The sequence below is a fragment of the Candidatus Enterococcus moelleringii genome (assembly GCF_017377575.1).
Lineage (GTDB): Bacteria > Bacillota > Bacilli > Lactobacillales > Enterococcaceae > Enterococcus_A > Enterococcus_A moelleringii.
Genome location: NZ_JAFREM010000018.1, coordinates 115,343 through 346,028 on the forward strand (window position 1 = coordinate 115,343; position 230,686 = coordinate 346,028).

The 230,686-nt window shown below is 42.5% G+C and carries 212 protein-coding genes, 1 tRNA gene, 1 other RNA gene, 1 pseudogene and 1 other annotated feature (2 of these 216 cut by a window edge); of the genes and pseudogenes, 151 read left to right on the forward strand and 64 right to left on the reverse strand.

Annotated elements, in window-relative coordinates; all coding sequences use genetic code 11:
* The 3 genes from JZO70_RS11695 to JZO70_RS11705 all read right to left on the reverse strand — a co-directional run.
* Nucleotides 1-364, reverse strand: partial view of a DUF5067 domain-containing protein gene (locus JZO70_RS11695; protein WP_207673752.1) — the 5' portion only. Its footprint begins 233 nt before the window's first position; 364 of the gene's 597 nt are visible here — the first part of the coding sequence; the start codon lies at nucleotides 362-364; the stop codon falls past the left edge of the window.
* A gap of 80 nt (nucleotides 365-444) precedes the next feature.
* Nucleotides 445-1,575 carry a DNA/RNA non-specific endonuclease gene (locus JZO70_RS11700; RefSeq protein WP_207673753.1) on the reverse strand — a complete coding sequence of 377 codons (1,131 nt, stop codon included), beginning with the start codon at nucleotides 1,573-1,575 and terminating at the stop codon, nucleotides 445-447.
* 147 nt (nucleotides 1,576-1,722) lie between these two features.
* Complete coding sequence (locus tag JZO70_RS11705; RefSeq protein ID WP_207673754.1) at nucleotides 1,723-2,361, reverse strand: pentapeptide repeat-containing protein; 639 nt, start codon at nucleotides 2,359-2,361, stop codon at nucleotides 1,723-1,725.
* A gap of 353 nt (nucleotides 2,362-2,714) precedes the next feature.
* Between JZO70_RS11705 and JZO70_RS11710 the strand changes: the two genes are divergently transcribed.
* The 9 genes from JZO70_RS11710 (at nucleotide 2,715) to JZO70_RS11750 (ending at nucleotide 11,066) form a co-directional block, all read left to right on the forward strand.
* Nucleotides 2,715-3,050 (forward strand): hypothetical protein, encoded by a 336-nt coding sequence (locus tag JZO70_RS11710; RefSeq protein WP_207673755.1) that lies wholly within the window; start codon nucleotides 2,715-2,717, stop codon nucleotides 3,048-3,050.
* A gap of 146 nt (nucleotides 3,051-3,196) precedes the next feature.
* Nucleotides 3,197-4,804, forward strand: a complete 1,608-nt coding sequence (locus JZO70_RS11715; RefSeq protein ID WP_207673756.1) for a hypothetical protein — start codon at nucleotides 3,197-3,199, stop codon at nucleotides 4,802-4,804.
* A gap of 22 nt (nucleotides 4,805-4,826) precedes the next feature.
* Nucleotides 4,827-6,017, forward strand: coding sequence for a spr1629 family repressor/antitoxin (locus JZO70_RS11720; protein WP_207673757.1), 1,191 nt, complete (start codon nucleotides 4,827-4,829; stop codon nucleotides 6,015-6,017).
* Nucleotides 6,018-6,468: 451 nt separating this feature from the next.
* Nucleotides 6,469-7,350: a 2-hydroxy-3-oxopropionate reductase gene (gene garR, locus JZO70_RS11725; protein WP_207673758.1), complete on the forward strand. Its 882-nt coding sequence runs from the start codon at nucleotides 6,469-6,471 to the stop codon at nucleotides 7,348-7,350.
* A 5-nt stretch (nucleotides 7,351-7,355) separates the two neighbouring features.
* A complete protein-coding gene (locus JZO70_RS11730) occupies nucleotides 7,356-8,774 on the forward strand; it encodes a four-carbon acid sugar kinase family protein (protein ID WP_207673759.1) in 1,419 nt (472 codons plus the stop codon).
* Nucleotides 8,775-8,796: 22 nt separating this feature from the next.
* The gene (locus JZO70_RS11735) at nucleotides 8,797-9,231 is read left to right on the forward strand and encodes a Lin0368 family putative glycerol transporter subunit (protein ID WP_207673760.1); all 435 of its coding nucleotides are present in this window, start codon (nucleotides 8,797-8,799) and stop codon (nucleotides 9,229-9,231) included.
* 2 nt (nucleotides 9,232-9,233) lie between these two features.
* Complete coding sequence (locus tag JZO70_RS11740) at nucleotides 9,234-9,572, forward strand: Lin0368 family putative glycerol transporter subunit (RefSeq protein WP_207673761.1); 339 nt, start codon at nucleotides 9,234-9,236, stop codon at nucleotides 9,570-9,572.
* Between the two features lie 23 nt (nucleotides 9,573-9,595).
* A complete protein-coding gene (locus tag JZO70_RS11745) occupies nucleotides 9,596-10,267 on the forward strand; it encodes a cyclase family protein (RefSeq protein WP_207673762.1) in 672 nt (223 codons plus the stop codon).
* 136 nt (nucleotides 10,268-10,403) lie between these two features.
* The gene (locus JZO70_RS11750; protein ID WP_242703907.1) at nucleotides 10,404-11,066 is read left to right on the forward strand and encodes a GntR family transcriptional regulator; all 663 of its coding nucleotides are present in this window, start codon (nucleotides 10,404-10,406) and stop codon (nucleotides 11,064-11,066) included.
* Between the two features lie 235 nt (nucleotides 11,067-11,301).
* Here the strand turns inward: JZO70_RS11750 and JZO70_RS11755 are convergent, their stop codons facing one another.
* Both JZO70_RS11755 and JZO70_RS11760 read right to left on the reverse strand, forming a co-directional pair.
* Nucleotides 11,302-11,475 (reverse strand): hypothetical protein, encoded by a 174-nt coding sequence (locus JZO70_RS11755; protein ID WP_207673763.1) that lies wholly within the window; start codon nucleotides 11,473-11,475, stop codon nucleotides 11,302-11,304.
* 231 nt (nucleotides 11,476-11,706) lie between these two features.
* A complete protein-coding gene (locus JZO70_RS11760; protein ID WP_207673764.1) occupies nucleotides 11,707-12,621 on the reverse strand; it encodes a DMT family transporter in 915 nt (304 codons plus the stop codon).
* Nucleotides 12,622-12,737: 116 nt separating this feature from the next.
* On the opposite strand from JZO70_RS11760, the gene pdxR reads away from it, so the two are divergent.
* The 7 genes and pseudogenes from pdxR to JZO70_RS11795 all read left to right on the forward strand — a co-directional run bounded on the left by pdxR (nucleotide 12,738) and on the right by JZO70_RS11795 (nucleotide 19,921).
* Nucleotides 12,738-14,150, forward strand: coding sequence for a MocR-like pyridoxine biosynthesis transcription factor PdxR (gene pdxR, locus JZO70_RS11765; protein WP_207673765.1), 1,413 nt, complete (start codon nucleotides 12,738-12,740; stop codon nucleotides 14,148-14,150).
* 125 nt (nucleotides 14,151-14,275) lie between these two features.
* The gene (locus tag JZO70_RS11770; RefSeq protein WP_207673766.1) at nucleotides 14,276-14,704 is read left to right on the forward strand and encodes a GFA family protein; all 429 of its coding nucleotides are present in this window, start codon (nucleotides 14,276-14,278) and stop codon (nucleotides 14,702-14,704) included.
* 138 nt (nucleotides 14,705-14,842) lie between these two features.
* Entirely contained in the window at nucleotides 14,843-16,111 is a 1,269-nt protein-coding gene (locus tag JZO70_RS11775; RefSeq protein WP_207673767.1) for an AAA family ATPase, read from the forward strand.
* 34 nt (nucleotides 16,112-16,145) lie between these two features.
* Nucleotides 16,146-16,793: pseudogene (locus tag JZO70_RS11780) on the forward strand (RloB family protein).
* A 392-nt stretch (nucleotides 16,794-17,185) separates the two neighbouring features.
* On the forward strand, nucleotides 17,186-17,959 hold the full coding sequence (locus JZO70_RS11785; RefSeq protein WP_207673768.1) for a helix-turn-helix domain-containing protein: 774 nt from the start codon (nucleotides 17,186-17,188) through the stop codon (nucleotides 17,957-17,959).
* Nucleotide 17,960: 1 nt separating this feature from the next.
* Entirely contained in the window at nucleotides 17,961-19,079 is a 1,119-nt protein-coding gene (locus tag JZO70_RS11790; protein WP_207673769.1) for an alpha/beta fold hydrolase, read from the forward strand.
* A gap of 29 nt (nucleotides 19,080-19,108) precedes the next feature.
* Nucleotides 19,109-19,921, forward strand: coding sequence for a DNA alkylation repair protein (locus tag JZO70_RS11795; RefSeq protein ID WP_207673770.1), 813 nt, complete (start codon nucleotides 19,109-19,111; stop codon nucleotides 19,919-19,921).
* A gap of 69 nt (nucleotides 19,922-19,990) precedes the next feature.
* Here the strand turns inward: JZO70_RS11795 and JZO70_RS11800 are convergent, their stop codons facing one another.
* Both JZO70_RS11800 and JZO70_RS11805 read right to left on the reverse strand, forming a co-directional pair.
* Nucleotides 19,991-20,764: a CPBP family intramembrane glutamic endopeptidase gene (locus JZO70_RS11800; protein WP_207673771.1), complete on the reverse strand. Its 774-nt coding sequence runs from the start codon at nucleotides 20,762-20,764 to the stop codon at nucleotides 19,991-19,993.
* Between the two features lie 227 nt (nucleotides 20,765-20,991).
* A complete protein-coding gene (locus JZO70_RS11805) occupies nucleotides 20,992-21,615 on the reverse strand; it encodes a TetR/AcrR family transcriptional regulator (protein WP_207673772.1) in 624 nt (207 codons plus the stop codon).
* A gap of 122 nt (nucleotides 21,616-21,737) precedes the next feature.
* Between JZO70_RS11805 and JZO70_RS11810 the strand changes: the two genes are divergently transcribed.
* From JZO70_RS11810 to JZO70_RS11850, 9 genes are all read left to right on the forward strand, one after another.
* A complete protein-coding gene (locus tag JZO70_RS11810) occupies nucleotides 21,738-22,232 on the forward strand; it encodes a hypothetical protein (protein WP_207673773.1) in 495 nt (164 codons plus the stop codon).
* A 24-nt stretch (nucleotides 22,233-22,256) separates the two neighbouring features.
* On the forward strand, nucleotides 22,257-22,529 hold the full coding sequence (locus JZO70_RS11815; protein WP_207673774.1) for a hypothetical protein: 273 nt from the start codon (nucleotides 22,257-22,259) through the stop codon (nucleotides 22,527-22,529).
* A 586-nt stretch (nucleotides 22,530-23,115) separates the two neighbouring features.
* Nucleotides 23,116-23,790 (forward strand): TetR/AcrR family transcriptional regulator, encoded by a 675-nt coding sequence (locus tag JZO70_RS11820; RefSeq protein ID WP_207673775.1) that lies wholly within the window; start codon nucleotides 23,116-23,118, stop codon nucleotides 23,788-23,790.
* An 84-nt stretch (nucleotides 23,791-23,874) separates the two neighbouring features.
* Complete coding sequence (locus tag JZO70_RS11825) at nucleotides 23,875-24,816, forward strand: ATP-binding cassette domain-containing protein (protein WP_207673776.1); 942 nt, start codon at nucleotides 23,875-23,877, stop codon at nucleotides 24,814-24,816.
* A gap of 4 nt (nucleotides 24,817-24,820) precedes the next feature.
* Nucleotides 24,821-25,594: an ABC transporter permease gene (locus JZO70_RS11830; protein ID WP_207673777.1), complete on the forward strand. Its 774-nt coding sequence runs from the start codon at nucleotides 24,821-24,823 to the stop codon at nucleotides 25,592-25,594.
* Between the two features lie 153 nt (nucleotides 25,595-25,747).
* Nucleotides 25,748-26,431, forward strand: a complete 684-nt coding sequence (locus JZO70_RS11835) for an ABC transporter ATP-binding protein (protein WP_207673778.1) — start codon at nucleotides 25,748-25,750, stop codon at nucleotides 26,429-26,431.
* The gene (locus JZO70_RS11840) at nucleotides 26,428-27,708 is read left to right on the forward strand and encodes an ABC transporter permease (RefSeq protein WP_207673779.1); all 1,281 of its coding nucleotides are present in this window, start codon (nucleotides 26,428-26,430) and stop codon (nucleotides 27,706-27,708) included. The genes JZO70_RS11835 and JZO70_RS11840 overlap by 4 nt, the downstream gene beginning before the upstream one ends.
* A 282-nt stretch (nucleotides 27,709-27,990) precedes the next feature.
* Nucleotides 27,991-28,599, forward strand: coding sequence for a DUF6088 family protein (locus tag JZO70_RS11845; protein WP_207673780.1), 609 nt, complete (start codon nucleotides 27,991-27,993; stop codon nucleotides 28,597-28,599).
* Nucleotides 28,596-29,594 carry a nucleotidyl transferase AbiEii/AbiGii toxin family protein gene (locus tag JZO70_RS11850; RefSeq protein ID WP_207673781.1) on the forward strand — a complete coding sequence of 333 codons (999 nt, stop codon included), beginning with the start codon at nucleotides 28,596-28,598 and terminating at the stop codon, nucleotides 29,592-29,594. The genes JZO70_RS11845 and JZO70_RS11850 overlap by 4 nt, the downstream gene beginning before the upstream one ends.
* A 293-nt stretch (nucleotides 29,595-29,887) precedes the next feature.
* Here the strand turns inward: JZO70_RS11850 and JZO70_RS11855 are convergent, their stop codons facing one another.
* The 4 genes from JZO70_RS11855 to JZO70_RS11870 form a co-directional block, all read right to left on the reverse strand.
* Nucleotides 29,888-30,085, reverse strand: a complete 198-nt coding sequence (locus tag JZO70_RS11855; RefSeq protein WP_430748897.1) for a cysteine-rich KTR domain-containing protein — start codon at nucleotides 30,083-30,085, stop codon at nucleotides 29,888-29,890.
* 40 nt (nucleotides 30,086-30,125) lie between these two features.
* Nucleotides 30,126-30,896, reverse strand: coding sequence for an ABC transporter permease (locus tag JZO70_RS11860; RefSeq protein ID WP_207673783.1), 771 nt, complete (start codon nucleotides 30,894-30,896; stop codon nucleotides 30,126-30,128).
* The gene (locus JZO70_RS11865; RefSeq protein WP_207673784.1) at nucleotides 30,889-31,743 is read right to left on the reverse strand and encodes an ATP-binding cassette domain-containing protein; all 855 of its coding nucleotides are present in this window, start codon (nucleotides 31,741-31,743) and stop codon (nucleotides 30,889-30,891) included. Before JZO70_RS11865 ends, JZO70_RS11860 begins: the two co-directional genes overlap by 8 nt.
* A 143-nt stretch (nucleotides 31,744-31,886) precedes the next feature.
* Nucleotides 31,887-32,522: a TetR/AcrR family transcriptional regulator gene (locus tag JZO70_RS11870; RefSeq protein WP_207673785.1), complete on the reverse strand. Its 636-nt coding sequence runs from the start codon at nucleotides 32,520-32,522 to the stop codon at nucleotides 31,887-31,889.
* Between the two features lie 163 nt (nucleotides 32,523-32,685).
* Here JZO70_RS11870 and JZO70_RS11875 point away from each other — a divergent pair, with 163 nt between their 5' ends.
* Genes JZO70_RS11875 through JZO70_RS11885 form a run of 3 tightly spaced genes read left to right on the forward strand, consistent with a single transcriptional unit; the run spans nucleotide 32,686 to nucleotide 34,030 of the window.
* Complete coding sequence (locus tag JZO70_RS11875; protein WP_207673786.1) at nucleotides 32,686-33,276, forward strand: TetR/AcrR family transcriptional regulator; 591 nt, start codon at nucleotides 32,686-32,688, stop codon at nucleotides 33,274-33,276.
* Between the two features lie 30 nt (nucleotides 33,277-33,306).
* The gene (locus JZO70_RS11880) at nucleotides 33,307-33,693 is read left to right on the forward strand and encodes an FMN-binding protein (RefSeq protein WP_207673787.1); all 387 of its coding nucleotides are present in this window, start codon (nucleotides 33,307-33,309) and stop codon (nucleotides 33,691-33,693) included.
* Between the two features lies 1 nt (nucleotide 33,694).
* On the forward strand, nucleotides 33,695-34,030 hold the full coding sequence (locus tag JZO70_RS11885; protein ID WP_207673788.1) for a hypothetical protein: 336 nt from the start codon (nucleotides 33,695-33,697) through the stop codon (nucleotides 34,028-34,030).
* Between the two features lie 112 nt (nucleotides 34,031-34,142).
* Here the strand turns inward: JZO70_RS11885 and JZO70_RS11890 are convergent, their stop codons facing one another.
* Entirely contained in the window at nucleotides 34,143-34,934 is a 792-nt protein-coding gene (locus JZO70_RS11890) for a CPBP family intramembrane glutamic endopeptidase (protein WP_207673789.1), read from the reverse strand.
* Nucleotides 34,935-35,134: 200 nt separating this feature from the next.
* On the opposite strand from JZO70_RS11890, the gene JZO70_RS11895 reads away from it, so the two are divergent.
* The gene (locus JZO70_RS11895; RefSeq protein WP_207673790.1) at nucleotides 35,135-35,890 is read left to right on the forward strand and encodes a CPBP family intramembrane glutamic endopeptidase; all 756 of its coding nucleotides are present in this window, start codon (nucleotides 35,135-35,137) and stop codon (nucleotides 35,888-35,890) included.
* A 35-nt stretch (nucleotides 35,891-35,925) separates the two neighbouring features.
* On the opposite strand, the gene JZO70_RS11900 is transcribed toward JZO70_RS11895, so the two are convergent.
* Nucleotides 35,926-36,816 (reverse strand): hypothetical protein, encoded by an 891-nt coding sequence (locus tag JZO70_RS11900; RefSeq protein WP_207673791.1) that lies wholly within the window; start codon nucleotides 36,814-36,816, stop codon nucleotides 35,926-35,928.
* A gap of 443 nt (nucleotides 36,817-37,259) precedes the next feature.
* On the opposite strand from JZO70_RS11900, the gene JZO70_RS11905 reads away from it, so the two are divergent.
* Nucleotides 37,260-39,578, forward strand: a complete 2,319-nt coding sequence (locus tag JZO70_RS11905; protein ID WP_207673792.1) for an ABC transporter permease — start codon at nucleotides 37,260-37,262, stop codon at nucleotides 39,576-39,578.
* Between the two features lie 12 nt (nucleotides 39,579-39,590).
* Nucleotides 39,591-40,349, forward strand: a complete 759-nt coding sequence (locus JZO70_RS11910; protein ID WP_207673793.1) for an ABC transporter ATP-binding protein — start codon at nucleotides 39,591-39,593, stop codon at nucleotides 40,347-40,349.
* 218 nt (nucleotides 40,350-40,567) lie between these two features.
* Here JZO70_RS11910 and JZO70_RS11915 read toward each other — a convergent pair whose 3' ends face one another.
* Both JZO70_RS11915 and JZO70_RS11920 read right to left on the reverse strand, forming a co-directional pair.
* A complete protein-coding gene (locus tag JZO70_RS11915; RefSeq protein ID WP_207673794.1) occupies nucleotides 40,568-41,134 on the reverse strand; it encodes a PadR family transcriptional regulator in 567 nt (188 codons plus the stop codon).
* Nucleotides 41,134-41,973 (reverse strand): CPBP family intramembrane glutamic endopeptidase, encoded by an 840-nt coding sequence (locus JZO70_RS11920; protein ID WP_207673795.1) that lies wholly within the window; start codon nucleotides 41,971-41,973, stop codon nucleotides 41,134-41,136. The genes JZO70_RS11915 and JZO70_RS11920 overlap by 1 nt, the downstream gene beginning before the upstream one ends.
* A 255-nt stretch (nucleotides 41,974-42,228) precedes the next feature.
* On the opposite strand from JZO70_RS11920, the gene JZO70_RS11925 reads away from it, so the two are divergent.
* The 4 genes from JZO70_RS11925 to JZO70_RS11940 all read left to right on the forward strand — a co-directional run bounded on the left by JZO70_RS11925 (nucleotide 42,229) and on the right by JZO70_RS11940 (nucleotide 46,645).
* Nucleotides 42,229-43,122: a hypothetical protein gene (locus tag JZO70_RS11925; RefSeq protein WP_207673796.1), complete on the forward strand. Its 894-nt coding sequence runs from the start codon at nucleotides 42,229-42,231 to the stop codon at nucleotides 43,120-43,122.
* A 268-nt stretch (nucleotides 43,123-43,390) separates the two neighbouring features.
* Nucleotides 43,391-44,320: an ABC transporter ATP-binding protein gene (locus tag JZO70_RS11930; RefSeq protein ID WP_207673797.1), complete on the forward strand. Its 930-nt coding sequence runs from the start codon at nucleotides 43,391-43,393 to the stop codon at nucleotides 44,318-44,320.
* A gap of 11 nt (nucleotides 44,321-44,331) precedes the next feature.
* The gene (locus tag JZO70_RS11935) at nucleotides 44,332-45,471 is read left to right on the forward strand and encodes an ABC transporter permease (RefSeq protein ID WP_207673798.1); all 1,140 of its coding nucleotides are present in this window, start codon (nucleotides 44,332-44,334) and stop codon (nucleotides 45,469-45,471) included.
* Nucleotides 45,458-46,645 carry an ABC transporter permease gene (locus JZO70_RS11940; RefSeq protein WP_207673799.1) on the forward strand — a complete coding sequence of 396 codons (1,188 nt, stop codon included), beginning with the start codon at nucleotides 45,458-45,460 and terminating at the stop codon, nucleotides 46,643-46,645. Before JZO70_RS11935 ends, JZO70_RS11940 begins: the two co-directional genes overlap by 14 nt.
* Before the next feature lie 81 nt (nucleotides 46,646-46,726).
* Here the strand turns inward: JZO70_RS11940 and JZO70_RS11945 are convergent, their stop codons facing one another.
* Nucleotides 46,727-47,110: an FMN-binding protein gene (locus JZO70_RS11945; protein ID WP_207673800.1), complete on the reverse strand. Its 384-nt coding sequence runs from the start codon at nucleotides 47,108-47,110 to the stop codon at nucleotides 46,727-46,729.
* A 38-nt stretch (nucleotides 47,111-47,148) separates the two neighbouring features.
* Entirely contained in the window at nucleotides 47,149-47,733 is a 585-nt protein-coding gene (locus JZO70_RS11950; RefSeq protein ID WP_207673801.1) for a TetR/AcrR family transcriptional regulator, read from the reverse strand.
* Between the two features lie 180 nt (nucleotides 47,734-47,913).
* Between JZO70_RS11950 and JZO70_RS11955 the strand changes: the two genes are divergently transcribed.
* Nucleotides 47,914-48,846 (forward strand): helix-turn-helix transcriptional regulator, encoded by a 933-nt coding sequence (locus JZO70_RS11955; RefSeq protein WP_207673802.1) that lies wholly within the window; start codon nucleotides 47,914-47,916, stop codon nucleotides 48,844-48,846.
* A gap of 145 nt (nucleotides 48,847-48,991) precedes the next feature.
* Here the strand turns inward: JZO70_RS11955 and JZO70_RS11960 are convergent, their stop codons facing one another.
* Nucleotides 48,992-49,762, reverse strand: a complete 771-nt coding sequence (locus JZO70_RS11960) for an EFR1 family ferrodoxin (RefSeq protein ID WP_207673803.1) — start codon at nucleotides 49,760-49,762, stop codon at nucleotides 48,992-48,994.
* Between the two features lie 149 nt (nucleotides 49,763-49,911).
* Between JZO70_RS11960 and JZO70_RS11965 the strand changes: the two genes are divergently transcribed.
* Complete coding sequence (locus tag JZO70_RS11965) at nucleotides 49,912-50,457, forward strand: TetR/AcrR family transcriptional regulator (RefSeq protein WP_207673804.1); 546 nt, start codon at nucleotides 49,912-49,914, stop codon at nucleotides 50,455-50,457.
* Nucleotides 50,458-50,462: 5 nt separating this feature from the next.
* Here JZO70_RS11965 and JZO70_RS11970 read toward each other — a convergent pair whose 3' ends face one another.
* Nucleotides 50,463-51,236, reverse strand: coding sequence for an SDR family NAD(P)-dependent oxidoreductase (locus JZO70_RS11970; RefSeq protein ID WP_207673805.1), 774 nt, complete (start codon nucleotides 51,234-51,236; stop codon nucleotides 50,463-50,465).
* Between the two features lie 368 nt (nucleotides 51,237-51,604).
* Here JZO70_RS11970 and JZO70_RS11975 point away from each other — a divergent pair, with 368 nt between their 5' ends.
* Nucleotides 51,605-52,051, forward strand: a complete 447-nt coding sequence (locus JZO70_RS11975; protein ID WP_207673806.1) for a hypothetical protein — start codon at nucleotides 51,605-51,607, stop codon at nucleotides 52,049-52,051.
* A gap of 120 nt (nucleotides 52,052-52,171) precedes the next feature.
* Here the strand turns inward: JZO70_RS11975 and JZO70_RS11980 are convergent, their stop codons facing one another.
* From JZO70_RS11980 to JZO70_RS12000, 5 genes are all read right to left on the reverse strand, one after another.
* On the reverse strand, nucleotides 52,172-52,480 hold the full coding sequence (locus tag JZO70_RS11980) for a hypothetical protein (protein ID WP_207673807.1): 309 nt from the start codon (nucleotides 52,478-52,480) through the stop codon (nucleotides 52,172-52,174).
* A 115-nt stretch (nucleotides 52,481-52,595) separates the two neighbouring features.
* Nucleotides 52,596-53,369: an alpha/beta hydrolase gene (locus JZO70_RS11985; RefSeq protein WP_207673808.1), complete on the reverse strand. Its 774-nt coding sequence runs from the start codon at nucleotides 53,367-53,369 to the stop codon at nucleotides 52,596-52,598.
* A 225-nt stretch (nucleotides 53,370-53,594) separates the two neighbouring features.
* On the reverse strand, nucleotides 53,595-54,200 hold the full coding sequence (locus JZO70_RS11990; protein ID WP_207673809.1) for a DUF2922 domain-containing protein: 606 nt from the start codon (nucleotides 54,198-54,200) through the stop codon (nucleotides 53,595-53,597).
* A 57-nt stretch (nucleotides 54,201-54,257) separates the two neighbouring features.
* Entirely contained in the window at nucleotides 54,258-54,641 is a 384-nt protein-coding gene (locus JZO70_RS11995; RefSeq protein WP_207673810.1) for a hypothetical protein, read from the reverse strand.
* Nucleotides 54,642-54,724: 83 nt separating this feature from the next.
* Nucleotides 54,725-54,982, reverse strand: coding sequence for a hypothetical protein (locus JZO70_RS12000; RefSeq protein ID WP_207673811.1), 258 nt, complete (start codon nucleotides 54,980-54,982; stop codon nucleotides 54,725-54,727).
* 2,967 nt (nucleotides 54,983-57,949) lie between these two features.
* On the opposite strand from JZO70_RS12000, the gene JZO70_RS12005 reads away from it, so the two are divergent.
* The 20 genes from JZO70_RS12005 to JZO70_RS12100 all read left to right on the forward strand — a co-directional run bounded on the left by JZO70_RS12005 (nucleotide 57,950) and on the right by JZO70_RS12100 (nucleotide 82,313).
* Entirely contained in the window at nucleotides 57,950-58,663 is a 714-nt protein-coding gene (locus JZO70_RS12005; RefSeq protein ID WP_207673812.1) for a LytR/AlgR family response regulator transcription factor, read from the forward strand.
* Between the two features lie 10 nt (nucleotides 58,664-58,673).
* Entirely contained in the window at nucleotides 58,674-59,945 is a 1,272-nt protein-coding gene (locus tag JZO70_RS12010) for a GHKL domain-containing protein (RefSeq protein WP_207673813.1), read from the forward strand.
* Between the two features lie 430 nt (nucleotides 59,946-60,375).
* Nucleotides 60,376-61,524, forward strand: coding sequence for a tyrosine-type recombinase/integrase (locus JZO70_RS12015; protein WP_207673814.1), 1,149 nt, complete (start codon nucleotides 60,376-60,378; stop codon nucleotides 61,522-61,524).
* Nucleotides 61,525-61,725: 201 nt separating this feature from the next.
* On the forward strand, nucleotides 61,726-62,355 hold the full coding sequence (locus JZO70_RS12020; RefSeq protein ID WP_207673815.1) for a WxL domain-containing protein: 630 nt from the start codon (nucleotides 61,726-61,728) through the stop codon (nucleotides 62,353-62,355).
* Between the two features lie 67 nt (nucleotides 62,356-62,422).
* A complete protein-coding gene (locus tag JZO70_RS12025) occupies nucleotides 62,423-63,526 on the forward strand; it encodes a WxLIP family cell surface protein (RefSeq protein ID WP_207673816.1) in 1,104 nt (367 codons plus the stop codon).
* 24 nt (nucleotides 63,527-63,550) lie between these two features.
* Entirely contained in the window at nucleotides 63,551-63,934 is a 384-nt protein-coding gene (locus JZO70_RS12030) for an EF2685/EF0750 family sortase-dependent surface protein (protein ID WP_207673817.1), read from the forward strand.
* Nucleotides 63,927-68,513: a hypothetical protein gene (locus JZO70_RS12035; RefSeq protein WP_207673818.1), complete on the forward strand. Its 4,587-nt coding sequence runs from the start codon at nucleotides 63,927-63,929 to the stop codon at nucleotides 68,511-68,513. The genes JZO70_RS12030 and JZO70_RS12035 overlap by 8 nt, the downstream gene beginning before the upstream one ends.
* 61 nt (nucleotides 68,514-68,574) lie before the next feature.
* Nucleotides 68,575-68,808, forward strand: coding sequence for a hypothetical protein (locus JZO70_RS12040; RefSeq protein ID WP_207673819.1), 234 nt, complete (start codon nucleotides 68,575-68,577; stop codon nucleotides 68,806-68,808).
* A gap of 19 nt (nucleotides 68,809-68,827) precedes the next feature.
* Nucleotides 68,828-69,550: a winged helix-turn-helix domain-containing protein gene (locus JZO70_RS12045; protein WP_207673820.1), complete on the forward strand. Its 723-nt coding sequence runs from the start codon at nucleotides 68,828-68,830 to the stop codon at nucleotides 69,548-69,550.
* Between the two features lie 297 nt (nucleotides 69,551-69,847).
* The gene (locus JZO70_RS12050) at nucleotides 69,848-70,765 is read left to right on the forward strand and encodes an ATP-binding cassette domain-containing protein (RefSeq protein ID WP_207673821.1); all 918 of its coding nucleotides are present in this window, start codon (nucleotides 69,848-69,850) and stop codon (nucleotides 70,763-70,765) included.
* Complete coding sequence (locus JZO70_RS12055; protein ID WP_207673822.1) at nucleotides 70,758-71,498, forward strand: hypothetical protein; 741 nt, start codon at nucleotides 70,758-70,760, stop codon at nucleotides 71,496-71,498. Before JZO70_RS12050 ends, JZO70_RS12055 begins: the two co-directional genes overlap by 8 nt.
* Nucleotides 71,499-71,528: 30 nt before the next feature.
* The gene (locus tag JZO70_RS12060) at nucleotides 71,529-73,859 is read left to right on the forward strand and encodes an FtsX-like permease family protein (RefSeq protein ID WP_207673823.1); all 2,331 of its coding nucleotides are present in this window, start codon (nucleotides 71,529-71,531) and stop codon (nucleotides 73,857-73,859) included.
* 3 nt (nucleotides 73,860-73,862) lie between these two features.
* The gene (locus JZO70_RS12065; protein ID WP_207673824.1) at nucleotides 73,863-74,621 is read left to right on the forward strand and encodes an ABC transporter ATP-binding protein; all 759 of its coding nucleotides are present in this window, start codon (nucleotides 73,863-73,865) and stop codon (nucleotides 74,619-74,621) included.
* Between the two features lie 169 nt (nucleotides 74,622-74,790).
* Nucleotides 74,791-75,471: a response regulator transcription factor gene (locus tag JZO70_RS12070; RefSeq protein WP_207673825.1), complete on the forward strand. Its 681-nt coding sequence runs from the start codon at nucleotides 74,791-74,793 to the stop codon at nucleotides 75,469-75,471.
* A 24-nt stretch (nucleotides 75,472-75,495) separates the two neighbouring features.
* Nucleotides 75,496-76,422: an ATP-binding protein gene (locus JZO70_RS12075; protein ID WP_207673826.1), complete on the forward strand. Its 927-nt coding sequence runs from the start codon at nucleotides 75,496-75,498 to the stop codon at nucleotides 76,420-76,422.
* Between the two features lie 572 nt (nucleotides 76,423-76,994).
* Complete coding sequence (locus tag JZO70_RS12080) at nucleotides 76,995-77,816, forward strand: efflux RND transporter periplasmic adaptor subunit (RefSeq protein ID WP_207673827.1); 822 nt, start codon at nucleotides 76,995-76,997, stop codon at nucleotides 77,814-77,816.
* Entirely contained in the window at nucleotides 77,813-78,499 is a 687-nt protein-coding gene (locus JZO70_RS12085; protein WP_207673828.1) for an ABC transporter ATP-binding protein, read from the forward strand. Before JZO70_RS12080 ends, JZO70_RS12085 begins: the two co-directional genes overlap by 4 nt.
* Nucleotides 78,489-79,709 (forward strand): ABC transporter permease, encoded by a 1,221-nt coding sequence (locus JZO70_RS12090; RefSeq protein ID WP_207673829.1) that lies wholly within the window; start codon nucleotides 78,489-78,491, stop codon nucleotides 79,707-79,709. Before JZO70_RS12085 ends, JZO70_RS12090 begins: the two co-directional genes overlap by 11 nt.
* A gap of 643 nt (nucleotides 79,710-80,352) precedes the next feature.
* Nucleotides 80,353-81,036, forward strand: coding sequence for an ABC transporter ATP-binding protein (locus JZO70_RS12095; RefSeq protein ID WP_207673830.1), 684 nt, complete (start codon nucleotides 80,353-80,355; stop codon nucleotides 81,034-81,036).
* Entirely contained in the window at nucleotides 81,033-82,313 is a 1,281-nt protein-coding gene (locus tag JZO70_RS12100; RefSeq protein ID WP_207673831.1) for an ABC transporter permease, read from the forward strand. Before JZO70_RS12095 ends, JZO70_RS12100 begins: the two co-directional genes overlap by 4 nt.
* A 196-nt stretch (nucleotides 82,314-82,509) precedes the next feature.
* Here the strand turns inward: JZO70_RS12100 and JZO70_RS12105 are convergent, their stop codons facing one another.
* A complete protein-coding gene (locus JZO70_RS12105) occupies nucleotides 82,510-82,959 on the reverse strand; it encodes a MarR family winged helix-turn-helix transcriptional regulator (protein WP_207673832.1) in 450 nt (149 codons plus the stop codon).
* The gene (locus JZO70_RS12110) at nucleotides 82,956-83,372 is read right to left on the reverse strand and encodes an SRPBCC family protein (protein ID WP_207673833.1); all 417 of its coding nucleotides are present in this window, start codon (nucleotides 83,370-83,372) and stop codon (nucleotides 82,956-82,958) included. Before JZO70_RS12110 ends, JZO70_RS12105 begins: the two co-directional genes overlap by 4 nt.
* Nucleotides 83,373-83,546: 174 nt before the next feature.
* Here JZO70_RS12110 and JZO70_RS12115 point away from each other — a divergent pair, with 174 nt between their 5' ends.
* The gene (locus tag JZO70_RS12115) at nucleotides 83,547-84,023 is read left to right on the forward strand and encodes a MarR family winged helix-turn-helix transcriptional regulator (protein WP_207673834.1); all 477 of its coding nucleotides are present in this window, start codon (nucleotides 83,547-83,549) and stop codon (nucleotides 84,021-84,023) included.
* Between the two features lie 215 nt (nucleotides 84,024-84,238).
* Here JZO70_RS12115 and JZO70_RS12120 read toward each other — a convergent pair whose 3' ends face one another.
* Nucleotides 84,239-84,694, reverse strand: a complete 456-nt coding sequence (locus tag JZO70_RS12120) for a type II toxin-antitoxin system HicB family antitoxin (RefSeq protein WP_207673997.1) — start codon at nucleotides 84,692-84,694, stop codon at nucleotides 84,239-84,241.
* Between the two features lie 346 nt (nucleotides 84,695-85,040).
* On the opposite strand from JZO70_RS12120, the gene JZO70_RS12125 reads away from it, so the two are divergent.
* The 7 genes from JZO70_RS12125 (at nucleotide 85,041) to JZO70_RS12155 (ending at nucleotide 88,594) form a co-directional block, all read left to right on the forward strand.
* Entirely contained in the window at nucleotides 85,041-86,012 is a 972-nt protein-coding gene (locus JZO70_RS12125; protein WP_207673835.1) for a tRNA dihydrouridine synthase, read from the forward strand.
* 103 nt (nucleotides 86,013-86,115) lie between these two features.
* Nucleotides 86,116-86,847, forward strand: a complete 732-nt coding sequence (locus JZO70_RS12130; RefSeq protein ID WP_207673836.1) for a dihydrofolate reductase family protein — start codon at nucleotides 86,116-86,118, stop codon at nucleotides 86,845-86,847.
* A gap of 199 nt (nucleotides 86,848-87,046) precedes the next feature.
* Complete coding sequence (locus tag JZO70_RS12135) at nucleotides 87,047-87,343, forward strand: type II toxin-antitoxin system RelB/DinJ family antitoxin (protein WP_207673837.1); 297 nt, start codon at nucleotides 87,047-87,049, stop codon at nucleotides 87,341-87,343.
* Nucleotides 87,330-87,620 carry a type II toxin-antitoxin system RelE/ParE family toxin gene (locus JZO70_RS12140; protein WP_207673838.1) on the forward strand — a complete coding sequence of 97 codons (291 nt, stop codon included), beginning with the start codon at nucleotides 87,330-87,332 and terminating at the stop codon, nucleotides 87,618-87,620. The genes JZO70_RS12135 and JZO70_RS12140 overlap by 14 nt, the downstream gene beginning before the upstream one ends.
* A gap of 182 nt (nucleotides 87,621-87,802) precedes the next feature.
* Nucleotides 87,803-88,069: a type II toxin-antitoxin system RelB/DinJ family antitoxin gene (locus JZO70_RS12145; RefSeq protein WP_207673839.1), complete on the forward strand. Its 267-nt coding sequence runs from the start codon at nucleotides 87,803-87,805 to the stop codon at nucleotides 88,067-88,069.
* Entirely contained in the window at nucleotides 88,059-88,346 is a 288-nt protein-coding gene (locus JZO70_RS12150) for a type II toxin-antitoxin system YafQ family toxin (protein WP_207673840.1), read from the forward strand. The genes JZO70_RS12145 and JZO70_RS12150 overlap by 11 nt, the downstream gene beginning before the upstream one ends.
* A gap of 23 nt (nucleotides 88,347-88,369) precedes the next feature.
* Complete coding sequence (locus JZO70_RS12155; protein ID WP_207673998.1) at nucleotides 88,370-88,594, forward strand: type II toxin-antitoxin system RelB/DinJ family antitoxin; 225 nt, start codon at nucleotides 88,370-88,372, stop codon at nucleotides 88,592-88,594.
* 112 nt (nucleotides 88,595-88,706) lie between these two features.
* On the opposite strand, the gene JZO70_RS12160 is transcribed toward JZO70_RS12155, so the two are convergent.
* The 6 genes from JZO70_RS12160 to JZO70_RS12185 form a co-directional block, all read right to left on the reverse strand.
* Nucleotides 88,707-89,351: a PepSY domain-containing protein gene (locus JZO70_RS12160; protein ID WP_207673841.1), complete on the reverse strand. Its 645-nt coding sequence runs from the start codon at nucleotides 89,349-89,351 to the stop codon at nucleotides 88,707-88,709.
* Nucleotides 89,352-89,480: 129 nt separating this feature from the next.
* The gene (locus tag JZO70_RS12165) at nucleotides 89,481-90,839 is read right to left on the reverse strand and encodes a sensor histidine kinase (RefSeq protein WP_242703909.1); all 1,359 of its coding nucleotides are present in this window, start codon (nucleotides 90,837-90,839) and stop codon (nucleotides 89,481-89,483) included.
* A complete protein-coding gene (locus JZO70_RS12170) occupies nucleotides 90,832-91,536 on the reverse strand; it encodes a response regulator transcription factor (protein WP_207673842.1) in 705 nt (234 codons plus the stop codon). Before JZO70_RS12170 ends, JZO70_RS12165 begins: the two co-directional genes overlap by 8 nt.
* 235 nt (nucleotides 91,537-91,771) lie before the next feature.
* Nucleotides 91,772-92,119 (reverse strand): ribonuclease G, encoded by a 348-nt coding sequence (locus tag JZO70_RS12175; RefSeq protein WP_207674000.1) that lies wholly within the window; start codon nucleotides 92,117-92,119, stop codon nucleotides 91,772-91,774.
* Between the two features lie 107 nt (nucleotides 92,120-92,226).
* Nucleotides 92,227-92,544 (reverse strand): hypothetical protein, encoded by a 318-nt coding sequence (locus tag JZO70_RS12180; protein ID WP_207673843.1) that lies wholly within the window; start codon nucleotides 92,542-92,544, stop codon nucleotides 92,227-92,229.
* 98 nt (nucleotides 92,545-92,642) lie between these two features.
* Nucleotides 92,643-92,912, reverse strand: a complete 270-nt coding sequence (locus tag JZO70_RS12185) for a hypothetical protein (RefSeq protein ID WP_207673844.1) — start codon at nucleotides 92,910-92,912, stop codon at nucleotides 92,643-92,645.
* A gap of 206 nt (nucleotides 92,913-93,118) precedes the next feature.
* On the opposite strand from JZO70_RS12185, the gene JZO70_RS12190 reads away from it, so the two are divergent.
* On the forward strand, nucleotides 93,119-94,390 hold the full coding sequence (locus tag JZO70_RS12190) for a glycoside hydrolase family 73 protein (RefSeq protein WP_207673845.1): 1,272 nt from the start codon (nucleotides 93,119-93,121) through the stop codon (nucleotides 94,388-94,390).
* A 191-nt stretch (nucleotides 94,391-94,581) separates the two neighbouring features.
* Here the strand turns inward: JZO70_RS12190 and mazE are convergent, their stop codons facing one another.
* From mazE to JZO70_RS12210, 4 genes are all read right to left on the reverse strand, one after another.
* Nucleotides 94,582-94,791, reverse strand: coding sequence for a type II toxin-antitoxin system PemI/MazE family antitoxin (gene mazE, locus JZO70_RS12195; RefSeq protein WP_207673846.1), 210 nt, complete (start codon nucleotides 94,789-94,791; stop codon nucleotides 94,582-94,584).
* Nucleotides 94,792-94,959: 168 nt separating this feature from the next.
* The gene (locus JZO70_RS12200; RefSeq protein WP_207673847.1) at nucleotides 94,960-95,175 is read right to left on the reverse strand and encodes a hypothetical protein; all 216 of its coding nucleotides are present in this window, start codon (nucleotides 95,173-95,175) and stop codon (nucleotides 94,960-94,962) included.
* Nucleotides 95,176-95,351: 176 nt separating this feature from the next.
* Nucleotides 95,352-95,675, reverse strand: a complete 324-nt coding sequence (locus JZO70_RS12205) for an AzlD domain-containing protein (protein ID WP_207673848.1) — start codon at nucleotides 95,673-95,675, stop codon at nucleotides 95,352-95,354.
* Entirely contained in the window at nucleotides 95,668-96,378 is a 711-nt protein-coding gene (locus JZO70_RS12210) for an AzlC family ABC transporter permease (RefSeq protein WP_207673849.1), read from the reverse strand. The genes JZO70_RS12205 and JZO70_RS12210 overlap by 8 nt, the downstream gene beginning before the upstream one ends.
* Before the next feature lie 148 nt (nucleotides 96,379-96,526).
* On the opposite strand from JZO70_RS12210, the gene JZO70_RS12215 reads away from it, so the two are divergent.
* Nucleotides 96,527-96,955 carry a universal stress protein gene (locus JZO70_RS12215; RefSeq protein WP_207673850.1) on the forward strand — a complete coding sequence of 143 codons (429 nt, stop codon included), beginning with the start codon at nucleotides 96,527-96,529 and terminating at the stop codon, nucleotides 96,953-96,955.
* Between the two features lie 30 nt (nucleotides 96,956-96,985).
* Here the strand turns inward: JZO70_RS12215 and JZO70_RS12220 are convergent, their stop codons facing one another.
* Together JZO70_RS12220 and JZO70_RS12225 are read right to left on the reverse strand one after the other, a co-directional pair.
* Nucleotides 96,986-97,456, reverse strand: coding sequence for a hypothetical protein (locus JZO70_RS12220; RefSeq protein ID WP_347565142.1), 471 nt, complete (start codon nucleotides 97,454-97,456; stop codon nucleotides 96,986-96,988).
* A 19-nt stretch (nucleotides 97,457-97,475) separates the two neighbouring features.
* Entirely contained in the window at nucleotides 97,476-97,679 is a 204-nt protein-coding gene (locus JZO70_RS12225; RefSeq protein WP_207673852.1) for a hypothetical protein, read from the reverse strand.
* A 162-nt stretch (nucleotides 97,680-97,841) separates the two neighbouring features.
* Between JZO70_RS12225 and JZO70_RS12230 the strand changes: the two genes are divergently transcribed.
* From JZO70_RS12230 to JZO70_RS12240, 3 genes are all read left to right on the forward strand, one after another.
* Nucleotides 97,842-98,372 (forward strand): HdeD family acid-resistance protein, encoded by a 531-nt coding sequence (locus JZO70_RS12230; protein WP_207673853.1) that lies wholly within the window; start codon nucleotides 97,842-97,844, stop codon nucleotides 98,370-98,372.
* A gap of 25 nt (nucleotides 98,373-98,397) precedes the next feature.
* On the forward strand, nucleotides 98,398-98,796 hold the full coding sequence (locus JZO70_RS12235; RefSeq protein WP_207673854.1) for a hypothetical protein: 399 nt from the start codon (nucleotides 98,398-98,400) through the stop codon (nucleotides 98,794-98,796).
* A gap of 48 nt (nucleotides 98,797-98,844) precedes the next feature.
* Nucleotides 98,845-98,917 (forward strand) — tRNA-Gln (locus tag JZO70_RS12240).
* A 159-nt stretch (nucleotides 98,918-99,076) separates the two neighbouring features.
* Here JZO70_RS12240 and JZO70_RS12245 read toward each other — a convergent pair.
* Nucleotides 99,077-99,673 (reverse strand): nitroreductase family protein, encoded by a 597-nt coding sequence (locus JZO70_RS12245; RefSeq protein ID WP_207673855.1) that lies wholly within the window; start codon nucleotides 99,671-99,673, stop codon nucleotides 99,077-99,079.
* Between the two features lie 174 nt (nucleotides 99,674-99,847).
* On the opposite strand from JZO70_RS12245, the gene lepB reads away from it, so the two are divergent.
* From lepB to pheT, 6 genes are all read left to right on the forward strand, one after another.
* Nucleotides 99,848-100,390 (forward strand): signal peptidase I, encoded by a 543-nt coding sequence (gene lepB / locus JZO70_RS12250; RefSeq protein ID WP_207673856.1) that lies wholly within the window; start codon nucleotides 99,848-99,850, stop codon nucleotides 100,388-100,390.
* A 165-nt stretch (nucleotides 100,391-100,555) separates the two neighbouring features.
* On the forward strand, nucleotides 100,556-104,029 hold the full coding sequence (locus JZO70_RS12255; protein ID WP_207673857.1) for a PD-(D/E)XK nuclease family protein: 3,474 nt from the start codon (nucleotides 100,556-100,558) through the stop codon (nucleotides 104,027-104,029).
* On the forward strand, nucleotides 104,016-107,711 hold the full coding sequence (gene addA, locus JZO70_RS12260) for a helicase-exonuclease AddAB subunit AddA (protein WP_207673858.1): 3,696 nt from the start codon (nucleotides 104,016-104,018) through the stop codon (nucleotides 107,709-107,711). Before JZO70_RS12255 ends, addA begins: the two co-directional genes overlap by 14 nt.
* A 69-nt stretch (nucleotides 107,712-107,780) precedes the next feature.
* Nucleotides 107,781-108,125 carry a winged helix-turn-helix transcriptional regulator gene (locus tag JZO70_RS12265; protein WP_207673859.1) on the forward strand — a complete coding sequence of 115 codons (345 nt, stop codon included), beginning with the start codon at nucleotides 107,781-107,783 and terminating at the stop codon, nucleotides 108,123-108,125.
* A 45-nt stretch (nucleotides 108,126-108,170) separates the two neighbouring features.
* Nucleotides 108,171-108,368 (forward strand) — a binding site (T-box leader).
* Between the two features lie 227 nt (nucleotides 108,369-108,595).
* Nucleotides 108,596-109,639, forward strand: a complete 1,044-nt coding sequence (pheS, locus tag JZO70_RS12270) for a phenylalanine--tRNA ligase subunit alpha (protein WP_207673860.1) — start codon at nucleotides 108,596-108,598, stop codon at nucleotides 109,637-109,639.
* A 6-nt stretch (nucleotides 109,640-109,645) separates the two neighbouring features.
* Nucleotides 109,646-112,066, forward strand: coding sequence for a phenylalanine--tRNA ligase subunit beta (gene pheT / locus JZO70_RS12275; RefSeq protein ID WP_207673861.1), 2,421 nt, complete (start codon nucleotides 109,646-109,648; stop codon nucleotides 112,064-112,066).
* A 149-nt stretch (nucleotides 112,067-112,215) separates the two neighbouring features.
* On the opposite strand, the gene trpS is transcribed toward pheT, so the two are convergent.
* Nucleotides 112,216-113,226: a tryptophan--tRNA ligase gene (trpS, locus tag JZO70_RS12280; RefSeq protein ID WP_207673862.1), complete on the reverse strand. Its 1,011-nt coding sequence runs from the start codon at nucleotides 113,224-113,226 to the stop codon at nucleotides 112,216-112,218.
* Nucleotides 113,227-113,493: 267 nt separating this feature from the next.
* Between trpS and JZO70_RS12285 the strand changes: the two genes are divergently transcribed.
* From JZO70_RS12285 to rpsN, 9 genes are all read left to right on the forward strand, one after another.
* Complete coding sequence (locus tag JZO70_RS12285) at nucleotides 113,494-114,231, forward strand: amino acid ABC transporter ATP-binding protein (RefSeq protein WP_207673863.1); 738 nt, start codon at nucleotides 113,494-113,496, stop codon at nucleotides 114,229-114,231.
* A 10-nt stretch (nucleotides 114,232-114,241) separates the two neighbouring features.
* Nucleotides 114,242-115,078: a transporter substrate-binding domain-containing protein gene (locus tag JZO70_RS12290; protein WP_207673864.1), complete on the forward strand. Its 837-nt coding sequence runs from the start codon at nucleotides 114,242-114,244 to the stop codon at nucleotides 115,076-115,078.
* Entirely contained in the window at nucleotides 115,071-115,715 is a 645-nt protein-coding gene (locus JZO70_RS12295) for an amino acid ABC transporter permease (RefSeq protein WP_207673865.1), read from the forward strand. The genes JZO70_RS12290 and JZO70_RS12295 overlap by 8 nt, the downstream gene beginning before the upstream one ends.
* Before the next feature lie 15 nt (nucleotides 115,716-115,730).
* Nucleotides 115,731-116,387, forward strand: coding sequence for an amino acid ABC transporter permease (locus JZO70_RS12300; RefSeq protein ID WP_207673866.1), 657 nt, complete (start codon nucleotides 115,731-115,733; stop codon nucleotides 116,385-116,387).
* 282 nt (nucleotides 116,388-116,669) lie between these two features.
* Nucleotides 116,670-117,485, forward strand: a complete 816-nt coding sequence (gene racE / locus JZO70_RS12305; protein WP_207673867.1) for a glutamate racemase — start codon at nucleotides 116,670-116,672, stop codon at nucleotides 117,483-117,485.
* Nucleotides 117,486-118,823, forward strand: coding sequence for a ribonuclease PH (gene rph / locus JZO70_RS12310; RefSeq protein WP_207673868.1), 1,338 nt, complete (start codon nucleotides 117,486-117,488; stop codon nucleotides 118,821-118,823).
* Between the two features lie 4 nt (nucleotides 118,824-118,827).
* Nucleotides 118,828-119,340, forward strand: coding sequence for a metallophosphoesterase (locus JZO70_RS12315; RefSeq protein WP_207673869.1), 513 nt, complete (start codon nucleotides 118,828-118,830; stop codon nucleotides 119,338-119,340).
* 93 nt (nucleotides 119,341-119,433) lie between these two features.
* The gene (gene cbpB / locus JZO70_RS12320) at nucleotides 119,434-119,925 is read left to right on the forward strand and encodes a cyclic-di-AMP-binding protein CbpB (protein ID WP_207673870.1); all 492 of its coding nucleotides are present in this window, start codon (nucleotides 119,434-119,436) and stop codon (nucleotides 119,923-119,925) included.
* Between the two features lie 218 nt (nucleotides 119,926-120,143).
* Entirely contained in the window at nucleotides 120,144-120,413 is a 270-nt protein-coding gene (gene rpsN, locus JZO70_RS12325; protein WP_207673871.1) for a 30S ribosomal protein S14, read from the forward strand.
* Between the two features lie 76 nt (nucleotides 120,414-120,489).
* Here rpsN and JZO70_RS12330 read toward each other — a convergent pair whose 3' ends face one another.
* Nucleotides 120,490-121,401 (reverse strand): mechanosensitive ion channel family protein, encoded by a 912-nt coding sequence (locus JZO70_RS12330; RefSeq protein WP_207673872.1) that lies wholly within the window; start codon nucleotides 121,399-121,401, stop codon nucleotides 120,490-120,492.
* A 168-nt stretch (nucleotides 121,402-121,569) separates the two neighbouring features.
* On the opposite strand from JZO70_RS12330, the gene JZO70_RS12335 reads away from it, so the two are divergent.
* The gene (locus JZO70_RS12335; protein WP_207673873.1) at nucleotides 121,570-122,586 is read left to right on the forward strand and encodes a branched-chain amino acid aminotransferase; all 1,017 of its coding nucleotides are present in this window, start codon (nucleotides 121,570-121,572) and stop codon (nucleotides 122,584-122,586) included.
* 117 nt (nucleotides 122,587-122,703) lie between these two features.
* Here the strand turns inward: JZO70_RS12335 and fabI are convergent, their stop codons facing one another.
* Nucleotides 122,704-123,459 (reverse strand): enoyl-ACP reductase FabI, encoded by a 756-nt coding sequence (gene fabI, locus JZO70_RS12340; RefSeq protein WP_207673874.1) that lies wholly within the window; start codon nucleotides 123,457-123,459, stop codon nucleotides 122,704-122,706.
* A gap of 158 nt (nucleotides 123,460-123,617) precedes the next feature.
* Between fabI and fabZ the strand changes: the two genes are divergently transcribed.
* On the forward strand, nucleotides 123,618-124,064 hold the full coding sequence (gene fabZ, locus JZO70_RS12345) for a 3-hydroxyacyl-ACP dehydratase FabZ (RefSeq protein WP_207673875.1): 447 nt from the start codon (nucleotides 123,618-123,620) through the stop codon (nucleotides 124,062-124,064).
* A 60-nt stretch (nucleotides 124,065-124,124) separates the two neighbouring features.
* Here the strand turns inward: fabZ and JZO70_RS12350 are convergent, their stop codons facing one another.
* Both JZO70_RS12350 and gap read right to left on the reverse strand, forming a co-directional pair.
* Nucleotides 124,125-124,874, reverse strand: coding sequence for a peptidylprolyl isomerase (locus tag JZO70_RS12350; RefSeq protein WP_207673876.1), 750 nt, complete (start codon nucleotides 124,872-124,874; stop codon nucleotides 124,125-124,127).
* Between the two features lie 139 nt (nucleotides 124,875-125,013).
* Nucleotides 125,014-126,024 carry a type I glyceraldehyde-3-phosphate dehydrogenase gene (gene gap / locus JZO70_RS12355; protein ID WP_207673877.1) on the reverse strand — a complete coding sequence of 337 codons (1,011 nt, stop codon included), beginning with the start codon at nucleotides 126,022-126,024 and terminating at the stop codon, nucleotides 125,014-125,016.
* A gap of 277 nt (nucleotides 126,025-126,301) precedes the next feature.
* Here gap and obgE point away from each other — a divergent pair, with 277 nt between their 5' ends.
* The 7 genes from obgE (at nucleotide 126,302) to JZO70_RS12390 (ending at nucleotide 133,720) form a co-directional block, all read left to right on the forward strand.
* A complete protein-coding gene (gene obgE / locus JZO70_RS12360) occupies nucleotides 126,302-127,615 on the forward strand; it encodes a GTPase ObgE (RefSeq protein ID WP_242703910.1) in 1,314 nt (437 codons plus the stop codon).
* A 405-nt stretch (nucleotides 127,616-128,020) separates the two neighbouring features.
* Entirely contained in the window at nucleotides 128,021-128,566 is a 546-nt protein-coding gene (locus JZO70_RS12365) for a DUF1269 domain-containing protein (protein ID WP_207673878.1), read from the forward strand.
* A gap of 72 nt (nucleotides 128,567-128,638) precedes the next feature.
* Complete coding sequence (rnz, locus tag JZO70_RS12370; protein ID WP_207673879.1) at nucleotides 128,639-129,565, forward strand: ribonuclease Z; 927 nt, start codon at nucleotides 128,639-128,641, stop codon at nucleotides 129,563-129,565.
* Between the two features lie 5 nt (nucleotides 129,566-129,570).
* A complete protein-coding gene (locus tag JZO70_RS12375; RefSeq protein WP_207673880.1) occupies nucleotides 129,571-130,359 on the forward strand; it encodes an SDR family NAD(P)-dependent oxidoreductase in 789 nt (262 codons plus the stop codon).
* Nucleotides 130,360-130,371: 12 nt separating this feature from the next.
* Nucleotides 130,372-130,806, forward strand: coding sequence for a LapA family protein (locus tag JZO70_RS12380; RefSeq protein ID WP_207673881.1), 435 nt, complete (start codon nucleotides 130,372-130,374; stop codon nucleotides 130,804-130,806).
* A 99-nt stretch (nucleotides 130,807-130,905) separates the two neighbouring features.
* Nucleotides 130,906-133,194: a single-stranded-DNA-specific exonuclease RecJ gene (gene recJ, locus JZO70_RS12385; protein WP_207673882.1), complete on the forward strand. Its 2,289-nt coding sequence runs from the start codon at nucleotides 130,906-130,908 to the stop codon at nucleotides 133,192-133,194.
* Nucleotides 133,195-133,207: 13 nt separating this feature from the next.
* A complete protein-coding gene (locus JZO70_RS12390) occupies nucleotides 133,208-133,720 on the forward strand; it encodes an adenine phosphoribosyltransferase (RefSeq protein WP_207673883.1) in 513 nt (170 codons plus the stop codon).
* Nucleotides 133,721-133,778: 58 nt separating this feature from the next.
* Here the strand turns inward: JZO70_RS12390 and JZO70_RS12395 are convergent, their stop codons facing one another.
* Complete coding sequence (locus JZO70_RS12395; RefSeq protein ID WP_207673884.1) at nucleotides 133,779-134,060, reverse strand: hypothetical protein; 282 nt, start codon at nucleotides 134,058-134,060, stop codon at nucleotides 133,779-133,781.
* A gap of 103 nt (nucleotides 134,061-134,163) precedes the next feature.
* Nucleotides 134,164-134,787: a transcriptional repressor LexA gene (gene lexA / locus JZO70_RS12400; RefSeq protein WP_207673885.1), complete on the reverse strand. Its 624-nt coding sequence runs from the start codon at nucleotides 134,785-134,787 to the stop codon at nucleotides 134,164-134,166.
* Nucleotides 134,788-134,920: 133 nt separating this feature from the next.
* On the opposite strand from lexA, the gene JZO70_RS12405 reads away from it, so the two are divergent.
* From JZO70_RS12405 to nth, 8 genes are all read left to right on the forward strand, one after another.
* Nucleotides 134,921-135,163, forward strand: coding sequence for a DUF896 family protein (locus JZO70_RS12405; RefSeq protein ID WP_207673886.1), 243 nt, complete (start codon nucleotides 134,921-134,923; stop codon nucleotides 135,161-135,163).
* A 98-nt stretch (nucleotides 135,164-135,261) separates the two neighbouring features.
* Nucleotides 135,262-137,256 (forward strand): transketolase, encoded by a 1,995-nt coding sequence (tkt, locus tag JZO70_RS12410; RefSeq protein ID WP_207673887.1) that lies wholly within the window; start codon nucleotides 135,262-135,264, stop codon nucleotides 137,254-137,256.
* 183 nt (nucleotides 137,257-137,439) lie between these two features.
* On the forward strand, nucleotides 137,440-138,303 hold the full coding sequence (locus JZO70_RS12415; protein ID WP_207673888.1) for a glucosaminidase domain-containing protein: 864 nt from the start codon (nucleotides 137,440-137,442) through the stop codon (nucleotides 138,301-138,303).
* Nucleotides 138,304-138,473: 170 nt separating this feature from the next.
* On the forward strand, nucleotides 138,474-139,403 hold the full coding sequence (cysK, locus tag JZO70_RS12420) for a cysteine synthase A (RefSeq protein WP_207674002.1): 930 nt from the start codon (nucleotides 138,474-138,476) through the stop codon (nucleotides 139,401-139,403).
* A 94-nt stretch (nucleotides 139,404-139,497) separates the two neighbouring features.
* Nucleotides 139,498-139,929 carry a Fur family transcriptional regulator gene (locus JZO70_RS12425; protein WP_207673889.1) on the forward strand — a complete coding sequence of 144 codons (432 nt, stop codon included), beginning with the start codon at nucleotides 139,498-139,500 and terminating at the stop codon, nucleotides 139,927-139,929.
* Nucleotides 139,930-140,353: 424 nt separating this feature from the next.
* Entirely contained in the window at nucleotides 140,354-141,700 is a 1,347-nt protein-coding gene (locus JZO70_RS12430) for an FAD-dependent oxidoreductase (protein WP_207673890.1), read from the forward strand.
* Nucleotides 141,701-141,910: 210 nt separating this feature from the next.
* Complete coding sequence (locus tag JZO70_RS12435; RefSeq protein ID WP_207673891.1) at nucleotides 141,911-142,624, forward strand: DnaD domain-containing protein; 714 nt, start codon at nucleotides 141,911-141,913, stop codon at nucleotides 142,622-142,624.
* Nucleotides 142,614-143,264 (forward strand): endonuclease III, encoded by a 651-nt coding sequence (gene nth, locus JZO70_RS12440; RefSeq protein WP_207673892.1) that lies wholly within the window; start codon nucleotides 142,614-142,616, stop codon nucleotides 143,262-143,264. The genes JZO70_RS12435 and nth overlap by 11 nt, the downstream gene beginning before the upstream one ends.
* A 63-nt stretch (nucleotides 143,265-143,327) precedes the next feature.
* Here the strand turns inward: nth and JZO70_RS12445 are convergent, their stop codons facing one another.
* Together JZO70_RS12445 and recU are read right to left on the reverse strand one after the other, a co-directional pair.
* Nucleotides 143,328-145,658, reverse strand: coding sequence for a PBP1A family penicillin-binding protein (locus JZO70_RS12445; RefSeq protein ID WP_207673893.1), 2,331 nt, complete (start codon nucleotides 145,656-145,658; stop codon nucleotides 143,328-143,330).
* Between the two features lie 8 nt (nucleotides 145,659-145,666).
* Nucleotides 145,667-146,278 carry a Holliday junction resolvase RecU gene (recU, locus tag JZO70_RS12450; RefSeq protein ID WP_207673894.1) on the reverse strand — a complete coding sequence of 204 codons (612 nt, stop codon included), beginning with the start codon at nucleotides 146,276-146,278 and terminating at the stop codon, nucleotides 145,667-145,669.
* A gap of 67 nt (nucleotides 146,279-146,345) precedes the next feature.
* On the opposite strand from recU, the gene JZO70_RS12455 reads away from it, so the two are divergent.
* From JZO70_RS12455 to JZO70_RS12480, 6 genes are all read left to right on the forward strand, one after another.
* Nucleotides 146,346-146,903, forward strand: a complete 558-nt coding sequence (locus JZO70_RS12455; RefSeq protein WP_207673895.1) for an SLOG family protein — start codon at nucleotides 146,346-146,348, stop codon at nucleotides 146,901-146,903.
* Between the two features lie 72 nt (nucleotides 146,904-146,975).
* The gene (gpsB, locus tag JZO70_RS12460; protein WP_207673896.1) at nucleotides 146,976-147,386 is read left to right on the forward strand and encodes a cell division regulator GpsB; all 411 of its coding nucleotides are present in this window, start codon (nucleotides 146,976-146,978) and stop codon (nucleotides 147,384-147,386) included.
* 17 nt (nucleotides 147,387-147,403) lie between these two features.
* Nucleotides 147,404-147,772, forward strand: an RNA gene (gene rnpB, locus JZO70_RS12465) — RNase P RNA component class B.
* 100 nt (nucleotides 147,773-147,872) lie between these two features.
* Entirely contained in the window at nucleotides 147,873-149,030 is a 1,158-nt protein-coding gene (locus JZO70_RS12470) for a THUMP domain-containing class I SAM-dependent RNA methyltransferase (protein WP_207673897.1), read from the forward strand.
* Nucleotides 149,023-149,706, forward strand: coding sequence for an HD domain-containing protein (locus JZO70_RS12475; protein WP_207673898.1), 684 nt, complete (start codon nucleotides 149,023-149,025; stop codon nucleotides 149,704-149,706). Before JZO70_RS12470 ends, JZO70_RS12475 begins: the two co-directional genes overlap by 8 nt.
* Nucleotides 149,707-149,783: 77 nt before the next feature.
* The gene (locus JZO70_RS12480) at nucleotides 149,784-150,131 is read left to right on the forward strand and encodes a hypothetical protein (protein WP_207673899.1); all 348 of its coding nucleotides are present in this window, start codon (nucleotides 149,784-149,786) and stop codon (nucleotides 150,129-150,131) included.
* Nucleotides 150,132-150,143: 12 nt separating this feature from the next.
* Here the strand turns inward: JZO70_RS12480 and JZO70_RS12485 are convergent, their stop codons facing one another.
* Nucleotides 150,144-150,458 carry a hypothetical protein gene (locus JZO70_RS12485; protein WP_207673900.1) on the reverse strand — a complete coding sequence of 105 codons (315 nt, stop codon included), beginning with the start codon at nucleotides 150,456-150,458 and terminating at the stop codon, nucleotides 150,144-150,146.
* 179 nt (nucleotides 150,459-150,637) lie between these two features.
* Here JZO70_RS12485 and JZO70_RS12490 point away from each other — a divergent pair, with 179 nt between their 5' ends.
* The 6 genes from JZO70_RS12490 (at nucleotide 150,638) to cls (ending at nucleotide 159,363) form a co-directional block, all read left to right on the forward strand.
* Nucleotides 150,638-151,816 carry a VanZ family protein gene (locus JZO70_RS12490; protein ID WP_207673901.1) on the forward strand — a complete coding sequence of 393 codons (1,179 nt, stop codon included), beginning with the start codon at nucleotides 150,638-150,640 and terminating at the stop codon, nucleotides 151,814-151,816.
* Nucleotides 151,803-153,155: a DEAD/DEAH box helicase gene (locus JZO70_RS12495; protein ID WP_207673902.1), complete on the forward strand. Its 1,353-nt coding sequence runs from the start codon at nucleotides 151,803-151,805 to the stop codon at nucleotides 153,153-153,155. The genes JZO70_RS12490 and JZO70_RS12495 overlap by 14 nt, the downstream gene beginning before the upstream one ends.
* 200 nt (nucleotides 153,156-153,355) lie before the next feature.
* Nucleotides 153,356-154,408, forward strand: coding sequence for a DUF7278 family profilin-like fold-containing protein (locus JZO70_RS12500; protein WP_207673903.1), 1,053 nt, complete (start codon nucleotides 153,356-153,358; stop codon nucleotides 154,406-154,408).
* Nucleotides 154,409-154,678: 270 nt separating this feature from the next.
* Nucleotides 154,679-157,312, forward strand: a complete 2,634-nt coding sequence (alaS, locus tag JZO70_RS12505; protein WP_207673904.1) for an alanine--tRNA ligase — start codon at nucleotides 154,679-154,681, stop codon at nucleotides 157,310-157,312.
* Between the two features lie 162 nt (nucleotides 157,313-157,474).
* Nucleotides 157,475-157,729: a type II toxin-antitoxin system RelB/DinJ family antitoxin gene (locus JZO70_RS12510; protein ID WP_207673905.1), complete on the forward strand. Its 255-nt coding sequence runs from the start codon at nucleotides 157,475-157,477 to the stop codon at nucleotides 157,727-157,729.
* Nucleotides 157,730-157,902: 173 nt separating this feature from the next.
* Nucleotides 157,903-159,363: a cardiolipin synthase gene (gene cls, locus JZO70_RS12515; protein ID WP_207673906.1), complete on the forward strand. Its 1,461-nt coding sequence runs from the start codon at nucleotides 157,903-157,905 to the stop codon at nucleotides 159,361-159,363.
* Here cls and JZO70_RS12520 read toward each other — a convergent pair.
* Complete coding sequence (locus JZO70_RS12520; protein WP_207673907.1) at nucleotides 159,358-159,759, reverse strand: ribonuclease HI family protein; 402 nt, start codon at nucleotides 159,757-159,759, stop codon at nucleotides 159,358-159,360. The two genes, cls and JZO70_RS12520, sit on opposite strands and share 6 nt — an antisense overlap.
* Nucleotides 159,760-159,793: 34 nt before the next feature.
* On the opposite strand from JZO70_RS12520, the gene JZO70_RS12525 reads away from it, so the two are divergent.
* Nucleotides 159,794-160,222, forward strand: coding sequence for an EbsA family protein (locus JZO70_RS12525; RefSeq protein ID WP_207673908.1), 429 nt, complete (start codon nucleotides 159,794-159,796; stop codon nucleotides 160,220-160,222).
* A gap of 23 nt (nucleotides 160,223-160,245) precedes the next feature.
* Here the strand turns inward: JZO70_RS12525 and JZO70_RS12530 are convergent, their stop codons facing one another.
* Nucleotides 160,246-160,452, reverse strand: coding sequence for a cold-shock protein (locus JZO70_RS12530; RefSeq protein ID WP_207673909.1), 207 nt, complete (start codon nucleotides 160,450-160,452; stop codon nucleotides 160,246-160,248).
* A gap of 226 nt (nucleotides 160,453-160,678) precedes the next feature.
* Here JZO70_RS12530 and JZO70_RS12535 point away from each other — a divergent pair, with 226 nt between their 5' ends.
* The 14 genes from JZO70_RS12535 (at nucleotide 160,679) to JZO70_RS12600 (ending at nucleotide 187,419) form a co-directional block, all read left to right on the forward strand.
* Nucleotides 160,679-162,352, forward strand: a complete 1,674-nt coding sequence (locus JZO70_RS12535; RefSeq protein WP_207673910.1) for a formate--tetrahydrofolate ligase — start codon at nucleotides 160,679-160,681, stop codon at nucleotides 162,350-162,352.
* Nucleotides 162,353-162,426: 74 nt separating this feature from the next.
* On the forward strand, nucleotides 162,427-162,666 hold the full coding sequence (locus JZO70_RS12540; protein ID WP_207673911.1) for a type II toxin-antitoxin system RelB/DinJ family antitoxin: 240 nt from the start codon (nucleotides 162,427-162,429) through the stop codon (nucleotides 162,664-162,666).
* Between the two features lie 131 nt (nucleotides 162,667-162,797).
* Complete coding sequence (locus JZO70_RS12545; RefSeq protein ID WP_207673912.1) at nucleotides 162,798-163,103, forward strand: hypothetical protein; 306 nt, start codon at nucleotides 162,798-162,800, stop codon at nucleotides 163,101-163,103.
* A 245-nt stretch (nucleotides 163,104-163,348) separates the two neighbouring features.
* Nucleotides 163,349-163,810, forward strand: a complete 462-nt coding sequence (locus JZO70_RS12550; protein WP_207673913.1) for a hypothetical protein — start codon at nucleotides 163,349-163,351, stop codon at nucleotides 163,808-163,810.
* 329 nt (nucleotides 163,811-164,139) lie between these two features.
* A complete protein-coding gene (locus tag JZO70_RS12555; protein WP_207673914.1) occupies nucleotides 164,140-164,862 on the forward strand; it encodes a LytR/AlgR family response regulator transcription factor in 723 nt (240 codons plus the stop codon).
* 2 nt (nucleotides 164,863-164,864) lie between these two features.
* Nucleotides 164,865-166,181, forward strand: a complete 1,317-nt coding sequence (locus tag JZO70_RS12560; protein ID WP_207673915.1) for a GHKL domain-containing protein — start codon at nucleotides 164,865-164,867, stop codon at nucleotides 166,179-166,181.
* A gap of 51 nt (nucleotides 166,182-166,232) precedes the next feature.
* A complete protein-coding gene (locus tag JZO70_RS12565; RefSeq protein WP_207673916.1) occupies nucleotides 166,233-167,543 on the forward strand; it encodes a GHKL domain-containing protein in 1,311 nt (436 codons plus the stop codon).
* A gap of 918 nt (nucleotides 167,544-168,461) precedes the next feature.
* Nucleotides 168,462-172,298: a beta strand repeat-containing protein gene (locus JZO70_RS12570; RefSeq protein WP_207673917.1), complete on the forward strand. Its 3,837-nt coding sequence runs from the start codon at nucleotides 168,462-168,464 to the stop codon at nucleotides 172,296-172,298.
* A gap of 13 nt (nucleotides 172,299-172,311) precedes the next feature.
* Nucleotides 172,312-172,797 (forward strand): tRNA (uracil-5-)-methyltransferase, encoded by a 486-nt coding sequence (locus JZO70_RS12575; protein ID WP_207673918.1) that lies wholly within the window; start codon nucleotides 172,312-172,314, stop codon nucleotides 172,795-172,797.
* Nucleotides 172,798-172,814: 17 nt separating this feature from the next.
* Nucleotides 172,815-173,330, forward strand: a complete 516-nt coding sequence (locus JZO70_RS12580) for a hypothetical protein (RefSeq protein ID WP_207673919.1) — start codon at nucleotides 172,815-172,817, stop codon at nucleotides 173,328-173,330.
* Between the two features lie 13 nt (nucleotides 173,331-173,343).
* Nucleotides 173,344-173,817, forward strand: a complete 474-nt coding sequence (locus tag JZO70_RS12585) for a hypothetical protein (RefSeq protein WP_207673920.1) — start codon at nucleotides 173,344-173,346, stop codon at nucleotides 173,815-173,817.
* 11 nt (nucleotides 173,818-173,828) lie between these two features.
* Nucleotides 173,829-174,374, forward strand: coding sequence for an LPXTG cell wall anchor domain-containing protein (locus JZO70_RS12590; RefSeq protein ID WP_207673921.1), 546 nt, complete (start codon nucleotides 173,829-173,831; stop codon nucleotides 174,372-174,374).
* A gap of 1,019 nt (nucleotides 174,375-175,393) precedes the next feature.
* Nucleotides 175,394-176,341, forward strand: a complete 948-nt coding sequence (locus tag JZO70_RS12595; protein ID WP_207673922.1) for a reverse transcriptase domain-containing protein — start codon at nucleotides 175,394-175,396, stop codon at nucleotides 176,339-176,341.
* 5 nt (nucleotides 176,342-176,346) lie between these two features.
* A complete protein-coding gene (locus tag JZO70_RS12600) occupies nucleotides 176,347-187,419 on the forward strand; it encodes an InlB B-repeat-containing protein (RefSeq protein ID WP_207673923.1) in 11,073 nt (3,690 codons plus the stop codon).
* Between the two features lie 249 nt (nucleotides 187,420-187,668).
* On the opposite strand, the gene JZO70_RS12605 is transcribed toward JZO70_RS12600, so the two are convergent.
* The 8 genes from JZO70_RS12605 to JZO70_RS12640 all read right to left on the reverse strand — a co-directional run bounded on the left by JZO70_RS12605 (nucleotide 187,669) and on the right by JZO70_RS12640 (nucleotide 192,910).
* On the reverse strand, nucleotides 187,669-187,878 hold the full coding sequence (locus JZO70_RS12605) for a hypothetical protein (RefSeq protein ID WP_242703911.1): 210 nt from the start codon (nucleotides 187,876-187,878) through the stop codon (nucleotides 187,669-187,671).
* 140 nt (nucleotides 187,879-188,018) lie between these two features.
* Nucleotides 188,019-188,711 (reverse strand): Rpn family recombination-promoting nuclease/putative transposase, encoded by a 693-nt coding sequence (locus JZO70_RS12610; RefSeq protein WP_207673924.1) that lies wholly within the window; start codon nucleotides 188,709-188,711, stop codon nucleotides 188,019-188,021.
* A gap of 737 nt (nucleotides 188,712-189,448) precedes the next feature.
* Nucleotides 189,449-190,210, reverse strand: coding sequence for a DUF2922 domain-containing protein (locus JZO70_RS12615; protein ID WP_207673925.1), 762 nt, complete (start codon nucleotides 190,208-190,210; stop codon nucleotides 189,449-189,451).
* A gap of 35 nt (nucleotides 190,211-190,245) precedes the next feature.
* Nucleotides 190,246-190,635: a hypothetical protein gene (locus tag JZO70_RS12620; protein ID WP_207673926.1), complete on the reverse strand. Its 390-nt coding sequence runs from the start codon at nucleotides 190,633-190,635 to the stop codon at nucleotides 190,246-190,248.
* A gap of 51 nt (nucleotides 190,636-190,686) precedes the next feature.
* The gene (locus JZO70_RS12625) at nucleotides 190,687-190,905 is read right to left on the reverse strand and encodes a DUF2922 domain-containing protein (protein WP_207673927.1); all 219 of its coding nucleotides are present in this window, start codon (nucleotides 190,903-190,905) and stop codon (nucleotides 190,687-190,689) included.
* Between the two features lie 11 nt (nucleotides 190,906-190,916).
* Nucleotides 190,917-191,132, reverse strand: coding sequence for a DUF1659 domain-containing protein (locus JZO70_RS12630; protein WP_207673928.1), 216 nt, complete (start codon nucleotides 191,130-191,132; stop codon nucleotides 190,917-190,919).
* 351 nt (nucleotides 191,133-191,483) lie between these two features.
* Nucleotides 191,484-192,203, reverse strand: a complete 720-nt coding sequence (locus JZO70_RS12635) for a hypothetical protein (protein ID WP_242703912.1) — start codon at nucleotides 192,201-192,203, stop codon at nucleotides 191,484-191,486.
* Nucleotides 192,204-192,226: 23 nt separating this feature from the next.
* Nucleotides 192,227-192,910, reverse strand: coding sequence for a hypothetical protein (locus JZO70_RS12640; protein WP_207673930.1), 684 nt, complete (start codon nucleotides 192,908-192,910; stop codon nucleotides 192,227-192,229).
* Nucleotides 192,911-195,162: 2,252 nt separating this feature from the next.
* Here JZO70_RS12640 and JZO70_RS12645 point away from each other — a divergent pair.
* Nucleotides 195,163-205,791, forward strand: coding sequence for a YDG domain-containing protein (locus JZO70_RS12645; protein WP_207673931.1), 10,629 nt, complete (start codon nucleotides 195,163-195,165; stop codon nucleotides 205,789-205,791).
* A 212-nt stretch (nucleotides 205,792-206,003) separates the two neighbouring features.
* On the opposite strand, the gene JZO70_RS12650 is transcribed toward JZO70_RS12645, so the two are convergent.
* A complete protein-coding gene (locus JZO70_RS12650; protein ID WP_207673932.1) occupies nucleotides 206,004-206,141 on the reverse strand; it encodes a type I toxin-antitoxin system Fst family toxin in 138 nt (45 codons plus the stop codon).
* Nucleotides 206,142-207,140: 999 nt separating this feature from the next.
* On the opposite strand from JZO70_RS12650, the gene JZO70_RS22695 reads away from it, so the two are divergent.
* The 16 genes from JZO70_RS22695 (at nucleotide 207,141) to JZO70_RS12730 (ending at nucleotide 223,231) form a co-directional block, all read left to right on the forward strand.
* Nucleotides 207,141-207,905 (forward strand): winged helix-turn-helix domain-containing protein, encoded by a 765-nt coding sequence (locus JZO70_RS22695; RefSeq protein WP_207673933.1) that lies wholly within the window; start codon nucleotides 207,141-207,143, stop codon nucleotides 207,903-207,905.
* Nucleotides 207,906-208,068: 163 nt separating this feature from the next.
* Nucleotides 208,069-208,341 carry a UPF0223 family protein gene (locus JZO70_RS12660; RefSeq protein WP_207673934.1) on the forward strand — a complete coding sequence of 91 codons (273 nt, stop codon included), beginning with the start codon at nucleotides 208,069-208,071 and terminating at the stop codon, nucleotides 208,339-208,341.
* Nucleotides 208,342-208,533: 192 nt separating this feature from the next.
* The gene (locus JZO70_RS12665) at nucleotides 208,534-209,292 is read left to right on the forward strand and encodes an inositol monophosphatase family protein (protein ID WP_207673935.1); all 759 of its coding nucleotides are present in this window, start codon (nucleotides 208,534-208,536) and stop codon (nucleotides 209,290-209,292) included.
* A gap of 108 nt (nucleotides 209,293-209,400) precedes the next feature.
* The gene (gene typA, locus JZO70_RS12670) at nucleotides 209,401-211,242 is read left to right on the forward strand and encodes a translational GTPase TypA (protein ID WP_207673936.1); all 1,842 of its coding nucleotides are present in this window, start codon (nucleotides 209,401-209,403) and stop codon (nucleotides 211,240-211,242) included.
* Between the two features lie 139 nt (nucleotides 211,243-211,381).
* Nucleotides 211,382-212,191: a DUF3800 domain-containing protein gene (locus JZO70_RS12675; protein ID WP_207673937.1), complete on the forward strand. Its 810-nt coding sequence runs from the start codon at nucleotides 211,382-211,384 to the stop codon at nucleotides 212,189-212,191.
* A 405-nt stretch (nucleotides 212,192-212,596) separates the two neighbouring features.
* Nucleotides 212,597-212,800, forward strand: coding sequence for a hypothetical protein (locus JZO70_RS12680; RefSeq protein ID WP_207673938.1), 204 nt, complete (start codon nucleotides 212,597-212,599; stop codon nucleotides 212,798-212,800).
* Between the two features lie 589 nt (nucleotides 212,801-213,389).
* Complete coding sequence (locus JZO70_RS12685) at nucleotides 213,390-213,692, forward strand: Fpa/YlaN family protein (RefSeq protein ID WP_207673939.1); 303 nt, start codon at nucleotides 213,390-213,392, stop codon at nucleotides 213,690-213,692.
* Nucleotides 213,693-213,695: 3 nt separating this feature from the next.
* Nucleotides 213,696-214,889 (forward strand): FtsW/RodA/SpoVE family cell cycle protein, encoded by a 1,194-nt coding sequence (locus JZO70_RS12690; RefSeq protein ID WP_207673940.1) that lies wholly within the window; start codon nucleotides 213,696-213,698, stop codon nucleotides 214,887-214,889.
* 5 nt (nucleotides 214,890-214,894) lie between these two features.
* A complete protein-coding gene (locus JZO70_RS12695; protein WP_207673941.1) occupies nucleotides 214,895-218,320 on the forward strand; it encodes a pyruvate carboxylase in 3,426 nt (1,141 codons plus the stop codon).
* Nucleotides 218,321-218,332: 12 nt separating this feature from the next.
* Complete coding sequence (locus tag JZO70_RS12700) at nucleotides 218,333-219,448, forward strand: CAP-associated domain-containing protein (RefSeq protein WP_207673942.1); 1,116 nt, start codon at nucleotides 218,333-218,335, stop codon at nucleotides 219,446-219,448.
* Entirely contained in the window at nucleotides 219,445-219,870 is a 426-nt protein-coding gene (locus JZO70_RS12705) for a YlbF/YmcA family competence regulator (protein WP_207673943.1), read from the forward strand. Before JZO70_RS12700 ends, JZO70_RS12705 begins: the two co-directional genes overlap by 4 nt.
* Entirely contained in the window at nucleotides 219,857-220,204 is a 348-nt protein-coding gene (locus JZO70_RS12710; protein ID WP_207674004.1) for a DUF2129 domain-containing protein, read from the forward strand. Before JZO70_RS12705 ends, JZO70_RS12710 begins: the two co-directional genes overlap by 14 nt.
* A gap of 220 nt (nucleotides 220,205-220,424) precedes the next feature.
* On the forward strand, nucleotides 220,425-221,003 hold the full coding sequence (rsmD, locus tag JZO70_RS12715) for a 16S rRNA (guanine(966)-N(2))-methyltransferase RsmD (protein ID WP_430748898.1): 579 nt from the start codon (nucleotides 220,425-220,427) through the stop codon (nucleotides 221,001-221,003).
* Nucleotides 221,004-221,498, forward strand: coding sequence for a pantetheine-phosphate adenylyltransferase (gene coaD, locus JZO70_RS12720; protein WP_207673945.1), 495 nt, complete (start codon nucleotides 221,004-221,006; stop codon nucleotides 221,496-221,498).
* Entirely contained in the window at nucleotides 221,488-222,534 is a 1,047-nt protein-coding gene (locus JZO70_RS12725; RefSeq protein ID WP_242703915.1) for a SepM family pheromone-processing serine protease, read from the forward strand. The genes coaD and JZO70_RS12725 overlap by 11 nt, the downstream gene beginning before the upstream one ends.
* Nucleotides 222,535-222,616: 82 nt before the next feature.
* On the forward strand, nucleotides 222,617-223,231 hold the full coding sequence (locus JZO70_RS12730; RefSeq protein WP_207673946.1) for a Type 1 glutamine amidotransferase-like domain-containing protein: 615 nt from the start codon (nucleotides 222,617-222,619) through the stop codon (nucleotides 223,229-223,231).
* A 55-nt stretch (nucleotides 223,232-223,286) separates the two neighbouring features.
* Here the strand turns inward: JZO70_RS12730 and JZO70_RS12735 are convergent, their stop codons facing one another.
* On the reverse strand, nucleotides 223,287-224,231 hold the full coding sequence (locus JZO70_RS12735; protein ID WP_207673947.1) for a magnesium transporter CorA family protein: 945 nt from the start codon (nucleotides 224,229-224,231) through the stop codon (nucleotides 223,287-223,289).
* A gap of 192 nt (nucleotides 224,232-224,423) precedes the next feature.
* Here JZO70_RS12735 and JZO70_RS12740 point away from each other — a divergent pair, with 192 nt between their 5' ends.
* The 4 genes from JZO70_RS12740 to holA are packed head-to-tail and all read left to right on the forward strand — an operon-like array spanning nucleotide 224,424 to nucleotide 228,871.
* Nucleotides 224,424-225,059: a helix-hairpin-helix domain-containing protein gene (locus JZO70_RS12740; protein WP_207673948.1), complete on the forward strand. Its 636-nt coding sequence runs from the start codon at nucleotides 224,424-224,426 to the stop codon at nucleotides 225,057-225,059.
* 26 nt (nucleotides 225,060-225,085) lie between these two features.
* Nucleotides 225,086-225,577: a ComE operon protein 2 gene (locus JZO70_RS12745; RefSeq protein ID WP_207673949.1), complete on the forward strand. Its 492-nt coding sequence runs from the start codon at nucleotides 225,086-225,088 to the stop codon at nucleotides 225,575-225,577.
* 7 nt (nucleotides 225,578-225,584) lie between these two features.
* The gene (locus tag JZO70_RS12750) at nucleotides 225,585-227,810 is read left to right on the forward strand and encodes a DNA internalization-related competence protein ComEC/Rec2 (RefSeq protein WP_242703916.1); all 2,226 of its coding nucleotides are present in this window, start codon (nucleotides 225,585-225,587) and stop codon (nucleotides 227,808-227,810) included.
* A 32-nt stretch (nucleotides 227,811-227,842) separates the two neighbouring features.
* Nucleotides 227,843-228,871: a DNA polymerase III subunit delta gene (holA, locus tag JZO70_RS12755; protein WP_207673950.1), complete on the forward strand. Its 1,029-nt coding sequence runs from the start codon at nucleotides 227,843-227,845 to the stop codon at nucleotides 228,869-228,871.
* An 87-nt stretch (nucleotides 228,872-228,958) separates the two neighbouring features.
* Here the strand turns inward: holA and rpsT are convergent, their stop codons facing one another.
* Nucleotides 228,959-229,213, reverse strand: a complete 255-nt coding sequence (gene rpsT, locus JZO70_RS12760; protein WP_207673951.1) for a 30S ribosomal protein S20 — start codon at nucleotides 229,211-229,213, stop codon at nucleotides 228,959-228,961.
* A gap of 121 nt (nucleotides 229,214-229,334) precedes the next feature.
* Nucleotides 229,335-230,686, reverse strand: partial view of a heavy metal translocating P-type ATPase gene (locus tag JZO70_RS12765; RefSeq protein WP_207673952.1) — the 3' portion only. The gene runs 559 nt beyond the window's last position; the window shows 1,352 of its 1,911 coding nt (coding positions 560-1,911); the start codon falls outside the window, past its right edge; the stop codon is at nucleotides 229,335-229,337.

Here is a 230,686-nt window from a genome sequence, read left to right on the forward strand (position 1 = left end):
AACTGCGATAGCCGGAGGTCATTTCCATTGATGAAGCTGCAGTCTGCTGCTTGAAACCAATATCGTATAAAACGTCAAAGGGTCGCAGCGTTTCCTCGGATTTATTGGTAAGCTCGAAGGACACGTACAAGCCTGGCTTTTCAGCCGAGGCGCTTTGAATGATTTCGGTATTGATGATTTTCAATTTGTAGGTCTGTGTTTCCAGTACGCCCGCTTTGAAAGATAGATCGTCCTTCTCCGCTTTTTCCTTGGCCGTTACTGTTTCTAGTTTCTCAGCTGGTGTACCTGTAGTGTCATTATAATTGCCGCATGCGGAGAGGAGCAGGGTAGAAGAGAGCAAAAGTATTATGGTTAATTTTCTCATGTATCTTACTCCCTTCATTTTAATCGTCAGCGCAAGAGGTTTGGCAGTTTTCAGTACACCGATTCAAATTATTATACCATTTATCTAGGTGCGCGATAACCTGCTTGTTCCGCTTCTTCGACGGTTTTGAACCAGGCAGCTGGGTTGGTGGTTCGGTCATAATATTGGCTGCCGGGAATATGATAAATTCCGTTTTTTGATCCTTTGATTAGGCCATTTCCGTTGGCATCGACGTATTCTTGACCGCCGCCAGTGGAAGCAGCGGCTTGTTGCTTGGCGTCTTCTTTTTGCTGAGCGGCGGCGATTTCTTTATCAGTTTTACTGGTTCCGTCGGCATAGTTGATAGTGACACCATCTTGGACGTTGAAAATGTAGACGTTAAAGCTAATGGCGTCACTGCCAATCGACTTGGCCATCATGTGAACGCCGCGAGCCAGCAGTTCGTCACCTCTGAAGACAGGAGTCACTGAGTAGCGCACATAATTTTTTTTGCTTTTTTCAAGATAAGTTTTGATGTCCATTTCGTGCCGCAGCATCTCAGGATTATTCAGCTGGGTAGTTCCGGTAATTAGGTTTTTCCAGTTGTCATTTTCGCCGGAAAGGGTGTAGCCGATTAAGTGAGATCGATTATAGAGATAGCTTTTGCCAAGTTTTTTGCTGTGCCAGCCAGTTGGCTTGACTTTAGAAATGTCGCCGCGTTTTTTTGTGGGCATCAGGCTTTTATTCAGCATGGCCTCAGCGTAGGTGGCGCGGTTCAGATTATCCAAATCCCCGTAATTTTCCCAGGATTTATTGGCTAAGGATAAATCAGCTTTGGTAAAAGTTGGTTTGTTGTTGTTTACCTCGATGGTTTGGGTGCCGCTGTAGTCAAGAGCTGCGAGTTCGGCGTTCTCTTGTTGGACTCGTTCGTTATTGGCAGCTAAGGTTTTTTTCTGAGCCGCCTTGTCAGCCTTGCTTGGTGCCTTGTTCTGTTTGTCCTTTTCAGAAGCTTTCTTTTTGGCAGCAGTGTCTTTTGCGACGTTTTCGGATTTTGTGACGCTTGCTGCATGTACGGGTTCAACAGGCGGTGCCAGTGCGACCCCCGCAAAAATCATAGCGACAGCTATAGAAGTTATAGCAAGTGAATTTTTCTTAGGTGTTTTCGTGGAATATGATCGGATCACACCCACCAGAAAACCAAGAAAACCCACTAAAATCATGATAGTGCTCATTGTGGTAGCTCCCTTAATATAAATTTGGGATGATAATAAATAAAAATCAACCTCCACAAATTATAACTTTAAGAGATGTGGGATTCAAATATTTCGTGATCTAGAAAAATTTTATGAAGACTACCAGTTTCGTGTAAAATATTATCCCTACTCCAGTTTCAGCCTCAAAAACACTTGAGCAAAATATCTTATTTGACGTTCATTGACTGTCAGGCCTCGGATATTTTCCGGTTGAACATCAATAGAGTTGAAGTAACAGGTACTAATGTCGATATTTTTCAGATTGGTGTCCATGAAATTAATGTTGTCGATATCATTTTCAAGGAATTTCGTCTGCTTAAATTGGCATTCCACGAAATCATTGTAGGTCAGCTTGCAATTGCTGAACTCCACCGATTTATGGTTCGTATAGTTAAAGTTCGCCAGGTTCATCATGCAGCCGTTGAAGGAAGTATTGGCCAAGTAGCCATCCTTGAATTTTGTCCCCACAAGCTTGCAGTCGATAAATTGTGTCCGATGGATAATCGCGTGCTGAAAGTCGCAATTGGAAAGGTCACAATTTTTGAAAATCGTGTCGGTAATTTCGATTTTTGGAAAAACGTTTGAGTTTAGTGTCACATTTTCAAAGCTGCAGCCTTCAATCATGGGATGCTCAATTTGCTGATCCTCAATGATTTCTCCTTTAATGAGTTTTGCTTCCAGTAAGAAAAATTCGGAATCATAAATTTCGAAAAAGTTGGCGGCTGTCAGTTGTTCTTGGTTTATTTTTGGCAATAAAATAATCATCACGTCCCTTCTTTTCAAGTATCTTACTCAAAAAGTGAGGAGTGTTCATGAGTGAAAAATGAGAACCAAACAGGTGCTTTTCGACAAGGATAGTTCAGCGTCCTGTCGAAAAGTTCCCAGAATCCTCGAGAGAGACACGAAATGTTGCGTTTTATCATTGAAATCTTATTTTTAGCAAAGAGGGGTATGATGAATATGCTGCTAGAACCTAAGTACTTAAGAGAGTTGAAGTAGCAGATATATCATGCTTGTCTGAATGCTAGGTATAAGAAATTCATTTATCCTTACAATAACTGATTATTATGTAATATAATAAAAATGATAACGCTGTCAAAAAGCGGGAGGTGAGGTAGATGGGAAAATACACTGATGAAGAGATTCGATCAATGCCAAAAGTTACTATTAAGATTGCGGCCGATTATTTAGGTATATCATCAAACATGTTGACGCTAGGGATGAGAAACAATCTTCTACCAATAGGATTTGCATTAAAATCGGAAGAGGGATATCGAGCTAGCTGGACATATACCATAGTGCCAGAAAGACTAATAGCTTATAATCGCGGGAAAATAAACAATGTTCAAGTGGAGAATATTGAGAATGGACTAAACAAAATCATTGAACAGTTTGAAAGTATAAAAAATGATTTGGTTTTTCTATTAAGCGAAAACGAAGACTTGGAGGAATAGACAATTTTTGGTCTCTAATTGAAGAGATGAATCCTGATTTAGCTGAGATTATTATGCCAAAAACTAGCAAGAATAACAGCCCACCAGACGTTTTCGCAGATACAGAATATAATAGTAAAGTTAGCAGAAATGTGGTGAAAAATTCTATGAAGAAAGTGACGAAGCTGGAAACTATTGTCAAGCATACGACAACGAAAAAGGAGCTGTACGATGAGATATGGGATATATCTGCTGCTGGCGTTGCTAGAAAATACGGTATTCCCTATACACAGTTTTTGGCACAAATAAAAGAGGCGTCAATTCCTATCCCGCCCTCAGGTTATTGGGCTAAGTTGAGCAGCGGGAAATCGGTGAATGTAATAGCATTTACTGGGAATCCCGAAGAGACAATTCAATTGGCAGAAAAAATAAAACAAATTTCTTACGAAGAGCAAGCAGAAATACAAGTTGAACCAGAGAGCAGGATAATAGAAGAACAAGTTGAAATAGAGTCTGAGCTCAATCCTGAAATCATTGACACTATTACTCTTGGAAATCAGACTTACAACTATTACGATCGTTCCCAACTATATGAAGAAGTCTGGGATAAGCCAGTCACTGAGGTAGCAAAGAAGTATCATGTATCCGATAACGTTATTCGCAAAGTGTGCAAATCATTGGGCATTCCTACACCTCCTGCCGGCTATTGGACGAAGGTCCGCTCGGGAACAAAAATGAAAAAAACACCATTACCAAAAGGAAACTATTTACCTAGCAAGCATGGGCTTCGCAATAGTCAGTGGATTGAACTAGAAAAAGGCCAAACGATAGAGGAGAAGCTGAACTTTTTAGAAAAGGAAAACTTAATCGCGGTACTTTCTGTTGCTGATCAAATTTTGTTGCCGGATGAAACTGAGAAATTCCATTCCTCAGTTACTAAGCAACGGAAGAGTATAGTCGCTTGGCAAAAGGCTTACGCCAAGAACCTTAAAAAAGGGCGAGGTAAATACAATTTGGATCGTCCACCGATGAATGCAGACAATTTATCCGAAGAAGGAGTACAACGGATGTGTCGCATTCTTGATGCCTTAATAAAAGCACTGGAACCATTTGATTGCCAGCTATTACCGGACCGAGCTTGTTTCCTGATTGATGGTGAACAAGTAGGCTACTCTTTTTCGGAGGCGCAGGATAAAGTTCCTCACGTTCTTACAAAAGAAGAGAATATGGAAATGCTGAGATATGAAGAAGAAAAAAGACTAAGTAGTTATGCTTACAAACCAAGAATTAGGAAGTATGATTATCACTTTAATGGCAAACTTAGTTTTAAATTGTGCAATGAAAGAAGATTTAGAGATTGCAAAGCCTATCAATTAGAAGATAGATTAGGTGAAATGATTATTGCTCTGTACGAAGCTTCTGAATATGTTCGGCAGAGACGGCTGGAGTATGAAGAGGCTCAAAGAAAGAGAGAAGAAGAAGGCCGGCTGCGTGAAGAACGAAAAGACAGATACAATAAGGAAGTTGAACTAACGATTGCTTTGTTAAATGAAGCTGAAGATTTTGAAAAAGCTACCCGTCTTAGAAATTATATTTGTGCGGCTGAACACTCGATGGATAAAGATAAATTTTCCGATGAATGGCTTGCTTGGGCTAAAGGAAAGGCAGATTGGTTGGACCCTACAGTTGCACTAGAGGATGATTGTTTTGGTCGAAGGAATCACCAAAAAGATGAACGTGGGAAACAACTTGAGGAAAAACGGTATTGGTATTGAATAACCAGAAAGATGTGATGATATGTTTTATGGAGAGAAACTAACTAGTTTAAGAGAATTGAACGGGCTCTCCAGGAAAGACTTAGCGGATCAACTGAAAATAACTGAGCAGGCGGTCTGGCAATATGAAACAGATTCCATACTGCCCCGTATAGAAATACTCAATCAATTGCGCAGTTTATTTAATGTTGAAACAAAATATTTCTTTTCGCCAGTTTATCTTTCTGACAAATTTAGTGAAGAAAAGGTAGCTTATCGAGCGGAGGATAGAGAGTCTCGCAAGAAAACAAAGCTTGAACTTACTTTTCTAAATTATGTTTACTATTATATTAACTACTTTGAGCGAAACCTGGTAATTCCTGATGCTAAAATAAAAAGTATTAGACAGAAATGTATCGAAATTGTTCGAGAAAACAAACTAGAGAAAAAAGAGCTGATAAAGACAATCGCAGAATTATCGCGAGCAGAATTAGCTTTGGACAATAACAAAGATTTAATGTATGTGTTAGAAAACAGCGGCATCTATATTGTTGAAAAAAATCTAGGTTCACAAATAGATGCCTACAGCACGGTTACTTCAGACGGCCGCCTATTTATTATTCTAGGAACGTTGAAAAAATCTGCTGTCAGACGTAATTTTGATTTAGCCCATGAATTAGGCCATCTACTCCTTCATTCTGAGGTGGATATGGGTATCTTAACTACAGCTGAGTTAAAAGTGATAGAAAAGGAAGCCCACTTATTCGCCTCGATCTTTTTATTGCCAAAGGAAGAATTTACTAGAGACTTCTTGGAATTAAAAAGGAAATCGAATCCCGATTATTATATTGATCTGAAGAAAAAATACTTGGTTTCGATCTCAGCTTTAGAGATGCGGGCTTATGGACTCGAATTAATGAGCTATCAAGAAAATCGCTATTTTTGGGGGCAGTTAACTAAAAAGGAATACAAATCATTCGAACCTTTGGATGATGAAATTTCACCAGTGAAACCTGGAAAAATCCGTTCGCTTTTTAAGTTTGTACTAGATAAACAGGTGATAGACTTGCCCGTGTTGTTGGATCATTTCAATATACTGCCAGAATTTCTGATCGAGCTCTTTAGTTTAGACAAACACTTTTTTGAGGAGTATTTAGAAACTAAAAAGGACTTTTTCAGCGATACGACGATCATTGATTTAGCGAATCATCGTAAGAAGGCGGAGTTGAGCTAATAGTAAATCGTTCGTCTTATTTGCTGATATTACTTAAAATCAATAACTGCGTAAGAGTACCCTAAGGATTATCAGATCCTTTAGGTACTCTTTTTAGTTGAAGAAACTAGAGAAGCTGTTTATTCAAATTTTTAGACTTACTACTCTAAAGTGGAAACCATACTTCTCTTTGTTCACCCCTGTAGTGAGATAAGACTAGAAAGTAAAAAATCAGGTGAAATTGTAGTTTTGATCACTTCTATCGATATATTCAGATAAAAGTACGGATAAATAAAATTAATCTCTAAATACCTATCCAGGCAACTATTTCGCGTATGGAGGTGCAAGATAACGGCTGTTTAATTAGTCCATCAAAAATAATGTATACTTTATTTAAAAAAATGTATACAATCCGGATGATTTGTAGTATTATAATGAAAACGCTATCTAAACTATAGAGAGGTTGATCGATATGACGCAAAAAATAGGTTTTGTTGGATTGGGCATCATGGGTAAACCCATGGCAAAAAATTTAATTCAAGCAGATTTTGAAGTATCTGTTTTTGATTTAAATGAAATAGCTGTTAACGACTTAGTTGCACAGGGTGCTAAAAAAAATACAGTAGGAGCAATGGCACAGACAGTCGATTTTATTATTACGATGCTGCCGACTATGGCAAGTATTAAGGAAACATTTGAGCAACACATATTTAAGAACGCTTCCAACGGATTAGTGGTGATTAATATGAGTTCAATTGGTCCAAGCGACGCAATTGCTTTAGCTGAAAAAGGTAAAAAAATGGGTGTGAAAGTTTTAGATGCACCAGTTAGTGGTGGTGAGCCAAAAGCCATCGATGGGACTTTGTCAATCATGGTTGGCGGGGAGGAGAATGCCTTTAATAAATCATTATCAGTTTTTCAAGCAATTGGACAAGATATCGTATTGCTAGGAAGCGCTGGCAGTGGTTCTGTAGTTAAGCTAGCCAATCAAATTATTGTTAATTTGAATATTGCGGCTGTTTCAGAAGCCTTGGTATTAGCAGCCAAAGCTAATATCGATTTGGACAAAATGTATCATGCTATTCGTGGAGGATTGGCAGGTAGTGTCGTTTTAGATGCAAAAGTTCCTTTAATATTGGATCGGAATTTCAAACCAGGTGGAGCAATCTCAATTAATTTAAAAGACTTAACGAACGTAATGGAAACGGCCCATGATTTAGATGTGCCACTACCAATGTCTAGCCAATTATTAGAAATTTTCCATGCTTTAAAAGCAGATGGTAAAGCAACTGATGACCATTGTGGAATTGTTCAATATTATGAAAAGCTAGCCAATATAACAGTGAGTAGGTGAATAGTATGGAGCAAACAGAATTTAAAACAATGTGCGATGAATTACCAAAATTAGATGAGAAAACAATTGATCAAGAATTAAGGACAGCTTTAGAAACACTGAATAAAAAAATTGTTGTCTTAGATGATGATCCAACAGGTACTCAGACAGTTCATGATGTGTCCATTTATACCGATTGGACAATTGAAAGTTTGCGAAAAGGATTTTTAGAAAAGAATAAATTGTTTTTTGTCTTGACCAATTCCAGAGGTTTTACAAAAGAAAAAACACTACAAGTACATCAAACGATCGCGGAAAGAATTGCTATAGTTGCAAAAGAAACAGATCAAGATTTCCTCGTTATCAATCGAGGAGATTCTACTTTAAGAGGCCACTATCCTCTAGAAACAGAAATGTTGAAAGCTACTTTAGAACAGGAAAGCATGACATTTGATGGTGAAATAATCATTCCTTTCTTCAAAGAAGGCGGACGTCTAACGATAGAAAATGTTCACTATGTCAATGACGGTAAGAGATTGGTTCCTGCTGGGGAAACTGAATTTGCCAAGGATCGAACGTTTGGCTACCAATCATCAGATTTACGTAAATGGGTTGAAGAAAAAACTGCTGGTAATTTTGACGCAGACACTGTAATAACAATCAGTCTATTAGAACTAAGAAATAAACAGGTTAATGAAATAGCTGAAAAATTAATTAAGGTAACTGATTTTAATAAAGTCATTGTTAACGCTGTTGATTACCTAGACGTAAAAGTATTTGTCATTTCTTTAATCAAAGCTTTAAATCAAGGGAAACGCTTTTTGTATAGTAGTGCTGCGGCTTTTGTTAAGGTTTTAGGAGGGATTCCGGATCAGCCTCTGCTTACAAGAAAAGATATTGTAAATGAATCTAATCAAAATGGCGGCTTGATCATGGTAGGATCTCACGTCAAGAAAACAACAGATCAGTTGAATAGCTTGTTGAAAGTTGATGGGATTGTTCCTTTGGAATTTCAAGTTAGTAAAGTAGTCGATTCGCAAGAATTTGTCGCTGAACAGTTAAGAATTCGACAGTTGGTAAACGGATATCTGCAAGAAGGGCGAACAGTGGTAGTGTACACTGAACGCAAACGATTGGATATTGGGAAAGATCCTGAAGCGGAGTTAAATTTATCAGTAAAAATAGCAAGTGCTGTATCACGGATCGTTCATGATTTGACTTGCCGTCCCAAATTTTTGATAGCCAAAGGAGGGATTACTTCCAGTGATATTGCTACAGCTGGTTTAGGAATCAAACAAGCACAAGTGGCTGGACAAATTGCACCAGGAATCCCAGTATGGCTGGCAGGAGAAGAGTCTAAATTTCCTAAGTTGCCTTATATTATTTTTCCAGGAAATGTCGGTGAAGTCGATACATTAAGTCGCGTAGTCAAGCAATTAAAATAAATAATCAGCTAGGAGAGATTATATGCTTAAATTTTGCAGAGCTGTAATTGGTTATGGAATTGTCGGGATTTTAACGATGGGCGTCTGGGGAAGTCTGGTGGCAGCATATGGTTTGGCGGGAGGATTTTTTGCAGCAGTTATTTTTATTGGTCCTTGTTGGTTTCTGTTACACTTTTTAGGATTGGTTCATAGTGATACTAAGTCGATGTTTGTTGATTTAGGTTTTGGTGTCGGCTTTGCAGGATTGTTCAGAGACTTTTTCATGGTAGGCAGTGATGCTGCAATTGCCAGTCTTCCCACTTTAGCAGTGGTCTTGGTTGGCGGCATTATCGGTGGGGCGGTAGCCGTATTAATAGAGCGAGATATGGCGAAAGATGCTTCTTCATTAATAGAAGAAGCGGATGAGATTAGAATCGAACCGACGATTGCAGAAACCTTAAATCAAGGGGAGGAATAATTATGTCTAGTATGTTCGTTATTGCAACTTTAGTGGGAGCTTTTATCTTTCCTTTTATTTTACGTTTGTCATGGGATCGTCTAATTGAACACTTTGGACCTTTTGGTGGTTGGATGGCTGCAGCTTTTCTAGTCGGAACGATGTGGACACTGAATCACGGAGTTGGTCTAATTCATCAAAGTGGTGGTGCTTGGATTGATCAGGGATTCGCCGCAGGAATTGGACTTTTAGTAGCAACTAAAATGGCTGGTGGCAGTTTTAATGGAAACGTGGCGAAGAATATTCTAGGATCGGCTGTCGGTGGATTGATTGCAGGCTTTGTTTTGTCATTAATTTTATAAAAAATAGGAAGGAAGTTTTGTTTATGAAAAGAATTTACTTATCGTATCCTTTAGGAGTAGAAACACCAAGATTTGCTGAGAACCCGCCAGTTAGTATGTGGCCCCAATTTTCAACTGATCGTGGCGATGTCTTTAATCAGTCTTTTTACATGGCAATCAATCATAGTGGCACGCATATGGATGGAGCTAATCATTTTAATCCTGCTGGCAAACAGTTGTGGGAAAACGAAGTAGACACTTTTGTCTATGAAAAAGTGGTTGTTTTAGATATTGAAAAGGGTGATGATGAATTAATATCCAAAAATGACTTACAGCCCTACGAAAAAGAATTAAGTAGCTGTGATTTAGTTATCGTGCGAACAGGATTTTATAAAGTCAGAGACGACGCCTATCGTTATGGCCAGCACAATCCTGGATTTACAAAAGATGCCGGTGATTATTTAATGACTTTCCCTAATATTAAGGCTATCGGTATGGATATTCCATCCGCTGCTAGTGCTCAGAATGTTCACCCTCATGGTGTTGAGTTCCATCAGGCTGTTTTAGGGTTAGGCCGTTCAGATGATCGCGCTATTTTAATCATTGAAGATATGAAACTTGATGGAGACTTGTCAGGAATTTCTAAAGTTTATGCTTTGCCGTTACTAATACAAGGATTAGATAGTGGACCATGTACAATTTTAGCTGAATTTTAACAAAGGGGTGTTGATGACTTTAATCGGTCATCAACATTTTTTATTCAAATCAGGGATTTATGGTCGAAACTTTAATGTTCAGCTAAAGTCTGTTAAAATGAATAGTTGTAAAGCAAGATAATTAAAGTGCATGACAATGACATTTTTGATTGGTGTGGAAATGATGAAGAAAAAAGAAAATTATTTTTATGACGATGCCTATAAACAAATCCGTGACAAAATTTTAAATGGTGAGATTGATCCCAGTACAAAATTGACTGAAACAAAATTGGCTGAATCTTTAAATATTAGTCGAACGCCGATTCGCTACGCAATTTCAAAGCTTGAACAAGAAGGTCTGATTAAGAACAAGAAAGTTTATATCCCTACTGAGAAAGATATTCGTAATATTTTTCAAGTACGAACATTATTAGAAGGCTATGCCGCCAAGTTTTGTGCTTCATATATTTCAGTTGAATCTTTAGAAAAGTTGGAAGAATCTATCGAAATCGGAAACACCGGCACTCCGTCTGAACAATTGGAAGCAAATTTTCTATTTCATCATATTCTTGTGTCTGAAACCAACAATACTGAAATAATCAATATTATTGATCGTATGCAATCGATTATTTATATGTTTAGAAGAATCGTTACATTACAAAAACGCCCCCGTTTAGTAGAAGAACATCAAGAAATATTTGAAGCGATTAAAGCTGGAGATGGAGATTTGGCTGAAGAACTAATCGTTCAACATTTACAAAAAGACTTAGAGTTTAGTATTAATCGGATTGATAGGTTTGAACAAAACAATAGATTGTAAGTTATCCTGCAAACAGCTGGTTCTGTTTGCATTTTTTGTCTCTTGAATTTGTAATTTAAGATAATAACTTTTGAATAGGATTTAAGGAGATGTACATATATTTTTAGCGCAAATTGGCTTCTGCTTATAGTTCAAAAAAAAGGATGTGACTTCTCTCGTTCGAGAAAAGCTCACATGCTTTTATGTGATTCCAGAAGAACTAATCAAATCATCTTTATCGTAAAAATCAATAACATTATAACATCAATGAATGGTCGCGTAATCCATCTAACAGTTCTTGATTAGCTGGATTATTCTTACCGTTGAAAATGATGTTAAAGGTTTCGCCAGCTGAATCACGAAAGTCTTTCGTATCAGTAAAAATTCCTAGAATAATTTTGTAGGTGTTTCGATTAATTGAATTGTACATTTTGGTGTATTTTGTTTAATCACGGTTTGCTCTGAGTAGGGCATACTTTTTTAAAATGTTCATAAAACTGAGTTGTACCTTAATTAATAGAAAAGGGTGAATTCTCTACTATTCGAAAAAGCTTTAATATTTATACTACCTTAAGTAGGCGGAACCTTGGTTAATAAGTATTAATGAGGAATACAATGATATAAGTAGCAAGGAAATAAATGAAGCAGTAAAATTACATTACTATATAAACTCCTCATCAACCTCGTCTTCCAAACAACCACTCTTTTTCGTATATTGAGCCTTCACCAAAAAGATCCCGCCGATCACAATGGCAATTCCTAACATCTCCATCACTGATATCTTTTCCGAGAAAAGTACAAACGAATAAACGGAAGCAATCACCGGCTGAGACAGGCAAATAATCGAAGAGAGATTGACATTTATTTTGCCTTGGCAGTGAGCCAACAGGTTATGACCGATCAGCTGCAGACAGATGGTTAAGCCTAGCAGCGGGTACAGTTCGGTGACTCTATGTGGCACCTGAACTCCTTCTGCCAGTCCCGCCATGACAAAAAGAGCCGCGGCACTGCCAAAAGCTGAGACGAACATGATCATGCTGCTGGAGATGCGATCTCTTAAATGATAGGAAATAATCAAAAAGCAGCCGTAAAAGAAGGAAGCGCAAAAGGCCAGTAAATCGCCAAGGTAGTTTCCAGCGGTGGGCGTCACTTTTCCGCAAATCAAAATGAACACGCCAAGTATGGTAATCCCGGCTCCTAACAAGAACAACTTCGGCACTTTTTCTTTAAACAAGAAATACGAAAGCGGCACGACAGTAAAGGGTGTTAGGTTGGTGAGTAGATTGGCATTGGCGACCGAAGTGTAGCTAAAGGAAAGGTTCCAAAGAGCGATATCTCCCGCCAGAAACACACCCGCTGCTAAAATAATCAAGATATCTCTTCTGCTAATGGTCTTTAGCTGCGTTCTTACCAAGGGATAAAGCAAGGGAATTGAGAATAGCACCCGGTAAAATCCCGTGTTGATAGGGCCAAGATTGCTGAGTTTGACAAAAATTCCGCCAGTGGCCAAAAAAGCGATGGCGATTAATTCTAGTAAGATATCCTTTGACTCATTGTTTCGTATTTTTTGCTTCATTTGCTTTCCTCCTGTGAAAATTATTCTGATAATTCTGTAAATTATGATACGATGGGATTGGCACTAGAAAAAGGCCCACTAACCAACTATTTTATGGGGCCACTAGGAGGAACAGGATGATTTATATTGATAAAGCAACCAATCAGCCGTTATATGAACAAATATATTCAACGATCAAACAGGATATTTTGAGTGGCACCATGCCTAAAGATCAAGTTCTAATGGGGTCGAGAAAGTTAGCACAAATGCTGGAGGTCAGCCGCAACACTGTCGACAATGCCTACGGACAACTGGCAGCAGAAGGCTATATTCAGGCGGTTAAGGGCGTGGGCTTTGTTGTTTTGGAGTTGCCAAAGCTGGAACTTAGCGAACCTGTGACAGCTGATGCCGAAATCGGCCATGCACAAGTTGAGGACGAAGCGATCCCGCCATTGTACGATTTAACCAATCAGAGCACCACTAATGATTTATTCCCGAAAAACCTTTGGAAGAAATACACCTTAGAATGTCTGGAGCTGTTGGATCGTGAGGAGAAATTGACCTCTTTTCAAGACAAGCAAGGGGAGATGGTCCTGCGCCAACAATTAAAAACCTATTTAAAACAAATTCGAGGTGTGAATTGTGAGGAGGATCAAATTATTATTACTTGCGGCATCCAGCAGTCGCTAGAATATCTGTGTAAAGTACTGCCGTCGGAAAAAAATACCGTCTTAGTGGAAGAGCCGGGGTATAGCAAAGCCGTCCAAGTCTTTCGCCACAACGGTTATTCTGTTGCCACTTCGCCGGTGGATGAGCAGGGACTGAATAGCTCGAAGCTGCCAAAGGACTCAAAGATAAGTGGGGTGTATACGACACCTTCCCATCAGTTTCCCACTGGCGTCACCATGCCGATTGGCCGCCGCTATGAGTTGCTGGATTGGGCGCGGAAAAATGACAGCTATATTATTGAGGACGATTTTGACAGCGAGCAACGCTATTTTTCCAAACCGATCCCTTCACTGCAATCGATTGATCGGGAAGAACGGGTGATTTACCTTGGTACCTTTTCCAAATCGCTTTCGCCATCACTGCGAATGGGCTACATGGTGTTGCCGCGGAAATTGTTAAACACCTATTTAGAAAAATTCCAGCAATACAACAGTACGGTTCCTTTATTGAATCAATACGTGGTGGCGAAGCTGATCGAAACAGGAAACTATGAACGGCACATTCGCCGATTGAATAACACATTCCGCAAAAGGTTAGAGCTCTTTTTAAAAGAATTTTCAGTGTTCGATGGCAAAATCCGCATCTCCAGCAACGGAACCGGGCAGTACTTTTTAGTAGAATTTCCGGAACATATTGATCAGGCGGATCTAATCGAAAGAGCGTTGAAAGAAGGCGTCAGAGTCTACTCAACCATGCAATTTTGGCAGGACAAAGCGGAGTGTCCACCGAATAAATTATTTCTCGGATTCAGTAAAATTGCGCTGGCAGACATTCCAGATTGCGTAGACCGACTTCACCGTGCTTGGAAGAAGTTCTTGTAAAGTTCGGGGGAATTGCCGGTTGGATCAAATATGAGACAGTTATTTCAGGTACAATGATTAAGTAATGGAAAAGTCAAAACGATAGGCGGCTCGTGATTTCAAAGGATAAAAGGAGGATTCATCAAATGAAAACAGCAAAATGTTTATGTGGCAAGGTTTCGATTGAGATTCAGGATTTTCACACGAAAGTGGGGGCCTGCCATTGTTCCATGTGCCGAAAATGGGGGTCGGGGCCCTTGCTGACGGTGAATGGCGGTACGGGTGACCAAATCAAAATTACGCCTGAAAACTTAGTCACTCGCTACAAATCGTCTGAATGGGCGGAAAGAGGTTTTTGTTCAAATTGCGGCTCAAATCTTTTTTACCGCCTGCTGCCAACGGATTTCTACAGTATTCCCATCGATTTATTTGATGAGCAAGAGGATGCCAACTTAACGGTGGAAGTCTACTATGATCAAAAGCCGAAGTATTATGACTTTGCCAATGAGACGCAGAAATTAACTGAAGCGGAAATTATGGAAATGGTTCAAGCAGAGTATTTTGATGAGAAATAATTAGATGGGGAACCTAGAAAAGTGGATCAAGCGCTTTTTTAGGTTTTTTGCAGCTAGAAAAAGATAATTTGAGAAAAATTCTCAAATTGTTGATATCATACTATTGTATGAGTTATTCTGTAGGTAGAGGTGATGACGATGCTGCATCAATTTACATTCAAAAATTTTAAGTCTTTCAAAGATGAGACAACCTTAGATTTAACAGCGAGCGCGATAAAAGAACACCCGAATGATGTAGTTAACGATGTTCATGACGAGAAGGTCCTGAAGGTAGCAGCTATTTACGGAGCAAATGCATCAGGAAAAAGCAATGTCATAAAAGCTTTTCAAAGTATGAGGCTTCGAGTGTTGACGTCATTTAAAGCAAACGACTTTTTACTCGGCATGGAAAATACTCCACATTGGTTTGAAGAGGAAACTGTTCCTTCCGAATTTTCCGTACTTTTCTCAACAGCTGGAAAAAACTATCAATACTCTTTTTCAGTTTTAAAGGAAAAGATCGTAGAAGAAAGTTTGTATATGAGAGATCCTAAGCTCAAGAAAGAAGCCTATATAACATTGCTGGAAAGAGAAGGGAATCAGTTCAGTGGGGAGCTGTTGAACTTAACAGAATCAGCTGTGATTTCAGAGCTGGTTGAAGATGATATTTTGCTGGTCTCTGTGTTAGCCAAATTCAAAATTGATTTTATTCAAGATGTTTATAATTGGTTCGAAAGTGTCCGAGTCGTTGATTACGGAAATCCTTATTTGGAAAGGGTCGCCCACTATTCAACGACGAAGGGAAAAATGCAGCCGTTGAAAACACTCATCGAAGATCCCAAAGAAAATGAACAACTGACCGATTTTATCCGAGCAATTGATGTGGGAATCGACCATTTGGGAGTCATCGGCAACGAAGTCCAACATTTAGTTTCCGAAAATGAATTCATGGAAACCAAACGGATCGTCAGCTATCACAAAAATCCTAGAACCGGTAAGACCATTACGACACCAATCGAAGATGAATCCAGTGGAACATTAAAAATGCTGAATCTTTATGTAGACATGAAAAAAACCTTAGACATTGGCGGGACGATCTTCATTGACGAAATGGACGCGAAACTTCATCCATTACTAATTCGCTATATCATCATTCTGTTCCATAATCCAAAAACGAACCCTAAGCATGCACAGCTGATTTTTTCGACACAAGAAGTCTTTACGTTAGACAAAGATAACCTAAGAAGAGATGAAATTTGGTTTACTGACAAAGATGAATTTGGCTGTTCTGAACTTTATTCGTTAGTTGATTATGTGGATGATGAACAGCGAAAGGTTAGAAATGATGCCAGCTATGGCAAGGATTATATTTTAGGAAGATATAAATCAGTTCCCTCATTGAAACGGTGGGAGGGATTGGATGGCTAAAGCTCCCGGGAAAAAACAAAGGAAAAAGAAAAGAATGGTCGAACCTGCCAGTTACTTTATCGGCACTGAAGGAACGAAAACAGAAGTTCTCTATTTTCAAGAGATTGCGAAGCACTTAATCCAAGAGTATGGCGATTATGCTGGAAGAATTGAAGTGCCAAATATGACTGTTGAAGGAATAGGAACCAGTAATTTCAGATTGATTCAGGATGTAGAAGAATATATCCGAACTAATCCTAGACTTTTTGAAAATGTTTGGATCGTTTTTGACAAAGATGATATTCCTTTAGATTATTTTGACAATTCGATCCAGCAAGCAGAAGCCAAAGGATACAAAGCTGCTTGATCCAATGATTTTTTTGAATTGTGGTACTTGCTGCATTTTGAACTGCTTCAATCGGGGATTACTAGAGAGCAGTATAAGGAAAAACTGACAGTTCACTTAGAAAAAAATGGGTTAGAAAAGTACGATAAAAACAATTTATCTATGTTTGATATTCTTCTTGCAAGAAAAGAAACTGCAATCCGAAATGGATGTAGATTAGAAGAAAACTTTGAAAATGAACCTCCTTCAAAAAGAAATCCTTGTACAACTGTCCATCATCTAGTAAAAGAACTTTTTGCTATTGAAAAAGAAGTCCAGAAGATTAAGGCTATTGAAAAATATTCTTCATCTGATTAGCCCAAACAACTTTTGACAACAATCAAATCCTACACAATCATAAACAAAAAAATCGGCATTTATGACTTTCATTAAGAAGGAAAAAATGCTGATTTTTTTTAATTTCGAAGGATCACGATTCTTCATTAATTAACCACGTCAGGAAGTATCTCCTTCATTTAAATCACCTAGCACTCTCCAGACAGATTCCACATCAGACTTGCGGCGGATTTCCTTTCAACCGCTCTCTTTTCCAAAGTGAATGGAGAGCAAAAAAGTATCCGCAGGCAAGGCAGTTTTTTGGTATCATTAGAATAAGAAAATGACAAACCCTGTCATATCAAGGATGCAAGAGATACTTGATAGGCTTTTTGACGACATTTTGCTAGGGTGGAGACAAGGAGGAATGGGAGATGACGATTGGGAAAAAACTTCAGGAGCGGCGCAAGGAACTGAACCTGACACAAGGCGAGGTCGCAGAGCAGCTGTTTGTTTCCCGGCAAGCGATATCCAATTGGGAGCGGGATAAAAATTATCCGGACTTAGAAACAGTGATTGCTTTAAGTGATCTGTATCAAATCTCGCTGGATATCTTATTAAAGGAAGATCAAAATGTTGTGAAGGGAATTCAAAAAACAATGAACCGAAAATTATGGGGACCGCTTTTTTATAGTGTTACGGGAGTAAGTATTTTAATTTGCTTGCTGGTAGATTTTATTTTGAGTCACAGGCTGACGTGGTCAGTGATTGTCCTGCTTTCGTTGGTGAGCCTGGATGTGTTGGCGTTCCTTTTTGGAAAAAGAAATAACTGGTCACCGGTAGTTTTAGTTGGTGGCAGCAGTATTTTGCTGATAGGCTTTTTAAGCTTATTGGATCGTGTGCTGCTTTGGTCAAATTACATCCGAGTATCATTCTTCCTGCCAGTCGCTTTGCCGGTAAGTTTGGTTTGGCTGGCGCTGATTTGGTTGGTGATGATCGTGCATTTGCGCATGAAATGGAGCGTGTACTATTCCTTGTCGATCCTCTTTTTATTAGGGATCGTTGGCGGCTTTTTGACCAATATTATCGTGGAAAGTGAACCGCTGTGGTTTAGTGTGGTCACCAGCGCGTTTCCTTGTCTGTTCTTAGGCATCCTGTTTTCCTTTTTGGGGAATTATTTTACGCTGCCAAATGAGGAAGGAAGATAATTTGTTCCATCAAAGAAAAACCAGCGAATTGAAGAAAAGGAAAATATTGCGGCGCGTGCTGCAAGTTATTGTCGGATTAATTTTACTCCTGCTGCTTGCTCTATTTATAATGAGCCCTGGGAAAATCGATCCTTTTGAAACAGAAGATGGTCAAGCGTTACCAAATAGTGTTTCCGAAATCAGCTATCAGATGATTGGCGGAATGGAGCAGGGGATGATTATTCGTGGGGAAAGCGACCAGAATCCGGTGCTGCTGTTTTTGCATGGCGGGCCAGGTACGACTGAATATGTTCCATCCAAGAATAGTACCTTGAACCTTGAAAAGAATTTTACTGTTTGCTACTGGGAACAGCGTGGGGCCGGGAAGTCGTATGCTAAGGCTGATCCGGAAGATATAACGGTGGATCAACTGATTGCTGATACCATCGAGGTGACCAATTATTTAAGGGAACGCTTCGGACAAGAGAAAATCTACCTAATGGGCCATTCGTGGGGAACTTTTTTAGGTATGCAAGCTGCGGCTCAGCAGCCAGATCTGTACCAAGCTTATATCGGCACCGGTCAGATGAAACATGCGATCGAAGGGGAAAGGCTGATGATCGATTCCATGATCGAGGCGGCCGATGAAGCCAGACGGAATGATCTTATCGAGGACCTGAAACGTTCTTCTGTATACACAGACAATCAGGTAAGCGATTCATACTTTATCACCAAAGAAAAAGTACGTACAGAGCTGGCGCTCATTCCTGAGGTGGTGGAAACTACGACGCTTAAAGAGGATTTTTTGCAGCTCCTCACCTGCAAAGAATACACCCTTCCGGAAAAGTTTTATTACATCCGTGGCAGTATGATTAGCGGGAAATCGCAAGGCTTGTTTATGGAGTTCACCCAACGGGATTTGGCTGAAGAGGTTCCTAAACTGGCGATTCCCGTCTATTTTCTGCAAGGAATTTATGATGATCAAACACCCTATGCGTTAGCAAAGGACTATTTCGACGAGCTTGAGACGCCTCTGAAAAACTTCTATACCTTTGAAAAATCAGGACACAATCCATTGTTTGAAGAATCAGGAAAATTTTCAGCGATAGTAGATGATATAATCAACGAGACGCAGGAATAAAATAGGTAAGTAAAAAATGGAGGACAGCTATGAGTGGAGCTAAACGCAAGGGTGCACGTACTACCAAGGAAATCCCTGAAGAGATCTTGCAGCAACTGAACAAGGGGGAACTAGAAACGGCTAACGTAGTGGAATGGTTTGCGATTGATCGCAGAGGATTGCTGAGACATTTGCTAGTACAGCAGAATCGCGAAAATTATTACGCACCAGTAATCGCAGTCATTGAACAGCTGGAAAAACAAACCTCTAACAAGGTGAGTGAGGCGATTGGAGAAGGGCTTCTACAGCAAATCACTCAATGCGAGGATCGCGAACTTTTGCCAATTATTGCACAGCAGCCATCTGACCTTGTTCGTAGCTGGGGAACCTTCATTATTGGGGGAAATCGCCAGCTGAGTCTTGCAAAAATGCTGGAAGAAATCAAGCCCTTTGCTCAGGATCATCATTTCAATGTCCGGGAAGAGGCTTGGACTGCTGTCAGACCGAAAGTGATTGAAAACCTGGAGGAAGCGTTGGTATTATTGGCCGAGTGGTCGCGATCGGATGACGAGAATATCCGGCGTTTTGCTAGTGAAGTGACCCGTCCCAGAGGTGTTTGGTGCAAGCAGATCGAACCTTTGAAGGAAAATCCGGCCTTAGCTCTTTCAATCATTGAACCGCTAAAGTCCGATGCCAGCAAGTATGTCAGAGACAGTGTGGGCAACTGGTTAAATGACGCCAGCAAAACGCAACCGGAATGGGTAATGCAGCTTTGTGATCGCTGGGATGCAGAAAGTGATACGAAGGAAACGAAGTATATTATCAAAAAAGCCTTGCGGACGATTAATAAAACTAAGAAGTAGGCAGGGCATGGAAATCCCAAAACTCCGATGAATTCGTTAGTTCATCGGAGTTTTTGCTGACTACTTTTTTTAAGATTCAATCCGCTTTTTCATCGCATCTTTCTTAGAAAAGTATTCCGTTAACACAAAGAAAGCAAAACAGAGGATAAACAACAAAATTAAAAGCCCAAAGCTGTCATATCTAGGCGGATAAACATCGGTGAAGGAATTAAATCCAGCATGGAGAAGAATACACAACGCAATGCTCTCGTATCTATTCCAAAGAAAGGTTAATAGAAAAGCAAAACTGAACACTAATAGTACATATCCCATGAAGGACGACGTGTCTTGGCCCGAACCTTTCACTAACCACAAAGGCAAGTGCCAAATCGACCAGATCATCGCCAAAATACAAGTTGAAACAAAACTAGAATATCTGTTCTGCAATTGCGGCAGCAAATACCCCCGCCAGCCAACTTCTTCCAACCCGCCGCCAAAGAAAATCATGATCGGCAGCTGGAACAGGGCAGTATAAAGCGGAGCTTGTTGCTGTGTCATTCCTAGTAAAACCGGAATAAAACAAAAGCTCCAGGCTAAAATAGCGACAACCACATACCCTTGGATCGGCTGCTTCAAATTAAAAATGTTCTTGATGAATTCACTAAAGCTACGCTTACTTACTGTTCTTTTTTTGACGATGCAGGCGCCAATCATGGGGCCGGCTGCTCCGAGACTGTAAAGGGGCAGGGCGATTGGCGAAAATAAAGCTACGCCAGTAAAATGAGTCAAATAAGCCACAATCAACCAACAAACCCACGACACTAAAAAGGTAATTCCTAAATAACTTCCAATGTTCTTTTTCATTTTTTCTCTCCTAAAAGGTATTTTATCGCTTTTAAACAAGTACTAGGAATTCGCTAAGTAATTAGAAATATAGTACTTATAATTACTAGTATAGTTTATCATGGTTTTTATATAGAAGGAATCAGACTTAAGTTGGATTATTTCGGAAAATTCAACCCATAATGAAAATAAGCCGCCAAAGCTTTTTACCAGCTTTAGCGGCTTATTTGTAGGAAGTGGCGGTGTCTTTAGGCTTTCACCATTGCTAGAAATTGCTGCAGATTATAAGAAATAAATTCATCTTCGTCTATCTCCATATATGAGAGAAAAGAGTTACCAGACAAGGACAGCATGTTGAAGAACGAAGTGATCGTAAATACGAAAGAACTCATCGTGTATTTAAGATCGATATCTTCGCGAATCGTTTTGTCTACTAAGCCCAGTGAAAAAATCTTTCCCAGTGCCTCAAACATTTCGTTGTTGAATTCATAGAACTTTTTTTTATAAGGCGTTTCGGTTTCTGAATTCACTTGATTGGTTAAGCTCATTAACTTCAGCAGGGTGGGTTCCTTTTTGTAAAATTCTTGAAAGGAAACTACTGCCAGTTCTAGTTTTTCAATTGCCGTGTTTCCTTGATCAATTTTTGAGACAATCTTTTCCCACAAATTTCGATAGGAATCTAAGATCACGCCGAAGTATAAATCTTCTTTATTGGTAAAATATTTGTAAAGGGTTCGCTTAGTGAAGCTAGTACGGGTGACAATCTCGTTCATTGAGGTCTGCTCAAATCCCTGAGTGGTGAACAACTCGCGACTCTTCTCAATAATAAACCGTTCCTTCCGCTTCTTTTCCTGTTCACGTTTCGTTTCCATCGTAACCTCCATTGACGAAATTAGTATACTAGTGGTATACTTTCTGAAAAAAGTAGAACGACAGTATACATTTATTGTAAAGCAACACCGCAGCAAACGTCAATAAAAATCAGGAGGAAAACATGTTAACATTTATCACTATTCTAGCCGGTGCACTTTTTTTAGGTATTTTAGGGCTTACCCACTTTACACCAATCGGGGTGAAGGGGATTAAAGCCTATTGGCCGGATTTTCAGTTGTTTGATATGCAATTTTCCTATCAGCCAACAGAAATTCACCACGCCCTCACTAACCTCAATAGTTTAGGCCGAGAAGCTTATAAACGCTATCTGCTGATTGATTACATCTTTATCCTGTGCTTTTTGTTTTTGATGCTGCGTGGGGTGGAGAGGCTGGTTAAGGAAAACACCGCTTTATATGGTGTACTGTTTATCTTAGCGATCCTAAGAGCCTTTTTCGATATCGTGGAAAACACCGGCATCCTCCGTTTGATCCGTACTTACCCAAAGGAAAATCAACTGTTATCCGTCATTTGTTCTTATTCAACAACACTAAAGTTTATTTGCTTGTTCAGCTGGCTGCTGGTTATGCTGGTAGCTATTTTATATAAAAAATAGATCATCGCGAAAGGGGAAGATCGGATGGAGACAACTGCGCTAATCAATAAAAAAATTGTGAAAAGCAATTGGTGTCTAAAGCAAGCACAAAAAACGGAGAAAAAGCTAAACAAAAAAGGCAGCCGCAAGAACTTGAAAAACTATTTAGGGAAGGTCCTGCTGCCTGCGGATCAAGTAGTCGGCGATGAGGAGAGGATGACTGGCTTCGAGGCAACCATCTCCCAAACGAAACTGTTGACCAAGTTGCAAAAGGCAAACCTTACCGGTATGAGCGTCAATCAGTTTCCAGTTCATTAAAAGATACGGAATTTTCTAAATGCCAGTACTGACAACCGCACATTGTTGATTAATGCCGTGGAGTGTGATCCCGGTTTGGTTCATGATCGCTGGTTAGTTGAAAATTGATCGTTAGAAATCAATCAGACTGCTGCTTGCTTATCGAGGATTGTTTTACGTTTTTGAATGAAAGATAGGCGAGTTTCAATCCGGCCAATCAGCTTCTCAATATACTCGGCACTTTTTTGCCACCAAAGAAAACTTAGTGGCCTATTCGCCAGCACCGCCGATTACTGATGAAAATAAGTGCTTGAAGTGCAGACGCTGCACCTACTATTGTCCAGCTTCAAAAAATATTGCGAATGGGTTTTAACCAGCTGCACAACAGCAGATAAGTCTGCCTATTCAGGTCTTTTTCTAAAAAGGAAAAAAACAGTGTAAATCCAGCAGAAGCTTGGTTAATAAACATTCCACTCCCTTTAAATAGCAATAAAAGCGAAAGCTAATGCCGTAAGAGCAATTAATTCTAAAATAAGTCATTGACAGGAGCAAAACAACCAGCCATAATAAAAATACCGCGGTCGGTATATTAAACAGGAGGTGTCTTATGGCACGTACACAAAAGAACTTCGCTCCAAGAAAAGACGAGCTCGTCCAAATTGCCTTGGATATTTTTCTTGAAAAGGGCTATGAACGGACAAAAATCAGTGATTTGCAGAAGGCATTCGGTCTTACCAAGGGTGGGATGTATCATTACTTTTCTTCTAAAGAAGAGATTTTGGATGAGGTGATTGATAAAGGGATTAGTGAAATTATCGATTCATTTCGTAGAGAGCTGCCGAACGTCCCTGAAGAAGATCGATTGCTTTACTTATTGTTCAGTGAATCAACCAATGATTTTACCAATCGGTTATTTCAGTATGCCAGTTCAGATACCGGCTCCATTGTCAGCTACAAGATGAGGGATCAGCGGATCAAGGCGCCGCTGCCTTTGATGACAGAGATTATCAAACAGTATGTGGAAACAGGATTTTATACCTGTGATTATCCAGAGGAAGCTGCAGAAATTATTCTTTTAGTCGCAGTGAACATTAGCGATCATACCGTTTGGCCTATTGGAGATGAAAAGAAACAGAAAAATCGTATCGATAACATGCTTTTAATCTGGGAAAATTGTGTCCATCCGCCGCAAAGCCATTTGGATCGCTTAAGAGAGATAATTACTAACTATTATGCACAAATGACTTTGCAGAAGGATGCTAGAACTGAAACTGAGGAATAATGTTTTATAAAAAATGGAGGAACAGAGGGAGTCTGTTTTTAGTTCAAGCAGACGCCCTCTTTTTATTTTACAAAAGGGAAAGAGATGATAGAAATTAGTACAAGTTACGCGATTTATGCCAAGGGAATCGAGAAGTCCTTCAAAGGCAAAGCTGTCTTAAAGGGTGTGGATCTTGCGGTGGAAAAGGGAAGTATTTTTGCATTGTTAGGCTCAAATGGTGCCGGGAAAACCACCTTGATTCGGATACTGACAACGTTGATGAAAGCCGATAATGGAGAAGCAAGAATCTGCAACTACGATATTCAAAGAGAAGCTGGGGAAGCGAGAAAACACTTTTCTTTAACCGGTCAATTTGCGGCGACAGATGAGCAGTTAACCGGTCGCAGCAATCTGCAAATCATTGGGGAGCTGAATCATCTTCCGAATATTGGTCAAAGATCGGAGGAATTGTTAACCCTCTTTCGTTTGACTGAGGCAGCCGACAAACCGGTAGCATCCTATTCAGGTGGGATGCGGCGGCGTTTGGATATTGCCATGAGTATGATGAGTCAGCCGGAAATTATTTTTTTGGATGAGCCGACCACCGGACTTGATCCGCAAAATCGGGCGGCAATGTGGCAGCTGGTTCAATCACTTTCTGATGCTGGAACGACGATTTTCTTAACCACCCAATATTTGGAGGAAGCCGAAGCGTTGGCTGACCGAGTGGCCATTTTAAACGAAGGTGTGATTGTGAGTGAAGGAACGGTTGAGGAGTTAAAAGAGGTACTGCCACAGGGAGTGATCGAATTTTCCTTCCAGAGCAACCAAGATTTGTTGGCCACTAAGAAATTGTTCGCTAGCCTCCAACCTTCTGAAGATTTAGAAAAACTTTCGCTGACAGTGATCACGGATGGAACAATTGATCAGCTTACTCAATTATTTAAGCAGCTGGACCAAACAAACATCCAAGTTTCAAGCTTTACGCAAAAGCAGCCGACATTGGAAGAGGTATTCTACAAATTAATTGGCGAGAAAGGGGCCTAGTACAATGACAACTATTACCAAATCGTTCTTGGAAACCAAGACTATGACCAAAAGGAATTTGTTAAAATCACTGAATAATCGGGATCGACTAATCGATAATCTAGTCACGCCGATTTTGGACCTGCTGCTGTTTGTTTTTGTTTTAGGCGGTGCGATGGGCCAAGTGGTTGAAGTCCGCTATGTGGATTATATCGTTCCGGGAACCTTCCTGATGTGTGCCGCTCAGTGCAGTACAGCCGTGGCAGCCAGTATCAGCTCCGATTTGCAAAAAGGAATAGTCGATCGGTATCGTTCCATGCCCATCTCCATTTCCTCGTTTCTGAACGGTCACGTGATTGAATCGGTGATTCGGACGATCGTTTCCTTGATTTTAATGCTGGTAGTTGCCTTGGTCATCGGCTTCCGGCCGCAAACAACGTTGGTAAACGGCCTGTTGGTGATCGCTTTACTGCTGTTGTTCAGCTTTACCATAACGTGGGTTTCGGCAGTCTATGGGCTGTTAATTAAAGGTCCAGAAGGTGTAGGTTCCTTAACCATCTTTGTGTTGGGATTCAGTTATTTAAGCTCAGCCCTTTTGCCTACCAATACTTTCCCGAAGATAATCAAGCTATTTGCAGAAAATCAACCGGTAACGCCGGTGGTGGAAGCTGTTCGCCGCTTACTTTTGTCGCAGCCGGTGGAAGGCAATTATCTAAAGGCAGTCTATTGGTGCCTAGGGTTGTCGGCCGTGTTCATCATTCTGGCCAACAGATTGTTCAACAAAAAAGTTTATCAATGATAAAAAGTTTAGATCGTACGACTTAGCTTTCTCTCAATAGAGAAGCATATTTTTTGTTTAATAAAAATACCGCGGTCGGTATATTTATTGACAAGAAGCATTTGAACTAAAAACAACCGCTGTTAACGATAGTGGAAATGAAGGAGAAACGAAATGAAAGCAATTGAAGTTGCCAATATCAAAAAAACATATGGCACGGGAGAATCGGCATTTGAAGCACTAAAGGGAGTCAGCTTCAGCATTAAAAAAGGGGAGTCGGTGGCCATCATCGGCAAAAGCGGCTCAGGAAAGTCGACCTTGATGCACATTTTAGCACTGCTGGATCAGCCAACTTCGGGAGATATTTTTGTTGGAGGAAAAGATCCTAACCAAATGAACAGTAAAGAGCTTAACACGACGCGGAATCAAACCTATGGCTTCGTCTTCCAGCAATTTTTCATGAACGCCAAAGATACTGTTTTAGAAAATGTCATTCTGCCATTGAAAATAGCTGGGGTAGGCAAACAGGAACGCAAGCAGGCGGCAATCGAGGCCCTAACATCGGTTGGCTTAGCGGAAAAAATCAACAACAAAGCCAATGATTTATCCGGGGGACAAAAGCAGCGGGTATGTATTGCACGGGCTTTAGTCAATCAGCCGGAGATTATTTTTGCCGATGAGCCCACCGGGAATTTGGACACAGCTACCGGCGAACGAATTGAAAACCTGCTGTTCAATTTGAATAAAGAAAAAAATATTACGCTGATTGTCGTGACTCACGATGAAGAGCTGGCGGCAAGATGTGACCGCCAAATTCACATCAAGGACGGATTAATTATGAAGGAGGCACTAGCATGAAATTTTTAGATGTGATTCAATCAGCAAGCTCCAACCTATGGCGCAATAAAGGTCGAACGATTTTGACCATTATTGCCATCTTTATTGGCGCCTTCACGATTTCTTTGACCAGTGGTGTGAATAGTGGGGTCAATAGTTACATTGACCAGCAGCTTAGGGAAGCGGGAAGTAAGGAACTGCTGGCAATCAAGTCGGAAAGCCTGTCAAATGGCATGACTATTTCTCAGTCGAAACCTAAAGAATACTCTTCAGAGGATGGGGCAGATGGTACCGAAAGCTATTTGACCGACGAGGATATCCAGGACATTAAGCAGTTAGCCAATATCGAAAAAGTTGAGCCTTTTCAACAGAGCTCGCCGGATTACATTCAAGGGGATACGGATAAGAAATACCTAGTTTCTACCGTCAGTAAATCCGACGTAACAATCGATCTGGAAGCTGGCCGCGAAGTAACCGGGAACAGCACCGATTACGAAATTGCCCTGGCACCGGAATATGTGAAAAGTCTAGGTTATTCTTCACCTAAGGATGCTTTAGGCAAAATCGTTACGCTGGCCGTTACGATCCAAGCAACCGGGGAGCAAGAGCTGATCAAAGCAAAAGTTGTCGGGGTTCGCAATGTCAGCCTGACCCAACAAGGAAAGTCAATCATCAGCACGGCGCTGTCGAATCGCATGGTGGAAATCAGCGAATCAGGGATGCCGGAATCCATGAAGCATCATTATGCCATCCTTACCGCCAGAATGAAAAAAGACTTGTCGACCAAACAAGTCACTGCCATCAAATCACAGCTAAGCGACATGGGCTATGCCGCCCAAACCGTGGAGGATGAAATGGGCATGATCCGGCAAATCGTCAATGCGATTACCGGCGTGCTAACCTTGTTCGCGGCAATTGCGCTGCTGGCAGCCAGCTTTGGTATTGTCAATACCCTATACATGTCGGTTCAAGATCGCACCCGAGAAATCGGCTTGATGAAGGCGATGGGGATGAGTGGCGGAAAAGTGTTCCTAACCTTTAGTGTCGAAGCGTTGCTGATTGGCTTTTGGGGAGGATTACTGGGAATAGGCGGTGCAGCAGCTGCTGGTCACTTCATCAATCAAGTGGCAGTTGATACATTTTTGAACGGTCTGACCGGATTTGAGCTGATTCAATTCTCGCTGCCAAGTATGGCTGCAGTTATTCTGATTATTATGCTGATTGCCTTTTTGGCGGGGACACTGCCGGCGAATCGCGCGGCGCGGTTGGACCCGATTACGGCGTTAAGGTATGAATAAGTGAGAAGTTAGCTGAAAGTAAAAGCAAAAAAATATCAAAGGAACGGTGGCAGGTCGTGGTCACCGTTTTTTATGATACAACGAGATTTTTTCGTCTTTTTGCGTAACTTATAGTAAGACCACTTTTACTCGATTTGATTGATGAGCAATTACTGCAAACAACGTCCTCAGGTATCCTACATGACAGTAACGAAAAATAGATATAAAATGTTACTATGATTATCGATTTAAAGCTGATATTATAGGGATAATAGGATATTCATTTATAAAGAGGTGGTAATTATGTCTAGAACGACGAAAGAACAAATTCTAGCAAAAATCAAACGAGCGCCAAAAGGAAAACTGTTTATCATTAACGACTTTACTAGTACCGGTAGCGATGAGGCGATTCGTAAGACGCTGCACGAGCTGGCAAAAGAAGGAACAATTACACGAGTGTATCATGGAATCTACCAAAAAATTAATCATAATGAATTTTTGGATTTGGAAATTCCAGCAACACCATTGGAAATAGCTGAAGCAATTGCTCGGAAGAATCGGTGGACAATTGCTCCAGCAAAAGATTTGGCTTTGAATCAACTGGGATTAGATACCCAAGTTCCTAACAGCTATGACTTTATTTCAGACGGACCTAGTAAAACCGTTGATTTAGCAGATGGAAGACAAATTACTTTTAGGCACGTAACGCAAAGAGAGAGCTTGTTGAATCCCAACTCTTCCTTAGTGGTCGAAGCGTTTAAAGCTTTAGGAAAGGAGCGTGTGACAGATCAAGTTTTACAGCAGGTGAGATATAAACTAAGTGATGCGCAGTTTAAACAACTCCAAAAAGACGTCGTTTATTCTCGCGCGTGGATCAGGGAAAAAATAAGAAAGATGGAGGAAACTATATGATCGAGTTTTCTAAACAATCTGAAAGGACAAGGAGAGATGCGTTTGTCGCAGTAGGTCAGAAGCTAGGGTTAAGCGAAGCAATAGTAGAAAAAGATTTTTATGTTGTTTTGATGTTGGACCTTCTTTTTCACCACAGCAGTTTTCACGATCATTTTGCTTTTAAGGGTGGGACTAGTTTGTCCAAGTCTTATGGTATTATCGAACGCTTTTCGGAAGATATTGATGTAGTGATGGATTGGCGGTTATTGGGGTTAACAGACGATGAAGTGTGGCAAGAACGATCCAATACTCAACAAGATAAATTCAACCGTAAGATCAATGTACAAGCGGGTGTTTGGATTGAAGAATTTTTGTTGCCGGATTTTATTGAAACCTTGGAACGGCTTGGCTTGGATAAATTTCGAGTTTATTTAAGACAAGAAGACAGAGAAACAATAATTATCGAGTATCCTCGTAGCTTTGAACTCGCTACTATTTTACCGGAAATTCGTTTGGAGATAGGACCCTTAGCTGCGTGGACACCAAGTGAAATAAAACCAATCCAAAGCTATGTTGCTGAAGCTATACCTCATGTTTTTCAAGAAAGTATGACAAATATTCCTACCGTTGAAGCAAAACGAACTTTTTGGGAGAAGTTGACTATTTTGCATAAGGAAGCGAATCGACGCAATAATCATTCAGCACGGCGTATTTCCCGACATTATTACGATGTTTATATGTTAGGGCATAGTTCAGTCAAAGAAGAGGCCTTTGAAGATTTGTCACTATTAGACCGTGTTGTAGAGTTTAAAAGGAAATTTTATCTGGATAATTCTGCTAAATACGAAGATGCAACAACTAAAAAAATAAAACTTATCCCCAAAGAATCGCTAGTGGGACAATTGCAGCAAGATTATCAAGATATGTTTCCGATGTTTTTTGAGACACCTCCTGAATTCACCCAAGTCATGAGGTATTTAGAAGAATTAGAACAGGAAATTCATGGTTTGAACTAAGTAAAAACTAAGCGGGTTTAGATTTTTGAACTAGGCTGTCTAAGTTGAATTCCTCCATTGAATAGTATCGACTCGGTGAAGTACTTGCTAAAACAAGACGCCAAAATCTCGAAATCAAAAACTCGCAGGTCTGTTGGCAGCTGGAGTATTCCAACAAATCTACGAGTTAATATGACTACTTCAGGTAGGAACAGATGAGTTCCGATCAATGTAAAATCTCCACAGTTCCACCAACTAAACACCCAACTATCCACAAAAAGAGCCGATAACGTCAAAGGATTCACTCCTCATCGTTATCGGCTCTGCGTCTTAGCGTCGGGCTCTTCTATGATTGTTAGTTTTGCATTCGTGATATTTACCAAGGTTTCCTGTTTGCATTTGGGGCAGTATAACGGGAGCTTGCTGATGATGGTATCTCGGCGAACTTTGATCCGGGTCTTTCCGTGGCACACTGGACAACTTATCCATGAAGCTTCTTTCAAGTGGAACAACCTCTTTTCATCGTTTTATTTGCGGATGGCTGAATAATTCCTAAGATGTTTTCCTTTTGTAGACCTGCAATGAGCAGAAATAGGCGACAATAATGATCCCGATACACCAAGTCAAGGCGAGCAACAGGTCATTGTTCAAAGGTAAATCCAACGTCAATGATCGGATACTATTAATAATCGGCGTCATGGGCTGCGCTTTAGCAAACCAGCGAATACTGCTGCTCAGGGATTCCACCGGCGCAAAGCCAGAACTGACAAAGGGTAAAATAAATAGCGGAAGCATCAAACTGCTGGCACCGTCAACTGTTCTAGAGAGCAGGCCGCACAGCACGCCAAGTAAGGAAACAGTGAAGTTTACGACAATCAACAGGCCAGCAACGATACACCAATCGACAAAGCTGCCTTGGGGTCTAAATCCTAGTAATAAAGCAGTAAGAAAGATGATAACCGTCGAAATCGTATTTCTAACAACACCTGCGAGGGTATGCCCCATCAGGACGGCTGATTTTGAAATTGACATGGTACGGAAGCGATCGATGATCCCGGTTTTCATATCGCTAGCGACATTCATGGCGGAATATTGCGACGCTTGACCAATGCTTTGCAGGATAATGCCGGGGACAATGAAATCGATGTAGTTAAAATTCTCAATATCCGAAATGCTTCCAAAGATGGTCCCAAACAGCAGCATCAGGACAAATGGTACGATCGTTGCTACCAAGATGGCTTCAGGATTTCTTAGGGAGATGCACAAACAACGGGTAAACATCGTCCATGAATCAGAAATGAGGCTTCTTTTTGGCTTAGACATAGGTGTTTTCCTCCTTTTTTTCATCAATTAATGTTAAGAATACATCCTCCAACGAAGGCAGATTTTGCTCAATCTCGTTCACTGCAACCTGGTTCTCACGCAACACTGCCATCGCTTTTTCCCCATGTTCTTCGCTATCAAAATTTAGTTTGACTCCGCGATTGGGCAGGATGTTTTTTAGCGATTCGGGGGTACCTTCTACCAGAATCCGTCCTTTATGAAGAATGCCAACATTGTCAGCCAGATATTCTGCTTCCTCTAGATATTGCGTTGTCAGAAATACCGTGGTTCCGTTTTCCGAAAGTCCTTTGACTAAATCCCACATGGCGTTGCGAGTCTGAGGGTCCAGTCCGGTGGTGGGCTCATCCAGGAAGATGATTTCCGGATTCCCCATTAGGCTCATGGCAATATCCAATCGTCGTCGCATTCCCCCTGAATAGGCGGCAACGTTGCGATCAGCGGCATCGGTTAAGTCAAATAGCGTTAGCCATTCTTCCGTTTTGGCCTTCACATCAGGCAGGCCTTTTAGCCGTCCAATCAGCTTCAAATTTTCTCTGCCGGTTAAAATCTCATCCACAGCCACAAATTGACCGGTCAAACTGATCCGCTCCCGGACTTCATCCCCTTGGGTGACGACATCAAAGCCGTTGATGGAAGCCTTCCCGCCATCTGGCTTCAGCAAAGTCGACAGAATTTTAACGACGGTGGTTTTTCCGGCACCGTTAGAACCTAGTAGGGCATAGATGGTTCCTTTTGGGACCGAGAAATTGACTTCCTTTAGAACTTCCTTGTCTTGAAAACTTTTCTTTAGTGCGGTTACGGTAATCGAAGTGTTTGATTTCGACACGCTAGCTCCTCCTTTTTTCTCAATACGCTTGAATCATAGCAACAAAACTTACATACCTACCGAATGAATGTATAAAGCTAAAATAAAAATTGTCCGGTAAAAGACAATTTTATTCTTCAAGCCAAGAGCGGCTGATCTCTTTATTATTCAGAAAAATACTCCGAGGTGGAGATGATGTTTTCCATTTCTTGGTCAAATATCGGTGCGCCCATTTTTTCAAATACGCTGGCGATAAATAGATATCTTTGGCGAACTTCTTCGTTTCCGCCTGGAAATAGGGAAGGCAAGAACCACAAATTGCTCAAAACGAAGAACTCAGCAATAACTTGCGCATTTTCTACCGGAATCGAGCCATCTCTTTGTCCTTCTTCAATTAATTCGAGACAGTTAGGGTAGAGGATCCGATAATTTGATTCCAGCGTCCGGGATAAAACATGGGGATTGTCCATCAGTGGAATCGACTGCTTCATTAAATCGATTTGCTCTTCATCGGTTTTGTTTAACTTAACCAACATTCTCATTTTTTCCAGCGCATTTAACTCTGGATGTTTTTTCACCATCTCAAAGGGGTTATTTTCGAAGAACATTTTGTCTTCCAGCGCATTCATTATTTCTTCCTTGGATTTAAAATGATAGTACACTGCGCCTTTGGTCAGACCGTCTAATTCATTAACAATGTCTTGAATGGTGGTATGATCGTAGCCTTTTTCAAGAAATAGCCGTTTAGAGGCCTCTAAAATTTTATCTACAGTTACTTCAGGGTATTTATTTCTGGCCATGTTGGTCTCCTTTTAACATTCGTTCGGTATGAATGTATTGTATAATGCCTACAGCTATTTGTCAAAGGCAGATCTTCCTGAACAACCGCAAGAATTTTAAGGAAAAAACGTCTTGCACATTTAGGTTAACGGTGTTAACCTAATAACATCGGAGGTGCAGCAAATGACGGATTCAAGAAGAACAGATACGAAAATGAAGCTGATCGAAACAGCGCTAGAAGAGATCCAGCAAAAGGGCTATCAAAATGTGTCTATCAGAGAAATCGCCAAAAAGAATCAACTAACGGCGGCAGCGGTGTACAAACACTTTGGTGGTAAGGATGATTTGTTTTTAGAAGTATTGAAGCAGGCTTCGCAAAAATTCGAGGAGTTTATCACTGAATATCTGGCTGAACATCAAACAGAGGATAGCTATCAGAAGGTGATACTGTTGGGTGAAGCCAACATCCGTTGGAACGAAGACGAAGCGATGCTGGCGGACTTTCTATTTTTCAGCCCGGTGGCAACTAGTGCGCTGCAGGAACATATCGATGATCCAAGCAACCCATTCCTCGGCTTGAGCAAGAACTACGAGATTATCGCCAGCTTTGCGGAGGATAATCGGATGGACATTGATGCCAAAACGATGTTCATTCAGATGTGGTCATTTATTCAAGGCTATGCCACGTTGGTGAAAAATCATATTTGCGTCTATGACCGCGCATTTATCGAAGAAACGTTGGACGCCTTGATTCGGGGATTGACCAGTAAATAAAAAAGGGAGAGTATTTAGGTGAACAAAAAAATGAAGATTGTTTTAGCATTAGTAGCAGTAGCTATTGTTGTCGGAGGCGGGTATGGCATTTATTCCATGCAGCGCACCAAAAAATACCGTCAAGCAGTCAAAGATACGGTGATCAATGAAGTGGATCTGTCGCAGGTAGCCGATGGCAGCTACACCGGTTCCCACGATGTTGATATGATCAATGCGACCGTGCAGGTGGATGTGAAAGACCACAAAATCACCAACATCGAACTAGTGGAGCATATGAATGACCAAGGGGAAGCCGCGGAAAAGATCGTACCTGAGATGGTTAGCCAACAAAAGATCAAAGTCGATGCGGTTTCAGGTGCCACTAACTCCAGCAAGGTGATTCAAAAAGCCGTGCAAAATGCCTTAGAGGAAAACTAGTATGCCGCTTTCAAGTATCCTAGGCTGGATCGGGGCAGCCTGCATGATTCCCTTGATGCTCAACGGCGTCCGCTCCAAGCACAAGATAATGCGCTTTTTTCACAAAAATCATTACCTGTTTGGCTGGATGATGCTGATCGTGATTACTTTCCATGTCTTGATGATGTTCGGGATCATCCTAAAGCATCCCATCGGAATCGCGGCGTATATTTTGCTGGTGATCTTAAACAGTTTGCTTTTTGTTAAAAAGAAAAGTAAACGATTGATCAGTAGTCATAAGATTCTGGCGATAGTGCTAGTGGTGTTGGTTGTGCTGCATGTTTTTTTGAAGGTGTAGCCGGTAAGCTGAACTCGTGAGAAGTCATGCTTGGCAAGTACGATTACAGCCTCGCTAAACAAAAAAGTCAAATTGCTTCTGAATGGATTACTCAGAACAATTTGACTTTTTTTCAATCGATTAGGTCTAGGCGGAAGACTTTTGAATTTACGACTAAAGCAATAGCTATTACGCCAAAAACAGCACAGCTAATCAAGCGATACGTCAGAGTAAATGGACTGCTAAACAACAAACCTATCGTATTGAACGCCGTATGGAGGACCACCACATTTAACAAATTTCGATTCGTATTTTCGAAAACCCATGTAAAGATGATGGACAGTTCAATCGTTGTGAGAACATAAAACACAAATCCAAGACCTTCTCCGTAAAAATTACCATGCCATAATCCCCAAAGTATCCCAACGACGACGCTCCCGCAGATACGCCCATATCTTGCCGAAAGCTTTGGCAAAAGATAAGAACGCCAGCCAATCTCTTCACCAACACTCCCCAAAATAATCATTAGAAAAATAATCGGACTAAAATTCCCAAGATTCATTCCCAAAGATACATGCTGCCCACCAGTGAGCGATACGAGAAATTCTGTCAGCAAAAAAGCGCAATAGATCAACACAATACTAATAATACTCATTTTGATACTAACTTTAGGCAAGTGGAAATCTTTGATAAAATTTCGAATGCCAAGCTTTCCGCTACTGCTCCCGATCATAATGAAGGCCCCAATTGCTGGCATGCATTGATGCAGAGGAATCTCAAATTTTACTATTTGCATAAGTAGCACAGCTAGTAAAAATAAAACGAAGGTTCCAAAATAGGTGAGAAGGTAAAATCTTACTTCCTCTTGAGAAAAAAATCCCTTCTGCCAAAAGTGTTTTTGCTTGTCTAGTTTATTATCCATCATAAAAATCCTCTCCATTGGTTAGTACAGAAAAAAAGTTCTGTCAGTATAATGACTAAATAATCATAGCATACTCATTCATTAGACGAATCAGGCTTAAGTAGGAGAGTTTTTACAAGTGCCCTCAAAAAAATTTCCCCGCCAATAATCATCAGAACCTTTTTATGGCATAATAGAATTATTAATGTAAAAAGGGGCGACCCATGACCAGTAAACAAACAATTCAACTCTATCTAAAAATTTCCTTCGGTCTAATGATTCCGACAGCAATTATCTTCATCTTACTCAACAGCATCGGCATCGCAACCAGTGGGAACTTTTTAGGCATCCTAGGCTTAGTTATCGGAGGAGGTTCGACAGCAATCGCTGGAATCATCACGGCGAAAAGGTCCGGCAGGGTGACGAGCTACGCGACGATTCTAAAAGAATTCTTCCGGCTGAAGCAGCCAATTTTGGCTTATTTATTGGTGCTTCTTTTCCTGTTACTTAACTTCGGTTTAAAGCTGCAGCCATTTTCGCCTGGAAATTTCGTTTCCTTGTTTTTAGTTTCCATCCTGTTTGGGGGAATTGAGGAGATTGGCTGGCGGTATATGTTTCAGCCGACTTTGGAAAAAGACCGATCATTTTTCGTTGCGACTATCGTTACTTTTTTGGCATGGGGAGGTTGGCATCTGCTTTATTTTGTAGTGGACGGCTCATTATTCAGCATGACACCACTCAGTCTGTTGAGCTTCCTCATCGGTTTATTGGGAAATTCCTTCATCTTAGGAAGTTTGTTTTCCATCACCAAAAGCTTGTGGCTGTGCGTATTTTATCATGCTTGCCTGAATGCCTTCACGCAAGTGCTGGGGGCCAACAGCTTAGTGTATTCAATTCTTGCTGCTAGCATCAGCGTGGTTTTTGCCTGTGGGCTAGTCTATTACTCTGAAATGAAAGTCAACAAGAGCCTACCTGAATAATCGGATAGGCTCTTATTACGCATTTGAAAACGATCTTAATCAAGTAAAGTTCCCTCATTAAAGCCTCGGAAATAAGAACGACTCAATTTGAAAGAAACACCTGAAAGCAGGACAAAAATAAGAACCTTCGTCAGCAAAGCAGGGATAGGAACACTAATGCCTGCTGACACTTGAAAAATTGACTGGAAAATGACCATTATTCCTACAATTGAGCATAGCACCAATAGGACGGGCAACAATACATATCCCCAGCTGTTTGAACGAACCAACAAGAACAAGGTAATAAAAATAAACGGACTTACAATCCCCATGTCTAATACGTACGTCAGCTCAGTAGTATAAACCTGCAGCATGGACAAAGGTTTCCCAGAAACCAACGATGCCACTATATCAGGCAGCCAAGCAATAAACAAAGACAAGCCGGCGATCACTAAAAAGCATTTCAGTGTTTTTGTTAGTGGAAATTCGCTCAAGGAAGGGGCCACCTTTTCCGGTTCAATCAGTGTAAAGCAAAGAATCAAGCTGTAAAAGGTTAAGGAAAGCGTCGCAATATAAAACAGATGCAGCTGGTTATATGTAACGCCAAAGGCTTGAGAAAAATTATAGTACAGCAAAGTCGCCGTAGCAGCCATCAGCAGTACTAGATTTTTTTGACTCCCTTGCCTTCTAAAGCGATAAATTGAAAGCAGCAGCAAGGGAATGGCCACAATCAGCATCGTAAAATCACTTCCAATAAAGATAGGAGCCTTAAAGTAGGAATCACTTTTGTAAAGTCCATACCCCCACATTTTGATGGTCTCCCCATATTGATTCACAAAATCAAAGGAGTGATTCAGATTGAAGCTAGCCAACCCAGCAACAATACCAACCAGATTCAACACGATGGCTGCAATCAACAAATGCACCAAAATTTTTTTACTTTTCATACCAACAACAATCCCTTCGTTTTATACAACTCACTAACACCGAATTATAGGTAACTAGTTACTTACATAATAGCAGAGAGAATGCTTTTTTCTATCCGTCTGAAGTCTTATCTTTGGAGATTCGCAGTATCGAAGTAGTATCAGATTTCTCTTAGTAAAAATTCTCCTCGTCCAACCTCGCCACAAACTCCTGAAACCAATCAATCTCAAACTTCAATTTAGCCATATCCAAAGCAGCATATTGAAATTGGGCGATTGCTTGTATGTTCTCTTAACCCAGTTTTCCGCGTGCTTGATAACACGATGGAAGTGAAAAAGTAGTGCAGATTCATTCTTCAGGCGCAATTTTACTACTTTTAATATTCAGTTAATAGTTCTTGAACATTCAGGAAATCCTTCCTCTGTATAGTGAAACTATAAACGAAAGGAATGGGGAAAGAGTTATGTATTGGAGAATTGTAAAAAATGATGTAGTCCAGAGCAAGTTGATCACTGTAACAACCACGCTGTTTGTGATTGTTGCATCCGTTTTGGTTGCTCTTGCAACAATTATGAGTGTGAATTTGACCAGCTCGATTGATACGTTGATGGAGAAAACGGAGGCGCCCCACTACATGCAAATGCATGCGGGAGAACTTGATCGGGAACGCTTAGCCCGCTTTGCGGAAGGAAACGACAATGTCGCAGCCTATGAAGTAACCAATTTTTTGAATATCGACGGCTCAAAAATGCAAATCGGAGAGCACAATTTCGTCAACAGCGTCGAGGACAATGGGGTGGTTACCCAGAACCAAAAGCTGGATTATTTGTTGGATATGGACAACAAAATTATTCAGCCTAAGCCGGGAGAATTTTATGCGCCGGTGGATTATCAAAAGCAGGGCTTTGCCAAGCTGGGAGATAAAGTGACGATTGCCGGAAAAGAATTTAAGGTGACTGGTTTCCTGCGGGACGGCACCATGAATTCGCAAATGGCGGGCTCCAAGCGTATTCTGATTCATCAAGAGGATTATGACCAGCTGTTTGTCGACGGCTCGCTGGAATACATCATCCAGTTTCGCTTAAAGGATCCCTCAAAATTAAATGAATTTGAAGCAGCTTACAAAACAGCCGGCTTGGAGATGAACGGTCCTTCTGGCACGGAGCGCTTATTCCGATTAGGCAATGCTATGTCCGACGGCATGATGATTGCGGTGCTTTTAGTCATCAGCTTATTGGTTGTTTTGATGGCCTTCATGTGTATTCGCTTTACCCTGCTGGCTAAAATTGAAGAGGATTACAAAGAAATCGGCGTAATGAAGGCAATCGGACTGCAGGTGACGGATATCAAGAAAATTTATCTGGCCAAGTACGCAGCGCTCTCCGTGATCGGCGGCTTAATCGGCTATCTAGTATCGGTGCCCCTGAGCGCCATGCTGCTGAGAAATATTAAGCTTTACATGGGGGAAAGCAAGAATGAACAGCTGAGCTGGCTGCTGGCAGTGGCAGGCGTGATCTTAGTTGTGATCTTAATGATTGTTTATGTGTATTGCTTGCTGAATCGCTTTCGAAAAATTTCAGCAGTAGAAGCAATTCGCTTTAGTGGTTCAAATGACAAAGTATCTGGCAAATCCCGCTGGAACCTGCGGAAGCTGACAGCTTTGTCGGCCAATGTACGTTTAGGCATGATTGACATCCTTCGCCGGAAAAAGATTTATGCCACCATGTTGCTAGTGTTCATTTTATCCTCATTCATTATGATCGTCCCGGCAATTATCTACAACACGGTTTCTGACGTATCCTTCGTGGAAAACTTAGGCTTCAGCAAAGAAATGGATATGATGGTCAGCCTGTATGAATCAGAAGACAACGAAAAAGACGAACAAACCATCGAAGAATACTTGGAAAAAGACCCAGATGTGGTGGATTACAGCAAAATTATTACCAAGAATTTCTTTGTAAAGGAAAAAGGGTCCAGCAACAATGTATTAGCGGTTGAATTAGGCAATCACCAAAAATTCCCTGTTGCCTATACCAATGGCCAGGCACCGAAAAAAAGCGACGAAATTGCCCTGTCCACCGTTAATGCTGAAACCTACAAAAAACAGGTGGGGGATCAGCTAGTCCTGATTCAAGAGGATCAAGAAATCACCTTTACCGTTAGCGGCATTTACGCCAACCTATTTAACGGCGGCAAGACCGCCAAAGCCACCTTTGAGGATCAACACTCGGAGCGCATGTGGACAAATATTTATGTGAAGCTGAAGGATTCGGAACAATTAAGTCAAAAAATGAAGCAATATCAAAAGGCCTTGCCTTTTGCCAAATTGGATAATGCCCGGATGCATCGGGATCAAACCTATGGCGCAACCATCAAATCTCTGTCATTTGTGGCCATCGGTTCCATCGTCGTGGCTTTGGCGATTACTGCGCTGATTACTGCGCTATTTATGAAGCTGCTGCTGGCAAAGGATAAGAAAGAAATTGCTACCATCAAGGCCCTGGGCTTCACCAACAAGGATTTAGGCAAACAATACTTGGCTCGCAGTGTCGCAATGCTGCTGGTTGGATTAAGCTTCGGGACGGTTCTTTCCATGACTTTAGGTAAAACCTTAGCGGCGGCAATGGCTGCGATGGTTGGCATGGTCAATGTTCAAATGAGCGGCACTCCGTTGATTTATATCGGTTGCCCCATCCTGATGCTGGTGGTCACGATTCTAGCAACGAAAGCCGTAACCAGTCAGGCTGGACAAGTCAATATAGCAGAAAATTTGAAAGAATGAGAGGAGAAGAGGATGAAAACAATGATTGAAGGGAAAAATATTTATAAAAGCTTTGGTATAGGTCAGGAAAAAGTAAGCGTATTGCAGGATGTAAGTCTGCAAATTGAACAAGGAGAATTTGTCACGATCATGGGGGCTTCCGGCTCAGGGAAATCGACGCTGCTATACTCCATCAGCGGTATGGATACCGTGGATGAAGGCGAGATTATGTTTAAAGATCAGCAGCTGCAGCAAATGAATGAGCAAGAACTGGCAGATCTGCGGAGGAAAAATATGGGTTTTATTTTTCAGCAGCCGACCCTTTTGAAAAACTTATCGTTGCTGGACAACATTGTGCTCCCTAGCTTGAAAGACAGCAAACAAGGAATTGCAGAATTAGAAAAGCAGGCTGAGACTTTAATGGGAAAAGTTGATATTGCTGAGTTGAAGGATCGAAAAATAAATCAAGTTTCAGGTGGACAGCTGCAAAGAGCCGGCATCTGTCGGGCATTAATGAGCCATCCCGATGTTTTGTTTGGCGATGAACCTACGGGGGCACTGAATTCGAAAGCTGCTCAGGAAATTATGGACATTCTGTCAATGATTAATGAAGAAGGAACAACGATCGTAGTAGTCACTCACGATGCCAAGATCGCTGCTCAAAGCGAACGCATTCTTATGATGGAGAATGGACAAATCATTGAGGAGCTGTTTCTCGGAACCTATACCGGCAGTCATCTTGAAAAAAGGATAGAAGCGATCAATCAACGGATGCTGGCAATCGAAATCTGATTGCCTTCAGGAAATTCCAAAGATGACTCTGGTTTACTAAAGAACAAATGCAGACACCTATTTTTAGTCTTTCAATTACCGTTTCTCTGATTGAAGAAATCGTTGGAAAAGTATTGATACAGACATGAAGTGAAATAGATTGCTTACGCATTAGAAAGCATGAATAATTTAGGATCAAGAAGGCAGTAATACCAGTCTTCCTGATCCTTTTCATTCACTTAAGAATTCTTCTCTTCCAACCCTGCCACAAACTCCTGAAACCACTGAATCTCAAACTTCAATTTAGCCATATCCAAATCCAAAGTAGCATATTGGAACTGGGCGATGCCATTTAGTTCGTCTTCACTGAAGCGTTCATCGGTCATGGGGGAGAGGGGGTACCTCGGCTCCAAGTTGGCGTTCATTTGTTCCAAAACAGCAAGTTCATTTTTCAGTTCATCAATGTAACCGCGGATCAGCTGAACTCTTTTCCCGGGATCAACAAAGCCCATGAAGAAAAACTTGCTGAGCTCCATGTTTTTTTCCTTGTGCAGCATCGGGGCGGCGATTTTTTCTTCAAAATATTCTTTGCCAGAATCCGTAATAGAGTAGATCTTTTTGTTAACCCCGCCCTCTACTTGTTCGACAAAGGTAATCATGCCTGCCTTCAGCAGCTTCTTGAGGGCCGCTTGAATACTACCAGTACTGGAGCTGCTAATCTTTGATAGTGTGCTGTTAATTTGTTGGCGCAACTCGTAAAGGGTCGAGCTTTTAATCATCAGAAATCCTAAAATAATAATGTCCATCATATCTTCTCCTTTTTTTGCTGTAAAATCAGGTAGGTGAAAGCCAGGTTGAAAAGAATCGATAAAATTCCAACTGTTGGGGCAATGATAAATTCTTTCCCTGGTATCATTCTAGCATGACCCTCTAGCAGGATCGTATTAAGCAGCGTATTCTGCACCGAATGGGAAATAATACAGGGCCAAATCGATTGCGTAATCCGGCGCAATTCAATCAATTGAATCGACCAGAAGATCATTGCTACGACCGACAGCAAACACAAAGTCCATCGGCTGCCTGACCAGATCATAGAAAAACCATCACCCGGCAGCATAAATAGATAGTACGGAATGTGCCAAGATCCCCAAACAAAGCCAACCACTAAATAGATAATCCAATTGTTACTTGTCACCTTCGAAATAGCGCTGGTCAAATAGCCCCGCCAGCAAACTTCCTCAAAAAAATTCTTAATCACACTCGGAATAATTCCCACTATAAAGGCTAACGCGATTTTCGACAAAACAAAATCTTGAAAATCAATCCAGCCAGTCAAATAGCCAACCAGAAAAACTAAAACCGCAACTAGCGGATAGGAGACTAAGGCAAACAAATACCAGCGACTATTTCCTCTAAAGTGGGGCAACAGCTTTAAGTCAGCGAGCGATGCTCGCCGCAGCAACAAAAAGACTGCTATCGTGAGAAATGGTGCAACCAACCAGACTAACATCGCCAAAGATTCTTCGTCAGGAGATGCAAGGAACTGGTCTATTCCCAAACCAATCCAGCCGCTGAGGAGGACGATGGCGATAAATACGGCTAAATTGACGGTTAATTTCTTACGGCTTGTTTTTACGGGTGTCATTAAGGAACACCTCTTTCTTATTAGTAGCAATTCATGGTTAGCGTAGTCAACGCATATGATTAATCATTCTGCTAATTTACATTACTAATAGTAACATTACTATTAGTAATAATCAATCGGTATTTTTTAAATTCATTCGTTCGTCTATTTTAATACTGCCAGCATTCAACCCTAAATATTCCTATTTACAGTCTATCTTCCACTTGCTACACTAAAAGGTAACTAGTTACTAATATTTGTAGAGAGGATTTTGACATGACCATGAAGAAAAAGAACACAATACTTATTTGGATAATTGCATTATTAGCAGCAGGGGTTTCTATATATGGAATTTTTTCCAACCAGCCAATTAATGTTGGGCAAAGCGTTCCTACGATTCACGGAGATTTAGTGACACTTTATGGGAAGGGACTTTATCATAATGAGTCGCTTTCAATGGCTGCGCAAGTAAGGGCACAAGATATGGTTACTCTTTTTCTAGGGGTTCCTTTTCTTTTGAGCTCTTTGTATCTGAGCAATAAAGATTCCATCAAAGGAAAGTTTTTGCTAACAGGGGTGTTGGGCTATTTCCTGTATACCTATGCTACTTACTGCTTTGTGGCGATGTACAATAATTTCTTTCTGCTTTTCACACTCTTAATGGGCTTATCCTTTTTTGCGTTTGTTATCAATTTGAGTTCCCTTAACGCGATTCAATTAAACCAATATTTTTCTAAAATGACCGCCAGAAAGTATGTCAGCTGTTCAATTATTTTATTTGGCTTTGCGATAGGTTTGATGTGGTTGGGGAGACTTTTCCCGGCTCTTTCCGGCGGTGTTCCTGAAGGTCTAGAACACTATACGACACTCCCGATCCAAGCACTGGACCTGGGGATCGTTGTCCCGGCGATGATTATAAGCGGCTTTTCTCTTTTGAAGGAAAAGAAGCTGGGGTATTTGCTGGCACCAGTAATGATTATCAAGGGGATCACTTTGTTGTTAGCCGTGGATGCCATGGCAATTTCCATGCTGATCTCGGGAGCGGAGGTTTCGCCGGCTGAATTAATTGTCTTTCCCTTATTCACTGGTGTTTTTTGTTTTAATTTGTATCTGATGATGAAGGGGGTAAACACAGGTAAGCAGAGCGAAGCCAAACAATTGTCACAGTAATAAAAAATCAATCATTAAAGAGTCCAAAAAGGAAACCACGATCCTTTTTGGACTCTTTTTGCACAGTGCATTAGAAAGCCAAACAGATCCTCTAAAACACCCAAACCATGATTTTTATCACCTTAAATCCATCCCAACAAATGACATTTGTCATGCCAATCCTGCAAAACCTGACTTTTATCACCTGCAGTTTGGCGGAACCTCACTTCTTGAGGCCCTTAATTTTGGTTATAGTAATACCAAGAAGAAAAGAAACGGGGTATTGGGAATGATCAAAATCAATAATTTAGTTAAACGTTACGGTGAATTCACTGCATTGAATCATTTGAATCTAGAGGTAAAGCAAGGCGAAATCTTAGGACTGTTGGGACCTAACGGAAGCGGGAAATCGACTACCATGAATTGCATGCTATCGCTGCTTTCCTATGATCGCGGAAGTGTGAAATTATTTGGTGAAGAAATGAGCCCGGAAAAATATAGTATTAAGCAAAAGATCGGCGTCGTTCCTCAGGACATTGCAGTGTTTGAAGAAATGAACGTGAAGGACAACATCTACTATTATTGCGGCATGTATGTCAAAGACAAGCAAACAAGACACGACTATGTGGAAGATGTGATTAAGCTGGTGGGGTTGGAAGATTTCCTCACTTTTTACCCGAAACAGCTGAGCGGCGGATTAAAGCGTCGTTTGAACATTGCCTGTGGGATTGTCCACAAGCCAGAATTGATTTTTCTGGATGAACCAACGGTAGCAGTTGACCCTCAGAGTCGAAATAAAATTTTGGAAAGTATCAAAGAACTGAATCGTCGAGGGGCTACGATTGTTTACACCACCCATTACATGGAAGAAGTCGAAATTCTTTGCAACCACATTGTGATTATTGATCACGGGCAGGTGATTGCGGAAGGCACCAAGGAACAGTTGAAGAACATGGTTCGGACGACTGGGAAGATTGCTTTGGAGGTTCCTGATATTAGCCAGCGGCAGTTACAAGCGATCCGTCAGCTTCCTGGCGTGACCGAAATTAGTTATGACGAGCTGTATTTAACTGTAAACACGGTAGAGCTGAAGCAAAGCATGCTGCCGATACTAAACTATTTTGAAAAGGAAGATATTCTTTTTTCTAATTTACAAACCGATGAAGCGACACTAAATGATGTCTTCTTGGAAATTACTGGAAAAGAATTGAGAGACTAGGGGGAAGAAAGATGTTTTTACGAATGATAGCCTACCGACTAAAGGTATTGCTGAAAAATAGAACCTTGCTGTTTTGGACGTTGGCTTTTCCGATTGCTTTAGGCTTGCTATTTAATTTTGCCTTTGGCGGCTTTGACGAAGTGGGTAAACTAGAAACAACCAAGGTAGGAATTGTTTCGACTGATGAAGAGAAAACAGCAGACTTTGAGGAAGTGCTGTTTTCGATAAAAAATGATGGTACTTCGATTTATAAAGGACAGCGATTGAGTGAGGAAAAAGCCGTGAAGCAATTGGCTGCCGACAATATTTCCGGGTATTACACAATCACGCCAGACGATATCACCTTATCGGTTAGTCAAACAGGCGTTGCCCAGACGATTTTAAAAGAATTTTTGAATCAATACGTGCAAAAGACAGCAGAAGTTGAATCCTTGTTGGCATCTGGAAGTATCCAGCCGCAAGAGCTATCGCAGGATTTGTTTATTGAAGGAAGTCATGTGGAGGATATCCAGGAGGCAGACAGCTATAGCGTCAAGTCCTTCTACTTCTTTACCTTAGTAGCTGTGTCCATCATGTACGGCTTCATGTGGGGACTGAAAAATTCTAACGATCAGCAGGCCAATCAATCAGCCAATGGCATTCGTTTGTGCTTAATTCCTAAAAACAAGCTGATCGTTGCAGTGACCAATTTAATCGCCAGCTATATTTTGTTCTACATTCAAAGCCTAATCATCCTGGCGGTCTTTCGTTTTGTTTACCAAGTAGACTTTGGGGATCGGTGGCTCTATATCTTATTAATTTACGCGATTGCTTCTTTGACCTCTATTTCCTTTGGAACCTTGATCGGCAATCTATTCACCAAGTGGACCTATCAGCAGAAGAATTCTTTTGGCATCGCGATTTCCATGGCGATGAGTTTCTTTGCCGGTATGATGGGATCACAATCGATTAAATACTGGATTGATGCCAATCTTCCGCTTTTAGGCCGACTGAATATTGTCAATCTAATCAGCGACAGCATGTATCAGCTGTTTTATTACGACTCGTTGCAACCATTTTATCTGAATTTACTCTGGTTAAGCGGATTTGCGGTTGTGTTTGTATTTCTAAATTACTTCTTCGAAAGGAAGGCACAATATGAACATCTTTAAAGCGATACTTCAAATTTTGAAACAAAACAAAGGCTCTCTGTTAATTGGCGTGATTGTTATGGGAATCATCACCATTTTCTATTCAAGCCAAATGATCAATACCCCCAATGAACTAGACGGCGTAAAAATAGCCGTGTTTGATAATGACAAATCTGAGACCAGTCGTGCTTTAGTCGATCAATTGACGAAGCAGCATGAGCTGGTAACCTTAAAAGATACCAGTCAAAAAGGCATTGATGACGCGGTCTATTTCGATGAAGCGGAATACGTTTTGACCATTCCGGTAAATTTAGAAGCCGATATGGCTGCTGGAAAAGCAGTAAAAGTCCAAAGCCAGACGAAGCCTAGTACGTTTTCTAAAACCTTAGTCAATACCACCATTGATCATTTCATAAATACCTATGCGACGTTCCAAAGTAAAATGCCAAACGCCAGCAAAGCTGACCTGGTCACATTAACAAAGGATACCTTGGATGAAGAGGGAACGGTTCATTTTGATCAGACCTATCATCAGAAGAAGAGTCAAAAAACCAAGGGGACGGTGTATAATCTCCTAGCCTACGGACTGTTTGTCACCATTTTTTCCGGCTACGCAGCCATCAACTTAGTGTTCAATCGCAAATCCATTCGTGATCGCAATCGCTGTGCACCGATTTCTCGCCGGAAGCTGTCGCGAGCAATTTCCCTAGGCAGCTTTGGTTATGCAGCCGTTTGTTTGATACTTTTTCTAGCTTTCGTTGTCTTCGCTACGAAGGGTGGATTCAATGAGGTAACCGGCTACTTTATCGTCAACAGTCTGCTCTTCTTTTCGGTCATGGTCAGCTTTTCGATCCTGTTTTCCAGCTTGCTTACCAATAGCGAAAGCGTCGGCGGGATCAACAATGTGCTGATCATGGGTACCTGCTTTGTCACCGGTGTCTTTGTCCCTTCAGAGGTGTTGCCGGATGTTGTTCATAAAATAGCAGCCTTCACGCCAACGTATTGGTTTGTACAAAACAATGAATTGATTGGCAGCACAGTTAATTTCAATCAAGCATTTAAAGAGGAGTTCTTGCACCAGTCCTTAATCTTACTAGCCTTTACGCTAGTATTCGTGGTGATTCACCTGATTACTATGAAGGAAAAAGGCGGGTTGAAGAGCTTCAGTAAAAAAGAAGCGGCTGTTCTAGAATAAAGATAGCGAAACACAAAGAAGCTGGCATCAAAATCGTCTCTGATTTTGATGCCAGTTTCTTTTGTATGAAAAATATTCACACTAACCTCTCAAAGATTCCTCAATCGCTTTTTGAATCACCTTGCTGGAGTTGGTTGCGCCGGAAATGGCATCAACTGTTAGTTTTTGCTGCTGAAGGATGCGGTCAATAATTTTTTCAGCGTCTTTTCCCCGGTCATTTTTGTGTTCCAACAGCTTGATTTTAGTGATGCGATGTTCCTTGATCTCAACTCGAACGGTGGCTTTGATGACATCCACATCACAGGTTCCTAGATAAGTGCCGTCTTTTACAGCGGACAGATCCGCTTCGTTGATGATCAGATTGGCGACTTGGTTTTTGTAATTTCTAATTTTGACTAAATAGCGAATACCAAAAAATCCAGCGATTCCCGCAATCAGCACGATTGCCCCATAAACAATTTTCATTATTTCCTCCTAGTAAATTCCCTTCCAAAAGCGGCTGTCTAATTAATGGACAAAGCGGCGATGCAAGAACTGATTTTCGTTTCCCAATAGCTTCGATCGATAGGGTCAGTCATGATTGCAATGCCGGCTAGACCTTGAACGAGGGCCCACATCGCCAATACCTTATCTTGAATGTCAGCTGACGAAAAATGTGGAGACAAAAGTTCAGCTGCAGTTTCCTTCAAAATTTCAAAGGGCTCTACCGCGGTTTTGGTTTCAGTATTCAAAGAAAAATTCAAGACTAAACTTCCCCGTGTAAACAAAAGAGTATAATACAACGGATTGTCCAGGAAGAAGAAGACGTAATCTTCTCCCAGCTTGGCTAAAATTGTGGGGTCCCCTTGATTTTCTGCCAATGTTTTTTTCAAAATCGTCGCCAAAGTGTCCATAACATGATCTTGCATCGCCGCTACGAATTCTTCTTTATTTTTAAAATGAGCATAGGGCGCAGCATTGCTGACGCCGCATTTCACGGCAACTTTTCTTAAGGACAGCTGATCCAGACTGCAGGTGTCCAACAGCTTAAGCCCTTCTTCAATCAACTTTTCCTTTAAGTCCCCATGATGATAAGTTGTTTTACCCATTTAGACCTCCTTGCAATTCCTTTTTTTTCAGTATACAATTTAATCTAAGCAGTGTAAAGATTAAAATAAGATTAAATGATGTGGGCTGCAATAGTTTTAGCCTTTGCAGCTCCACAACAACCAACAAAGCTTAAAGACCTAGCGAAGCAACCGGCAGAAATGTGAAAGGAATTGGGCGAAATGAAGATTGAACGATTATTAGGAATCACGCTTTACATTTTAAATAAGGGGAGTGTAAACGGCTCAGAATTAGCAGAGCATTTTCACGTAACTCGGAGGACAATTATCAGAGACATCGACAGTTTACTATCGATAGGCATACCGATTCGTTCGGAAGCTGGCTATAAGGGCGGCTACTCCCTTAAGCAGGAAGCTACTTCAATGCCTTTAAGTAATGCTGAGTATGGACTCTTCACCTTAGAAAGACTGAAGGCAGTCTATGGTGAAGAGGAAGTTAATAAAACCTACGAGAAGCTAAAACCGCTATTTTTAAGCAACGGTGGTGACCCGATGATCGATATCAATTTTTCCGGCATCAAAACTAAAGATCAATTGACTCAGTTGATTGCTGAGTTAAATGGAGCCGTCAATAACAAACGAATAATTGAGTTTGATTATACTGAGAGTCAAAACGAGTCAAGAAAAGTCAACCTGCATCCTATCAAGCTGCTTTATAAGTGGTATGACTGGTATCTTTTTGGCTTTGACACAGCACAAGAAGAGTACACATTAGTTAAGTTGACTAAAATAGAAAACGTAGTCATTAGCGAACAAGTCTTCACCATGGAGTATGAGGCCGAAAGGTTGCTGGAAGACTACCAGCAGAAATGTGAGCGTGCTAGACAAACGATTGTCATCAAATATCCCAGTCGGATCGCCCCAACAGTCGAAGAGTATTTTAGTGGATCAGTAGTAGAAGAGACACAAGAATTTATTGTCAAAAAGGTGACGATTCAAGAAAGCAGCTTAGTAACCTTCTCGCTTATTTTAGGACTAGGGAAAGACCTTGAAGTCATTTCACCACCCTCCTATAGGGACAAAATTAGAAGACACGCAAACTATATCGTAAACAAGCTCGAGAACGGTGAAAGTCAGTCACATTCACTTGATTAAGAACCTCACTGTGAAAATAAAGGCTGCACAGCGATCAGGAACCTAGAGCACAACTATTAGCAGCATTAGCATTAACTTAAAAAAAAGACAATAGACACGGACACGCGGAGCATCGCAGGTCCGTGCCTTATTTGTCGTGGACATATCAGAGCTTGCTTGCTCTTTTCTTCAAGTAATACCTTTTCTTGCCCTTTGTTTTGTTCTTGTACTCCACCGCTTGAACCGGACAAATTCCGATGCAGGCCATGCAGTGGGTACAGTTACCACCCCATGTGGGCCTGCCGGCTTCAGCCTTGATATTGTTCAAAGGGCAGATAGCCGTACATTTCCCACAGTTGATACAGTCCTCCGTGGCATAGAACCCTTTTCCGTCAATGAGAACCCGATAAAAGAAGTCATTCACCAGGCTGCCACTGATTTTCCCAACGATTCCACCGGATTTACAGAAGGGAGGCAGACGCTCGCTGTTTGCCATCAAGGTTGCCAGCGTCCGGACTTCTCTTTCGGCATGGGCTAAGCGCTTTTGGATTTCAGCTTCTGGCCGGAGATTTTTGGTCATGATGATATAATTATCCGTCATTATGATCTCCGCAAAGCCCATAAGCTCCCAGCCTTTTTTCTGACAAGTTTCCCGGACATAATGGATGGAATTAAGAGTATTGGTATCGCAGGTCAGCAAAAAATAAACCTTCCGATTGCCGACAAAGCGGTTTTTCTCAATGAATTCCGTCACGATCCTTGGTGGCCGCCAAGCATAAGTTGGGCAAACAATCACCCAAGGACGATCAGAAGAAAGCTTAACAGGTTCTCCTTTTTTGATTAATTGATTCATGGACTGCAGCTCATCGTCCAGTTCTCTAGCCAGCAGCTCCGCAATATAACGGCTATTTCCTGTACCTGAAAAATATAAAATCATACACTCACCTCGAATATTTTAATGAACAGCTGTTGATTAATGCTCTTGTGTACATTATACTGAAGGCGAAAAAAAGAGCTATCGTCAATCAGGGAGAAACTGTTAGTTAATAGACACTCTTTGACGAACTGTTCAGAAAAGAGCGAACTATGGCGGACCGACGAACGATAAAAACAAAAAAAGCGATTCACCAAGCATTTATTGAATTGTTAAATGAAAAATCCTTGAACAAAATAACCATCTCAGAATTGTCAGAACGAGCGGATCTGGGACGAGGGACATTTTACCTGCACTACAAAGACATCTATGATCTGTATGAGCAGCTGGAGAAAGAGCTTTACGACGAGCTGGTGGAGCTGTTCGATCAGCACGCTCCTTATAGGACTTCTTCAAGCATGCAATCAGTAACTGAGGCGATTGCTGAATATATTGAAGGGAAAAAAGAACTCTTCCTTCTGCTCATCCAATCCAACGCTAACGGCAATGTCTTATACAAGATTAAAGAGATTTTCAAAGAAAAGGTGTTGCAGGATGATTGTTACCAGCAGATTTCTCCATACGAACAGATCGAAGCCTTATTTATTGTCTCGGGCATGATCGGCGTATTGGAAGAATGGCTGACTTCTGACTTGGAGCTATCGATGGAACAAGTATCTGAGATGCTTCATCAGCTGTTAGTAAAGTTTGAGTGCTGAAAATATTAACCATCAGCCCAAGCTTTTTTACCCGAATCGCCGGTAAGCTTTAACATGAGTTTGCGCGGCAACAATCGTGAAAGCAAAAATTGCAGCTGATTTCCAAAGCCGTCAATGACAGAGATCTTTTTGGTTTTCAAAGATTTTAAGGTGGTAGCTACTACCATTTCTGGGTTTCTAGCGCGCGTATAAGGCAACTTTCTGCCGTCAAAAAATGAGGTTTTTGTATATCCCGGACAAACTGCTAAAACGCGAATCCCGAATTCTTGGTACTCATACTGCAGTGCTTCGCTGAAAGAAAGTACGTAGGCCTTAGTTGCAGCATAAACACTTTCATAAGGAGCAGGGTAAAAAGATGCAATGGAAGCAAGATTGATAATAGTACCTGAGTGTTGCTGCTTCATTTCGTCTAAAAATAGATGAGTCAACTTTGTCAGACTAACAATATTTAGGGTCATTTCCTGCTGGATTTTTTCTAAAGGAAGAGAAGTAAAGAGACCGGTATTGCTAAATCCGGCATTATTAATCAGAATATCCACCTTGAGCTTTGCAGCTTTTATCTCTTGGAATAATTCAAAAGCAGCACCTTCTTTCGACAAATCCTTTGCAAAGAAGAAAGTTTGAACACCATAGTTTTTAGTTAACTGTTTTGAGAGTGACTGCAGCCTTTCTTGCGAGCGAGCAACTAAGATAATCTGATAGTTCTTCTTGCTATATGCTTCGCAAAAAGCGAATCCAATACCTGAAGTCGCACCTGTTACCAATACCGTTCTTGTCATTTCCAACCATCCTAACATTATTTACTATAATCAGTTTAAGGCTAAAAGGAAGAAGAACAATCGGGAATTTCTGTCTAGCTGTTCATTTATGGACAGAGGAGGTACAATTGTCTATTTTTTAGAGTCTCTGGCATTCTAAGTCAATCGACGAAAAAAGCAGAGGATGGTCACAATCAGTATAGTAAAATCACTTCCAACAAAGATTGAAGCCTTAACAAAGAAAAGACCATACAACCAAATTATAAAAATAGTTCTGATAGTTCAAAAAAATTAAACGTATTGTAAACCCGGGTTAACAATGCTAACATGACAATGCGGAATTAACGTCTCAAGAATTTATCATTTGATTTATAAATAAAGGAGAACGAATGAAAAAGAAATATGCGATAGGAATAAATGGGTTGTTATTGATCTGGTTTATGCTTGATATGACTGGACTTGAACTAGCAGGAAAGACACTAGTCAGCCAAGCCTGGCGAGAAGATGGCATTTTTATGCTGATTTTTATCGGATTATTCTTGCTGTTTATTTTCAAAGAATCCATCGGAAAGTATCTGCTTACCATATGGCTTTTGATGTGGTTTGTTATGCAATTCTTTAGTCACTGGTCGTTTACAATCGCGGGTGTAGGAATTGGGACTGATAAAATCGAATATTACAAAGGAACAATTAAAATAATCGAATCTTACAGCAGATATATCCCCGATTTGTACCACGTAATTGAACACATACTCATACTTTCTGCGTTGATTGTTATGATAATCTTCTGTATTCGGCATAGCAAAAGAATGAACGCTTTATCTACATCTCAATAATAGCTACGGCAAGCAGCCTGTCGGATCAGGCTAGTGAGCGCATAAAAGCAAGGTATGCAAGGGAAGCTTCAGGTTCACCGACGCGAAACTTCTCTTGTTAGTCAAAAACTATTCACCACACTATGCCAAAAACTCTCCGATAGAACCATTTTCAAGATACCCGCTGTAATCCTTGCCGGTTAAAAGTTTTTTATATAATAAACCATAGCTTTCCACTTCCAAAAAAGCCGCAAAAGAATCAGCCATTACACCGTCAGAAGAATTGCTGTCTTGGGATAAATGGAATAAGGTTCTTAGAATTTCAATAGGATCAGCGGCTTCGGAAATTCCAAAAGCACCACTCCAAATACGATCAATTTTATCAATCATCTGAGCGCTCAACACAGCACCGACGCTCCTAATATCATCCTCGGTAATTTCGACAATCATCTCAGTCACTCCCTTTTTCTTTATAGTATAATACAATTGGAACGAAAAGGGAACAGGCGTTCTGTTTTTTGTTTAATATACATTATCGAAACTCCAACCCGTAGAAACGTACCTGCTAGATCACCGCACCCTGAAAATACGCCACCACTTCCTCAGTAAAGAAATCCTCATGCTTTACACCTTCAAAAATTTTCAGCTGGGCATTCTCAAAGCAGGCAGCCACCTTGGCTTGCAACGCTGCATCAAGTGTTTTATCTGCAGTCGAGCCAAGGACATAGGTCGGGCAAGTCACGTTCTTCGCATATTGATCCACCCGCATGTTGTTGGAAATAAATACCTTAGCCGGTCCCCAGAAAATAGGTAGAATTTTGTTGTACAGATCCGAGACATCGCGGTAGCCGGCCATTAAGACGAGACTAGCACATTGCTTTTGGCTTGCAACATATGCAGCCATTCCCGAGCCATAGCTGTGTCCGATAACGATGATTTCCTTACCTGGATAATTTTCAGCAATCCAATCATAGGCATCGGTGGTAGATTTTTGCATGGTGGACAGATTCATTTTGCCCTCGCTGTCTTGCGTTCCGTAATAATCGACGGAAATCATGGGGCAGTCGAAGTGCTGTCCATATTTTGCAATGGAGTTATAGGCGATGTCATTGGAACCGCCAAAATAGAAGATCAGCTGGCCAGAATCAGCCTCAAGGTTGCAGCCGTAGCCAGTTAACGGTTGATTGAAATCCAGCTTGACCGGGGAGAGCGCCACTTCCTCTACCTTGTCAGCTTTTTTGTAAAAGGAATAGCTGATTTTCTCCATAATAAAATTGCAAACGAAATAAATGATAAGCACCCACATAATTACTTTTAGACCAACTCGCCAAACTTCCATTCTACCTAATCCTCTCTTGAACACTTTATTGTCTCTAAAAAGTATACCAAAGTTCCTCAGTCCACCATTCAGGCGTAAGTCCGATTTTTTAACCATTTGGCTAAAAGAAAAGCACTGAACCAGAATTTGTATGTAATTGTCAAAGAACGATTTTCCACCTTCAGCAGAGAACATTCTTGCATAACCAGATCAATCTCCTAGGCAATTGATCGATCTTACAAGGGGTTAGACAGCCGGTGGGTTAGGTGGATTTTCCCGCTGTCGTCGTTTCTCTTTGCGGCGATTCCTGCGCCGGAATAGTTCCTTCAGCGGATGAGGGGAACTCGTCTGCGGCTCATCAAGCTGGTCTAACGGCGGCTCGTCCAACGGATCATCTGGTACCGCCTCGATTGTTTCTTTTTCAGGGATAGAAAGGGATACTTCCGGTACACTTGGCATTTCTTGATAAGTCGTGCTGCGGGCTAATAATTCTGCCAGCTGCTGGTTTTCTTTTTCCTCCAATTCTTCGGTGTTTAGTTCGACAACAGGTACGTCTAATTCAGGAACCGTTGAATAATAGCTCAATTGCGGCTGGTTCAACACAATCGGTTGATCGGCATCGCCGAAAAATTCTCCTAGTTTGAAAATCGGTGTTTCAACAGTTTCGACAAACTTGGCACTGACAACTTCTTCAAACAAGCCCACGCCGTCTTTTTCAAAAATATCTAATTCTGTTAACAAAGTTAAGGCTTCACGGATTTCTTCCGGGCTTTTCTCAACGTCGGGATTTTTGATGTTCAGGGTATGCTTTTTCCCTTCGCTGTTTAGGAAGGTACTAGCTAGTTTAATCATTACGATAAGCTCCTTTCGAATTTTTTTGCAGGGGTGACGGACAATAATTTATCTTTCTCAAGGTACAGCAGTTTCAGTTGGCAAGAATTTAGCAATTTGCGACTTCACGGCAGACTTAGCTTTTTCGATAAAATTTCTAACAGGGAAGAGCTTCAAGCGCAGCATTTTCCATTCTTTGGCATCAAAATAATCGACGAAATAATAAAAGAAACGCTTCATAGTGCGGCTGGCCTTGGTGCGTTTGAACAAGTATCTAACTAAGTCTTTTAAGGCCAAAGCAAATTCCTCCGCCCCTAGTTGGTAGCGGACCCGTAAAGCCAGCACCAGCTGAATTGTGGTGGAGCTGTTTTGCGTTTCCTCGTAAAAGTTCATTAGGCGATTCTCGACGGTCTCTAATTTCAAGTTGAAAATTTCTTGTGGTGTGAAAGGTTGTTTTTCCATAATGTTTTTCTCCTTTTTTATAGTGTTTTCTGGAAGCTCAGCTTTACAGAAGCGCGCGATTCTGCTAAAGCTGGCGAGCGGGATTAATTTGTTTCTGGTTTTTGGTATTCGTCAAAAATAGATCTTCTAGGGACGACAAACAAAGCGGTTTCTATCTCCATTCGATACAATTGAAAGTCGAACTTCAGAGCGCGACCTAATTCTTCAAGAATCTGAAATTGTTCCCGACACGGAAACTGAGCCAACTCAGGATGACGCTGGACCATACGTTTAGTTTCTCCTTCTGAGTTTTTGTACAGTAAGGAGATTTTTGTTACATCGTGTTTATTTCCATAGACCATTGTTTTTCTCCTTTTCTTTTCCTTATCGATCGATACTTGAAAGATAAACGATTTTCCAATATTCAGCAAATCCGCTAATTTTCAAAAAACCGCTTTAATTTTCGGGATAAAAAAACCAAAATGTTGATTTAACAGCATTTCCTAAAATTAGGACTACCTAAATCTATAAAATTAGAGGCGTTTAAAAAAGTTAGCGAAATCGTTGGGAAGGGTTCTAGTAAACCGCCACATTTTCCACGCCTTTGTTTTTTTTACTTGTCCGTTACTTTCGTGTTATTACCCAGCTGGTGCCTAAAAGATACATAATCTTGAGAAAAAATTCTATAGGAGTTATACCCCCAAAAAGTGAGTTATACGCCTCTTTTTTCAAACATAAAAATGAGAAATCCTATTAAATCAGCTCTTTTCAGAAAACACTTCCAGGTATAACTCCCAAAAAACGTATAACTCACTTTTTCGTGAAAACGTCATGAAATAAGCGATGAAAACCCCGTAATACCAACGTTAATCCCGGAAATGACATTTTCAAAGAAGGGATAAAAAAAGTTCAAATTTTTCAGAATAGGGACCCTATATCAGCGAGTAGACTTGGAAATTCGTCATAATTCTATCGCATCTGACTGACCAGCCATTAAGCCGATCCACCTTAAAAGTGTTATTCAATCCATCCAATAGACCTCTAAACAGTGAGCTGTTTTCAATTAGGCCAGATGCAGCTATTTCAATATCGAGTGATAGCCATGATCGATACTCCACAGATAGACAGCAAGTCATTAGAAATCCACAAACATTGCCCAACTAGTACATCCAAATTCCGTACGTAGTCGCAGCTCTAAATCAGCAGCGGCTAATTCCAGATCCACTAGCTTTCCAAATTATTTCTCCCCATCAACACTCCCTTGTTGTTTTTTTACTTGTCGTTTATTTTCGTGTTATTACCCAGCTGGTGCCTAAAAGATACACAATTCCGCAAAGAAAGTCCATAGCAGACTTACGCACTAGACCTGCGACTTAGACACTTTTTTCAAGGGCAAAAATTTAGAAATCCCATTAAATCAACTGTTTTCAGAAAGCACGCATGTCTAAGTCGCACCTGAATTCCTGAAACCCGTATTTTGATGAAAACACCATGTAACACATCATGAAAACCCAGTAATACCAACGATAATCACGAAAAAGTCGTTTTCAAAATGACGCTAAAAAAAGTTCAAATTTTTTTGAGAAGGGGTCATTTACTAGCGAAAAGAGAAGGGAATTGACCAAAATTCCACATCTTCTAGCCAACCAGCACTTACCCCGACCAACTACCTCAATGTTATTTAATCCAGACAATCATCACCTCGACCGCTGACTAAACGATAATCCATTTCCCAAAAAAAGAATAGAGCACGTTTAGACCCGAAAACACATCGTTTAAAAGGCCCGTTTTCTGAAAAAAGTTGATTTGACAGATTTCATAATTTTTACAATCACCAAAATCCGCCTAAACGATACGAAAAAAATTTGAACTTCTCCGCATAAAAAAATACTAGCTAAGCAGGGATACCTTGTTAGATCAAGCCTAACCAGCAATAAAACAATTTAGCCTATTCTGGCATTTCTCATGATTTCATGCGATTATTCCACAACAAATAACCCGCTCAACACTAGATAAGTGTAAGCGGGCAGCTGGATGTACAAATCCTAAAAAGCTTTCTATACAATGTCTCCTGAACAACCAGCTAGACCATGATTATTCAGCGTTTTGACCATCCTTCAATTTTCGATAACCTTCAGTGTTGTCCTGTCTGATTTCTCTAAAGCCCCAGAAATTCCCGTAATTCTGAAATATCCTCGTCGGGTTTCCCTTCTAGTTGTGCCCCTCGAAGATGCTTCTTCCATGGAAGTTGAACAATTTGGTTTCGACAATGACTTGATATAAATGAAAGTCCTCCATCTGGTTGATCGCTATTTCTTCAAAAAATTCAAGAAGTTGGTCGTTGCTACTCTCATTACACCTGTGGGGATGATCAAGGACAGTGCGTCTCGTTTCTCCCTCGGCGTTTTTAAACAGATAGACCATTCTTTTAACATCATCGCGATAGTATCTTATTGATCTCATTGATTTGCTCCTTTGATTGAATTTGACCAGCAGGAAAGTGGCTGGTTTTGCCCGATAATAAAACGATAAGTAAAATCCTGAAAAAAAGCAATAGCTGATAGTAGGTATTTTATCCCTCTAAGAGATCCATTTGAAAAATGCTATTAAATCAAGGTTCTTAAAAAACAAACCCCGAAGTTAGCGGCCACCCGCATCCAAGAATTTGACGATTCACCTAAAGCCACAAAAAATAGAGACCGAAATCCTCAGTCTCTACGAAAAAACAAATATATAACTCTCTAAAAATCAATATTAGCCAAAATCCCATCAAATTCTCATATAATGATTGCTTTCTTTCGCAACTTTATATACAATGTAAGCGTACAGAAACCAAATAAAAAAGGCACCCTGCAGCTTAGCGCCAACTAAGCATACAGGGCCTTGAAAAGTCAGCCTCAACTGACCAATCAAGTTGCCATAGTCGATGCAGAGCATCAACGTGTTTATTGTACCCAAAATTTGCGCTATACGCTAGTCTTTTTTTGGTACGGGGAAGTCACGGGGATGCAGGCTTATTTTGCTATGTCAGAGGTATTGGACAGATCAGTTGTCTAATGCCTCTTTTTTGTTGTCCAATCAAGGAAACGCTAGTCTTTGTGGAAAGCATGCAACCGCAAGAATACAGGCGATTTTGCGAAAAGACGAAGACGATCCGAAAGCGGCCCTCAATGCAGCAGACAGTTTGGTTTCTGTACCTTATTTTAAAATTATTTCAAACAAAATCGAAAGTGGAATTTAGAACAAAAAAGTTGTTTACTGCAAAACTAAAGCTAAATATTTAATTTGAAACATGATAAAATATTTATAGGGGATAAGGGGGAGTTAATATGAATGTCATTATATGCGACGACGATCAATTTTTTTGCCAACAGTTAGAAGATTATGTTGACGCAGCTTTTGCCGACTTCGGTCAATCGTATAATTGTGATGTTTATTACAGTGGCGAGGAGCTGTTAGCGGCGCGGAAAGCGTTGGAAGAACCGATTCAGGTGTACCTGTTGGATATTGAGCTGCCGGGAATAGACGGCCTTAGTCTGGCGGCTGAGATCCGCCGAGAGGATAGCCAGGCGTTGATTATTTTTGTCACCAGCCATGAAGAAGAAATGCCCCGAGCCTTCGATGTGGCAGCCTTTCATTTTATTATCAAGCCGCTTCAGCCAGAGAAGGTCCTAGAGGTGCTCAAGCGGGCAAAGGAACATTTTATCAGAAGCAAGCGAACCTTTCAGTTTATCATTCGCAAGCGGCGTTACACCCTTTTTGCGGCGGAGATCGCCTACTTCATCAGCCAAGGCAGGAAGGTAAGCATCCATACCACTAGCGGAAAAGTATACGAATATTATGGTACCCTAGACGAAGCAGAGGAACAGCTGGGAATGTCGACGTTTCTGCGGATACATAAGTCTTATTTAGTGAATGTCGATTATTTCCTGAGAGTGGAAAGCAAGAAGGTTATTATGCAAGATGGTGAATTGCTCCCAATCAGTAAACGATACCACAGCGCGTTCCATCAGAATTACCGAACGCAGCTGTTGAGTATCTAAGGACATGCTTATGCCTAAATCCAGCCTAATAACCTATCTGATTTCCTTCGTTTTACTTCCGTTGGTGATGCTGACGATTTTTTCCTTTACTTTTCCAGTCAAAGAAAAAATCAAACGACCCAGTAGTATTCTGATCATCCTGTTCAGCACCCTGGTTTTAATCGCGTTAGGTATTCCTCTTAGCGAGATGGAGGCAGGTGTGCTGAGAACCGTCATCAATTTAGCTTTAATCATCGTCTATTATTTAATCCTGTTGCATTACTTTCATGCCAAATTCTATCTGAAAGTCTCAGCGATTGCGGTCATCTATCTGGTAATGCTGCTTTATGATACCTTTTCATGGCTGCTGATTCTCGAATACTTCGGTCCAGAGCAGGCCACCCTGATTCAACAAGAAGGCTGGGCCACCAGTGAAGGCTTCATGATTGTAGCTGTTCTGGTGATTTTTCTTATTCGGAAATTTAGAAAGCCAAAGGCCTATGATATTCCTGTTAGAATGGTGATCGTACAATTGCTCATCGTGTGTGTCTGTGCAGCGATCCTGGTAATTGCCAGCTTCAGCACCGATCCATACTTGGTCTTCTTTTTGTTGATGCTGCTAATTCTTTGTTACATCTACTTCAAGCAGGCGGAAAGAGTGAATCAAAAGAACCATCAACACGAACTAAACGAACAAAAACATCTGCTGCTTCAGGAACATTACGAAGCGCTGGAGAGCTATCAGGAAACCATCCACATGTTGAAACACGATATGAAAAATCAGCTGATTGTCGTCAACGGCTACATGCTGCAGGGGGACTACCCCCAAGCCCACGTCCAGTTAAATAAGCTGCTGGAGGAGGCAGTGATAGCCGAATATCCAGAATATACCTCTCATAAAACAATCAATATCCTATTAGGTCACAAAGCTCGCCAGGCCGAAAAGCTGGGGATCGCCTGTCACTTTACGATTAAACTAACCCCTGTAATTGCTATCGACGACACCGATCTCACGACATTGGTTAGTAACATTCTGGACAATGCCATCGAAGCCTGCAGCTATGTTGAGTTAGATCGCTTCATTGAGCTCCAGATGATTCTGCAAAACCACAGCCTCGCACTAAAATGCGAAAATAGTATTGATGGCCAGCATCAATCCTTCACAACCCGCAAAAAAGACCGTAAAAATCACGGCCTGGGAATGAAGAGTATTCAACGAATTGTGGAAAAATACCATGGAGAAAATCAATTTCAGTGGGGGAATCACACATTTACGATTGAATTAACTATTTTCGAAAACTAATTTTGACAAGAAACTAGTTCAATTTTTACAAGTAATAAAAATAAGCCTCATGTCATGCTAAAGTAATCTTACAGCAGGACGTGAGGCTTATTTGTTTTCAAGAATTGTTTTTCCGATACTTAGTTAGAACAGGAAAAATGTTCCAACCACAATCGGCTCAATCGTGAGAAAAGTACTAAGCAGCAGGTGATGCAGCTAGATTATAAACGTTCCATTCTCCTCACCTATTATTCTAACGATAGTCACATAAAAAATCAATTACTTTTTTTAAATTAAATAAAAAAAGTATTCGATAGGCTGCCAAATGTACTTTTTGGTAGAATGCTCAATCATTTTTTCACAACTTTTCAGTTAGAAACAATTGAATAAAACGAAAAAAAAGGGTGAAACGAGAACCGTCAAATTCGCCGTCAGAAAGGAAGTCGACACCATGGCAAGATCTGGAGACAATTTATCAAAACGGGTGGACGGTCGTTGGGAAGGCCGTTATATCAAAGGCCGTAAGCCCAATGGCCGAATCATCTACGGCTCCATTTATCATCGCAAATACCATGAAGCCAAACGCCTGCTCTTTGAAGCCAAGCTGGCCCATCGTGAGAACTATCTCGACTATGGCAAGCACCGTACCTCAAGTCAGCCTGTCAACGAGTGGTTCCTTAATTGGTTGGAAATTAAACGAACGCAAGTAAAACCAACTACCTTGGAAAGCTACGAAAGCAAAGCACTCAATCATATTTATCCCTTTTTTATGGATCATCTGCTTTCCGATCTCACTGAAGAGCTGATTCAGGAATGGGTGGAAGACCTAACAGATCAGCTGAGTATCAACTCGGTACATGCCGTTTTTCGTGTCTTTAAGCAAGGGATCAAGCTGGCTTTTGATAAGAATCTAATCCATCAAAACCCTGCCAAAGCCGTTCAATTGCCTAAAAGCGTCGAGGGCACCGTCTGCTCCTTCTCTCAAAGTGATCAAAGTCTGATTGAAGAATTTTGCCTGACGCCAAAGGAATTGCCGATCATCATCGCACTGGATACCGGAATGCGGATCAGCGAAATCATGGGACTGCAATGGCAGGATATCAATTGGAAAAACCGCACGATTCACATACAGAAAATCGTGCAGCGGATCAAGGTAGGCAAGAAGACCCAGCTGGTCCTGCAAACACCTAAGACCAAGGCCAGCAGACGGATGATTCCACTGACCCAACGGCTCTATCAGCTGCTCCAGCAGCAGAAAGAAACAGCGGAAAGCAGCTTTGTCTTTGCCGGAAAGAGCGGGCAACCGATCGATCCTCGTACAGTTCGCTACCGTTTCGAACAAGTAAAGAAGAAAAGCGGGATCGAGAATCTGCCTTTCCATGCGCTGCGGCATACCTTTGCTACGCGTTGTCTGGAAGCAGGCATCAATGTGACCACCTTGAGCGAGCTCTTGGGACACAGCTCGGTCAAGATGACCTTGGACATTTACACCAACTCATTTTTAAGTGAAAAACGCAAGGCCATTCAGCAGCTGGAAATCATTAATGAGAGCACACAAAAAAATCCCCATCATCGTCAGAAAGCCGTCAACAGCCGCTAAACCCCTTGCGGCACAAGGGCTCAGGAACCTTTCCTGTTCTAACTAATACTGGGAAAAAATAATACGATTTGCGGGTGAAACGTAGAACCATCTATTCTCCATTATATCAGAAAGACATTATTTTGCTAAATCAGAAGGCTTTCTTCTGTTTAGAATATAAAAAAAAGGGAGAGTTTTATTATGAAGAGTTTGAAAGGAAAAATGCTAGTTAGTTTGGCTAGCGTTGCGATGTTAGGTGGGATTGTTGTTGGGAGTACACAGGCGTTTGCGGCATTTCCAGATACAGCTGTGAAAGTGAAATTTAATGCGGATTTAACACCTCCGACAACTGACCCAACAGCCTTAGAATTAAGAGCTATTCCAACACACGCAGACTTCGGAAGTATGGAAGTTGGCGCGGGTCATACAGCAAGTGCTACTGTACAAGGTTCTGGATATGTTAAAGTACATGATGGTCGTGCAGCAGGGCAAGCATGGGAAGTAACTGCTGCAGCTTCAACTTTAGTAAGCGGATCAGATGTAATTGACGATGCAGAGATCACAATCAATTCGGCAGCTCCTGTACTAGATTGGACAGCTGGAACTAACCCTACAGATCCAGGAACATTAGGTTCAGCAACAACGGCAGTGACTGTAGCCCGTCCTGGAACAGTACTTACTACCGATGGCACAACTAAAGCCTTTGCAAATACCACTTCTAGTGACACACAAGGTTTTGCAATTCCAGTAGACGGTATGGATATCATGGTTCCAGATGCACCTACAAGCTATGCAAACAAAGAGTTTAGCGGAACAATTACATGGACTTTGAACAATACAATTATGCAATAAAAGAAATCATTCAATGAGAGAAGAGAAGTTCGATTCTCTTCTCTCATTTAGTTAAGGAGCTAGTCTAATGAATAAGTCGGTGAAAGAAACTATCAAAAAAAGCTGTTTTTCTTTAATAGTTCACTCTTTCTGTCTTCTTTCTCTGTTGTCACCAGTTTTTCTTCTGTCTGAAGTCGCTCATGGTGAAGATTCTTCCGTCATTGGAGAAAAGAAAATTGATCAAGAGGAAAAACAAACAGACATTGGATTTACAGTAGAACCTGTTCTGCCTAGTACCCAGGTGGATGAATCAAAAAGCTACTATTATATAGCAGTAAAACCTGGTGAAGAACAAACCCTTACGTTGAAGGTCAGAAGTACTATGAAAGACCCTCGCAAGGTAACAATTAAGGTGAGCGATGCATTTACGAATAAAGATGGCGTAATGGACTACGACGGAACGGATGTTAAGCGGGATGAAACATTGGTGGATTCGCTAGAAGATATTTCAACTGTCTCTGAAGAAGAAGTTACAGTAGAAAAACTTGAAACTAAAGAAGTTACCATTACGATCAAACCGCCGGAACAATCTTTTTCTGGAGTAAAAATTGCTGCTATCTGTGCCACCAGCAGCGAGTCAGAAGAAAAACAATCTGGCATTTCATCTGCTTTTGGTTACCGATTAGGTTTAATGATTACCGAGGACGAAGAAATTGACTACGCAGACGGCAGCTCCCTTAACTTATTACAAGTCAAACCCACCGTCCACCAAGGCAAACGAGTGATCCAAGCTCGGCTGCAAAATCCTGAGCCGAAGATTTTGAAAAAATTGAAGGTTGAAACCAAGCTGCGTAGAAAAGGTGAGCAGGAAGTCTTGAGAAAACGAACAACCAATGATATGCGTATGGCTCCAAATTCTCAATTCGACTTTGCTACCAACTGGGGCCTCGATCCCATCGAACCCGGCACCTACACATTATCGGTTAAAGCGGATTCAGGAGAAAACACTTGGGCATGGGAGGAAGAATTTACGATTGGTGAAGAGGAAGCCAAGAAAATCAATGAACAAGCGACCTACACCATCACTTACCCAACATGGGTACCAATCGTGGTTGTTTTGCTTGGCGTAGTGATCATCATCAATATCGGTAGTCTTTACGTACGCCGAAAGAAATGGACCACACCAAAATAAGTTCATAGGAAGGAAGGTAAACCTATGAAAAAAAGAACGAAACAATTCTTATGTTTGACATTGTGCTGTACAAGTCTGTTGACGACACTTCCCCTGAAAGCCGATGCTCAGACAACGAATGTTTCCGTAACTTTTACAGAAGCCAAGGAAGTACCGAAAACGCCGGTAAATCCTACGGCACCAAATGGCGAACTACCTATTACTGGGGAAGTTCCCAGCGGTGAAGAAGTCGTTTACCGTCAAAGCGGCTGGTCAGGCACAGGCACCGATCGAAAACGCCTGCCTACCACCAACGATCAATACAATCAAGTCCTAACCCAACTCGGGTATCTCGTATCACTGGCTTGGTTGTTCTTTTTCATCTTAGGCAAAAGAAAGGAGCAGAAAATACGTGAAGACCATGAGTAAAAAATTCATCACCGCATGTTTGACCGCGCTCTTAGTCGCCAGCGTAGCGCTCCCTTCAATTGCAGCAGCGGTGACCGTTTCGTCCACCGAAGAATCAAGCACGGCCGAAACCCAAACCACTGCATCAAGTGAACTGCCAACAGTAGCATCTTCTATACCCGAACCAGAAACAGTTACTTCCGAATCCATTGAAGAAGTGGAAGAAGAAGTACCGACTGTTGAAGAAGAAATTGTAGAAGAAGACTACGACCAGCGAGAACTAACCGAGGAAGAAGACGAAACTGGTCATCCTTTTTTGACGTTCGAAGAAAAAAAGGTTAAAAAAGAGTTTTCCATTAAAGGACAGCTGCAAGCAGTTATTAATGAAGAAAACGAAATGACTACCCAAACAAAATTGACCGCATTGATTCTGCAAAGAAGAAAAGATGATGGTGATTGGGAAGAACGGAAGGCTTTTGAGGTTAGTGAAGAAGGACAAGTGATCAGTACTGATGCCTATAACTTCGATTATGACGAAAATGAATCAGAAGCAGGCACCTATGATTACCGACTTGCGGCTGATTATTCGATTGAAAGTCAGCAAGAATCTGTCACAAGAGTTGCTAAGCATAAAGGTCATTACAGTTTAGGTCAAGTAGTAGTGGAAGAAGTGCAAACCAGTTCTTTTCAGATTCCGAGGAACCTGAATGAAATGGGGACGATGAGTGGTATTGCTCCATTTGCGAGTTGGACGAATCCTAATACTGGGGGCTTTGTAACTATCAATGCAAGTGAAACAAGTTTGACGCTTTCGCTTCGCTACACGTATTCTCATTTCAGCTATACTGGATTCTACGCGATTATCAGTGATAATAAAGATTTCGTTTGGCAAAATAGATGGGACGGGACTAACCAGAATGCTCTCTTTCCAACAGGTGAATTTGATCAAGTGTGGAAGAGGGCTACGATAAGAAAAGAAATAGGTGGTGATCGCGAAGGTACAACGAATACATTACGCGTAACTGATGAAGTTATTGCTACCAATTTGACACCTGGAAAAACATATTATGTTTGGCTATTTGATAAAGTTCAATTGATGGAAGGAGGATTTGATGGCGGAAGATTTCAAATAACTCCCGGTCCACCTCCAGCTGATTCTCCCGCACAGTCGCGAGGGGTACTGAAGCCTTATTATGCTAAGACGAAGATGCCGTTAAGTTTCAAACCGGTCAAAGATGATAACTTCGCCTGGGCAATATCTCAGGAGCCTAAACAAATTTGGGTGAATGGCGATCAGTACTATGGAGATGTTCACACTGACCCTGGAATAGTACAAGCTAAAACTAGTACCACAAACTGGGATACAAAATTAAGTACTTTAGGGCACAATACTGGTACAGGTACTGAGCAGAACAAACAATATCATAACGGAACTGTAGTCGACAACTTAATTCCTGGAACCTTTTACCAGGTTCGAGTAGGTCTCAAAGATGCTAACGGTAAATATGTGTATAAATACGACTACGACGCTAAGACAGTCGTTTCCCTAACAGCTAACCCTACAGTTACCCAAACGGATACCACTGCAAAAATCACTGGAGAATATGAAGCAGCAACTGAACATCCGGATAGTGTTGTCCAGATAATGGTTGGTGACACAGTAATAGGTACCAATAAAACCCCTCAAGTACCATACTGGTACACTGGATACACGGTTAACAAAGGATCAGGGAAAGGAACAGTATCGTTTGTCATTAACGGATTGAACCCAAAAACGGAGTACACTATTTCGTATGCAGTGAGAAATAGCAGTAATCAATTGTCAAATGTAGTAACTACTCAAAAGTTTAAAACGAATGCTGTGCCGTTATCTTATCCTGAAGCGCCCCAGGGGGAAGAGGGAGAAAGCAACGATTGGGCTAGAGCTTGGACAATCAACCATGAACCGACAAAACTTTGGGCGAATAACGGAACGTACTTTGGAGAAGCCCACGCAGATGACGGAATAGTACAAGTTAAGACTAGTGATACAGGCTGGACTACGAGAATTCATGATTTAGAACACCAAACTGGTACAGGTACTGAACAAAATCCAAAAAAATACGGTGGAGATGGAATGGAAATCACTGGTCTTTATCCCGGAACAATTTATCAAGTCCGAGTAGGGCTTAAGGATGCTACCACTGGTCAACCAGTGTATAACACATATACTGGTAGGCGTAGTCGTACCGTTGTTTCTCTAGATGCGGATCCTACTATTACCAAAGCGCATAACACTGCGAGTATTACTGGAGACTATAAAGCAGCAACTGAACATCCTTATGATAATACTAAGGAGAATTATGCCCAGATCACAGTTAATGGAATACAAATAGGCACCAGTGAAACTCCTCAAGTGCCATACTACTACACTGACTACGACGTTAATAAAAGGGATAGAAAAGTATCATTTAACATTAAAGGGCTAAGACCTAGCACCAATTACAAGATCAAATATGCAGTGAGAAATAGCAGTGGATATCTCTCGAATATACAGACAGCTGAATTTGATACAGATGCGGCACCGTTAGCTTTAAAGAAACCTACAATTTCCAATGTAAATATCGACTCCTCTAACAATGTGAAAGCAACACTGGATCAAACTGGATATACTGGTGGGATATCTACAACTGTGGATGACGGACTAGTATTTTTACGTAAAGGGGAGAATGGTACTGAAGAGCAAGTCCAAAACAAAAGGGTGACTCATGGCACTGATCAAACTGAAGGATCTTATGCGATAGGAGGTCTTGTATTAGATGGTCTTGCAGCTGGAACTCTCTATCAAGCAAGGGTGAAAATTCCAGATGCAAATGGCACACTTGTACCGTCGGAGTGGAGTAAACAATTTGCAACACCCAATCGAATAGGGGGAATATGGCCTGGTAGACCTAATAACCATATTCCTCAGCATGCTAATGATGCTAAGTTACAGATAGGAAGTGGCTATGAATTCACACAAGGAGCCGCTGCACTGCCATTAGTGGATAATCTTGCTAATGTTCGTGTTCAGATAAGAGAAAGAGGAGGGGCTTTTGTAACAGTCACTGCAACACCAAATGCGGATGGCGTGTATCTTTCCGATTTTGTTCTAACTGAAGCTGCAAACGGAGGTAAGCTTGTTAATGTGAACATCAATAATTTGAAGACTAAAACCGACTATCAGGTTAAGTGGCAGGTAAAGAATGAAGGCGGTTGGTCCAATGAAGCAGCTTTGCACAATGCTGTCGGCGAGTGGACTACAACAGCAGGTCAAAAAGTAGAATTCATTCAGGCACCAAATTATAATCAAGCGGACGGCAATCCAAACTCTATTGAGGTGAAGTCTGATAAATACATTAGTTCCGGTGAATTCCTTAATGATCCTCCTACCGCATCTTTTATTGCTAAAACAAAGAACATCCAATCTGTGATTGATGGCTTGGGAATCACGAACAATGCAATTAGCGGTTACGATATCAGTGGCGGAACAAGCGTGTCCTTGATACCAGGCAGTAAATACGAAGGTTGGTGGAGTGTAAAAGGTTATGCTGGAAAATATGTAGCTAATGGTACAAGTGAACACAATCAATTCGTGTTCGAATCAGCAAAAAGTGTTTTTTACACAAAAAATGAACTTCGAACACCTACTGTTGCGACACCTATTCCAGCTTCTCGCTATAATGCTTCTGCCGAAATCAGTGGTAAGTATACAGCTGGTGGTACAGATGGTCCAGTAGCTCAAGAAACCGGAGACCCTTCACATCCTCATAGTGTGAAAGTTGAAATTACCGATAATGCAACTGACTATTCTTTAAATGGAGAAGGTGGTTCTTGGCAAGAAGTTACTACGACTTCTGCAGGACCGAAGCTAGAATCTGCTGCCTCAATTGATACGGCCAACAAGAAAATCAATTTTAAAATTGTTGGACTTGAAGAAGGTAAAGAATATTTTGTTCGCTATCGAGTAATGAATGGACCAGCATCTGGATCACCAGGTTCTAGTGATATGGGATGGACGAAATTAGATGTAGCAGCAAGAACTCGCTTCACCACCGACACTCGCTCAAACAACATCTACTTCGTTAAAAGACCGCAGGAGTTCAATTTCGGTGTGATTGATATTCCCGAAAATAACAACGTGTTTAACAGCTTGTCCCATAGTGCTTCAGACAATTTCGACATTGAATTAGAAAATGTTGGAGTAACTAGCGAATGGAAGTTTCTTGCTAAATTTAACCCATTAGAAAAAGATGGATCTACTGAAACCATATCAGGTGCTAAGATAACTCTAAACAAAAAGCTTTGGAAAGCTACTCCAGTAAATGGTGGTTGGTCTACTCCGACTGATGAAAGCAGCTTGTTTGTTGCTGATCCGTTGAGTTCGACGATTGAAATTAATTCTGATGCCGCTAGTTCGAAAGAATTGTTTGTAGTTCCTAACGGTGGTCAAGGAAACGAGAAATACACGTATGAGATTGATCCTAACTCTGTGAAGTTGAATCTCCTAGCCAATTCTGGTGAAAGAGGCCAACTGTACAAAGGACAAATGCAATGGATAGTTGATTTAGGAACACCATAAGCAACAGGTGAGAAGGATGCTTTCGGGCATCCTTCTCCATTAATAGAAAGTAGGGAAACATATGGAACGTTATGGTTGGATGATTATTCTAGCGGTCATCGCCGCAATTGCTTTGATCGCTTTCTTTTTCTTCTTGTTTGGCGATATGGAGAAAATCAAAACCTTGAATAAACCGAAGTGGCAGTATTTACTAAATGTTTCGTTGTTTGTCATTGCGGCAGTCTGCCTGGTTTTGGCGGTCTATCTGTACTTTGACATTCAAGAACAAATTCGTTTATTAGAAAATATGGCGTAATGCAGAAAAGGAGAAAATCATGCAAGTATTGGTATTAACTCATAACATTTTGTCAGAAGAACCGCTGCAAAGGAAATTGCAGAGCTTGAATCATGAAGTACTTTGTTCCTCAAAAATGCTGGAGCTTCTGCAGCAAGCAATCGACAGCAATTTTGCCTGCTACTTTTATCAGGTGGTGATTCTTAGCGAAAATCTGACTAACAAGGAAGTGCTGGACCTGTTGCCAAGGTTAGAAAAAGCCAACAGTGTGGTAATGCGCAAGGTGAACAGTATTCCTGATTTAGCGGAAAAGGAAATGCTGGAAAATCATGGCATCGTTGGCTGGGTAACACCGGATATTTCCACTGATGTGTTGCGAGAATTATTAGCCGAAAACGTGCGCCCTTTCAGAGAACATCACAAGGTGATTGCCTTCCCTATCAACACCGAAGATACTTCACAGGGTACATACGCGCAGCTTTATCGCACGTTTTCCAAGACCGAAAAGAAAGTGTTTGAAAAACTGTACAGTGCCGAAGGACGAATTGTTTCCCGCGAGGAATTTTGCCAATATCTGTGGAAAGATGAAACCACCAATTCCCATTTATCCCAATTATCCGTGCTGATCAAAAATGTGCGCCGGAAAATTAGCAATTGGGGACTGCCGGAAGAAATGGTCGTGACCATTTGGGGTCAGGGCTATCGATTTGCTCCAGGTTTTTACGAGTATTGCCCAGAGGACAGCATTGAACGAGCAAATTGAAGTGTTAATAAAACCAATTCCCTGTTGTAAGATTAGGTCGCTAATTTTATGGCAGGTATTTTTGTTCGCCTTTTTTTCTCGCTGGTTTCGAGTTGTTGCCGGATGTGTGTTCCTTTACAATAGAAGAAAAAATGAAACCCCTAGCTAATTCTTAGTCTGCAGAATTAGCTAGGGGTTTTAAGCACGCCAAGGACGCTGATCTTTTAGTCTTTATGATTTCTTTATGTTTGGCTTAAAGATTATTAACGGGAACTAAGATAAAGTGTAAGTAACAAAAGAAAACAAGGAGTTCATAAGATGGAGAATGTGATTAGAACCTATCAGTTAAATAAAGAATTTAAGGAGGAAACGGCACTTCAATCCTTTGATTTTGCTTTACAGCAAGGTGAGATCTGTGCCTTGATTGGAAAAAATGGCGCGGGGAAATCCACATTTTTCAAGATGCTTTCAGGCCAAATTGCACCAACAAATGGTGAGATTCAATTGTTTGGGAAAACTAAAAACGAACATGCTCGAGCCCGCCAACGGATGGGCTTTATGATTGAAGAGCCGAAGTTTTTTGGCGACTTTACTGCGGAACAAAACTTAGAGTATTTCCGTATTCAACGAGGGGTTGTTGAAAAGGCCAGAATCTCCGAAGTCCTGAAAATGGTGGGATTAAGTGAACATACCAAGAAAAAGTTTCACCAATACTCGATGGGGATGAAGCAACGCTTGGGTTTAGCGCTATGTTTGCTTTCTAATCCTGATTGTTTAGTCCTGGATGAGCCGACGAATGGATTGGACCCTGAAGGAATCAACGAGATTCGCCGCTTATTATTAGAACTTAACCAAGAGAGACAGATCACTATTCTGATTTCCAGCCATATTTTGAGTGAGCTGCAATTATTAGCCAATCGCTTTGTTTTTATTCACGATGGAAAAATGGTTGAAGATATCAGCAAAACTGATTTGGAAAACAAATGCAAAAAGCAGCTGAAGATCAAGGTGAATGACAGTGCCAAAACCTCCCAGTTATTGGAACGTACTTTCCGGGATATCGATTATCGCTGCTTGGTAGATGGCTGGATCATCATTCACAGCCATGTAGATCAGGGGGCCGAAATCAATGCTTTATTGCATCGAGAGGGCATTTCCGTTTCCGAGGTAATGGTGGAAGATGTCACGTTAGAGGACTATTTCTTGAAACTGGTAGGAGGGACAGCCAATGATTAATTACCTAAACAGCGAAAGATATCGTTTGTTCCACAAGAAAAGCTTGTATTTCACGAGTGCCTTTTTCTTGCTGGTGATGGTGATTATTGCAGTCATGTATCGCAATTCCAATGAAGCGTTTCTTAGTACAAGTGCTCTTTACTACTTGAGCACCTTGATTGTTACCACCGCTATCAGCTTTTTCATCATTGTTTTGTTCAATTCATTTCTTACCGGTAAGGATAATGAGCTGCTGAAACAAGCGATTTCTTTTGGTGTCACCAGAAATACGATTTTCTTGAGTAAACTAGTGCTGACGTTAGTCATTTTCCTTTTCTTATTTGGCTTAAATATTTTGACGATTGTCTTATTGGGGGAAAATTTATTTACCACTGATCCCCAAGTTTTAAATGACTTTCTCATTGCAGTGAGTAATTTGCTGCCATTATTAATCAGTGCCTTTACCTTTGGGCATTTATTGCGGATGCTGGGTGTTAGCCAAATTGTCACGATCTTATCTATGCTTTTCGTGTATGGATTATCCAACGAAGTCGCTGGATTTATATTCTCGCTGGTTTCCAAACATGAACCGATCTCACAATTTTTCCCTTCCGCTTTATTGGCGGATGCCGTAAATGATTTCTTTAATCATACTGTTGCTGTTCAGCCAGCTAGTTGGGTCATTAGTGGGGGGTTAATCGTACTGTATATAGCAATTGGATTGAGAGTATTTGGTCAAAAAAATATTGAATGATTAAGGGTAGAAGGAGAATGTTGGTGGAGTATGTATAAAAAAATAGTCAAAAACGATATAAAAAACAATAAACTAATCTCATTAACGATTACTATGTTTGTCTTTCTCGCGGTGCTGTTGACCTCTTTAGCCACTATTTTAGCAGTGAATTTATCGAGTGCGGTAGACAACAGTATGATAGAGGCCAGAACGCCCCATTTGATGCAAATGCATAGTGGAGATATCAATGAGGAGAGACTGGCGCAATTTGCCGATGAGCAGGAATATGTTGAGGAATACCAAACAGCAGATTTTCTGAACATCGAAGGCTCAGATATTGCGATTGGCGAAAATTCATTGATGGATAGTGTGCAAGATAACGGTTTTTCTAAACAAAGCAGTCAGTTCGATTATTTGCTTGATTTAAATGGCGAGATCATCCAGCCAAAGGAAGGTGAGATCTACGTTCCGATCTATTATTTAAAAGAGGGCGTAGCGAAACAAGGAGATCCAGTGAAGGTGCATGGCGTTTCGTTTAAAGTTGCAGGCTTCTTGCGAGATTCGCAGATGAATGCGGCAATGATCTCTTCCAAACGGTTTTTAGTTCATCCAAACGATTATCAGAAAATAGAACCATATGGTCGCCTGGAGCATCTGATTGAATTTCGGTTAAGCGATGCTGGCAAATCCGGGGAGGTTGAGTCGGCTTATTTATCCGAAGGGTTAGAATCCAACGGGCCTTCTGCAACCAGTTACCAGCTGTTTAAGCTAGCCAACGCCATTAATGACGGGATGATGATTGCACTATTGATTCTGGTCAGCTTGCTTGTTATCCTAGTGACTTTCTTATGTATTCGCTTTACTTTGCTGGCGAAAATTGAAGAAGATTTTAAAGAGATAGGTGTGCTAAAAGCAATTGGCCTAAGAACCTCCGAAATCAAAAAAATATACATGGCAAAATATGGAATGATGGCAGCTTTTGCAAGTGTACTTGGCTATATCGGGGCAATCGTGTTGCAGAATCCCTTGATGGAAAATATCCGTTTGTATTTTGGCGATAGCAAGGCACCAGTTTTCGCGTTATTCGCGGGCTTGCTTGGCGCCTTAGTCATCTTTGGTATTGTTGTGCTATATACCAATAATATCCTCAGACGATTCAAGAAAATATCTCCGGCCCAAGCCATTCGTTTTGGAGCGCCCGAAGAAAAAACAAAGACCACAAAGAAATTTCTTTCGTTAAGTAGAAATAGACTTTTTTCTACCAATATCTTACTAGGATTTAAAGATATTATCGCTAGAAAGAAAATGTATCTGACGATGCTGTTTGTCTTAATTATCTCGATATTCTTAATGATTGTTCCGCAAAACGTTCACAATACTATTTCATCTAAGAACTTTATGACTTACATGGGAATCGGCCGCTGCGACACTCGTTTTGATATTCAACAGACTGAAAATATTTCAGAGAAAGCAGCAACCGTTGCTCAAGCACTGTCTGAGGATGAAAGTGTTGCTAAATTCACTGTATTAACTAGTCGGATGTTTGATGCAAAACTGAATGATCAAGCAACTCGACGCTTAAAGGTTGAATTAGGAGACCATTCGCAATTTCCAATCGCCTACTCAAAGGGGCATGAACCACGAACAGCTTCAGAGATTGCTCTGTCTAAATTATCGGCAGATGATTTGGAAAAAGAAGTGGATGATACTGTGGAATTGTCTGTTGATGGGAAGAAAAGACTGTTCACTGTTTCAGGAATCTATTCTGATATTACCAATGGTGGGAAAACAGCTAAAGCGAATTTTACAGTTGATAGTGAGGCTTCACCGGTCTTGTGGAGTACGATTCCTGTAGCCTTTACCAAGGCATCCTTAACCAATGAGAAAACTGCGCAATTTCAAAAGGACTATTCCTTTGCCAAAGTAGCAGATATCAGCGCGTATACCAGCCAAACGTTTGGCTCAACAATTGCTGGAATCAAGAAAGCTTCTTATGCGGCTATTGCTGCGACGATTCTTTTAGTTCTATTGGTGACTATCTTGTTCATGAAGATGCTGGTGACCAAGGATCGTTACACGATTGCGGCGCTGAAGTCACTAGGTTTTGTCAATCGAAGTATTCGATATCAGTATATTGCTCGTTCAGGTGTAGTGTTGATCATAGGTGTTTTGATTGGAACTATTTTAGCGAATACGTTGGGTGAGCTGGTGGGTGTGGCCTTGATTTCGGTTTTTGGCGTATCAAGTTTTCATTTCGAAATCAATCCATTATTTGCCTATATTTTTGCACCAGCTGTAGTAGCAATCTGTGTATTTGGAGCAACCTTGATTGGCACGCTGGATATACCTTCAATAAAAATCGCTGATCATATAAAGGAGTAGACTATGAGTAATTTGATAGCAGGAGAAAAGATCGTAAAAAGCTTCAACATTGGAAAAGAACAAACGACAATTTTAGACCAAGTATCGGTTGAGATTGAGCGAGAAGAATTTGTGGTAATCATGGGTCCGTCTGGCTGCGGGAAAACCACGCTGCTCTTTTCACTAAGCGGTACCGATGATATTACTAGCGGATCAATCAAATTTGACGGTCAGGAAATCTCTGGTTTAAAAGAAAATCAGTTAGCAGACATGCGGCGCCAAAAATTTGGCTTTATTTTTCAACAGCCGACGATGCTGAAGAATTTGTCGATCCTAGACAATATTATTCTTCCTGTTGTGACAGACAACCGGAAAAATTTAGCTGATGTAACAAAAAAGGCAGAACAGCTGATGAAAAAGACCGGTATTAGCGGGCTCGGGGATCGGGAAATAACCAAGGTATCCGGCGGGCAATTGCAACGTGCTGGAATTTGCCGGGCGTTAATGAGCAGTCCAGCTATTCTATTTGCGGATGAACCGACAGGGGCTTTGAATTCTAAGTCAGCTGATGAGATTATGCTGTTACTGGAAGCTATCAATCAAGAGGGGACCGCAATATTGCTAGTGACACATGATGCTAAGGTAGCTGCTAGAGCTGATCGCGTCTTATTTATGAAGGACGGCAAAATTCTTTCGGAGCTGGCTTTTACCGAAAAAGGGGCAAAGTCCTTTGAAGACCGAACTGGAGAAGTGCTGGAACAAATGGCAATTATCGGTGTCTAGCAATCTGAATAACGAATGACTTTCAGTCAAAGAAGTGATCCTTTCTTTGGCTGGAAGTTCTTTGCCTGTATAGACCAAATAGTTGCTTACAAGTTTGCATAATTTGGTAAACTAGTTATATAGGGATAATTTAAGATAATAATGGGAGTACTTTTAATGGGGTGGATGCATGGAACAAAATAAGAAAGTGTTGATTATTGAGGATGATCAGGAAATCAATCAGCTGCTTCAAGTAATTGTAGCTAAAAATAATTTAGAGGCAATTGCTGCTTACTCTGGAACTGAGGCACTGTTGCAGCTTAATTCGCAGGCTTTTGATTTAGTGCTGTTGGACTTAATGCTTCCAGGAATCAGCGGTGAAGAACTGATTGCTAAAATACGAGAGGTTAGCCTTGTCCCAATCATTGTTATTTCTGCGAAGAAGGACCTTGCGGATAAAGTGTCGGTGCTAAAAATCGGGGCGGATGATTATATTACAAAACCGTTTAATGAAGAAGAAGTGGCTGTGCGGATGGAGGTCCAATTAAGACGATCAACGGCAAATGCTGTGGTTAATAATGAATTGTCATGGAAAGGGTTAGTGTTGAATACTGACAAGTTGACAGCCATTCTAGAAGGGTGTCCGTTAACGTTGACAAATGCAGAGTTCGACATTCTCCTACTGCTGATCCAGCGTCCGGAGCAGGCCTTTTCTAAAAGACACATATATGAAAAGATTTGGAAAGGCGTGTACGTTGGAGATGACAATACCATCAGTGTCCACGTATCGAACATCAGGAAAAAGATATCAGCAGTTACTTCTGATGAATATATTAAAACCGTTTGGGGCATTGGTTTTATGCTTGTTTAACCGAGCATAAGAAAGGAGTAGAGGGTGTTGGTATGGATCGCTATTAGTTGTTTGCTCATACTTTTGGGCTACTGTATCACCTTGCTTGTCTTATATCGCTGGGACGCTCAAAAAATGACGGAGCAGCTGAAGGAAATTACTGAGGATTATGGTACCAACGAGCTAATACGAAGTAATTTTCGCAATAAGGAGCTGAATGAATTTGTTACTAACGTGAATCAGCTCATTACTGTTTTCAAAAGAGAGCAGCAAAACGAACGAAAAAGAACGTTAAAACTAAAACAGGAGATTACGAATATTTCCCATGATTTGAGAACCCCGTTGACTTCGATAAAAGGATTTTCTGATTTGTTGCGGGATGATTCGCTGACACTGGAACAAAGAGAGGCTTACTTGGATATTGTCCAAAGCAAGGTGGACACGTTAATAATGACCGTTGATCAGTTTTACGAGATGTCCTTAATTGATTCAGCAGATAATCGATTATTCCTGCAGCAACTATCTTTAGAAAGTGTCTTAGTTGAAACGATGTTTTCCTTTTACAAAGAATTTGAAGATAAGGCTCTGGCTGTTTCCATCGATGAGTCATTGCTGGCCACGCCAATTTATGCAGACAAAAAAGCTTTACAACGAATACTCATTAATATTGTTCAGAATGCTTTAAGGTATGCAAAAAGTTATTTTGAGATCACTGTTCGGATAGAAGAAGGATTTCTCGTCTTACAGGCAAGAAATGACACGGATACCATTGATGCCGGAAGTATCGAAAAAGTATTTGAACGTTCGTATACAATTGATCCTAGTCGCAAAGATGGTCAAACTGGCTTAGGCTTATATATCGTGAAAAAGTTGGCGGAAAAACAGGGTGGTAAAGCAGCCGCATATTTAGAGGAGGGTGCTTTTGTTTTAGAAGTGTCCTTTGCCCTATCGAGTGTTTTGGAATTCGACTGAGGTGAGGCTTTGTTTTGGTTTGAGGAGAAGCAACAAGGAATGTTAAAGAAAAATATCGTTTTCGCTGATTTTGTTAGCGAAAACGATATTTTTTATATTATAACAAATATAATGAATTTCACGAAAAATATTATTACGGATTATTCGCTGGGTAAATGTTTTTTTGTGGATAAAAAGGGGTCGAAAACTGCTGGAATAAAAGCTTTTTTGGCTCTTTTTAGCTTGTCCATCCAACTTAAGTCCTAGAAAAAGATAGCGCTCTGGGTGGATAAAAGATAACGGCGATAAAGATACAATATAAAAGTGGATAAGCGAGATATAAATGAAAATTAATCAAGCTGCTATCTACAGTGGATTAGCGAGTAATCCAACTAGCAGCATCTAAAGTTGTAGATGTAAGTAAACAATGGAGGGATTTTATTGGAGTAGAGTAGGTATTGTTGGATTCACGTAGTAATGAAGAAAAGGTATGTGAAACAGTTGTCAGCAACGAAAAGAAGAAGGTTAATCGGATTTTTACTTCTGAGAAGGTTTAACAACAAATAACTCGAAAAAAGCAAGGAGAGAAATAGATGAAAAAAGTATTAATAGGGATAAGTGCATTAATCATAGCAGGAACCGGGTTCTTTTTGTATCAAAATACGCAAGCAAAAGCCAAAGCAGACACCCAGTCAATCGAATTATATGAGGTGAAGAAACAGACCCCTTTGCATCTAAAAGGACAGGTTCAACCAGTCAGGACACAAACGGTTTTAGTTAATCCTGAAAAAGGATCTGTTCAAACTATTCATGTGAAAAATGGCGATCATGTTTTAAAGGATGCTGAACTTATCACTTATTCTGGAGGCGAGAAAATCAGAGCAACCGATAATGCCATCGTTACCAGCCTAGATGAGGATGCCAAAAACAATCCGCAAAAACCTCTAATGGTTCTAAAGAGTGAAGAAACTATTATTAATGGGACAGTTACCGAATACGATCGTTCACAGGTTAGACTTGAAGAGACAGTAGATATTCAATGTGTTAATGATGAGAAGACTGTTAAGGGAAGAGTCAAGACTATTTCTGAAGTAAATAGCGATTTGAGTGAGACCCAACAAAGCGGTATTGTCAGCTATGATTTTACTGCAGTGCCAGATGAGCCGATTTTAGCTGGTTATTCTGTAGAAGTTCTGATTCCTCGCAACGAGGTTCATTTACCATTAAAGAGTGTGGTTGAACATGGTGGTAACCACTATGTCTATAGTGTCAGCAGTGGTAAGGCTCAGGAGGAATCCGTCACGGTTGAGAAGCGTAAAGGATATTATATTTTACGAGACGGCGTGAGTACAGACGACAAAATTATCAAGGATGCGAGTGATATCAAAGATGGGATGGAAGTGACTGTTGAATGATCGTAATGGAAGGGATCAATAAATACTACCAAGTGGATCAAGAGAAAATCCATGTGCTGAAGGATATTTCACTGACTATTGATGAGCATGAGTTTGTGGCAGTCATGGGTCCTTCTGGTTCAGGCAAGTCTACTTTGATCAATACGATCAGCTTCTTAGACGGAGATTTTGAAGGCTCCTACAAGTTTATGGGTGAGAATGCCTATCGCTACAATGATGAGAAATTATCTGCCTTACGCAACCGGTCAGTGGGTTTTGTCTTCCAATCTTTTCAACTAATTGACAACAATACAATTATGGAAAATGTGGCTTTGCCCTTGTTGTATGGCGGTATGAAGCAGAGCCAGACAGAAGATTTAGTGATGGAGGCCTTGGAGAAGGTGGGAATCGCCGACAAATATAATAAATTGCCTAAGCAGCTCTCGGGTGGGCAGCAGCAGCGGGTCGCAATTGCCCGAGCGATTGTTGGTAATCCGACATTTATAGTAGCCGATGAACCAACGGGAGCGTTAGATAGCCGGACTTCGGTAGAGATCATGAATTTGTTCCAACGCTTAAATGAAGAGGAGAAGGTTACTATTCTAATGGTTACCCATGATCCCGATTCGGCCGCTTATTGCAAACGAACAATTACCGTTAAGGATGGCGAGATATTGGAAGAAGGTGTTCATCATGCGGTTTAGTGAAATTTGGAAGACAGCTTTTAAATCCATCGGAAAGAACAAAAGGCGCAGCTTTCTAACCATGATCGGTTTGGTAATCGGGGTGTCAGCGGTTATCACTGTCTTCTCTATTGGGCGGGCCTTCGAGGGATATATGTCTGATTTTGTTGGCTTAGACCAGTATGAAGGACAAGTATCTATCAACTACGTGCCTAATGATCCAGCCTTTGATGAAAATGGAATAAAAGCCTTCACGGAAGAAGATATTAATAAGATTGAAAATGTAGCGGGTGTCAAAAGTGTAAAGTATGATAATTACTATAGTAACGGTGATTATTATGTGATAAATACCTTTGATGAAGCTGATCAGACATCCAACTCCTACAACTTTTTCAAATTAATTAAGGATGAACAGGGGTCTCCAGTTATTTATGGCCGTTCTATTGAAGCCAGTGATAATGTTAATGAGAATCCGGTAATTGTAATCGATAAGACAACTTCCGAGATTATTCGCGAAGAAAACCCTGAATCACTAGTGGGGCAAACTGTATCATTGGGCGGTCATCGCTATGAAGTAGTGGGGATCATGGCGGATCGGGAGTCAAACGCGTTAATGCAAACGGAAAACGATTTAACCGTAGCTGAAACACCCCAAAATGTGTACGAGAAATATTTTGATACTTATTCGACCAATACGATCTTAGTATCGGTATCTGATGCAGTCAATGTAAAGGACACCAGCAATAAAATTGTTGATACGCTGAAGGATGAAGGCTTTTACAAAGATCAAGGAGTCTATCAAGGTGAGGATCTTGCTGGACAGGTTGATACAATTCGAACTTTATTAACTAGTGTGACCTTATTAGTATCTGTTGTCGGCGGGATTTCATTATTTATCTCTGGTATTGGCGTGATGAACATGATCTATATCTCCGTTTCTGAGCGAACCAAGGAAATCGGAGTACGTCGGGCCATGGGTGGTACTCGTGGCAACGTAATGATGCAGTTTCTATTGGAAGGAATCAGTTTAACTTTGTTAGGCGGCGGGATTGGCTTCCTCTTCTCGGTCCTATTTGGTATTTTAATTAGTATGTTTACGCCGCTAAATGTAGCTCCTGATTTATTTACGATTGTTTTGGCCTTCGGATTGTCCGTCGTCATCGGGATTGTTTTCAGTTGGCTGCCAGCAAAAAGTGCTTCACAAAAAGATATTGTTACGTTGCTGAGGTAGTTAAGAGCTGGGCTGTTGCTGTGGAGTCAGATTTTCTATTAACTGCCTCCATATTAATAGTGTAAAAGACAGCATCACTTATTTTATCTGAGTCAGTTTGGTATAAGGTGAAACTTTGACAAGGATTTTAAGGAAGAATAATAAACGTTTAAGAAAAATATCGTTTTCGCTGATTTTGTTAGCGAAAACGATATTTTTTATATTATAACAAATATAATGAATTTAGCAAAAAATATTATTACGGTTTGTTTGCTGGATAAATGATTTTTTTTGGACGTAAAGGGGGCGGTAACTGCTGACGCAAAAGGTTTTATAGGCTCTTTTTAGGTTGTCCATCCAACTTAAGTCCTAGAAAAAGATAGCGCTCTGGGTGGATAAAAGATAACGGATATAAAGATACAATATAAAAGTGGATAAGCGAGATATAAATGAAAATTAATCAAGCTGCTTTTAGCAGTAAATTCTTGTGCAATCCAGATAGCAGCATCGGAACTTTAGATGTGAGAAAACATGTGGAGGGATTTTATTGGAAAAGAGTATTGATTGAAGGATGACTGTTGGAAAGTTACTCACTGGGAAGAATTGTTTGTAGCAAAAACTAGCAGCAAGCAATTTGTGAATGGTAGTTAAAAGGAGGAAGAATTTGAAGGTTATAGAAGTAGTAAACGTGAAAAAAACGTACGGTTCGGGAGAATCGGAATTTCAAGCATTAAAGGGCGTTAGTTTTAGTATTGAACAAGGCGAATCGGTAGCAATTATTGGAAAGAGCGGGTCAGGCAAATCAACATTGATGCATATTCTAGCGCTATTGGATCAGCCAACTTCAGGAGACATTTTTTTGGCGGGAAAAGACCCAAACCAAATGAGCAAGAACGATCTTAACATGATGCGTAATCAAACTTATGGCTTTGTTTTTCAGCAATTCTTTATGAATTCAGAGGATACAGTTTTGGAAAATGTCATCTTACCATTGAAGATAGCTGGAGTAGGCAAACAGGAACGTAAGCAGGCGGCAATCGAGGCCTTAACCTCAGTTGGCTTGGCGGAAAAAATCAACAACAAAGCCAATGATTTATCAGGGGGACAAAAACAGCGGGTATGTATTGCTAGGGCCTTAGTCAATCAGCCAGATATTATCTTTGCAGATGAGCCTACTGGGAATTTGGATACAGCTACCGGCGAACGGATTGAAAATCTGTTGTTCAACTTGAATAAGGAAAAAAATATTACGTTGATTATTGTGACCCACGATGAAGACCTTGCGGAAAGATGTGACCGCCAAATTTATATCAAAGATGGTCTAATCATGAAGGAGGCTATCGCATGAAATTTATAGATATTATTCAATCGGCTAGCTCAAACCTTTGGCGGAATAAAGGACGAACGATTTTGACTATCATTGCCATCTTTATTGGGGCATTTACCATTTCTTTAACTAGTGGTGTAAATAGTGGGATCAATAGTTACTTGGATCAACAGCTTCGGGAAGCGGGAAGCAAAGACACCTTGATGATCACTCCTGAGAGCTTATCAAATGGTAAGGCGCTGCTGCAATCGAAACCGAAAGAGTATTCACCGGACAGTGTGACCGATATTAGAGAAAGCTACTTGACCGATCAGGATGTCAGCGATATTAAAAATATGGACAATATTGAGAAAGCTGAACCTTTTTATCGGAGTTCACCAGACTATATTCAAGGAGATACCAACAAGAAATACTTGGTTACGACAGCAAGTAAAACAGATGTAGAAATCAGCCTTGAAGCGGGACGAGCAGTAACTGGGAACACGACAGATTATGAAGTTGCCTTGGCCCCAGAGTACGTTGAAAGTCTAGGTTACTCTTCTGCGGAAGACGCCGTAGGTAAAACAGTCAAGTTAGGAGTCACCAGCCAGGCAAGTGGTGAACAAGAGACAGTAGAAGCGAAAATTGTCGGTGTTCGAAATGTCAGCTTGACGCAGCAAGGAAGATCGATTATTAGTAAAGGTTTGGCAAGTAAAATTGTTGAGATGAGTGAATCAGGGATGCCTGAATCAATGAAGCATCACCATGCAACAATATTTGCTGAAATGAAGAAAGGTTTATCAGCTGAGCAAATGACTGCAGTAAAGAAACAGCTAGAAGACGCTGGATATGCAGCACAAACGGTAGAGGATGAAATGGTCATGATTCGTCAACTGGTTAACGCGGTTACCGGGGTATTAACCTTGTTTGCAGCCATCGCTCTGCTTGCAGCTAGTTTTGGGATTATCAACACACTGTATATGTCGGTCCAAGATCGCACGCGGGAAATTGGTTTGATGAAGGCAATGGGTATGAGTGGCGGAAAAGTTTTCTTAACCTTTAGTATTGAAGCATTATTGATCGGCTTCTGGGGTGGATTGTTAGGCATCGGCGGCGCCGTAGCAGTAGGTCATTTTCTAAACGACTTAGCTGTCAGCACCTTCTTAGATGGGCTAACTGGTTTTACGTTGATTCAATTCTCTTTTTTTAACATGATAGTCATTATACTGATTATTATGCTAATTGCCTTTTTGGCTGGAACATTACCAGCCAATCGCGCAGCTCGGTTAGATCCGATTAATGCGTTGAGGTATGAGTAGGGAGATTAGGGCGCTAGATAGAAGTTAGTTAGGTACAGCTTTCCCCACTGATTCAGTGAAGAATGATTGTTATAAGTGGGGAAGAGAGAGTGTTCAACTATTACTTTAATGTGATTGTTGGGAGCGCTAGATGGTAGAGTGGCTGAGCTGATAACTCAAACTAAAGTATCAGCTCAGTCTATTTCAACTTCTATTCCTACTCCTCAGCTAACCTGTGCAGCATATGATTAAAGCTCTCCCGATCCTCCGCCAACTTCCCAAAAAATTGCAGGTCAATTTCTTCAACAATCTTCAAGGCTTGCTTCATGATCGCCAATCCATCTTGGGTCAGTTCGACCTTTTTAGCCCGTGAATCGTTGATCGAAGGGGTTCTCTTTACCAGCTCTTTTTTCTCCAAGTTTTTGATGATCGTGGAAGCGGTCATGACATCAATGTCGGAGGTCTCGGCAATTACTACCTGTGTGGCTTCTTGGTCGTTTTGCGATAGGTGTCCTAAAGAAGCCAGCACAACGAATTGCGGATGGGTTAATCCGATTTCGGCTAAGTCTGTCTTAATGGTTCGATGCCAAATATTGTAGACGCGGATAAAGGAGAACCCAATCGACTGCTCCGAATTGTCCGCGTACTTTGAAGGGAAGCGGCTCATTTCGCTGCCTCAACTAAAGCAAACACGGCTGCCGGAACATCTTGGAATATTTTAGCGATAAACGGAGCAGTTTCTTTTTTCTCTTCACCATTTTCAGTGGTAAACTCAACAGAATGCCGAATAATAGTTTGATCATTTTCCTGCTCTAATTGATGGTGAAAAGCAATCGTTCCCATGCCAGGAATGGTTGTTTCGTCGGTAAAGTGCTCATTCTCTTTAACCGAAGTGAGTAAAAAGCGCATAGGTGGTTGTTCACCAAGGGTCATTTCACCTTTAGTCCCTGTTGCGAAATCACCATCCAAAGAAATCGATTTTAATTGTTCCTCCCATTGATACCATTTTTCAGTGTTGGCATACAAAGGCCAAATTTCCTGCGGTGTTAGGTTCGTTTTAAGCTCAAAGCTGAATTTCATCGAATCTCTCCTTTTTTTAATAAGTATACATATAATATAAACACTTATTAAACGGATGTCAATGAGCCAGCTAGAAAATTTTAAAAGTAGTGGCGCCTCTTTAGGGTATCTGTACTGAAAAACATGACTGATTTTGTGCTATCATAGTCAGTATAATGATCACGGAGGCGACCTATGGAGGACAATCAACGTTTATTTCTAATCTCGCAAACTTACGCAACGCTTTTTTCGGTAACCAACAAAATTCAAACCGCTGGCGATGACGCGATTGATGGGCTGACCTCGCGGCAAATGATGGCCTTCATCGCGATTGCCCATCTGCCAGAAGGCGGCGCCAGCTTAAATGCGATTGCATCAAAACTTGGAGCCACCAAACAAAGCACGGCTCAGATTATTAATAACCTGAAGGGTAAAGGCTATCTTCAGGCGGAAAAAAATGCGGCGGATGGTCGTTCCGTCAATCTCGTCATCACCGAGACAGGCAAAGAAGTGTTTGCCAAAAGCGGTGAGCAAGGCTGGGACTTTTTACAACGGCTGTTTCGGGAATTTTCTGATGAAGAGCTGGAGCTTCTTTGGAAATTATTGAAGAAGGTTTACGAATTTGATGGGAAGAAGCAGGATGGGTTTGAAGCTGAGGGGCGGGAAATTTAGGCTATTGATAAATAAACGGAAGAGAGATCTTTTTTTCTTCTATTGTTTTGCCATCATAGAAACCACTCTTTGTATTCGTTTTTAATTTTGCTATAAAAGAAAAAACTGTAGACAGCATCCCTTTTTGGGACTTTGTCTACAGTCTGAGAGAAACGAAAATATCGTTTCTCTTTTTGTATGCCACATGCTTAAAATTCAAAATATACCGGATCGATCTATACACCGACTTTCTTTTCAGCGATAGCTTCTGTTAGAGTCTTTGAAAAGTTTAGATTCAGTTCTTTTCCAATCCTATCCGCCCATTTAGGGATAACCAAAGTCTTTTTCACCGGATCGTTACTGCCAAGATATTCAGACAAGTCAACACTGACCATAGATATAAATGATTGTTCGGTATCGTATTCCAGTGTAAAGTCGGGATCATCCTTAAAAGGATTATTCTGCTCTAAAGATAGAGAACTAATCAAAGAGGGTTTAGGCAATTCACGATCTTCTTCAATATCATCCGCTAATAAAATCCCTAAATAATCGGACGCCATTTCCAAGGATTCCGAAATCGTAGAACCACTAGTACCACTCGTATTTGGGAAATCTGGAAAGAAAACAGAGAAACCTTTTTCATAACCTTCACTATTTTCGTAATAAAATAAAGCTGGATAAGAAACAAGCATCATTTATTCTCCTTTCTTTTAACGAAGCTTAGCAGAGTTATTTCAACCCTGCTTGCTTCAAAATACCGTGTTCTGTTCCTTTCGGTAATTTCTGAGGAACAATTATTATTCTATCATAGTACGTAGAGTACGTGGTGCAAACATCTTTGATCGTATCTTTAAGATAATCCTTACTCATTTTCGATTCTATTAAAAAGAAAAAAGTGTAAGCAGTATCCATTTTTGGTGACTTTGCTTACAGTCTTTTTCCTTCTATATAAATAGCCGCAAACTCTCCCCGTTGCTTCTTTTCCACATTCCTAGTACAATAACTATGTTTTTGGAGTGTGAATTAGGAGGATATATAATGAAGGAAAATTTTTGGGCTGAACTGCCAAAGCCCTTTTTTATTTTAGCACCAATGGAAGATGTGACGGACGTGGTCTTTCGCCATGTCGTGAAGGAAGCCGGCGCGCCGGATGTCTTCTTTACGGAATTTACCAACTCGGATAGTTTTTGTCATCCAGATGGAATAGAAAGTGTCCGCGGCCGTTTGACCTTTACCGAAGATGAACAGCCGATGGTGGCCCATATTTGGGGTGACAAGCCGGAATTCTATCGCGAGATGAGCATCAGTTTGGCGGAAATGGGCTTTAAGGGAGTCGACCTGAATATGGGTTGTCCTGTGCCGAATGTCGCTGAACGAGGAAAGGGTAGTGGCCTGATTTTGCGTCCCGAAGTTGCGGCGGAATTGATCGAAGCAGCCAAAGCCGGCGGACTGCCGGTCAGCGTGAAGACGCGATTAGGTTTTACCGAGATGGACGAAATGGAAGCATGGATCAGTCACCTGTTGAAGCAGGACGTTGCCAATCTTTCGGTTCATTTGCGGACTCGCAAGGAAATGAGTAAGGCGGACGCTCATTGGGAGGTTATTCCTAAGATCGTTGCGTTGCGGGATGAACTTGCGCCCAACACCTTGATCACCATTAACGGCGACATTGCCGATCGTCAAATGGGTCTAGAGCTGGCGGAAAAATACGGCGTTGATGGCATCATGATCGGCCGCGGCATTTTCAAGAATCCTTATGCCTTTGAAAAAGAACCAAAAGAGCATACGCCAGAGGAACTGATTGGCTTGCTGCAGCTGCAGTTGGATTTGCAGGATAAATTTTCTGAAATGGTTCCTCGTTCGATTGTCGGCTTGCATCGCTTCTTCAAAATTTATGTCAAAGGATTCCCTGGAGCCAATGATCTGCGAGTGCGGCTGATGAATACCAAGTCAACCGACGAAGTACGAGAAATTCTGGCCGAGTTCCATCAGAAAGCCGAAGTTCATTAAGAAAACCTTAAGAGGGCCGCGACTACCATTTCAGCTATTGCCTTAACGTCTAGGTGAAGGGATAGACTTAGTCTATAAAATAGTTAGAAATGGAGTGGAGAAAATGAACCGACCGTATATTTTTTGTCATATGATTACTTCCATCGATGGGAAAATTGATGGCACCCACAAGAGCATCCCTGCCCGGGGCGAAAATGCTTTTGACTTTTACCAACTTGCTTTTGGCGAGGACGCTTATTACCACTTGGACGGCTGGCTATCTGGCCGCGCTACCTCGGAAGCAGCATTCACTAAAGGCATGCAACCGATGATCGACGAAAACGCCGCGCCTGTACCTGATGGCGACTACATCGCCAAAACCGATCTGACTAAGTATTATGTTTCCATTGATCCTTCCGGCAAGCTGGGCTGGGAAACCAACAGCATCCAGTACCGTGACACAGAAGCCCATGTGATCGAAGTGCTGACGGAAAAAGCCAGCAACGGCTACAAGGCAATGCTGCGGAGTTTGGAAATTTCCTATATCATTGCTGGGGAAGAGTTGCTGGATTATGAGCAGCTGCTGAGCAAACTAAAGGAACAATTCAAGATCGAAACCTTGATGCTGGGGGGTGGCGGTGTGCTGAACTGGTCCTTCATCCAAGCTGGATTTTGCGATGAGGTTAGTATGCTAATTGCACCTTTTGCGGACGGTTCGGCTCAAACTCACGCCTTGTTCCAAACCAAAGAAGGCATGACTGAAGATATTCCGGTGGCCTTTGACCTGGAGCACGTGGAAAAACGCGACAACGGCGCAGTTTGGCTGCGGTATAAAGTGATCGGGAAAGTAGAATAAAGTTAACAGCCGCTGGATTGTGACCTTTGAGAAGGTTGTGGTCTGGCGGTTTTTTAAGGATTATTGATAGCGCTTAGGTAAGGTATAATAAAATGAAATTTCTTTTTTATCATCATTCATGGTGTTGAACATCGTATACAATAGTATACATAAGTGCTTATTTGTGTTAAGATTGCATTAACAAGATAGGAGGATTATCATGGCAACGATAAGAATTGATGACGATTTAAAAAAAGAAGCGGATGAAATGTTTGACGAAGTCGGGCTGAATACCTCTGTCGCTGTAAAAATGTTTTTAACAAAATTCGTGAAAACTGGCAAGTTTCCCTTCGAAATTGAAACGGTGAACTACAGGCCAAATGACGATACTATCCAAGCGTTTAAAGAGACAGAAGATATGATAAAAAAAGATGATTTAGTTAACGATGAAGACCTGAATAGTTATTTCGACCGGATGAAGAAAGAAGCAGCTGAGGAAAGTCATGCTGAATTATAAAACAACTAAACGCTTCGATAAAGATTTGAAAAAGCTAATTAAGCAAGGTAAACCAATTGAAAAGTTACAAGTCGCTATGGAGCTGTTAATCGAAGAAAAGAACCTTAGTAGTGAGTTCAAGCTGCATCCATTAGAACCTAAAAATCAAATTCCTAAACGTTGGGACATCCATATCGGAGGAAGAAATAGCGATTGGGTCTTGATTTATTATTACGACATCACGCATAGCACGATTATTTTTGAACGAACCGGTAGTCATTCAGAGCTGTTTAAGTAAAATATAAAGTAATCGGTAAATAAAATAGAAAAATTAAATTAGCCGCTGGATTGCGACCTTTGAGAAGGTTGTGGTCTGGCGGTTTTTTGCTGTATGTAAACATAATCAAAATCAAAACACAAAACTATTGTCAAGGGATGTACAACGTGCTAACATTGGGGTAATAAAGGAGAGTGATAAAAATGGCTGCTACTGGACGATTAAGTATGAGAATAGATGAAGATTTAAAAAAAGAGGCTTCGGAGTTATACCAGAATATGGGGATGGATCTAAGTACTGCTATCACAATTTTTCTAAAAAAAAGTGTGAATGAACAAGCCTTGCCTTTTGAAGTTTCATATACGCCAAAACATATTGCACAAGCGCTTAGAGAAGTGGAAATTGGAGAAACTAAAACATATAGTTCTGTGGAAGACTTAATGAAGGATTTAAACAGCGATGAAGATTAAAACTATTAAATCAACTCCAACTTTTGAGCGTGATTATAAATCATTAAAGAAGAAGCACTACAATATGGATAAACTCGAAAAAGCGATTGTACATCTATCAAATAGGGATACTGAAATACTTAGAAGAAAATATAAAGACCACGCTTTGAAGGGCCATCTAAATGGTTTGAGGGAGTTGCATATAGAAGGCGATTGGTTGTTAATGTACCAGATCAAAAACGATATACTAGAACTGCTGTTAATTGCAACGGGATCACATGACCATATTTTTAGATAAAATGATTTTTTGCGGAAGTCGGACTGACCACTTCTGCGGCTGTAGAAATCTTTTTGGCCAAATTTGTCGAATCCGGCAAATTTCCTTTCCAAATCGAAGTAATGGACTACCAACCCAATGATGAGACGAAAAAGTCTTTTGAAGAAACCGAAGAGATGCGTAAAACCTCTGATTTAATGAACGATGAAGACTTAACCAGCTATTTTGAACGGATGAAAAATGAAGCAGCTGAGGAAGTCGTAAAATAGAATAAACAAATCGGCGGCTAGATTGCAAAGTGATCTAGCTGCTGATTTTTTGCGTAAGAAAAAAGCACTCCCAATTAGGAATGCTTTAAGTATATCCATCTGCATTTGCTTTTTAATCGTCCACTTCAGTTTCTAACACATTACCAGATTGAGCGTCAATCGACACATTCACTTCCCGGGAGCCGTCACGAACCGAAACTTCCCAATAGGTAGTAGACAATTCTTTTTCCAATGACCATTCGTTGATGGTGCCGTTTGGAACTTCACTTAAGGCAATCTGATTAATTTCATCCAATGACAACAGGTTATCCAAGTTCAAGCTTTCTTGTCTGCGTTCCACGCCGTCTCTTTCGTCATTGTCCAAGGCTTCTTCCCGATCCAACTTAAATTCACCATTGTTGGCGTCAATGTCGATCTCGTATTCCGTATTGTCGTCCACACCGGTAACTTCGTAGTAGAAGTTGCCCAAGCGATCATTGATATCAATCCCAGTAATGTCGCTGTCCGGATACTGTTCCTGATAAATGCTGATTGCATCAGCTAAAGAAATCGCAAAAGCATCCGCCCCCGTAGTATTTGTTGCAGTATTTGAGCTGTTGGCAGTGGATGTGCCTGAAGTTGCTTGGCTATTCGCTGAACTACTGCTTGTGGTATTGGTGTTTGTATTGGATTCCAAATTTTGATTGTTCGGACCGCACCCCGCTAATAAAACGCCCATTCCGCCTAGTGCTAATAAAGTCATCATTGTTTTTTTCATATTTACCATTCCTTTCGATATGTTCCTCGTGTTGTTCTTTTCTATACCCTTATTATGGAGGAATTCTCGCGTTAAATCTCTCTACCTACGTGAAGAAAAAATGAAAAAAACTTCATAAACCGGATCTGACTACGTTTGCGGGAAGGTAACAACAAAAACAGCCCCCTGTGGTTGGCAATCTTTGACTTCAATGCTTCCTTGATAAAGCTGGACTAACTGCTTAACAATCGCTAAGCCAACGCCGCTGCCGGGAATCGCACTGGAGCGGGACTGATCCAGGCGATAAAAACGCTCAAAAATTCGTTCCTTCTCCGCATCTGGAATCGTTTGGCCAGTGTTGCTGACAGAGAAGGTGACTTTCTTACCATCTTGTGTCAGGTCAATGGCGATAAAACCGTCTGCCGGCGTATACTTAACGGCATTCTCGATTAAGTTCTTCATAATTTGGTAAAAGTGTTCCTTGTTGCCAATCAATTCAACATTGGACTCAACATGAACCTCGATTTTTTGCGTATCCGACGGAAATTCTGCCAAGATACTTTCGATAATCCCCGACAGCTGCACTTTTTCTCGAATCAACAGGTTTTTCTTCTCCCGATCCAGAATCAGCAGCTGCTGGGTGAGGGTCTCCATCCGTTTTGATTCGGTATCAATGAACTTCAACGATTTCGGGATCACCTCGGGATGTTCTTCACCCCGGCGCTTGATCAGATTGATGTGGCCGCGAATCGCAGCCACCGGCGTTTTCAATTCGTGAGAGGCATCGGTAATAAACTGCTGCTCTCGTTCAATCAGCTGCTTTTGCGTGTCCAGCAGTTGATTGAAGGATTTAGCAACATTATTTACTTCAATCGGATTTTCCGGTTCAGTCAAAGGCTGCTCCAGCTGCAGGTCACCAGCCAATTGTTGAATTTCCTGATTCATGACGATCAACGGTGAACTTACGCGTTTGGAAAAACGGTAAATAATCGTCGTTCCCACAATCATAATTGCTAAAGAAAGCAAGGCCACCCAGCCAACTAAGGTCATCAAAATATCCAGGTGATCCTCCATGCTGGTAAAAATAGCAACTTTGGTGGTGCCCACGGAAAACTGCTTTAAATAGTAGGGGTCGTCGCCGTCCCAAAGAATTTCCGGCAAAAAGAACACCTGGTTCAAGTCATTAAATCGATTATACAAAGGGTAAGCCTCGCTGGAATACACAGTGCTGCCATCTGCAATCGAAACCCGAATGTAGTAACGAGGATCATCAGCAGCAATATACAGCTGCAGCGTGTCCTTCCAGGCCTGATTCGTTTGAGTATCCACTTGGGAAAGAGCATCCTCAATCGCTTCCGTTTCGCCGCGGGTGGACTCGTACAATCGAAAGGCAGTCACGCTAAGAATCAAGGTGCTCAATAAGATAACCAGCACCAATAAAATACCGCTGAACCGACTGGCTAATTGAAATTGCAGCGTCTTTTTATTTTCCCGATACCACTTATTCATAATTTTTCCTCAGCACGTAACCCACACCGCGAACCGTTTGAATCAAACGGGGATGGTCGGCGTCGTCTAGTTTGTTTCGCAGTGCCCTAATATAAACATCCACCGTATTGGTTTGGCCGAAATACTCATAACCCCAAACGGTATTCAATAATTCATCCCGTGACAGAACTTCCTCGGGCGTTTTGATCAGTTCGTAAAGCAAATCAAATTCCTTTTGAGTCAGCTCAATTTCCTGGCCGTCTCTAGTCACTAGTCGTTTGGCCACGTCTAAATGAAGATCCTCGTAATCATACAGCAAGGACTCCGCCTGCATCGCCTGAATTTGTTTTTGCCGGCGAATAATTACGCGAATCCGAGCCAACAGCTCTTCGATTTCAAAAGGCTTCGTAATATAATCATCCGCTCCTGCATCTAAACCGGTGATTTTATCTCCCAACTGATCGCGGGCGGTCATCATAATGATGGGCACCTGGCTGCGACGGCGAATTTTGCGCCCAACCGTCAAGCCGTCAATCTTCGGCAGCATCCAATCCAAGAGCAGAAGGGTGATCTCGCTCTGATGCTCATCAAACAGGTCTAACGCCTGTTGCCCATCACGGGCGATCAGCACCTGATAATCCTCATACTTCAATTCTTCAGAAATAAAACTTGCCAGACTTTCTTCGTCCTCAACAAGTAAAATCGTCACTTCGCTCATGATCGAACCTCCTTTATTTAAGAGTAGCGGCTGCTGGGTTTACGGTCAATCACTTCTTGATGAAAAATTCTTCATAAAATAAGGAAGGCTTCGCTTAATGCCTCCAACGCTAGTTTGGGAAACCGGACACCGTTAACTCAGATTCAACAAACTTTCTAACGGTGAAACAGGCACCTCTTTTTTTTCAACCACAAAAAAACGGATTTCTTATCAGCTAAGAAATCCGTCACAAGTTTTAATAATTATAGTAGTCGTTCACAAAAACTGAAACTAGTGCTGCGATAAACACAAAGTAAAGAACAATAAAAATAATAGCAATCACAAATGCGACTAATCCAGCTCGATTCCAAGATTTTTGCACCGCTTGAAAAATTTCGATATCTTTATGGTCACACTTTTGCCATGCCCATTCATTGCCCTTAAATCCGCACACAAAAACCCAGATAATGTTAAACACTGGGACTAGGCATAATAACGGCAAGTAGCTCTTGTTCCCAAATCCCCAAGTAATATTAAACATAAAGGCGCCCCAGTTCCAGCCCTTGATTTCGTCAGGGATAATTCCCAATGATTCTTCATCCATCATACAAAACAACTCCTTCTCATTTTATTAGTCTAAGAACTAATAAAGAAATTTTATCAGAGAAAGAGAGTAAAGTAAAAGCAATTATTAATAAAGAAGCCGCTGACTTATAAAAATAGCTTAGCTAAAGTGAAAAGATAGAAGACCAAAACCCCGAAAGAAACGATGCAGGATAAACCGACGAATAATCCACCTGGACGCTTTTTTTGTGGTCGGCGGCTTCTGCGGCGCGCCATATTCACTTCCATAGCAGCTGGCAAAGGATAATATTTTTCACGTAGTAGTAAAATAGCTAGTAGATCAATAAAAAACATCAGCTGAATGACTCCGCTGATTAACAGCATCACCTGATTACTAGTTGTGATTCGAAAAACAAAAAGAACGACGGATAGAAGATCGATAAGTAACGTTAGTAAAATTGCCATGGATAAACTCCTTCATAGAACGTGGTGAAAACAATATTCAACATTATATCACGTTAATCACAAAAGATTAACCTCTCAAAAGAAAATTTGAAAACTAGTTAATCTTTGCGCCGCACCAGGGAATAGATACCCCAATAAGCCGCGAAAGCTGCAAGGGAAACAATCAGCAGAATGCGAATCATTCGACTTGCTTCACTTGGCTGGTAATAATGATGATTCATCATCAAGTAAATGCTCACAAAGGTGGGGATTAACGAGCAGTATAAATGCACGAAGGTCTTATTTCGTTTGAATAAATAAAAATAAATTAAGGACATTGAAATAAAAATTATGTAAATGATATTTGCAGCTATTCGGCCAGTATCCATCAGTAATCACTCCTATCTTAAAGATTATAGCAAATAAATTAAAATTTGATAAGTATTTTCTCAGTGAAGTTCGTATATTGGAGTCTAGAAAATGGTCGCCAAAAGCTAAAATTTGATTAGATAACGAAGAAAATGCAGAGATAATCATTTTACGTAGTCTGTGCTTTTTGTTATATTAAGTGCAGATTTCATTGTAGGAGGAAGAAATGAGAAACAGACAATTACTATCAACCCTTGCCTTGTTAGGGCTGGCCGTATCCGTGGGACAGCAGCCAATCACTGCACTGGCAGAAGAAGCCAGCAACGCAACCAAGGAAACAACTTCAGAAACCAGCGCAGCAGCTGAGACTATAGAAAGCACAACCGAGGCAACGACTGAAACAACCAGCGAATCCGCGAGTGTTACCGAAAGCTCAGAAGAAACGGCTGCTACTGAAGAAGAAATCATCATCGATGAACCTGAGGATACTTCTGGTCAGTTAACCCATACCCATCCATTTCCATTGGAGGAATTTTCTATGCAAGGAGCAGCCTACCAGGCACGAGGAGTAAATACTCAACAGGCCTTCATTAACCAAGTAGCCTCCCATGCCAAAACAGTGGCTCAAGCCAATGATCTTTATGCATCGGTCATGATCGCCCAGGCAATTGTCGAAAGCGGTTGGGGTCAAAGCACCTTATCCCAAGCACCGAACTATAACCTGTTCGGCATCAAAGGCAGCTACAATGGCCAGTCAGTGACCATGAAGACGCAGGAATATATCGATGGCAAATGGGTCACTGTCAATGCCAAATTCCGCAAGTACCCGTCTTTCAGCGAGTCATTCCAAGACAATGCCTATGTGCTTAAGACCACCTCGTTCCAACCCGGTGTTTACTATTATTCCGGAGCTTGGAAAAGCAATACCAAGTCGTACAAAGACGCGACAGCCTGGTTAACTGGCCGTTATGCAACAGCACCAAATTATGGCACAATTTTAAACGACGTAATTGAGACCTACAATTTGACGCAGTATGATACTGCTGGTGGAAATAATGGCGGCGGCAATAATGGCGGCGGAAACACGCCGAAGCCGATTGAGAAAACAGCGATGCACAGACTGTACAATCCTAATAGCTCAGAACACTTTTATACCGCCAATGCTGGAGAAAAAGATAATCTAGTTAAAACTGGTTGGAAATATGAAGGAGTTGCCTGGCAGGCGCCTAAATCGGGCTCGCCAGTTTATCGCTTATATAATCCCAACGCTGGGGATCATCACTACACCCTGAACGCAGCAGAAAAAAATATGCTGGTAGACAAAGGCTGGAAATATGAAGGCATCAGCTGGTATTCCGGTGGTGAAGTAGACCTGCTGCGCTTGTATAATCCAAACGCCAAAGCCGGCTCCCATCACTACACCGCGAATGTCGGTGAAAAGGACAATTTAGTGAAAGCCGGTTGGAAATACGAAGGCTTTGCTTGGAACGGGCATTAAGTAGGAATCATGCTTGTCGAGCTATTTCTTTAGGTGCTAACCTGATTAATTTCCCGCATGGAATACAAAAAAGCAGCTGTCAAAAAGATGATTCTATCATCTGGACAGCTGCTTTTTTACAATGTGGAAGTATTAGTTTTTCACAATTGAAAAGCTTGTGACATTAATGTTAACGATGTCCGGATTACAAGCTAGGTTTGTCGGCCATCATCAGGAAATCCCGGGGTCGCATCTAACTTCTCTCCTTTAACAGCCGCTTCATCAAAAATATTTTTTTCCTTCTTAATAAACGTGATTGAATCATCCGGTCCTTTTACTGCGATGTACTCTACATTTTCGCTAATTCCAAACTTGGTAGGAACGGTTAAAACAATATCATTCCCTTGACGTCTAGTTCTCATGGTGTTAGCCCCCTTTGTTAGTTCATCACAATTTTATTATATCCAAAAAATGTATTTACTTTAAGGGTTAAGGGATAAAAAAGGGTATAAATTGATTACCGACTTAAGCCAATACATCTTTACAAACAAAAAGCCAAGGTCCCCGAAAAAATCGGGCGACCTTGGCTTTTAAGCTTCTCGCAGATTCTCGATGACAAAAAACGTGTGTAAGTCCTCTAATGAGTGCTGGTACTTTGAAGCAATTTCCTTTAAGACGTGCTGATTGCACTCAGGAACAGACTGACCTTTTCCGTAAAGCGTATCATGGGGAACATCTACTTGAAAGGCTTGCACGTTGGAAAGATCGAGGGGGTGAGTAAAATAAATGCCGGTTACTTTTTGCATGGACATCACGCTCCTAAACTGTAATAGTTATATTTGTTCTAGGATACAACAAAAAGAGAACAGAATCTAATGTTTTTTTAAATAACTATTGTTATTTAAAGAGGCTAAAAAAAGTCCCGCTTTCAAATTAGAAAACGCGACTTTTATCGGCAAGTAAACAAATGGCTCATCGAAAATTAGAAAATCAAACGCAGCAAAGCCACTGAAACTACTCCGGTGATGACAATCTTCATCAAATCATTGGTTCGAATGCCTACGATTAATGCTGGCACACAGGCAAAAACTTCTGGAAATTTCACTCCCGGTAAATGACCGGCTTCAAATACCAGTAAGCTTTGAAACAGCAGCGCCGTCAAAATCGTCAGGGGAATATAGCTCAAGAACTTCTCAAACAACGGCGGTAAAACCATCGTGCGTGTCAAAACAAAAGGCAAAATCCGCGGTATCCAAGTGACAACGCCGCAGCCAAGGATTACCAGCAAGAAATATTGATTACTCATCTTTAAGTGTCACTCCAATCCCACAACCTAATAAAGTTGAAATAATGACCGCCAACTCTGCTGAAACGACAGCCATCAGCAGGTACAAAGAAACCGCGGTAACGACTAAAATAATAACCGTCTTGTTCTTTTGAAATTTCAAGGGCAGTTGTACTTGGAACAAAAACAACCCTAAAAACATCGCCGTTAAGGCAAAATCCAAGCCCAATACATTTGGATCAGGAATGAAGTTCCCCAGCATCGCCCCAATGACGGTAGCCAAAATCCAAGTAGCGTAAGCAGTAATGTTCAGTCCATGGGTCCAACGACTGGACACGGCCGGCCGCTGCGCTAAAGTAGCCATCAAGACACCATAAGATTCATCCGTAAGCAAGGTGCCGATGCCGATTCCATTTAAAAGCGAATCCTTTTTAAAATGATTCGCCACCGAAAGGCTCATTAGAAAGTGTCGCAGGTTCACTAAAAACACTGTAAAAACCACTGAAGGAATCGGTGCACCAATGGCGAGCAAGCCGCAAATAATAAACTGCGCACTGCCGGCATAAACCACCACCGACATGAGAAAGACTTGCCAAACGGCTAAACCGATTGCTTTTCCCACGATACCCATGGCAATCCCAATCCCTAAATAGCCCATGATCGTCGGGATACACGCTTTTACCCCTTCATTAAACGTTTGAACCCCATCCAGCTTTTCCTCCATAACAACACCTGCTCTCATACATTTCTAATAATAGTAATCAAAAAGTGTTCTCTTTACAAGCCTTTTCCTATCTAATAGTGAGAAAAACCAGAAAAAATTTCAGTTTTATGAATGGCTGTTTTATAATAGAGGAGAGGGGGCAATTACAATGAGAGAAGAATATAAAAATATCTTGGTAGCAGTGGACGGATCAGAGCAGGCGAAGAAGACGTTTGAAGAAGCAGTTGAGGTGGCTAAACGGAATAAGGGCATGCTGACGATCCTGTCAGTGGTGGATAACAAGTATTCCTTTGGCGACCCATCTTTTATCAATGACGCACTTAAATTTCATATGAATAATGCGGAGATCGAAATCGATACCTTGTTGAGCGGCAGCGAAGAATTGCCAGAAAAATACGAAACGTCTATTTTATCCGGCAGTCCTAAAAGAAAGATTGTTGAGTATGCGAAAAACCACAACATTGATTTGATCATGTTGGGATCCACCGGTGTTGGAGCCATCGAGAAGGCTATAATCGGTTCAACGTCATCTTACGTAGTCAATCATGCCAGCTGTAATGTGATGGTGGTCAAGTAGTTGGAAACAACAAAAGAAGATTGACCAACGTCAATCTTCTTTTATAATGATCTCCAATTTACTGCCATCATTAAGATGAGCAGTTAAGAAAACGGCCAATTCCTCTAAGGAACGGTCGAAGGACATCGCAGGCCCTCGACGTCCATTTCGGAAAAAGTTCATTTTAATCGGCTGATTTTCTTCCACCAGCAAGACTATTTTTTCAATCGATGCATAGGGAATGCCACGATTGTCCAGGCTGAACATCACGATGCTGCTTTCGGATAAGCCTTTTTTGTCCATCAAAAAACTTAGGACGACTAAAGCCGCGAAAACAGTTTGCAGCCGCCCGTCTAAATCAGTCAGGCCAGCAAAGCCGGAGACACCAATCAGCAGGGCAATTAATGGGTAAAACCAATAACGATTTTTGTTGACGTGGGACGGGATCACTACCGACCGACGTACTAATAGTAAATAGATAAACAATACCAGGGTAAAGGCACCTAGTAATATAGTGAACACACTCAATGATATCAGCCTTCTACTTAGTAGTGAAGCTAGAATATTTTGCCACTACCATATTTGATTTATCTTCCCTTAGTTCCTCATCGATTTGATCGCAAGCGTTAATCCGAATAACTGCACAATTCGCCATTTTCGAAACAACTTCTCCTTCGACTGCTTTTTCAAATCCGATGGGGTGACAAAGATATACCTTCCCTAATTCAATCTCTTCTTCTTTCATACACAAGCCCTCCAGTATCGACAATATTTTGTGGGTCTAGCTTTTGGATCAATGTTAAAGGCAATTATACCCAACTATGTAAAAGTTTACAATCATCAACCACTAGAAATATTCGTAAAATTTGTTAATATTCGTTAAAATAATAAGAGAGGAGGAGTTTATATGAGTGCTTTCATGGATTCATTAAGGCGGTACAGCTATTTCAGAGGGATTGTTTACTTGCTATTAGGCATTGCAATTCTCATTTCACCGCAATTGGTATTTGATACTTTAGTCTACATTATTTTTCTATATGTAGCAGTTTTAGGCGTTTTGCAAATTGTCAGCGGCTTTCGCAACCGTCAGGCGGATGGAGGATGGGGGCCAGGACTTTCCGGTGGGATTGTCATGCTGGTAGTGGCCTTCTTTATTCTGTACTTTGCCCGCGGTATCGTCAGCATTTTACCGATGTTCTTAGGGTTTATTGTACTAATCTTTGGAATTGGCAAGTTTATGCAAAACTGGGATGCCCGCAAACGCGGCTTTTCCACGACTGGCGATCTAGTTTACAGCGGCATAATGGTTTTAGCCGGGATTCTATTATTGTTCAATCCTTTTAACAGTTTGATGCTGCTATTCCGTATTTTTGGTTTCTTATTAATTACCATGAGTATCGCTGAAATACGCGACGCCAGAAGATTACGCGACAAGTAAACCGATTTTGCAAGGAGCTTAAAGAATGAACACGGCAACAGAACTTTATCAATTTAGTAAGAAGTATCAAATTAATTATAATACCAAGGAACAAAAAGGGATTGAGCTGTTTGATCGATTTCTGAAGGAATATCCCAAGGTCAATTTCAGCTTTTCCTTTATCGGCTTCCATCAGTACAAAAGTTTTAAAAATCATGAAGGGCTGACAGGCTACGGCATATCCGGCAACATGCTGTATACCGTCAGCCGCAAAAACAGCTACCAATACAATCTCTATCAATGCAAATCCATCACCGGTCAAAAGAAAATGAACGGCATCTATCTAACGCTGGAATTTGAAAAAGAAACGGTGATTATTAATATCGGCTTTGCCGATGGGGACCTGGTATTGGCTGCTTTAAAGCAAAGCAGCGGAAAAGACTAATTGCTTGAAGAATAAAAGAATCAGCGTTATACTTTCTTTTGTTCTCACTGGGATATAGCCAAATTGGTAAGGCACCTGACTCTGAATCAGGCAATTACAGGTTCGAACCCTGTTATCCCAATAGTGAATTAGTCTTAATATTAGAATATTTATTGAGGGACTCTATCTTTGTTGATAGGGTCTTTTTTATTACAAAAACGACAAAAAAACCTCTCAAAAGCCAAATGTATGAGCCGGCTTTTGAGAGGTTAATCGTGTTTCTTCTATTATAAAGGTAATATTAGCGAATCACACGGAAGCGAACATCGTCTGCTAGATATTCTTTTTCGCCAGGTTCGCCTTCTTTTGAACCGAAGACTAATTGAGAACGCAATTCCCAATTTGCTGGGATGTCCCATTCTTTAGCAACTGCTGCGTCAATTACTGGGTTATAATGTTGCAAGTTAGCACCAAGTCCAGCTTCTTCTAAAGCAGTCCAAGTGTTAGCAGTCGCAATCCCGTTAGATTGTTCTGCCCAAACTGGGAAGTTATCAGCATATAATGCAAATTCGTCTTGCAAATGTTTCACAGTATCTGTTTCTTTGAAGAATAAAACAGTACCGAACCCATTTTTGAAGCCTTCTAATTTCTGTTGCGTATTAGGAAATGCTTCTGGCGGTGTCAAAGGTTTTAACGCTTCTTCCACGATTGCCCATAATTTTTCGTGAGCTTCGCCCAAAAGGATAACTGCGCGTGGTGATTGTGCATTAAAGGCTGTAGGACTTTGCTTCACAGCTTCCTTCACGACACCTGCGATTTCATCTTCTGATAAGTTCACGTTGCGTCCTAATGCGTAAAAAGAACGACGATTTTTCAATGATTCCAAGAATGTAGTCATAAATAATTCCACCTTTTTTGTTTGTCTGTTACAAGAAGCACTATATCATCTTACAAAAAGTAAGGAAAGAAATATGCTCAGCAAGAAAGTAATTTTTTTTAAAAGCAGAGTTAAAACATCGCAATTCTAAAAGACTATGGTAAACTTATCCTATGAAATAGTTGGAGGAACCTCATGAAAGCAAAAGAACTAGTAAAAACAATCCTTTATTTTGTCATATTGGCGGCAATCCTGTTTGGCCTTCGTCAATTTGTGTTTACGCCCGTTGTAGTCAAAGGCGACTCAATGGATCCGACACTAATTGATGGCGAACGTGTCATTGCTTTGAAAAATACCGATGTGCAGCGATTTGACATTATCACTTTCCCAGCACCAGATGATCCAGGGAAAAACTATATTAAACGAGTAATCGGTTTGCCTGGCGACACGGTAGAATATCGCGATGACCAGCTGTATGTGAATGGCGACCAAGTGGAGGAACCTTACCTTGATGAGTACAAGGACGATTTAACCGATGGACAACCGTTGACCGGCGACTTTAACTTAGAGAAGCTGTTCGGTGCCGAAAAAGTTCCAGAAGGTGAGCTGTTCGTCTTAGGTGACAATCGACGCATCTCCAAAGACAGCCGAATTATCGGAATGATCAACGAAAGTGATGTAATGGCTGATGTGAAATTTGTCTTCTGGCCAATTAATCGAATCGGAACCATAGACTAGCAGATTTGCTAGTCTTTTTTTTCGGGAAATTTCATGATTCAACCATTTGGGGTCTGATTTATGATCATTTTTCAACACAAAAGTATAGCAGGGTTAACAAAGCCTTTCTTGCAGTTTTTTGTTATAATAAAGCCAGACCATTCATTGCAGAAATGAGGGATAAAGATGTCATTACAATTTTTACTAGGTACGGGACAGAATAACGCACATGAAAAAATGGTAGACACGGCGCAGCAATGGTTAGCAGCTGATCAGGAAAACCGGGTCTTTTTCATTGTGCCTAACTATAATAAATTCGAACAAGAAATACAGCTGCTGGAAACCATGAAAACCGGCAAAGAATACAGCTCGATACGGGCGCAGGTTTTCAGTTTTGAGCGATTAGCCTGGTATTTTTTGCAAAAACAAGGAAAAATTCCCGGCAACGTGTTGTCGGATTCAGGGAATGCCATGATTTTGCGCAAGGTCTTGCAAGAGCAGCGGGAAAAGCTGGTCATCTTCCGTGGCGAGACCAATAAAACCGGCTTTATTCAACAGCTGGTGCAATTTTATCAGGAAATGCAGATCGGCAATGTGTCGGTGGAGGACCTGTCTCAAATCCACGGCAATCAAGATGAGCAGCTAAAGCTGGAAGATTTGCGACTGATCTATCAAGAATACGAACAAGCCTTACTTAAGCATCAGGTGAAAAATGAAGATCCGCTGTTACTGTTGCAGAGTCTGTTGCAGGATCAATCCATCAAAAACAGTCTTTTTATCTTGAGCGGGTTCAGCCGCTTTAACGCGCGGGAGTTAAACATTCTTTCTACTTTGATGAACTGTGGGAATCTGCTGGTGTCATTGGAGCTGGATCGCAGTTATCCCAACGAAGAACCCCATCCGCTGAATCTATTTGCCGATGCCGGCAAGTCTTATTTCCAATTGAAGCAGCTGGCGGATCAGCAGCAATTACCTGTTCTGCATGATCTGAAAGCTGAAATGAAAAATACTCAATTAAATCAACTAAGCCAATTTTGGCAAGGGAAAAAAGTACCGAAACTGGGTGAAAGTTCAGCTATTGCCATTTGGCAGCAGTTGAGTCCAGCGGATGAAGTTCGGCATGTCGGTAATGAAATTCGCCGCTTAGTGGCTGAAGAAGGCTATCGCTATAAGGACATTCAAGTATTAATCCGTAATTTCGACTGCTACAGCAGCATTTTACCTTCACTATTCGAACAGCTGGAGATTCCATATTATCTGGATGAAACGCAAAAAATGGTGAGCCACCCGTTAGTTGAATTCCTGCAGGCCCTGTTTTTGGTGGATGCATATCACTACCGAATCACCGATGTGTTTCGCCTGTTGCGCACAGAGTTGTTTGTGCCCTTTGACTGGAAGGAAGAACGGACGCCTTCTTTAATAGAGCTAAGAGAGAAGATTGACCAAACGGAAAATGTTTGTTTAGCTTACAACTTCCGCGGCAGCTTCTGGACCAAAGATGAAGACTGGGTTTTCGTGGACTACGATTTTGAAGAAGAAAGCTTTAATGATGCCACAGCATTACAAACAGTAGCTAATGAAATTCGCCGCATGGTTCAGGCATACTTGCCGGACTTCTTTGCGAAGATCAAAAAAGCCGAAAATGGATTTGCAGCAGCCAAGCAATTTTATCAATTAATGGAAGACGTCGGCATCAAGCGCCAGTTATTATATTGGCGGGATCAGGAAGTTGAAAAAGGCAACCTGGAAAAAGCCCGCAATCATGAGCAAACCTGGCAAGCCTTGATGGATCTGCTGGATGAGTATGTCTTGATTTACGGTGAAAGCCCATTTGTCTGGGAAGACTTCCAAGAGATCTTTTTAGCCGGATTGACTAACTTAACCTATGGGAAAATTCCAACTGCCATTGACCAAGTGAAAGTAAACAATCTGGAGCTGGCTCGAACAGACCAAGCGAAGGTAACATTTGCGATTGGGCTAAATGACCAAGAGTTTCCTGCCCGTTTCGATGACCGGGGTCTATTATCACCAGAAGAACGGGAAGGGATAAACGCGGAGTTAGAGGAAGGCAAGTTCTTGCCAGAAAACAACAGCTCCAACGTTAATCGCGAGCCGTTTTTAGCTTATCATGTCTTTTTATCTGGCAGTGAAAAGCTTTATCTGACAGTGGCCACCACAATTGATGGAGAAAAACAGCTAGCTATTTCACCATTTTTACGTCGGGTTAGTGAAGGTTTAAGCATTCCGATTCAACACTTTAGCGGATTGAATTTAACTACCATGCCGGAGAATTATGTCGGTAGTCTGCGAACACTCTTGTCTGATTTGATTCATCTCAACCGCCTATCGCTGGATCGAGCAGAACCGATGCTGTCTGGCTGGCGGCAATTGATGCATTTTATCGAAACGACTGAATTAGCTGGTTTGACCAAACGAGTTTTCTCTAGTTTGGAAGCTTTGAATATCCCGCAAGCACTGCAGCCAAAAACGGCTGAAAAGCTATACGGAAAGAATCTGTATGTTTCAGTGTCGCGAATTGAAAATTTCTATAATTGCCAGTATAAATATTTCGCCCAGTTCGGTTTGGGCTTAAAAGAACGAACGATTTACGGCTTAACGCCAGCTGCGGCTGGGGATTTCTACCACGAAGCGTTGGACCGCTTTTTCCGTATGATCCATCAGTTAGGTCTAAAACTAATTGATTTAAACGAGGAACAGCGGGCGCAGCTAGCCGATCAAGTCTTAAAGGAAATCTTTGGCGAAGTAAAATTTGCGATTTTATCCAGTTCGGCGCGCATGAACTATATTCGCTACCAGTTGGCTCAAACGATTCAAAAAGTTAGCTGGGGCCTAGTGCAGCAAAGTCTGAAAACCAACCTGCGACCAGAACGAACTGAAGTCTTGTTTGGTTCCTTGGCAGGCGAGAAGGGGATTCCAGGGATTCAGTTACCGTTGAAAAATGGAGGCGAGCTGGCAGTCCGCGGAAAAATCGACCGTTTGGATCAAATTCATGGCGACAACACCGACTGGCTCAGTGTAGTAGATTACAAATCCAGCGACCGCAGCTTTAATGTAGTGGATGCCTATTACGGAATCGCGATGCAGCTGATTACTTATCTGGACGTGGCCGTTAGCGACTTTAGTCTGACTAGCGATAAGCTGATTAAGCCGGCGGGTGCTTATTACCTGCATGTCCACAATCCGGTCTTGACCGATCCGAAAGATTTGGAGCGGCAAACTTTAAAGGCCTACAAGTACGACGGTTTGTTTGCCAAAGATGCCGAACTGTTTGAAGAAATGGACCACAGCTTAGAAGACAAAGAAAACTCCCTGCTGTTCCCATTGCGCAAGGATGCCAAAGGCCATATTGCGCCAGCCGGACCTTCCAAGGATAAATTCTACGATCAGGCGGAAATTGACCTGTTGCGGGAATACAACCGCAAGAAAATTCAAGCGGCTGGCAACGAGATTTTGTCAGGTGAGGTCAAACTCAATCCAGCATTTAAGGATACGAAACGAATAGCCTGCCAATATTGTCCTTTCCGCAGCGTCTGCAAATTTGACGTAATGCTGAAGGAAAACAATTACCACCGCCTAGAAAAAATGCCGCGGGAAGAAGTCTTGAAACGAATGGAGGAAGAATTACATGACCCAGAATAAGCCAACGATCCCTCCAAAAGCACCAAATGAAATGTACACCGATGCTCAGTGGCAGGCGATTTATGATCAGGGAGATAATCTCTTGGTCTCTGCCTCTGCCGGTTCAGGAAAAACCGCGGTCTTAGTTCGCCGCGTGATTGAAAAAATTAAACGTGAACGTTTATCTGTGGATGAACTGTTGGTGGTGACCTTTACCGAAGCTGCCGCCAGTGAAATGAAGGAACGGGTTCAAGGTGCTTTGCAGGAAGCTGTCAATGAAGAGACGGATCAAGAGCTGAAGAACCATTTCACTCGGCAATTGACCTTGCTGCCAATGGCAAATATTTCTACCTTGCACTCCTTTTGTTCCAAGGTCATTCAGCGTTTCTTCTATTTAATAGACTTAGATCCTAGCTACCGGATGCTGACGGATGCCACCGAGACTATTTTATTAAAAGAAGATGTCTGGGATGAGTTGCGGGAAGAGTGCTACGAGCAAAACGAAGAAATTTTCTATCGCTTAACGGAAAATTTCTCCAACGACCGCAGTGATCAAGGCTTAGAAGATTTAATCCTATCCATGTACGAGTTTGCCCGGGCGAATCCGGCGCCTTTCGAATGGCTGGATTCGCTGCTGGAAAATTACAGTGTCAACGAACTAACCGAAAGTACGCTCTATCAAGAAAGCCTGCGTCCGCAGCTGCTTCAAGCGCTAGAGGATGCCAGCGAGCTGTATCAAGAAATGATGGAACTAAGCGAAGGTAGTCCCGACTTAGAGAAAATCTTCAGTTTGGCTGAGCAGGAAAAACAAGCGACATTGGCGCTGCTTCAAGCACTTCATGGAGATCAGTTAAGTGAAGCTCATCAATTAATGGATACTTTCAGCTTTCCGACTTTCCCGACACCTCGCAAAAAAGAGGTGAAGGAACTGTACGGTGAAACCATCGATCGCCTAAAGGACAAGCGTCAAACTGCGAAGGATCTATTAACCAATATGAAAACCGGCTTTTTCGCGGCAACACCGGAAGAACATATCGAACGTCTTCATGCCGCTCGTCCTTTGGTAGAGGAACTGGTTCGGGTGGAAAAACTATTTATCAGCCGTTACTCCGCTAAAAAACGGGAAAAGGGTCTGCTGGATTTCAACGATTTAGAGCATTTCACGCTGCAGATTTTGAAAACCGAGGTAGAGGGTGAATTTCCAGCTCAAAAGCACTACCGCAATCGTTTCGAAGAAGTATTAGTGGACGAGTATCAAGATATTAACCAATTGCAGGAAACGATTTTGCGCTCATTAGCCACTGAGACTGTGAATGAAGGCAATTTATTCATGGTGGGGGATGTGAAGCAATCCATCTACGGCTTCCGTTTAGCCGATCCAACCTTGTTTATCCAGAAATACCACGACTTTGCCGACAAAAAAGGCGGCCGTCGGATTATTTTGGCAGAGAATTTCCGCTCTCGCAAAGAGGTCTTGGACTTTACCAATCTGGTCTTCAAACAGCTGATGGATGAAGAAGTCGGGCAAATCGCCTACGATCAGGAAGCCGAATTAATCAACGGCTTCACCGCCTTTCCTGAATCAGATAGCTTCAAAGCAGAAATGCTGGTTTACGAGAAGGATGAAGAAGCTCCGGAATGGATTGAAGATAAAACCGCTGGCGAAGTCATCATGGTGGCTGCGAAAATTCGCGAGTTGATCCATGAAGGCTTTGAGATTTACGACAAGAAACAAAAGGCGATGCGGCCGATCGATTACCAAGATATCGTGCTGTTGACGCCAACGAAAAGCAACAACTTAACGATTCTGGAGATCTTTAAGCAGCTGGACATTCCGTTGGCGATTAACGATACTCAGAATTATTTCCAATCAACTGAATTACGGGTGATGATTGCTTTACTGCAAATCATCGACAATCCGTATCAAGATATCCCACTAGCTGCCGTACTTCGTTCGCCGATGGTCGGCTTGACTGAGGAAGAGCTAGCTCAGGTTCGCTTACTCCAGCCGAAGAAAGAATTTTATCGAGCGATGAAGCAGTATATTGCTACTAAAGAAGACAAAACTAGTGAGAAGCTGCGAGACTTTTCTCAATTGTTCATTAACTGGCGAGAGTATGCTCGGCAAGAAGCCTTGTCTGATCTAGTAACTAAAATTTACGATGAGACGGCGTATCTTGACTATGTGTTGGGAATGCCGGCGGGTCAGCAGCGACACGCTAATCTGTTGGCGCTGGTTGAACGGGCGAAGGATTACGAACGCAGCAGCTTTAGAGGGTTGTACCAATTCATTCGTTTTATCGAAAAAATGCAGGAAAAAGACAAGGATTTGGCAGAGCCGCAAAGCGAAGAAATCACCAATGCTGTCCGGGTAATGACGATCCATGCCAGTAAGGGCTTAGAATTCCCAGTGGTTTTTGTGATGGATATGAGCAAAGCTTTTAACCTGTCAGACACCCGCCGCAGCTATGTGTTCGATGAAAAATTGGGCTTAGGTGTTAAATACCTAACGCCAGAAACACGGGTGCGCTTTACCACCTTAGCTTTCGATGCTGTTCAACAGGTGAATATGCGCAAGCTGCTTTCGGAAGAAATGCGCAAGCTGTATGTGGCCTTAACACGGGCGGAGCAGAAGCTGTTCTTAGTTGGCTCCTACAGCAATCAAGAGGACGCCCTGAAAAAGTGGTCGGCTACCGCTAATAATCCTGAGCTGGTACTGCCAGTTTCTTCCCGCACAAGAGGAACCTTCTTTGATTGGGTGGGGCAAACCTTGATTCGTCATCCGGAGATGCAGGAGTACCAACTGGAAGGAAGTATTGCACCACAAGCAGAAGTAGCTCAGCAGCCAGCTGAATTTGCTATTTCCTTTGTTCTGCCGAATACATTGGGCGATCAAATTACCAAATTTATGCCGGCTAAGAAAGAACAAGCCGAGGTTAAGGAAGCAACCGCTGATATCTCACAAGTGAAGAAACGACTTTTGTATCAATATGAGTTTCCTGAAGCCACCAAAACCACCAGCTATCAATCGGTTTCTGAATTGAAGCGGATGTACGACGATCCCGACAATCGGGAAGCTATCTCGTTGAACTTTGATGAAAAAGGCCCGCAGCAGGCGGTTTATCGTTTCACCGAAGACGGCTTGAATCAGCCGAAGTTTTTAGAAACGAAAAGCCAACTGTCCGCTGCCGAAATTGGAACAGCGACTCATTTAATCATGCAGCTGATTCCATTAGACAAGCAGCCGACTGAGCAGAAAATTCAAAACCTGATCGATGAGCTCGTGGCAGGAGATACTCTAACACAAGAATTGGCCGAAGCTATTTCCATCGACTCATTACTGGCATTTTTCGCTAGTGAACTAGGTCAGCTGGTCTTAGCTCATGCCTCGCAGGTGTACCGGGAAGAACCGTTTGCGATGCTGCTGCCGGCCAATGAAGTGTTTATGGAATATGAAGCGAAGGATGATATTCTGATCCACGGAATCATCGACGGCTACATCGAGTTTGAAGACTATTTAGTCTTGTATGACTTCAAGACCGATTATTATACACCGCAGCGGGAAAAAGAATTAGTTGATCGTTACCGTGGTCAATTGCTCCTTTATAAGGAAGCCATTGAAAAGGCGAAAAACAAACCGGTTGCTTCATTAAATATCGTGTTCTTACGAGGGGAAAAGGTTATCGATCTAATAGAAAATTAAGAAACGAAGGCGTCCTATACTTATGATTTGTAAGTAATATGGTATAATTTCGGTAACGAGGTGAGTAGAATGGAACAAATACAACAAACTAAATTTTCTCTATGTCCAAAATTTGAAAAAGGCTTTGCGATTTTAGGGAAAAAATGGAACGGCTTGATCATCGATGTCTTATTGGAAGAAGGCCCTCAACGCTTTGTTGATTTGGCCGCCAAGATCCCTCATGTCAGTGACCGGGTCCTAGCAGAACGTTTAAGAGAATTAGAGCAAGAAGCGCTGGTTACACGTACTTCTGGTCCAGAAGGCCAAAAACGATTGGATTACTGTTTGACTGAAAAAGGTGAAGCATTGGATACTGTAATGAAAGAATTGCATGTTTGGGGCGAAAATTGGATTACAGAGCAAGAATGTAGTTGATAAAATAGCAATTTTCTTGTAGTATAAAATAGTCAATTGAATAAAGAAAAAGCGTTGATGGAAAAGAGTAGTCTTTTAGAGCCTTACTAGGGAGTATCTGCCGCAGACTGGAAGCAGATTAAGGTAACAAAGGATGAAGTTCACTTCCGGAGCTTGTCGTAACTGACCGGCTGAGGCCGTTAAAAATGTGAGTGCGCCAAAATTTGGCGAATTAGGATGGTAACGCGAGACCTCGTTCCTTTATAGGAACCGAGGTCTCTTTTTTTTGGACATTTAGGAAAGAATAAGTTATTCACAATTAGAAGACTTATCAAGCTGATGCTGAAGGTGTCCGGCTTCACAAACTAACTTTGTCGGCATTAAGCGAAAATTTGAAGAATTGTGAGAAGCCAATTATTCAAATTTTAGTCTTAATGCTTCAAAGTTGAGCAAGTTTGCGAAGCCTTTCTTAAAGGAAAGGAAGTAGAGAGATGAGTTTACAGAACCAACTAGAAGAACTGAAAACCCAGACGCTGGCGAAGATTTCTGATGCAGCAGATTTAGCCGCAGTGGAGCAAATTCGGGTAGAAACTTTAGGTAAAAAAGGCCCGATCACGGAAGTATTGCGAGGCATGCGGGATTTGTCAGCAGAAGAACGGCCAAAAGTAGGGGCCTTTGCTAACGAAATTCGCGACCTGTTAACCGAAGCAATCGATGAACGAAAAGCAGCCTTGGCTGAAATTGCTTTGGAAAAAGCCTTAGCTGAAGAAACAATTGATGTTACCCTGCCAGGCAAACAATTGCCGCAAGGAACCCGTCACGTGATTACGCAAGTGATGGAGGAAATCGAAGACGTATTTGTCGGCTTAGGCTATCAAGTGGTTGAAGGCTATGAAGTTGAAAGTGATCATTACAACTTTGAACGCATGAACTTGCCGAAGAACCATCCAGCTAGAGACATGCAGGATACCTTCTACATTTCAGAAGATATTTTAATTCGGACCCATACATCACCGGTTCAAGCTCGCACGATGGAAAGTCACGACTTTTCTAAAGGCGCTTTGCGGATGATTTCACCTGGTAAGGTATTCCGTCGTGATACCGATGATGCCACTCATAGTCATCAATTCCACCAAATTGAAGGCTTAGTTATCGACAAGGGAATCACCATGGCTGACTTGAAAGGCACGTTAGAGCATTTCGTTAAAGAAATTTTCGGGGCAGATCGCAGTATTCGTTTGCGTCCAAGCTATTTTCCTTTTACTGAACCTTCAGTAGAAGTAGATGTCAGCTGCTTTAAGTGCGGCGGCAAAGGCTGTAACGTCTGCAAATATACCGGCTGGATTGAAATTTTAGGTGCTGGTATGGTGCATCCTGACGTCTTGTCTATGTCCGGTATTGATCCAGAAGTTTACTCTGGTTTTGCTTTTGGGATTGGACCGGATCGTGTATCAATGCTGCGTTATGGCGTCAATGATATACGTAACTTCTATTTAAATGATGTTCGTTTCTTAGAACAGTTCAAGGGGGAATAACCGATTATGTTTGTTTCATATAAATGGCTAAATGAATACGTGGATTTAAAAGATATCACACCACAGGAATTATCTGACCGTTTATCCTTAACCGGGATCGAGGTCGAAGGTGTCGAAGTACCTGAAGAAGGTTTGAAAAAAATTGTCGTCGGTGATGTGAAGGAATGCATCCCGCATCCGGATTCAGATCACTTGTCAATTTGCCAAGTGGATATTGGCGAAGAAGAGCTGTCACAAATCGTTTGCGGCGCACCGAATGTCAAAGCTGGTATCAAAGTAATCGTGGCTTTACCCAATTCACGAATTGCCGGCAACGTTAAAATCAAAAAAGGCAAAATGCGGGGCCAAGTTTCTAACGGCATGATCTGTTCTTTACAAGAATTAGGCTACAGCGATTCCGTGATTCCGAAAGAATTTGCCGATGGTATTTACATCCTGCCAGAAGATGCAGTGCCTGGCGAACCAGTTTTCTCCTATTTAGATATGGATGATGCCATCCTAGATTTATCTGTAACTCCTAACCGGGCAGATGCGTTGAGCATGCGAGGAGTTGCTTACGAAACAGCGGCAATCTATGGTAAAAAAGCTGTTTTCCCAGAAGTAACTTTAAAGGAAATTGATGAAAAAGCCGCGGACAAAATCAAAGTATCTGTCGCTGATAAAAATGATGCCCCTCACTATGAGATTCGCATCATTAAAAACGTTAAAATCGGACCAAGTCCGCAATGGCTGCAAAACCGTCTAATGAACGAAGGCATTCGTCCCATCAGCAATGTTGTAGATATTACTAACTACATTTTGTTGTTATTTGGTCAACCACTGCATGCTTTTGACTACGACAAATTAGGCAGTCAGGAAATCTTAGTCCGCCGTGCCAAAGATCAAGAAGCTTTGACTACGTTGGATGGTGTTGAACGTACGCTTAACCCAGAAAATATCGTGATTACCAATGGTGAAATTCCAGTAGCTCTTGCTGGTGTCATGGGCGGTCTTGATTCAGAAATCGTTGATACAACCACAACGGTAGCTTTGGAATCAGCAATGTTTGACAGTGTAGCAACTCGTCGCACTTCTCAAGCTTACAACTTGCGCAGCGAAGCGTCAGCACGTTTTGAAAAAGGTATTAATCAAGCAACTATTGGCTTAGCTGGTGATGTTGCAGCAGCTATGATCGCTGAATTAGCTGGCGGCGAAGTTCTGCAGGGCGGCGTTTTAGGCAGCGAAGTCAACCCAGAAAACGTTGAAGTCACTACGAACTTGAAAAACGTGAATTATTTCTTGGGAACTGAGTTAACTATTGAAGATGTTAATGCCGTATTTGAAGCATTGGATTTTGATTATCAAGAGGCTGACGACAACTACACAGTGAGTGTTCCGCCACGTCGTTGGGATATTACCATCGAAGCCGACTTGATGGAAGAAATTGCCCGGATTTACGGTTACAATAACATCCCTTCAACGCTTCCAAGTGGCCAAACTGTTGCTGGAGGATTAACGGATGTTCAAAAGAACACTCGCAAAGTTCGTTCTTTATTAGAAGCAAGCGGCTTGCATGAGGCGATCAGCTATGCCTTAACCACGGAAGAAAAAGCTGGACAATTCACTATGCGGGAAAGTAAGTACACGCGTCTTGATTGGCCAATGAGTGAAGACCGTTCTGTCTTGCGTTTGAATCTTATTAGCGGTTTGTTAGAGGATTTAGCCTACAACGTTGCTCGTAAAAACGCGGATGTTTCCTTGTACGAAATCGGCCGTGTGTTCTACCAAGACAATGATCCGAAAAAGGATTTACCTTTGGAAGAAAAACACGTTGCCATTGCTTTAACAGGAAATCGTACGGATAGAACTTGGGCGGAAAAAGCCGAAAAAGTTGATTTCTACACAGCCAAAGGGATTGTAGAAGAATTAATTGATGGACTAGGACTAAGCGGAAAAATCAGCTATCAAGCTGCCTCCGAATTACCGGAAATGCATCCTGGGCAAACCGCTGCTATCTACATGAATGATCAGTTAGTTGGTTTTGTCGGACAAGTTCATCCGAAAATCGTTAAAGCTTATGAGCTTAAATCAGCTTTTGTAGCTGAATTGAACTTAGATGCTTTACTGACAGTGGAGAAAGAACCGCTGGTTTACGAACCGGTTTCTAAATATCCAGCAGTCAGCCGCGATATTGCTCTATTAGTGGAAGAATCAGTTTCCAATGCCAAAATCATTGAAGTGATTCGCAGCTCAGCTAGCCGTTTCTTGACAGATGTGCATGTGTTCGATGTGTATCAAGGGGAATCAATCGAAGAAGGCATGAAGTCAATGGCTTACAGCCTAACTTTTGTTAACCCAGAAGCAACGTTAACTGATGAAGAAATCAATCAGTGGATGAGCAAAGTGATCAAGAGTCTAGAAAAAGAAGTATCAGCGGTCATTCGCTAAACGAAAAAAGAGCAGCCAGCATTTATATGCTTGCTGCTCCTTTTTTATAACAAAGCTTTTTAAAAAGTGTTCAGATTCTCAAACAGGCTTTGCTAGTTTTAAATGTAAATTTGGATAAGCTGATCTTCAAGCTTATCCAAATTTTAGTTTTATGAGAAGTAGGCGATACCCATGGCTTTTTTGACTTCTGCTAAGGTTTGAGCAGCCACTGCTTGGGCTTTTTCACTGCCTTCTTTCAGCATTAACATCACTTGCTCAGGGTCTTTAGCAAACTCTTCCCGACGAGTCCGGATTGGATTCAATTCTTCCTCCAAGACCTCAATTAAATAACGCTTGATTTTGACATCCCCAAGGCCGCCGCGACGGTAGTGGGCCTTCAGTTCTTCGATTTTTTCTTTATCTTTGCCGAAAACATCTAGATAGGTGAAGACCATATTGCCTTCCACTTGACCAGGATCTTCCACATGGATATGATTCGGATCGGTATACATACTCATCACTTTTTTAGCAACAGTTTCTTCCGAATCAGATAGATAAATTCCGTTGCCTAGCGATTTGCTCATTTTTCCGTTGCCGTCAATTCCTGGCAGGCGTCCCATCCCTTTATCAGGGAAGACTCCTTTGGGGTTAACGAGAACTTCCCCGTAAGTGTTATTAAAGCTTTGAACAATCTCTTGAGTTTGCTCCAGCATAGGTTTTTGGTCTTCACCAACTGGAACCAAGTTTGCTTTAAAAGCTGTAATATCAGAAGCTTGTGACACTGGATAAATGAAGAAACCAGTTGGTACGCTATCGCCAAAGCCTTTTTGCTCAATTTCAGATTTAACCGTTGGGTTGCGGCGCACGCGTCCAACACTTACCAAGTTTAAGAAGTACATCGTCAATTCTGACAGTTCAGGAATTTGCGATTGGATAAACATGGTTGTGCGGGCAGGGTCTAAGCCAACTGCCAAATAATCCAAAGCTACCTGCAGCACATTTGAATAAACCTTTTCTGGATTTTTCGCATTGTCAGTCAGGGCCTGCATATCAGCAACCATGATGAATAGTTCGTTTTCGGGATCACCTTGCATCGCCACACGGTTTTTCAGCGAGCCAACATAGTGTCCTAAGTGTAATTTACCTGTTGGGCGGTCGCCAGTCAGGATAATGTTTGTCATTCGATTCACCTTTTCATCGTATATTTAGTCTTCAACCTACCTTAAAATAGTAACCTTTTTTGGGAATTTAAACAACTGCTAATTCTTTAATGAACGCAACAACTGTGGCTTTTTATGTCAGTAAACCTAACATGAAAAGGTAATGTTTGGCAAGTAATTTTTTGTTGTTGTAGATTTTTTACTTTACAAACGAAAAATACTTAGCATATAATTAGAGTCAGGTCTGAAAAATTAGAATTAAATTAGGAAGAGTAGGGGTGTTCATACATGGCAATGGTCGAATTCAAAGAGGTAGAGAAGTATTATGGGAAGTTTCATGCCTTAAAAAATATCAATTTGGCTTTTGATAAAGGTGAAGTAGTTGTGGTGATTGGCCCTTCAGGATCAGGAAAAAGCACGATGCTTCGCTGTATCAATGGGCTGGAACAAATATCATCAGGTCATTTATTGGTGAACGGAAAAGATTTACATAGTAAAGATGTGAAGCTTAAAGACATCCGCACACAAATTGGTATGGTTTTCCAGCACTTCAATTTATACCCAAATAAAACCGCGTTAGAAAACATCACTTTAGCGCCAATCAAAGTATTAAAACAGCCGGAAGCAGATGCAATCAAAACGGCTGAGAAATTATTAAATCGAGTGGACATGTTAGATAAGAAGGATTCTTATCCATCGATGTTGTCTGGTGGACAACAACAGCGGATCGCTATCGCCCGCGGGCTGTCAATGAATCCAGAATTATTGCTATTTGACGAACCAACTTCAGCATTGGATCCGGAAATGATCGGTGATGTTTTAGGTGTTATGAAGAAAATTGCCAAAGACGGTATGTCAATGATCGTGGTTACCCATGAAATGGGCTTCGCCAAAGAAGTGGCTGACCGGATTATTTTCATGGCTGAAGGTGAAGTATTGGAAGATACTCGCGATGTGAAAGGATTCTTCGAACGACCAAAAGAAGTTCGTGCACAGCAATTTGTAAGTAAAGTAATTAACCACTAGGAGGATGACTATGTCAAAAGTGAAAAAAATTGTCTCCTTCTTTCTCTTAATCCTAGTCGTGTTTGGCTTATCAGGATGTAAAGGGGACAGTGTGGCAAATGAAAATATCGCCGAAAGATTGGAAACAGAGCCTGTCATTACTTGGGGCGTAAAATATGATACTCGTCTCTTTGGGATGATGAATATCGAAACTCGCGTAGTTGAAGGCTTTGATATCGATATCGCCAAAGCGATCACTAAAGAAATCTTAGGGGATGAAGGCCGCGCAGAGTTTGTAGAGGTTACTTCTAAAACACGGATTCCGTTGTTAAAAAACGGAAATATCGACGGCATTATTGCGACGATGACAATTACTAGTGAACGTTTGGAACAGGTTGATTTCTCTGATATTTACTTCGATGCTGGACAATCACTGCTAGTTGAAAAAGGCAGTCATATAGACAGCGTTGAGAATTTAACGGCTGATGATACGATTTTAGTAGTAAAAGGCTCCACTTCAGCAATCAATATTCGTGAGCATGCACCAGAAGCAAACATTTTGGAATTAGAAAACTATGCCGAAGCATTTACTGCATTGCAATCCGGTCAAGGGGATGCCATGACGACGGATAATGCGATCTTGTTAGGGATGGCTTCTGAAAACGACAATTATGGATTAGTTGGCGGTACCTTTACGACTGAACCTTATGGGATTGCCATTAATAAAGGTCAGGAAGATTTCCTGAACGAAGTTGACGGCGCCTTAAGAAAAATGCATGACAATGGTACTTACGACAAAATCTATGATAAGTGGTTCCCGAATGAGTCAGTAGGAAAAGCAGCAAAGGGGGCTAAATTCAATGACTGATTTATTTAGCAGTTATTCCAGCGAGTTTTTTGAAGGATTCAAATTTACTTTGTATGCTAGTTTCATGGCATTGATCTTTAGTTTAATCATCGGGACACTGATGGCGATTTTCCAATTATCCCATAATAGTGTGATTCGGAATCTTGCTAAGGCTTATGTGGCCTTTTTCCGAAATATTCCTCTGTTGATTATTGTCATGTTCTTTTACGTAGTTGCACCAATGTATTTTTATACCTTTGACGGGTTCCAAGCAGGAACGATTGGTTTGACCATTTACACCTCGGCCTTTATCGCTGAGACGGTCCGTTCAGGGATTCAAACAGTACCTAAAGGGCAGATGGAAGCGGGCCTTTCTTCCGGCTTTTCATACGCGGAGACAATGCGCTACATCGTATTGCCGCAAGCCTTCAAAATTGTAGTGCCGCCATTAGGCAACCAATTCATCAATTTGATTAAAAACTCATCTATTTTAGCAATGGTAGCCGGGTTGGATCTAATGTATCAAGGGGACTTAATTGCCAGCACCACCTTCAATACCTTTGATACCTATATCATTGTCGGACTGTTTTACTTAGTATTAACCTTGCCATTGTCTTATCTAATGAATTATTTGGATAAGAATTGGGCAAGTGCCTAGAAAGGGAGGAATACGATGGACTTTAGCGGTGCATTTGCTTGGATCAATATCCGATTCCTTTTAGACGGGCTTTGGGTCACGATTCAAGTATCAATTGTTTCAATTATTTTAAGTATGATTTTAGGCGGGATTGCCGGAACTGTTCGTTACAGCAAAATTCCGTTTGTTTCCAAGATTGTCGGTATTGTAGTGGATGTCATTCGAAATTTACCGCTGCTGCTGATTATCTTCTTTACCTACTTTGCTTTACCGCAAATTGGGATCAAATTAAATATCTTTTGGGCTGCCGTTGCTGCTTTGACGATTTTTGAATCAGCGATGCTGTCAGAAATCTTCCGGGCAGGGCTTAACGCAGTGCCGATTGGTCAAACAGAGGCAGGTTTGTCTTCAGGCTTGACCTACATTCAAACCTTGATGATTATTATCATTCCTCAAGCGTTAAAATCAATGCTGCCAGCCATTTTAAGCCAGTTGATTTCCTTAATTAAGGATACTTCATTGGCGGTTATTATCTCGCTGCCGGAATTGATGCACAATGCCAGAATCGTGTATGGTCAAAACACCAACTACGTGATTCCGATGTTTGTGGCGATGACTGCGATGTATTTCGTCGTTTGTTACGCATTATCCTTGGCTTCAAGATACTTGGAAAATAGCAAATACAATTATTAAAATAGAACTTTCAGACCGATGGAATCCAGAGAGCACCTTTCTCTGGATTTTTTGTGTCTGAAAAAAGCCGTCAGTAACGTTTTTCTCATAGGTGCAGCACAATTTATTTTTCAGGCATCTTTTTTTCATATGAATTCCCTTTTATTATCGTTTGTCATCAACAAAATATCCGCTAAAAGCAGCGGCTTGCTATAAGGTATCGTAAAAGAAATGATCTAGGACTTGAAAAAAAACGCTAAAAAGTACAAAATAAGGTGAAACTTGTAAAAGATAGGATGAGAAATGTTGTCTAATGAACTACCCATCGGTTTTATCGATTCAGGTGTTGGCGGTTTAACGGTTGTAAAAGAAGCAATGCGGCAGCTGCCAAATGAACACATATTATACCTTGGCGACACCGCACGTTGCCCTTATGGACCTCGTCCTGCTCAGCAAGTCGTTGAATTCACTTGGCAAATGACCCAATTTTTAATTGATCAAGGGATCAAAATGCTGGTGATTGCCTGCAATACGGCTACGGCCGTTGCCTTAGATGAAATCAAAGCAAAAGTAGATATTCCAGTGATCGGGGTGATTCAGCCTGGCTCACGTTCTGCTCTAAAAGCGAGTCACACTGGGGAAATTGCTGTAATCGGGACAGAAGGAACCGTAAAAAGCGCTACCTACGAAAAAGAGCTGTTGGAAAAATCGCCAGATGTACACGTCCGCAGCTTAGCTTGCCCTAAGTTCGTGCCAGTAGTAGAAAGTAACCAGTTCACCAGCCCAGTGGCGAAAAAAATCGTGGCGGAAACTTTGGCTCCTCTGATGTATAACAAGCCGGATACGCTGATTCTAGGTTGTACTCACTATCCCTTGCTGCGTCCGATTATCCAAAATGTCATGGGCAGCGACGTCACCTTGATTGACTCAGGAGCTGAAACGGTCAACGACCTAAGTACGCTTTTGGATTACTTTAACTTGAATAATTATGATCGAAAAGTATCGAAAACTTGTAAATTTTATACAACTGGTTCACCGAAAATGTTTCGCGATATTGCCGGCGACTGGTTGGACCTTAAAACATTAGAGGTTGAACATATACATTTGGGAGGAAAATAAATGCGTCATGACGGAAGAAGTTTGCAGCAATTAAGAAACGTAACCATTGAAACCAACGTCTTTAAACATCCAGAAGGCTCAGTAGTCATCTCTTTTGGCGATACAAAGGTCATCTGTTCAGCGACAGTCGAAGAATCAGTACCACCCTTTTTACGGGGCGAGGGAACGGGCTGGGTAACTGCTGAATACAGCATGCTGCCAAGAGCTACCAATACCCGTAATCGTCGGGAAAGTGCCAAGGGCAAGCTGTCAGGCCGTACGATGGAAATTCAGCGTCTAATTGGCCGAGCATTGCGGGCAGTAATTGACTTAGCTAAATTAGGCGAACGCAGCATCGTAATCGATTGTGATGTCATTCAAGCAGACGGCGGTACGCGTACCGCAAGTATTACCGGCGGCTTTGTTGCTTTACGTTTGGCTATAAATAAGTTGCTTGCGTCTGGTGAGCTGAAGGAAGATCCGATTAAGGAACATCTAGCAGCAATTAGTGTCGGTATTTTGCCAGATGGTCAAGTCGTTACTGATTTAGACTATGTTGAAGATTCTTCAGCGGCTGTTGACATGAATATCGTCATGACTGAATCAGGCCGTTTTGTCGAAATTCAAGGCACTGGTGAAGAAGCGACCTTTGATGATACGGAATTGAATGCCTTGATTTTACACGGAAAAGCTGGAATAGAAGAATTAGTCAGCTACCAAAAGGAAGCTTTGCACACGGTGGACGCTGAAGAAGTACCAGAAAAAACGGTAGTGATCGCTACCGGAAATCCAGGAAAAGCCAAAGAGTTTTCGGCACTGTTTGCCCGAGCCGGCTATCAAATCAAAACGTTAGCTGACTTCCCCAACTTGCCAGATGTAGAGGAAACCGGCAAGACCTTTGAAGAAAATGCTCGTTTAAAGGCTGAAACAATTGCTCAGATCCTGCAGCAGCCGGTTTTGGCGGATGATTCTGGTCTAGCCGTAGATGCGCTAAATGGCATGCCAGGGGTTTATTCCGCCCGTTTTGCGGGTGAACGTAAAAGTGATGCTGCCAACAATGCAAAGCTTTTACACGAACTAACAGAGGTGCCTGATGAAAAGCGGACCGCTCATTTCCATTGCACGCTGGTATTTGCAGCACCTAATAAGGAAAGCTTGGTCGTAGAAGCCGATTGGCCCGGCCAAATCGCTCGCATTCCGCAAGGAGATAACGGCTTTGGCTACGATCCATTATTTTTTGTTCCAGAATTTAACAAAACAGCAGCTGAAATGACCGCTGCTGAAAAAAATGAAGTCAGCCACCGGGCACAAGCAGTCAAAGCCTTGGAAAAAGTCTGGCAGAAATGGTTGGAGGGATAGATTCATGAAATATTTAGTAGTTAGTGATAATCATAGTGACCGCCAGATTTTAGATGAATTAATCAAACGTTACAACGGCAAAATGGATGGCATGTTTCACTGCGGCGACTCAGAGCTTGCCGCAAACGACATCATGTGGAAGTATTTTACTGTAGTAGGAGGCAACTGCGATTACGATCCTGGTTACGAACCCGAACAGCTGGTTACCATTGGTGACGATCGGATCTTTATGACTCACGGTCATCGTTCCAATGTTCGTTTTGGTTTAAACGTGCTGTCCCTTCAAGCTCAAGAAGAGGGTGCTAATATCGCGTTATTTGGTCATATTCACCAAGCGGTGGCAGAAATGGATCAGGGGATTCTGTTCGTTAATCCCGGAAGTATCTCCCAGCCTCGCGGCCCAGTGCGGATTCCAAGTTATGCAATCATTGAAAGCACACCGGAAAAATACGTGGTGCAATACTACAATCGGGCCCATCAGCCTGTTGAAGAATTAGTAGCTGAGTTTGCTAAATAGTTTCTAATTTTTACTTAACATTGAGCAAAAAAGCCCTTACTATAGGGTTGTTTCAGTAAAATAGATAGGGAAAGTAGAAACGGAGGCTGTTGTATGATTAGTCGTACAATCGAGGAATTAATGTCCGAAAAGAAGGACACAATGATGATTCCGTCTGAAAATGTAGCAAACGTTATGGTGGGCAATCCTTTGGAGCATGCGTTCTTAGTGTTATCTAAGGTTGGCTACTCGAAGATTCCGGTGTTAGATAAAGGGGATCGTTTTATCGGGCTGTTAAGCCTGAATGATGTTGTCAGCAAAATGATGGATATTGATGGAATAGATACAAAAAATTTAAGCAAATATACTGTAGCAGACGTCATGAATACTGAGATCGAAACCGTGAAAGAAAATTGTGATCTGGAAGACATTATGCATTTGCTGGTGGATGCGGCCTTTATTCCGGTATTGGATGATGAAGGCGTCTTTAAGGGCATTATCACCCGGCGGGAAATTTTAAAAGCTGTCAATCATACCTTCCATGAATTGGACAAGAAACAACGTCTTAGTGGAAAATTCGTATTGCAGCCAGCAACATCAAAATAGCGACAAGATCAAGAAGCAGCTTCGGCTGTTTCTTTTTTTGCCATTCGTGCTTTTTGCAGTTTGTTTTGAGGGAAAGCAGTTTGTTCGTTAACTGCCATTTTTCACCTGCCAATACACATTAATTGACTTTTCCTCAACCAATGAGTATTCTAGTAAAGTTATTAAAAGTAACCATTACAGTTTAATCAATAGATACCTATGGGAAAGGAAGTCAAGAAATGGCTAAAAAATCTAAAATTGTTAAAGCACAAAAACAACGGGCTTTAATTGAAAAATATGCAGAACAACGTCAAGCTCTAAAAGCGGCTGGCGATTACGAAGGCTTAGCAAAGCTGCCTAAGGAATCCAATCCTAACCGTCTGAAACATCGGGATTTAATCGATGGACGTCCACGAGGCTATATGCGCAAGTTCGGCATGTCTCGTATCCACTTCCGCGAATTGGCCCATAAAGGCCAAATTCCCGGCGTAAAGAAAGCCAGCTGGTAAAGATAAAGCAAATACCCTCAAACTGCTCACAGGCTGTTTGAGGGTATTTATTTTGTAAATTTTTATCCAGCTGCTGCTACGAGAGTGTAATAGGGTTGTTAGGAATAGTAAACCCATGATCGGTCAATTCCTTCACATAGTTCGCCAAAAACTCTTCCTTCAATGGCAGCTGTCTTCCATTGGTTACGTACATCACGGTTCGAATGGCGTAGTTGCTGTTGCCTAAATCCACCATCCCAAAAAGATTTGGTCCATCAAAGATTTCATCTTTATAGGTTTTTCCTAAGCGATCATTGACCTTTTGGATCAATTGATTGATTTCCTGATAGCCTTCATTTGGCTGAATCCGAATATCAATCAATACCTGCATGTGTGCTCGTGACAGGTTGCTGATGGTAGTGATGTTGCGGTTAGGGACAAAGTGAACCGTGCCGTCAGCTGCTTTTAACTGCACCATGCGAATCCCCACCGAAGTAACCGTTCCTTCGATTTGCAAATTAACCAGTTTAATGTAATCTCCCACATCAATCTGCTGCTCCAAAATGATGAAGAAACCAGTGATGATGTCGTTCATGAAGCCCTGGGCACCAAGTCCAATCGCAATACCAGCAATTCCGGCCCCGGCCAATAGCGAGCCCACTGGAATGCCAATCGTGTCTAATACCGAGTAAAGGAAAAAGAAAAACAAGGTATAAGAAAAAATATTAGACGACAAGGTATGAATCGTCTCGATTCGAGTGGTACTGCCAGCGACTTTACGCTTTTGGCGATCAAAGGATTGAGTAATTAAGAAATTTCCGGCTTTACGAATGATTCCGAAAAGAATCAAAATCGCCAGCAAAGTAATCCCTTTTGAAATGAAGGTGGAAAAGACGGCATCCCAATCAATCGACTGCCAATAACGCTGCCATGCTGAGATTTTTTCTGTTGCCTGATCTACGACATCAAGTCCGGTCGAATCAGTGGTTTGTATTGCTAAAAAAAGCATCAATCTCTTCCTTTCTTCCAACGCATTTCATTTTATCAAGTTTTAAATAGTCTGTCGATAGTTCTGCTGAAGATAAAAAGACAGAAAATTCCAAAAAAATTGAAAATATTCATGACAAGTTTCCAACAAAGTGGTAGACTAACGTTTATATAAAAAGGAGATGATAGAATGGTTAATATAAAATGGGAAGAATTAGGGTTTGACTACATCAAAACCCCTTATCGTTATATCTCACATTGGAAAAATGGTGAATGGGATGAAGGCCATTTAACTGAAGACAATAAAATTACAATCAGCGAGGGTTCAACTTGCTTGCACTATGGACAAGAATGCTTTGAAGGACTGAAAGCCTATCGCCGCAAAGACGGTAAAATCAACTTGTTCCGTCCGGATGAAAACAGCAAACGTCTAAACCGCAGTGCTGAAAGAATGTGTATGCCGGAAGTTCCGGAAGATAAATTCATCGATGCAGTAAAACAAGTGGTTTTAGCCAACGAAGAATATGTACCTCCATATGGCACAGGCGCGACGTTATACATTCGTCCTTACCTAATCGGAGTTGGAGATAACATTGGTGTTGTGGAAGCACCTGAGTATCTATTCTCAGTCTTCTGCATGCCGGTAGGACCTTACTTCAAAGGCGGAATGGCACCAACCAACTTTATCGTTTCTGAATACGATCGTGCTGCACCGCAAGGAACTGGAGCAGCAAAAGTAGGGGGCAACTACGCCGCGAGTCTTTTGCCAGGTTATCAAGCTCACAAGCGCAATTTCTCTGATTGTATTTATTTAGATCCGGCAACTCACACGAAAATTGAGGAAGTGGGCTCTGCGAACTTCTTTGGTATTACCAAAGACAATCAATTTGTTACGCCGACTTCACCATCAATTTTACCGAGTATTACGAAGTATTCTTTGCTGCATTTGGCGAAAGATCGCTTTGACATGGAAACGGTGGAAGGGGATGTTTATCTAGACAAACTGGATGAATTTACTGAAGCTGGAGCATGTGGTACAGCGGCGGTTATCTCACCAATCGGCGGAATTCAAAACGGCGATGATTTCCACGTCTTTTACAGTGAAACCGAAGTTGGGCCAGTAACCAAGAAATTATATGACGAACTAGTTGGAATTCAGTTTGGTGACGTAGAAGCACCAGAAGGCTGGATTTACACAGTAGAATAGAACACACAAAAGCTGCTGCCAATTCAAAACTGGCAGCAGCTTTTGTATACCTATATATTGCTTAATGGGGGCGTAGTTGAGGATAGAGTCACAAAATTTTAAACACTTTATGTCTATCTAGCTTAAATGCACACCTTTATCCACGTAAATAATATCACCAACGATACCGCTAGCTAGTGGGCTCAACAAGAATGCACAAGTTTGGCCGACTTCATCGATCGTTACACTGACTTTATCCGGTGTCCGTTCTTCAGAAAGGTTAAGTAAGGATTGGTAATCCTTCACGCCAGTTACCGCTAATGTTTTCAAGGCACCTGCGGAGATAGCATTCACTCGAACGCCTTTTGGTGACAATTCGGTCGCCAGGTAGCGTACTTCAGCTTCCAAAGCAGCTTTAGCGATACCCATCATGTTGTAGTTAGGGATTGAACGTTCTGACCCCATGTAAGTCATAGTTACGATACTGCTGCCTGGATTTAGAATTGGCAGCGCATATTTCGTTAATGCTAGTAATGAATAGGCACTAACATCCTGTGCTAGACTAAAGCCGTCACGGGTAATTTCTGATACGTCTCCAGATAATTCCTCTTTGTTGGCAAAAGCAATCGAATGTAAGAAGCCGTCGATGTTGCCGACTAATTCTTTAATAGCAGCCATAGCTTTTTCAATGTTTTCATCTTTAGATACATCTAGTTCAACCATTGGTGCATCTTCACCAACTAATTTGACTAACCCTTTTTTCATGCGATCGTTTTGGTACGTATAGATAACTTCTGCTCCTTGGTCGGCGATAGCTTTCGCACAGCCCCAAGCGATACTTCTCTTATTTGCGACACCAGTCACAAGAATTTTCTTTCCAGTTAAAAATGACATGCGGTTGATTCACTCCTAGTTTAATTTTCGTATGAACACATTATGTTGGAAAAAGCTTTGATTGTCAAACTATTTTTTTATTAATCTGGTAATGCTTGAAAAAGAAGAGAGAATATGATAGTTTGATAATCAAACAAATAAGATGTCGAGGTGCAAGAATGGAAATACTAATGAACGTTGAAGAAATTATGGAAATCATTCCAAACCGCTTTCCAATTTACTATCTAGATGCTGTCGTAGAATTTGAGGACGAAAAGCATATCACTGCAGTCAAAAACTTAACCATGAATGAAGATTTTTTCCAAGGCTATTTTCCAAATGATCCAATGATGCCAGGTACGCTAATCGTTGAAGCCTTAGCACAGGCGGGCTCATTGCTGATTCTGAAGTCAGAAGCCTTCCAAGGAAAAACGGCTTATATTGGTGGAATCAACAAGGCTGTTTTCCACGAAAAAGTAAAACCAGGCGACACGCTGTTTTTGAACTTTGATATTGAAAAAATCAAAGGGCCAGTAGGAACAGCAAAAGCTTGGGCGACTGTGGGGGACACGGTAGTTACTGACTGCCAATTTACCTTTATCGTCGGCGACAAAGAGCAAAAATAAGCATAAAAAATAAGCCGGAATCAGTTGGAAAACTGACTTCGGCTTATTAAATTCTTAAACTTATTCCTTTGGTTCTTGTAAAATTTTGATCTCATTGATCTTTACTGGCTCCACTGGAGTTGAGTTTTCCCCTTGGCTATTAGCCTCAGTTTCAGCAGCAGCAATTTTATCAACTACATCCATACCCTCAGTAACTTGACCGAACACAGCATGAACGCCATCTAGAGTAGGTGTTCCACCATTTTTGTAAGCCTCAATGATTTTTTCAGGTGTATATTGAATTGCTAAGCCATCACTTTTATCTTCCGTATTTTGTACAATGAAGAACTGGCTGCCATTAGTATCAGGCCCCGCATTGGCCATCGAAAGAGCGCCGCGGATGTTGTACAAGCTTGGTGAGATTTCATCCTCGAAAGGATCGCCCCAAATACTTTCGCCGCCCATACCAGTACCTTCAGGGTCGCCCCCCTGGATCATGAAGTCATTCACTACACGATGGAAGGTTGTATCATTATAATAGCCATCCTTAGCATGTGTTACGAAGTTTTCCACGGTTTTTGGTGCTTCTTTCGGGAACAACTTAATTTTAATATTGCCTTCAGTTGTTACCATTTCCACCAAGTATTCGTCATCGGTTACTTCATTGGAAAGCTGCGGCAGGTCTACCTTGTTTAAATCTACACTAGATTCTTGCGTGGAGTTAGAAGCGCTCCCCGATGAATTTGTCGCGTCATTGCCAGAGTTGCAGGCAGCCAAAAGGCCAACGGATAAGACTAAAGCGCTGCTGAGTAATACTTTTTTTAGTTGCATATAAATCTCCCTTCAAAATTCTTTCCTTTCCATCATAACAAAAAACGAACCGACTTCCTATGAAAAAAAGTTGATTTTTCCTCTAAAAAAAGAGAAGACCGAAGTCTCCTCTTATGTCTGAGCATTAAATTGTGGTTGCTTATAGGTTAGCAAATTTTTCCAACAAGCGAATCATTTGGCAAGTAAAGCCGTATTCGTTGTCGTACCAAGCAACAGTTTTAACTAATTGGTAGTCTCCAGCAGAAGTAACTTCTGTTTGAGTTGGGTCAAAGATTGAACCTTGAGTAGTACCAATAACATCGCTAGAAACGATTTCGCGATCGTCATAGCCAAATGATGGGTTATCAACAGTATGTTTTTTGATTGCTTCGTTGACTTCATCAGCAGTAACTTTAGTTTTAAGAACAGAAACTAATTCAGTTAATGAACCATCAACAACAGGCACACGTTGTGCATGTCCTTGTAATTTGCCGTTCAATTCTGGAATAACTAAGCCGATAGCTTTAGCCGCACCAGTTGAATGAGGAATTGTGTTGTCTGCAGCTGAACGTGCAGCACGCAAGTTTCCGCCCTTAACAGGTCCGTCCAATAGCATTTGAGTTGAAGTGTACGCATGAACAGTTGTCATAGTACCAACTTCAATACCAAATTCTTCGTGCAAGAAGTAAGCCATTGGTGCCAAGCAGTTAGTTGTACATGAACCAGCTGAAATAATTTTGTCGTCTGCGTTCAAAGTGTCATCATTTACGTTGTAAACGATAGTTTTCATTTGACCAGCTGGAGCTGAGATAACTACGCGTTTCACGCCAGCGTCCAAGTGAGCTTGTGCTTTTTCTTGAGATGTATAAAAACCAGTACATTCTAAAACGATATCAACACCGTTTTCTTTTGCCCAAGGGATTTTGCTTGCATCAGGTTCTGCATAAACACGTGTTTCTTCACCGTCTACAACGATTGAATTTTCTGTTGCAGTTACAGTGCCTGGGTATGTGCCGTGAGTTGAGTCAAATTGTAATAGTTGAGCCAACATTGTAGGACTTGTTAAGTCGTTGATTGCTACAACTTCAATATCATCTGATACTTCTTTAATACGACGGAAGGCTAAACGACCGATACGTCCGAATCCATTAATACCTACTTTTACTGTCATAACTAAAAGTTCCTCCTTTGTATTCGAGAAATAAAGCGCAAATGCACTTATTCCTTACATGATCAATTCTGCATCGGATGCAATTTTTTGTCAAAAGATTACACTCCAATCGGAGAATCGGTCAGTTTCTCATCGAAGAATGGAAAAGGAAGCATAAAAATTTATTAGATTCCCCTCCAGTAATGGACATTAGTGGTAAATACAGCTAAAATAAGGAGACTTTGTTTGATGTGGAAATTCAGTAGTCAGAAAATAGATAAAACAAGGAGGACGAAAGATGTCTATGTTTTTAGATCAGGTAACAATTGACGTCAAGGCCGGTAAAGGCGGAGACGGTATGGTTGCCTTTCGTCGTGAAAAATATGTACCCGATGGTGGGCCGGCTGGTGGCGATGGCGGACGCGGCGGTGACGTAATCTTAGTAGTAGAAGAAGGCTTACGTACCTTAATGGACTTCCGTTTTAATCGTCGTTTTAGAGCAACTCCCGGTGAAAATGGGATGAGTAAAGGCATGCACGGCCGTGGAGCACAGGATACGTATGTAAAAGTTCCCCCTGGCACGACGGTTCGCGATGCTGATACAGGCGTTTTAATTGGTGACTTAATTGAAAACGGCCAAGAATTACGAGTAGCTAAAGGCGGACGAGGCGGACGAGGTAATATTCGCTTTGCTTCACCAAGAAATCCGGCACCGGAAATTGCGGAAAACGGCGAACCAGGCCAAGAACGTAAAATTGAACTAGAATTGAAAGTCTTAGCGGATGTCGGTTTAGTAGGTTTCCCATCTGTGGGTAAATCGACTATTCTATCAGTAATTTCTTCTGCTAGACCCAAAATTGGTGCGTATCACTTTACGACCTTAGTTCCTAACTTAGGAATGGTTACAACGAATGATAGCCGCAGCTTTGTAGCTGCCGATTTGCCAGGTCTGATTGAAGGAGCTTCTCAAGGTATCGGCCTAGGAACTCAATTCTTGCGTCATATCGAACGGACACGGGTTATTTTACACGTGATCGATATGAGTGGGATGGAAGGCCGTGATCCTTACGAGGATTATGTAGCCATCAACAATGAGTTAGGTTCTCACAATTTGCGTTTGCTGGAGCGTCCGCAAATTATTGTGGCCAACAAGATGGATATGCCTGAGTCAGAAGAGAATCTGGTTAAGTTTAAAGAACAATTAGCTAAAGAAAAAGAAGACGAATTTGCTGACGATCTGCCAATTTTTGCGATTTCGGCAATCACTAAGCAAGGCATGGATAACTTATTGAGCGCGACGGCTGATTTACTGGAAACAACGCCAGAATTTCCGTTGTACGAAGAGGATATTGAAGAAGAAACGGTTCAATACGGTTACCAAAGCGAAGATCCTGGCTTTACGATTACCCGTGAACCAGATACTACTTGGGTCTTGGCTGGTGAGAAATTAGAAAAACTATTTAAGATGACCAACTTCGATCACGACGAAACCGTAATGCGTTTTGCTCGTCAACTACGTGCAATGGGTGTCGATGAAGCATTACGTGCCCGCGGCGCCAAAGACGGCGACATCGTTCGAATTGATAAATACGAATTTGAATTTGTTGAGTAATAATGTAGAAGCTTAGCGCTTCATGATAATCGGAATCAGGTTCTCCTGATTCCGATTTTTTGCGTATTTTTGTTAATATCTTCTGCCAATCTAAGATAGCAGTTGACTATTTCTGTTTACATAACAAATTTATTGCCAGCATAAGGGGTGTCTAGTTCACAAAACCGCGCTTTACTGTTAAACTTAAAATAAGCATACAGTCTGAAAAACGTACTATTTTTTGGAAAAAATTAATACCTTAATATTAGGATGCCAGTTCTGCTTTTGGCAGTTTAACAGAATCAGAGCAAGAAAAAATTTTTAGTAAAAATATCAATAGTGATGTGCAGCAAAACGGTATATGGCCTGAGAAACAAAGTATTTTTGAAAAAATAGTACCTTGATACGAAAAAGGAGCGGATTTTTATGGAAAAACGAGTGATTATTATGAACTTTGAGCTTCCTTCACAAGCCTATGAAGCATTCTCAAAGGTAAAGAAATTGCAGGCAACTCGAGCAATCAAAGGTGAACAAATGGCTGTCGTTAACCATTCCAACGACGGAGGGCATCAATTTCAAATTGAGGACTTCTTAGACTTTACCGGCAACAATAAAAGTTCTACCGGTGGTTTAATCGGTATGATGGTGGGGATTCTAGGCGGACCGATCGGTATTTTGCTGGGCTGGTTTACCGGCGGTATGATTGGTGCTTCCCGGGATGTAAAAGAAGTTCGTGATGCACAAGGAGTCTTTGCCTTTCTGATTGATAAGATTAAAGAAGGCGACACTGGGTTATTGTTGATTGCAGAAGAGGATGACAATCGTCCGTTGAACCAATTAATCATGAATGAGCTGGGCGGCGAAATCACTCGTCTGAACTATGAAGAAGTGGAAGAAGACGTGAAAAAAGCCCAAGAAATGGCTAAAGAAACCGATAATGAATCAAATGATTCTTCAAATGAAGAGAATTAAGCCGATTTCTATTTGCAGAAAGGCTGACTTTCTTCTAGAATGAAGATAATTTGATAGAAAGTCAGGGAAATTATGGAATTAGAATTTTTAGGTACCGGAGCAGGCGTTCCGGCCAAACATCGTAATGTCAGCAGTATTGCTTTAAAATTATTAGCAGAACGGAATGCAATTTGGTTATTTGATTGCGGCGAAGGCACCCAGATGCAGATTTTGCGCACCAGCATTCGTCCCCGTAAGATTGAAAAGATTTTTATTACTCATATGCACGGCGACCACATTTTTGGGTTGCCTGGTTTATTGAGCAGCCGTTCTTTCCAAGGCGGCGATGAAGAGCTGGAATTGTACGGGCCGCCGGGAATTGAAAAATTCGTTAAAACGGCGTTGCAGGTTTCGCAAACTCGCTTGTCTTATCCGATTCGTTACATTGAGGTAAAGGAAGGCATCATTTTCAAAGACAAACAGTTTTCAGTAGAATGCCGTTTATTGGATCACGGAATCGACAGCTATGGCTATCGCGTAGTTGAAGCGGACCATGAAGGTACGTTGCAGGTTGAAAAGCTGGAGGCGTTAGGTATTCCGGCAGGTCCGGTTTATGGCCAAATCAAGCAAGGAAAAACGGTCACTTTGAAGGATGGTCGAGTAATTGACGGTCAAGACTTCATCGGTCAGAAGAAACAGGGACGAATTGTCACTATTTTCGGCGATACCCGTTATACTCCTGTCTCGATGGAATTAGCCAAGAACAGCGACGTGATGGTCCATGAAAGTACCTTCAGGAAAGATGAAGAGAAGATGGCGCGGGCGTATTTCCATTCAACCACCAAGCAAGCAGCCAGAGTGGCTAAAAAAGCTCAGGTGAAGCAGCTGGTGCTGACGCATATTTCGGCTCGTTACCTAACCAAAGATGCGCTTGAATTAGAAAAAGAAGCTCAGGAAATTTTTAAAGCGACTAAAATAGCAAAGGATTTCGATATTGTTGAGATTCCTTTGAAGGAGTGATGAGGATGGATTTAACCAACAAAGTAGTTGTCGTTACCGGCGGATCAGCTGGACTAGGAGAGCAAATCTGTTACCAAGCCGCAAAACGCGGGGCAATTGTGGTAACTTGTGCTCGCCGTATTCAGTTGATTGGACAAGTAAAAGAAAAATGTATGGAATTAAGCGGCAAGGAGGCATATGCCTTTCAACTAGACATTTCTGATCCAGACAGTGTTGATAGCGTGCTGGGAAAAATCGCTGAAGAAGTCGGCAGCGTGGATGTGTTAGTCAACAATGCAGGTTATGGCCTGTTCCAAGACTTCTTTGAGTTTGATTATGAAGCGGCCCGCAAAATGTTTGAGGTCAATGTTTTAGGAATGATTTATTTCACACAGCAGATTGCTTTAGACATGGTTTCTCGTAAAAAAGGCCATATTTTCAACGTGGCTTCAATGGCTGGGAAAATGGCGACGGCCAAGTCTACGATTTATTCAGCAACTAAATTTGCGGTCTTAGGTTTCTCTAACGCCTTGCGTTTAGAATTAAAGCCAGCAGGTGTTTATGTAACCACTATTAATCCTGGACCGATTGATACGGAATTTTTCGACAAAGCTGATCCAAGCGGCAGTTATTTAGCCAGCTTAGGCAATATTGTTTTAGAACCAGAAAAATTAGCGAAAGCAATTGTGAAACGCATGGGTGAACCAACGCGAGAAATTAACCGTCCGCGGGTAATGGAAGCCGCGTCTCGTATGTATATCCTCTTTCCACATATTGGGGATTGGTTAGCTGGAAGTATATTCAATAAAAAATAAGGGTGAATGGGTTTGAAAAGACAATGGAAGGTAATCCTGGGGTTTATTCTCGTTTTAATTATTGTCATCTTTGCCGTACTAAATAATCAAGAGGTGCCGGTTAATTTTGGTTTTACTAAAATTTTCAGCCCGCTGATCTTGATTATTATCGGTTCAGCTATTATTGGGGCCTTGGTGATCTTTTTGACCTCAAGCGCGACAATGTTCCAACAAAAGCGCCAAGTAAAACAGCTGCAAAAACAAATTGAGGATTTTGAAACTAGTAATGAGGAAAAACTAGCAGAAGATAAAGCGATCTACCAACGGGAAAAGGAAAATGAAGTGGCTGCACTGAAGGCGGACTATGAACGCCTGCTTAGCGAGAAAGATAATTATATCCAACAGCTGACAGGTGAGACGACGGCTAAAAGTGATCCAACTAATCCCCCGTTAGACTATTACGATTAAATGGAAGAGAATGATTCTAAATTTTTAAGGATCATTCTCTTTCATTTCTTTTTTTGTCCAAGAAATTTTGCTATACTAATACGGTTGGGAAGTGATGTTTTGAAGAAATCAAATTTTGAATGGCACCTGAAGGAAAACGCGGCGATTCCCCATGAATTTCTGGAAGAAATCAAGGGAATGGGACATAGCCAAACCTTTGCCAATCTTTTATGGCAGCGGGGCATTCAGACAAAAGAACAATTTGAGCGCATGATTTATGCCACTGTGGATAATTTACATGATCCATTTTTGATGCATGACATGCAAAAAGCGGTGGAACGGATTCAAGCCGCCATTATTGAAGGTGAGTCGATCTTAGTTTATGGCGACTATGATGCAGACGGAATCACCAGTACTTCAATTATGAAGGAAACGCTGGAAATGCTGGGGGCGGAAGTGCACTGTGTGCTGCCGAACCGGTTTATTCATGGTTACGGGCCTAACCAGGCTTTGTTTGAAGAAAAAATCAACGAAGGCATCCAATTAATTGTAACCGTGGATAATGGAGTGGCGGGTAATGAAGCCATCGCCTATGCCAACTCGCGCCAAGTGGATGTGATTGTAACCGATCACCACGAAATGCCGCCGGTTCTGCCGGATGCTTATTGTATTGTGCATCCACGTCATCCAGATGGAGAGTATCCTTTCGGTGAACTAGCTGGAGCGGGTGTAGCTTTCAAATTGGCCACCGCTTTACTGGAGGAACCGCCGTTAGAGCTTCTGGATTTGGCTTGTATTGGAACAGTAGCCGATTTAGTCTCAATGACTGGCGAAAATCGGACCATTGTTCAATTGGGCTTAGAAATCATGAAGCAAAATCAGCGGATGGGCTTGAACCATTTGCTGAAGGTCAGCGGTGTCGATGTGCAAAAACTGGATGAAGTCAGTATCGGTTTTAGTATCGGTCCTCGCTTAAATGCGATTGGTCGCTTAGGTGATCCCAATCCAGCAGTGGAGCTGATGACCACCTTTGATGATAATCTGGCTCATGAATTAGCACAAAAACTAGATGAGATTAATACCGAACGTAAAGGAATTGTCCAGCAAATCACTCAAGAAGCGATGGATATGCTGGAAGAAGATGCTCCAGTCCAGGTGTTGGCGAAAGAAGGCTGGAATCCAGGTGTACTTGGAATTGTTGCCGGAAATATTTTGAAGCAAACCGGGCATCCGGCTATCGTTTTGTCTATCAGCGAAGAGGGTGTAGCCAAAGGATCCGGTCGCAGCAGCGGCGCCTTGGACATGTACGGCATGTTAACTACGATGCGGGAGTTTTTCACCCATTTCGGCGGACATGAAGCAGCTATTGGGGTAACCTTGCCTAGTGAAAACCTGCCTGAACTGAAGCAGCAGATTGCTTTGTATATTCTGGAAAGACAAATTGATTTAATGCAAGGGGCTAGTCTGGAAATTGACGAAGAGCTTTCCTTGGCAGAAGTGAATTTGGCCTTTGCAGAAGAATTAAAACAATTAGCGCCTTTTGGAACGGATAATCCAGCACCCCATTTTCTAGTGGAGGAAACCAAGGTCGCTCAGATAAAAGCCATCGGAGCCGATCAGCAGCATGTGAAGTTCATGCTGACTAATGACAATCAACAAGTGGATGTCATTGGTTTCGGTTTTGGCGCGAAACTAGAAGAATTAAAGCAGGAAAACACTCGGTTTGTTGGTGACTTGGAAATCAATGAGTGGAACGGTCAGAAGAAGGTTCAGCTGAAGCTGCTGGATTTTGCCACAGAAGGTCTTCAAGTAATTGATCGTCGGGCGAAGCACAGCTGGAATCAGCCGCTGGAAACCGCCAGCACGCTATACTTGGCCTTCCAAGAAAAGAGCCGCGACATTTTATCTGACACCCTGAAGCACCAGGTACAAGTTTATCAAGAAGAGCACTTAGCAGAATACGCAGAGTATCGACAACTAGTAGTGGTGGATTGTCCAAGTGATCAGGAATTGATCAAATCATTAGTAAACTACGGGAATTTCGAACGGGTGTATCTTTTCTTATACAGTGCTGATGAAGCCTATCTGAACGGGATGCCTAGTCAAGAGCAGTTTAAACAACTGTATAAGTTTTGTCTGCAGCAAAAACGACTGGACATTCGTTACAAGCTGAAAAATATCTCGAATTATTTAAGAATCTCTGAAAAATTGCTCGTCTTCATGATTCGCGTGTTTTCTGATTTAAAATTTGTTACAATAGATGACGGTGTTTTAGAAATAGTAGAGAATCCTCAAAATCAGGTGATTGAAGAGAGTCCTTACTATAAAGAACGAATGAAACAAATTGAGAGTGAAGAATTTTTACTAATGAGTGACATTCAAACTATAAGAAATTGGCTGAAAAGCTAGGAGGAAATACAAGATGGATTTAAAAGATTATATTGCCAGCATTCCTGATTACCCGCAACAAGGGATTGTCTTTCGAGACATTTCACCTTTAATGGCTGACGGAGATGCTTACCGTGAAGCAACGCGACAAATTGTTGAGTATGCCAGCAAAAAGCAAATCGACATGGTGGTTGGACCTGAAGCCCGCGGGTTTATCGTCGGCTGTCCGGTAGCTTTTGAATTAGGTGTAGGTTTTGCGCCGGTTCGTAAACCAAACAAATTGCCAAGAGCAACACTTGATGTGGAATACGAAAAAGAATACGGTACGGATATTCTGTCAATTCACAAAGACGCAATCCAACCTGGACAACGGGTGTTAGTGACGGATGACTTGTTGGCAACTGGTGGAACCGTGAAAGCGACCATCGAATTAGTCGAACAATTAGGCGGTATCGTGGTGGGTTGTGCCTTCTTGATCGAATTGGAAGAACTTCATGGACGCGATAAAATCGAAAAATATGACATCTTAACCTTGATGGACTATTAAAATTCTTCAAAACAAAAGGCCTTGAAAATCACAAATGCTGATTTTCAAGGCCTTTTTCTTATGCTGATTTATGGTAGTGATGGTCATAATAGTCGTAGTAATCGTATGAATCCATATAGTAAACCTCTTCAGGCGCTTCTTCTTCGTAGTAGTACTCTTCTTCGTAATAGGTGTCTTCTTGCTCGTATTGTTGGGCGTATTTCTTTTCATCCCACAGCATGTACCAAACGATGAACAATCCAGAGAAGACGACAATCGTAGCCAATGAACCCAGCTTGCCAATCACTAATCCAACCAACAAAAATCCAATAATCAAGCCAAATCTTCTTACTGCTTTCATAAATAATTCACCCCTAATAAAATATGCGAACAAATGTTTGTATACCTATTATACGAATGTTTGTTCGATTTGTAAAGAAAAAAATTAACCGGAAAAAATCCGATTAATAAATGTGGCTTCGATACAATCCAACGACCTTGCCTAAAATTGAAACATTGTCTAAAATGATGGGTTCCATCTGGTCATTTTCAGGCTGAAGACGAATGTAGTCGCTCTCCCGATAAAATCTCTTGCAAGTCGCTTCATTTTCGTCAGTCATGGCAATCACGATCTCGCCGTTAACTGCAGTAGTCTGTTTTTTCACGATTACATGGTCGCCGTCGTAAATACCGGCATTAATCATACTTTCACCACGAATTGTCAGCATGAACAAGCTGCCTTCTTCACTAGCCAAGTCTGGCGGCACTGGGAAAAAGTCTGAAGCTTCTTCAACAGCCAAGATTGGTTCGCCAGCGGTAACGATCCCCAGCATCGGAATGACCTGCGGCTGAACGCCGATTTTTTCTAGCCCGTCCAGCGTTAGTTCGATGGCCCGGGGCTTGGTTGGATCTCGCAGGATCAAGCCTTTTTTCTCTAAGCGAGCTAAGTGTCCGTGGACAGTTGAAGTGGACGAAAGATTCACCGCTTCTCCAATTTCACGAACAGTTGGGGGATACCCTTTATTTTCAACGCGTTCATGAATGAACCGCAGAACTTCCAATTGTTTTGTTTCAGTTCGTTTTGCCAATGCTCACACCTTCTTCTCTTTTTTTTCAGTTTAGCATATTTTTTTCGATAAATCAAACACGCGTTCGCTTTCTTTTGCTTTTTTATCGAAGGCATTTTGTTGTATAATGGAGAGCGGAAGCGAGGTGCATAAAATGATTTCAGATGAAAAGATTGCTCGAATTAATGAGTTAGCAAAAAAGAAGAAGACTGAAGGCTTAAGCGAGGCAGAACAACACGAACAAAAAGTTTTGCGGGAAGAATACTTGTCCTCTTTTCGCAGCGGCATGCGCCATCACATCGAAGGAATGAAGGTCGTTGACCCTGATGGAAAAGACGTAACTCCTGAAAAATTGAAGCAGATTCAGAAGGAAAAAGGGCTGCATAATCGAAAATAATTTGAAAATTTCGCATTTCCAATTGAAATAGGAAAATAAATCGGTTACAATGAATGTGGAATAAAAGTATTTATCACCAAAAAGGAGGACGTATTATTTTGTTTGATAAAATTGATCAGTTAGGTGTCAACACGATCCGCACATTAAGTATTGAGGCGATTCAAAAAGCCAACTCCGGCCATCCCGGTTTACCAATGGGGGCTGCACCTATGGCTTACGCCCTATGGACAAAACACTTGAACGTAAACCCAGCAACATCATTAAGCTGGCCAAACCGCGACCGCTTCATCTTGTCAGCTGGTCATGGCTCTGCAATGCTATATAGCTTGTTGCACTTAGCAGGTTACCAAGTAACAATTGATGACTTGAAGAACTTTCGTCAATGGGAAAGTAAAACACCTGGACATCCAGAATTTCTGCATACTGATGGCGTGGAAGCAACTACTGGCCCATTAGGCCAAGGAATCTCAATGGCTGTAGGTATGGCGATGGCTGAAGCTCATTTAGCAGCTACTTACAACCGCGACAGCTTCAATGTGATGGATCATTACACTTACACTATCGTTGGTGATGGAGACTTAATGGAAGGTGTTTCTCAAGAAGCTAGTTCAATGGCTGGTCATATGAAGCTAGGTAAATTAGTCGTCTTGTATGATTCAAATGACATTTCTTTAGATGGCCCAACAAACAAAGCCTTCACTGAAAACGTAGGTGCTCGCTATGAAGCATACGGCTGGCAGCACATTTTAGTAAAAGACGGCAATGATTTGGATGCCATCAGCAAAGCGATTGAAGAAGCAAAAGCTGAAACAGAAAAACCGACTTTAATTGAAATTAAAACAGTTATCGGCTTTGGTTCACCAAAAGAAGGCACTTCTGCTGTTCACGGTGCACCAATCGGCGATGATGGCATTAAAGCTGCTAAAGCTGTTTACGGCTGGGAATATCCTGATTTCACAGTGCCTGAAGAAGTAGCTGAACGCTTCAAAGCAGATATGTTGGATAAAGGCGCTGAAGTAGAAGGACAATGGAACGAAATGTTCAAAAACTACGAAAACGCCCATCCTGAATTAGCAAAACAATTCAAAGATGCCTTTGACGGTAAATTACCTGAAAACTGGGAAGAAAGCCTGCCAGTTTACGAAGAAGGTTCAAGCCAAGCAAGTCGTGTATCAAGCAAAGAAGTTATCCAAGCAGTTGCTAAAGCAGTTCCAACTGTCTGGGGCGGTTCTGCCGACTTATCTGGTTCAAACAATACGACGATCGCTGACGAACAAGAATTCCAGCCTGGTTCTTATGAAGGCCGCAATATCTGGTTTGGTGTTCGTGAATTCGCCATGGCAGCAGCTATGAACGGTATTCAATTACACGGTGGTACTCGCGTGTATGGCGGTACATTCTTCGTATTTACGGATTACTTGCGTCCAGCAATCCGGATGTCAGCGATTCAAGGCTTGCCAGTTACTTACGTGTTAACTCACGATTCAGTAGCAGTAGGGGAAGATGGCCCAACTCACGAACCAATCGAACAATTAGCCAGCGTACGCTGCATGCCTAACGTTCAAGTAATTCGTCCAGCAGACGGCAACGAAACTTCTGCCGCTTGGAAAGTTGCGTTAGAATCAACGGACAAACCTACCTTATTGGTTCTAAGTCGTCAAAACTTACCAGTCTTGCCAGGCAGCAAAGAAATTGCGACTGATGGCGTAGCTAAAGGTGGTTACGTGATTTCTAAAGCAGCAACTGACACTCCTGACGGTATCTTAATTGCTACTGGTTCAGAAGTGTACTTAGCAGTTGAAGCGCAAAAAGTCTTGAAGGAACAAGGCAAAGACGTATCAGTGGTTTCATTACCAAGCTTTGATTTATTCGAAGCACAAGATGAAGCTTACAAAGAAGCAGTCTTGCCCAAAGCCGTGACTAAACGCGTAGCTGTAGAAGCCGCTTCATCATTTGGCTGGGAACGTTACATCGGCAATGAAGGCAAAATGATCAGCATTGATCGCTTCGGTGCGTCAGCTCCTGGTGGATTTGTGTTAGAACAATTTGGTTTCACTGTTGATAACGTAGTAAATACCTACAACGAATTATAAAATTTGATAAAATGAAGTGCAGAATAACATTTCTGCACTTTATTTTTTTGTTACGCATATTACGACAGCCTAACAAATGAATGAAGATACCGTGTTTAAATTGTTTAGAGAATTTTTATAGCGTATACTTTTATTGTGACGTACCAGGAAAAATGAAAACAAGGGTATATTTGGAGGTAGAGAATGAGCCAGTTTAAGACTCGCAGTGCAAGAAATGAATACATACGACAACAGAAATCTAAGAAAGTAAAACGGATTATGCCTGTAGTAGGTACCGCTTTAGCTGTAACGCCAGCAGTAATGGGATTAAATACTGTGAAGGCGTCAGCTGCAGAAACCGGCCAAGCGCAAAATCAGTCAGCTTTTATTGAGCAGCTGGGAGCCTCAGCGATGCAAGTATCTTCATCAAATGATTTGTATGCATCCATCATGGTGGCCCAAGCGTTAGTTGAAACCGGCTTTGGATCGTCTACATTATCTGCTGCACCGTATTACAATCTATTTGGTGTAAAAGAATACAACGGCGGACCAAGCATCTACATGAATACCCAAGAATTCTTAGATGGCCAATGGGTGAGTATGTCAGAACCATTCGCTGTTTACAACAGCTATGAAGAATCATTTTTAGATCATGCCAACATTATGCGCAACTCTTACTATGCTGGTGCGTGGAAGAGCCATACATCCAGCTATCAGGATGCAGCCGTTTACTTAACTGGACGCTATGCAACTGATCCAGGCTATGCCGGTAAATTGATTTCTTTGATTCAAATGTACAATTTAACCCGTTTTGACACTCCAGGAGCGGGAACAGCAATCGAAGCTGCTCCAACAGCAGCTGTTGTTGAACAAACACAAGAACAAGCAGCACAACCTGAAGCCCAAGCAACAACACCGCAGGCTACTGGTCAAACATATACTGTTCAAAATGGAGATTCTTTATGGGGAATCGCTCAGCATTTCGGAGTCACCGTGGATCAACTGTTAGCCAATAACGGCTTAAGTCTAGATTCAATGATCATGCCGGGACAACAATTAGCTATATAATCAAAAAAGAAGCTTATCAGCTTCTTTTTTTTGGTCTGAAATAATAAAGTATAATTTTTTTGACAAGTTGTGCCTCCTTTCTTAGGGACACCTCTCGAACTGGACATATCACTAGCATATAATCCATTTTTCGTTTACTATACTTACATAAGGTAAGGGAGGACGTAATGATGACGAAAGTTTATGATTCCATTTTAGCAACGATTGGTCAAACACCGATTGTTAAATTAAAGCGTTTAGTTTCTGATGACATGGCACAAGTTTATGTAAAGGTTGAATCCTTTAATCCTGGGGGCAGTGTAAAAGATCGGATCGCTTTAAGTATGATCGAAGGCGCTGAAAAAGAAGGAAAGTTAACTGAAGGTGCAACAATTATCGAACCGACCTCAGGGAATACAGGAATCGGTTTAGCCATGGTTGGCGCGGCTAAAGGCTACAAAGTAATTATGGTGATGCCGGAAACTATGAGTATTGAAAGAAGAAAATTGATGCAGGCTTATGGTGCAGAGCTTATTTTGACACCTGGTCCTGATGGCATGAAGGGCGCAATTGCCAAAGCTGATGAATTAGCTAAAGAGAATGGCTGGTTTGTTCCTTCACAATTTGAAAATCCAGCCAACCCAGCGATTCATGAAAAAACTACTGCTCAAGAAATCGTGGATACCTTTGGCAGCAGCGGCTTAAATGCTTTTGTTGCAGGCGTGGGCACAGGCGGCACCATTACCGGTGTAGGTCGTGAACTAAAACGCATGTATCAAAATATCAAAGTGGTGGCGGTTGAACCAAAAGAATCACCTGTCTTAGAAGGCGGACAACCAGGTCCTCACAAAATTCAAGGGATCGGCGCAGGTTTCGTACCTGACAACTTAGATACATCTGTCTATGATGAAGTGACAGCAGTTAGTGGAGAAGACGCAATGGAAACAGCGCGGGAAATCGCTAAAAAGGAAGGCATCTTAGTAGGGATTTCATCCGGTGCTGCTTTAAAAGCTGGATTAGATTTAGCGAAGACCATGTCAGCTGACGAAAAAGTACTGATTCTTTTGCCAGACAGCGGAGAGCGTTACCTGTCCACTGAATTATTTAATTTTGAGCAGTGATTTTAGCGTATTTGTGAAGTTTTAATATTCTCACTAGCTTTTATAATCGAATAGTAGTATTATTTAAGAAAGATTATAAGGGGAGGGAGATATTATGGCTAAGCATGCGGTAGAACACGCGATTGAAGATCTAAAGGAAGCGAACGTACGGATAACACCTCAACGTTACGCAATTTTGGAGTTTTTGATTGAGCATCGCACTCACCCCACGGCAGACGAAATTTTCCGTTCATTGGAAGATCGTTTCCCAAATATGAGTGTGGCTACTATCTACAACAACTTGCGAAAGTTTGTTGAAATCGGTATGGTACAAGAAATGAGCTATGGAGACGCGGCAAGTCGCTTTGATTTCGGTGTTCAAAAGCACTATCATGCGATTTGTACTGAATGCGGAAAAATCGAAGACTTCTTTTATCCGGGATTAGAAGACGTAGAGATGGCTTCCAGTGAATTAACTGGTTTCCAAATCAACGAGCACCGGTTAGAAGTATACGGTTCATGTCCAGATTGTCAAAAGAAAGGGTAAGTCGCTTTAGCGATTTGCTCTTTTTTTTTGAGATTAGCATCAATCGTAGTCCAAAAATCAAGGCTGAGAAAGTCAACAGAGTCACCAATGAGAAGTGACAGGGTGTAAAATTTATTCTATAGAACTCAAATGGCAACAAATTCGCTGCAGGAAATGACCAGGTAACCGACGAAAGCTGGGGGACGACGAATTAAAGCTGAAATAAAATAGAATTTGCTCGGGTGTCCATAAACGGGATGCCCTTTTTTTGCTGTATCTGTTAAAAAATACTTCTGTAGCAATAAAACGATTGTAGTTTTTCTTAAAAGCGAAAATAATAGTCGCTTTGTGAGCAAAATAGATAGGGAATTCAGCGGTTTCTGCTATACTGATTGTGCAATTCATTGCAAACTAAAAACTGTTACAAAGAAAGAGGGATATATAGATGAAAGTAGTAGTTGTCGGATGTACCCATGCCGGTACAGCAGCAGTCAAGAATATTTTAGCCACTCATCCAGAAGCAGAGGTTACCGTTTATGAACGTAACGATAATATTTCGTTTCTATCTTGCGGAATCGCCTTATATGTAGGTGGGGTTGTGAAAGATCCTGCTGGCCTATTTTACTCAAATCCAGAGGAATTAGCTTCTCTAGGTGCAAAGGTGAACATGGAGCATGATGTAACTAACGTGGACACTGAAGCGAAAAAAGTAACCGCTAAAGACCTTAAAACCGGTGAAGAAAAAGTGGTTGATTACGATAAATTAGTCATGACAACTGGTTCTTGGCCAATTATTCCGCCAATCCCAGGCATCGAGTCAAAAAATGTTCTATTATGTAAAAACTATAACCAAGCCAACAAAATTATCGAAGAAGCCAAAAGTGCCAAAAAAGTTGTCGTTGTCGGCGGCGGCTACATTGGGATCGAATTGGTTGAAGCCTTTACGGAATCTGGTAAAGACGTAACCTTGATCGACGGACTTCCTCGTATCTTAAACAAATACTTAGACCAACCATTTACTGATGTGTTGGAAAAAGAATTAGAAGATCACGGCGTGAAATTGGCTTTAGGTGCTAACGTGAGTGAATTTATCGCTGATGAAGACGGCAAAGTTGCGAAAGTTGCCACAGCAAATGCTGAATTTGATGCAGACATGGTTATCCTATGTGTCGGCTTCAGACCAAATACTGAATTACTACGCGGCAAAGTAGAAATGCTGCCAAATGGTGCGATCAAAGTCAACGAATACATGCAATCCAGCGATCCAGATATTTTTGCAGCTGGTGACTCAACCGTGGTTCATTACAACCCAACTCACAAAGACAGCTACATTCCGTTAGCAACCAATGCGGTTCGCCAAGGAATGCTGGTTGGTCATAACTTGACGGAACAAAAAATGAAATACCGCGGCACCCAAGGAACTTCTGGTTTGTACTTGTTTGGCTGGAACATCGGCTCAACTGGTTTAACTAGCGAAGGTGCGCAATTGCAAGGAATCGATGTTGACACAACCTTGATCGAAGACAATTACCGTCCAGAGTTCATGCCAACAACAGAAAAAATTCTGATGGAATTAGTTGTCGAAAAAGGAACTAACCGTATCGTCGGTGCACAATTTATTTCTAAGTACGACATTACACAATCAGCCAACACAATGTCTGTTGTAATTCAAAATGGCATGACTGTTGAAGACTTGGCTTTACAAGACTTCTTCTTCCAACCACACTTTGACCGTCCTTGGAACTACTTGAATATTTTGGCACAAGCAGCGATGGAAAAAAGCAGCAAATAATTGATCATTCTAAGGTCTGGGGATTTCCTCAGGCCTTTTTTAGTGTTGAAGGAAATAAACCAATCAAAGCCGCTTTGTCGGCGATCAGCGGAGATTTTGAAGAAGTTGAGGAAAAGTTTATCCAAAGCTGAGGGAGTTTATTAAGCCTTTCTTAGCATCTTGGCTATCCTTATTATTTAGTGTACACTAGGAAAGAATGGAGGCTTTAAAATGATTTCACTGGAAGAATATTTATCAAATGGACAGACGACAGTGTCCAATCTCTTTCTTAAAAATTACGCTCGTTTAGGGCTTTCGACTTTTGAATCGATGCTGTGGCTTCAGCTGCTGGCAGCTAGTCAATCCGGCAATGACTTTCCTGATTTGGTGAAGGTGGCCGATTCGATGGGCATCACCAACGAAAAAGTCTATGAACTATTAGGTGATCTAATCAATAAAGGCTTTGTGGAGCTGGAGAACGCGCTGGACGAAAATGGGCGTCACAAAGACCGCTACAATTTAATGCCGGCCTATGAAAAATTATCGGTGTTAAAAGAGCAAGAACGTTTCCAAGAAGAGCAGTTGACGGAAGAGCAGGCAATTAAGAAGATGTATCAGTCCTTCGAACAGGAATTTGGTCGTCCGCTTTCAGCGATTGAATACCAGCGGATTGGCCAATGGATTGAGGAAGATCACTACGCACCAGACCTGATTGCCTTGGCTTTAAGAGAGGCTGTGTTAAATCAAGCCTACAACTTAACCTATATTGACCGAGTGCTGTTAAGCTGGGAGCGGAAAAACATCCGCACCAAGCAGCAGGTCGAGGAAGAACAAAAACGCCGCAAGCAGATTTTGCTGCAAAAAGAGGAAGTGAAGGGTTCGGAGGAATTGCCGAAGGTTTCCTTGTATAACTGGTTGAAGGAGAAGGATTCAGATGCTAAGTAAGGAAAAAACGATGGAAGCTATCTCCCGCATGTATGAAATGTTTCCGGAAGCCCACGGTGAACTGGTCTCGGATAATCCCTTTCAGCTGCTGATCGCGGTGATTCTTAGCGCTCAAGCCACCGATGTTTCGGTCAATAAAGCGACACCGGCTTTATTTGCGGCTTATCCCACGCCAGAAGCCTTGAGCCAGGCGCCGATTGAAGGAATTATCGAGAAGATCAAAACAATTGGTCTGTATCGCAACAAGGCGAAAAACATCAAGGCCTGTGCTGAGATGCTGTTAGAAGAATATGGCGGTGAAGTGCCGAAAACGCGGGAAGAGCTGATTAAGCTCCCGGGAGTTGGCCGTAAAACTGCCAATGTGGTGATGGGGGATGCCTTTGGATTTCCAGCGATTGCGGTGGATACCCACGTTGAACGAGTGAGCAAACGGCTGCGAATTTGCAAGCTGAAGGCCAGTGTCACCGAGGTAGAAGAAACCTTGATGCGGAAAGTTCCTAAAGAATTATGGGTAAAGACCCATCACACCATGATTTTCTTTGGCCGCTACCATTGTATGGCTCGTTCGCCAAAATGCGAAATTTGTCCATTACTGGATTTGTGCCAGGATGGCAAGGATCGTTTGAAAATTGCCAAATAAAAGAGAACCTGAAGACTTATCTAATGAAGATAAGTTTTCAGGTTCTCTTTGGTTTTAACCAATCTACTGTGTAGCCGGCGGTGTTAGAGTAGCGCCGCCTTGGTTTTGACCAGTGTTTCCGCCATCGCCGCCCGTACCAGCGCCAGGTGTTGTGGTACCTGGATCAGGCAAAGGGGTGTTATCGCTTGGCTGCTGCGGTTCAGTTGCCGGAGCGGACGGTGTCGTTACATCCGGTGCAGCAGATGGAGTGGTTTCTTCCTCTGCGTCATCCGGCGTTGTCGCGCTTGGAACGGTATAGCCGTTATTATTGTTATAGTTGTTGTAGCCATTGTTATAGGAATAGCTTGGTGTTTGCTGATAAGGAACATCAGTAGCGCCCTTCACATACAATTCATTGCCGACCCGAACCACATCGTCTGGGAAATCCCAATCGACATTCGGAACACTAGCTGAAACATACTCCATCAGCTCGCGGTAAACGTCCATCGCAATCATATTAGACTGCGAGGTGATCGGCGTCAGTTTCTCGTTATAACCAGTCCAGACAGACATCGCATAATTGGTCGTATATCCAGTAAAGGTAACGTCTGGTGAAACACTGCCATAATTAGTAGTAATTTGTGCCAGCTCATCAGCGGTATAGTTGGAAGTCCCAGTTTTACCAGCTTGAATTAACGAAGGAATCCGAGCGTTTGTGCCTGTACCTTGAGTGATTACGTCTTTTAGAATATCGGTAATCATATAAGCGGTATAAGATTCCATCGCTTTTTCCCCTTCACTTTGGAAGGTTTCTTCGGTGCCGTCAGGATAAACGATCCGGCTGACATATTGCGGTTCGTAATACGTTCCGCCGTTGGCAAAGGCCGAATAAGCTGCCGCCATTTTCTCGCTGGACACGCCATATTCAGGGTTGTCCAAAGTTTGCGTGTTGCTGGAAATCGCATTAGACAATTGAATGTCTTCGTATTTGATTCCTAGTTTACCTAGGAATTCAGACACTTGATCGGCACCGACTTGATCAAACAGCTTCACTGCCGGGACATTCCGTGAATCGTACAATGCTTGACGCAAGGTAATGTTGCCGTAGTAGCTGTTGTCCCAGTTCATAACTGGCGTCTTAGTGCCTGGATAATTGTAGGGTGCATCTTGAATGTACGTGCCGGTAGACAGCTGATCGTATTCAATCGCTGGACCGTAATCAGTGATCGGTTTAACCGTCGAACCGAAGTCGCGGTTGGTACTTACGGCTAAGTTGTTGCCTAAAAAGACATCGGAAGCAATGTTTCGTCCGCCGATTTGAGCCGTTACTTTCCCGGTGTTGACGTCCATTAAAGTTGCCGCAACCTGCAGCTCTTCGTCTGGATATTGAACGTACATATCAGTATTGACAATATCATACAGTTGTTTTTGGGCATCCATATCTAAGTTGGTATAGATTTCAAGGCCATCGGTATAAACATCCTTGCCGGTTTTACGTTCGACTTCAGCGATAACTTCCTTCATATAGTTATCCGAAATCCGCCGTTCTTCGTTATCTGTTGACAACGGCTGCAAGCCTGCTTGAACATCTGCTGCAGAAGCTTCATCATATTCAGCTTGTGTAATCTTGTTGTTCTCCAGCATAGTGTAAAGCACGGTGTTGCGACGCTTCTTCGCTGCATCAGCATGCTGGTAAGGGTCATAGGCACTCGGTGCTTGCGGCATACCTGCCAGTAAAGCAATTTCGGCGATAGTTAATTCATTTAGCGGTCGGCCATAGTAGGTTTCCGCTGCCGTCTTCATGCCGTAAACGCCATTGGCCATGTAGACTTTGTTAATATAGTAGGTCAAAATGTCTTGCTTTGACTTTTGCTGTTCCAGCTTTAATGCCAACCAAGCTTCCTGAGCTTTGCGCCGCAGGGTTTGGTCAGAGCTGTCAGTGGAGAAGTAAGACAGCTTAATCAGCTGCTGGGTTAAGGTACTTCCTCCTTGAACAGTATCGTTGGTCAAGTTGTGGATCGCTGAGCCGACAATTCGAATCGGGTCAATCCCGTTGTGGTCGAAGAAACGACGATCCTCAATCGATACAATCGCATCGTCCAATTCCTGAGGGATCTCGTCTGCGTTGGCGGTTTCTCTTTTTTCGGCGCCTAAATCTTCAAACTCAGTATCACTGTTGTCGAAAAATTTAGAGGACGCTGGTGCTTCTAATGCTTTTTCAGTCAGTTTGGGGGCATCACTTACATAGAAGAAGAACAGCCCGACACCTGCCAGCATAACTAAACATAAGAAGCCGACGATCACCGTTAAGATCTTAATAGGCAAGCCAGTCTTTTGCTTTGAACGCTTCATCTTGCCCTTTTTGGTTCTTGCCGCCTTTTTCGGTCGTTTCTCTGAACGAGAGGTCTTTGCCATAGTTGTAGTTACTCCTTTTTACAAATAAATTCATCCACAGCATCTAAGTAAGGAATTCGTGGTGCAATCTTGGGGAAGATTTCGATTCCTTCAGTTTCGACTTGGCTTAAAGTCATGGATTTCTTTCCGGATGCTTGCTGCTCCCAGAGAGCGATTAACACTTCGCTGGACAGAAAGAAACAACGTTCGATGCTGGAAAACCATAATAGAATAAAACAAATACCGCCTTGTTTTAAACAGTTCTTCATATGATCAATCTGGTGCTGATGGAAATTCTTAAAGGGAAATGAAGTCTTGTTTTTGGTTTCCTTGGCTTCAAAATCCAAATAATACCCCTTGTATACACCATTATAATCGGTTGTAGAAGGTTGTCTAAAATACGCTTCCTTAATCACCGCCGCACTTCGTCTAGGATAATCTACCTTAACAATTTGAAGTGGAGTTGGTTTTTTATGGATAACTGCGATATCATGGGTAAGGTAATAGTCATTACTTTGATTAATGGCTTCCTCAAAACGCATCCCACGATTGGCGAAATTTGTTCGTTTTGTTAGTTTCGCGCTTTCTTTAGGCGTACTATCCGATGAAAATAATTGACCGTTGGGGTAACGGAAGGCCATGCTTATCACGCTCCTGTTTGACATTATATCAAATTATTCAGTTTTTATCTGAAAGAGAGAAAAAATTATGGCAGAAATTATCAAAAGATTATACATTAGCGGCTACCAAGGCTTTGAAATGGGGATTTTCAACCAAAAAGACCCCCGGGTTACGGTGATTAAACACGCCCTAAAACGCGAGCTTAAGAATTATTTAGAAAATGGCCTGGAATGGGTCATGACCGGCGGAACACTGGGCTGCGAGATTTGGGCCGGGCAGGTGGCCCTGGAATTAAAAGAAGAGTATCCTGAGCTGAAATTGGCGCTGATTTTTCCTTTCGAAGAATTTGGCAGTAAATGGAACGAAAACAATCAGCTGTTGTTAACAGAGCTGAAAACAAAGGCAGATTTCGTAGATTCCGTTAGTCATCATCCTTATCAAAATCCGGTGCAATTTCGCAATCACACGGAATTTTTACTGAATCATACCGAGGGCAGCTTGTTAATTTATGATCCGGAATTTCCAGGAAAAACCAAGTATTTGCTGGCGTCGATTGAACGATTTCAAGAGAAAAATCCTTATGAATTACAAATGATTTCCATGGATGATCTAGAAAATTCGTATGATTTCGAGGATAGTGTTTGATTTCCTTTGCCGTATCCGCTATGATAGTTAAGGAAAGTTATAATTAGTCAAAGACGTTAATGAGGTGGAAAAATGGCGAATGTAATTTATACTCCTAATGATATTTTGGAACAAGAATTCAAAACGAAGATGCGTGGATACGATCCCATCGAAGTGGATGAATTTTTGGATAATGTCATTAAGGACTACGAAGCATACAACAAGGAATTATTAGTATTAAGAGAAGAAAACGATCGATTAAAAGCGAAAATGGACCAATTGTCTAAAGCACAACCATCCCCAACTCGCGTAAAAGAAGCAGCAGCACCTAAGAGCTCTGCTGTCACCAACTTTGATATTCTGAAACGTTTGTCAAATCTGGAACGTGAAGTGTTTGGTAAGAAATTAGACCAACAAGCTTCTGCAACCCAAACAGCGGTAGATGATATTAAACAAAACTACACGCAAGCAGATAGCGACAACGAAAAAACACGTCAATTTTAATTAAAATTGAATTTGCAATTTTCGGGTAATCGCGGCTGTTTTTACAGCTGAGGAAAGTCCATGCTCGCACAAGACTGAGATTGTCTGTAGTGTTCGTGCTTAGCGAAACCATAAGCTAAGGTACTTCTTTTGGAGTAACGGCAGAAAAAAGGGCTAAGGAGCAATCTATGCCTGAGTATTCTTGAAAGTGCCACAGTGACGAAGCATTTTAGGAAACTAAAATGGTGGAACGCGGTAAACCCCTCGAGCGAGCAACCCAAACAACGGTAGGGGCACTCTTTCTAAGGAAATGAACGATGAAGGAGCCGACATTGTCGGAGATAGATGATTACCACGTTAGGCAGCTTTCCCTGAGGTGTCTAGCGTACAGAACATGGCTTACAGAAAATTGCAAGATTTCAGGGTACCTTCCAACTTTGTTGAGAAGGTTTTTTTTCTGAATTAGAGAAATAATTTACTGGATTGATTCCAGATAAGGAGAATAACATGAAAAAATTCCAACTAATTGCCACAGCAGCTGCCGGTATTGAAGCGCTGGTGGGAAAAGAATTACGGGACCTGGGCATTGATTGCCAGATTGAAAACGGTCGGGCTCGTTTTGAAGGCGACCTGGAGACCATTGCCACAGCGAATCTTTGGCTGCGTACAGCTGACCGGGTGAAAATCGTAGTGGGTGAATTTGATGCCTTTACCTTCGATGAATTATTTGAACAGGTGAAAGCTTTGCCTTGGGAAGACTTCCTGCCAATGGATGCAAAATTCCCAGTAGCTGGCCGTTCCATCAAATCAAAATTGTACAGTGTGCCTGACTGTCAGGCGATTACCAAAAAAGCGATCGTTGAACGCTTGCGGGGAGTCTATCACCGTCCAGCGAGTGTGCCATTGCCAGAAACCGGCGCTTTCTTCCAGTTAGAAGTAGCGCTATTGAAGGATCATGTAGTATTAACGATTGATACCACTGGCCCAAGCTTGTTTAAACGGGGCTACCGGTTGGAAAAAGGCGGCGCACCATTGAAGGAAAACATGGCGGCAGCTTTGATTCAATTAACCAACTGGCGCAAAGATCGTCCCTTTTATGATCCGGTTTGCGGTTCAGGGACTTTATGTATTGAAGCAGCCTTAATCGGTCACAATATCGCACCCGGCTTCAATCGTGAGTTTGTTTGCGAAACTTGGGATTGGTTTGATAAGGAAGTCTTTGAAAAAGTGCGGGCTGAAGCTGAAGCAAAAGCTGATTATGACATTGTTCTGGATATTACCGGTGCTGATATTAACGGTCAAATGATCGATATTGCTCAACGCAATGCCGATGAAATCGGCTTGGGGGATTCAATTGTCTTCAAGCAGCAAGCTATCAAGGATTTCAAAACCGATAAAGAATACGGCGTTATCGTAGCTAATCCGCCTTACGGAGAACGTCTAGGCGATGAAGAAAAGGTACAACAGCTGTACCGGGAAATGGGCCAAGTCTTTAAGCCTTTGAAAACTTGGAGCAAGTACATTCTAACCAGCGACCTGACCTTTGAAGAACATTATGGCGCGAAAGCCACAAAAAAACGTAAATTATACAACGGAGCGATTCGTACCGATCTCTTCCAATATTGGGGTCAACGTCCACCAAGAAAAGAGAAGCCAAGTGAATAACGATTTAACGGCGATTCGCAACTACAGCTATGAAAAATTGACGGACGACACGACAGGTCACGATTTTTTTCATAGCGAGCGGGTGGCGAAAATTGCCGAAGCTTTACGGCTTGAGGAAAATGCCGGCGATGAAGCGATTATTTGGGCAGCCAGCTACCTGCACGATGTGATCGATGACAAGGTAGTGGCTAATCCAGCGGCCGAACGGCAAAAAATCGTTGAGTTTCTGGCTTCTTTGGAGTGGTCCAACGATAAGATCCAGCAGGTCTTAGGGATTATCGACAACCTTTCTTATTCCAAGGAATTGGAAAATGGCAAGGCCGATTTGACCATCGAAGGGCAGATTGTCCAGGATGCGGATCGGATTGATGCGCTGGGGGCAATTGGTATTATGCGCACCGCTTATTACGGTGGTCACAGCCAAAGTCCAATGCATTTACCTGATCGGACACCGAAAAAATTCAAAACTAAAGCCGAATACCGGGAAAAAAGTACGGTAGTCAATCATTTTTACGAGAAGCTTTTTTTATTGGAAGAAACTATGAATACAGTCGCGGGCAAGCGGGAGGCTCATCGCCGAACCACCTTCATGCACATTTTTTTAGACGAGTTTTATGCAGAATGGGACGGAAAGTTGTTGACTTCTGAGGAAAATGAGCCGAAAATGAAAGGATAAGGTGAAGGTAGGCCAATCGTTATCCTTATGCATTGCTTTTTCGTATAATTGGTCCAGTAAGGAAAGGGGATCAAAGGATGTTAAATCGTCAGATGATACAGCCTGAGAAAATGTCGTCCCTTCTTTCGGAATTAACTGAAGGCTTATTTGCAATTCGTGGAAGAATGAAATCAAAAACTTACCAGGTACTGCTTTACAAATATGAAGAGGACTTTCTGCTTTTGAAGAACCCTTATTTGCTCCATCTGTTAATGGATGACGTTCAAGGTTATTCCTGGAGTAAAGAGGTTTTGCTAGATACGATCGAAGAAACGTTAGAAAGTAATCAATATTATCCGACTTCGAAAGAATGGGTAGAGTTAGATCTACAGACGCTGAAATTGACTGATAACGTTGAAATTGAATGGTTTCAATTTGAAGAATAACAGGAAATCCTGTTATTCTTTTTTTCGGAATTGGCGGAACAATAAGAAGAAGTTAATCACCGTCAATACGACACCTAGCAGCAAAGGAATCAGCAGCAGGCCCGGCGCGTAGCCAAAAGACTCTTTAAAGTCTTCTAAAGGATTAACTAAAAGAACGGTTTGGCTATAACGATAGACTTGGTAACTAAAAGTCGTTAAAAAGACTGATATCAAAGCTAACGCAAAACGGCGATAATCTGAATATTTTGCTTTTCGAACAAATAGGAAAATAACATAAAGTACAATTAAGCCGATGGGTACGCCAAAGGCAAATGTGGCAGTTAACATAATAATAGCTCCTTAAAGTTTAAATTCGATTGGGTTTGTACTATTATACTATATCATTTATCGAATTGGCTTTTTTGAGGTTGAAAATATTTTGCGCTGCCGAACTATCCGCTTCTCTTGGAGCTATAGTTTGTGAAAATAAAGCTTTTTCGGTAAAGTGAGCAGTAGGAGGTTTTGTTATGTCCAGTTATGTTTTTCCTATCAAAACGGCGGTGCTCTTTTTCCCATTGCTGGCCTTATTGATTACCGCGCCGATTTTAATCTATTATTACCGTAAATACGGAACCCTTGGCAAGCTGCGGAGCTTGATTCTGTATTCCTTTGTCTTCTATCTATTATGCACTTATTTTCTAGTGATTTTACCGCTGCCAAGTATTCAGTCGGTGGCTGAGCTGACCACTCCGCGATACAATCTGCACCTGTTTCAATCATGGGAGAATTTTGCCAGTCAGACTGTGTTGCGGCTGAATGATCCCAGCACGTATTTTCCGGCGATGCGCCAGGGCGTCTTTCTAGAGCCGGTTTTTAATGTTTTGCTGCTGTTTCCCTTTGGGGTGTATTGCCGCTATTACTTCCGCATGTCTTGGAAGAAGACGATCTTAGCCAGCTTTTGTTTGTCGCTGTTTTTCGAGTTGACCCAATTAAGCGGTCTGTATTTCATTTATCCTAGACCGTATCGTTTGTTTGATGTCAACGATCTGCTTCACAACACGCTAGGTGGAACGTTGGGATTCATCTGTGCGCCGCTTTTCACATTCTTCTTGCCGACGCGTTATGAGTTGGATGAGGAGTCGTTGGAGAAGGGACACCGAGTGACGTTGCTGCGGCGGGCAGTGGCGGCTTTGATCGACTGGCTGGTGATTGGCGTTGCGACTGGTTTGCTGCAGGTGGTTTTAAGCTTCTTTACTGCAACCAGGTCGTTAGCTGATTCCTCCAGCTTAAGCTTTAATCTCGGCTGGTTTATTTTCCAGGTAGTCGCATATTTCATGATCATCATGTACCTGTGGCGCGGTCAGACCGTCGGCAAAAAGATCGTGCGGATTAAAGTAGAAGAAACCGGTCGTTTGCGGGTGCGATTTGTTGCTTTAGTGAAGCGTTACAGCTTCTTTTACCTGCTGATGTATGTCGTTAACCAAATTTTTCAGTTCAGTATTACTCACTTAACCACTCAAAATCATGTGCTTTTTATCGCATATTCTATTTTAGCTTTGATAAGTTTTGGAATTTTACTTTTATTTGTCTTCAACTTATTGTATGCTCTCATAAGAAGAAACCCTCGTCTGTTTCATGAAAAGGCGAGCCGCACGTACACTAGAAGTACGGTAGAAAAGAAAGAGGTAGAACATGGCAACATTTAAAAATTTCCAATTCCAGCCATTTATTATGGAAGCCATCCAAGATAAAGGCTTTATGGAACCAACTCCCGTTCAAGAGAAACTAATTCCCATGATCAAAAAAGGGAGAAACATCGTCGGCCAATCCCAAACCGGATCCGGCAAGACCCACACCTTCTTATTGCCGCTAATGGACAAGTTAGATGGCACTCAAGATGAAGTACAAATCGTAATCACGGCACCGAGTCGTGAATTAGCCACACAAATTTACCAAGCGGCGATTCAAATTGCCAAATTTTCGCCAACTGAAATTCGTGTAACTAACTTTGTCGGCGGAACCGACAAGCAGCGCCAATTAGACAAATTAAAAGGCCAACAGCCTCACGTAGTTATCGGTACACCAGGACGTATTCTGGATCTGATGAACGAACAAGCCTTGAAAATTCATACAGCGAAATACTTCATTGTCGATGAAGCGGATATGACCTTAGACATGGGCTTCTTAAACGAAGTCGATCAAATTGCTGGTCGCTTGCCGAAACAGGTTCAAATGCTGGTCTTTTCAGCAACGATTCCGGAAAAGCTGCGTCCGTTCCTATTGAAATACATGGAAAATCCAATTATTGAAGAAATCAAAGCCCAAGCTGTGATCTCTGATACGATTGATAACTGGTTGATTTCAACTAAAGGCAAAGACCGCAACCAATTGATTTATCAATTATTAACGTTAGGTCATCCTTATTTAGCGATTGTTTTCGCCAATACCAAGCAGAATGTCGACGGAATTTACGATTTCTTGAAATCACAAGGGTTGAAAGTCGCTAAGATTCACGGCGATATTACTCCTCGTGAACGTAAACGGGTGATGCGTCAGGTGCAAAACCTGGATTATCAATATGTGGTGGCAACTGATTTAGCAGCCCGCGGCATTGATATCGAAGGCGTGTCTCACGTAATTAACGCCGAAGTTCCTCATGAGTTGGACTTCTTTATTCACCGTGTTGGACGGACGGGCCGTAATGGTCTGCCAGGGATTGCGATTACTTTGTACAATCCTAGCGACGAAGATGCCATTAACCAGATTGAAAAATTAGGCATTACCTTCAAGCCAAAAGAAATCAAAAATGGCGAAATCGTGGATACCTATGACCGCAACCGTCGTCAAAAACGGGAAAAGAACAAGGATGAACTAGATCCAACTTTGATCGGTCTAGTGAAGAAGAAAAAGAAAAAAATCAAACCAGGCTACAAACGCAAAATTGATCGCGCGATTTCAGAATCCAATCAACAAAAACGCCGTCAAAACCGTCGTCAGGCCGAACGCTCAATTCGTAAGAATAAAAAGAATTCTAGTAAGAAATAATCAGAAAGACAATGGACGTGTTTGTCCATTGTCTTTTTTTGGCGTCTTCTGAAACACCAATTCCCACCCAATTACGATCAAAAAAGCGCTTCCTACGCCAATTTCCCCTCCGTTTTCCAAAGAATTCCTTGATTTCCCTCCCACTGACTGGAGATAATGGTATAATTTCCTCATACATAAAAACGGGGGAGGAATCGCGAGTGAATCTCGTTGATCAACTAGACTGGTCTTACTGGAAACGATTGAACGACAAGGAAAAAAGGACCTTGTTTAGTCAGGTGTTAATGTACTTTGTTAATCCTTTATTGCGTATCACTGATATTGAGCTGAAGGAATTTGAGTTGTACGGCATCAAGTGTGAAACCTTTGAGCTGATGATCGATGACGAAGAATTCGTTTTTATTCCTGGCAACAAGGACGCCATCTTAGGCTGGAATTTGGGAACCAAAGGACTGTCCCTGCTGGAAACAGCGCCTAATTCACCGGAAGTAAACATCCCGGAAGAGCTGCAAAACAGCTATGATTTGCTGGATGTCCATTCGCTGGCGGATTTTATTAATGACCATACCAGCAGCCTGCGGAAGATAAAAATCCCGCCGATGTTTATGCAGCGCTATGCTTTGCCAGCTGGCACCAATTTTTTAGGTGTGTATGACTCGGTGACCGGCAGCTTTACCGGTCAGGCCGACAAGTTTGCTGCTTATGAGAAGGAAATTCAAGAGATTATTTGTCCTGAGCTGACCGCTTCTGAAAGTGTGCGTTGGAATTTTCCGAAAAGTGTCTTGAAAGCGAATCGCTGGTACATTGAATTGGTGCCTAACAGTGACCGCTTTAATGTTTATGAGCATGCTACTCATACGTACACGTCATTGCGGAAGCAAATTCGCAAAAAGAACTTCGATTTATTAACCGAGGATCAGTGGGAGTATGCCAATGGCGCGGGGACCCGGCGTCTTTTCCGCTGGGGCAATGACTTAAACATCAACGATCCCTACCGCGGCAAGAAGATTCACCGACTGATGACTGGACTGAATATGTTTGGTTTGTTGTTTGACACCTCCATGAGCCGCTATGAAATCACTGAAGATCCCGGCGTGCTGAAGCTGCGCAGCCGCAAGATAAATACCGGCTTGCCGATTGTCGATAAGCTGGCGTTGTCCACCTATTACACGCCGGATCGGACGCTTTTGCATGAGGAAATTCTGAAGCCTAACGAATATATTTATCGGAAAGCGATTATTGTGAAGATGTAGATTGACATTTTGGCTGCTTTTTCTTATACTTACTGACAGGATAAGGTTTGTTACGGACATCCATCCACAGAAAGTGCGGCATTGCTGAGAGCCGCGCGGTGAACCTGACAAATTGCTCCCTGGATTAAACTTTGGTCGAAAGATCAACGCTACTCGGCGTTAACGAGCTGAAGAGGTAATGATCTATCATTGCAATCAAGGTGGTACCGCGAGTTTTCGTCCTTGAATGCAGTGGTAGTTTTTTTTATTTTTTAGAAAAGAGGAGAAAAGATGAAACAATTAACCAGCGCACAAGTCCGTCAAATGTACTTGGACTTTTTCAAATCCAAAGGCCATATGGTGGAGCCTAGTGCCTCACTTGTACCAGTCAACGACCCATCACTATTATGGATCAACTCAGGCGTGGCAACCATGAAGAAATACTTCGACGGTTCCGTCGTGCCGGAAAATCCGCGGATTACCAATGCCCAAAAATCAATCCGTACCAACGATATCGAAAACGTCGGCAAAACCGCCCGTCACCATACGATGTTCGAAATGCTGGGGAACTTCTCTATCGGTGATTACTTCAAAAAAGAAGCCATCGCATGGGCTTGGGAATTTCTAACTTCACCAGAATGGATCGACTTTGACGAAGATAAATTGTACGTAACCGTTTATCCGGAAGACAAAGAAGCAAAACGCATCTGGCTGGAAGAAATCGGCCTGCCGGAAGATCACGTGGTGGAAGTGGCTGACAACTTCTGGGATTTAGGGGTTGGACCAAGCGGACCTGACTCAGAAATCTTCTACGATCGCGGCGAATCCTTCAACGATCTGCCAGAAGGCGATCCTGAAAACTATCCTGGCGGCGAAAACGAACGCTACTTGGAAATCTGGAACTTGGTATTCTCTGAATTTAACCACAAACCAGACAATACTTACGAACCGCTGCCAAACCAAAACATTGATACCGGCATGGGCTTGGAGCGGATGGTTTCGATTATTCAAGATGCACCAACCAACTTTGAAACGGACCTGTTCTTGCCAATCATCGCTAAAACCGAAGAATTAAGCGGCAAAAAATACGGCTCTGACAAACAATTGGACGTATCCTTTAAAGTCATTGCCGACCACATTCGTTCATTGGCTTTTGCGATTGGTGACGGTGCGCTGCCATCAAATGAAGGCCGCGGCTATGTCTTGCGTCGTCTGTTACGTCGTGCCGTTATGCATGGCAAAAAATTAGGCATCAACGAAGCATTCTTGTACAAATTAGTGCCAATCGTAGGCGAAGTGATGGTCAGCTACTATCCAGAAGTCTTGGAACAAGCTGACTTCATCCAAAAAGTCGTACGCAACGAAGAAGAACGGTTCCATGAAACTATCAATGAGGGCTTGTCGATGTTAACCGATGTATTGGCTGACTTGAAAGCCAAAGGCGAAACGACTTTAGAAGGTAAAGTGATCTTCAAATTGTATGATACTTTTGGTTTCCCAGTGGAATTGACGGAAGAAGTTGCTGAAGATGAAGGCTTGAAGGTCGATCACGAAGGCTTCGACGTGGAAATGCAAGCGCAAAAAGAACGGGCGCGGGCAGCACGCTCAACTGAAACCTCAATGGGCGTGCAAACAGCCTTGCTTGGCGACATCAAAGTCAAAAGTGAATTCGTCGGCTATGACCATTTAGAAGTGGAAAGCCAATTAGAAGTCATCCTGCAAAACGATGCAGTGGTGGATACTGCTAACGAAGGCACAGCTCAATTGATCTTTGCCGCAACTCCTTTCTACGCTGAAATGGGTGGACAGGTAGCCGATCACGGAATCGTGGCGGACAAAGATGGCCATGTAGTTGCTAAAGTTGTCGACGTGAAAAAAGCGCCAAACGGCCAACCGCTGCACACAGTGGAAATCCAATTGCCGCTAAAAGAAGGCGAAACATACTTCTTGCAAGTAAATGCTGCGATGCGCAACAAAATCTTGAAAAACCATACCGCAACTCACTTGCTGCACAAAGCCCTAAAAGAAGTGTTAGGCGACCATGCTAACCAAGCTGGTTCATTGGTAGCACCAAAACACTTGCGCTTTGACTTCACCCACTTCGGCCAAGTAACGGCAGATGAGCTGAAGGAAATGGAAAAAATCGTCAACCAACGCATTTGGGAAGCTATCCCGGTTGTTACGATCGAAACCGATATTGATTCGGCCAAAGAAATGGGCGCAATGGCGCTGTTTGGTGAAAAATACGGCCACGACGTGCGTGTGGTAAACATTGGCGACTGGTCAATCGAACTTTGTGGGGGAACCCATGTAAGAAACACCGAAGATATCGGTCTGTTCAAGATCGTTTCTGAATCAGGGATCGGTGCTGGCGTACGCCGGATCGAAGCCTTGACCGGGCAAGAAGCTTACGAAGCCTTCCGGGATGAAGAAGATTTGTTAACGCAAGTCGCTCAAACCGTGAAATCTCCACAAATGAAGGACGTTGTCAGCAAAACGGAACAGCTGCAACAACAATTACGTGAATTGCAAAAAGAAAATGAACAACTAAGCACTAAACTAGCGAACCAACAAGCTGGCGATGTCTTCAAAGACGTCAAAGAAATCAATGGCACTACCATTATTACAGCCCAAGTCAACGTAAAAGATATGAATCAATTACGTCAGTTGGCTGACCAATGGAAACAAAAGAACTACTCTGACGTTCTAGTGTTAGGTACTGGACAAGGCGAAAAAGCCAATCTGTTAGTGGCGATGAGCCCAGCAGCAGTGGAAAAAGGCCTAAAAGCCGGCGACCTAATCAAAGCAATCGCACCGAAAGTCGGCGGCGGTGGCGGCGGACGCCCAGACATGGCTCAAGCAGGCGGGAAGAACCCAGCAGGCTTGCCAGATGCGCTGAAAGCTGCCCAAGAGTGGTTGGCGTAAAAAACAGCTGAAATACGATCGATTTTCCAGAAGTTTGTCCTGTGGGCAGACTTTCGGGAGATCGATTTTTTTCTTCTCTAGATAAATCCATTCAGATTTACTGCGGAGATCAGCTTCTTATATTAAAATATAAACATAAGAGACAACTAAGGAGGGAACACCATGAAGCTAGTACAAGCAAGAATAGACGACGAATTAGCAGAAAAAGCCGAATCAATCTTAAGTGACTTAGGTCTAACTCGCTCAGAGGCTTTGACGCTTTTTTACCAGCAAATCATCTTGAACAACGGCTTGCCTTTTGAGGTGAGATTGTCGCAAAAGCCCAATGAAGAAACAGTAGCTGCACTGAATGAAGACCTGCGAGATAGTAAGGTGTATGCTAGTTCACAAGAATTGTGGGAAGACTTAAAAACCTAGGCTATGTTGTAAATAAAATCATCTTACAAATGGGCTGCCCTCATGCAAATACATCCGAACTTCCTTTCACAGCGCTTTTCTTGTTATTTTTTTATTTTATCGGTATAATCCTAAGAAGAACGGTGGGATTCTGAGCTGAAATGAAGAATTTCCAGGAATGAGGATTTGTATATATGAGATATATTGAAGAAATTATTTTGTTTATCATTTTTATTAATACGGTGGTTGCGATCATTACTGTCTTCCGCAAGCCCCGGAGTATCAACTCCACGCTGGCTTGGCTGTTGACGCTGACGCTTTTACCGGTTATCGGCTTTGTCTTGTACGCCTTTTGCGGGCGGGGGATCGACGGGGAAACGGTTTATCGCTTTGAACAAGAAGATCATCGCCGGATCAAGGAGATTGCTGAGATTATCGAGGAAGATAACCGTAACGTACGCCACAACGAACCGAGTAATTTGTACCCGACAGCTGAGGCGTTGTCTCATTATTTTGACCGCCGGGATGAGTCGCCGATTGCTGTTCGTAATGAAATTGAGTTCTTTTTAGACGGTACCGACAAATTTGAGCGCCTATTTGAAGATATGCGCAATGCCAAAAACAACATTCACGTGGAATACTATGCCTTCTTCAATGACAAGATCGGCAATCGTTTCCTGCGTATCTTAGAGGAAAAGGCTGAGCAGGGCGTGGAGGTCCGGATGATTTACGATCCATGGGGCTCACCGAAGGCCAACAAGCAGTTCTTTGCCAAGCTAAGAGAAAAGGGCGGCAAGGTCTCACCCTTTATTACTTCGAAAAATATTATCGCCAAAACCCGGCTGAATTATCACTTGCACCGCAAGCTGGTGATTATTGACGGTCAAATCGGCTGGACCGGCGGCTTTAACGTCGGCGACCAATACTTAGGTGAATCAGAACGCTTCGGCAACTGGCGGGATACCCATGCCCGAGTGGTGGGAACAGCCAGCTTCACTATGCAGGAAATCTTCCTGCGGGACTGGAATGCTTCCGTGGTTCACAAGGAAAACCGGATGGCTTACTTGCCGGAATATTTTGTGTTGCCGGAAAAAGAAATCAAAAAAGGGGTGCCGATGCAAATTGTCGCAGACGGCCCCGAATCAGAGGAATTAATTATTCGCGATGGCTTTGTCCGCATGATTTTAGCGGCAGAGAAGAGTGTCTGGATTCAGTCACCTTACTTAGTGCCGGATGAAACAATCATTTCGGCGCTGTTAATCGCGGTGCGTTCCGGAATCGATGTACGGATTATGATTCCGATTATGCCAGATCATCCCTTCATCTATCGGGCGACCCAATATTATGCCAACTACCTGCATCAGCGAGGCGTGAAGATTTACCATTACAACAATGGCTTTCTGCATTCGAAAACGATGGTAGTGGACAACGAGCTGGCCAGCTTTGGTTCAACCAATCAGGATATCCGCAGCTACGAGTTGAACTTTGAAGTCAGTGCCTTCATTTATGATCCAGCGATTGCCCAGCAGTTCCGAGCAATTTTTGAAGCCGACATGGAGGATTCGATCCTGTTAACTGACCAGATGATTGCCAAACAATCCCACTGGTTGAACTTTAAACAAAAATTCTCTCGACTATTGTCGCCAGTTTTATAATTTCAGACTCTTTTGCAACCCTTGGCGCGCGAGATGATCCGCGCCTTTATTTTTGCTTTCAGGTATCCACTGCAGCACCAATAATGTGAATTTTTCGCTTATTTCGTTAAACTCCGTTAAATATGGCGAAAAACGGTTGTTTTTTGTCTGGCCTTGGTCTAGTATTTTTATTGCAGTTTTACTATCTGAATACAAAAGTACATTTTGGTTTTCCAGCTGATTTTCCAGCAAATACCGCAACGCATACATGATGGCCGCCAGTTCGGCTGAGTGATTGTCTTCTTCCTCTAAGGGAAAAGACAGCTGGGTTTGCTGGTTATCGTTGACGATCAAAATACCGCCTCCGCTTTTTTTCTGTTGTGCATTTGTAGCGGCGTCTGTATATACTTTTATCATAAAATCATCCTTTGTTAAGTTAGGAGTACGTACATTGAAGAGCAAGCGCTATTTTTGGCAGCCGGAGCTGTCACTTGCCATAATTTATTGGTCGATTACCTTTATCATCTTGTTTTACGGGCTGATCGTTACCTTGGAGAATACCGGTCCCTTTTTAAAGGGCAACCTGATTATCGGATTGTTTTTCGTTTTTGCGGCCATCGGTGTGCACCGGTATTTGACCATTAACGAAAAAGGCCTGACGATTCATTATTCCCTGGTGTGGCGCAAGCAATTTTTGCCGATTTCCCATATCGACGTGATTCTCGACCGTAAAGACGGCATCATCATCAAACAAAAAGGGCTTGGCGATTACCAGCTATCCATGTCGAAAAAACAGCGGCAGCGCTTCTTGCAAGCTGCTAAGGCCCAGTTTCCCCAACTCAAGATAAAAGAAGAAAACGTAAAGATTAGTCATGACTAATCTCTACGTTTATTTTTTTTAAATTAATCTACATTCTTTTTCACGTGTGCTGCTTGTGCGCCCCGCGCGCCTTCAACGATATCAAAAGTTACTACTTCATCTTGACTTAACGTCTTAAAGCCATCCTCTTCAATAGCTGTAAAATGGACAAATACTTCTTGGTCCTCATCATAAGTGATAAACCCATACCCTTTTGCCTCATCGAACCACTTAACAATCCCCGTTTTCAATACAGCCACACTCCTTTATAAGTAGTGCCTTCATTATAATCCAACGGCAGTCAAAAAGCGAGTAAACTAGCGATCTGAGCCCAGTTTCCCCCAAACCCGAACGCTTTTCTAATCGATGGAAATTTACTGTGGCTAATTAGTGTTTTTCTCAAATAAATTCGTTATAATGTGAATGAACGAATAAAACAGTACCCAAAATGATTATCGTTCGGGAAAGGAAGTATTCATGAAAACAGATATCGAAATTTCTCAAGCAACCGAATTAGCACCCATTACCCAAATCGCAGAAAAACTAAACCTTACAGCGGAGGATCTTGAACTATACGGCAAATACAAAGCTAAGATCGACTTCACCGCTTTGAACCGTATTCATCAACAACCAGAAGGCAAACTGATTCTAGTAACGTCCATCAATCCTACGCCAGCAGGTGAAGGCAAGTCGACGGTTACCATCGGCTTAGGAGATGCCCTAAACAAAATCGGCAAAAACACCGTGATTGCCTTGCGTGAGCCATCCTTAGGCCCCGTTATGGGGATTAAAGGCGGTGCAACTGGCGGCGGCTATGCCCAAGTCTTGCCAATGGAAGACATCAACCTGCACTTTACCGGCGATATGCACGCCATTACCACGGCTAACAATGCCTTGTCAGCTTTATTAGACAACCATATCCACCAAGGCAACGAACTAGGCATCGATGCCCGTCGCATTATTTGGAAACGGGTAGTAGACTTAAACGACCGTGAGCTGCGTAATATCGTGGCCGGACTAGGCGGACCGATCAACGGGGTTCCTCGGGAAGACGGCTTTGACATCACCGTAGCCAGCGAAATCATGGCAGTACTGTGCCTGTCTACCGACATCACTGACTTGAAACGCCGTTTGGCAAACATCGTGGTGGCTTACACCTTTGGCCGCGAACCGATTACTGTCGGCGACTTGAAAGTGGAAGGCGCGCTAGCCTTGATTCTAAAGGATGCCATCAAGCCAAACTTAGTTCAAACTATTTATCAAACACCAGCCTTTGTGCACGGCGGACCATTTGCCAATATCGCTCACGGCTGTAACAGTATCCTAGCTACCAAAACAGCGTTGCATTGCGGCGACTACACCGTAACCGAAGCTGGTTTCGGCGCTGACCTGGGGGGCGAGAAATTCCTAGACATCAAAGTTCCAAGTCTAGGCAAAGCACCAGACTTAGTAGTGATCGTGGCAACCATCCGTGCCTTGAAGATGCACGGCGGCGTAGCCAAACCAGACTTAAGCGCGGAAAATCTGGAAGCACTGAAAACTGGCTTCAGCAATCTAGCCAAACATATCGCCAACATGAAGAAATACGGCCTGCCTGTGGTAGTTGCCATTAACGAATTCATCAGCGATACCGCTAAAGAAATAACTTTGTTGAAAGAGCTTTGTGAAGCTGAAGACGTGAAAGTAGAGCTTGCCAGCGTATGGGAAAAAGGCCCTGACGGCGGTATCGATCTAGCCAATACGGTAGTGGAAACCATCGAAAACAGCGATGCCCGCTTCAAATCCATCTTCAGCCCAGAGCATGACGACCTGCAGGAAAAAGTCGAAACAGTTGTCAAAGAAATCTACGGCGGCTCCGGCGTTTCCTACAGTAAAAAAGCTAAGCAGCAGCTGGCAACCTTCAAGAAATACGGCTGGGATCGCCTGCCGGTATGTATGGCGAAGACCCAATATTCATTGTCGGATGACCCAGCAAAACTAGGCGCACCAGAGGACTTCACCGTAACCATCCGTGAGTTCGTACCAAAAATCGGTGCCGGCTTCGTCGTAGCCCTGACTGGGGATGTAATGACCATGCCAGGCTTGCCGAAGAAACCAGCAGCCTTGAACATGGATGTCGATAAAGACGGAAATGCGATTGGATTGTTCTAGAACTGAATTGAGATGTGGAGACAGAAGGCGGGAGCTTTCTGTCTCTTTTGGAATGGAAAAAGGAGCTGATTAAGTTGGAAATTCATTTACCAAATGGAGAATTGGAGCAAGCAGAAAAAATGTTTGCTGAATATGGATTAACAATCGAACAAGCTGTTCACTTATTTATTGCTCAAAGTCTCGAGGAGGGCACGTTGCCTTTTGTTCCTAGTATTAAGCCTAAGAACAAGCTTCAACTGAATACAAATGGAAAAGGCGTAGTAGTCCCAGCGGATGCACCAGAAGACTTCAAGGAATGGGTGCGAAACGGCTGAAGTTCATCTCTTACTCTCCTTATCCCCTTCAAGCTCTCACTTCAACGTGAGGGCCTTTTTATTATGCAACGAAAAACATCCTTCCCTCTAATACCAAGGCGTGATACTCTTAACAAAAGGGGGAGATCACGTTGAAAAAGAAATATGTCATCCTGATGATCGCCGGTCTTTTTACCGGCATGATACTACATAGAGCTGTATATTCAACCGGCCCCACCACTCGAATACAAGGCACAGTAACGGAAATATCGCCAGAGTATCTGGTTTTTGAAGACGACAGAGAAGGCGGACGCTACTTAATAGGTAAAGAAGACTACGATTTTTCCGATTTAGTTTTAGAATTAGGAAGTAAAGTCTCTGTAGAAGCAGAAGGGCCTGTTCAGCAAAGCGACCCAGCCAGATTCACAAAAATCTTGAAAATCCAAAAAAGCGACTAAACAGTTTGAGCAAACCACCCCAGAACACAAAAAACTAGCTGGCGAGAACCAGCTAGTAAGGAGTTAAAAATGAAAAAGTGTTAGGGTTGTTTGTTGGTACCTTTATAATAGCGAGAAAATATGACTAATTTGTGAACAACCTGTATCGAAAGATTGAAATTTTGAATTTTGACCAATAATTAATACCCAAGAAGCATGATACTGTTGAATAGACACCACAAAATTCACAAGGTGAGGTGAAAATCATGGGAAAGAAGATCATTGCTTTACTGATGTTGCTTTCGATTGGCTTAATTTCATGCGGGAAAGTCGAAAAAACCTCAAAAACTACAATCGGTTTTGAGCACAAAGTCGAAGAGGATGAAATCAACGCAATAGTTGGTGAGCGGGGCACACTGACCCCGCCGCAGCCATTTGAAGGCATCGAAGCCAAATGGGTGTTCAGAGAAATCACTGACAACGAATATGTTCGTTTAGACAAAGAGGGTAATTGGGAGACACTAAAAGCCGGTACGACAGAAATTTTGCCTCTATTTGACCTGTCCCAGCAAACAAGTGAAGAGTTGGCTGATAAGTATGACGACTTAGAGCTAGTAACCAGTAGCCAGGCCTGGTATGTCTCCTTCAACATTTATCCTGACAAAGAGAGTCTCGAGAATCCGCCAGTTATGGATAGCTCAGACAGAGAAGTCAAATTGCTACAGTAAGTGAAAAACAATCACCCACCCAAAGAGAAGCGCTGGAAATCACTATCCCAGCACTTCTCTTTTTCCCTGCATTCACCCCGGACAAACCCCATTAAAATAACACGCGTAATAAAAAAATCAAGCTCCCCAACAAATAATCTCTACCGTTAATCCACCAATTTTTAAAAAAATCAAGCCCTTTTACCCTGCATTTTTTACAATTTACAACATTTGAGCATACAGTTTACAACATTAGGCCCAAATCGCTTTTTAAATATGGTTTAATAGAAGTGAGATGAAAAAATAAAACACTATAACAATACGATAGAAAAAGGAAGAATAACAGACCGATGTTGAAAATAGCGATTTGTGAAGATAAGCAAAAAGACCTGGACTACTTAGAAAAAGGTCTCAATCAACTACTAACTGAAAAAAAAGTTCCCTACATCATTAACACCTATACCACAGGACAAGGGATGCTTAAGGTGCTGGAGAAGGAGCAGTTCGACATTTACTTTATCGATATTTATTTAGATGAAGTAAGCGGTATTCTGCTGGCGCAAAAGATTCGCTCCATGAATCGACTGGCGGCGATTGTTTTCATTACCAGCAGTGCGCAGCACATGGCCGAGGGCTACCGAATCGGGGTGCTGCATTATTTGCTGAAGCCCTTTACCTTGGAGGAATTGCAGGAGGCTTTGGAGCGGGCACTGCGGATCATTCCGGTGGAGGAACGGAAGACGAAATTAGTGGTGCACCGTAAGAACGTAGAGGTGCTGCACCGGGACATTCATTACGTGGAAATTCAAAACCGTTCCTGTACCCTTTATACCAGTCAAGGTGAGAAAATGGTTTACTGTTCCTTAAACGAGCTGGAGGAAAAGTTAGACGATCCCCGCTTTTTACGCTGTCACCGCAGTTTTTTAGTGAACATGGAATGGATCACCAGTATTGAGGAACGTGATTTTGTGGTGGATGGAGAAAAGAAAGTGCCCATTAATCGGGAATCCGCCAGCAAGTTAAAAGCTAGTTATGTGAGGTTTCGACTAAATAAAGTCAGAGAGAGGGGATAGCGATGCAGCAAGCATTTTACGGCGCATTAGGATCAGTTATGGCTGATGTACCTTGGTTCATCTTGTGCTGTGTTCCATTGATGCCCCTTAGAAAAATCGAGAAGAAAACGATGGCCTTGCGGATCTCTCTGCTTTGTGCCTTTTGGTTCACGTGTCTTTTCTTAGGCTTATGGCAAAATCCACAAGGGGGAATGCCTCTGTTAGGAGTGATTCGCACCGGAATGTATTTCCCAATGCTGTGGGTGTTTTATATCAGCTTCAACGTAAGGATTTGGAAGATTCTCTATATCTTTTTATTTGAACAAGCTGCTGCTAGCCAAGTGAACTTTGCTTCCTTTTTTATCTGTGAGCTGGTATGGGAACGCTCGTCTTCATTGTTGGATGGCTTATGGCTGCCCTTGTGTGTTTGGGGGATATTGGTGATTGTTTATCCCTTGATGTGGGTTTTCTTCAAACGAGTCATCTGTCCGGCGATGCAGATTCTTTCGGAGAAACAGGTGCGGACACTAATAGTAGTTCCGTTTCTTTTCTTCATATCTACCACGGTTTACGGAAACATTTCACATATGTTGAACATGATTATGTGGCAACGACTGATCTTCAGCATTTTGTTCGCATTAATCGGTATCGGAGCCTACGTAGTTACCTTAACCACGACACTAGACATCGTGAAAAAAGGCAAACTGGAAATGGAGATGCTGACGATGGAGCAGCAGTTGGAGCAACAAAGCCAACGCTTCAATCAGCTGCAGTCCTCCATCGAGCAAACCGCCAATGCCCGCCATGATTTACGCCACCACTTCGCCGTCATTCGCGACTATACGAAGGAAGCCGACCTAGCTGGGCTGCAGGCGTATCTGGACGAGTATCTTTCCTATCAGCCGAAAGAAGAAGCACCAGTCTGTGAGAACTTCGCAGTAGATGTCTTAGTACGCAATTACTTGCATCAAGCCCGCGATGCCGGTGCCGAGCTGGATATCAAGATCGGTTTGCCCCGCAAGATCGCTGTGCCTGATTCTCAGCTGTGCATCATCTTCGGGAACTTATTTGAAAATGCTGTTCAGGCCTGCCAGCGCCAAACCGAAGGAAAGAAATTCATCCGGGTGCGCTGTGTCACCGAAGAGTACCAGTTCATTCTAACCGTAGACAATTCCATGGACACGCAGACGAAGTTCCAGCCGGGTATTGGTCTGTCTTCGGTACAAGCAGTCGTAGATAAATACAACGGCGCCTTAGTTACCGAAGTAAAAGATGGGATCTTCCAGGCATCTGTCATGCTGTTCATGCCTGTTCCCGAATCAGAGCTGGCTGAGGCCTAATCGAATGATGGCAACGAATTTCCTAAAGATAGTGAGAAGGAGGTAGTAAGAATGAATTCAGCGTTAAGCGGGGCATTTTATGGCGCAATGGGATCAGTCATGCTTCTCGCACCTTGGTTCATCTTGTGCTGTGTTCCATTGATGCCACATAGAAAAATCGAAAAGAAAACCATGGTCTTGCGCATTTTTCTGCTTTGCATCTTTTGGTTCACCTGCATCTTTATCGGGACATGGCTGAATCCTCAAGGAGGGATACTCTTAATCAATGTGATTGGCATAGGGATGTATCTCCCGGTGATGTGGATGTATTACATCAGCTTCAAGGTCGGAATATGGAAGATTCTTTATATCTTTTTATTTGAACACGCTGCTGCCACCCAAGTGAATCTGGCCGCCTTCTTTATTTGCGAGTTAGTCTGGAAGCGTTCCTCTTCAATTTTGGAGGGTCCGTGGTTAACAATTTGTGCTTGGAGTATTTTGGTAGTCGTCTATCCCTTAATATGGGTGTTTTTCAAACGAGTCATCAGGCCTGCGATGCAGATCCTTTCGGAGAAACAGGTTCGAAGACTAGCGGTAGTTCCGTTTCTGTTCTTTTTATCAAACGTTGTCTATGGAAACATTTCCCCACTGCTAAACATGGCTCCTTGGCAACGCCTGCTTTTCAGTATTCTATTCACATTAATTGGCATCGGAGCTTACGTGGTTACCTTGACAACAACCCTGGACGTAGTCAAAAAAAGCAAACTAGAAATGGAAGTGCTCACCATGGAGCAGCAGCTGGAGCAGCAAAGCCAGCGCTTCAATCAGCTGCAAACCTCAATCAAGCAGACGGCTAGTGCCCGTCACGATTTGAGACATCATTTCGCTGTCATTCGCGATTACAACAAAGAAGGCGATTCAGCCGGACTGCAGGAGTACTTGGACGAATATCTCTCCTATCAGCCCGCAGAAGAAGCGCCGGTCTGCGAAAACTTCGCGGTGGATGTGCTGGTCCGCAATTACTTGCATCAAGCCCGCGATGCCGGTGCCGAGCTGGATATCAAGATCGGTCTGCCTCGCAAGATTGCGGTGCCTGATTCTCAGCTGAGCATCATCTTCGGGAACCTATTTGAAAATGCCGTTCAGGCCTGCCAGCGCCAAACTGAAGGGAAGAAATTCATCCGGGTGCGCTGTGTCACCGAAGAGTACCAGTTTATTCTAACCGTAGATAATTCCATGGATCCGCAACCGCATTTCCAACCTGGCATCGGGCTGTCTTCGGTACAAGCAGTCGTGGATAAATACAACGGCGCCTTAGTTACCGAAGAAAAAAACGGCATGTTCCAAGCATCAGTGATGCTGTTTATGCCTGTTCCTGAATAAGAACTGGCAGAGATCTAACGAAGATTTGGTACTGTTCTGCTCCACGAACAATGGTCAAAGCCTGCAGTGTTTGCAGAGGGAGCTTTCGCTGACTGCCAGCGAAATGAGACAATCTCAAGACAGCCACCCTTACAAGCTTTCCAACAAATTGACAACTCTTCTTTGCAAAGGATACCGGACGTTCCCTGTTCAGTATCCTTTTTTTCGTCTTATATTTAGCGAGTCATGAAAATGAATTAAATGTTATTTTAAAGATCGGCTTGCAAATAGGCTTAATAATCAGATAGATAGCGCAAACCACCAATTATAGTCGGAAAAAAGAGAAAAATTACCGATTTTTGGATAAAGCGCCGAACTTTTCTGTCTAAAGGAATTCACCTCCAATTCGAAAAGTCAAGAGCTGATTTCGGCTTTTTTTTACAGTTTACAACATTTGAGCATACAGTTTACAACATTAGCCCCATTTTAAGAGTAAAATTTGGTATAATTAATAGAAAGATAGGAAATAAAATACGTCTTATTTCAACTTCTGCTAAGATCGGGCAATCAGGTGAAGTTGCCTCAGCAAATTAACCGCTTGTTCAAAAGGATCATTTCGCAGATAGAGATTATTTTATTTTATGTATGCTTATTTAAAATACGTTATTTTTAGATGACTGTTGTTCCTAAGAGTTTTGATAGAAAAGATCCAGTAAGAATCGAAGCGGACAATGAGGGAGATGATCAGGGTGAGAGATGAAGGATATAAAAGTTGGTTAGGGAATAAGTGCAGGTCTTTTTACGACAGAGGAGGCGTCGTTCATTTACTGATTGAGTGAGAGGTCATTCAGCAGGTGAGAAAGCAGACGAGGAGTCAACGAACTAGCAATGACAGCATGATACCGATGCGATGAAATGATAAGACAAGGGGGAAACAAGATGAAGAGGAAAATGAAGCACTTCAATGCACTAACCATTTGGGTGATGGTCACCGCACTGATTGTCACCAGCGGCGCAACCTTGGCAATTGCCGAGACCACCGATGCACCAGTGGTGGATACAGAAGTGTCGGAGGAATTGTTGCGGAAAAGTCCCGAACAAGTACTGGAAAGTACGACACAAGAACAAATCACGATTCCTGATGAACCTGTCGAGGAGATAGAAGACCCACAGTCATCAGCACCAATGGAAGTGGTTGAAGAAACAGTGGAAAGTGTCGAGCCGGAAGAAACAGAGATCACCACCGAGTCTTCTGAAGAGGATGATGAGGCGGACATGGTGCCAAGGATGCAGCAGGCGGACAGTGTGGGGCCGATGGCAGCGATAACAGATAGTGACTTTTTAGTTGAGAACACTTATCCAGGTGGAGACTTAAGTGATGTTGCTTTTAATGATACTACTAGAGTGTTAACACTAGGTGGTGCTGGCAAAACTTATAGAGTTAGTATGGCTGCAAGTAAAACAATAACAACCGACCAAATTGTAGTAACGGGTGCAAACAGCACCGTCCAGTTGAACAGTGTGAAAATCGAGTGTACTAGCAACGTCCCTATCTCAGTCAATGGCGACATTTCAGCAACCATTGATTTGGTGGGGACAAATGAATTGATTAGCAAGGGTAAGGGGAATATGGGGTGTCCAGCGTTGGAACACAATGCAGGAGCAACCAGCTCTTTGACAATTACCAGCAGAGAAATTGGTGAAGGATATGCGGGGTCCCTCAATGCGGAAATTGCGGAAGCTACAGGAGGTAGTCCCGACCGTTCAGCGGCTATTGGAGGCCGAGATGGGAGCCCGGGCAGAGTCATTATAGAAGGAGGTACTGTCACAGCAACCAGTACCTATGGTGGAGCCGGCATAGGAGGCGGCGCCTGGGGAACAGGTACCGTAACGATAAACTCAGGCGAAGTCACAGCGACCAGTGCCAGAGTGGGAGCCGGTATAGGCGGCGGCTGGGGAGGCTCAGGTATCGTAACGATAAACTCAGGTGAAGTCACAGCGACCAGTACCGGAGATGGAGCGGGTATAGGGGGCGGCTTATCAGGGTCAGGTGAAATTACGATAAACTCAGGGAAAGTCACAGCAACCAGTACCTTAAGTGGAGCCGGCATAGGCAGTGGCACGGGAGGTTCAGGTACCGTAACGATAAACTCAGGCGAAGTCACAGCAACCAGTAACAGTGGAGCCAGTATAGGCGGCGGCTCTAGGGGAACAGGTACCGTAATCATAAACTCAGGCGAAGTCACAGCAACCAGTACCAGAGGTGGAGCGGGTATAGGCGGCGGCACCTCGGGGTCAGGTGAAGTTACGATAAACTCAGGAAAAGTCACAGCAACCAATATTGGAAGTGAAGGAGCAGGCATAGGCGGCGGCATGGGAAGTTCAGGTACCGTAACGATAACTGGTGGGGTAGTTACAGCAACTGGCAGTTCGTATCTCTATGAAGGGCATACATTATTAGGCGGAGCCGGTATAGGCGGCGGATCAGGTAGTTCAGGGAATGTTACAATCACTGGTGGCACAGTCACTGCAAACGGTGATGCCGGAAGTGCAATAGGTGAGGGTAGTCAACCACGAGGCTTAGGAAGCACTACAATCACTGGCGGCTCTGTTAAAGCCAAAGATACTGATGGCAAAGAAAGCTTCTCACCAGCACCGACCGATGACCAATCAAATTCAGTAGCTTTGTATGTTGCTGATGGGACAAGATTTGTTCCTGCTAATGGAGTAAAAGTCGACGGGGCAGATTTTAAAATAAGTGCGTATCACGAAGGCGATTCGAATTTCTATCTCTATATGACGAAGGAAACACACGAAATAACTCAGCTAGAAGCGAATCCATACGAAGTTGACTGGATGGATGCTGAAAACCGATTCTTACGAGCATTCGGTGATTTCTTGGTAGATAAGACAACAGGTGTTCAGTATGGAGGCAATGTCTTAAGTCTAAACGGACAGAATGAAAGCTACAAAGTCTACATGCGCAATGAAGTAACCACAACAACAACCGACCAAATTGTAGTAACGGGTGCAAATAGTATCGTCCAGTTGAATGATGTGAAAATCGAGTCTACTAGCAACGCCCCTATCTCAGTCAATGGCGACATTTCAGCAACCATTGATTTGGTGGGGGAAAATGAATTGATTAGCAAGAGTGAGGGGGATATGGGGCGTCCAGCGTTGGAACACAATGCAGGAGCAACCAGCTCTTTGACAATTACCAGCAGTGAAATTGGTGAAGGATATGCGGGGTCCCTCAATGCGGAAACTGCAGGAACTGCTGCCAGCTATTCAGCGGCTATTGGAGGCCGAGATGGGAACCCGGGCAGAGTCATTATAGAAGGAGGTACTGTCACAGCAAAAGCTTCTACTGGCGCAGGCATAGGAAGTGGCAGGAGCGGGTTAGGTGAGGTCACGATAAGCGGAGGTACTGTCACAGCAACCAGTACCAATAGTGGAGCCGGCATAGGAGGCGGCTTTATTGGCTCAGGTACCGTAACGATAAACTCAGGCGAAGTCACGGCAACAGCTGTCGGTGGAGCCGGCATAGGAAGCGGCAGTGGCATTGGTAACTATAGCGTATCAGGTACCGTAACGATAAACTCAGGAAAAGTCACAGCAACAAGTAACAATGATGGAGCAGGTATAGGCGGCGGCGCTAGCGGATCAGGTACAGTAACGATAAACGCAGGCGAAGTCATAGCAACCAGTAACGGAAATGGAGCGGGTATAGGGGGCGGCAACTCGGGGTCAGGTGAAGTTACGATAAACTCAGGAAAAGTCACAGCAACCAATACTTTAAGGGGAGCGGGTATAGGCGGCGGAAACTCGGGACCAGGTGAAGTTACGATAACTGGGGGGGAAGTCACAGCAACTGGCGGTTTATTCCGTGACTTTGGGATAATATACGGCGGAGCGGGCATAGGCGGCGGCCACGCGAGGTCAGGTAATGTTACAATCACTGGTGGCACAGTCACAGCAAACGGTGAAGCCGGAAGTGCAATAGGTGGCGGTACTCGACCGACCGGCCCAGGAAGCATTAAAATCACTGGCGGATCTGTCAAAGCCAAACAAAGTACTGATACTGGTGAACTCTCTGGAACGGCTGCAATGAGTCCTGCTCCAACTAAAGACGGAACTGCACTTGTTGAAGAATACGTAGCCTTAGCAAAGAATTATAACCCTGATAATGGAGATAAAGTTTTCGTAGGCGGTAATAACAACTTCAAGGTTCCAGCTAAACACGATGGTGATGACAATCTTTACCTATACCTGACTTATCAAGACGCTGGAAGTAAAGCAGATAAGCATGTGGTGAAAGTTGGAGACATTGGTCCAAATTATATTGAGTGGAAAGAAGAATTGCCAGGCGCTGAACTACCTAGTAGATTTGTCCCTGGAACAACTTATACACTGACGATTCCGACTGATTCAGGTAATGCTATTCAATTGAAGGACACAGAAGCAGTTTCCAAGGATGTCACACTCACGCATCACTTTGCGAATGTTCCGGCATACGACAAGACAGTGAGTGTAGATTTAACTAGTACAGGAATTGTCGAGGGCAAGCTTGAACTTAAAGAGGCGACGGATAATTCGCTAAAAGTTTATTCAGCGGTTGAATTTACATCATTTAATGCTGGACCACTTGATAACGAAGTAGCGAAACCAGTCAAGCTAGGCGTCCCTGAAACAGTTGGCAGCAGTCCAATAAGAGCCGGCAGCTACAAGGGAACACTAAACTTTAAAGCTGAATCAATAACAGCTACACCATAAGGAGGAGGATCAGTTGGACAAGAAAAAAATCGGACAAATCGTGGCTGTACTAGTTTTGCTAGTGGCTGGTGTCGTCATCGGCATGAACTGGCAAAACTGGTTCGGCAACGAGGAGCCCCAAAAAAGTCTGGCGGAAGTGGAATCCGCCGAAGATTGGACCGGAGAACGCAAAGCACCAGCCGAGCCTTCTCCGACGATTGACATACCAGGTTATGATCGCATTCAATTGAAGGCGGATGCCACAGAGCAACAAGTGAATTTTTACAATCCAGAAAATAACACTTGCTACTTCAAGATTTCCTTGTGGCAGGATGACGATACGAAGCTATGGGAATCCAAATTGTTGGAACCTGGCAAGGCCATCTATGACATCACACTAGATCAAGCCTTAGCCAGCGGCAGTTACGAAAATGCCAAAGTCAAATACGAGTGTTTTAGTTTAGGGGAACAAGAGCCGTTAAATGGTTCAGAAATTAAATTGACATTGGAAGTTATCTAAATAAGGGGGAAATGATAATGAACAAGAAAGTATTAGGAACCGCGTTGTTAGCAGGTTTGGCTATTGGGATGGGGAGTACGGCGTTTGCGGCACCTCAAACGGAATCAAAAGATGTAACATACAAGTTAGATTCAACTTATACTCTTAGGATTCCCTTGGAAAACGTAACTGTGGGTTGGGCATCTAAGCAAGCAAGCATAGAATTTGGTACGTATAGGAGGAATATAGAAGCAGGCAAATCTTTACAATTATCAATGACTTGGACTTCAGGAGATGCAGATACACTTGAGCTTGAGAATACTAATGGTACGACTGACATCATTCCAACAAAAATTACTAAAGATACTGCAGGTAGGAATTTAATTTCCAGTGGTGACATACTTGCAGAATACTCAGATTCTGTATCTACTAAACAGGTAAATGAGTACTATATTTCATTTGAAGATCCAGCATTTGAACCAAGAGCAGGGACCTATAAAGCGCAGTTAACCTTTGTAGGAGAAATAGTACCAACTGCACCAACTAATCCATAGAGGAGTGGAGACCATGAAACTAATCAAATTAGGACTTATATGCTGTGCTAGTCTGTTGCTCCCGGTGACAGGATTCGCACAAGATCGACAAGAAGGCACGACCGAAGTTACAGCCGACGTTCCATCAACCTACACAATGACGATTCCAGCATCGCCAAAACAAATTGTAGCAAATACCGACATTACTGATCTAGGCTCATTATCGGTTAAAGGAAACCTAGACCCAACAAAGCTGATCGAAGTCACAGTAGAAAAGAAACAATTAGAAAACCAGCGAGATAACACGCAAAAGATTCCATTTTCGTTAGTGGATAGCAGCAACGCAAATACTGAGTGGACAGGCGCCACCTGGAACGCGGACGATTGTACTGCTGCGAAGGCATTAGAGCTTTCCGTTAAAATTGACCAGCCATCTTGGGCGGCAGCTAAACCAGGTCAGTACAAAGGTTCCATCGTATTCACCAGCTCTATCATCGATAATGAATAGGGGGCGGTAACGTGAAAAAGCTAATAAGCGGACTTCTCCTGCTTGGCTTGATGATCTGCGCGCCGCTTCAGGTGAGTGCCCAGAATCGAATTTACCAAGTAGACTTGAGTCTCACCGTTCCTGCTGAAAAAGCACCGGAGCTGGATGACTTAATCAAAGAAGAAATCGCCAAAGACCGTAACAAAAATGACTACACCGAAGACAGCTGGAAGGAATACGAAGATGCGCTGAAGGAAGCACAGGATGCAATGACCAATGCACCCTATGACGAAGAACGGATCAATGCGGCATTAGACAGGCTGCAAAAAGCCATCCAAGGCTTGATACCCGTACAACGAACGCAGACATCTTCAACCACCCAGCCATCGGGAAATCGTCAAACAACAACACCTAGAGGAACAACCACGGTTCGTACCGGGTCGAATCCGACCAGCTCAGGCACCACAGCCAAGAACTACCCAGCCACCGGAACCATGGCAGGCATCGGACTAAGCAGTCTAGGATTACTGATTGCCGGTGGAGCTGCTGCAGGGTGTATGAAGCGAAAGAAAAAGTAAATCGAAGGATGCTGCGGGAAACAAATGTGAGGTCTGCTAGGAAAAAGCTTCGTCCCCTGAACCTATGACAAACAGTAAGCCAAAAGCTTTAAGGCAGTCTGTAATCAATCAAGGGTGAAGAGATCTGTAGACTGACAATAGTTTCCCTGTGCTCCAAAGTCTTTTTCCCAAAAGATAATGGCGTGGCAATTGAACCGAAGCATAAACAATGAAAATCGTAACGACTGTGGTTGCTCGATCAGGCGAAGGCTTGAGCAGGAGCAGCCACTATTTTTGTGTAAAGCAGAACTCTTATCAGCTTCTCTTAGCAGTCAACAACACCTACACTACAAAGGATACCGGACGTTCTCTGTTCAGTATCCTTTTTTTGTGTCTTATATTTAATGAGTTGTAAAAACGAATAGAGTGTTATTTTAATAAACAATTTTCGAATGGGCGTAACAATCAGATAGACAGCGGAAACTACCAATTATAGTCAAAAAAACGATAAAAATTACAGTTTTTTGGATATGAACCCGAATTTCTCTGTCTAAGGAAATTCATCTCCAATTCGAAAAGTCAAGAGCTGATTTCGGCTTTTTTTACAGTTTACTACATTTGAGCATACAGTTTACAACATTAGCCCCATTTTAAGAGTAAAATTTGGTATAATTAATAGAGATACTTAAAACGCAAATGGGAACGACTGAGGAACTATCGACAGTCAAAAACCACAAGAATTTATTTTGACTATTCGGTCCTTTTAGCGAACCGAATAGATCGTTGTTTTCAAATTATTTTATTTGATGAAGAACGCTGGATAATCAGTTATTTATTCGTCTGTTGATTAAAACGCTCGTAGAAGTCACCCCTTTGCTCTTAGAAAGAGCTGTATTCATTTTTTCCTTGAAGCAGCTTTGTATGAGAGAGCACTTTAAGAAGAATCGATGACCGTCGAAGAATATGAAAGCAATTACAATGTGGGATACTTACACTAGGCCCACCTCCAAGCCCGAAAAGGCAAACGGGAGAAAAAAGAAGTGATTCAATTCGAGCTAGACTTAGCCAATGAACTTTGGACACTCCATCAGCAATTAATAAGCAATACGTATCAAATTGCCGGCTATACCTATTTCACAATTTATGAACCAAAAGAGCGGGAAATACAAGCCTTGAACTATCGGGATCGCGTGGTTCAACACAGCCTTTGTGACAATGTGCTAACGCCTTTCTTCGAGAAGCGTTTGATCTATGACAATGCCGCTTGCCGCAAAGAAAAGGGCACTCACTTTGCGATGAATCGCTTAACGAAGTTTTTACAGGCTCACTATCGTCGATACGGCAGTAGCGACTGGGTGTTAAAAGCGGATATCCGCAAATACTTTCCCAGCATCAATCATGGTGTGCTGCTGAAACGACTGGAAAAGGGCATCCCTGATCCGCAAGTAATGGACTTATTAAGGATGATTATTCACAGCTTTCAACAAGAACAAGATCAAGGACTGCCAATGGGAAATCAAACCAGTCAATTATTCGCCCTATATTATCTCGATCCTTTAGATCGGCTAATCAAGGAACAGCTAAGGATCAAGCACTACACTCGCTACATGGATGACTGCATTCTGGTACATCCAGATAAGGAAGTCTTACAGGAGTGTCTACGACAAATGACAATATTAGTAGAAGATGAACTAAAGCTCAGCTTTAATAATAAAACCCAAATCACGCCGCTGGCTAGCGGTGTGGACTATCTGGGGTGGCACTTTTATCTTACAGATACCGGAAAGGTCATTCGCAAGCTACGCACACAAAATAAAAAGAAAATCAAACGGCGAATCAAAGGCCTGCAAGTCGGCTTTCGCAAGGGGAGGATCACCGCTATGGATATCAAGCAATCATTGATGGCAACCAAGGGACATTTACAGCATGGACATACCTATCATTTACGCAAAAAAATCGCAGAGACACGTTTTCATAAAGGGGAGTGAAGAAGATGACGAAAAACAGGAGTTGGATGGGGAAAGTAAGAAAAGTATTATTAGGCGTTGGTGTGGCCTTAGCAGTTGGACTAGTGCCAAGTACGGCGCAGGCAGTGACAGGTGGTTCGGCGAGTGATCTGACGAATGGTGGCGGAGACTTACAGGGTAATCAGGTTTATTTTGGATATCATGAACCAGAAGTACCTAATCTACCAGGAGGGAGTCCTGGTGAGACTGATCCGACACCGGCTATTGGCCGTCTCGATTGGCATGTAGTTGATAAAAATGACAATGACCTCACTTTATGGAGTGGCGAGACACATATGGGATACAGGCAGTATCACTCAACTTCATCTCACATGAATTGGAGTGATTCAGATATTTGTAAATGGCTAAATAGCTCTGAAGAAAATAAATTTTTGGAAGAATTTACAAGTGCTGAGAGAAACGTACTCAAAAATTATGGAACAATTGAGTCAACGAATGGCCACGATAATATAGATATCAGTCAAAAAGTTGTTCTCCCCTCTGTCGAAGAGGTGAAAAATGATGGGGATTGGAAATTGACTTCTAGCAATAGACAGATTTGGTATTGGCTGCGGTCTCCGGGCTTCGCTGTTAGCAGTGCGGCGTATGTCGACACTAGTGGCGACGTCAACCCGCTCGGCAGCCTCGTAGACTACAGTATTCTTGTTGTGCGCCCCGCTTTGAAGATTCCTCTTGACTCGATCCTCTTTACCTCTTCCGCAAGTGGGAGCGGGGCGAAGTCTGAGGTGAATGTGGGAGATGGGTTGCAAGCAGTCGATCCAGTGGCAGAGGATGCTCGCACGACTACACCGTTGAAATTGTCAGTGATTGATTCTGGTGTTGCTACACCAACCGTCAGCAATCTCATCACTTCAGGCAATCAAGTAAGCTTCGACTATGCGAATGGTGTGGCAGAAGCAGACCAGTACCTATCTGTCTTGATTACGGATAAAAACGACAACGACACAGTAGTGTACTATGGCAAGTTGGCTGCAACTGAAGATGCTGGTAATGGTAATGTGAGCTTTGATACCAGCAAGGTTGCTGACGGGGATTACACGATAAAAATCTTCAATGAAAAAGATAACGGCGAAAAGAAAACCGATGTTGCCAGCGAACCTGTGGAATATGATTTGTATAAAAGAGGCGAACTTCCTTATGTGGTCGGTTCAACCATCGCCTTTGACGGCTACGAATGGTATGTGATTGGTGGGGATAATTCTAGTGCGTTGCGGGTGTTGTTGAAGAGCGTTGCTGATAAAAACGAGGAACCAAATGATTTGGCTTATGTGGGTACAACAGCATTTGATTCATCGAGTCCTTATAGCAACCACTATGATGGCTCAGATTTAAAATCAGCAATGGAAGACTCTTATGATAGCATTGAGAATGAAAGAGAAAAAGGAGTTATCCAAGGGAGAACGTTAAAAGTTGATGGTTACAAACCATCACCGCCTCCTTATTCAACTGGAATCGAAGGAGATACAGCAGTAACAGATGCCAAATTCTGGCCGCTAAGCACTGCTGAGGCGGTTGCAATTGGCGCAAACACTTCTGGTGCCGGATCGCCTATTGCCCAGTATGATGTGAACAGTGTGGTTGGCAATGCATTTGGTTATTGGCTGCGGTCTCCGGGCAACCTTGATAACCGTGCGGCGTATGTCAACCATGATGGCAACGTCAACCCGAACGGCGACTTCGTGCGCAGCGATAATCGTGTTGTGCGCCCCGCTTTCGACCTTCCTCTTGACTCTCTACTCTTTACCTCTTCCGCGAGTGGAACGAGCGGCGGAAAAGCTGAGGGGAATTGGGTAGCTGGCAATAACCTCTATACGGCGGGGGAAGCGAAGAAGTTCGCTATGAAATCAGCTGCACTTCAACTGAATGGTGCAAGTGTGAAGGTAGAATCCAATGATCTTGAGAATCAAACAATCGATTCTCATACCGAATTAACGATTGACTATACGGGTGCAACAGTTACTAGTCCAGAGCCTGACACCAATCATTATGTGAAGAATACCTTATCCGCAATTCTGTACGACAGCAACCAAAACATTGTTGCTTACCAACAGCTTAAGAATATCGCTTCCGGTGGAGATAGTGGTATCGAACTGAAGCTGCCAGCAAACACCGCAGATGGGGACTACACACTGGCACTATTTAATGAAGAAATCAATCAAGACCTTTACACGAATTTTGCCAGTGCCGTTACAACGATTCCTTTCAAGGTGGAAAATACGGTACCAAAAGTACTATCCGTGACGCCAAAGGTAATCGATACTCCAGTAAGCACGAGAGAAATTGAACTGACCTTTGATATTCCAATGAACACAGAAAAAGGTCAAGTCAAGCTGGTTCCTGAAGGTAGCGGAGCGGCCATCACATTAGACAAGAATCATGTCGCGTGGTCACCGAATAATTCAATCGCCAACAGCAAAGCCACCTATACATTACCAGCGGGTACGAATCTTGCTTACAATACCACGTATAAGTATGAGCTATCCGGTTTTGAAGGCCCAAGTGGTGGAAAGCTTAATACTGTAACGCTAGATGAAACTTTTACAACTGTTGGAAAAGAAGCAACGCCGACGATTTCGATAGCAAGCTATACAGGTGAAAAGCTAAGCGGTTTTGAAAATGGGTTTAAGTACACGATTAATGACAATCTGGTCACTCCCGCAACTGATGGTAGTTTGTCCATTGATCCCGCTTGGATCGGAACAACGATTGAAATTGTCAAAAAAGGTCTATATGATCAAACCGATGGGGATAGTGAGATACAAGAGCTTGAGTTAAACCAAGCCGAAACCCCAACCAGTCTAACCCCTACTTCAACAATAGCCGGCCAATCTGACGGCTCCATCTCAGGCGTTACGACTGGGATGCAGTATCATACAGGAGATAAAAATTGGACGGATTGTCCAAGTGGTGAAATGACTGGACTTGCAGCAGGCACGTACTTTATTCGGTTAAAAAGCAAGGATGATCCTAATGGTCATTTCTACAGTACAGATGTTAAAATCACTGTCGCAGAAGAACCAATCATGACAACGATTGGCGAATCGGTTGCTTACGATGGGTACGAATGGTATATCATCGGAAACGGACGGGGCGGTATTTATCCAAATAGTGGACGATTGACGCTGTTCTTGAAAACCAGAGAAAATAAAAATGGTGTAACTAGAGCCTTGCCATATGTAGGAAGAACGGCATTTGATTCAACAGGGCGCCTCAGCAATCACTATAAAGAATCAACTCTAGTAAGAGCAATGGGGGACTCATTTGGTCAAATTGAAAACGACAGAGAAAGAAATATCGTCAAAGGAAGAGAGTTAGAAGGCAACAGCGAAAATTACCCGAATGATAATACAACTTTTCCAACAGGAATTGCAGGAGATCCTGTAGGAGAGGACGAAGCTAAGTTTTGGCCGTTAAGTACATCTGAGGCCTTTGATATAGGCGGTACTTTAGGTGGCGGTTTATCAAGCGATGCTGTTGCTAGTTATGGAGCCCCATATTGGTTACGATCGCCGGGTGGTACGAATACCCAAGCTGCGTTTGTCTATGCAGATGGCATGGTTGGTGCGTATGGTAACAACGTGAGCACTGTGAGTAATCAAAATCCTACTGTCCGCCCTGCCTTCGACATGAATCTAGATTCGCTACTCTTTGTTTCTTCAGCAAGTGACAGCAGTGCAAAAATCAAAGGCAGCGGAGATGGCAGCTTAGGCGAATGGAAAGAACTGGATAGCCTATTAACAGACGAGGCTTTGCCAAAATACACCATGCTTGATGAAGAGCTTGAACTAACTGTAACTGACAAGAATGAAATTTTCTACGCTGACAAGGACGATAAATTAGTCACCATCAACTACACAGGTGCAACAATAAGCAGCAGCGAGACTGCAAGCAATTACCTGTCTGCATTTGTCACAATCGACGGGAAAGAGCACTATCTGAAAGCTGCGAAGATTGAAGCAGCGGAAGGCAAAGCCACCTTCAAATTACCAGATAGTTATACTGAAGGTGACTACAAGATAAAAGTCTTCAATGAAGAAATCAATGAAAAAGGAACGAATTACAAGTACACTGATTTCGCTGGTAGCCCAACCGAAATAGCTGTAAAGGTAGTCGATCAAGCAGAAGTAACTGTGGCAGATCCAGGTGGAGCGACTCCGCTAGTAACAATCGATCCAGCACTGTTTACACTAACCTTTGACAATGAGTTGAAAACTAATGAAGTAGGAACAATTAAATTAATTCAAAGCGATGATGCAACGAAAAACTTCACGCTGACTGATGTGGAAGTGAAGAGTGTGGGCGGAAAAGGGATCGTTACTGCTAAGCTAAGCAGCGGCGAGACATTAGCTTATGGCAAGACCTACAAATACGAAATCAGCGGCTTCGTGGGTTCAAATGGAATGGGTACTAAACAGGTTGATGAGAAGTTCAATTTTACAACCATGGCGATAGAAGACACACCGGATATCGCTATCGACTTCACAAATGAACGACTGACGAACTTCTTGGATCAAAGCTACACAATAACAGGAGATAATATTTCAAGAGATGATATTGACGGCTCAGGAACTGACTTCTATTTAGAACTGAACGAAAATATGCTGAATCAAACGATCGAGATTGTCAAAGATGGAATTGCTGAAGAGTCTTATGACAGTAAGGCACAGGAATTAAAAATACCGAAACGTCCAGATGCTCCAGATGAAGCTGGCTTTACTCTAACTCCAGAAGTGCCTTCAACAGATACTAAAGGCACGATTGAAGGCATCACCGCCAATATGCAATATCGGGTGAATGCACAAGCTGATGAGGCATGGACAGACGGCACTGGAGTGGTGCTTGAAAACTTAGTAGCCGGTGATAAAGTTGAAGTTCGATACAAAGCAATAGATGGAACCGATGGCAAGTTTGCAAGTCAACCAATCGTCTTAACCATGAATTACCAAGAAGCCCAGCCTAGCTATATCAAGATCGACTACACAGCGAACGACGGCTTAGGTGCTCTGAAAGAAATGATAGACAATGCCAACTATGAATTTGTTGCTGGTGAGGGGACTAATTGGACAACGTTGCCGGCTGACATCGACTCTGACTGGTACGGCAAGACACTTTCGATTGTCCATAAAGGAACAGCCGGAACATCTACCGATAGTGAAGTGTACAAGCTGGCGATTCCAGCTCGGCTGGGCAAGCCAACCGAAATCAAGATGACTCCTGCTAGCGCTGCAGGCGGTACTGACGGAACTCTAACCGGGGTCACTACGGCAATGGAATATCAACTTAATGGTGGCGCTTGGACAACTTATCAAGACGGTCAGTTGCAAGACTTGAAACAAGGCGATACTGTCAACGTCCGCTACCGAGCAGATAATGCGCTTGAACAATTCGTGGGGACAGAAGCCGCAACATTCACCATGACTGCGCGACCAGTAGTTAATCAGGTAAGCCCAACTGAAAACTTGGCTAAATCAAGTGAGCTGACAATTGAATTTACGAAAGACTTGGCTGAAGTTGGAACGATTACTTTAGAGAACAAAGCGGACGCGCAAGACAAAATCGAGATTGCTAAAGCTGACATCTCGATCGATGGAGCGGACAAGAACAAAGTCACCGCCACCTACAGCGGACTAACCGCTGGCAAGATGTACAAGGTGATCTTTAACACCGGATTTAAGGACACGGACGGGAATACGCTAGATGGCGAAGCTGACGCCAATACGAAATTTGAGGTAACTGCTGCTAAAGCACCAACTGTTACAGACACTGCTCCAACTAACGGAGCGGCAAACGTGGCTATCAGTCTTAACCAAATCAAAGTAACCTTTAGTGAAGCCGTTGATCGTAATATTGCTGGTTCAGTTATCTTAGAAAGTTCAGAAGGACCAGTAACCCTAAGTCAACCAACTTGGAACGGTGAAGATACTGAAGCGACCTATACGATTGAATCAGGTTTGGGCTACAGTACGACCTACACCTATCAGATTTCCGGCTTTACCAATGCCAAAGGCTTCAAAATGGCAGACAATACCGATCGTACATTCACAACGATTGCCCAAGCAGCTCAACCGAACGTTGCGATTAATTACAATGATGAAAAACTGACAGGATTTGATCCAGAAGCAACTTATGAGATTAAGATTGATACAGCAGTTGTAGAAGCTGATTACACTGGCAAAACTGAGTTTTCTATTACCGACGAAAGCTGGTTTGGCCAAGATATCTCCATCATCCGTAAAGGTGACGGCAGCACTACTGACTCAAGCAAACCACAGAAATTCACGATTCCACCGCGTCACGCTGCACCGGATGTGACCGTTACACCTGAAACTCGTAAAGGTGTGAACGATGGTGAGATGACCGTGGTTAGTCCTGCAACAAGCGTCGAATTTAAACGTGAGTCAGGCGATTGGGAAGATTACACAGCGCCAATCACAGGCTTAACCGATGGCACTAAGATCGACTTCCGTACGAAGCATACAGAGGATAACCCTGGCGCGTTTGCCAGCGGAAACTTCCGTAGTCTGGCAGTGGATCGGACAATGGTGAGTCGACCATCAGCGACTATCAACACACCAATGACGAACGCACCGGTTTCAGGTACTTTCGTATTGGAATTTGATCAAGACATGGATACCAATGTTTCAGGAACAGTCACATTAGAAGGAATAGGTACCGGGCAGCCACTTACTGGTCAATGGACGAGCAAACGGACATACACAGTAAGCTATAGCGACCTAACGGCAGGACAAGTCTATGACCTGACTATCAATGGATTTAAAGCTGAATCACCAACGACCTTGGAGATGGCAGAGGATACTAGATGGACACTCACAATTGCGGGCAAACCAACAGTCACGACAGTTACGCCAAGCGGTTCAACAAATGTACCGATTGATACAACGGAAGTAACGATTGCGTTCAGTGTTCCGATGGAAACATTGGGTACGGTAATCTTGACTGATGAAGACAACAATACCATTACCGCTACATCTGGCAGATGGACGGATGGACCAAATAATAAAACCGCCGTCTACGAAATCGCTGGATTGAAACACGGCAAGACCTACACCTACACCATCAACGGCTTTGTCAGTCAAAAAGGCACGAAGCTGGATGAGAACAAGAACTACAGCTTCACCACCATTGGTAAAGAAGAATCACCTGTTCTTACAGTTGATTACGTAAACGAGCAGCTGACCGGCTTTGACAAAGACGCCAAGTACCAAATCGTCGGCGAAGAAGGTGTGCTGGAAGTTATCGAGAGCCTAGATATCTCTGGCCGAATTACCGACACGCCAACCGAACTGGAAATTGTGAAACTAGGAACCGGTGGCGAGAAAGTCGACAGTGAACCAGCCAAAATCCCACTGCCAGAAAGACCATCCGCACCAAGCGGACTTGCAGTGAAACCAGCCAGCAGCGACATTGCAAACGACGGCGAAATCACCGGCGTGAATGCCACAATGGAATTCAGTCTGGATGGCGGAACTACTTGGAAAGCAGTGAAAGAGGACGCTGATACGATTACCGGACTAGCCAAAGGCGATAAAGTAATCGTTCGTCAGTTCGCAAGCGACGAAGACAAACGATTCCGTGGTGAATCCTCAGAAGAATTGACCGTGAGTGATCGTCCGACAGTAGTAAGTGTCGAAACAATGGATAAGGTACCAAATGACGGTACTCTAACCATTACCTTTAATAGACCGATGGACGAAGATGTCCCAGGTACAGTTATGCTAGGATCAGACACCTTAGACGCAACTACCGGTAAATGGAACGATGACAGAACCGTCTACACGATAGAATACAAAGATCTGGTAGACTCTAAGACTTACCAAATCACCATCAGCGACTTCACTGACCAAGAAAACGGCAACGTGATGGCTGATAATACCGACTTCATCATTACTGTCGGCGACCATGCAGCACCAAAAGTAACGACGGTAACACCAGAGGGAGCCGCGGTTTCGATTACCACTGATAAACTAGTGGTTAACTTTGATGAAACAGTCAAGGCTGGCCCTGGCACAGTAACGGCTGAAGGTTTGACCATTGAGAATCCAGTGTTTAACGGTACGACAGTTACCTATGATCTGTCTGGCTTGAAACGAAACGAAACGTATAACGTGAAGGTTTCCGGTTTTACCGATATCGCAGGCAACGAAATGGTAGGAGAACATCTGCACGAGTTCAGCACTGAGAAATCGACCTACACAGTTGCTTTTGACAAAGGTGCAGAGGATGCGACTGGCACCATGAGATCGCAAACGTTGACCTTCGGCGGCGACGCAATTGAGCTGCCAGGGAACACCTTCCAGCGGACCAGTTATCGCTTTACCGGATGGCTAGGCAGTGACGGTAAAGACTACACGGATAAACAATCAGTGAAAGACTTGACCGAAGAGCATGAAGCGAAAATTATACTGACTGCTCAATGGGCAGCCAACAGCTATAAAGCGAGATTTGATGCCAACCAAGGAACCGGCACGATTGCCGAACAAACCTTTGAATATGGCGGTAGCTGTGTATTGCCAACAGAGGGCTGTACCCGGGAAGGCTACCAGCTAGTCGGCTGGTCGACTTCGCCGATAGCAACGCCAGAAACAACGTACGGCTTAGGCGCGACGATTCCTTGGAACTTTACCGTAGACACCACTTTCTATGCGGTATGGCAACAGGAATTCACCCTTCGCTTTAACCCAGACAATGGGGAAGCCATAACAGAGCAGACGGTATTGGCGGGCGACAAAGCAATCGAACCACCTGCGCCAGTCAAAGAGTATCATTCCTTTGGCGGCTGGTTGTTTGAAGGCAGCTTGTACAACTTCGATCTGCCAGTGAGTGGCGATATGGAATTAACGGCTCAGTGGAACAAGATTTACCACACGGTGACCTTTAATGCTAATGGCGGTAGCGGCAGCACCAACCGCACCGTAATGAGCGGTACCAGCGTGGCTGAGCCGGAAGTAGTTTATTACGGCCACCGTCTGATCGGCTGGTCAACCAGTCCAAACGGCGGCGCGCTGTGGGACTTCGCTGAACCAGTTACGGATGATCTTACCTTGTATGCACAATGGGAAGCTATTCCAAAATACACCTTGACCTTTGAAGTCAATGGCGGCGAAGAAATTTTTGCAGTACCTGGCTTTGAAGACACCGTGATTGATCTGAACAATTATCACCCAATCCGACCTGGTTATATCTTTGATGGTTGGTACAGTGATGCAGGCTTGACCGTATCGGTTACGCAAATTACTTTAACTGGCAATCAAACGGTTTATGCCAAATGGCAGGAGGTTCCTGATCCAGACCGTTACACATTGAGCTTTAACACCAACGGCGGATCAGCGATTGACACCACCATCCATGATGAGGATGAGGTGGTGGACATCAGCGGCTTTAGACCAACCAAGGAAGGCTACACCTTCGCTGGCTGGTACGACAATGCCGGGTTAAGCGGCAATCCGATCACGTCAGTAACCATGACGCAAAACCAAGTAGTGTATGCCAAATGGACGGCGGAAAGCTATCAAGTCGCTCTTGACTTAGACGGCGGCACCGGGGATACTAACCCGCTTGCGGCAACCTTTGGCGAAGACTTTGCCTTCCCGACGGCCGATGGCTATGAAAAAGTTGGTCATCAGCTGATCGGCTGGCAAATTGGCGACACTCGCTTTGAAGTAGGGGCGGTTATGCGGCCGTGGACGTACACTAGCGATCAAATCATGACCGCAATCTGGGTGAAGGACACTTATGCCATCGAGTTTGACAGTCGCGGCGGCACCGGCGTAGCGACGCAGTATATTGAACACGGGGAACGGGTGATTGAACCAAGTGATCCGACCCTGAAGGACCACATCTTTACCGGTTGGTATTTGACTAAAGATCTTAGCGGCGATCCGGTAGACTTTGAAACGTATACGGCAACGGAACCGGCAACTTTCTTTGCCGGATGGGAAGCGACGACCTTCTATGAAGTCAGCTTCCAATCAAGAGATGGACACAAGCCGAAAACGGTCCGAGTTCGTCAAGGGGAGAAAGCCCCTGTTCCAGAAAGCTGGGAATGGGAAGGCTACACCTTTGCCGGCTGGGTTTCAGATAAAGGGGAACCAATTGATAGAGCCTTAATCAGTGGGACGACCACCTTTGAGGCTCAGTGGACACCGATCGAATATATGGTGACCTTGGTGAATCTCTTTGAAGAAAAAGATGAAGAAATTTCTTACGATCGCGATCATCTGAAGCCTTTACCAGTACCGGAACGTCGCGGCTACACCTTTGGCGGCTGGCGGGAAGTTTCTCGTACACGTGAAGTCGGTCAGATCCACCACGACATGACTGAGCTATTTGGTAATTGTGTGCTGGAAGCAGTTTGGACCGCTAATCAATACAACGTGATCTTTGACACGGCAGGCGGCAACAACCTTGCTCCAATCAGCTTCACAGTTGAAGATGCGGTGAACGACTTGCCGACACCAACGCGAGACGGCTACATTTTCCAAGGCTGGTTCGACGCAGACGGCAAAGAAGTCACTAGTATTACCAAAGATACGATCGGCGATCAACCGCTGACCGCACGTTGGTTAGTTGATAAGACCAAGCTGGAAGCGTTAGTGGCCGATGAAGCCAAGAAGAACCGCGCAGCCAACAGCTACACGGATAATTCTTGGAAGGTCTACGAAACAGCCTTAATCCAAGCCCAAACAATCTTGGACAAGGAAGATGCAACCCCGCAGGAAGTAGCGGAAGCATTGGCTGGCTTAGAAGCCGCCATCAAGCAATTGACGGAAAAAGGCGCGATCGTGCAACCAACGACTCCGCCAAGTGGAACGACGAAACAACCAAGCAGTGGTGGCACGACTAATCAAATTATTCGCCAAACCACTCGCACGGTGAATCAGCCAACCGGCCAAAGCAGCAATAAAACCTCGCTGCTGCAAACCGGTGAAAAAGAAACCGCCCTGTACCTGATTCTAGGTTTAGCGCTAGTCGGCTTGGTGATCCCAGCTTGGAAGAAAAACCGCGACGCAACGAAGTAAGTAATTAATTCGTTGACGGACCAAAGAGAAACAGCCATTCTTGGCAGCTGTCTGATGTAGACGGCTGCCGGGAGTGGCTGTTTTTTATTTAAATATTCAAATTTAGCTGTTTTGCAGTTCTTTTATTTGTTGGACGGTCAATCCAGTGCAGCTTTTGATTAAGTCAATAGTCGTAGTGTGTTTCAGCATATTCTTGGCAGCTGTTAATAGCTAACGTGAAGTTATGGGCTATTCCTTTTCTATGAGTTGCTACGATAAGTTATCTCGGATTTCTTCTATCTGTTCGACTGTCAGTCCAGTACCATCAGCAACTTGTTCTACCGAAAGGCCTATTTTTAAAAAATTCAATGCAATTTCAACTTTTTCAGCTCTAGCTTCCTCTTTAGCTTCTTCTATAGCCACCCTTACAGCCGTCGCGGTTACCGCATCATTAATCATCTTTGCCTTATTCATATCCATAATCAATTTCCTCCTGCTATTTCGTTAATAAGGAAATCATTTTTCTTAGGAAAAATGAGTCTAATCCTCACCACGCATACCATTCTACTATGTACTCGTTACGAAGCTTTGATATAAATCACTTGAATGTCTTCGAACTTTTAATGACTGCAAAAAGTAGAACTAGCATCCTCCAAAGAATAGAAATCAGTTTTCTTCTGAGCATCCTTCAAATAATCCGGGGCATCATCAGCTACTTCACCAGTTCTGAAAAACTGCTGCCAGTGATAGGCGGCACTGTTGTGATCAATATTCTTATTTACCAAACTGAAGAAGCAAATTACGATCAGGTCCTCACCTTGACTGGATCGCATAATCTCGTTGGTGTCCAAATCCACGACACCAAACCGTCTAGTCGCGGGCCCGTCTTTATCAAACAAATGAAAAGCAACAATATTAATTCCATAAGTCGGGCGCAGGGCCGAAAAATTATTGCTCTTGATGAAGTCTTCAATCTCCTGATTGCCTAGCGAACTTCGATAGGCCTCGCCTAAGTAAAAAATCGCCCGCTCAATAAAATAGTCGTGAGGCTGGACCTGCATCTCGATAGTCACGTGGCTGCCGTCTTCCGTTTCTGCTAAAATATCGACTTCCGTGCGCATCAATTCAGGATCAGCGTCAAAAGCTTTCTTGTAGCTGTCAATGTGATACGTCTCTCTTGGCGTTAGGGTCTTAAACTCCTTGCCCAAAATATCTCGGACAAAAGCCCTCAAAATGTGGGTAGAGTCCTTAGAACACATAATTTTTTTGAGCAACATATCTGACGTTGGTAAAATTTTTGGCGTGTTTTCCATTATCTTTTTCATCCTCTCGTTGATAGAGAAGATTTCACCATTAGTATACCACGGCAAACTATTCTCTATCAAAATTTGCTTTCAATTAAAGGTATGCAAAAGAAGAGAATTTTCTCGAAAAAAGTCCAATAATTTGAATGAATCGAAAAATTTGCTTGTTGCGGAGAATAGAGGAGGTGATATCCTATGAAATCAGGTTCTACAGCACCTCAGAATATGTAGTTTTCAAAGGTCGAATGTTCGCAAGTGAAAAAAGGGAGCCCCTAAATAGACCATTCTTACTCATAGAGAAGGTGCGGCGCGCACGCACCTTCAAAGCAGCATCGTTTAAGACGATGGCCGTGTGTGAGTAAGTGTGGTTATTGGTATCCGACTTGCCAGAGCAGCTCTGTCAGGCAGTGAGCGGCCAGCGGGGAAAACGTGAGGAGCACCAAGGGGGCAACAGGCACATCAGCTCCTGCGATGGCGATGTTCTTGGTTGTTTTTCCCGCTATTCGTCTTACTAATCCGACGGTGAGCGATTTGGCACAGCCGTTACTTCTTGTGGTGTCGGTCGATGGTGATCATCAAGCTGGCAAAGGCAATCGCCAAAGCCAACGCTTGATACACAGTCATGGCAAACGTTCCTTTCCTAGGATGAACATGTCGCATCCCTCCTTTAATAGAGTTCAGCCATCGCCATAAACACTGCTAGGTGTAAGCATCACCACCTTTACCCCACAAGATAGGGCCGCTAGTTAGCGTTTTTTCTTTTTCCCTTTTTTCGCTTTCTTCTTGTTGGCCTCATGGTAGGCTCGCAGTCGATCGACTTTTTCTTTGCGAGGATTGGTCGGTTTCTTGACTGCTAGGCTTTCTGCGACAGGTGTTTCAGGTTCGGCAGGTACTGTTTCAGCTGGATGCTCTACAGTATCAGCTTGAACAGGTTTTTCCGCAGCTTTTGTCAAAGAACCTAGGTTCACTACAGGATCTTTAGCAGAAGTAGCGACTGGGTTGACCAACGCTGTATCCAAGACCGCTTTTGCTTGGCTGTGGATGGCAGCTTTTTCTGGTACAAATTCCGCTGCAGGTGCCGCTGCGATTGTTTTTGGTGCGGTTTGACGCGCAGCTTCGACTACTGCAGGCTGTTCGGTTTTTTCTTCTGTTACTGCTGCTTTTGGTACTTCGATTGCTTCAACTTGTTTTGGCTCTTCGGCTAATTCAGAGACTTGGGTTGGTTCATCGGCAATAATAAGTGGCGCAAAAGCATTGTTAGGATCTGCCACATAAGTTTCAGCTTGTTGGCTTAGATCAAAGATTGGTGTTTCAATGGTTTCCACAAACTTAGCAGAAACGACTTTGTAAAATTGACGCACCCCATCTTTTTGGAACAGGTTCAAGGTGGTCATAGCTTCCAAAGCTGCCTTGATTTGATCGGCTGTTTTGTTTGGATCTGGATTGTTGTAAGACCAACGGTGATTTTTACCGGCGGCATTTTCAAATACAGTTGCTAGTTTTAACATGGTTTTTCTCTCCTTTGTTTAGTTAGTTTTTATTTTCAGGAACTCTCCGAGAGATCGAAGTCGGTTCCAGTAACAGGGACATTTGCTTCAACGACTTCCATTAAATCAGTGTGACTATGCTCAGGGGGAAAACATCTAGCTGTCATCATTTCCCACTCAGTTTCTTCAAAATACTCGCTAAAGAAGTAGAAATAGCGGCGCAAAGCACGATTGACGGTGGCTTTACTAAATAAATGGCGCACTAAATCTTTTAAAAATAGTTCGAAATCCTGTTCACCCAGCTGGTTCCGGATTTTCATAGCTAATAGCAGCTGGATGGTTACTGAACTATTTTGGGTTTCGTTATAATAGGCAGAAATTTGTTCTCTTAAGGTCTTGGCTTTAGAATGGAAGACCTGATATTGGGTAAATGGTAGATCAGTCATAATGTTTTTCCTCCTTGAGATTCCGCGGCGCTCAGGCCGCGGAAATAGTTTTTAGAATAGTTTTGTTTCTTGGACGGTCACGAATTCAGCACTCACGACAGAGGCGAATAGGCGGATGCCGTGCTTTTTAAATAGGTTCAATTCAGTAAGCTGCTCCATAGATGCTTTGACTTCAGCGGGAGTTTTACTAGTGTTTGGTTTGTCGTAGCTCCAGGTATGGATCTTGTCTTGCTCGTTTCTGAAGCGGACGACTAATTTCGTTTCTGGCATAGGCTTCTCCTTTACTCAACATTCTTAGTGACACGAGTTTGGTTAGTAACGATGACGCTATCTAACGTGCTTCCTTCTTGTCCAAGGTCTGCCATGACTTCGCCTAGTTTCACGATGTCTGCTTCGGCTGGGCTTGAGATGACATTGCTGAAGTTGACTTTCTTTTGTTTGTCTTCGCCTTCTTGTTCGATTAATACTTGTAATTTTGTTCCTAGCTGTTGAATCATTTACGATTCCTCCTAAAAAGTTTTTTTGTTCCGGCCGGTGACTAAAAGATAAACCAAAAAGATAAAAGAACAAAACGCCATTCTCTCCAAAGGCTATGAAAGTGTACGCTTTCATTTTGAGAAGGTTGATTTGATCGCACAGTAAAATTTACTAATGGAAAGTTTAAGGGGTGTTTGGAAACTATCAGTGTAACGAAAAGAAAGGGATGAAAACTCGTCATCACGGGGCTAATTGGGGAAAATGAGCCTTTTCCAAAAATCTAAATATAACAGCACCTGATCGTGAATGATCCAGATCTTCCAGAAAACGCAAAAAAATCCTACCAGGAAGGCTTCCTGATAGGAGTGCGGCTAATCATCCAATGTGTCAAAGTCCTTCTCACGCAGTGAACGAAACCATTGAAGGTGTTCCAACTGTTTGTAGCGATCGAAAAATCTTCCTGGTGTCAGCAGCCAGCGCTGCAAAAGTGCTTGTCTTTCCAGCAATCGACCAAAAGGGGTATCTGGTAAAGACACAAAATCCAACGGCAGTCCGGCTGTTCGTAAGACAGCAGAATAATCCTGACGGTAGGTGGCGAAGGTGTACACCGCCTTGCTGGCCAAACTAGTCAAGGACTTGCGATGGATCGGCAGCTCCAAAGAGAGTCCGCTAGTCAGTTCTACCAAACTGTCACTAGATTGTGCCTGCACGTTGACTATGCTTAAAGGATTAAGCCAAACAGAATTTTCCGGTGTTTCAATCGGAAACAAGCCAAAATGGGCATTCACAATTGGTATTTTCTTGGAAGGCAGTGCCGGCAATAATCGGCAGGTGTGTTTCATTAAGCGATAATCCATCATTCGATGCGTTTTAAAGAACTTCTGTACCATTGCCAAAGAACCTTCCTTTGTCAGATAGGGGATGTCATCCATTACTACAAGTGATCCTTCCCCGTTAGGCAACGGATAAACTAGGCTGATCTCTCCCAACTGAGAATACCTAAAATCCGCTGCCGAAGTTAAGATAGACTGCCAATCCTTCGACAGTATCGAACCTTTCAACATTTTACCCGCTAACACTACTTTTTCCATTTTCCTCATCTCCTCCCACTCAATCAGACGCTAAACAGCGCCGAGGAGGATTTTTGCCGCGCCAATTCCCACGAACATTCCAGGTGATACGGCGATAGATAATTCCCTGGAGACGATAACCACTGGGACAAAAGAAACGTATCTTGCAAACTAGCTCCGAAAAAAACTGCCGGAAGCCGAAAATAGTCCACTGGTGCCAGCTCTCTAGTTCCATTCCCTCGCCGAAGAGCCAGCTGGTAAGCTGCCTGACTAGCCAACTGAATGACCATTTCTTTACTGCCGGCAACTTCTAACCCTAAGCCGTTTGACAGTTGAATCCAACAGTTCTTTCCTTGCTTATACAGGTGATGGATCGTTAAAGGGTTTAACCAAATGGCATCATTTAGCTGAAATAAGGCGAATTCAGACAAAATTAGTGAAACCCGCCCGTCAGATAGCGTTTCCAAATCTGGACGAAGCAGACGATGTACCCGACAGTATTCTTCCAGGTATTTCAGCGGTGTCCGATTCGCCAGCACGATCCCCCAATCTCTCACTATCAGTGTCCCGAAACCAAATGGCAGCATCAATAATGCGGTTATATTATCTAGGCTATAAAATTGATGCCGACTGGCAACGTCCTTCAACAGAAGCCAATCTTCTGCTAAGCGAATTTTTCTAAATGCGATTGCTTTAAATATATAATGTTTTGATAAATGGAGCATCATATACACTTCCTTTATTATTTTTTTCTTTATCATAACTGACAATGGATATTTTTGGAAGAGGAAATATTTATTATATAACGAACGTTATTCTGTTGGTAATTAGCTGTACAAGTAATATAAATAACTAAACGTAAATGTAAATTGTAATAAGTAGTTGTTATTATCCCGAATTTAGTGTTACAAAGTTGTGAAATCTGGAAGAGAGGAGGAAAAAGAGGGAGAAGTAAAGATTGATCAATTCGCGTAGAACGCAGGTTTGGTATTATTGTAAACCATCACTGAAAATGATTTGAAAGAAAAGGGGCACAAAGACGTAGTGGGAAATTCAGTAAATAAGCCCAAGTGATTTAATACACAATAGCTATTTGGAGATTTTTTCTTAAAGATTTGCTTGATGAATAAAGGGAGGGATGTTATTAAAAAACGAGTTAATCCTGGATAGAATAAATTCATTTAAGTCGTTAGTGACCAGAAACCCTTATTTAAAATTTGGATATTTACCAGATTTGAAGGGAAGAAACCCCTTAGAATTAGTTGACCTCATCAGAATCGTCCTGATTTCAATCATAAAGTGCCAGAAAATTCTCAATCTTTTTAAAATAACGAGTGTTATCTAACGGTGGTTCAATAGGGACGGATTGGTTTATAATTTTATTTTTTATTTTTTGCTTTAAAATTGTTATCCTGGTGATTTGAAGAACTTGAGAGGGATAAAGTGCGCTACAACGGTCTTTTCCTAGTCTTCCCCCAAGATTCTTAACTACTTATCCCCGTGAAACATTACGTGAAACAACTTTTGTGGGAGGGAGAAAAGACGATCCATTCTACTCTTGTACATGAATTTTTTACTGTTGATTCGGGATTAAAGAGTTGGGTTTGTTTGCGATCGTGAGAGACAAAAACAAGAAGAATAGGCTGGAATATGATCGGTATAAGGACATAAGGAACAAATCCTTCTCTAGGGTACTTGTTGCGAACGCCACATCCTTCTGCAAGAATAAACAGCTTTCCCCCACAGATCTATCAGTCCAGCAAGACGATAAAATGACAAAAAAATAGCTAGCCGGGGGGACCGACTAGCAAGGAGTTAAATGTTGAAAAGGTGTTACGGTTCTAAGGTATCTCTATTATACCATAAGCGGTGGGTATTTTTGAATACTTAGCTAGAACAAATCAGCAAGATAGTCGACATATACTAGATTTGGAAAAAACTAAGCACAAGTCCTTCAGAAGCGTCTGTGAGACTTCATCGTTCGGGTTAGATAAAACTAGGCAATTGAGACTGTCAGTTATCAAGAAAAAGCAAATGACTGTTATATAATTTGCCTATGCAAGAAAGAAAATGGATGTATATCGTTATTTTAAAACGAACGGGCTACTTTGAAAAAATCCGCATAAAGTTCCCTTTTTAGCGAAATAATTGCTTGAAGGAACAATATGCACCGAGTTAGCGCTTCCCTTTTGCGAAAATGAAAACTACCCCTCTCCCAAAAGTCAAGTACAAATTCCACCCGTTTTATACAGATTACAACATTTGAGTATACAGATTACAACATTAGGCCCAAAAAGACAGCGAAATCTAGTATAATTAAGGGAGAAGCAAAAAAATAATTGATTATTATTGCCGCAAATCTGCTGGTTGGATTGATCCTTTTGATAAGTCTGTCTGCATGTGAGAATAGTTCATCGGTTATTGTTTATTTTATTTATTGGGAATTATTGAGATATTCGTTATTTATTATAGGCTTTTTCAAGAGGTAAGCAGCTAGTTTTCGAAACAGACACTACGATAAACATTAGGAAACCGTGGAGTAAAGGATTCAAGCCTTGAACTTAGCGGTCGCGTAGTGCGGCAGAGTGCCGATGCGATTCTTTGTTGGGGTGGATTTAAGACAGAGCTGAGAAGGATTATGTATTAAGTTTCGAAGGACGCGTCTTGTTAGGCTGTGCTAGTTAGGCATCAGAGACGGATGTTTGATTGTTTGGAAAATTAAGGAGTGAAGAATAAGATGAATAAGCAGAAATGGGCCACGTTGAGTATCCTGGGGATTTTGCTGCATCAGTAGTGTCTGCCGATCCGGCGAGTCATGGTGGAAGAACAAGCACCGCCGGACACGGAAAGGCCGGGGCGTAATTAGAATCACTGACAGATCAGCTATCATTTGGAATGATCGACAGTCTATCGCAAAAATAAGACGATACGAAGCGACAACTGTTCAGGTACTAGTGAACAATTAAGAGGGGGAAACGCAATGAAAAGGAGTAATGAAGATACAAAGGTTCATCTGGGGAAACAAAAACACCATTTTTCTAAAAAGAAGTTTAATAAGCAGCTGATTAGTGTGACCAGTACGGCTCTGCTTTTATTCAGCAACTATGGGTTGTTCCCGTTACAAGTATTGGCAGAAGAACAAGCACCGGTGGATACCCAAGAGATTGAAACCCAATTAGGCACGTTAACCGATGAATTGCCGGTTGAACCAGCGACGACACAAGAGGCACCAGTACGCAGCATTACCTACTATTGGAATGACGGCACCGATCAATCAGAAATCAGTGAAGACACCATTCAGGCGAAACCAGCGGAAGCCATGATCCGTGACGGCTACACCTTCCAAGCATGGAATACACAGCCAGATGGTCAAGGTGATAGCTACCAGTCAGAGGGAGCGCTACCAGAAAGTGTCACGGAGCTGTATGCTGTTTGGGAGGAAATAGAAGTCGTGGACTATTCTGAGCCGGAAGAATCAGCCAATGTGAAACCAGCACAGACCGATGAATCCGCAGCTGAGTCAAGCGAAGAACCAGTGGCCGCTGCTAAGGCGACCCCTCGTTCACAGCCGGTGGACAGCTTGACGGATGACACATCAATGTGGGAAACAGAATCGATAATGGGCGAAGATGACCGGCTCAAGATTACTGGGTATACCGGTAGTGCGGAGCAAATCAAAATCCCATCCGTAATTGATGGAAAAGCAGTCGAGATAGATCTGAAGGGTGTTCTAGGGAACAGACTTAGAGAAGTCGAACATTTTGCTATTTTACCAGCAGGAATTTCTGGGAAACCAGTGAGACTGACTGGGACGTTTAGTGAATTATTTAGGGGGAATACCGCTCTCTTAACAGCTGAATTTAGCGATGCAGATGCTACAATTATCGAGACGGGGTTTAGAATGTTTAGTGATTGTCAAAATCTGCGATCTGTGGGTATATCAGAACTTAAAACAGAGCAATTAGCTAGTATGGCGATCATGTTTGGTAGATGCAGTAACTTAACTACGATAAGCTTTGGACAGCTGAATACAAAAAATGTCAAGGATATGAGCTTCTTATTTGCCGGTTGCACCAATTTATCTAGTATCAGTTGGGGGAATTTTAATACAGAAAATGTGCGAACTATGCAGGAGATGTTTGGGATATGCTCAAATTTGTCAACGTTAGACTTGACTCATTTTGATACAAGCAACGTGATAGACATGAGTGGTATGTTTTTTTCTTGTAGCGGCCTAACAAGCTTGGACCTGAGTACATTAGATACAAGCCAGGTGACGAACATGAGTAGTATGTTTTGTGATTGTATGGTTCTGACAAGCTTGGACCTGAGTACATTAGATACAAGCAAGGTGACGAACATGAGTAGTATGTTTGAAAGATGCGGAGCTTTAACAAGCTTGGACCTGAGTAGTAGCTTCGACACAAGCCAGGTGACAAACATGAGTAGTATGTTTGAAAGATGCGGAGCTTTAACAAGCTTGGACCTGAGTAGTAGCTTCGACACAAGCCAGGTGACAAACATGAATAGTATGTTTGAAAGATGCGGAGCTTTAACAAGCTTGGACCTGAGTACATTAGATACAAGCAAGGTGACAGTTATGAGTTATATGTTTTATGAATGTATGGTTCTGACAAGCTTGGACCTGAGTAGTAGCTTCGACACAAGCCAGGTGACAAACATGAATAGTATGTTTTTTTCTTGTAGCGGCCTAACAAGCTTGGACCTGAGTAGGTTCGATACAAATAAGGTGACAGACATGCGTCAGATGTTTGCTCTTTGCGGTAAGTTAAGAGAGTTAACAATCTCAACTGAATTCGAGTTATCAACAAATACTTTTTTACGTGGCTTGCCTGATCCTGGTACCGCAGGCAGCAAGAACTATTGGGTAAAAGACGGCAATCATTCTGACCCGGCAAGTAATCCAGATATCTATGAAACAACTGCCGAGTTTATTGAGAAACACAATGGGATAACAGTTACTGGCGTGCATACCTATACCATCGACACGGTGCATGATGTGACGTTTGACCTAGCTGGCGGCAGCGGTTCGGTTTCAACACAGAGAATTTTCGACGGCAAGATGGCAACCGATCCTCAGTATACTGAATCAACCCCAGGGCGAATCTTCGATGGCTGGATAAACAAAGCAGACAATACCCGCTTTGATTTTGCTACTACAGTGATCGAAAAACCGATCGAGTTGCAAGCGAAATGGTTATATGAAGACAGCGACTGGATTTACGAAAAAATGGATACAGGCATATCCAAAATTATAAGATACAAAGGTACCAATAAAGCCGACATCACCGTTCCATCAGAATTAGGCGGCCTACCAGTAGAGATCGACTTGAAAGCAGTGCTGGGGGATATACTTGGTAAGACTGTAGTGAATTTTGAAATTCAGCCAGCAACCATCACAGGCAAACCGGTAAAGTTAACCGGGACGTTTAATGGGTTGTTTGAGAATCGTCAACCGGATGGAGGTGTTATAGCAAACACTACACTTCAATCAGTAACATTCAATGACGCAGATGCTAGTCAGATAGAAAACATGAGTAAAATGTTTTATGTTTGTGCAGCAATAACAGAGTTAGACTTGTCTAACTTCAAGACAGAAAAAGTTAACAATATGGCTTACATGTTTATGGATTGCCATAAGCTAAAGAGCATAACATTTTCAAAAGATTTCAAAACTGAGAATGTTCAAGATATGTCTTCTATGTTCTACAATTGCAGCAACTTAACAGAATTGAATCTGTCAAGTTTTAACACAGCAAATGTTCGAAATATGGATGCTATGTTCTCCTATTGCAGCAACTTAAAAGAATTGAACCTGTCAAGTTTTGAGACAGCAAATGTTCAAAGTATGTTCGCTATGTTTCAAAACTGTACCAGTTTAACAGAATTGAACCTGTCAAGTTTTAACACAGCAAATGTTCAAAGTATGTTCGCTATGTTTCAAAACTGTACCAGTTTAACAGAATTGAACCTGTCAAGTTTTAACACAGCAAATGTTCAAGATATGATGTCTATGTTTAACGGATGCAGCAACTTAACAGAATTGAACCTGTCAAGTTTTAACACAGCAAATGTTGAAATTATGTTATCTATGTTTGAAGCCTGCAGCAGTTTAACAGAATTGAACCTGTCCAATTTTGACACAACAAAGGTTAGAATGGGTGGTATGTTTTATGAGTGCAACAAACTGACCACCCTAAATCTCTCATCGAAGTTCGAGTTTAAATGGGACCACTATCTTCGTGACTTACCAGCTGCAGAAGACAGTGGAAAAACTAACTACTACTGGGTGAAGGATGGAAATCTGGCTGAGGCAACGAATAATCCTGATGCCTATGCCAATACTGGTAAGTTCGCTGAGGAACACAATAAATTGAATGAGAATCCTCAAAAAACGGCTCATGAATACAAGATTGAGAAAGCCCATAAGGTTACATTCGACATCGCTGGAGGCATCGATGCGCCTGAGACATTAAAAGTATTTCACAATCAAAAAGCCCAAATACCTGATTACCAAGGGACGAAAAAATACTATCACTTGGAAGGCTGGAAAAAGGACGGTGTTCTCTTTGATTTCAATCAAGAGATTACAAGTCCGCTGGATTTAATCGCAAGCTGGAAAATCAATCAATACAAAGTTGTGTTTGATAAAAATGATGGAACAGGAAGCATGGCAGCTCAAGAAATGAACTGTGAAAATGAAGAACCGTTAAAGGACAATGCCTTCACTCGAACAGGTTACGTCTTTAGCCATTGGAATACGAAAAAAGACGACACAGGCACTGAGTATAAGAATAAAGCCAGTGTGAAAAACCTGTCCGATACTCACGAAGCAGAGGTCACTCTCTATGCCCAGTGGAAACTAGACAGCAATCTGGTAGAAGCCGAGATCAAGAAACAAGAACCAACGAAAGTTTACGATGGAAGCCTGGATCACGAATTTATCGTTGATGTGACCAGTCTGACAAATGAAGCGGCTCCTGTAAAGTTGAAGGTCACAGGTAAATTTGCCAGCAAGGATGCCAAGACGCAAGCCTTCACTGTAGAAAGCTGGGCAGTTGAAGAAGGCGACGCTGCAATTGATCCATTGGCATCACCTTTTGAAATAGAAAAAGGTAAAATTACTCCACTACCGATCACTAAGGAACAGTTAACCTTTGACGAAGATTCAAAAACCAAAGTATATAACGCTTCCGAAGCCAGCAACCTAGCAGCCGTAATCAAGGACAATGTGCTGATTGGTCAAGACAAGGCCGCGATAAAAATCAGTGCAGAGTATAACGATAAAAATGCAGGAGACAATAAGCCGATCACCTATAACTGGGAATTAACCGGTGACCAAAAAGGGAATTATAGTCTACCGGAAAAGGAAAGTATCTCTGGTAAGATTACTCAGAAATCTATCACTGCTAATTGGACCGCAGAGGATCGTCCGTACAATGGGACAACGGCAGCTACTGTCAAGGGTACGCTTAATGATGTTGAACCAGGCGATCAGTTGACTGTTAGTGGTACAGGGGGCTTTGTTGATAAGAATGTTGAAGCAAATAAAAATGTAACTATCTCTGGAATCACGTTGGAGGGTGCGGACAAAGACAATTATAAAATTTCCGAACTTGCTGAAGCAACAGCGACTATCTCGAAATATCAAATCAAAGCCAATCAAGTTACCTTTGAAAATACCGATAAACCATTTGACCGAACAGACGATGCCTCTCAGTTAACGGCAACGTTTAACAACGAGCTTCCATTTGAAAGAGATGAGCTTGCTGTTCAGATTACAAACGCAAAGTATGATAACCAGAATATCGGTACAGCTATTCCAATTAATTACGATTGGGAGTTGGCTGGTGCAGATGCGGCGAACTACAAGCTGCCTGCAAAACCAGACGTAACCGGAGCCATTACCGATGCGGTCCTTACCCGTGAAGCAGTAATTGATCGGATTAATCAGGAAACCGCAACGAAGCCGTACGATGGGGATAAGAATCATGAGTTTACCATTAATATTACAGACTTAGCACAACGAAGAACCCGCACCGAAACTACAATCATGCTGAAGGTGACAGGGGAATTTGTTCAGGAGACAGCCGGAGACCACGACTTCACAGTAACCGGCTGGGAAGTGACTTCTGGAAATGCCGCGCTGCCTAGCTTGGATGCACCCTTCTCTATTAACGGGTCGATTACTAAGAAGGCAATCACTGCTAAATGGAATACACCAACCAAGATTTATAATGGTGAAACCGAAGTCGAAGTAACCGGAACACTGCAAGGGTTAGTCGGTACTGACGTGGTGACCATCACCTCCGAAGCGAATTTCGCAGATGCCAATGTAGAGGACAACAAAGCAATAACCATCAGCGAAGTTAGATTAACCGGTGCAGATGCTGGTAACTATTCAATAGAACCAATCGGCAGTACAAAAGGAACGATTGATCCTTATGTATTGCAAGAAGATCAAATTGAATTCAGCGAACTCAACAGAGAGTACAATCAGAAATTTGATAGTCTTCTTAAAGCGACAATCAAAAATGAGGTATTGTTTGGCTCAGACCAGGTAGTTATTGAAATTAGCGAGGCGAAATTTACCAGCAATCAAGCAGGAACTGGCAATGCCATCAGCTACGAATGGAAGCTGACAGGTGCTCAAAGTACCAACTACCGATTGCCGGACAAAAAAGCAGTTGTGAAGGGCGAGATTACGAAGAAGCCGATCACTGCTGAATGGGACGAGACGACCAAAATCTACGACGGTGAAAAAACGGCTGAGGTAACAAGCACGTTGAAGGATGTAATTCCTGGCGACGTTGTCGGCATCACCTTCAACGCAAACTTTGAGGATGCTAATGCAGCTGAAGACAAGGATATTGAGATTGCCGGAATTACTTTAAATGGCAAGGATGGAGGCAACTACTCGATAGTTGCCCGTGCCAAAACGACTGGAAACATCCAACCATATGCGCTGACCCATGACCAAATCGAATTTAGTAAACTTACCAAAGAGTACGACAAGTCTAAAGCTAGTTTGCTGGAGGCAACCTTTAAAGAAAACGTACTGTTTGGCGAAGACGAGGCAGCTATTGAGTTTACTAAGGCGGAATACGCTGATGACCAGGTTGGAACCGGCAAAACCATCAACTTTGAGTGGACGTTAACTGGTAAGCAGGGTGTCAACTATCGTTTGCCAGATAAAAAATCTGTTGAAACAGGTAAGATTACGAAGCGGGCCCTTTCTGTCAAATGGAGTAACCCAACCAAAATTTACGATGGCGAAAAAACCGCCGATGTGACTGGTACTTTAGAAAATGTCGTTGATAAGGACGATGTAGGGATCACTTTCGATGCTAACTTTGCGAATGAGGACGCAGGTGAAGGTAAGACAGTCGAGATTGCTGGAATTACCTTAACTGGAGACGATGCGAAAAATTATTCAATTGATGAAAGTGGCAGCACAAAAGGAACGATTACTAAAAAAGGCTTGAAAGCTACTTGGTCGGCAGATGATAAAGTTTACGACGGTAAGATGGACGTCGTTGTTACAGGAACTTTAGATGGAGCACTTGTTGAAGAAGCAAGCGACGTGAGTATTAGCGGCACTGGATCATTTGAAGACAAAGATGTTGAGGAAAACAAACCGGTGAAGATTTCCGCTATCAAGCTAACCGGTTCCGCTGCTAAGAATTATGAAGTGACCGAAACGGTAGATGCAACTGCAACGATTTCTGCGTATCAAATTAAGGAAGGTCAAATTAATTTTGACAATCTGAACAAACCATTTGATACCACCGATTCGGCAGTGCAAATCACTGCGAAATTGCCAGCAGAAGCACCATTTAAGGCAGATGATGTAGAGGTAGCGCTAACCGATGCTGTCTATGGGCAAAAAAATATTGGTAAGGATATCGCAATCACTTATAACTGGGATTTGACTGGTGAAGATGCGAAGAATTATAAATTACCGGAAGAACAAAAAGTTTTGCGCGGGGATATTACTGAAGCGGTGATGACCGAAAAAGCCGTGATTGATCAGATCAAGAAGGCAGATGCACCAACGAAGGTCTACAATGGCAAAGTGGATCACACCTATACCGTTGATATCACGGATGCCGCTAAAAAGAAAACGCGAGCTGCAACGAGGATTGAATTAGAAGTAACCGGCGAATTTGCCGAGCCAGCTGCAGGGGATCGAGAATTTACTGTTACCAGCTGGAAAGTGACTTCAGGAAATGCGGAGCTGCTTGCTTTAACAGATTCTTTTACAATAGAAGGAAAAATTAGTCCTCTAGCCATCACTGCGGAATGGAATGAACCTGAGAAGACGTATGACGGGGAAACCGATGTTAAAGTTGCGGGCACGCCAAAAGGCTTAATTGGTAAAGACGAGGTTACAATTACCTCAAAGGCGACCTTTGACAATGCTAACGTAGGTGCAGGTAAAGCAATTGGCATCACGGATGTTGCCTTGGCTGGTAAAGACGGAGCCAATTACTCGATTGCTGAAACAACTGGAACGACCAAGGGCACGATCACGGCCTATGAGCTGCAAGAAAACGAAATTGAATTTACTGGACTGACTAAAGAGTATGACAATAAAGTGGATAGCACACTGAAAGCTGCGATTAAGGACAAAGTATTGTTTGGGAAAGACAAAGTTGCTATTCAAATCAGCGGTGCAGAATTCGCCGATGAAAAAGCTGGTAAAGACAAAGTTATCCGTTACAGCTGGACGCTAACTGGTGAACAAAGCGGGAACTACAAGTTGCTGGATGAAGTAGATGTATTCGGTGAAATTACACCAGCAGCTCTCACTGCCGAGTGGACCGCTGAAGACAAAGTTTACGATGGTACGACGGATGCGGCTGTTACTGGTAAATTGACTGGAATGATCCCTGATGATCAAGTGACTGTCAAAGGCACTGGAGAATTTGAAGATAAAAACAGTGGACCAGACAAGAAGGTAAATGTTAACGCGATTCAGTTGGAAGGTGCCGATGCTGGTAACTATACTGTTTCCGAATCTGGTGAAGCAAAAGCCGAAATTACCGCTTATCAAATTACTGAAGATCAAATCACCTTTGAAAATCTGAACAAACCATTTGATACTACCGATTCGGCGGCGCAAGTAACTGCGAGCTTGCCAGAGAAAGCACCGTTTGCGGCCGATGATCTCAGTGTAGCTCTAACGGATGCAGTCTACGCTCAATCAGATATTGGTGAGGAAATTGGTATCACTTATAACTGGGATTTAGCCGGTGAAGATGCGCAGAACTATCGCTTGCCAGAAGATAAAATTGTCTTGCAAGGAAATATTACTGAAGCGGTAATGACGGAAGACGCAGTGATGGAACAGATCAAGAAGGAACGGCCTAGTCGAGTATACGATGGCACGAAAGGTCATGTGTTCACCGTAAATATTACGGAAGCAGCTCAAAGGAAGACCAGGGACGCAACTCAGATTATGTTGGAAGTAACTGGCGAATTCGTCCAAGCTTCGGCAGGTGAACAAGGCTTCAATGTTACTAGCTGGAGAGTTACTTCAGGTAATGCTCAACTGCCAGATTTAACCGAGCCTTTCCAAATACCTGGGGAGATTCAACAAAGAGCCATCACGGTGAACTGGAGTGCGGAAGATAAAGTTTACGATGGATCAAAAGTTGCGAAACTGATTGCAGCCTGTGATGATATCTTGGGCGAAGACGAAGTATCATTCGAAGCCATCGGGAATTACGACGACAAAAATTGCGGCAGCCATGAAGTTCGTTTGGATGCGACAAGTGTTCAGTTGTCCGGTGCACATGCAGGTAATTATATAGTAGAAACGCAAAATGATACCTGTAACATCGAGATTACGCCGCGACCGGCGACAGTTGAGTGGCAAGTGGCAGATAAAGTGTACGATGCGAAACCTGATGCGACAGTAACTGGTACTTTGAGCAATCTTGTACCTGATGATGAGGTAGTTTTAGCAACTACCGCTCAGTTTGTCGATAAGAACGTCGGTGACGACAAGCCTGTTCACGTGAATACGCCAGCTATCAGCGGTGCAGATCATCAGAACTATACGATCACAGCACCAACTGAAGCTACCGCAACCATCAGTCCTTACGATATTCAGCTGGGTCAAATCAGTTTTGCTCAAACGGTTAAAGCCTTCGATACAAGTGCGGATGCTAAACTAACCGCTCGACTGATTGGATTGCCATTAGAACAAGATGATTTGCGAATCGACATTACGGATGCTCGTTATCCAGACAGCGACATTGGTGAAAACAAAGCGATTAGCTACAATTGGAAATTGGCCGGCGCGGATGAAGCCAATTACCGCTTGCCTGAGAAACCATCAGTAACCGGTGCAATTGCTAATCCGACTGTCGATGACGATACACAAGCTAGAATCATTGAATTATTGAAGCAACAGACACCAGAGAAGGTTTACGATGGAAATTCAGTGCATCAATTTGAGTTAGATATTACCAGCGCCTTCGGTGAACCAACCAGACGTGCCACAACGCCGACTCAAATTCTGTTGAATGTGACCGGAACCTTTGAACAATCCGATGCAGGTGAACAAAGCTTCAATGTGACGGATTGGAACATCACCAGTAACAATGCCGTGATCGGTGAACTTCCAGCAGGGATTGTATTGGAAGGTTCGATTACCAAACGCGCGGCGACCATTCGTTGGACAGCAGCTGATAAAGTTTACGATGGAACAACTACCGCTGCCGTTCAAGCAAGCGTTAATGGATTAGTGACTGGTGATCAAGTGACCGTAACGGGTACTGGCGCATTTGTTGATAAGAATGCCGGAGCAAACAAAGCTGTGACGATTACCAGCAGTGAAGTTACTGGCGACGCCGCGGTGAACTATGAATTTGCGACACCGGAGATTGGTATTACCGCTAATATCCAACAAAAGGGTGTAACGATTAGCGGAGTAAAAGCCGTTAACCGTCGAGCGAACGATAGTCGTTTAGTTGAGTTGCTAGGAACCGATGCTTCACTGGCAGGTGTATTACCAGCAGATCAAAAAGCAGTCAGCTTTGACTTAGGCCAAGGAACTATGGCTGATGCCGCAGCTGGAAACGGCAAAGCAGTCACCACCAATATTCAACTGACTGGCGACGAGGCAGGCAACTACGTCTTGACTCAGCCAACTGATTTGACGGTAGATATTTCCAAGAAGAAAGTCACGGTGACGATCGTCGATGAAAATGGCAACAAGCAAGAAGTCGAGCTGGAAGAAGGGGCGAAGCTTCCGAGACCGAAAGATCCGGTGAAGGACGGCTTTACCTTTGAGGGCTGGTACGTGGATGAAGCTCTAACACAGCCATTCGATTTCGATCAGCCGATTACTGGAAATGTAACGCTGTATCCAAAATGGAGCAGAAATGTACCGACCGCTACTACGACCAATCGGAATATAGCCACACCAAGAGTGGTGACAAGTACTGGAAATACCACCACTTCTGCAAGTGGGAAATCCTTGCCAAGCACAGGGGATTCCCTCAACAATATGTGGTCAATGTTGGGACTAGGCGCGATTGCTTCGGCGATTGCTGCTTGGAAGAAACGTAAAGGATAATGTACTGCAAACCGATGAGAAAGAAATGGCGTTTTACCTGATTCTTGGTCTTGCGCTGATCGGATTTGCGATTTCAGCTTAGAAGAAGAATCGCGACACAACGAAGCAAGTCGTCCATTCTTACGTTGAAACACTAAAATACAGCCATTCTTGGCAGCTGTCTGATTCGACAGTCGCTAAGAGTGGCTGTATTTTTTCTTGGATGTTCAAATTTAGCTGTTTTGCAGTTCTTTTATTTGTTCGACGGTCAATCCAGTGCAATTTGCACTTAAGTCAGAGGTCAAGGCTAACCAATGCTTGAACCACGCGGTAACCAGTCCAACAATGATCGATGCTACGATATACTGCACACATCATCCTCCCCTTCAATCGGACGGATCATGATCCTGACGATTGGTTTACTACATACCGACGCTAATCTTTGATCAAACTAGCGAATCTTGTGGGCAGATTAATCCAGGTTTTTCTTCTGTCGTTCCTCGGTTTTCCGTTGCGTCCTGCGCCGCATCAGCATCTTGTGGATAGAAAATACATGACATTTACCTGATCCAGATTGTTGGATCGGGTATTTATCCTACCTTTGTGATGCTATGGATGCTAAAAGTAAAGATAAGGCATTAACCAACCAAGAACGCCTCTTAATCTTCAATGAGGTGTTCTTGGTTTTTTTTTGTTTACATAATACACGACTAGTTAACAAACGTTTGAATGTACCGTTTGATTATCATCGAATTAGTAAATCGCAGAAGAAAGTATTGGCTCTACAAATACATGACTGAACGATTTAAAAATGAAGGAGTAAAGGGCCCTTTTTTCGGAACTGCAGCTGCTTCATCTGCTGGAAAAAAAGGTAGTCAAAAAGTGAATATCATGAATTAAGGTCAAAATGTTTCATATAATCTTTGTGAATTGGTAAATTAGTTAGGGGGTATATAGCTAACAAATAGAATGTTTTCCAACAAGAACATAGGTAATTTTAAGTCATAAAATGCCTGGATTTTACGAAAATTCAGTTTTTTTATTTATCGTCAAAATAAAAGACAGAATTATCAGACTCTTTTTTGGAGCGATAAATAACAAAAATTACAGGTGAGTGATGTGAAAAAATTAACAGAACGCCTGTAACAGCGCGATTTAGCGGTTAACGGCTAGTTTATAATGATTATATATAACTGGATGAGGGTATATTTAATGTCAAAATTGCGTTTTTATTTTTAGTGTTTTCATTTCTCGTTTTAATCTATTTGTAAAAAAAATCAAATAAAGTAATCCTTAGATTTTTACTACGTTGAGTGAAAATATTTTGGCTACTAAAAACTGAAGAACAAAAAAATGAGGAGCGTGAATTTGTGAACAAGGTATTAATTCTCACAAAAAACATATTAGCGGAGCAGCAGATGCAAAGCCAACTACAATTATTGAACTATGAGGTCTTTTGTTCAACTGACATTTATCAAAGTCACAAGAATATGGCAGTTTTTTCATACTTCCCAGTGATCATGTTAAGTGAAACCATTGCTGATTTAGAGGTGGCAGATGTTGTTACCTTAATCAATACACAACAGAGCTTAGTGATTCGATTGACTGATACGATCTATTCTGAAGAAGAGCAAGCACTATTGAAGGAAAAAGGAGTTTCTGGCTGGTTATCAAAATCTTATTCAAGTACGATGATCCGCGAAAGCTTGGTTCTATTGCAAAATAACTTTTTCCACACTGTTCCTGGAAGCTTCCGGGCTGTTCAAAGCTATAATAGTGATCCGTTTGTGTCAGGTTCATTGGAACGTGTGCGATTCTCTAAGACAGAAAAACGCCTGTTTCAGCTTTTGATTGAGCATCAGCGGGAAACTTTGTCTCGCAAGGAAATCTGTGCAGCGCTTTGGCGCGATGGCGAAACGAGCTCGAATCAGTCTCAGCTATCTTGTATCGTAGCAAAAATCAAAAGCAAGCTAAAAGCAGCTGGCTACGAAGGCGAGACCTTGATTACTAGATGGGGTAAGGGCTACACACTGGATACAATGTTTTGTCAGTTCTTACAAACAAATCAGGCCGCTAACGTGACAGATCAGCTTGTCCAAAAAACACCCGAGCTTGACCAGACAGCAGCCGTTTAATAAATTAAGACGTGTTTAGCTGAATAATTTATAATAGTAGGAAAACCTTAATCGTCAGTGGTTAAGGTTTTTTTGCGTGCAGGAATCTGACAAAAAGGGCGACTCAATAGGACGCTTAGTCAGCTGTTTTGTGGTAAACTAAACGGGAATGGAGTGAGTGAGTTTGGATAATTATAGTTACCCAATCGATCCTGACTGGAGTCGCGAAGAAATGGTGGCAGTGATCGATTTTCTTAACTTAGTGGAACAAGCCAATGAAGGCGGCGTGGAGACAGCGGTCTTTTTAGCCGGCTATCAGAAATTTAAACAAGTGATTCGCAGCATTGGCGAAGAAAAGAAAATCGGCCGGGAATTTGAAGCGGCCAGCGGCTACTCGCTTTACCGCACGGTACAAGCAGCCAAACAGGAATCGAAAAAACGATTGAAATTAAGTTAAACCAACTAACTAGAGAAATCGGACATATATAGATGCCAGTTCTACTTTTCGCAGTCTTTAATGGATGGTCATCAAATATGAAGCTAGCAACAAAATCAGGCGCGAGGCCCATAGTAGAATGGTATGCGTGCTAAGAATCAGATTTATTTTTTGGAAAAAAATAATTACCTTAAAACGAAGTAGGAGGACATTATGGAAAAAGAGATTATTCAGTGGATTTATGAAGCGGGAGAGAAGATCAAGGCGGCGTTAAAGGAAGATGCATTGCAGGTGGACCACAAATCTGGTCGTACCGACATTGTGACCAACGTGGATAAGGAAATTCAAGATTTCCTTGTTGGCAAGATCGAAGCCTTTGATCCTGATGCCAAGATTTTAGGAGAAGAAAATGGACAGGACACGACGCCGATTGATAAAGGGCGGGTTTTCGTGATTGATCCGATTGACGGTACCTTGAATTTTGTTTATCAAAAGGAAAACTTCTGTATTATGATCGCTGTTTATGAAGAAGGCGTGGGTCAGCTGGGCTTTATTTATGACGTGATGCGAGACGATCTGTTCTGGGGCGGTCCTCTGGTAGACGCAGTTTATCATAATGAAGAGAAGATTTCGGCTCCGGCCAACAAAAAGCTGGAGGAAGGTTTGCTGGGTGTGGGCGTTTCGATTTATGCCAATAATTTCCAGCATACTAAAGACATCGGCGTGCAAACCATGGGCGTTCGGGTGCTGGGTTGTGCCGGATTGGACTTTATTGCTATCTTGAAGGGGACGCAAATTGGTTACCTGAGTTTGTTGAGTCCGTGGGATTATGCGGCAGGCAGTATCATGATGAATTACTTCGGTATGCCTACCTGCGGCGCGGATAATCAGCCTTTGAGCTTCTCTGGTCGCGAGTATTTTAGAGGCCTGACACCGGCTGCAATGGAGCAGGCAAAAGAGTACAAAAATTGAAAAGTATAAGTTTTCTGAAAAAATGAAAATGTTTTACTAACAATTCACCCGAATATCTGCTATAATGGCTTGTCGAGTGACTTGTTACAAGAAAAGGAGCAATTTATAGTGAATTACAGAAATGATATCCGTAACGTTGCAATTATCGCCCATGTCGATCACGGGAAAACAACGTTAGTGGATGAAATGTTGAAACAATCAGATACGTTAGACAGCCACGTAAGCTTACAGGAACGGGCAATGGATTCAAATGCGTTGGAAAAAGAACGCGGCATTACCATTCTTGCTAAAAATACAGCAGTAAACTACAAAGATTATAAAATCAACATTATGGACACACCAGGACACGCGGACTTCGGCGGCGAAGTTGAACGGATTATGAAAATGGTAGACGGCGTACTATTAGTAGTCGATGCCTACGAAGGCACAATGCCTCAAACACGTTTTGTATTGAAAAAAGCGTTGGAACAACATTTGATTCCAATCGTAGTGGTAAACAAAATTGACAAACCTTCTGCACGTCCAGAAGCAGTTGTTGATGAAGTATTAGAATTGTTTATCGAATTAGGTGCTGATGACGATCAATTGGACTTCCCAGTAATCTACACTTCAGCAATCAACGGAACGTCTAGCTTGTCTGACGATCCTGCAGACCAACAAGATACTATGGTTCCAATTTTTGACACCATTATTGAAAAAATTCCTGCACCGGTTGACAACAGCGATGATCCATTGCAATTCCAAGTTTCTTTATTGGATTACAATGACTACGTTGGTCGTATCGGGATTGGTCGTATTTTCCGCGGAAAAATCAGCGTCGGTGACCAAGTGTCATTGATTAAATTAGACGGCACAATCAAGAATTTCCGTGTTACTAAAATCTTCGGTTTCTTTGGTTTGAAACGCTTGGAAGTCCAAGAAGCTAAAGCCGGCGATTTGATTGCTTTGTCAGGGATGGAAGATATCTTCGTTGGGGAAACAGTTACACCTGTAGACCATCAAGATGCGTTGCCAATCCTGCACATTGACGAACCTACTTTGCAAATGACTTTCTTGACCAACAACTCACCATTCGCTGGTCGCGAAGGTAAATATGTTACTTCTCGTAAAATTGAAGAACGTTTGATGTCTGAATTGCATACCGATGTTTCTTTACGTGTGGAACCGACTGACTCTCCAGATGCTTGGGTTGTTTCTGGCCGTGGGGAATTGCATTTGTCTATCATGATCGAAAACATGCGTCGTGAAGGCTATGAATTGCAAGTATCTCGTCCTGAAGTTATTGAACGTATGGTTGAAGGCGTCCGTTGCGAACCATTTGAATTGGTTCAAATCGATACTCCTGAAGAATATATGGGTAGTGTAATTGAAGCTTTGGGTCAACGTAAAGCAGAAATGCAAGACATGATCCATTCTGGTAATGGTCAAGTTCGTTTGGTCTTCTTAGCTCCAGCTCGTGGTTTGATCGGATTCACTACTGAATTCTTATCAATGACTCGCGGCTACGGCATCATGAACCACACCTTTGATCAATACTTGCCAAAAATCCAAGGTCACTTAGGCGGCCGTCGTAACGGCGTGTTGGTTTCTGTTGACAACGGTAAAGCGACTACTTACTCAATCATGAGTGTAGAAGAACGTGGTACAGTCTTTGTTGCACCTGGTACTGAAGTTTATGAAGGTATGATCGTCGGCGAAAGCAGCCGTGATAAGGACCTTGGCGTAAACATCACGAAAGCAAAACAAATGACCAACGTTCGTTCAGCCAATAAAGACCAAACGTCTGTCATCAAAAAACCTCGTACTTTATCATTGGAAGAATCATTAGAATTCTTGAACGATGACGAATATTGCGAAATTACACCAGAAAGCATTCGTTTGCGTAAACAAATCTTGAACAAAGCAGAACGCGAAAAAGCTGCGAAGAAAAACAAAGCGATTGAAGCGTAAAGTTTAAATAATGAAGGGAGCTCCTGACTATGCGGTCAGGGGTTCTTTTTTCGTATATGCAATAATATAGACTATTGTTTTAAATACTATAGAATGCTAATATTTAATGAGAATATTTTGAGTTATAGGAGGGTTAATATTGTCCAGCGGCTATTACAACTTATATTTAGATGAGTGTTTGCATATTGATGATACTACTAAAGAAAAAGTATACGGGATAGTAGGTATCATTGTTAATAAATCTGAACTAACAAATGTTAGACATGAGTTAGGTGACTTAAAAATTCGTATCTGGGAGAATGAGCTTCGTGCGGCAGAGGCAAAAAATGTAGTTCTCCACGCTGCAGAAATATATAGGTCGAATAGAAAAGGAAAGGTTAAAAATATAAATTATTCTATTTTTAGAAGCAATAGTAAGCTGCGAGAGGTCTTCAATGGTGTCACTGACATAATAGAGAAAAATAATTTAGCTATTATCGGATGTGTAGCTAACCTTACAACACTTTCAAGCAGGTATAAAATGAAAACGGATAATTATATAGGTGATTCAATTTGTATGAATAAGATCATAAATAATTTTGCCTGTTTTTTGAAGTGTCACAATGCTAAAGGAAGCATTATCTTTGAAAGCCGAGCAACATCGACTCATCACGGGGCTGATAGCAAACTAAAAAAACAGTTCTATAAAATTATGGCACACGGAACTACAATATATAAACCAATTGAGCTTCAGGATGTAATTGAATCAATTAGTTTTGTCAAAAAGCAGGAGAACGAAGCAGGTTTGCAGATATCTGATTTCATCATCCAACCTTTTATTTTTAATTTTTGTGGAATAAAGCAGAAAAAGCCTAATATCTATCAGCGAATCAGAAAACAAAGATATTCTGGCGGTAAAGAGCTTGGAGGAACTGAATCTGGAATTTTTGGGGTTACTTACGTGAAATAGATAGGTTGACAAAGGTTTTTTTTGGATATAATATATAATTATCAGGTACGGACAAGATTAACTTCTTATGTCTTCGGACAATCGTACACTGGCTTTATATGATGTATTAAGGGTGTCAGTTTTGGAATATTCTAAAACTGCATGATTGAGTTCATGTCGTCACCCACTTAAGTGTTGAGAGGGATGTCACATGATATCCTTCTCTTTTTTTATATCTTTGGACAAATTTTATGGATGCAACTCCATAAATTTGAGGACGCCACCCACATTTTGAATGTATTTGATGAAGATACTGAATTGATGAGCACAGAAGTAGATATTTTAGCAGCGATTAACAGTTAGAGAACAATCAAGAAACCATAGACCAGAAAATGGTAACGAGTACATAGCAGGAGGAAGATGATTATGGATATGAATAAGGCGAAGATGATTAATGATGCCGTACTATCTACTGTGGAGAGGAAAGCTCAAGAGCGTGGAGCTGACATAAAAGCTGAGAAAATCGCTTTGAATCTGCTGAAAGAAGGTCTACCGATTGATTTGATTGTAAAAACAACTGGCTTAACAGTTGAAGAGATAAAAGAGATTCAAGATCACTTGACGCAATAACAGGTGGAAAAGAAATTCACTGGTTAAATAATACGAGGATGATTGAGCATAGAAGTTTCTAATTGGGAAGTTAGCCCAAACTGAAACTTCAATGCTCTTTTTTTAATAAGTGGGAAACTAATAATCATTCAATATTAACAAGATAATAATATCGCAAATGAAATTACTGTTCCAACCTCCTATTTGATAACTCCCAAAACCCATAATATCCACAGCCACCACAGGGCATTACATTTCAATAACAAGAGAGACACCGATCAGAAGTCCTCATTTACTATTGTGAGGTCAATATAAGAGTAACCGCGACCAAAGTGGTAAAACGGTTTGAAGCAAATATCGCTGTTTTAATGCCGTTTTTGTTATGTTTCACAAAGTGATTTTGTTTCATATTCGTTGGTGGAACCAATTGCGGAATGAACAGTTTTCAGAGGATTTTTCGGGTTTGTCATCTGCTTGTAATATTCGCTGCCTGTGTACAAGTGGAAAAACCGAACAAAGAATTTAATTAAAGCTTAGATGCTCCTTTTTTTCTCCTTTTTGCTTTTTTTCTGTGCTATAATATTGAAACTAAGGATAGGAGGGAAGCAAAATGGAACCTATTTCTTCTGATTTTGCCGTAAAAATATTGAATGATGATGCCCTGCGCATCAAGCTTCTGATTCAAAATCAACACAATAGTTTGTGTATTTCGCAGTGTAAGGCGTTCGAAGAAGTTGTTGATACACAAATGTACGGCTTCTCGCGTCAAGTATTCTTCGCTGAACGGATTGGTATTCTTAATAAAGGAGAAGGCCAACAGATGTTAAGCGATTTAGAAGCAGAGTTGAACCGTTTATACACTGAGTTGTATGAAAACCGTCAAGAAACTAATGAAACTAGCAAGGAGGCATAATCCTTGCCGAAGTCCAAGATAAGAAAGCGTCACTTTTTAGATTACAGTATTTTGATTCCGTATTTAATATTATCCGTTGTCGGATTGATTTTTGTTTATAGTTCTACCTCTTATCTTCAGATTGTTCAAGGTTACGACCCGACTTCTTACGTGAAGAACCAGTCGATTTTTTGGCTGCTAAGTCTGGTCGTTATCATCTTAATGTACAAAATGAAAACAGATGTCTTAAAAAGCCAGCAATTGATTGTCTTTGCGACCTTAGTCATTTTTGTATTATTGATTCTGACACCGTTTATCGGTGAAGAGGTCAACGGGGCCAAGGGTTGGCTGGATTTCTTTGGTTTCAGCTTGCAGCCGGCCGAGTATTTGAAGATTATGGTGGTTTGGTATTTGGCTTACATATTATCCAAGCGCCAGGAAACAATACAAGATAATTTTTGGGCTGATATGAAACGTCCAATGCTTTTGGTATTTCTCATGGTGTTTCTGGTGGTGATTCAACCGGACATGGGGAATGCGGCGATTATTACTCTGCTGGCGGTGATTTTATTGCTGGCTAGTGGGGTTAATTGGTTTTACACCGTGGTGATTGGCGGTGCGGGTGTCGGCCTGAGTGTAATAGCGATTGAGTTTTTGAGTCATTTTGGTCAGTACATCGTTCCACAACGTTTTCAATATATTGTCAGTCGTTTTGCTGTCTTTAAGAATCCCTTTATGGATGAATTGAATCAAGGGCATCAGTTAGCTAACGGCTATTACGCCATGTTTAATGGTGGCTGGTTCGGTCGCGGACTAGGCAATAGTATTGAGAAGAAAGGCTTTTTAAGTGAAGCTCATACCGACTTTATCTTCGCCATTGTGGCAGAAGAGGTTGGGTTAATTGGTGCGTTGGTCATTTTGGGTCTGTTGATCTTTATGATTATACGTATCTTTCTAGTTGGTATCCGATCGAAGAAACCTTTCAATTCGTTGATTTGTATTGGGATCGGAAGTCTATTTTTATTACAGGTTTTTATTAATCTTGGTGGTTTGCTAGGTTTGATTCCATTGACTGGGATTACCTTCCCGTTTTTAAGTCAAGGTGGGAACAGCCTATTAGTTTTGTCTGTTGGTGTCGCATTTGCCTTAAATGTCAGTGCCGATGAAAAACGGACGAAGCTTGCAATAGAATATGAATATTTGAAAAGTCAGGAGTGAAGTTAATGAAAAAAGTTTTGGTGGCCAATCGTGGTGAGATCGCAACAAGAATTTTCCGTGCTTGCAGCGAGTTAAATATTCAAACAGTCGGAATCTTCGCACAAGAGGATACGTACTCAGTGCATCGCTTTAAAGCGGACGAAGCCTATTTGGTAGGCGAAGGGAAAAAGCCGATTGATGCGTATTTAGACATCGAAGATATTATTCGTGTGGCTAAAGAAGCTGGGGCAGATGCCATCCATCCGGGATATGGATTTTTATCTGAAAATCTTGAATTCGCTACCCGCTGTCAAGAAGAAGGCCTGACTTTTGTGGGACCATCTTTGCATCACCTAGATATTTTTGGTGATAAAATCAAAGCGAAAACAGCGGCCTTGGATGCTGGTATTTCTTCTATTCCTGGTTCCGATGGCCCAGTGTCATCGATTGATGATGTGTTGGCTTTTGGCGAGTCTCACGGCTATCCTGTCATGATCAAAGCGGCATTAGGCGGCGGGGGTCGCGGCATGCGGGTGGCTCATGATGAAAAAGAAGCCCGTGAAGGCTACGAACGTGCAAAAAGCGAGGCTAAAGCAGCATTCGGCAGCGACGAAGTGTACGTGGAAAAATACGTTGGCAATCCAAAACATATTGAAGTCCAAATTTTAGGGGACAGCCATGGCAACGTGCTGCATTTATTTGAACGGGATTGTTCCGTGCAGCGTCGTCACCAAAAAGTAGTTGAGGTTGCGCCATGTCTTTCTCTAAGCGACAAGCAACGGGAAGATATTTGTAATGCGGCAGTTCAATTAATGAAGCATGTTGGCTATATCAATGCCGGTACAGTGGAATTTTTGGTTGAAGGCGACGAATTCTATTTCATCGAAGTAAATCCTCGGGTCCAAGTAGAACACACCATTACCGAAATGATTACCGGTGTCGATATTGTGACCACGCAGTTATTAATTGCCCAAGGCAAAGATTTGCATAAAGAAATCGGCTTGCCAACCCAAGACCAGGTTAAAATGAACGGTTCTGCGATCCAATGCCGGATTACTACTGAAGATCCGTTGAACGGCTTTATGCCGGATACTGGCAAGATCGATACTTATCGTTCTCCAGGTGGATTTGGCGTTCGTTTGGACGTCGGGAATGCTTATGCGGGTGCTGTGGTTACGCCTCACTTTGACTCATTATTGGTAAAAGTGTGCACCCACGCCTTGACCTTTGATCAAACGATCCAAAAAATGCAGCGTTGTCTGCGTGAATTCCGGATTCGCGGGGTGAAAACCAACATTTCATTTATGAACAATGTGATCAGTCATCCAGTCTTCCAAAGCGGCGATGCCAAAACAACTTTCATTGACAATACTCCTGAATTGTTCGAGTTTCCACGGGTAAGAGACCGCGGCAACAAGACGATGCGTTATATTTCTGAAATTACCATCAACGGGTTCCCAGGCATTGAGAAGGAGAAAAAGAAATTCTTCGAAGCACCTCGTATGCCTAAAGACCTGGAAGTAAAAAATATTGAAACAGCGAAACAAGTGCTGGACACTAAAGGCCCTGAAGCCGTGGCGGAATGGGTGAAGAAACAAGAGAATGTGTTGCTAACTGATACAACCTTCCGTGATGCTCATCAAAGCTTGTTGGCAACGCGAGTTCGTACCAACGATTTCGTGAAGATTGCTGAAGCAACTGGCGAAGCGATGCCGGAATTATTCTCCAGCGAAATGTGGGGCGGCGCGACCTTTGACGTGGCTTACCGTTTCCTAAGCGAAGATCCTTGGAAACGATTGAAGCTGTTGCGCAAAGCGATGCCGAATACCTTGCTGCAAATGTTATTCCGCGGCTCAAATGCGGTTGGTTACTCCAACTATCCAGACAACGTGCTGGAAGAGTTCATTAAAGAAGCGGCTCATAAAGGGATTGATGTCTTCCGTATTTTCGACAGCTTGAACTGGATTCCGCAAATGGAAAAAAGTATTCAATTTGTGCGGGATGCTGGCAAGATTGCCGAAGCAGCGATCTGCTACACTGGGGACATTTTAGATGACAATCGTCCTAAATATAACGTACAATACTATAAAGATATGGCTAAGGAACTAGAAGCAACTGGGGCTCATATTATTGCGATTAAGGATATGGCTGGTTTGTTGAAACCACAGGCAGCTTATCGTTTAATCAGTGAGCTGAAGGCTACTACCGATCTGCCAATTCATTTGCATACCCATGATACAGCTGGTAACGGCATTATCACTTGCTCAGCTGCGGTTGAAGCCGGTGTGGATATTGTGGATGTGGCGATGAGTGCTATGAGTGGTGCAACGAGTCAACCAAGTATGAGCAGCTTGTACTATGCGCTGCAAAACGAAGGAAGAACACCAGATCTTGACCTGGCAAATGTCCGTCAGCTGAACCATTACTGGGAAGATGTGCGTCCGTATTACCGTGGCTTTGAAAACGGGATTGTGGCGGCTCAGACCGAAGTGTATCAACACGAAATGCCTGGTGGACAATACTCCAACCTACAGCAGCAAGCCAAAGCTGTCGGTCTTGGCGATCGCTGGGATGAAATTAAAGAAGTTTATCATAATGTAAATATGATGTTTGGCGATATTGTTAAAGTAACGCCTTCTTCAAAAGTTGTCGGTGACATGGCCTTGTTCATGGTGCAAAACGACTTAACGGAACAAGACATTTACGATCGCGGCGAAGAATTAAGCTATCCAGATTCTGTGATCAGCTTCTTCCAAGGGGATTTAGGTCAGCCAGTTGGCGGCTTCCCGGAAAAACTGCAAAAAATCATTTTACAAGGTCGTCCGGCTTTGACGGAACGTCCAGGCAAATTTGCTAAACCAGTTGATTTTGCGGAAGTTAAAGCAGAATTAGCGGAATTAATCGGCTTTGAACCAAGTAAAACCGATGTCTTAAGCTACTTGATGTATCCGCAGGTATTCTTGGATTACCAAAAATCTTACGCCCAATTTGGCGATGTAACGCTGTTAGACACACCAACCTTCTTTGCTGGTATGCGTCTGGGCGAAACTATCAATGTCCAAATCGAAAAAGGCAAGATCTTGATCATTCGCCTTGATGAAATTGGTGAACCGGATATCGAAGGCAATCGTACCTTGTTCTTCAACTTGAACGGTCAACGTCGTGAAATCAACGTTAAAGACACCTCAATTAAGAGCACAGTTCAAGCCAAACGCAAAGCGGAACCAACCAATCGGGAACAAATCGGCGCGACCATGTCTGGTTCGGTCTTGAAGGTTTTAGTGAAAAAAGGCGACACTGTCGAAAAAGGTCAGCCATTAATGGTGACTGAAGCTATGAAGATGGAAACCTCGATTGATGCCCGCTTTGATGGCGTCGTTGAGCATATTTATGTGGAAGAAGGCGAAGGCATTTCTTCTGGTGATTTATTAATAGAAGTAACAGAAAAATAGGAGGGTAGCGTCGTGAAAAGAGTCTTAGGCTTCCTGAGTATCTTCATCGTTGTTTTGATCGGGTATTATGTGCAGCCAATTCTCTTTCCACCCGATACCACCAGTTCGCCGGTCGAGCCGAGTGCTCGACCGGCTAAACGTAATTCTCTGAAACATGAGACGGTGGCAACTGCTGGCTGTGCTCAATATATCGGCCTGCCGATTAGTGAAGTCGAGATGGATCTTGGTCCGCCGACGAAAATCGAGCTTAGCGGCTTTCTTTTTGAAATGCGAACCTATCCGATTGAGGGCGGTCTGCTGCAGGCGAATGTCGTAGACGGCGTGATTACCGCTTTAAAGGTAATGGGGGAAGAAAACAAAGAGTCGCCCTTTGAATTTGGTATGTCTAATGGAGACTTGGCTGAACAGATGACCTTGTCTTCTAATTTTGCGGTGAATTACAACGATGAACCGATTGATATTGAATTGACGGAAGACGACATGCGTTTTCGGCCTTTGATTGCCTTTGACAATGGTACTTTTGCGGTTCCTTTTTTTGATGGAGCCAACGAGGAGCTGTTTGCGGTGGCCTATTTGGACGTTGAGACCTTGCTGCGGGTGATGCCGTACCATATTTACAGCGGCAATCCTCTGTCTTTCCAGTCCCAAGAGAATAATTTTGACTGGGAACAGGTCAATCAGCAAAAAGAGCTGCAGGTAATGGAGCTGGTGAATGTCTATCGGTCCTTCCAAAAAATGCCGCCGCTGGAAACCAGTACGGCGATTGCCGCAGACAGCGAAGCAATGTTAGCGGACTTTTTAGCCCAGCCGCAAAGTGTACTGTCGCGGGATCGTCAGGATGAATGGGCCACTAATTCCGAGGCCCATGCGGGGAATTTTTCTTTCAGTTTGCGGGACAAGGAATTCCAAAATCTGGCGAAAAAGCAAGAGGTGAATCAGGAAACTGGTTTGTTTTACTCGCCGGTGATTGATCCTTGGTTCAGTTTATTCAGCTGGATCAGCCAGGAACGCTGGGCGGATCGTCTTTTGGAAGAGGGAGATTATCAACTGGGCGTTGCATTTAACCAGCAAAATGTGCTAGTCTTGTTACAGGAACTAGAACAAACGGAGGAAAGTGACGAACGTTGATTATAAATGAAGCATTATTTTCCTTGGAGGATCAAACCCTCCACCTGATTGACTGCGTAAAAAACAGCCAAGTCTTTCAAAATTATTTGCTGAAGAGGAAACAAATGGACGCTTGTCCTGAGGTTCAAGCCTTGAAGCGCCAGTTTTTAACCGAAAAGGAACGTTTTGAACGGGTGGCTGACTACGGGAAATTTGCCCCGGATTACAGCGAGAAGCAAAGAAATGCCCGCCGTGCCAAACGGGCGATGGATTTGAATCAAAAGGTAGCCGAATTTCGGCTAGCAGAAACTGATCTGCAACGCTTATTGGATGAAATCAGTCAGACACTTGCACAAACGGTCTCACCGGATATTAAGGTGGATGCCGGCAATCCGTTTTTTGAAACAGGCAATCATCATTGTAAGGGGAATTGTCATGGATAATAAAGAATTTACAGTACAAAAAAGACGGGGAATCGTCGTTTGGGTCTATTCGCTGAAGCAGTTAAAAACCTTAAAGCGCTACGGCTTGATTCACTATGTTTCCCGCAAAATGAAATACGTTGTCTTATACGTGAATGAAGAGGCTTTAGAAGAGGCGGAAGAAAAACTCAGCGCGCTGCATTTTGTGCGCCAAGTCGAACGCTCTTATCGTCCAGATGTGGAAATGAATTTCGCGGACCGGATCGGTACGAAAGCTGCGTATCAAGTGAAAGACGAAGAAGAATTGGACGTAGTAGAGGCGAATACGAAAATACGATTGGCTGAGACGGTTTAAGGTTGAAGGCTTGGCAAACTCGCTGAGTATGTGAAGCCGGACAACGCTAACACTGTTCTAACTGAGCGTAAAAACCTTATAGTTTCTTTACGGTCTAAAAAAAGATGAAAAATGTCTGATTTGATCAAACATTTTTCATCTTTTTCTTTTATAATAAATTACAGGTTTGCGAATTAGTAGAAATTTACCAGCAGATTGCGTATGATGAGTAAGCAATCTGATAAAGAAAGGATACCTAGCGATGCGAGTGGTAGCAGGAGAATTTGGTGGTCGGAAATTAAAAACCTTGCCAGGAAAAACGACTCGGCCAACAACTGATAAAGTAAAAGGCGCTATGTTTAATATGATTGGCCCTTATTTTTCCGGAGGTAATGTGCTGGATTTGTTTGCCGGCAGCGGCTCACTGGCGATTGAAGCGGTGTCCCGCGGCATGGAGCAGGCTTTTTTAGTGGAAAAAAACTTCCGTGCTATGTCGGTGATTAAAGAAAATGTCGCCATGACCAAGCAGGAAGACAGCTTTCATTTGATGCAGATGTCCGCCAACATGGCGATCCAGCAATTAAGTGAGCAAAAAGTTCTTTTTGATTTGATCTTACTGGACCCGCCTTATGCGGAGCAGGAGATTGCCAAGCAGCTGAAGGCTTTGGTGCGGGAAGAACTAGTCGCTCCAGATGCGATTGTGATTTGCGAAACGGACAAGACGGTGGAACTGCCGGAGACGATCGATCAGTTTGTGCAAAGGAAGCGTCAGGTTTATGGCTTGAGTGCAGTAACCATTTATGATTGGGAGGCGGAATAGATGAAACGAATTGCCCTTTTTCCCGGCAGCTTTGATCCGTTAACGATGGGCCATCTGGATACTATCGAACGGGGAGCCAAGCTGTTTGATGAATTGATTATCGGCGTTTTTGTCAATACGACCAAGAAAAGTCTTTTTACCGGTGAGGAACGTTTGGCATTAGTGAAAGCCTCGGTTGCTCATATCGAAAATGTACGGGTCATCACCCAAGCTCAGAAGCTGACGGTTGAGGTTGCTGAAGAGCTGGGTGCCAAGTTTTTACTGCGCGGGATTCGCAGTGTGAAGGATTACGAGTATGAAAAGGAAATTGCCCTGATGAATCGTCATTTGGACAATCATTTGGAAAGTGTTTTTCTGCTGGCTGCACCTGAGTACAGCCATATTAGCTCCAGTATTTTAAAAGAAGTCATGATATTTGATGGGGATGTCAAAGAATACCTTCCTCAGCCTGTATACGAAGCCTTAGAAAAGAAGCGTGAACAAATTGAAAAATAAAAAAGCCCCTATAAAGAAGCTGCTGCTGATCTTCGGGATCATCCTTTTTGCAGCCTGCATGATTGTACCGATTCCTTATTATGTGGAACAGCCTGGTGCAACAATTGATTTGAAGGATTTAATCACTGTAAATAAAGAAAAAGATGACGATGCTGGCTCCTTTAGTTTGACCTCGGTGGGTATTCGACAGGCGACGGCTTTTAGTGCCCTAATTGCTCATTTCAAGCCCTTTGAAGATGTGGTTTCAGCCGATGAATTAACTGGCGGCTCTACCAATGAGGAATACGAGCAAATGCAGCAGTTTTACATGGAGTCTTCGCAAAATGCGGCGATTGAACAAGCCTTGAAGTTAGCCGATAAACCTTATGAGCTGGAATACAAAGGGGTTTATGTGCTGGGGGTAGAAAAGACCTCGAACTTTTTCAATGAAGTGAGTGTCGGTGATACAGTTACCCAAGTGGACGGCAAGTCTTTCACCAGCAGCCAGGAATTTATGGAATACGTAAAAAGCCAGAAGGTCGGCCAAAAGGTTACCATTACCTTTACCCACGATGGCGAAACTAAAGAAGCCACTGAAAAACTGATTGAATTACCAAGCGACAAGAAACCAGGAATCGGGATTACTTTAACCGATCATACCGAGATTAAATCGGATGAAAATATCGACATTAATGCCGGAAATATCGGCGGTCCATCTGCTGGCCTGATGTTTACGCTGGAAATTTACGAACAGTTAGTTGGTAAAGATATTCGTCATGGCGAAAATATCGCTGGAACGGGAACGATCAGCTCTGATGGGACAGTTGGCCGGATCGGCGGGATCGATAAGAAGGTTGCCAGCGCTGTGGAAAGCGGCGCGAAGGTCTTCTTTGCACCTGATGATGAAATCACCGACGAAATGAAGGAAGTTGAACCGGATATCAAGACCAATTACCAAGAAGCCAACGCGGCTGCTAAGAAAATTGGGACCGATATGAAGATTGTCCCGGTGAAAAATGTCCAGGATGCTTTGGATTATTTAGCGAAAATGAAATAGACTTTATGGAGCTATGCTGAGGTTTTTGACCAGCATAGCTCTTTTTTTTGTTAGAATGGAGAAAAAGGGAAGCAGGGATTGTATGAAAAGAATGCTGCTAGTATCAATGTTTGGGAACGTTTCTGAGATGTTGAAAGATATTGAGCCAAACTTGGCTGGTCAAACGGTTACTTATATTCCGACCGCGATTAAGGTAGAGGCGCCGGATATCTCTACCGAAATCTTCAAACGTCCGCTGGAGGAGCTGGGATTAACGGTGGAAGAGTTGGATGTTTCTACGGCTTCGCTGGAAACAATTAAGCAGACCTTGGAAAAGAATGAGCTGATTTACATCGGTGGCGGCAATACCTTTTATCTGCTGCAGGAATTACGACGAAGCGGTGCGGATCAGCTGCTGATTCAAGAGGTTAATAATGGGAAATTATATATCGGCGAGTCGGCGGGCGCAATCGTGGTCAGTCCGAATATCGGCTATTCTGCTGTGATGGACAGTGTGGAGAAGGCTCCTGATTTGAAGGATTACACAGGCCTAAACCTGATTGACTTCTACGTGGTTCCTCATTGCAAGAACCCGGAGATGGGTGAGGCGGCAGATGAAATTATTGAGACCTATTTCTCTATCTTCCAGCTGAAGGAAATTACCGATGATCAAGCCGTGCTGGTTGAGGGAGATAAGGTTAGAGTGTTGGGGAAATAGACTAAAAACCAGGAAATCACCGCGTTATGCTCGGTGGTTTCCTGGTTTTTTGTATTTATTTCGAATAATCCTTCTTGCTCAAATGATACGCTGCCAAGACACTCAAGATAGCTGCTAGTCCCAGGACTAGGAAAAAGGCTAAGTTGGAGCCTTCACCAGGAATGCCTCCTGTGTTCATGCCCCAGATACCGGTCACTAAGGCAGGAATAGAAATAATTAAGGCGGCGGAATCCAAATATTTCATCAGGTGGTTCAGATTGTTGTCCATCATATCTGAGAACAAACCGCCGACGGTTTCCAGCAAATCGCGGTAGATTTCGATTAATTGCTCAGCTCGCTGCTGACGAAACTCAATATCGTAAATCAGCTTGGGATCGTTCAATTCTTCAGCAAAATCCGTTTTTTCCCATAAGTCTTTTAAGGTTTTCGTTTGCCCCTTCAAGGTGTGATCAATGTAGACGACATCTCTTTCGGTGTCCGCCAGTTTAAACAGCTCATCATTTTTAGTGGTTTTTCTAGCCGCTTGATCCAGTTCATCAATGTTTTCTTTGATCCGCAGCAGCTCCGCAATGTAGTGGGAGTAGACCATCATGATGACGTAAGCCACCAATTTTTCAAAGCTGGTGGTTTTATCACGATATTTTTCAAACAAGCGATCGATAAATTCCGATTTTTTCTTCACGTGAGTAATCAGCATCGTGTCGGACAGGATAAAAATCAGCGGCTCCAATCTTTTTTCAATTCGATGATCGGTTTCTGAAGATAGATTGGTCACCACTAAAATATAGGCGTCCTTCAGCTTTGTGCCGTCCAACCGTTCCAGCCGGGAAACCTCTTCGGCCTGTTCAACCCCTTGAAAGATGTCATTTGGCAATTGAAAGCGTTCAATGATTTCTTCTTGTTCACCCTGAGTTAAATCCTGCAAAGCCATCCAGTTACCGTTAGCTTCGTCACTTTTTTTGATGCCATTACTTTCTGATAGCTGGTAATAATTGATCATGCCACCTTCCTCCATTTCTTTATACGTAGAATATTATGTTAACCAGTTAGTGCTGCTAGTTATCTGTCCTTACTACGATTATCTTGAAAATCCGCCGCAAGTGCAATAAATCTGTTTTTATTTGAAAAATTTACGTTTAGCGAGAAAAAATTTCCTTTTTTTACCTATATTAAGGTAGAGAGGAGGATAATTGTGAAATTTAATGATCAGCAAAAGAAGTATGCCTTATTGGCAGTCGGCGGTGCGGTGCTTTTTCTAGTCTTATGGCTAGTCTTTCGTCCGCCGGAGGAAGCAGCTCAGGACGAACCGCTTTTTTCCACCCAGGAAACCACGACGACTACCAGCAGCAGTCAAACCCAAGCAGAAACTGACTGGTATGTGGACTTAAAAGGAGCGGTGGCCAATCCCGGCATGTACCGGATTAAAGAAGGGATGCGCTTGATGGATGCGATTGAAATGGGAGGCGGCTTCACGGACGAAGCGGATCGCAATCAGGTGAATCTGGCGAAGCTGTTGTCAGATCAGGAAATTGTTTATGTACCAAAGGTTGGTGAGGAAATTCCGGTGGTTCAAGAAGCAGCTCAAGGACCAGCGGCAGCCGCGCCAACAGAAGGAGGCGGTGGCGAAGAAGCAACCGAAAAAATCAATATCAATACAGCAGATGCGGCCCAGTTACAGCAGCTGTCTGGAATCGGTGAGAAACGGGCCCAGGACATTATTAATTACCGGGAGGAAAACGGCAGCTTCCAATCGGTGGAGGATATAACGAATGTTTCTGGGATCGGTCAAAAGACGCTTGAAAATTTGCGCAACTCGATTACAATATAAGAAAGAAACAGGAGAGGAAGAAGAAGTTGACTACTGAAAGAATTCCTTGGGACCAGTATTTTATGGCACAAGCCGTTTTATTATCGTTACGCAGCACCTGTACTCGCCTAGAGGTGGGAGCCACCATCGTTCGCGACAAGCGGATTATTGCTGGGGGCTACAATGGCTCTGTCAGCGGCGACGTGCATTGCATTGACGAAGATTGTTATGTAGTGGACGGCCATTGTATTCGCACGATCCATGCGGAGATGAATGCGTTGCTGCAATGTGCGAAATTGGGGATTGCCACCGATCAGGCGGAAGTCTATGTCACCCATTTTCCTTGCCTGCATTGCACCAAGGCTTTATTGCAAGCTGGAATCAAAAAGATTCACTATTTGAAGGACTATCACAACGATCCTTACGCGGTGGAGCTGATCCATCAAGTGGGTGCGAGTGCCCATCAAGTGCATTTGGAAAGCAAATATTTCGCGAAGCTTCAATTAGGAGAAGATGCTGCCGCATTGCCTCAGGAATAACTCTTAATTGAAGAACTATATGATCTTACCGATTTTAGCGGCTGCCTTAGTTGGCAGTTTGATTTACCATTTTCATTGGATATTTATTGTGTTTTTAGTCGTATTGTTGATACGAATCTGCTGCATGAACAATCGCAGGCTTCTAGCTGCGACTGTTTTGTGCAGCTTTTTTGTGGGAATCCGGACCTATACCTACCTGCAAAGCTTTCAACCGCCTCCAGAAAAAGTGGAAGCAGAGGTACTGCAGGTGTTAGAGGATACGGTCAAAGTTGAAGGGAATTCACTGCGTTTTTCAGCAAAGAATGAGTCTGGGAAATATCGGGTGTACTACCGCTTGAAAACGCAAGAGGAGCAGCAGGTTTGGCTGCAGGAAAAATTACCGGATCACGTTTTGTTGAATGGAACCTTCGTGGTGGCTGATCCCGCGCGCAACTTGCACGGCTATGATGCGCGGCAAAACGACCTCAGCTTGGGCATTACTGGTATTATGCAGGCAGATTCACTGAAAGTTAAGCGAGTGGGCGGCTTTTCCCTTTCCAAGCTGCGGGCCTATTTGATTTTCCATACTCGTCAGGTTTTTCCAAAACGGTTGGCGAGTTATCTGAACGCTTTAGTGGTGGGCCACAAGGACGAGAACTTTGAGGAATACACGGAGGGCTATCAGTTAAGCGGCCTGCTGCATTTGTTCACTTTGTCTGGTCTGCATATCCAATTCTATTTAGGCGGCTTACAGCTGTTGCTGACTCGTTGTGGGCTGGTGCGAGAGTCGCGGTTGGCAATTTTGACGCTGGTGGGTGTATCTCTAATCTTTTTGTGCGGCGGTGGGGCTAGTGTGCTGCGGGCGGTACTCAGCTATTTGATTGCCTTTATTTGCTTAACTTTTGACTGGCAATTATCTGGTTTGGATCGTTGGGGGATTATGTTGCTGGCGTTGCTGTTGATTCGGCCGCTGGTGTTTTATTCGATTGGCGGACGGCTGAGTCTGTTTTTCGCGTTTCTACTATTATATTTATCCTATTTGTCAGACAATCGCTGGCTGCAGAGTTTGCTGTTTCCCTTTTTGGCGTTTCCACTATTGTTGTACGAATTTTCGGAGTGGTCGATTGTGGCGGGAGTTTTCACGCTGCTATTGATGCCGGTTTTCAGCTGGATTGTTTTGCCCGGGTGTTTGCTGTTGTTCTTTATGAGCTTTTTGGTAACCCCGCCGGCATTTTTACTGAGTATGCTGGAGACGGTGTTTATTATTTTGGAGAAGGCACTTTTGGTAGGTACTATTCCGTCCTTTGTTATCGGTGAGCCGGCTTTCTTGCTGTTGTTTGGGTTGATCATTTTAGTGATGGTATTGATTCATCGACGGAAACGGCGGGAAGGGGTTTTGCAATTAGCCTTGTTGATTCTTTGTTTAATCGTTTCGATTCCATTTTCCAGCCGTGGACTAGTAGCCTTCGTTGATGTGGGACAGGGAGACAGTATTTTTATTAAGCTGCCTTTTCATGGGGAAACTTTTTTGATTGATACTGGAGGGCGTCTGGCCTTTAAGCAGGAGGACTGGCAAAGACGGAAAAACAAGCCGCCTTCGGATTACAATATCCTGCCCTTTATTAAAGGCGAAGGCTATCAAACGATTGATCATCTGATTATTACCCACAACGATGCCGATCATATGGGGGAGCTGTTGAATGTGACGGAAAACTTCAGGGTGAAGAATCTTTATTTAGGCGAAGGATCAGAACAAGATATCGTCTCAATTCTGAAGCAAATCAAGCCCAGACCGAAGATTCACTTGGTGAAAGAAGGCGACGTAATTGGTAAAAAGCTGAAACTTCATGTGCTCTCACCAAAAATCAGCGACGGCAGCAACAACAATTCTCTCGTCACTTACTTTTCGATTAAAGAGAAAAGTTTCCTATTAACGGGAGATCTAGAAAAAGAGGGAGAAGAGGACTTGATCCAACGTTACCCTCAGCTGCAGGTGGATGTGTTGAAAATCGGCCATCACGGCAGTAAAACTTCTACTAGTCCAGCTTTTGTGCAGCAGCTGCAACCGGAAAGTGTGGTAATCTCGGCGGGGAAAAACAATCGCTACGGCCATCCGGCACCAGAAACGTTGGCAACCTTAGAAGAAGCCGAAACAACTATCTATCGCACCGATCAGCAGGGAATGATTTATTACGAATGGCGGCCGTTTTGGCAGGCAGAAAAATTGAAACCCAGGATAGCTTTTCTTGAATAAACATGATAGCATAAAACAGCAGGAGGAAAGCTATGAACACACATGAAGCACTTCAAGCCATTCGCAGCCAGCCGCTGCAGCCGGTTTATTTAATTACAGGAACAGAAGATTATTTACAGCAGGAGCTGCGGCAAGCTTTTATGCAGCGGATGAAAGCTGATGATTTAGAAGAATTGAATTTTATGGCCTTTGATATGGAGGAAAGCACCATTGATCAAGTGGTAGGCGAAGCCGAATCGATGCCCTTTTTCGGTGATTACCGCATGGTTTTCGTGGAGAAGCCTTATTTTCTTACTGGCGAAAAGAAAGCCTCGGCTCCCGAACAGGATATCGATGCTTTGCTGGCCTACTTGAAGCAGCCACTGGAATCAACGGTGCTGGTAATCTGGGCGGCTTATCCTAAATTGGATGCCCGTAAGAAAATTACCAAGGCTCTGAAAAAGCAGGCTGTGATTATCGATGCGGCACCGCTGCAAGAAGGCGATTTGCGGAATTTCTTGCAGCGCTATATTAGCAATGAAGGCGCCAAAATTTCCCGGGAAGCCTTTGATTTATTTTTGCGTTTGACGGATTTTGATTTGTCTAAGGCGATGAATGAATTAAACAAGCTGTTGCTGTTTGCCGGTGAGGGCGGCACGATTACCGTGCAGCAGGTGGAGGATTTGGTTCCTAAAACCTTAGAGCACAACGTTTTCGAGTTGACTGAGCAAGTCTTAAAGGGTAATGCCGAAAAAGCTTATCAAACCTATGAAGAGCTGCATGTTCAAGGGGAAGAAACCATCAAATTAAATGCGATTTTGATTGGTCAGGTACGCTTATTGCTGCAGACGAAGATTTTACAAAAGATCGGCTATCAGCAGGCCAATATCGCCGAAACTATCGGGGTTCATCCATATCGGGTGAAGCTGGCGATGCAGCAAGTGGCAAAATTTCCGCTGCCAACCTTGTCAGAAATGTTTGACCAGCTGGTAGAAAACGATTATCAAGTAAAAACGGGACAATTGGATAAGGAGTTGGCTTTTCAGTTATTTATTTTGAAGACGACTGCTAAGATAAAATAGAAGCAAGCCGCGTAAACTTTCCCGCTAAGGAGCTAGTTTGCGCGGCTTTTCCAAAATAAAAAAACCGATCATTACGATCGGTTTTTATTATTTAGCTAATTCGCGTGCTAAACGAGCTTTGTCACGGCTAGCTTTATTTTTATGGATTAATCCTTTTGATTCAGCCATATCAATTGCCTTTACCGCTGCTTTGTGAAGCTCGTTAATATTTTCAGCTCCTGCTGCCACAGCTTCGTCAAATTTCTTAACAGTTGTGCGCATTGCGCTCATTTGTGAAGCGTTTTTTGCACTAGCGTTTTCGTTTGTGCGAACACGTTTAATTGCAGATTCAATGTTTGGCATGGGTTTCACCTCCGAATTCAGTCTTATACGGAAATTCCGTACAATTCAACATTACTCATTATACATAAAGCCTTGTCTCAATGCAATAAAATCGTGACAAGTTTTTTTCCTTAACAGAAACTCAATGCTGTTGACTAGACTGATAAAGCGGACAATCGCCGCAATTTTGGGCTCGATCCGATGAAACAACTTCTTTTAGCGGCAATAACAAGCGCAATCCATTGAAAATGACGAGAATCGTGCTGCCTTCGTGGCCAATTACTCCTAAAGGCAAGCTTAAGAATTGCGTAAAATTACTGATGATTAACAAAGCAATCACTGATAAGGAGAAGGCAATGTTTTGTTTGACCACGCGTTTCAGCTTTTTAGCTAAGCAATGACTGTAAGCCAGCTTTTCCAAATCGTTTTTGATTAAGACAATATCGGAAACATCCATCGCCACATCAGTTCCTTGACCCATCGCCACACCAATTGCGGCAGTTGCGAGGGCAGGGGCGTCATTGATCCCATCGCCTACCATTGCGTTGACGCCGTATTGATCCTTTTGCTGCTGAATGAATTCGGTTTTCTCAGCCGGCAAGCAGTTGGCATGGTAATCATCAATTCCAGTGGCCTCAGCGACAAAGGCCGCAGAGCCTTCGTTGTCACCCGTCAGCATAGTTGTATGAATATTTTGCTCTTTAAAGTAACGAATCACATCTTCAGTTCCAGTTTTAGGCAGGTCGATTAAGCCGACGATTGCCACTAACTGATCATCTTTTGAAAGAAAGATCACAGTTTTGCCGTTTGCTCGCAGGTGATCAATCATGATTTCTTTTGCGTCGCCTTCTTGGTAGGCATGTTTGCCTAGTTTCCAAGTGTGGCCACCATAGACGGTTTCCAGACCGGTGCCCGCTTTTTCTTCCACCCGCAGATCGGTAAAGCGTTCTTCTTCGTGGAAGAATTGCAAAATTGCCAAGGCCAATGGGTGAGTAGAGTAAGCTTCCATTGAAACCAGCATCTTAGGAATCATTGGGTCCTCTACCAGTTGCTTATAATCGGTTACCCGTGGTTTTCCGCGAGTCAGGGTACCGGTTTTGTCAAAGGCGATTGCTTTTAAATCGGCTAAGCGTTCCAGTTCTTTACCTGACTTGAATAGTACACCTTTTTTAGCGCCGTTGGATATGGCTGATAAGGTTGCTGGAGTAGCCGATGCGACTAAGGCACAAGGTGAAGCCACCACTAGCAGCACCATTCCCCGATAAAAGCTTTCTTCAAAGCTCCAGCCGATCACAAAGTGTGTCAGCAAAATCATCAAAGGAACAGCCACCAACACAACTTTTACATAAACATTCTCAATTTTTTCAATAAAACTAGCGGTTTCGCTTTGTTCGCTTTGGGCATGTTCAACTAATTTGATAATTTGCGCGAATAAAGTCTGATCGCTGGTTTTGGTTACTTGCATTTTAAAGGCGTTACCGGTGTTGATGGTTC

Coding starts and splice junctions, on each gene's coding strand:
- JZO70_RS11700 (WP_207673753.1), bottom strand. CDS start 1,575: ATGAGCACTATCATGATTTTAGTGGGTTTTCTTGGTTTTCTGGTGGGT.
- JZO70_RS11705 (WP_207673754.1), bottom strand. CDS start 2,361: ATGATTATTTTATTGCCAAAAATAAACCAAGAACAACTGACAGCCGCC.
- JZO70_RS11710 (WP_207673755.1), top strand. CDS start 2,715: ATGGGAAAATACACTGATGAAGAGATTCGATCAATGCCAAAAGTTACT.
- JZO70_RS11715 (WP_207673756.1), top strand. CDS start 3,197: ATGAAGAAAGTGACGAAGCTGGAAACTATTGTCAAGCATACGACAACG.
- JZO70_RS11720 (WP_207673757.1), top strand. CDS start 4,827: ATGTTTTATGGAGAGAAACTAACTAGTTTAAGAGAATTGAACGGGCTC.
- garR (WP_207673758.1), top strand. CDS start 6,469: ATGACGCAAAAAATAGGTTTTGTTGGATTGGGCATCATGGGTAAACCC.
- JZO70_RS11730 (WP_207673759.1), top strand. CDS start 7,356: ATGGAGCAAACAGAATTTAAAACAATGTGCGATGAATTACCAAAATTA.
- JZO70_RS11735 (WP_207673760.1), top strand. CDS start 8,797: ATGCTTAAATTTTGCAGAGCTGTAATTGGTTATGGAATTGTCGGGATT.
- JZO70_RS11740 (WP_207673761.1), top strand. CDS start 9,234: ATGTCTAGTATGTTCGTTATTGCAACTTTAGTGGGAGCTTTTATCTTT.
- JZO70_RS11745 (WP_207673762.1), top strand. CDS start 9,596: ATGAAAAGAATTTACTTATCGTATCCTTTAGGAGTAGAAACACCAAGA.
- JZO70_RS11750 (WP_242703907.1), top strand. CDS start 10,404: ATGACATTTTTGATTGGTGTGGAAATGATGAAGAAAAAAGAAAATTAT.
- JZO70_RS11755 (WP_207673763.1), bottom strand. CDS start 11,475: ATGTACAATTCAATTAATCGAAACACCTACAAAATTATTCTAGGAATT.
- JZO70_RS11760 (WP_207673764.1), bottom strand. CDS start 12,621: ATGAAGCAAAAAATACGAAACAATGAGTCAAAGGATATCTTACTAGAA.
- pdxR (WP_207673765.1), top strand. CDS start 12,738: ATGATTTATATTGATAAAGCAACCAATCAGCCGTTATATGAACAAATA.
- JZO70_RS11770 (WP_207673766.1), top strand. CDS start 14,276: ATGAAAACAGCAAAATGTTTATGTGGCAAGGTTTCGATTGAGATTCAG.
- JZO70_RS11775 (WP_207673767.1), top strand. CDS start 14,843: ATGCTGCATCAATTTACATTCAAAAATTTTAAGTCTTTCAAAGATGAG.
- JZO70_RS11785 (WP_207673768.1), top strand. CDS start 17,186: ATGACGATTGGGAAAAAACTTCAGGAGCGGCGCAAGGAACTGAACCTG.
- JZO70_RS11795 (WP_207673770.1), top strand. CDS start 19,109: ATGAGTGGAGCTAAACGCAAGGGTGCACGTACTACCAAGGAAATCCCT.
- JZO70_RS11800 (WP_207673771.1), bottom strand. CDS start 20,764: ATGAAAAAGAACATTGGAAGTTATTTAGGAATTACCTTTTTAGTGTCG.
- JZO70_RS11805 (WP_207673772.1), bottom strand. CDS start 21,615: ATGGAAACGAAACGTGAACAGGAAAAGAAGCGGAAGGAACGGTTTATT.
- JZO70_RS11810 (WP_207673773.1), top strand. CDS start 21,738: ATGTTAACATTTATCACTATTCTAGCCGGTGCACTTTTTTTAGGTATT.
- JZO70_RS11815 (WP_207673774.1), top strand. CDS start 22,257: ATGGAGACAACTGCGCTAATCAATAAAAAAATTGTGAAAAGCAATTGG.
- JZO70_RS11820 (WP_207673775.1), top strand. CDS start 23,116: ATGGCACGTACACAAAAGAACTTCGCTCCAAGAAAAGACGAGCTCGTC.
- JZO70_RS11825 (WP_207673776.1), top strand. CDS start 23,875: ATGATAGAAATTAGTACAAGTTACGCGATTTATGCCAAGGGAATCGAG.
- JZO70_RS11830 (WP_207673777.1), top strand. CDS start 24,821: ATGACAACTATTACCAAATCGTTCTTGGAAACCAAGACTATGACCAAA.
- JZO70_RS11835 (WP_207673778.1), top strand. CDS start 25,748: ATGAAAGCAATTGAAGTTGCCAATATCAAAAAAACATATGGCACGGGA.
- JZO70_RS11840 (WP_207673779.1), top strand. CDS start 26,428: ATGAAATTTTTAGATGTGATTCAATCAGCAAGCTCCAACCTATGGCGC.
- JZO70_RS11845 (WP_207673780.1), top strand. CDS start 27,991: ATGTCTAGAACGACGAAAGAACAAATTCTAGCAAAAATCAAACGAGCG.
- JZO70_RS11850 (WP_207673781.1), top strand. CDS start 28,596: ATGATCGAGTTTTCTAAACAATCTGAAAGGACAAGGAGAGATGCGTTT.
- JZO70_RS11860 (WP_207673783.1), bottom strand. CDS start 30,896: ATGTCTAAGCCAAAAAGAAGCCTCATTTCTGATTCATGGACGATGTTT.
- JZO70_RS11870 (WP_207673785.1), bottom strand. CDS start 32,522: ATGGCCAGAAATAAATACCCTGAAGTAACTGTAGATAAAATTTTAGAG.
- JZO70_RS11875 (WP_207673786.1), top strand. CDS start 32,686: ATGACGGATTCAAGAAGAACAGATACGAAAATGAAGCTGATCGAAACA.
- JZO70_RS11880 (WP_207673787.1), top strand. CDS start 33,307: ATGAAGATTGTTTTAGCATTAGTAGCAGTAGCTATTGTTGTCGGAGGC.
- JZO70_RS11885 (WP_207673788.1), top strand. CDS start 33,695: ATGCCGCTTTCAAGTATCCTAGGCTGGATCGGGGCAGCCTGCATGATT.
- JZO70_RS11890 (WP_207673789.1), bottom strand. CDS start 34,934: ATGATGGATAATAAACTAGACAAGCAAAAACACTTTTGGCAGAAGGGA.
- JZO70_RS11895 (WP_207673790.1), top strand. CDS start 35,135: ATGACCAGTAAACAAACAATTCAACTCTATCTAAAAATTTCCTTCGGT.
- JZO70_RS11900 (WP_207673791.1), bottom strand. CDS start 36,816: ATGAAAAGTAAAAAAATTTTGGTGCATTTGTTGATTGCAGCCATCGTG.
- JZO70_RS11905 (WP_207673792.1), top strand. CDS start 37,260: ATGTATTGGAGAATTGTAAAAAATGATGTAGTCCAGAGCAAGTTGATC.
- JZO70_RS11910 (WP_207673793.1), top strand. CDS start 39,591: ATGAAAACAATGATTGAAGGGAAAAATATTTATAAAAGCTTTGGTATA.
- JZO70_RS11915 (WP_207673794.1), bottom strand. CDS start 41,134: ATGGACATTATTATTTTAGGATTTCTGATGATTAAAAGCTCGACCCTT.
- JZO70_RS11920 (WP_207673795.1), bottom strand. CDS start 41,973: ATGACACCCGTAAAAACAAGCCGTAAGAAATTAACCGTCAATTTAGCC.
- JZO70_RS11925 (WP_207673796.1), top strand. CDS start 42,229: ATGACCATGAAGAAAAAGAACACAATACTTATTTGGATAATTGCATTA.
- JZO70_RS11930 (WP_207673797.1), top strand. CDS start 43,391: ATGATCAAAATCAATAATTTAGTTAAACGTTACGGTGAATTCACTGCA.
- JZO70_RS11935 (WP_207673798.1), top strand. CDS start 44,332: ATGTTTTTACGAATGATAGCCTACCGACTAAAGGTATTGCTGAAAAAT.
- JZO70_RS11940 (WP_207673799.1), top strand. CDS start 45,458: ATGAACATCTTTAAAGCGATACTTCAAATTTTGAAACAAAACAAAGGC.
- JZO70_RS11945 (WP_207673800.1), bottom strand. CDS start 47,110: ATGAAAATTGTTTATGGGGCAATCGTGCTGATTGCGGGAATCGCTGGA.
- JZO70_RS11950 (WP_207673801.1), bottom strand. CDS start 47,733: ATGGGTAAAACAACTTATCATCATGGGGACTTAAAGGAAAAGTTGATT.
- JZO70_RS11955 (WP_207673802.1), top strand. CDS start 47,914: ATGAAGATTGAACGATTATTAGGAATCACGCTTTACATTTTAAATAAG.
- JZO70_RS11960 (WP_207673803.1), bottom strand. CDS start 49,762: ATGATTTTATATTTTTCAGGTACAGGAAATAGCCGTTATATTGCGGAG.
- JZO70_RS11965 (WP_207673804.1), top strand. CDS start 49,912: ATGGCGGACCGACGAACGATAAAAACAAAAAAAGCGATTCACCAAGCA.
- JZO70_RS11970 (WP_207673805.1), bottom strand. CDS start 51,236: ATGACAAGAACGGTATTGGTAACAGGTGCGACTTCAGGTATTGGATTC.
- JZO70_RS11975 (WP_207673806.1), top strand. CDS start 51,605: ATGAAAAAGAAATATGCGATAGGAATAAATGGGTTGTTATTGATCTGG.
- JZO70_RS11980 (WP_207673807.1), bottom strand. CDS start 52,480: ATGATTGTCGAAATTACCGAGGATGATATTAGGAGCGTCGGTGCTGTG.
- JZO70_RS11985 (WP_207673808.1), bottom strand. CDS start 53,369: ATGGAAGTTTGGCGAGTTGGTCTAAAAGTAATTATGTGGGTGCTTATC.
- JZO70_RS11990 (WP_207673809.1), bottom strand. CDS start 54,200: ATGATTAAACTAGCTAGTACCTTCCTAAACAGCGAAGGGAAAAAGCAT.
- JZO70_RS11995 (WP_207673810.1), bottom strand. CDS start 54,641: ATGGAAAAACAACCTTTCACACCACAAGAAATTTTCAACTTGAAATTA.
- JZO70_RS12000 (WP_207673811.1), bottom strand. CDS start 54,982: ATGGTCTATGGAAATAAACACGATGTAACAAAAATCTCCTTACTGTAC.
- JZO70_RS12005 (WP_207673812.1), top strand. CDS start 57,950: ATGAATGTCATTATATGCGACGACGATCAATTTTTTTGCCAACAGTTA.
- JZO70_RS12010 (WP_207673813.1), top strand. CDS start 58,674: ATGCCTAAATCCAGCCTAATAACCTATCTGATTTCCTTCGTTTTACTT.
- JZO70_RS12015 (WP_207673814.1), top strand. CDS start 60,376: ATGGCAAGATCTGGAGACAATTTATCAAAACGGGTGGACGGTCGTTGG.
- JZO70_RS12020 (WP_207673815.1), top strand. CDS start 61,726: ATGCTAGTTAGTTTGGCTAGCGTTGCGATGTTAGGTGGGATTGTTGTT.
- JZO70_RS12025 (WP_207673816.1), top strand. CDS start 62,423: ATGAATAAGTCGGTGAAAGAAACTATCAAAAAAAGCTGTTTTTCTTTA.
- JZO70_RS12030 (WP_207673817.1), top strand. CDS start 63,551: ATGAAAAAAAGAACGAAACAATTCTTATGTTTGACATTGTGCTGTACA.
- JZO70_RS12035 (WP_207673818.1), top strand. CDS start 63,927: ATGAGTAAAAAATTCATCACCGCATGTTTGACCGCGCTCTTAGTCGCC.
- JZO70_RS12040 (WP_207673819.1), top strand. CDS start 68,575: ATGGAACGTTATGGTTGGATGATTATTCTAGCGGTCATCGCCGCAATT.
- JZO70_RS12045 (WP_207673820.1), top strand. CDS start 68,828: ATGCAAGTATTGGTATTAACTCATAACATTTTGTCAGAAGAACCGCTG.
- JZO70_RS12050 (WP_207673821.1), top strand. CDS start 69,848: ATGGAGAATGTGATTAGAACCTATCAGTTAAATAAAGAATTTAAGGAG.
- JZO70_RS12055 (WP_207673822.1), top strand. CDS start 70,758: ATGATTAATTACCTAAACAGCGAAAGATATCGTTTGTTCCACAAGAAA.
- JZO70_RS12060 (WP_207673823.1), top strand. CDS start 71,529: ATGTATAAAAAAATAGTCAAAAACGATATAAAAAACAATAAACTAATC.
- JZO70_RS12065 (WP_207673824.1), top strand. CDS start 73,863: ATGAGTAATTTGATAGCAGGAGAAAAGATCGTAAAAAGCTTCAACATT.
- JZO70_RS12070 (WP_207673825.1), top strand. CDS start 74,791: ATGGAACAAAATAAGAAAGTGTTGATTATTGAGGATGATCAGGAAATC.
- JZO70_RS12080 (WP_207673827.1), top strand. CDS start 76,995: ATGAAAAAAGTATTAATAGGGATAAGTGCATTAATCATAGCAGGAACC.
- JZO70_RS12085 (WP_207673828.1), top strand. CDS start 77,813: ATGATCGTAATGGAAGGGATCAATAAATACTACCAAGTGGATCAAGAG.
- JZO70_RS12090 (WP_207673829.1), top strand. CDS start 78,489: ATGCGGTTTAGTGAAATTTGGAAGACAGCTTTTAAATCCATCGGAAAG.
- JZO70_RS12100 (WP_207673831.1), top strand. CDS start 81,033: ATGAAATTTATAGATATTATTCAATCGGCTAGCTCAAACCTTTGGCGG.
- JZO70_RS12105 (WP_207673832.1), bottom strand. CDS start 82,959: ATGAGCCGCTTCCCTTCAAAGTACGCGGACAATTCGGAGCAGTCGATT.
- JZO70_RS12110 (WP_207673833.1), bottom strand. CDS start 83,372: ATGAAATTCAGCTTTGAGCTTAAAACGAACCTAACACCGCAGGAAATT.
- JZO70_RS12115 (WP_207673834.1), top strand. CDS start 83,547: ATGGAGGACAATCAACGTTTATTTCTAATCTCGCAAACTTACGCAACG.
- JZO70_RS12120 (WP_207673997.1), bottom strand. CDS start 84,694: ATGCTTGTTTCTTATCCAGCTTTATTTTATTACGAAAATAGTGAAGGT.
- JZO70_RS12125 (WP_207673835.1), top strand. CDS start 85,041: ATGAAGGAAAATTTTTGGGCTGAACTGCCAAAGCCCTTTTTTATTTTA.
- JZO70_RS12130 (WP_207673836.1), top strand. CDS start 86,116: ATGAACCGACCGTATATTTTTTGTCATATGATTACTTCCATCGATGGG.
- JZO70_RS12135 (WP_207673837.1), top strand. CDS start 87,047: ATGGCAACGATAAGAATTGATGACGATTTAAAAAAAGAAGCGGATGAA.
- JZO70_RS12140 (WP_207673838.1), top strand. CDS start 87,330: ATGCTGAATTATAAAACAACTAAACGCTTCGATAAAGATTTGAAAAAG.
- JZO70_RS12145 (WP_207673839.1), top strand. CDS start 87,803: ATGGCTGCTACTGGACGATTAAGTATGAGAATAGATGAAGATTTAAAA.
- JZO70_RS12150 (WP_207673840.1), top strand. CDS start 88,059: ATGAAGATTAAAACTATTAAATCAACTCCAACTTTTGAGCGTGATTAT.
- JZO70_RS12160 (WP_207673841.1), bottom strand. CDS start 89,351: ATGAAAAAAACAATGATGACTTTATTAGCACTAGGCGGAATGGGCGTT.
- JZO70_RS12165 (WP_242703909.1), bottom strand. CDS start 90,839: ATGAATAAGTGGTATCGGGAAAATAAAAAGACGCTGCAATTTCAATTA.
- JZO70_RS12170 (WP_207673842.1), bottom strand. CDS start 91,536: ATGAGCGAAGTGACGATTTTACTTGTTGAGGACGAAGAAAGTCTGGCA.
- JZO70_RS12175 (WP_207674000.1), bottom strand. CDS start 92,119: ATGGATGAAGAATCATTGGGAATTATCCCTGACGAAATCAAGGGCTGG.
- JZO70_RS12180 (WP_207673843.1), bottom strand. CDS start 92,544: ATGGCAATTTTACTAACGTTACTTATCGATCTTCTATCCGTCGTTCTT.
- JZO70_RS12185 (WP_207673844.1), bottom strand. CDS start 92,912: ATGGATACTGGCCGAATAGCTGCAAATATCATTTACATAATTTTTATT.
- JZO70_RS12190 (WP_207673845.1), top strand. CDS start 93,119: ATGAGAAACAGACAATTACTATCAACCCTTGCCTTGTTAGGGCTGGCC.
- mazE (WP_207673846.1), bottom strand. CDS start 94,791: ATGAGAACTAGACGTCAAGGGAATGATATTGTTTTAACCGTTCCTACC.
- JZO70_RS12200 (WP_207673847.1), bottom strand. CDS start 95,175: ATGCAAAAAGTAACCGGCATTTATTTTACTCACCCCCTCGATCTTTCC.
- JZO70_RS12205 (WP_207673848.1), bottom strand. CDS start 95,675: ATGAGTAATCAATATTTCTTGCTGGTAATCCTTGGCTGCGGCGTTGTC.
- JZO70_RS12210 (WP_207673849.1), bottom strand. CDS start 96,378: ATGGAGGAAAAGCTGGATGGGGTTCAAACGTTTAATGAAGGGGTAAAA.
- JZO70_RS12215 (WP_207673850.1), top strand. CDS start 96,527: ATGAGAGAAGAATATAAAAATATCTTGGTAGCAGTGGACGGATCAGAG.
- JZO70_RS12225 (WP_207673852.1), bottom strand. CDS start 97,679: ATGAAAGAAGAAGAGATTGAATTAGGGAAGGTATATCTTTGTCACCCC.
- JZO70_RS12230 (WP_207673853.1), top strand. CDS start 97,842: ATGAGTGCTTTCATGGATTCATTAAGGCGGTACAGCTATTTCAGAGGG.
- JZO70_RS12235 (WP_207673854.1), top strand. CDS start 98,398: ATGAACACGGCAACAGAACTTTATCAATTTAGTAAGAAGTATCAAATT.
- JZO70_RS12245 (WP_207673855.1), bottom strand. CDS start 99,673: ATGACTACATTCTTGGAATCATTGAAAAATCGTCGTTCTTTTTACGCA.
- lepB (WP_207673856.1), top strand. CDS start 99,848: ATGAAAGCAAAAGAACTAGTAAAAACAATCCTTTATTTTGTCATATTG.
- JZO70_RS12255 (WP_207673857.1), top strand. CDS start 100,556: ATGTCATTACAATTTTTACTAGGTACGGGACAGAATAACGCACATGAA.
- addA (WP_207673858.1), top strand. CDS start 104,016: ATGACCCAGAATAAGCCAACGATCCCTCCAAAAGCACCAAATGAAATG.
- JZO70_RS12265 (WP_207673859.1), top strand. CDS start 107,781: ATGGAACAAATACAACAAACTAAATTTTCTCTATGTCCAAAATTTGAA.
- pheS (WP_207673860.1), top strand. CDS start 108,596: ATGAGTTTACAGAACCAACTAGAAGAACTGAAAACCCAGACGCTGGCG.
- pheT (WP_207673861.1), top strand. CDS start 109,646: ATGTTTGTTTCATATAAATGGCTAAATGAATACGTGGATTTAAAAGAT.
- trpS (WP_207673862.1), bottom strand. CDS start 113,226: ATGACAAACATTATCCTGACTGGCGACCGCCCAACAGGTAAATTACAC.
- JZO70_RS12285 (WP_207673863.1), top strand. CDS start 113,494: ATGGCAATGGTCGAATTCAAAGAGGTAGAGAAGTATTATGGGAAGTTT.
- JZO70_RS12290 (WP_207673864.1), top strand. CDS start 114,242: ATGTCAAAAGTGAAAAAAATTGTCTCCTTCTTTCTCTTAATCCTAGTC.
- JZO70_RS12295 (WP_207673865.1), top strand. CDS start 115,071: ATGACTGATTTATTTAGCAGTTATTCCAGCGAGTTTTTTGAAGGATTC.
- JZO70_RS12300 (WP_207673866.1), top strand. CDS start 115,731: ATGGACTTTAGCGGTGCATTTGCTTGGATCAATATCCGATTCCTTTTA.
- racE (WP_207673867.1), top strand. CDS start 116,670: ATGTTGTCTAATGAACTACCCATCGGTTTTATCGATTCAGGTGTTGGC.
- rph (WP_207673868.1), top strand. CDS start 117,486: ATGCGTCATGACGGAAGAAGTTTGCAGCAATTAAGAAACGTAACCATT.
- JZO70_RS12315 (WP_207673869.1), top strand. CDS start 118,828: ATGAAATATTTAGTAGTTAGTGATAATCATAGTGACCGCCAGATTTTA.
- cbpB (WP_207673870.1), top strand. CDS start 119,434: ATGATTAGTCGTACAATCGAGGAATTAATGTCCGAAAAGAAGGACACA.
- rpsN (WP_207673871.1), top strand. CDS start 120,144: ATGGCTAAAAAATCTAAAATTGTTAAAGCACAAAAACAACGGGCTTTA.
- JZO70_RS12330 (WP_207673872.1), bottom strand. CDS start 121,401: ATGCTTTTTTTAGCAATACAAACCACTGATTCGACCGGACTTGATGTC.
- JZO70_RS12335 (WP_207673873.1), top strand. CDS start 121,570: ATGGTTAATATAAAATGGGAAGAATTAGGGTTTGACTACATCAAAACC.
- fabI (WP_207673874.1), bottom strand. CDS start 123,459: ATGTCATTTTTAACTGGAAAGAAAATTCTTGTGACTGGTGTCGCAAAT.
- fabZ (WP_207673875.1), top strand. CDS start 123,618: ATGGAAATACTAATGAACGTTGAAGAAATTATGGAAATCATTCCAAAC.
- JZO70_RS12350 (WP_207673876.1), bottom strand. CDS start 124,874: ATGCAACTAAAAAAAGTATTACTCAGCAGCGCTTTAGTCTTATCCGTT.
- gap (WP_207673877.1), bottom strand. CDS start 126,024: ATGACAGTAAAAGTAGGTATTAATGGATTCGGACGTATCGGTCGTTTA.
- obgE (WP_242703910.1), top strand. CDS start 126,302: ATGTCTATGTTTTTAGATCAGGTAACAATTGACGTCAAGGCCGGTAAA.
- JZO70_RS12365 (WP_207673878.1), top strand. CDS start 128,021: ATGGAAAAACGAGTGATTATTATGAACTTTGAGCTTCCTTCACAAGCC.
- rnz (WP_207673879.1), top strand. CDS start 128,639: ATGGAATTAGAATTTTTAGGTACCGGAGCAGGCGTTCCGGCCAAACAT.
- JZO70_RS12375 (WP_207673880.1), top strand. CDS start 129,571: ATGGATTTAACCAACAAAGTAGTTGTCGTTACCGGCGGATCAGCTGGA.
- JZO70_RS12390 (WP_207673883.1), top strand. CDS start 133,208: ATGGATTTAAAAGATTATATTGCCAGCATTCCTGATTACCCGCAACAA.
- JZO70_RS12395 (WP_207673884.1), bottom strand. CDS start 134,060: ATGAAAGCAGTAAGAAGATTTGGCTTGATTATTGGATTTTTGTTGGTT.
- JZO70_RS12405 (WP_207673886.1), top strand. CDS start 134,921: ATGATTTCAGATGAAAAGATTGCTCGAATTAATGAGTTAGCAAAAAAG.
- JZO70_RS12415 (WP_207673888.1), top strand. CDS start 137,440: ATGAGCCAGTTTAAGACTCGCAGTGCAAGAAATGAATACATACGACAA.
- cysK (WP_207674002.1), top strand. CDS start 138,474: ATGACGAAAGTTTATGATTCCATTTTAGCAACGATTGGTCAAACACCG.
- JZO70_RS12425 (WP_207673889.1), top strand. CDS start 139,498: ATGGCTAAGCATGCGGTAGAACACGCGATTGAAGATCTAAAGGAAGCG.
- JZO70_RS12430 (WP_207673890.1), top strand. CDS start 140,354: ATGAAAGTAGTAGTTGTCGGATGTACCCATGCCGGTACAGCAGCAGTC.
- JZO70_RS12435 (WP_207673891.1), top strand. CDS start 141,911: ATGATTTCACTGGAAGAATATTTATCAAATGGACAGACGACAGTGTCC.
- nth (WP_207673892.1), top strand. CDS start 142,614: ATGCTAAGTAAGGAAAAAACGATGGAAGCTATCTCCCGCATGTATGAA.
- JZO70_RS12445 (WP_207673893.1), bottom strand. CDS start 145,658: ATGGCAAAGACCTCTCGTTCAGAGAAACGACCGAAAAAGGCGGCAAGA.
- recU (WP_207673894.1), bottom strand. CDS start 146,278: ATGGCCTTCCGTTACCCCAACGGTCAATTATTTTCATCGGATAGTACG.
- JZO70_RS12455 (WP_207673895.1), top strand. CDS start 146,346: ATGGCAGAAATTATCAAAAGATTATACATTAGCGGCTACCAAGGCTTT.
- gpsB (WP_207673896.1), top strand. CDS start 146,976: ATGGCGAATGTAATTTATACTCCTAATGATATTTTGGAACAAGAATTC.
- JZO70_RS12470 (WP_207673897.1), top strand. CDS start 147,873: ATGAAAAAATTCCAACTAATTGCCACAGCAGCTGCCGGTATTGAAGCG.
- JZO70_RS12480 (WP_207673899.1), top strand. CDS start 149,784: ATGTTAAATCGTCAGATGATACAGCCTGAGAAAATGTCGTCCCTTCTT.
- JZO70_RS12485 (WP_207673900.1), bottom strand. CDS start 150,458: ATGTTAACTGCCACATTTGCCTTTGGCGTACCCATCGGCTTAATTGTA.
- JZO70_RS12490 (WP_207673901.1), top strand. CDS start 150,638: ATGTCCAGTTATGTTTTTCCTATCAAAACGGCGGTGCTCTTTTTCCCA.
- JZO70_RS12495 (WP_207673902.1), top strand. CDS start 151,803: ATGGCAACATTTAAAAATTTCCAATTCCAGCCATTTATTATGGAAGCC.
- alaS (WP_207673904.1), top strand. CDS start 154,679: ATGAAACAATTAACCAGCGCACAAGTCCGTCAAATGTACTTGGACTTT.
- JZO70_RS12510 (WP_207673905.1), top strand. CDS start 157,475: ATGAAGCTAGTACAAGCAAGAATAGACGACGAATTAGCAGAAAAAGCC.
- cls (WP_207673906.1), top strand. CDS start 157,903: ATGAGATATATTGAAGAAATTATTTTGTTTATCATTTTTATTAATACG.
- JZO70_RS12520 (WP_207673907.1), bottom strand. CDS start 159,759: ATGATAAAAGTATATACAGACGCCGCTACAAATGCACAACAGAAAAAA.
- JZO70_RS12535 (WP_207673910.1), top strand. CDS start 160,679: ATGAAAACAGATATCGAAATTTCTCAAGCAACCGAATTAGCACCCATT.
- JZO70_RS12550 (WP_207673913.1), top strand. CDS start 163,349: ATGGGAAAGAAGATCATTGCTTTACTGATGTTGCTTTCGATTGGCTTA.
- JZO70_RS12555 (WP_207673914.1), top strand. CDS start 164,140: ATGTTGAAAATAGCGATTTGTGAAGATAAGCAAAAAGACCTGGACTAC.
- JZO70_RS12560 (WP_207673915.1), top strand. CDS start 164,865: ATGCAGCAAGCATTTTACGGCGCATTAGGATCAGTTATGGCTGATGTA.
- JZO70_RS12565 (WP_207673916.1), top strand. CDS start 166,233: ATGAATTCAGCGTTAAGCGGGGCATTTTATGGCGCAATGGGATCAGTC.
- JZO70_RS12570 (WP_207673917.1), top strand. CDS start 168,462: ATGAAGAGGAAAATGAAGCACTTCAATGCACTAACCATTTGGGTGATG.
- JZO70_RS12580 (WP_207673919.1), top strand. CDS start 172,815: ATGAACAAGAAAGTATTAGGAACCGCGTTGTTAGCAGGTTTGGCTATT.
- JZO70_RS12585 (WP_207673920.1), top strand. CDS start 173,344: ATGAAACTAATCAAATTAGGACTTATATGCTGTGCTAGTCTGTTGCTC.
- JZO70_RS12600 (WP_207673923.1), top strand. CDS start 176,347: ATGACGAAAAACAGGAGTTGGATGGGGAAAGTAAGAAAAGTATTATTA.
- JZO70_RS12605 (WP_242703911.1), bottom strand. CDS start 187,878: ATGGATATGAATAAGGCAAAGATGATTAATGATGCGGTAACCGCGACG.
- JZO70_RS12610 (WP_207673924.1), bottom strand. CDS start 188,711: ATGGAAAACACGCCAAAAATTTTACCAACGTCAGATATGTTGCTCAAA.
- JZO70_RS12615 (WP_207673925.1), bottom strand. CDS start 190,210: ATGTTAAAACTAGCAACTGTATTTGAAAATGCCGCCGGTAAAAATCAC.
- JZO70_RS12620 (WP_207673926.1), bottom strand. CDS start 190,635: ATGACTGATCTACCATTTACCCAATATCAGGTCTTCCATTCTAAAGCC.
- JZO70_RS12625 (WP_207673927.1), bottom strand. CDS start 190,905: ATGCCAGAAACGAAATTAGTCGTCCGCTTCAGAAACGAGCAAGACAAG.
- JZO70_RS12630 (WP_207673928.1), bottom strand. CDS start 191,132: ATGATTCAACAGCTAGGAACAAAATTACAAGTATTAATCGAACAAGAA.
- JZO70_RS12635 (WP_242703912.1), bottom strand. CDS start 192,203: ATGGAAAAAGTAGTGTTAGCGGGTAAAATGTTGAAAGGTTCGATACTG.
- JZO70_RS12640 (WP_207673930.1), bottom strand. CDS start 192,910: ATGATGCTCCATTTATCAAAACATTATATATTTAAAGCAATCGCATTT.
- JZO70_RS12645 (WP_207673931.1), top strand. CDS start 195,163: ATGAAAAGGAGTAATGAAGATACAAAGGTTCATCTGGGGAAACAAAAA.
- JZO70_RS12665 (WP_207673935.1), top strand. CDS start 208,534: ATGGAAAAAGAGATTATTCAGTGGATTTATGAAGCGGGAGAGAAGATC.
- JZO70_RS12680 (WP_207673938.1), top strand. CDS start 212,597: ATGGATATGAATAAGGCGAAGATGATTAATGATGCCGTACTATCTACT.
- JZO70_RS12685 (WP_207673939.1), top strand. CDS start 213,390: ATGGAACCTATTTCTTCTGATTTTGCCGTAAAAATATTGAATGATGAT.
- JZO70_RS12695 (WP_207673941.1), top strand. CDS start 214,895: ATGAAAAAAGTTTTGGTGGCCAATCGTGGTGAGATCGCAACAAGAATT.
- coaD (WP_207673945.1), top strand. CDS start 221,004: ATGAAACGAATTGCCCTTTTTCCCGGCAGCTTTGATCCGTTAACGATG.
- JZO70_RS12730 (WP_207673946.1), top strand. CDS start 222,617: ATGAAAAGAATGCTGCTAGTATCAATGTTTGGGAACGTTTCTGAGATG.
- JZO70_RS12735 (WP_207673947.1), bottom strand. CDS start 224,231: ATGATCAATTATTACCAGCTATCAGAAAGTAATGGCATCAAAAAAAGT.
- holA (WP_207673950.1), top strand. CDS start 227,843: ATGAACACACATGAAGCACTTCAAGCCATTCGCAGCCAGCCGCTGCAG.
- rpsT (WP_207673951.1), bottom strand. CDS start 229,213: ATGCCAAACATTGAATCTGCAATTAAACGTGTTCGCACAAACGAAAAC.